The sequence below is a fragment of the Pseudomonas sp. NFACC16-2 genome, assembly GCF_900119205.1.
GTDB lineage: Bacteria > Pseudomonadota > Gammaproteobacteria > Pseudomonadales > Pseudomonadaceae > Aquipseudomonas > Aquipseudomonas fluorescens_Q.
In genome coordinates this window covers 1-230,686 of sequence record NZ_FPIX01000002.1, presented here as the reverse complement: position 1 = coordinate 230,686, position 230,686 = coordinate 1, and the positions used below count along the sequence as shown (strand labels likewise).

Annotated in this window: 194 protein-coding genes, 2 tRNA genes, 3 pseudogenes and 1 riboswitch (1 of these 200 cut by a window edge); of the genes and pseudogenes, 95 read left to right on the top strand and 104 right to left on the bottom strand. The window is 61.7% G+C overall.

What is annotated here, in order from left to right:
- Positions 1-1,633, top strand: partial view of a hybrid sensor histidine kinase/response regulator gene (locus BT116_RS04120; RefSeq protein WP_072340260.1) — the 3' portion only. It extends 1,157 nt beyond the left edge of the window; the window shows 1,633 of its 2,790 coding nt (coding positions 1,158-2,790); its start codon lies off the left edge, out of view; the stop codon is at positions 1,631-1,633.
- A 15-nt stretch (positions 1,634-1,648) separates the two neighbouring features.
- Here BT116_RS04120 and BT116_RS04115 read toward each other — a convergent pair whose 3' ends face one another.
- From BT116_RS04115 to BT116_RS04105, 3 genes are all read right to left on the bottom strand, one after another.
- A complete protein-coding gene (locus BT116_RS04115) occupies positions 1,649-2,326 on the bottom strand; it encodes a hypothetical protein (RefSeq protein WP_083569103.1) in 678 nt (225 codons plus the stop codon).
- On the bottom strand, positions 2,323-3,039 hold the full coding sequence (locus BT116_RS04110) for a hypothetical protein (protein WP_072340257.1): 717 nt from the start codon (positions 3,037-3,039) through the stop codon (positions 2,323-2,325). Before BT116_RS04110 ends, BT116_RS04115 begins: the two co-directional genes overlap by 4 nt.
- Positions 3,040-3,103: 64 nt before the next feature.
- A complete protein-coding gene (locus tag BT116_RS04105; RefSeq protein ID WP_072340254.1) occupies positions 3,104-3,913 on the bottom strand; it encodes a hypothetical protein in 810 nt (269 codons plus the stop codon).
- Positions 3,914-4,147: 234 nt separating this feature from the next.
- Here BT116_RS04105 and BT116_RS04100 point away from each other — a divergent pair, with 234 nt between their 5' ends.
- The gene (locus BT116_RS04100) at positions 4,148-4,744 is read left to right on the top strand and encodes a MarC family protein (protein ID WP_014336378.1); all 597 of its coding nucleotides are present in this window, start codon (positions 4,148-4,150) and stop codon (positions 4,742-4,744) included.
- On the opposite strand, the gene BT116_RS04095 is transcribed toward BT116_RS04100, so the two are convergent.
- The gene (locus tag BT116_RS04095; RefSeq protein ID WP_072340252.1) at positions 4,722-5,576 is read right to left on the bottom strand and encodes a hypothetical protein; all 855 of its coding nucleotides are present in this window, start codon (positions 5,574-5,576) and stop codon (positions 4,722-4,724) included. The genes BT116_RS04100 and BT116_RS04095 overlap by 23 nt on opposite strands.
- 220 nt (positions 5,577-5,796) lie before the next feature.
- Here BT116_RS04095 and BT116_RS04090 point away from each other — a divergent pair, with 220 nt between their 5' ends.
- Positions 5,797-6,456, top strand: a complete 660-nt coding sequence (locus BT116_RS04090; RefSeq protein WP_072340250.1) for a hypothetical protein — start codon at positions 5,797-5,799, stop codon at positions 6,454-6,456.
- A 128-nt stretch (positions 6,457-6,584) separates the two neighbouring features.
- Here BT116_RS04090 and BT116_RS04085 read toward each other — a convergent pair whose 3' ends face one another.
- The 5 genes from BT116_RS04085 to cobG form a co-directional block, all read right to left on the bottom strand.
- On the bottom strand, positions 6,585-13,655 hold the full coding sequence (locus tag BT116_RS04085; protein ID WP_072340397.1) for a TcdA/TcdB pore-forming domain-containing protein: 7,071 nt from the start codon (positions 13,653-13,655) through the stop codon (positions 6,585-6,587).
- A gap of 419 nt (positions 13,656-14,074) precedes the next feature.
- Positions 14,075-15,763 (bottom strand): precorrin-3B C(17)-methyltransferase, encoded by a 1,689-nt coding sequence (gene cobJ / locus BT116_RS04080; protein ID WP_072340248.1) that lies wholly within the window; start codon positions 15,761-15,763, stop codon positions 14,075-14,077.
- The gene (locus tag BT116_RS04075; protein WP_060739361.1) at positions 15,763-16,494 is read right to left on the bottom strand and encodes a precorrin-2 C(20)-methyltransferase; all 732 of its coding nucleotides are present in this window, start codon (positions 16,492-16,494) and stop codon (positions 15,763-15,765) included. The genes cobJ and BT116_RS04075 overlap by 1 nt, the downstream gene beginning before the upstream one ends.
- Positions 16,494-17,120, bottom strand: coding sequence for a precorrin-8X methylmutase (locus BT116_RS04070; RefSeq protein ID WP_072340246.1), 627 nt, complete (start codon positions 17,118-17,120; stop codon positions 16,494-16,496). Before BT116_RS04070 ends, BT116_RS04075 begins: the two co-directional genes overlap by 1 nt.
- Positions 17,113-18,432 (bottom strand): precorrin-3B synthase, encoded by a 1,320-nt coding sequence (gene cobG / locus BT116_RS04065; RefSeq protein ID WP_072340244.1) that lies wholly within the window; start codon positions 18,430-18,432, stop codon positions 17,113-17,115. Before cobG ends, BT116_RS04070 begins: the two co-directional genes overlap by 8 nt.
- Positions 18,433-18,719: 287 nt before the next feature.
- Here cobG and BT116_RS04060 point away from each other — a divergent pair, with 287 nt between their 5' ends.
- From BT116_RS04060 to ureC, 24 genes are all read left to right on the top strand, one after another.
- Positions 18,720-19,625: a zeta toxin family protein gene (locus BT116_RS04060; protein WP_072340242.1), complete on the top strand. Its 906-nt coding sequence runs from the start codon at positions 18,720-18,722 to the stop codon at positions 19,623-19,625.
- Between the two features lie 157 nt (positions 19,626-19,782).
- Positions 19,783-20,994: a precorrin-6y C5,15-methyltransferase (decarboxylating) subunit CbiE gene (gene cbiE / locus BT116_RS04055; RefSeq protein WP_072340240.1), complete on the top strand. Its 1,212-nt coding sequence runs from the start codon at positions 19,783-19,785 to the stop codon at positions 20,992-20,994.
- Positions 20,987-22,084, top strand: a complete 1,098-nt coding sequence (locus BT116_RS04050) for a cobalt-precorrin-5B (C(1))-methyltransferase (protein ID WP_072340238.1) — start codon at positions 20,987-20,989, stop codon at positions 22,082-22,084. Before cbiE ends, BT116_RS04050 begins: the two co-directional genes overlap by 8 nt.
- A complete protein-coding gene (locus BT116_RS04045) occupies positions 22,081-22,803 on the top strand; it encodes a cobalt-precorrin-6A reductase (protein ID WP_072340236.1) in 723 nt (240 codons plus the stop codon). Before BT116_RS04050 ends, BT116_RS04045 begins: the two co-directional genes overlap by 4 nt.
- A gap of 498 nt (positions 22,804-23,301) precedes the next feature.
- Positions 23,302-23,577: a helix-turn-helix domain-containing transcriptional regulator gene (locus tag BT116_RS31345; protein ID WP_256572554.1), complete on the top strand. Its 276-nt coding sequence runs from the start codon at positions 23,302-23,304 to the stop codon at positions 23,575-23,577.
- A gap of 284 nt (positions 23,578-23,861) precedes the next feature.
- A complete protein-coding gene (locus tag BT116_RS04035; RefSeq protein WP_072340234.1) occupies positions 23,862-24,260 on the top strand; it encodes a DUF2946 domain-containing protein in 399 nt (132 codons plus the stop codon).
- A gap of 47 nt (positions 24,261-24,307) precedes the next feature.
- Positions 24,308-24,787 carry a copper chaperone PCu(A)C gene (locus BT116_RS04030; protein WP_072340232.1) on the top strand — a complete coding sequence of 160 codons (480 nt, stop codon included), beginning with the start codon at positions 24,308-24,310 and terminating at the stop codon, positions 24,785-24,787.
- Between the two features lie 39 nt (positions 24,788-24,826).
- Complete coding sequence (locus BT116_RS04025; protein ID WP_170845931.1) at positions 24,827-25,243, top strand: DUF2946 domain-containing protein; 417 nt, start codon at positions 24,827-24,829, stop codon at positions 25,241-25,243.
- A 245-nt stretch (positions 25,244-25,488) separates the two neighbouring features.
- Complete coding sequence (locus tag BT116_RS04020; protein WP_072340230.1) at positions 25,489-27,615, top strand: TonB-dependent copper receptor; 2,127 nt, start codon at positions 25,489-25,491, stop codon at positions 27,613-27,615.
- Positions 27,616-27,899: 284 nt separating this feature from the next.
- Positions 27,900-29,279, top strand: coding sequence for a PepSY-associated TM helix domain-containing protein (locus tag BT116_RS04015; RefSeq protein ID WP_072340228.1), 1,380 nt, complete (start codon positions 27,900-27,902; stop codon positions 29,277-29,279).
- Between the two features lie 200 nt (positions 29,280-29,479).
- The gene (locus BT116_RS04010) at positions 29,480-30,268 is read left to right on the top strand and encodes an ABC transporter ATP-binding protein (RefSeq protein ID WP_072340226.1); all 789 of its coding nucleotides are present in this window, start codon (positions 29,480-29,482) and stop codon (positions 30,266-30,268) included.
- Complete coding sequence (locus BT116_RS04005; protein WP_072340224.1) at positions 30,265-31,212, top strand: ABC transporter substrate-binding protein; 948 nt, start codon at positions 30,265-30,267, stop codon at positions 31,210-31,212. The genes BT116_RS04010 and BT116_RS04005 overlap by 4 nt, the downstream gene beginning before the upstream one ends.
- Positions 31,209-32,219 (top strand): FecCD family ABC transporter permease, encoded by a 1,011-nt coding sequence (locus BT116_RS04000; protein ID WP_072340222.1) that lies wholly within the window; start codon positions 31,209-31,211, stop codon positions 32,217-32,219. Before BT116_RS04005 ends, BT116_RS04000 begins: the two co-directional genes overlap by 4 nt.
- Positions 32,220-32,600: 381 nt before the next feature.
- Entirely contained in the window at positions 32,601-33,866 is a 1,266-nt protein-coding gene (urtA, locus tag BT116_RS03995; RefSeq protein ID WP_063323138.1) for an urea ABC transporter substrate-binding protein, read from the top strand.
- Between the two features lie 157 nt (positions 33,867-34,023).
- A complete protein-coding gene (gene urtB, locus BT116_RS03990; RefSeq protein WP_072340220.1) occupies positions 34,024-35,526 on the top strand; it encodes an urea ABC transporter permease subunit UrtB in 1,503 nt (500 codons plus the stop codon).
- Complete coding sequence (urtC, locus tag BT116_RS03985) at positions 35,526-36,605, top strand: urea ABC transporter permease subunit UrtC (protein WP_072340218.1); 1,080 nt, start codon at positions 35,526-35,528, stop codon at positions 36,603-36,605. Before urtB ends, urtC begins: the two co-directional genes overlap by 1 nt.
- Positions 36,602-37,471, top strand: a complete 870-nt coding sequence (urtD, locus tag BT116_RS03980) for an urea ABC transporter ATP-binding protein UrtD (protein ID WP_072340216.1) — start codon at positions 36,602-36,604, stop codon at positions 37,469-37,471. The genes urtC and urtD overlap by 4 nt, the downstream gene beginning before the upstream one ends.
- A 71-nt stretch (positions 37,472-37,542) precedes the next feature.
- Positions 37,543-38,241: an urea ABC transporter ATP-binding subunit UrtE gene (gene urtE / locus BT116_RS03975; protein WP_063323142.1), complete on the top strand. Its 699-nt coding sequence runs from the start codon at positions 37,543-37,545 to the stop codon at positions 38,239-38,241.
- Between the two features lie 30 nt (positions 38,242-38,271).
- Complete coding sequence (locus BT116_RS03970) at positions 38,272-39,123, top strand: urease accessory protein UreD (RefSeq protein WP_072340214.1); 852 nt, start codon at positions 38,272-38,274, stop codon at positions 39,121-39,123.
- An 88-nt stretch (positions 39,124-39,211) separates the two neighbouring features.
- Positions 39,212-39,514, top strand: a complete 303-nt coding sequence (gene ureA, locus BT116_RS03965) for an urease subunit gamma (protein WP_003197350.1) — start codon at positions 39,212-39,214, stop codon at positions 39,512-39,514.
- 9 nt (positions 39,515-39,523) lie between these two features.
- Positions 39,524-40,057 (top strand): GNAT family N-acetyltransferase, encoded by a 534-nt coding sequence (locus tag BT116_RS03960; RefSeq protein WP_072340212.1) that lies wholly within the window; start codon positions 39,524-39,526, stop codon positions 40,055-40,057.
- Positions 40,058-40,062: 5 nt separating this feature from the next.
- Entirely contained in the window at positions 40,063-40,596 is a 534-nt protein-coding gene (locus BT116_RS03955; protein WP_072340210.1) for a GNAT family N-acetyltransferase, read from the top strand.
- Positions 40,593-40,901, top strand: a complete 309-nt coding sequence (locus tag BT116_RS03950) for an urease subunit beta (RefSeq protein ID WP_003186307.1) — start codon at positions 40,593-40,595, stop codon at positions 40,899-40,901. The genes BT116_RS03955 and BT116_RS03950 overlap by 4 nt, the downstream gene beginning before the upstream one ends.
- Before the next feature lie 123 nt (positions 40,902-41,024).
- Positions 41,025-42,725, top strand: coding sequence for an urease subunit alpha (gene ureC / locus BT116_RS03945; RefSeq protein WP_072340207.1), 1,701 nt, complete (start codon positions 41,025-41,027; stop codon positions 42,723-42,725).
- Between the two features lie 246 nt (positions 42,726-42,971).
- On the opposite strand, the gene BT116_RS03940 is transcribed toward ureC, so the two are convergent.
- Positions 42,972-43,271, bottom strand: coding sequence for a chaperone modulator CbpM (locus BT116_RS03940; protein ID WP_063323146.1), 300 nt, complete (start codon positions 43,269-43,271; stop codon positions 42,972-42,974).
- Positions 43,272-43,517: 246 nt separating this feature from the next.
- A complete protein-coding gene (locus tag BT116_RS03935) occupies positions 43,518-44,459 on the bottom strand; it encodes a DnaJ C-terminal domain-containing protein (protein ID WP_072340205.1) in 942 nt (313 codons plus the stop codon).
- A gap of 296 nt (positions 44,460-44,755) precedes the next feature.
- On the opposite strand from BT116_RS03935, the gene BT116_RS03930 reads away from it, so the two are divergent.
- The gene (locus BT116_RS03930) at positions 44,756-46,030 is read left to right on the top strand and encodes an Hsp70 family protein (RefSeq protein WP_072340203.1); all 1,275 of its coding nucleotides are present in this window, start codon (positions 44,756-44,758) and stop codon (positions 46,028-46,030) included.
- Positions 46,031-46,163: 133 nt separating this feature from the next.
- Here BT116_RS03930 and BT116_RS03925 read toward each other — a convergent pair whose 3' ends face one another.
- The 4 genes from BT116_RS03925 to BT116_RS03910 all read right to left on the bottom strand — a co-directional run bounded on the left by BT116_RS03925 (position 46,164) and on the right by BT116_RS03910 (position 49,469).
- Complete coding sequence (locus BT116_RS03925) at positions 46,164-47,177, bottom strand: AI-2E family transporter (RefSeq protein WP_003197331.1); 1,014 nt, start codon at positions 47,175-47,177, stop codon at positions 46,164-46,166.
- A 218-nt stretch (positions 47,178-47,395) separates the two neighbouring features.
- A complete protein-coding gene (locus tag BT116_RS03920; protein WP_072340201.1) occupies positions 47,396-47,683 on the bottom strand; it encodes a PsiF family protein in 288 nt (95 codons plus the stop codon).
- Positions 47,684-47,820: 137 nt separating this feature from the next.
- Complete coding sequence (locus BT116_RS03915; protein WP_072340199.1) at positions 47,821-48,711, bottom strand: esterase/lipase family protein; 891 nt, start codon at positions 48,709-48,711, stop codon at positions 47,821-47,823.
- A gap of 119 nt (positions 48,712-48,830) precedes the next feature.
- The gene (locus tag BT116_RS03910) at positions 48,831-49,469 is read right to left on the bottom strand and encodes an FMN-dependent NADH-azoreductase (RefSeq protein ID WP_072340197.1); all 639 of its coding nucleotides are present in this window, start codon (positions 49,467-49,469) and stop codon (positions 48,831-48,833) included.
- Between the two features lie 97 nt (positions 49,470-49,566).
- Between BT116_RS03910 and BT116_RS03905 the strand changes: the two genes are divergently transcribed.
- Positions 49,567-50,547, top strand: coding sequence for a LysR substrate-binding domain-containing protein (locus tag BT116_RS03905; protein WP_170845932.1), 981 nt, complete (start codon positions 49,567-49,569; stop codon positions 50,545-50,547).
- A gap of 57 nt (positions 50,548-50,604) precedes the next feature.
- A complete protein-coding gene (locus BT116_RS03900; protein WP_003197320.1) occupies positions 50,605-51,135 on the top strand; it encodes a ferritin-like domain-containing protein in 531 nt (176 codons plus the stop codon).
- Between the two features lie 48 nt (positions 51,136-51,183).
- On the opposite strand, the gene BT116_RS03895 is transcribed toward BT116_RS03900, so the two are convergent.
- Entirely contained in the window at positions 51,184-53,259 is a 2,076-nt protein-coding gene (locus BT116_RS03895; RefSeq protein WP_072340193.1) for an AsmA family protein, read from the bottom strand.
- A 376-nt stretch (positions 53,260-53,635) separates the two neighbouring features.
- On the opposite strand from BT116_RS03895, the gene BT116_RS03890 reads away from it, so the two are divergent.
- The 8 genes and pseudogenes from BT116_RS03890 to BT116_RS03855 all read left to right on the top strand — a co-directional run bounded on the left by BT116_RS03890 (position 53,636) and on the right by BT116_RS03855 (position 59,824).
- Positions 53,636-54,229 (top strand): hypothetical protein, encoded by a 594-nt coding sequence (locus tag BT116_RS03890; RefSeq protein WP_072340191.1) that lies wholly within the window; start codon positions 53,636-53,638, stop codon positions 54,227-54,229.
- A gap of 157 nt (positions 54,230-54,386) precedes the next feature.
- The gene (locus BT116_RS03885) at positions 54,387-55,019 is read left to right on the top strand and encodes a TetR family transcriptional regulator (RefSeq protein ID WP_014336338.1); all 633 of its coding nucleotides are present in this window, start codon (positions 54,387-54,389) and stop codon (positions 55,017-55,019) included.
- Between the two features lie 466 nt (positions 55,020-55,485).
- Positions 55,486-55,867: pseudogene (locus tag BT116_RS03880) on the top strand (DUF6124 family protein).
- Between the two features lie 222 nt (positions 55,868-56,089).
- Positions 56,090-56,590 (top strand): urease accessory protein UreE, encoded by a 501-nt coding sequence (ureE, locus tag BT116_RS03875; RefSeq protein ID WP_063323158.1) that lies wholly within the window; start codon positions 56,090-56,092, stop codon positions 56,588-56,590.
- On the top strand, positions 56,587-57,261 hold the full coding sequence (locus tag BT116_RS03870) for an urease accessory protein UreF (protein WP_072340189.1): 675 nt from the start codon (positions 56,587-56,589) through the stop codon (positions 57,259-57,261). Before ureE ends, BT116_RS03870 begins: the two co-directional genes overlap by 4 nt.
- 9 nt (positions 57,262-57,270) lie before the next feature.
- Complete coding sequence (gene ureG / locus BT116_RS03865; RefSeq protein ID WP_003197309.1) at positions 57,271-57,885, top strand: urease accessory protein UreG; 615 nt, start codon at positions 57,271-57,273, stop codon at positions 57,883-57,885.
- A gap of 31 nt (positions 57,886-57,916) precedes the next feature.
- Positions 57,917-58,489, top strand: coding sequence for a HupE/UreJ family protein (locus BT116_RS03860; protein ID WP_072340187.1), 573 nt, complete (start codon positions 57,917-57,919; stop codon positions 58,487-58,489).
- Between the two features lie 201 nt (positions 58,490-58,690).
- Complete coding sequence (locus tag BT116_RS03855; protein ID WP_072340185.1) at positions 58,691-59,824, top strand: AGE family epimerase/isomerase; 1,134 nt, start codon at positions 58,691-58,693, stop codon at positions 59,822-59,824.
- Between the two features lie 129 nt (positions 59,825-59,953).
- Here the strand turns inward: BT116_RS03855 and BT116_RS03850 are convergent, their stop codons facing one another.
- The 9 genes from BT116_RS03850 to BT116_RS03810 all read right to left on the bottom strand — a co-directional run bounded on the left by BT116_RS03850 (position 59,954) and on the right by BT116_RS03810 (position 69,881).
- A complete protein-coding gene (locus BT116_RS03850; RefSeq protein ID WP_072340183.1) occupies positions 59,954-60,718 on the bottom strand; it encodes an SDR family oxidoreductase in 765 nt (254 codons plus the stop codon).
- 303 nt (positions 60,719-61,021) lie between these two features.
- A complete protein-coding gene (locus BT116_RS03845) occupies positions 61,022-61,243 on the bottom strand; it encodes a hypothetical protein (RefSeq protein ID WP_256572555.1) in 222 nt (73 codons plus the stop codon).
- A gap of 320 nt (positions 61,244-61,563) precedes the next feature.
- On the bottom strand, positions 61,564-62,280 hold the full coding sequence (locus tag BT116_RS03840; RefSeq protein ID WP_053117959.1) for an ABC transporter ATP-binding protein: 717 nt from the start codon (positions 62,278-62,280) through the stop codon (positions 61,564-61,566).
- Positions 62,277-63,149, bottom strand: coding sequence for an ABC transporter ATP-binding protein (locus BT116_RS03835; protein ID WP_072340181.1), 873 nt, complete (start codon positions 63,147-63,149; stop codon positions 62,277-62,279). Before BT116_RS03835 ends, BT116_RS03840 begins: the two co-directional genes overlap by 4 nt.
- The gene (gene livM, locus BT116_RS03830) at positions 63,146-64,426 is read right to left on the bottom strand and encodes a high-affinity branched-chain amino acid ABC transporter permease LivM (RefSeq protein ID WP_072340179.1); all 1,281 of its coding nucleotides are present in this window, start codon (positions 64,424-64,426) and stop codon (positions 63,146-63,148) included. The genes BT116_RS03835 and livM overlap by 4 nt, the downstream gene beginning before the upstream one ends.
- A 2-nt stretch (positions 64,427-64,428) precedes the next feature.
- Positions 64,429-65,343, bottom strand: coding sequence for an ABC transporter permease subunit (locus tag BT116_RS03825; protein ID WP_072340177.1), 915 nt, complete (start codon positions 65,341-65,343; stop codon positions 64,429-64,431).
- Between the two features lie 164 nt (positions 65,344-65,507).
- Positions 65,508-66,644: a branched-chain amino acid ABC transporter substrate-binding protein gene (locus BT116_RS03820; RefSeq protein WP_072340175.1), complete on the bottom strand. Its 1,137-nt coding sequence runs from the start codon at positions 66,642-66,644 to the stop codon at positions 65,508-65,510.
- 370 nt (positions 66,645-67,014) lie between these two features.
- Positions 67,015-68,298, bottom strand: coding sequence for an L-pipecolate oxidase (locus BT116_RS03815; RefSeq protein ID WP_072340173.1), 1,284 nt, complete (start codon positions 68,296-68,298; stop codon positions 67,015-67,017).
- A gap of 92 nt (positions 68,299-68,390) precedes the next feature.
- Positions 68,391-69,881, bottom strand: coding sequence for an L-piperidine-6-carboxylate dehydrogenase (locus BT116_RS03810; protein ID WP_072340171.1), 1,491 nt, complete (start codon positions 69,879-69,881; stop codon positions 68,391-68,393).
- A gap of 177 nt (positions 69,882-70,058) precedes the next feature.
- Between BT116_RS03810 and BT116_RS03805 the strand changes: the two genes are divergently transcribed.
- The 3 genes from BT116_RS03805 (at position 70,059) to nadE (ending at position 73,277) form a co-directional block, all read left to right on the top strand.
- Positions 70,059-70,967: a LysR family transcriptional regulator gene (locus tag BT116_RS03805; RefSeq protein ID WP_063323167.1), complete on the top strand. Its 909-nt coding sequence runs from the start codon at positions 70,059-70,061 to the stop codon at positions 70,965-70,967.
- A gap of 251 nt (positions 70,968-71,218) precedes the next feature.
- Positions 71,219-72,445 carry a nicotinate phosphoribosyltransferase gene (gene pncB / locus BT116_RS03800; RefSeq protein ID WP_058546544.1) on the top strand — a complete coding sequence of 409 codons (1,227 nt, stop codon included), beginning with the start codon at positions 71,219-71,221 and terminating at the stop codon, positions 72,443-72,445.
- 4 nt (positions 72,446-72,449) lie between these two features.
- Positions 72,450-73,277 (top strand): ammonia-dependent NAD(+) synthetase, encoded by an 828-nt coding sequence (gene nadE / locus BT116_RS03795; protein ID WP_072340169.1) that lies wholly within the window; start codon positions 72,450-72,452, stop codon positions 73,275-73,277.
- A 217-nt stretch (positions 73,278-73,494) separates the two neighbouring features.
- Here nadE and azu read toward each other — a convergent pair whose 3' ends face one another.
- Positions 73,495-73,941 (bottom strand): azurin, encoded by a 447-nt coding sequence (gene azu, locus BT116_RS03790; protein WP_072340167.1) that lies wholly within the window; start codon positions 73,939-73,941, stop codon positions 73,495-73,497.
- A 343-nt stretch (positions 73,942-74,284) separates the two neighbouring features.
- Between azu and BT116_RS03785 the strand changes: the two genes are divergently transcribed.
- Positions 74,285-74,872 carry an LOG family protein gene (locus tag BT116_RS03785; protein ID WP_072340165.1) on the top strand — a complete coding sequence of 196 codons (588 nt, stop codon included), beginning with the start codon at positions 74,285-74,287 and terminating at the stop codon, positions 74,870-74,872.
- 68 nt (positions 74,873-74,940) lie between these two features.
- Entirely contained in the window at positions 74,941-75,129 is a 189-nt protein-coding gene (locus BT116_RS03780; RefSeq protein WP_057448273.1) for a hypothetical protein, read from the top strand.
- A gap of 72 nt (positions 75,130-75,201) precedes the next feature.
- Here the strand turns inward: BT116_RS03780 and BT116_RS03775 are convergent, their stop codons facing one another.
- The 15 genes from BT116_RS03775 to rnr form a co-directional block, all read right to left on the bottom strand.
- Entirely contained in the window at positions 75,202-75,579 is a 378-nt protein-coding gene (locus BT116_RS03775) for an NUDIX hydrolase (protein ID WP_063323172.1), read from the bottom strand.
- A 142-nt stretch (positions 75,580-75,721) separates the two neighbouring features.
- Positions 75,722-76,615, bottom strand: coding sequence for a transglutaminase family protein (locus tag BT116_RS03770; RefSeq protein WP_072340163.1), 894 nt, complete (start codon positions 76,613-76,615; stop codon positions 75,722-75,724).
- A complete protein-coding gene (locus BT116_RS03765; RefSeq protein WP_072340161.1) occupies positions 76,615-79,101 on the bottom strand; it encodes a circularly permuted type 2 ATP-grasp protein in 2,487 nt (828 codons plus the stop codon). The genes BT116_RS03770 and BT116_RS03765 overlap by 1 nt, the downstream gene beginning before the upstream one ends.
- 227 nt (positions 79,102-79,328) lie before the next feature.
- Complete coding sequence (locus BT116_RS03760) at positions 79,329-82,622, bottom strand: transglutaminase family protein (protein WP_072340160.1); 3,294 nt, start codon at positions 82,620-82,622, stop codon at positions 79,329-79,331.
- A gap of 174 nt (positions 82,623-82,796) precedes the next feature.
- A complete protein-coding gene (locus BT116_RS03755) occupies positions 82,797-83,258 on the bottom strand; it encodes a hypothetical protein (RefSeq protein WP_072340158.1) in 462 nt (153 codons plus the stop codon).
- Complete coding sequence (locus BT116_RS03750) at positions 83,259-83,717, bottom strand: hypothetical protein (protein WP_072340156.1); 459 nt, start codon at positions 83,715-83,717, stop codon at positions 83,259-83,261.
- Complete coding sequence (locus tag BT116_RS03745; protein WP_072340154.1) at positions 83,717-84,634, bottom strand: Ssp4 family T6SS effector; 918 nt, start codon at positions 84,632-84,634, stop codon at positions 83,717-83,719. Before BT116_RS03745 ends, BT116_RS03750 begins: the two co-directional genes overlap by 1 nt.
- A 318-nt stretch (positions 84,635-84,952) precedes the next feature.
- Entirely contained in the window at positions 84,953-87,253 is a 2,301-nt protein-coding gene (locus BT116_RS03740) for a YgiQ family radical SAM protein (protein WP_072340153.1), read from the bottom strand.
- 291 nt (positions 87,254-87,544) lie between these two features.
- Positions 87,545-88,942, bottom strand: coding sequence for a replicative DNA helicase (gene dnaB / locus BT116_RS03735; RefSeq protein ID WP_027911801.1), 1,398 nt, complete (start codon positions 88,940-88,942; stop codon positions 87,545-87,547).
- A 117-nt stretch (positions 88,943-89,059) separates the two neighbouring features.
- Entirely contained in the window at positions 89,060-89,506 is a 447-nt protein-coding gene (gene rplI, locus BT116_RS03730; protein ID WP_003186385.1) for a 50S ribosomal protein L9, read from the bottom strand.
- A gap of 18 nt (positions 89,507-89,524) precedes the next feature.
- Positions 89,525-90,415 (bottom strand): YybS family protein, encoded by an 891-nt coding sequence (locus BT116_RS03725; RefSeq protein WP_072340151.1) that lies wholly within the window; start codon positions 90,413-90,415, stop codon positions 89,525-89,527.
- Between the two features lie 36 nt (positions 90,416-90,451).
- Positions 90,452-90,682 (bottom strand): 30S ribosomal protein S18, encoded by a 231-nt coding sequence (gene rpsR / locus BT116_RS03720; protein WP_002551829.1) that lies wholly within the window; start codon positions 90,680-90,682, stop codon positions 90,452-90,454.
- 28 nt (positions 90,683-90,710) lie between these two features.
- On the bottom strand, positions 90,711-91,139 hold the full coding sequence (gene rpsF, locus BT116_RS03715; protein WP_003186395.1) for a 30S ribosomal protein S6: 429 nt from the start codon (positions 91,137-91,139) through the stop codon (positions 90,711-90,713).
- 226 nt (positions 91,140-91,365) lie between these two features.
- Positions 91,366-92,127, bottom strand: a complete 762-nt coding sequence (gene rlmB / locus BT116_RS03710; RefSeq protein ID WP_072340149.1) for a 23S rRNA (guanosine(2251)-2'-O)-methyltransferase RlmB — start codon at positions 92,125-92,127, stop codon at positions 91,366-91,368.
- Entirely contained in the window at positions 92,124-94,754 is a 2,631-nt protein-coding gene (rnr, locus tag BT116_RS03705) for a ribonuclease R (RefSeq protein WP_072340147.1), read from the bottom strand. Before rnr ends, rlmB begins: the two co-directional genes overlap by 4 nt.
- Positions 94,755-94,980: 226 nt before the next feature.
- Here rnr and BT116_RS03700 point away from each other — a divergent pair.
- Positions 94,981-95,067, top strand: a tRNA-Leu gene (locus BT116_RS03700).
- A 176-nt stretch (positions 95,068-95,243) separates the two neighbouring features.
- A tRNA-Leu gene (locus BT116_RS03695) sits at positions 95,244-95,330 on the top strand.
- Positions 95,331-95,520: 190 nt separating this feature from the next.
- Here BT116_RS03695 and BT116_RS31740 read toward each other — a convergent pair.
- From BT116_RS31740 to BT116_RS03635, 13 genes and pseudogenes are all read right to left on the bottom strand, one after another.
- Positions 95,521-96,270, bottom strand: a complete 750-nt coding sequence (locus tag BT116_RS31740; protein WP_371914350.1) for a methyl-accepting chemotaxis protein — start codon at positions 96,268-96,270, stop codon at positions 95,521-95,523.
- 108 nt (positions 96,271-96,378) lie between these two features.
- Positions 96,379-96,639, bottom strand: a pseudogene (locus BT116_RS31735) (HAMP domain-containing protein); the annotation flags it as partial.
- A 967-nt stretch (positions 96,640-97,606) separates the two neighbouring features.
- Positions 97,607-98,899, bottom strand: a complete 1,293-nt coding sequence (locus tag BT116_RS03685) for an adenylosuccinate synthase (RefSeq protein ID WP_072340143.1) — start codon at positions 98,897-98,899, stop codon at positions 97,607-97,609.
- 54 nt (positions 98,900-98,953) lie between these two features.
- Positions 98,954-100,141 carry an ATP phosphoribosyltransferase regulatory subunit gene (locus tag BT116_RS03680; protein WP_072340140.1) on the bottom strand — a complete coding sequence of 396 codons (1,188 nt, stop codon included), beginning with the start codon at positions 100,139-100,141 and terminating at the stop codon, positions 98,954-98,956.
- 464 nt (positions 100,142-100,605) lie between these two features.
- Positions 100,606-101,475: a protease modulator HflC gene (gene hflC, locus BT116_RS03675; RefSeq protein ID WP_003197230.1), complete on the bottom strand. Its 870-nt coding sequence runs from the start codon at positions 101,473-101,475 to the stop codon at positions 100,606-100,608.
- The gene (hflK, locus tag BT116_RS03670; RefSeq protein WP_072340138.1) at positions 101,475-102,647 is read right to left on the bottom strand and encodes an FtsH protease activity modulator HflK; all 1,173 of its coding nucleotides are present in this window, start codon (positions 102,645-102,647) and stop codon (positions 101,475-101,477) included. The genes hflC and hflK overlap by 1 nt, the downstream gene beginning before the upstream one ends.
- 85 nt (positions 102,648-102,732) lie before the next feature.
- Complete coding sequence (hflX, locus tag BT116_RS03665) at positions 102,733-104,034, bottom strand: ribosome rescue GTPase HflX (RefSeq protein ID WP_003197227.1); 1,302 nt, start codon at positions 104,032-104,034, stop codon at positions 102,733-102,735.
- A 12-nt stretch (positions 104,035-104,046) separates the two neighbouring features.
- Positions 104,047-104,307 carry an RNA chaperone Hfq gene (gene hfq / locus BT116_RS03660; RefSeq protein ID WP_003186419.1) on the bottom strand — a complete coding sequence of 87 codons (261 nt, stop codon included), beginning with the start codon at positions 104,305-104,307 and terminating at the stop codon, positions 104,047-104,049.
- A 91-nt stretch (positions 104,308-104,398) separates the two neighbouring features.
- Complete coding sequence (gene miaA / locus BT116_RS03655) at positions 104,399-105,370, bottom strand: tRNA (adenosine(37)-N6)-dimethylallyltransferase MiaA (RefSeq protein ID WP_072340136.1); 972 nt, start codon at positions 105,368-105,370, stop codon at positions 104,399-104,401.
- Complete coding sequence (mutL, locus tag BT116_RS03650) at positions 105,370-107,283, bottom strand: DNA mismatch repair endonuclease MutL (RefSeq protein WP_072340134.1); 1,914 nt, start codon at positions 107,281-107,283, stop codon at positions 105,370-105,372. The genes miaA and mutL overlap by 1 nt, the downstream gene beginning before the upstream one ends.
- Positions 107,280-108,710: an N-acetylmuramoyl-L-alanine amidase gene (locus BT116_RS03645; RefSeq protein WP_072340132.1), complete on the bottom strand. Its 1,431-nt coding sequence runs from the start codon at positions 108,708-108,710 to the stop codon at positions 107,280-107,282. The genes mutL and BT116_RS03645 overlap by 4 nt, the downstream gene beginning before the upstream one ends.
- Positions 108,711-108,713: 3 nt before the next feature.
- Positions 108,714-109,181 (bottom strand): tRNA (adenosine(37)-N6)-threonylcarbamoyltransferase complex ATPase subunit type 1 TsaE, encoded by a 468-nt coding sequence (gene tsaE / locus BT116_RS03640; RefSeq protein ID WP_003197219.1) that lies wholly within the window; start codon positions 109,179-109,181, stop codon positions 108,714-108,716.
- Positions 109,169-110,668 carry a bifunctional ADP-dependent NAD(P)H-hydrate dehydratase/NAD(P)H-hydrate epimerase gene (locus BT116_RS03635; RefSeq protein WP_072340130.1) on the bottom strand — a complete coding sequence of 500 codons (1,500 nt, stop codon included), beginning with the start codon at positions 110,666-110,668 and terminating at the stop codon, positions 109,169-109,171. The genes tsaE and BT116_RS03635 overlap by 13 nt, the downstream gene beginning before the upstream one ends.
- A gap of 63 nt (positions 110,669-110,731) precedes the next feature.
- Here BT116_RS03635 and queG point away from each other — a divergent pair, with 63 nt between their 5' ends.
- The gene (gene queG, locus BT116_RS03630; protein ID WP_072340129.1) at positions 110,732-111,811 is read left to right on the top strand and encodes a tRNA epoxyqueuosine(34) reductase QueG; all 1,080 of its coding nucleotides are present in this window, start codon (positions 110,732-110,734) and stop codon (positions 111,809-111,811) included.
- Here queG and BT116_RS03625 read toward each other — a convergent pair.
- Positions 111,793-112,404: a trimeric intracellular cation channel family protein gene (locus BT116_RS03625; RefSeq protein WP_057448254.1), complete on the bottom strand. Its 612-nt coding sequence runs from the start codon at positions 112,402-112,404 to the stop codon at positions 111,793-111,795. The two genes, queG and BT116_RS03625, sit on opposite strands and share 19 nt — an antisense overlap.
- A gap of 232 nt (positions 112,405-112,636) precedes the next feature.
- Positions 112,637-113,179 (bottom strand): oligoribonuclease, encoded by a 543-nt coding sequence (gene orn / locus BT116_RS03620; protein ID WP_072340127.1) that lies wholly within the window; start codon positions 113,177-113,179, stop codon positions 112,637-112,639.
- Between the two features lie 109 nt (positions 113,180-113,288).
- On the opposite strand from orn, the gene rsgA reads away from it, so the two are divergent.
- A complete protein-coding gene (gene rsgA / locus BT116_RS03615) occupies positions 113,289-114,320 on the top strand; it encodes a small ribosomal subunit biogenesis GTPase RsgA (protein WP_072340125.1) in 1,032 nt (343 codons plus the stop codon).
- Positions 114,321-114,486: 166 nt separating this feature from the next.
- Here the strand turns inward: rsgA and motB are convergent, their stop codons facing one another.
- On the bottom strand, positions 114,487-115,524 hold the full coding sequence (motB, locus tag BT116_RS03610; protein WP_072340123.1) for a flagellar motor protein MotB: 1,038 nt from the start codon (positions 115,522-115,524) through the stop codon (positions 114,487-114,489).
- A 3-nt stretch (positions 115,525-115,527) separates the two neighbouring features.
- Positions 115,528-116,379 (bottom strand): flagellar motor stator protein MotA, encoded by an 852-nt coding sequence (gene motA, locus BT116_RS03605; RefSeq protein ID WP_003197198.1) that lies wholly within the window; start codon positions 116,377-116,379, stop codon positions 115,528-115,530.
- Positions 116,380-116,545: 166 nt separating this feature from the next.
- On the opposite strand from motA, the gene BT116_RS03600 reads away from it, so the two are divergent.
- From BT116_RS03600 to BT116_RS03585, 4 genes are all read left to right on the top strand, one after another.
- Positions 116,546-118,084 carry an HDOD domain-containing protein gene (locus BT116_RS03600; protein WP_072340121.1) on the top strand — a complete coding sequence of 513 codons (1,539 nt, stop codon included), beginning with the start codon at positions 116,546-116,548 and terminating at the stop codon, positions 118,082-118,084.
- 42 nt (positions 118,085-118,126) lie between these two features.
- Entirely contained in the window at positions 118,127-118,942 is an 816-nt protein-coding gene (locus BT116_RS03595) for a rhodanese-like domain-containing protein (protein WP_072340119.1), read from the top strand.
- Positions 118,943-118,961: 19 nt separating this feature from the next.
- Positions 118,962-119,822, top strand: coding sequence for an archaetidylserine decarboxylase (gene asd / locus BT116_RS03590; RefSeq protein ID WP_072340117.1), 861 nt, complete (start codon positions 118,962-118,964; stop codon positions 119,820-119,822).
- A gap of 188 nt (positions 119,823-120,010) precedes the next feature.
- Positions 120,011-121,771 carry a molecular chaperone gene (locus tag BT116_RS03585; RefSeq protein WP_072340115.1) on the top strand — a complete coding sequence of 587 codons (1,761 nt, stop codon included), beginning with the start codon at positions 120,011-120,013 and terminating at the stop codon, positions 121,769-121,771.
- Between the two features lie 190 nt (positions 121,772-121,961).
- Here the strand turns inward: BT116_RS03585 and serB are convergent, their stop codons facing one another.
- Positions 121,962-123,176 carry a phosphoserine phosphatase SerB gene (gene serB, locus BT116_RS03580; RefSeq protein ID WP_072340113.1) on the bottom strand — a complete coding sequence of 405 codons (1,215 nt, stop codon included), beginning with the start codon at positions 123,174-123,176 and terminating at the stop codon, positions 121,962-121,964.
- 133 nt (positions 123,177-123,309) lie between these two features.
- Between serB and BT116_RS03575 the strand changes: the two genes are divergently transcribed.
- The gene (locus BT116_RS03575) at positions 123,310-124,824 is read left to right on the top strand and encodes an AhpA/YtjB family protein (RefSeq protein WP_072340111.1); all 1,515 of its coding nucleotides are present in this window, start codon (positions 123,310-123,312) and stop codon (positions 124,822-124,824) included.
- A 389-nt stretch (positions 124,825-125,213) separates the two neighbouring features.
- On the opposite strand, the gene BT116_RS03570 is transcribed toward BT116_RS03575, so the two are convergent.
- The 10 genes from BT116_RS03570 to BT116_RS03515 form a co-directional block, all read right to left on the bottom strand.
- Complete coding sequence (locus BT116_RS03570; RefSeq protein ID WP_063323197.1) at positions 125,214-125,918, bottom strand: PqiC family protein; 705 nt, start codon at positions 125,916-125,918, stop codon at positions 125,214-125,216.
- Positions 125,919-126,097: 179 nt separating this feature from the next.
- Complete coding sequence (gene parC, locus BT116_RS03565; protein WP_072340109.1) at positions 126,098-128,362, bottom strand: DNA topoisomerase IV subunit A; 2,265 nt, start codon at positions 128,360-128,362, stop codon at positions 126,098-126,100.
- Between the two features lie 10 nt (positions 128,363-128,372).
- Entirely contained in the window at positions 128,373-128,891 is a 519-nt protein-coding gene (locus BT116_RS03560) for a retropepsin-like aspartic protease family protein (protein ID WP_072340105.1), read from the bottom strand.
- The gene (locus tag BT116_RS03555) at positions 128,888-129,874 is read right to left on the bottom strand and encodes an esterase-like activity of phytase family protein (protein ID WP_072340103.1); all 987 of its coding nucleotides are present in this window, start codon (positions 129,872-129,874) and stop codon (positions 128,888-128,890) included. The genes BT116_RS03560 and BT116_RS03555 overlap by 4 nt, the downstream gene beginning before the upstream one ends.
- Positions 129,874-131,778: a DNA topoisomerase IV subunit B gene (gene parE / locus BT116_RS03550; protein WP_072340101.1), complete on the bottom strand. Its 1,905-nt coding sequence runs from the start codon at positions 131,776-131,778 to the stop codon at positions 129,874-129,876. Before parE ends, BT116_RS03555 begins: the two co-directional genes overlap by 1 nt.
- Before the next feature lie 41 nt (positions 131,779-131,819).
- On the bottom strand, positions 131,820-132,428 hold the full coding sequence (locus BT116_RS03545; RefSeq protein WP_072340099.1) for a YqiA/YcfP family alpha/beta fold hydrolase: 609 nt from the start codon (positions 132,426-132,428) through the stop codon (positions 131,820-131,822).
- Positions 132,429-132,938: 510 nt separating this feature from the next.
- Positions 132,939-133,298 carry a DUF6124 family protein gene (locus BT116_RS03535; RefSeq protein WP_072340096.1) on the bottom strand — a complete coding sequence of 120 codons (360 nt, stop codon included), beginning with the start codon at positions 133,296-133,298 and terminating at the stop codon, positions 132,939-132,941.
- A gap of 787 nt (positions 133,299-134,085) precedes the next feature.
- Positions 134,086-134,901 carry a 3',5'-cyclic-AMP phosphodiesterase gene (gene cpdA / locus BT116_RS03525; RefSeq protein WP_072340093.1) on the bottom strand — a complete coding sequence of 272 codons (816 nt, stop codon included), beginning with the start codon at positions 134,899-134,901 and terminating at the stop codon, positions 134,086-134,088.
- Positions 134,902-135,000: 99 nt separating this feature from the next.
- Positions 135,001-135,453, bottom strand: coding sequence for a DUF1249 domain-containing protein (locus tag BT116_RS03520; RefSeq protein ID WP_072340091.1), 453 nt, complete (start codon positions 135,451-135,453; stop codon positions 135,001-135,003).
- Positions 135,444-136,061 carry an NUDIX domain-containing protein gene (locus BT116_RS03515; protein ID WP_063323205.1) on the bottom strand — a complete coding sequence of 206 codons (618 nt, stop codon included), beginning with the start codon at positions 136,059-136,061 and terminating at the stop codon, positions 135,444-135,446. The genes BT116_RS03520 and BT116_RS03515 overlap by 10 nt, the downstream gene beginning before the upstream one ends.
- 214 nt (positions 136,062-136,275) lie before the next feature.
- Here BT116_RS03515 and BT116_RS03510 point away from each other — a divergent pair, with 214 nt between their 5' ends.
- Positions 136,276-137,022, top strand: coding sequence for a DUF3298 domain-containing protein (locus tag BT116_RS03510; protein WP_072340089.1), 747 nt, complete (start codon positions 136,276-136,278; stop codon positions 137,020-137,022).
- Here BT116_RS03510 and cytX read toward each other — a convergent pair.
- Complete coding sequence (gene cytX / locus BT116_RS03505) at positions 136,991-138,271, bottom strand: putative hydroxymethylpyrimidine transporter CytX (protein ID WP_072340087.1); 1,281 nt, start codon at positions 138,269-138,271, stop codon at positions 136,991-136,993. The two genes, BT116_RS03510 and cytX, sit on opposite strands and share 32 nt — an antisense overlap.
- A gap of 102 nt (positions 138,272-138,373) precedes the next feature.
- Positions 138,374-140,263 carry a phosphomethylpyrimidine synthase ThiC gene (gene thiC, locus BT116_RS03500; protein ID WP_057448676.1) on the bottom strand — a complete coding sequence of 630 codons (1,890 nt, stop codon included), beginning with the start codon at positions 140,261-140,263 and terminating at the stop codon, positions 138,374-138,376.
- Positions 140,264-140,438: 175 nt separating this feature from the next.
- Positions 140,439-140,544: riboswitch (TPP riboswitch) on the bottom strand.
- Positions 140,545-140,698: 154 nt separating this feature from the next.
- Here thiC and BT116_RS03495 point away from each other — a divergent pair.
- Positions 140,699-142,138 (top strand): TolC family outer membrane protein, encoded by a 1,440-nt coding sequence (locus BT116_RS03495; RefSeq protein WP_072340085.1) that lies wholly within the window; start codon positions 140,699-140,701, stop codon positions 142,136-142,138.
- A 198-nt stretch (positions 142,139-142,336) separates the two neighbouring features.
- Here BT116_RS03495 and waaA read toward each other — a convergent pair whose 3' ends face one another.
- Entirely contained in the window at positions 142,337-143,617 is a 1,281-nt protein-coding gene (gene waaA / locus BT116_RS03490; RefSeq protein ID WP_072340083.1) for a lipid IV(A) 3-deoxy-D-manno-octulosonic acid transferase, read from the bottom strand.
- Positions 143,618-143,639: 22 nt separating this feature from the next.
- Positions 143,640-144,530, bottom strand: a complete 891-nt coding sequence (locus tag BT116_RS03485; protein WP_063323211.1) for a LysR family transcriptional regulator — start codon at positions 144,528-144,530, stop codon at positions 143,640-143,642.
- Positions 144,531-144,633: 103 nt separating this feature from the next.
- Between BT116_RS03485 and BT116_RS03480 the strand changes: the two genes are divergently transcribed.
- The 4 genes from BT116_RS03480 to BT116_RS03465 all read left to right on the top strand — a co-directional run bounded on the left by BT116_RS03480 (position 144,634) and on the right by BT116_RS03465 (position 148,189).
- Positions 144,634-144,966 (top strand): DMT family transporter, encoded by a 333-nt coding sequence (locus BT116_RS03480; protein WP_072340081.1) that lies wholly within the window; start codon positions 144,634-144,636, stop codon positions 144,964-144,966.
- 238 nt (positions 144,967-145,204) lie between these two features.
- Positions 145,205-146,380, top strand: coding sequence for an NAD(P)/FAD-dependent oxidoreductase (locus tag BT116_RS03475; protein WP_072340079.1), 1,176 nt, complete (start codon positions 145,205-145,207; stop codon positions 146,378-146,380).
- Positions 146,377-147,189, top strand: coding sequence for an aldo/keto reductase (locus tag BT116_RS03470; RefSeq protein ID WP_072340077.1), 813 nt, complete (start codon positions 146,377-146,379; stop codon positions 147,187-147,189). The genes BT116_RS03475 and BT116_RS03470 overlap by 4 nt, the downstream gene beginning before the upstream one ends.
- A gap of 34 nt (positions 147,190-147,223) precedes the next feature.
- Positions 147,224-148,189 (top strand): metal ABC transporter ATPase, encoded by a 966-nt coding sequence (locus BT116_RS03465; protein WP_072340075.1) that lies wholly within the window; start codon positions 147,224-147,226, stop codon positions 148,187-148,189.
- A 2-nt stretch (positions 148,190-148,191) separates the two neighbouring features.
- On the opposite strand, the gene BT116_RS03460 is transcribed toward BT116_RS03465, so the two are convergent.
- The 10 genes from BT116_RS03460 to BT116_RS03415 all read right to left on the bottom strand — a co-directional run bounded on the left by BT116_RS03460 (position 148,192) and on the right by BT116_RS03415 (position 159,649).
- Positions 148,192-148,998: a hypothetical protein gene (locus BT116_RS03460; protein WP_072340073.1), complete on the bottom strand. Its 807-nt coding sequence runs from the start codon at positions 148,996-148,998 to the stop codon at positions 148,192-148,194.
- A 71-nt stretch (positions 148,999-149,069) separates the two neighbouring features.
- A complete protein-coding gene (locus tag BT116_RS03455; protein ID WP_072340071.1) occupies positions 149,070-149,774 on the bottom strand; it encodes a hypothetical protein in 705 nt (234 codons plus the stop codon).
- A 5-nt stretch (positions 149,775-149,779) separates the two neighbouring features.
- Complete coding sequence (locus BT116_RS03450) at positions 149,780-150,754, bottom strand: glycosyltransferase family protein (protein WP_072340069.1); 975 nt, start codon at positions 150,752-150,754, stop codon at positions 149,780-149,782.
- Positions 150,755-150,861: 107 nt separating this feature from the next.
- The gene (gene hldE, locus BT116_RS03445) at positions 150,862-152,283 is read right to left on the bottom strand and encodes a bifunctional D-glycero-beta-D-manno-heptose-7-phosphate kinase/D-glycero-beta-D-manno-heptose 1-phosphate adenylyltransferase HldE (protein WP_072340067.1); all 1,422 of its coding nucleotides are present in this window, start codon (positions 152,281-152,283) and stop codon (positions 150,862-150,864) included.
- An 85-nt stretch (positions 152,284-152,368) separates the two neighbouring features.
- A complete protein-coding gene (gene cysC / locus BT116_RS03440; protein WP_072340065.1) occupies positions 152,369-152,974 on the bottom strand; it encodes an adenylyl-sulfate kinase in 606 nt (201 codons plus the stop codon).
- Between the two features lie 120 nt (positions 152,975-153,094).
- Positions 153,095-154,510 (bottom strand): PIG-L deacetylase family protein, encoded by a 1,416-nt coding sequence (locus BT116_RS03435; protein ID WP_072340063.1) that lies wholly within the window; start codon positions 154,508-154,510, stop codon positions 153,095-153,097.
- Positions 154,511-154,526: 16 nt separating this feature from the next.
- On the bottom strand, positions 154,527-155,423 hold the full coding sequence (locus tag BT116_RS03430; RefSeq protein ID WP_072340392.1) for a GNAT family N-acetyltransferase: 897 nt from the start codon (positions 155,421-155,423) through the stop codon (positions 154,527-154,529).
- On the bottom strand, positions 155,423-157,213 hold the full coding sequence (gene msbA, locus BT116_RS03425; RefSeq protein WP_072340061.1) for a lipid A export permease/ATP-binding protein MsbA: 1,791 nt from the start codon (positions 157,211-157,213) through the stop codon (positions 155,423-155,425). Before msbA ends, BT116_RS03430 begins: the two co-directional genes overlap by 1 nt.
- Positions 157,214-157,363: 150 nt before the next feature.
- A complete protein-coding gene (locus BT116_RS03420) occupies positions 157,364-158,539 on the bottom strand; it encodes an O-antigen ligase family protein (protein ID WP_083569102.1) in 1,176 nt (391 codons plus the stop codon).
- A 3-nt stretch (positions 158,540-158,542) separates the two neighbouring features.
- The gene (locus tag BT116_RS03415; RefSeq protein WP_072340058.1) at positions 158,543-159,649 is read right to left on the bottom strand and encodes a capsular polysaccharide export protein, LipB/KpsS family; all 1,107 of its coding nucleotides are present in this window, start codon (positions 159,647-159,649) and stop codon (positions 158,543-158,545) included.
- A 220-nt stretch (positions 159,650-159,869) separates the two neighbouring features.
- Between BT116_RS03415 and BT116_RS03410 the strand changes: the two genes are divergently transcribed.
- Entirely contained in the window at positions 159,870-160,502 is a 633-nt protein-coding gene (locus BT116_RS03410; RefSeq protein WP_063323220.1) for a BUD32 family EKC/KEOPS complex subunit, read from the top strand.
- Positions 160,503-160,520: 18 nt separating this feature from the next.
- Here BT116_RS03410 and BT116_RS03405 read toward each other — a convergent pair whose 3' ends face one another.
- The 11 genes from BT116_RS03405 to glnE form a co-directional block, all read right to left on the bottom strand.
- Positions 160,521-161,780, bottom strand: a complete 1,260-nt coding sequence (locus tag BT116_RS03405; protein ID WP_256572583.1) for a glycosyltransferase family protein — start codon at positions 161,778-161,780, stop codon at positions 160,521-160,523.
- 23 nt (positions 161,781-161,803) lie between these two features.
- Complete coding sequence (locus BT116_RS03400; RefSeq protein ID WP_072340054.1) at positions 161,804-162,706, bottom strand: glycosyltransferase family 2 protein; 903 nt, start codon at positions 162,704-162,706, stop codon at positions 161,804-161,806.
- Complete coding sequence (locus BT116_RS03395) at positions 162,699-164,447, bottom strand: carbamoyltransferase family protein (protein WP_053117811.1); 1,749 nt, start codon at positions 164,445-164,447, stop codon at positions 162,699-162,701. Before BT116_RS03395 ends, BT116_RS03400 begins: the two co-directional genes overlap by 8 nt.
- Before the next feature lie 356 nt (positions 164,448-164,803).
- Positions 164,804-166,258, bottom strand: coding sequence for a lipopolysaccharide kinase InaA family protein (locus BT116_RS03390; protein ID WP_072340052.1), 1,455 nt, complete (start codon positions 166,256-166,258; stop codon positions 164,804-164,806).
- A complete protein-coding gene (locus BT116_RS03385) occupies positions 166,258-167,010 on the bottom strand; it encodes a lipopolysaccharide kinase InaA family protein (protein ID WP_072340050.1) in 753 nt (250 codons plus the stop codon). The genes BT116_RS03390 and BT116_RS03385 overlap by 1 nt, the downstream gene beginning before the upstream one ends.
- Positions 167,007-167,741, bottom strand: coding sequence for a lipopolysaccharide kinase InaA family protein (locus tag BT116_RS03380; protein ID WP_072340049.1), 735 nt, complete (start codon positions 167,739-167,741; stop codon positions 167,007-167,009). Before BT116_RS03380 ends, BT116_RS03385 begins: the two co-directional genes overlap by 4 nt.
- Positions 167,741-168,547 (bottom strand): lipopolysaccharide core heptose(I) kinase RfaP, encoded by an 807-nt coding sequence (gene rfaP, locus BT116_RS03375; protein ID WP_072340047.1) that lies wholly within the window; start codon positions 168,545-168,547, stop codon positions 167,741-167,743. The genes BT116_RS03380 and rfaP overlap by 1 nt, the downstream gene beginning before the upstream one ends.
- A complete protein-coding gene (locus BT116_RS03370; protein ID WP_072340045.1) occupies positions 168,544-169,668 on the bottom strand; it encodes a glycosyltransferase family 4 protein in 1,125 nt (374 codons plus the stop codon). Before BT116_RS03370 ends, rfaP begins: the two co-directional genes overlap by 4 nt.
- Positions 169,668-170,726, bottom strand: coding sequence for a lipopolysaccharide heptosyltransferase I (waaC, locus tag BT116_RS03365; RefSeq protein WP_072340043.1), 1,059 nt, complete (start codon positions 170,724-170,726; stop codon positions 169,668-169,670). The genes BT116_RS03370 and waaC overlap by 1 nt, the downstream gene beginning before the upstream one ends.
- A gap of 1 nt (position 170,727) precedes the next feature.
- Positions 170,728-171,762, bottom strand: coding sequence for a lipopolysaccharide heptosyltransferase II (gene waaF / locus BT116_RS03360; protein ID WP_072340041.1), 1,035 nt, complete (start codon positions 171,760-171,762; stop codon positions 170,728-170,730).
- 192 nt (positions 171,763-171,954) lie between these two features.
- Complete coding sequence (gene glnE / locus BT116_RS03355; protein ID WP_072340039.1) at positions 171,955-174,906, bottom strand: bifunctional [glutamate--ammonia ligase]-adenylyl-L-tyrosine phosphorylase/[glutamate--ammonia-ligase] adenylyltransferase; 2,952 nt, start codon at positions 174,904-174,906, stop codon at positions 171,955-171,957.
- A 382-nt stretch (positions 174,907-175,288) separates the two neighbouring features.
- On the opposite strand from glnE, the gene aceE reads away from it, so the two are divergent.
- The 5 genes from aceE to msrA all read left to right on the top strand — a co-directional run bounded on the left by aceE (position 175,289) and on the right by msrA (position 184,920).
- On the top strand, positions 175,289-177,934 hold the full coding sequence (gene aceE, locus BT116_RS03350; protein WP_072340037.1) for a pyruvate dehydrogenase (acetyl-transferring), homodimeric type: 2,646 nt from the start codon (positions 175,289-175,291) through the stop codon (positions 177,932-177,934).
- A gap of 11 nt (positions 177,935-177,945) precedes the next feature.
- A complete protein-coding gene (aceF, locus tag BT116_RS03345; protein ID WP_072340035.1) occupies positions 177,946-179,589 on the top strand; it encodes a dihydrolipoyllysine-residue acetyltransferase in 1,644 nt (547 codons plus the stop codon).
- A gap of 313 nt (positions 179,590-179,902) precedes the next feature.
- Entirely contained in the window at positions 179,903-181,294 is a 1,392-nt protein-coding gene (locus BT116_RS03340; RefSeq protein ID WP_072340033.1) for an alkaline phosphatase D family protein, read from the top strand.
- A gap of 182 nt (positions 181,295-181,476) precedes the next feature.
- Complete coding sequence (locus BT116_RS03335; RefSeq protein ID WP_072340031.1) at positions 181,477-184,170, top strand: putative bifunctional diguanylate cyclase/phosphodiesterase; 2,694 nt, start codon at positions 181,477-181,479, stop codon at positions 184,168-184,170.
- Positions 184,171-184,272: 102 nt separating this feature from the next.
- The gene (gene msrA, locus BT116_RS03330) at positions 184,273-184,920 is read left to right on the top strand and encodes a peptide-methionine (S)-S-oxide reductase MsrA (protein WP_072340029.1); all 648 of its coding nucleotides are present in this window, start codon (positions 184,273-184,275) and stop codon (positions 184,918-184,920) included.
- Positions 184,921-185,057: 137 nt separating this feature from the next.
- Here the strand turns inward: msrA and BT116_RS03325 are convergent, their stop codons facing one another.
- From BT116_RS03325 to BT116_RS03315, 3 genes are all read right to left on the bottom strand, one after another.
- Positions 185,058-185,897: a 23S rRNA (adenine(2030)-N(6))-methyltransferase RlmJ gene (locus BT116_RS03325; RefSeq protein ID WP_072340026.1), complete on the bottom strand. Its 840-nt coding sequence runs from the start codon at positions 185,895-185,897 to the stop codon at positions 185,058-185,060.
- 81 nt (positions 185,898-185,978) lie between these two features.
- Complete coding sequence (locus BT116_RS03320; protein WP_072340024.1) at positions 185,979-186,710, bottom strand: DUF4123 domain-containing protein; 732 nt, start codon at positions 186,708-186,710, stop codon at positions 185,979-185,981.
- Complete coding sequence (locus BT116_RS03315) at positions 186,707-188,761, bottom strand: type VI secretion system Vgr family protein (protein ID WP_072340022.1); 2,055 nt, start codon at positions 188,759-188,761, stop codon at positions 186,707-186,709. Before BT116_RS03315 ends, BT116_RS03320 begins: the two co-directional genes overlap by 4 nt.
- A 267-nt stretch (positions 188,762-189,028) precedes the next feature.
- Between BT116_RS03315 and BT116_RS03310 the strand changes: the two genes are divergently transcribed.
- The gene (locus BT116_RS03310) at positions 189,029-189,523 is read left to right on the top strand and encodes a DUF2165 family protein (protein WP_072340020.1); all 495 of its coding nucleotides are present in this window, start codon (positions 189,029-189,031) and stop codon (positions 189,521-189,523) included.
- 88 nt (positions 189,524-189,611) lie between these two features.
- On the opposite strand, the gene putP is transcribed toward BT116_RS03310, so the two are convergent.
- Positions 189,612-191,096: a sodium/proline symporter PutP gene (putP, locus tag BT116_RS03305; protein WP_072340018.1), complete on the bottom strand. Its 1,485-nt coding sequence runs from the start codon at positions 191,094-191,096 to the stop codon at positions 189,612-189,614.
- A gap of 462 nt (positions 191,097-191,558) precedes the next feature.
- Here putP and putA point away from each other — a divergent pair, with 462 nt between their 5' ends.
- Entirely contained in the window at positions 191,559-195,512 is a 3,954-nt protein-coding gene (gene putA, locus BT116_RS03300; protein ID WP_072340016.1) for a trifunctional transcriptional regulator/proline dehydrogenase/L-glutamate gamma-semialdehyde dehydrogenase, read from the top strand.
- Between the two features lie 178 nt (positions 195,513-195,690).
- Positions 195,691-197,493, top strand: coding sequence for an acyl-CoA dehydrogenase (locus BT116_RS03295; protein ID WP_072340014.1), 1,803 nt, complete (start codon positions 195,691-195,693; stop codon positions 197,491-197,493).
- Between the two features lie 217 nt (positions 197,494-197,710).
- On the opposite strand, the gene BT116_RS03290 is transcribed toward BT116_RS03295, so the two are convergent.
- Both BT116_RS03290 and BT116_RS03285 read right to left on the bottom strand, forming a co-directional pair.
- Entirely contained in the window at positions 197,711-198,013 is a 303-nt protein-coding gene (locus BT116_RS03290) for a cell division protein ZapA (protein WP_003197073.1), read from the bottom strand.
- Positions 198,010-198,240, bottom strand: coding sequence for a hypothetical protein (locus tag BT116_RS03285; protein WP_063323244.1), 231 nt, complete (start codon positions 198,238-198,240; stop codon positions 198,010-198,012). The genes BT116_RS03290 and BT116_RS03285 overlap by 4 nt, the downstream gene beginning before the upstream one ends.
- Before the next feature lie 192 nt (positions 198,241-198,432).
- Between BT116_RS03285 and BT116_RS31730 the strand changes: the two are divergent.
- The 5 genes and pseudogenes from BT116_RS31730 to selO form a co-directional block, all read left to right on the top strand.
- A pseudogene (locus BT116_RS31730) lies at positions 198,433-199,221 on the top strand (MCP four helix bundle domain-containing protein); the annotation flags it as partial.
- Positions 199,222-199,251: 30 nt separating this feature from the next.
- Entirely contained in the window at positions 199,252-200,124 is an 873-nt protein-coding gene (locus BT116_RS31725) for a methyl-accepting chemotaxis protein (RefSeq protein ID WP_371914349.1), read from the top strand.
- 267 nt (positions 200,125-200,391) lie between these two features.
- Positions 200,392-202,134 (top strand): potassium/proton antiporter, encoded by a 1,743-nt coding sequence (locus BT116_RS03275; protein WP_072340010.1) that lies wholly within the window; start codon positions 200,392-200,394, stop codon positions 202,132-202,134.
- A 34-nt stretch (positions 202,135-202,168) separates the two neighbouring features.
- Positions 202,169-205,531 carry a mechanosensitive channel MscK gene (gene mscK / locus BT116_RS03270; RefSeq protein WP_072340008.1) on the top strand — a complete coding sequence of 1,121 codons (3,363 nt, stop codon included), beginning with the start codon at positions 202,169-202,171 and terminating at the stop codon, positions 205,529-205,531.
- Positions 205,532-205,567: 36 nt separating this feature from the next.
- Positions 205,568-207,031, top strand: coding sequence for a protein adenylyltransferase SelO (gene selO, locus BT116_RS03265; RefSeq protein ID WP_072340006.1), 1,464 nt, complete (start codon positions 205,568-205,570; stop codon positions 207,029-207,031).
- Between the two features lie 233 nt (positions 207,032-207,264).
- Here the strand turns inward: selO and BT116_RS03260 are convergent, their stop codons facing one another.
- The 3 genes from BT116_RS03260 to BT116_RS03250 all read right to left on the bottom strand — a co-directional run bounded on the left by BT116_RS03260 (position 207,265) and on the right by BT116_RS03250 (position 209,116).
- Complete coding sequence (locus BT116_RS03260) at positions 207,265-207,666, bottom strand: helix-turn-helix domain-containing protein (protein ID WP_072340004.1); 402 nt, start codon at positions 207,664-207,666, stop codon at positions 207,265-207,267.
- Positions 207,667-207,800: 134 nt separating this feature from the next.
- On the bottom strand, positions 207,801-208,079 hold the full coding sequence (locus BT116_RS03255; RefSeq protein ID WP_072340002.1) for a hypothetical protein: 279 nt from the start codon (positions 208,077-208,079) through the stop codon (positions 207,801-207,803).
- Positions 208,080-208,210: 131 nt separating this feature from the next.
- A complete protein-coding gene (locus BT116_RS03250; protein ID WP_218130103.1) occupies positions 208,211-209,116 on the bottom strand; it encodes a LysR family transcriptional regulator in 906 nt (301 codons plus the stop codon).
- Positions 209,117-209,322: 206 nt separating this feature from the next.
- Between BT116_RS03250 and ycaC the strand changes: the two genes are divergently transcribed.
- Positions 209,323-209,949 (top strand): isochorismate family cysteine hydrolase YcaC, encoded by a 627-nt coding sequence (ycaC, locus tag BT116_RS03245; RefSeq protein WP_018603387.1) that lies wholly within the window; start codon positions 209,323-209,325, stop codon positions 209,947-209,949.
- 113 nt (positions 209,950-210,062) lie between these two features.
- Complete coding sequence (gene trxC, locus BT116_RS03240) at positions 210,063-210,485, top strand: thioredoxin TrxC (protein ID WP_072339998.1); 423 nt, start codon at positions 210,063-210,065, stop codon at positions 210,483-210,485.
- A gap of 59 nt (positions 210,486-210,544) precedes the next feature.
- Here the strand turns inward: trxC and BT116_RS03235 are convergent, their stop codons facing one another.
- Positions 210,545-211,315 carry a ParA family protein gene (locus BT116_RS03235; RefSeq protein ID WP_072339996.1) on the bottom strand — a complete coding sequence of 257 codons (771 nt, stop codon included), beginning with the start codon at positions 211,313-211,315 and terminating at the stop codon, positions 210,545-210,547.
- A 359-nt stretch (positions 211,316-211,674) separates the two neighbouring features.
- Between BT116_RS03235 and BT116_RS03230 the strand changes: the two genes are divergently transcribed.
- From BT116_RS03230 to BT116_RS03130, 21 genes are all read left to right on the top strand, one after another.
- Positions 211,675-212,394 carry a beta-ketoacyl synthase chain length factor gene (locus BT116_RS03230; protein WP_072340387.1) on the top strand — a complete coding sequence of 240 codons (720 nt, stop codon included), beginning with the start codon at positions 211,675-211,677 and terminating at the stop codon, positions 212,392-212,394.
- The gene (locus tag BT116_RS03225; protein WP_072339995.1) at positions 212,370-213,179 is read left to right on the top strand and encodes a lysophospholipid acyltransferase family protein; all 810 of its coding nucleotides are present in this window, start codon (positions 212,370-212,372) and stop codon (positions 213,177-213,179) included. The genes BT116_RS03230 and BT116_RS03225 overlap by 25 nt, the downstream gene beginning before the upstream one ends.
- Positions 213,160-213,420, top strand: coding sequence for a phosphopantetheine-binding protein (locus BT116_RS03220; RefSeq protein WP_063323264.1), 261 nt, complete (start codon positions 213,160-213,162; stop codon positions 213,418-213,420). The genes BT116_RS03225 and BT116_RS03220 overlap by 20 nt, the downstream gene beginning before the upstream one ends.
- Before the next feature lie 9 nt (positions 213,421-213,429).
- A complete protein-coding gene (locus BT116_RS03215; protein ID WP_003197040.1) occupies positions 213,430-213,684 on the top strand; it encodes an acyl carrier protein in 255 nt (84 codons plus the stop codon).
- A complete protein-coding gene (locus BT116_RS03210; protein WP_063323265.1) occupies positions 213,681-214,226 on the top strand; it encodes a COG4648 family protein in 546 nt (181 codons plus the stop codon). The genes BT116_RS03215 and BT116_RS03210 overlap by 4 nt, the downstream gene beginning before the upstream one ends.
- Positions 214,223-215,911 (top strand): acyl-CoA synthetase family protein, encoded by a 1,689-nt coding sequence (locus BT116_RS03205; RefSeq protein WP_072339993.1) that lies wholly within the window; start codon positions 214,223-214,225, stop codon positions 215,909-215,911. The genes BT116_RS03210 and BT116_RS03205 overlap by 4 nt, the downstream gene beginning before the upstream one ends.
- A gap of 167 nt (positions 215,912-216,078) precedes the next feature.
- The gene (locus tag BT116_RS03200; RefSeq protein ID WP_072339991.1) at positions 216,079-216,813 is read left to right on the top strand and encodes a glycosyltransferase family 2 protein; all 735 of its coding nucleotides are present in this window, start codon (positions 216,079-216,081) and stop codon (positions 216,811-216,813) included.
- Entirely contained in the window at positions 216,810-217,754 is a 945-nt protein-coding gene (locus tag BT116_RS03195) for an LpxL/LpxP family acyltransferase (protein WP_072339989.1), read from the top strand. The genes BT116_RS03200 and BT116_RS03195 overlap by 4 nt, the downstream gene beginning before the upstream one ends.
- Positions 217,735-219,279 (top strand): HAL/PAL/TAL family ammonia-lyase, encoded by a 1,545-nt coding sequence (hutH, locus tag BT116_RS03190; protein WP_063323269.1) that lies wholly within the window; start codon positions 217,735-217,737, stop codon positions 219,277-219,279. Before BT116_RS03195 ends, hutH begins: the two co-directional genes overlap by 20 nt.
- Positions 219,272-219,697 (top strand): acyl-CoA thioesterase, encoded by a 426-nt coding sequence (locus BT116_RS03185; protein ID WP_072339987.1) that lies wholly within the window; start codon positions 219,272-219,274, stop codon positions 219,695-219,697. The genes hutH and BT116_RS03185 overlap by 8 nt, the downstream gene beginning before the upstream one ends.
- Positions 219,694-220,287, top strand: a complete 594-nt coding sequence (locus BT116_RS03180; RefSeq protein ID WP_072339985.1) for an outer membrane lipoprotein carrier protein LolA — start codon at positions 219,694-219,696, stop codon at positions 220,285-220,287. The genes BT116_RS03185 and BT116_RS03180 overlap by 4 nt, the downstream gene beginning before the upstream one ends.
- Positions 220,271-222,610 carry an MMPL family transporter gene (locus BT116_RS03175; RefSeq protein WP_072339983.1) on the top strand — a complete coding sequence of 780 codons (2,340 nt, stop codon included), beginning with the start codon at positions 220,271-220,273 and terminating at the stop codon, positions 222,608-222,610. Before BT116_RS03180 ends, BT116_RS03175 begins: the two co-directional genes overlap by 17 nt.
- A complete protein-coding gene (locus BT116_RS03170) occupies positions 222,607-223,764 on the top strand; it encodes a sodium:proton antiporter (protein ID WP_072339981.1) in 1,158 nt (385 codons plus the stop codon). The genes BT116_RS03175 and BT116_RS03170 overlap by 4 nt, the downstream gene beginning before the upstream one ends.
- The gene (locus tag BT116_RS03165) at positions 223,751-224,998 is read left to right on the top strand and encodes an NAD(P)/FAD-dependent oxidoreductase (RefSeq protein WP_072339979.1); all 1,248 of its coding nucleotides are present in this window, start codon (positions 223,751-223,753) and stop codon (positions 224,996-224,998) included. Before BT116_RS03170 ends, BT116_RS03165 begins: the two co-directional genes overlap by 14 nt.
- Before the next feature lie 10 nt (positions 224,999-225,008).
- On the top strand, positions 225,009-225,737 hold the full coding sequence (locus tag BT116_RS03160) for a class I SAM-dependent methyltransferase (RefSeq protein WP_072339977.1): 729 nt from the start codon (positions 225,009-225,011) through the stop codon (positions 225,735-225,737).
- A complete protein-coding gene (locus tag BT116_RS03155) occupies positions 225,734-226,216 on the top strand; it encodes a DUF3261 domain-containing protein (protein WP_072339975.1) in 483 nt (160 codons plus the stop codon). The genes BT116_RS03160 and BT116_RS03155 overlap by 4 nt, the downstream gene beginning before the upstream one ends.
- Entirely contained in the window at positions 226,213-227,409 is a 1,197-nt protein-coding gene (locus tag BT116_RS03150) for a beta-ketoacyl-[acyl-carrier-protein] synthase family protein (protein WP_072339973.1), read from the top strand. Before BT116_RS03155 ends, BT116_RS03150 begins: the two co-directional genes overlap by 4 nt.
- Positions 227,406-227,873, top strand: coding sequence for a hotdog family protein (locus BT116_RS03145; RefSeq protein WP_072339971.1), 468 nt, complete (start codon positions 227,406-227,408; stop codon positions 227,871-227,873). Before BT116_RS03150 ends, BT116_RS03145 begins: the two co-directional genes overlap by 4 nt.
- A complete protein-coding gene (gene fabG / locus BT116_RS03140; protein WP_072339969.1) occupies positions 227,870-228,598 on the top strand; it encodes a 3-oxoacyl-ACP reductase FabG in 729 nt (242 codons plus the stop codon). The genes BT116_RS03145 and fabG overlap by 4 nt, the downstream gene beginning before the upstream one ends.
- Positions 228,598-229,824 (top strand): beta-ketoacyl-ACP synthase, encoded by a 1,227-nt coding sequence (locus BT116_RS03135; protein WP_072339967.1) that lies wholly within the window; start codon positions 228,598-228,600, stop codon positions 229,822-229,824. Before fabG ends, BT116_RS03135 begins: the two co-directional genes overlap by 1 nt.
- Before the next feature lie 42 nt (positions 229,825-229,866).
- Positions 229,867-230,313 (top strand): excinuclease, encoded by a 447-nt coding sequence (locus BT116_RS03130; protein ID WP_072339964.1) that lies wholly within the window; start codon positions 229,867-229,869, stop codon positions 230,311-230,313.
- The last annotated feature ends 373 nt before the right edge of the window (positions 230,314-230,686 follow it).

The window sequence follows — 230,686 nt, the reverse complement described above, 5'->3', positions numbered from 1 at the left end:
CGACCTGGCGGCGAGCAATGCCGAGATCAATGCCAAGGCCGAGTTCCTGGCCAAGATCAGCCATGAGATCCGTACCCCGATGAACGGCGTGCTGGGCATGACCGAACTGCTGCTGGGCACGCCGTTGTCGGTCAAGCAACGCGACTACGTGCAGACGATCCACAGCGCCGGCAATGAGCTGCTGACCCTGATCAACGAGATCCTCGACATCTCCCGGCTCGAATCCGGGCAGATCGAACTGGACGACGTGCAGTTCGACCTCAATGCGCTGATCGAGGATTGCCTGAGTATCTTCCGCGCCAAGGCCGAACAGCAGAATGTCGAGCTGATCAGTTTCATCCAGCCCCAGGTGCCGCGAGTGATCAGCGGTGACCCGACGCGACTGCGCCAGGCGCTGCTGAGCCTGTTGGAAAACGCCCTGAAGAAAACCGACGAGGGCGAAGTGCTGATCGTCGTCGCCCTCGACGAGCGCAGCAATCAGCCGCGCCTGCGCATCGCCGTGCAGGACAGCGGGACGCCGATGGACGCCGAAGAGCGCGACACGCTGATGCACGCCGAGCTGCACAGCAAGAATTTCCTGTCGGCCACGCGCCTGGGGGGCAACCTGGGCCTGGTCATCGCCCGTCAGTTGATCATCCTGATGCACGGGGAATTCGGTATCAAAAGCGGCAGCAACCAGGGCAGTACCTTGTGGCTGACCTTGCCGCTGGACCCGGATCGCCTCGAACATCCGACTGCCGATCTCGATGGCCCGCTGCAAGGGGCGCGGGTATTGATCGTCGACGACAACGACACCTGCCGCAAAGTACTGGTGCAACAGTGCAGCGCCTGGGGCCTGAACGTCAGTGCCGTGCCGTCGGGCAAGGAAGCCCTGGCGCTGCTGCGCACCAAGGCGCACCTGCGCGATTATTTCGACGTGGTGTTGCTGGACCAGAACATGCCAGGCATGACCGGCATGCAACTGGCGGCCAAGATCAAGGAAGACCCGAGCCTGAACCACGACATCCTGTTGATCATGCTCACCGGTATCAGCAATGCGCCGAGCAAGATCGTGGCACGCAACAGCGGGGTCAAGCGCATCCTCGCCAAACCGGTGGCCGGCTATACCCTCAAGACCACCCTGGCGGACGAGCTGAACCAGCGCAACCGGGGCCAGGCGACGAATGTACAGGTGAACGCCGGCCCTCCCCTCCCGGTGAAGGTGCCGAGCGATTTCCGCATCCTGGTGGCCGAGGACAACAGCATCTCCACCAAGGTCATCCGCGGCATGCTCGGCAAGCTCAACCTGCAACCCGACACCGCCAGCAACGGCGAAGAAGCCCTCAAGGCCATGAAGGAGCAGCGTTACGACCTGGTCCTGATGGACTGCGAAATGCCGATCCTCGACGGGTTTTCCGCCACCCAGCAATTGCGCGCCTGGGAAATGGGCAACCAGCGGACCCGCACTCCCGTGGTGGCGCTCACCGCCCACATCCTGGCCGAGCACAAGGAACGCGCCCGCCAGGCCGGGATGGACGGGCACATGGCCAAGCCGGTGGAGCTGTCGCAGCTACGCGAGCTGATCGAGCATTGGGTGGCCCAGCGTGACCAGCAGAACCAGACCGTCGCGCATTCGTCCGAGGGCGTCCGCTGACGCCCGGAGCCCTGTTCAACATTTCAACGCATGAATATTACGGGTCGTCTCGGCGATAACGGCGCGCAGGACTTTTTCCCGGAACATTGAGTAATGCAGCGTGTTGAACGTCACGACCGCCATTTCTTCATGGCTGGTTTGCACAACCTCCTCTATCGGCCAAAAAAGGAAGGTCGAGAGCGTTTTACGAATGCTGAATTGCTTGTGGTAAAGCGCGACCTCTATTCGCCCAGGCGATTTCGGCAGGCAGGGAACCACCTGGAAGAACGCCGAATCATGCTGCAGGCTTGCCCGTTCGAATGCCTCAAGGGCATTGGGGTGGCGCTTCAGGGCGCCAATCGAATCAGTCGCCGAGCGCGCAAAGCGTTCATCGAATGACTGGGAGATTTGCCGGGCAACACTCTCGGCCATTGACCCCTCGCCCGTCTGTCCAGGCCTGAGGGGACGCGCCGAATCCCACCCCAGGTACCTGAGCGTGTTCCTGTAGTAGCTGAACCAACTGCCCACCAAACCGTCCTGATAAGCCGACCGCGTTGCCAACTGGGCATACAGGTTGCTCAGACAGATGTCTTCGCGATCCTGGGGAGACAGCCCCTGGCCGAACGACACGAGGCTTGCCCCCACGACAGCAGCCGGCGCGGGATCGCTGCTGTGAAACAGGCGCTCGCCGGCCTGTAGGCGTTCGCTATTCATCGCGCGCCCCCCCGTTCAACGTCGTCGGAAATATCAAAGACATGCTTCGTTGGCTTATCGCCCAGCTTCCGTACGATCGCACCGCGCAGGGGAGCGTAAAGCTCTTTCGATAAGTTGGCCTGAAAACATCTGGACTGAAGATTACCGACCACATTGGCGACGGACAGGCACTGACCGAGGGGGTTGGAGATAGCTCGTTGCGTGGTCTCATAGCTCAGGGAAACGCTGCTCAGCAAGGGGGTTCGCCGGGCCAGAATCACTTGCAGGCAGACCCTGCCAACGGCTTCATCGGTCTCTGACGGTGGCACGGGCTCCTTGCGCTTGCAGGTCTGCTCGCGCAGTTGCCCGATGGCCGGCAGGGTACCGGGCAACTGCGCGACACGGTTCAACAGGCGAGTGACTTCATCGGCCACTGTAGGATCGACATACTCCCCCAGTCGACGCCCTAGCCAGTGCGCCGCATTGAAGTTGGATTGCTCATCGAGGGTGAAGTTGTCCCATGTTGCAGTCTTTTGCAACCAACCGTTCTTCAAGACGTCACGGTACTCGTCATACCATATTTGTGCCTGGGTATAAGCCGGATACTTCTTGTTGGCGACCAACTGCGCGAACAATACCGAATCCAACACATCGCTTTTTTCCTGCCCGGCCATATCCGGAGACACTATCACGACAGCGCCGGCATTAATAAAAACCGAATAACCATCATTCATTGCAATCACCTGGTTATTTTTATGATTGGCGACTACGGCGTAGTCGCCAGGTGGATACACAAGATCAGAGTTCGTATGCTTCGATTTTCTTCTGTGCGCGATCGCCGAGTCTTTCGATAATGGTCGCACGTGTACGGTTAATAACGGACGGCACCATGGTCATGTGGCTTTCACCGCGATACAAGTCAACCGAACTGCTGTCCCAATTAACGAACAAGACCTGGGTCTGGTTCGTGCGCTTGATGAAACGCACGGCTCCCAGTGCCATGATGACTTCGCCATGCGGCGTCTCATGGCAGGCGGCGACGCCAAACCCTCCCGCACCAGACTCCTGGATGTTCTGGTCAAACACCCGGAGCGGCCTGTCACGGGTTTGCAAGGCCGCGATGGCATCGCTGGCGACCTTGAGCATCAGCAGTGACGCCGGCCCGGGCACCGCGGCGGCCGTCACCGCCGACCCCAGGATCTTCAGCACCAGTTGGTCCATCTTGAAGCTCTTGCCCGAGGCGGCAACCGCGTCATAGTACTTCTGCAGGACCGTCCAGCCGCAATCCTGCATCACTTGCAGGAAAAGTTGATACCACTCCTTACCCTGCTCATCACGTGGGTAGCGCCTATTAGCCACTAACGAAGCAAACAGATAAGAGTGCTGGATATCCGCCTGGTTTTGTTCGGACATTCCCGAAACAAAAGCCAGGATACCGTCACCCACAATCGAAGCGCGATCCGGTTTTTCCGGATAGTCAGCCGTCTCGCCAGGACGCACAATAAAAGCACGCGTCGACAACTCAAACGCCTCCGGCTCAACATCATAAGCGCTCAAGCGCTCCAGACGATCAGCCAGGGTTACAACAGAATCATATTTAACGTTCATACTATTTCCTTATTTAATCAAGATCATCCTTGGATCCGAGAGTTGAACTTACGCAACCCACCTCATCACAACAAGCGCGCAACTGTAACCGTAAATAATCAAATTCAACGGCGTACAATCACCTGTAATGAAGTGGCATTTTCCTGGACTTGCATCTCGCCCTTGCCACGAGCCGACAGACATCCCGACGCCTGATAGACTCCACGTCAAATTCATTCGTCGCGAGCCTCAACCATGCTCCATGTGCTGTTCAGCGTTTACCTGAAGATGCTGGTGCTCTATAGCCCGTTCTTCGTGCTGTCGTGTTTTATCGGACTGACTCGCGGCTATTCGCGCAAGGAACAACGCCGCCTGGCCTGGAAGGTCGCGACCGCGACGCTGGTCTCCAGTGTGTTGCTGTATTTGTTCGGGCGGGTGATTTTCAGCGTGTTCGGCATCACCGTGGACGCCTTCCGTATCGGCGCCGGCAGTGTGCTGTTCATTTCGGCCCTGGGCATGGCCCAGGGCAAGTCGGCCGTACAGACCGACAACGTGCAGCAGGACGTGACCATCGTCCCACTGACCATACCGTTGACCGTCGGCCCCGGCACCATCGGTGCCCTGCTGGTGATGGGCGTGAGCCAGCCGCACTGGGACGACAAACTCATGGCCATCATCAGCATCGCCCTGGCCAGTTTCACCGTCGGCGTGGTGCTCTACCTGTCCAGCCGCATCGAGCGGATCCTGGGTGACCAGGGCTTGCAGATCGTCAGCCGGCTGATGGGTTTGTTTGTCTGTGCGCTGGCGGCGCAGATCATCTTTACCGGGGTTAGAGGCTACCTGGTACCGTAGGTATCATGAAGCGCACCTTGGGCTTGCGACGACTGAACCTCCTGCTCAGTACTTCCCTGCGATGTACGCCCAGATACTCTTCGATATCCTGCCTGAACTCTTCATAACGAGCAGGGTTGAAGGTCACGAACGATTTACCGCGGAAGATTTCCCGCGCCGAAGATTGCCAGTTCACGAAAAGCACACCGCCATTACTCGAAGTACCGGACTGTTTGATCGAGGTGGACGAGGCGATCAGGATTCCGTTGGCCAACTGCTCGCACGGAATGACCGACAAACGCGCGCCTTCGGCCACCTTGACCTGGCTGTTGAACAGACGCATGGTCTCCTCATCCCGCTTCAAACCGTCAATCGTGGTGCTCACCACGGTACCCAGCACCGTCGCCGCCGGAACGCTGGCCTTCACGCCATCGATGATCCCCTTGACGATATCGCTGATCACGAAGTCCATGTCCACCCGCCGGGAACTCTCGGAGTAACGGGTGTAACCGTCATCGGCAACGAAACACCCGAGGTCTTGCAGGCATTGGATAAACGCGTCGTACCACGCCCGCGTATTTTTGCCGCCAGGAACTTCAAAGTTGGCCTCCATCATCGCCATGGTCATCAGGTTCTCCATGATCGCCATATTGTTGAGCGACATGTTGTTGCCATAACCGACAAGCGCATCACCCAACATGAGCGCATCCATGTCCTTGGTCGGGCTGTCCTGCTGTACCAGAGATCGGCGTACACGCCGGCCCGTCACGGCCAGAGCCTTACGCTTGTTGATACGTGCCTGGATCAACTCGACACTCTGCGCCACGCTTATTACACTTTCGAACTGCTCCATAAAAACCTCCTTGGTTATATATAAGCCCGCTCCTGCAGGGCCACTTCAATCTAGATTATTCTCTTCAAAAATAACAACACCGACTGGTTGCAGCATATGTAACTCCATCCCACCTTCAAATATTCAGATTTACATTAACCACCCACTCACTTAAAACCAACGTTCATCATTGCACTTCCAAAAAACCAAACACCCTCACTTACTTTAACGGAGAGCACTCGTGAACAATGAACCATTAACCGGACTGGTCACCGGCCCCAACCTCTTTTCATATATCGGCGCACCCTCCCTGCAAGACCACGACGACATCGCCGACTGCAACAACATCGCCACCCGATCCGCCGATCTCGGCCATCACCGTTATGCAAATCCCAAAGGCTGGTTCGAAGAGTATGCCCGCACCTTGAGCTTCCTCGGTTGGTCGCTGTATGACGACTCCATCCATACACGCACACAACATCTCCTTACGGGCTCCGTGGCGGATTTCCTGGTGGAGAGCGCCCACACCATGAAGGATACGCGGCAAGCCAACGCGATGATCGATACCCTCGACACGCTGAAAGCCGATCACCCGGCCATCCTCTCCTTCGACAACGAAACCCAGGAAGGCGAGACCTTTCAAATTGTCCCGGCCCGCTACGACTCACAAGGCAACCTTCATATCGCCCTGTTTAAACTCGAACTGAGTGTCGATATAAAGCGGCGCAGCTTTCTGTTCTGGAACTGGGAAAGGCGTTCAGCCAGGATTGTCCAACGCAGAGCGTTCCTGAAACTGGACAGGCGCGAACTCGACAGCAGAAGGGCACTTATCAATAAAGTATTGAATGAGCACTTGATGAGACGTTTTCCCTTGAGGAAGGCGCGCCTCGTGAAGTATTGATACTTCAAAACCTGGCGTGGCGGCGCAACATTTTTTGCGGGATGACGATTCAATAAAAAAAGGGTTGCCGGTGATAACACCGGCAACCCTTTTTTACTTAAAGCCTAACCGTGGCCGACGGTCTTGGCTCAGCCCACCGTATTGCTCTCCTCCGTAGACGATTCATTCGACAACGCTCCCAGGGTGATGCCGTTCTGGGCGTCCTGCAAGGCGTCCAAGCGCTGCACCAGTGTGGAAACGGCATAGTGTCGATGCCCACCGAAACTGAGCAACACGTCTCCACGTAAATTGACATCGGCCGCATACACCTCACGAAAAATCACACTGTGCCCGCTGTTCGGATCAATGATCACCAGGTGCTCATGAACCTTGCTCAGCCATAACTGATCCGGCTCATCCAGCTCCCAGATCAACTTGCCGGGGATGGTCACCGCGTTGCCCAGGGGATGTCGGCAGTCGAGGACCACCGACTTGACTCTCAACCAGGCTGCTTTTGACAACCGGTAACTCACCGCGCCCTGCCCCATGCGCAGGATCAGGATCTTGACGTCATCCGGCATCAACGGCAGCAGATCATCGATCTTCGCTTCGTGCCCCTCGACGACCATCACCTCGCCTTCACGTTGGACATAACTGAGCGGCCCACCATGGCCCATGCCAGGCAAGGACAACAGCGTTCCGTTCCTGCTTTCGCGCAACAGGACGTTGGTCTGCCGCTGGGTCCCCAGTACCTCGAAAGATTCAGGGATGGCGGCCTTGGGAACCCGGATGACACGTTCAGTCCCGGTGACATACCACTTCAGGTCATCGGGATCGCCCACCGACAGCAGTGGGCTGGAGAACGCACGGGCGGTCAATTGCCTGAGCCCCTCGACCTCCCGCCCCCCTTGAGTGACGACCCATTTCTGAGTGACACCGGTCACCAGCGCCGGCGCCTGGTCACGCAGCAGGAGCTCCACGCCTTCGAATGTCACGCCGCGCAGGCCCACGCCATCGACCGCCAACTCGACAAACTGCCAGGGCGACCACTCACGCTGGGGGTGGGGCAGCACATCAGCCTCCAACAATTGCGAACCCTGGCCAAAGGCAGCGTCCAGCTCCTGCGGATCGATAAAGGCCTGGCGATAGAGCTCGCCGCTCGCCACGTCGAGCACCCAGGCGGCCTCGCCGTCCGGGGTTGCGCCCAGCAACCGCAGCTCCTTGGTGCTGCCCAGGTCAGCCAGCAGCAACCGGTTGCCGACGTACCAGGCGCACAACCGCTCGTCACCACTGAAGTTGGTCAAACCGATCAGGGCAAGCGTTTTGTTCCTGTGCTGCAGGACCAGCGCATCCAGGGCCGTCCACCATTGTGCCCGGTCCTTGAACCACCGCTCCCTGACGCCGCCCAGTGCCAGGTCGCCTCGGCCACTCAGGTTGTAGAACACGCCACCCGAGGTCAGCGCCACGTAGCCACCGTCAACGGCGATGACATCCTCCAGGCCGGGGGCACGCGCCCACCGGTTGGCCCAATGTCCCCGGCCCTCTACCAGCGTACGCCGCCTGCCGCACAGTTCCTGTTTGAGCCGGTCATAGATGACAAACACATCGCTGTCGTCCGGCGGTGCGAGCAACGTCAGGTCGGTCATGTTCTTGATCGAGTCGGGCCATCCACGCGGCTGGTCTCGTCGTGGCGAAGGACGAATGATCAAGCGGTCACTGCGGCGAACCCAGGCCATGTCCCGCCACTGCGCATCGGACTTCCAGCAGATCGAAACGAAGGGGGCCGGTTGCCAATTGACGGTGACGAACGAGTCCTCAGGATGGGTACTCGGTGTGAAGGGCGGGCTGTCACCCAGTACCTGCGACCAGTCGGCCAGCGTCTCGCTGGCACTCAAGACCAGTTCCATCGCCAGATCCAGCTCTCGTGTGATCGAACTGAGCAGCAGTTGCCCGTCATGGATCAGATACACAAGCACATCGACACTCTGGTCCGCGCGGGTGTTTTGCTGGACGACATGAATCACCCCCTGCGCGTCCGCCTCGACGCTCTTGATGGTGCTTGCCAGGTTGCTCGTACTGCGCAACCAGTAACGATGGCTCACCAACCCAGTGACTGCATCGACTTGCCAGATGATCACGTTCTGCGGGTCGTAGAAATAGCAGGAGTCGCCGACCACTGCCCTCAGCACCGCGTCCTCGACACCCAGCAGATCGTCGCGAATGTAAAGAAAGCGGTCCTCCTTCGCGTCATACCAGGCCGTGACGTAGCGAGGCTCGTCCGGGTCCTCAAACGGAATGAGGTGGTGGTGAATCGGTGTGTACGCCATCGCTAGACGGTGGTCTCGAGCCAGGGCCTTGAAATGATCCTGCAGCGTTTGCTGATCCATGTCGGGCGGTGCGTCCAGTTCCAAAAGCACGAGCGTGCGGTTGGCCACATCAACCTTGAATACTTGATTATCGGCAAGCCGGAGTAAAATTTCGTGACGCCACCCTCCAACGATCGTTACCTGAACGTCGTCGATAAAGAACTGATCGTGACGCTCAATCCTGATCTCTTTCTCCGATGCCCAAGAGGCGTCCATAAACCAAGTGGACACCTGCAGGCTCGTCGACTCCAGGCTCAGCTTCACGCCGGGATGAACGACCAATGCGCATCGCTTGCCGGCCCCCTGGATTTTATAAGCGATCATGTTGTGCCAAATCGGGGGAATGAGAGGCACCACCAGTGAACGGTCAGCACTGTCGAGCAACACGTCGATCACCGTTGGCCGATAATCGGGAACCATGCGACGGACGATGTATTCACTGGGAAACGAATAAAAGGAAAACTGAAATTGCCAGCTGCCGTCCGCTTTTCTTTTTTCCAGGCGCCGTGCCGTGTCGAACCCGGTGTCATGACGCGATGTCGCGAATGGCAGGGCAATGTACTCATAGCGGTAACAGGTTTGCGGTGTGCAGGGCAGTACGATGACTTGGCCGGCAGGTGGCTTGAATGCAACCTGACCCGGCAGACCTAGATCTCGACGGATGTTAATGGCCCGATCGTAATCGAGTTCTATCGTCGGCACCCCAAAGTGATCGCGTTGCGGATAGAGCTTGGGGCTGTCCAGCATCAATGCGCCACGAGTCAGATCCAGCGCCTGGACGATCAACGAGGAGCGCGGTAGCCATGCACCCTGCCTGGCATCAAAGTGGTACGCCTGCCGATGAACCTTGGCGATTTCATCGAATAACAACCCGACCTCTTTGGCCTCCTCGGCAATGGTGGCAAAGCCCCGGGCCAATGCCGCGACCCCCACCGCCAACCCACCGAGCATCACCGCGGCGCCGCCCAGCATTGCGCCGGCTGTCGTGGCGCCAACCGCATAGGCGCTCACCGACAACACCAGGCTGGCGGAGTCGAAAGCCAGCTGGGTACCGAACTGAGCTCGCTCGACCTCGTTGTGTGCCGTCGACAATTGGTAGATATCGAACCCGACATTGGCCAACTGCAATAAGCCCCCGGTCGCTTCGCTCACGCTGGAACCCACCGCTGCCTTGACCACTGGCGCGACGGTACGGGCAATCAGTTTCTCTTCGGCCAGTGCCTGCCGAACCAGGCCGACCAGGCCGGCGATATCCGCCACGACGCCATGCACCAACTGCGCGTAGTTGACATAGGCGTGCAAGCGCACCGCCAGGGTCAGGGGCCGACCCGATCCTTCCTGGCCGCACAACGCGCTCATCAGCGCTTGTATGGCGAAACCGGCGTTCAGCGTGTGGACGCTCCCCACCTCGGTGGGGTCGCTCGGCACGAAGGGTTTGTTGGCCAAGGCTGAAAACTGTTCCGAGAGGTAGCTTTTTATCCGCAGGAGCCGATGGTCATCCGTGACCACCCGTACCAGTTGCTCAGGATTGGCCGGATCGATCAGGCTCACCCGGTACGCCCCGTCCGGCGAGACCTCCAGCGTATCGAACAACGGCACAAGGTGCGCCGCCAGCTGGTTTTCCTGCTGGAGGCGGCTCGTCGCTTGCTCGATCTGCTGGCTCCACCAATGGCCATCCAGCGCCAGCAGACAGCTGCCCAGTCGAGGATTGTTTTGCAGCGAATGTCCACGGGCGCTGGCCAACCGCTGCCTCACAGGGCGTTGCGACTGCCCAGGCAAGGCGCCGGGTTGCAGCAGTTTCGAAACCTCAATGGCGCCTGGCAATACCTGCCTCGACACCCGTGCACCTTCCAGCTCGACCAGGTCGAAAGTCGGTCGGGCCGCATCGCCATAGGCCGCGTAATGGCTGGCCATGTCCTGTTGGAGAAAAAACCGCTCCAGCGCCTGCCTGAACAGGGTCGAATGCTCGAACTCAAACACACCAAAATTCGGATCGTAGAAGTGATAGGTGCTGCGCTCACCCTCCACGGTCTTGGCCACCAGCATGGCGTGGTTATCGGAGTTGAGCATCAGCGTGCTGGTGGTTGTCCTGGCTTGCAGGATATCCACGACCTCACTCAGGTCCGAGCGCGCCAGCGCACTGCCCACATCGCCGAGCTGCACATCGCGCAACGCCTCCACGCTGTTGAGGAAGGCCACTGAATCGCTTGCCCCCGGCTCAAGCACCGCGAGATAGAAACGCTCGCGCAGAGTGTTGACCGCGGCCTTGCCTTGCGACACGGCCGCCGCCATGGCGAGTGCCAGGGGATAGCAACGTCCGCCGACCCTGTCACCCTCCCCCTGGAGCAGCAGATCCTGCGGTACAAGCTTGTTCGTGGCGGCCTCGAAACCGTTCAGGACAGTACCAAGGCGTTCGATGATCCGGACGCGGTACTCAAGCTGCGCCACCTGACGAATCCGGGCCACGTGCTGGCCCCATTGGCGCAACGTCAACGGCTGCTCCAACGCGGCTTTCTTCAAGCCCAGGGCGGTTTCGCCATGCCTCGGTAACGCATCGGTGGCGCTGGTGAGCCCGGCCAGGAAGGCCGGCGCCTGACGCTGGAACAACGCTTGTTCGATCGCCGCATAACGGCCAGCGGTTCCGTGCGTGGCGAGGTTGTTGGCCAGGTTGTCCAATGACGGCCGAGCCGCGTCGAAGCTGCGGTTATCCAACGCCTTCGCGCCACTCAGGCCTCCCAGCAGCAGACGCTGCAAGGGGCTCAGCCGAGCGACTTCGAAACGGTCGCTGGCCAGGCGCTCCAGCAGTTCAGCGATTGACAGCTCTCGCGTCTGCGAATCGCTCACCGACGCGGGCGGCAACACATAGGCGCTTTGATCGCGGATCGACTGACGTTCATCAAAACTCAGCGGGATGGGTTTATCGAAGATCACCTCACCGTTATGGCGCTGGCTCATCATCTGCATGAACGGCTCACCCAGCTCATCGGCCAGATGCTGCAACAGCTCGGTAGACAGTACATGCCGCCCCTCGATCAGCGGCCAGCCTTCATCGAACTGGAGGGCGCGGTATTTGAGCAGCTCTGCCATATCACCCGCATAACGGGCCTTGAACTGCCCCTCCTGCCAGCGTTTTTTTTCGTCGATCACCCATTGCGCGGTGTCACGCGTGTTCTCTTTCCAGGAGTGATCCAGCTCCTCCTCCGTCGCCCGGTTGACCGTGGCGACGGCCGTGATCGCCACCTCCGCCTGCCACTGTTCGGCGGTTTGAGGGGTGAAGTGGGTGCGTTGGTAGTCCGCCATCCCCTGGCGCATGGCGGCGGGACCGGTGAGATAGATCGTGCCTTCGCTCTGGGGGCGGATGCCATCGCTGTAGTAGGCGGCGGCCGCCTCCACCAGAAAAGCCGCGGCCAGTTCAATGTCCGGTGGCAGCTCATGCAATGCACCGAATACCTGCGTCGCGGCCTGGCGCGCCAGATCACTCATGGCCTCGACATCGACCAGGCTGACGTTTTGCTCATCGGCCAGGCGCGCGGTGGCATCGACGATTTCATAATTGAGCCGTAAACGCTCGATGACGCTCTTGAGCATCGCCGCCCCGGGGTGGGCCATCAGGAAGGCATTGCCCACCACGTGCTGTTCGACGACAGCACGCAATTCGTCCGGTCGGGCCATGCGCTCCGCCGGGGGGCGAAAGACGCGGTTCAACGCCGGTCCGCTTTTAGCGAAACGCTCTAGCGCCTCGCGATGCTCGGCTGGAATCTCGTTGGCGTAGTCCGTGTATTTATTGCGCTGGGCCTGGCGGCCGGGCATCCATTCGGGGTTTCGATCCAGCAGCAGCTGCAGCACGCCCAGCCGCGCATCCGTCTGGAACGCCCGGATGTCCACCTCACCCAGCTTTTCCGCCAAGGGCGGCAGGCCATCGACATCAGCGTAGCTGCCACCCTCGGCGAACAAGGCTTCGAAACGCACGATATCGGAGCCCCCGGCAAGCATGCCACGCAGACTGATCTCGCGTTCGTAGGCATCCTGCAGATGCAGTGGCAATTCACCGCTGGCCAGATCGCGCAGTGCCAGGCTGCCCTCGGCCAACGCTTCGAGGCTGAGCCGGTTATCGCGCCTCAGGGCCACCAGTCGTGCCTTGTCCTGGCCGTACGCCCGAACCAGCAGATCGATTCTCGCGTCATCGGCGCTGCCGCCGTTGTTCACCGCCTCGGTGATATGGGCGTACATCTGCTGCTTCAGGACGATCGCGCGTTCTTCATAACGGTCGCCCAACGCCAAGGCATCGACACTGTTTTCTGCGCCATTGAGCATGGCGTCAGCCTTGGCCGCTTCGACAATGATCCGGTTGGTTTCATAGGCCAGCAGTGCATCGCTGTCATACCAGAGACTGATGCGATAGCCCTCCGGGCCCAGCACCTGTTTCCAGACATTGATGTAGTCACGCTGGATCGCTCCGACGCCGCCACCCAGCCAGACCAAATGCAGTTTTTTGGGCACCTCGGTGGCGGGCACTTTCAATTGTTCGACGCTATTGCGCAGGCGCGTTTCGAACCCCTCTATCTTGTTGTAGGCGTGCGCCAGATCCGTAGCCTCGGCACCCTCCGGCAACTCAGGCGTACGACGCCGCCTGCGGTTTCCCCGCAAGGCCCCCACGGCCTGCTTGAGCAAACCTAACGGCTCTAACATTTGTGGAGAATCGAGCAAGGCGATACAACCGAAGTAATAGCGCAACACCGCTTCATATTCATCGGTGCCCTTGTGGGTTATTAATGCCTGCTCAAGATCCTTGAGCCTCAACAACCCCACAAAATCGACGTAGCTGCCCGTCGATGAAATTCCAGATTCACTCATGAACAACACTTCCATTTATTGTATGTAAATAGCCAGGACAGCCCTCAGGCGCCTGAACAACAACAAGTTGAACGACACGCATCCATGCGCTGACAACCCATGAATCAGTGGTCTGATTAATTAACTGACCTTATCCAGGGCCGTGACGGCCCACAAAGTCAAACGAACATAACCCTCATCAAGACCGCGCTCAACCACTAAGGAATTCAATAAATGTCCAATGACGAACTTTCATCTTATTTCCTCACAACTTGGCATTCGAAACATTAGAACGTTCGACCTGCAGCCAATAAATCAGCCAACTAACGTCAGGGTTTATTACATTCCGAAAAAAACGGATACAGGCACGCAGACCGATACCCGGATGCAGTCAGGGAGGGAATCAGGAAGCGGTGGCCCAGGCAGGCCACCGGAGTTCATCAGAGCGGTTTACTGCCGTACCAGCGCGGTGTGTACACCCAGTCGCCGCCTTCGGCACGAGGGAAGACACAGGTCGTGGAAGAACCGATCAGCACCATGGTGCGCATGTCCACCTGATCCGGGGTCAACTGCCCCAGCGTCGTGACGCGCAGTGTCTGGCCCGGGCGTCCGATGTCGCGTCCCAACACCACCGGCGTCTGCGCGGTACGATGGTGCGCGACGATTTCCAGCGCCCGCCCTAATTGCCAGGGTCGAGAGCGCGAGATCGGGTTGTAGAACGCCAGGGCCAGATCCGCCTCGGCGGCCAGGTCCAGGCGTTTCTCGATGATCGACCAGGGCTTGAGGTTGTCCGACAGCGACATCACGCAAAAGTCATGGCCCAGCGGCGCCCCAGCCTGGGCGGCGGTGGCCAGGGAGGCCGAGACGCCGGGAAGGATTTGCAGGTCGACGGCGTGCCATTGGGCATCCGTCGATTCGTGCAACGCTTCGAGCACGGCGGCGGCCATGGCGAACACGCCCGGGTCACCGGATGACACCACCACCACGGAGCGGCCCTGGGCCGCCAGTTCGAAGGCATGGCGGGCGCGCTGCATTTCTTCGCGGTTGTCGGTGCAGTGCTGCACCTGATCGCCCCGGAACGGCCCGGCCATACGCACGTAGGTTTCGTAGCCCAGCACATCGGTGGCGCGGTCGAGTTCGGCGCGTACCGCCGGCACCATCAGCTCGGCAGCGCCGGGGCCAAGACCGATCACCGCCAGGCGCCCGCGCAGGCGACCGACCTGTCGAGGGTCGAGGGGCTGCTCGGTCACAGCGACGGCATGCGCGCCCAACGTGCGAATTGACCTGGGTTGGACGAGGGCTTCGTTCAGCCATTGGCCGACGTCACCAACGACCGGCGCGAAACGCAGCGGCACGTTCAAGGCCGATGCGGCTTCATGCAACTCTGCCCGGGCCATGTCGCTGTCCGCCGCCAACAGGCATGCCAGCGACTGCACGGCGAGGCCGGCTTCACGCAGAGTCTCGCCAATGGCCGGCGTCGCCCCCGCGCTGATCGCCACGACGACATTGCGCGGATAAATACGCAGCTCATCCGCCGCAGGCGTGCCCGCGGCGCTGTCGATGCGGATCGCCAACCGGGCCTGTTCATCCTCGGGCAACTGCGCCTGGTCCAGCCACGGCGCGGCCCCCTCGATGCGTACCGATTCGCCAGCGAGCAGATCGGAGACGAAACGCTTGCCCTGCTCCAGATCGCCAAGGCTGTAGCCGCTCGGCGGATTGAGCAGGCAAGTACCAAACCGCAATTCACCGCTGGTGGTGATCGCCGGCGCGACGTGCAGCGTCTGCGCAATCTCGCGGGCCATGACATTGACCCCGCCCAGGCCGCCCAACAGCGGCACCACGGCACTGCCGTCCTCGGCCACCGCCAGCACCGGCGGCTCGGCGCCTTTCTCCAGTAATAGCGGCGCCAGGGTACGGATGACAATACCCGCCGCGCACAAGGCAATGATCGGTGTGTCCTGTTGGTAGAGTTCACGCATCGTCGCGCCAAACTCAAGGTATTGCCGATCACCCTCGACCCGTCCGGCCAGGCCATGGATCAGGGCGTCGGGGTAACGCTGCTGAATCCGTCGGGCGGTTGCCAGGCTGCCGGGGCCGAGGATGACAATGGCCGGCGTCTTGGCGGCCATCAACCCTGCCACCGTTCGCCCGGCACGATGATCAACGAGAAGTACGGCGAAGACATCGGCTCGACTTCATCCAACGGCACGATTTTCTGGTTGGCCATGGTCGCTCGCTCGACGTACAGCGCTCGCCCGTCCATGCCCAGTTCCTGAAGCACCTGGCGAACCTTGGGGAAATTGCGCCCCAACTTCATGATCACCGCCGCGTCGGCGTCGGCCAGGCGGCGCTTGAGATCGTCGTGGGGCAAGACACCGGAGAGCACCGACAGGCTCTGGTTGCGATAGACCAGCGGCGCGCCGAGCACCGAAGCGCCGCCGAGCATCGAGCAGACGCCGGGAATGACTTGGGCCTCATAGCGCTCGGCCAGGCGATCATGCAGGTACATGTAGGAGCCGTAGAAGAACGGGTCGCCCTCACAGATCACCGCCACGTCGCGACCGGCATCCAGGTGCACGGCCAGCTGCTCGGCGGCGGTGTCGTAGAAATCGGCGATCACCTGTTCATAGGACAGCGGCGCAGGCAGCACCTCGGTGGTGACCGGGTAGACCAATGGCAGCAATGTCTGCGCGTCCTGCAAATGGGCCTCGATGATGCCGAAGGCGTTGCCCTTCTTGCCCTTGGCCACGAAGTACGCCACCACGGGCGATTCGCGCAGCAGGCGCAGGGCCTTGACCGTAATCAGTTCCGGGTCACCGGGGCCCACGCCAAGGCCGATCAGACGTCCAGGCTGCTGCATCATTCAATCTCCGTGGCGAGGGCATTGACGGCCGCGGCGGCCATGGCGCTGCCGCCGAGACGGCCTTGCATGATCACGAACGGCACACCACGGCTGTCGGCCGCCAGCATCGCCTTGGACTCGGCGGCACCGACGAAGCCCACCGGAAAGCCGAGGATCAATGCCGGTTTCGGTGCGCCGGCATCGAGCATTTCCAGCAGATAGAACAGCGCGGTCGGTGCGTTGCCGATAACCACGACGCTGCCTTCCAGGTGCGGGCGCCACAACTCCAGCGCCGCCGCCGAACGGGTGTTGCCCAGCTCCAGGGCCAAGGCCGGCACGGCCTCGTCGCGCAAGGTGCAGATCACCGGATTGTTGGCTGGCAGGCGAGCCCGGGTCACGCCTTCGGAGACCATCCGCGCATCGCACAGGATCGGCGCACCGGCGGCCAGCGCCTGGCGCCCGGCCGTGCCTGCGCCCTCGGAAAACTGCAAGCCATCGATGGCCTCGACCATGCCGCAGGCATGGATCACCCGCACCGCGAGTTTTTCCAGGTCGGCCGGAATGCGCGCCAGGTTGGCTTCGGCGCGGATGATCGCGAAGGAGTTGCGATAGATCTCCTGACCGTCGCGGATGTAATCAAGCATCAAGGGGGCTCCGGGAGCGAGCGTCGAGCCAGTGGCCGAGCGCTTCAATAGTTAGATTGTGTGCCTGCAACGCGCCGAAACCCGGCAGCGTGACATCGCGAAAATACAGGTCATAACGACCGGGGGCGACCGCCAGCAAGGTGGCAGGCGCGACATGGGCTGCCGCGCAGGAACGCGGGCAGCCCGACAGATGGACCTTCAGGGCGTGGCCCTGGCGTTGCAGCAGCTCGGCCAGTTGGCGGGCATCGGCCTTGGTGTCGGCCAGGGCTTTACCGCAGCCACTGGAGCCGGTGCAGGCGTTGAGTTGTGCCAGGGGCTGATCGAGCGAGCACAACAGGCCCAATCCTTCGAGCCGCGCGAGCACTTCGTCGGCGTCCTCGCAGCGCACGTTGGGCAGCAGCAGGCTCTGCCAAGGGGTGAAACGAAGGCTTTCGTCGCCCTTCTCCCGCGCCAATTGCGCGGCCCCCCGCAGCATGACCGCATCGAGCCGCCCCAGGGGCGCCGCCGCGCCGACGTAGACACGGTCGTCGTGCTGGGGATGAACGCCGATGTGCAGTCCGTCGACGGACGCATCCCGCTGCCAATCCAGGCACGCTTGGAGGGGCACACGACGGGCCAGCCGGGTCATGAACTCATCCACAGAGACTTCAGCCAGCAAGTGGCGCATGCGGATCTGGTCCGGGCGGGCCAGGTCGAGGAACAGTTCCAGCACCGCCACCACCAAGGCATGCCCCTGGGTCAGGGGCACCTTGCCCGCCGGTTTATCCAGCGGGGTGCCGGCCAAGCCGAAGGCCAGCCAGGGCTCGCCGTTACGGACAAGGGCCGAGAGCCACAAGTCGTGGTGATGTTCGAGCATCGCCAGCGCTTCCCCACCGTCCAGTTGCACGGCGAACTTGGCCGACAGCTGATGGAAACGCTCATGAGTTTGCAGGGTGAAAAGGAACTGCGCGGCCAATGGGCGGGTGTCGAAGCGCATCTGCCGGTCGATCCCGGCCGAGGGGCTGAGCATCAGGTTGCGCACGTCATCGCCAGCCGGGGTTCGGGGCCCAAGCCCGGCGGCCAGCAATTGTTCGATCAGCGCGCCGTGCTCAGGATCGATGCCGCGGATTTGCAGGTTGCCGCGGTTGGTCGCCTCGATTACGCCAGCGGCGAACCGCTCGGCCGCGGCCGCCACGGCGTCGGCCTGGTCCGCCCGGATGGAACCGCCATCGAGCTTGATCCGGCAGATCCCACCGTCCAACGCCTGGACGACACGCAACAAACCCGGACAACCCGAGGGGCGTATGACGTTGGTTGATGGGCGTTCGTTCAAGGAGTAACCGGTACGTAGGACACGCCGCAACGGCGAAGGACCGCCATTATGCCTGCTTTGTTGGGGGGCATGAAAAGCTCGCCGGTCGAATTCAGGACTGTGCGCTCACAGGGGCACTGTGGCAGGCGTAAGCGCGTGAGTTTTCGCTTTCTTTTTCGTAAGAATTTTTACTTTAAAAAACAGCTACATACCTTGAAATCATGGCTCATTTGAAAAAATCAGGAAATACCGATTTATTCAAAGAGCAGTCAATCACGCCACCGCATCTTCGATAAGGACATCAAGATATGCCACCAGCCTCGACTTACCCTTACACCCCAGAGCAGGTCACGAACGCCTTCACTGAAATCACCGCAACGTTATTCAATGGCATCAAGGCCGAGACCGTTCCCAAAATGCTGATCACCGCGGGATCTCAAGGCTCGGGTAAAACCTATCTGCTGGAAAACACACTCCTGCCCTCCGGACGCTACGGCAACTACGTGCGCCTGTACCTGCCCGAGTACCGGGAAAAACACCCTCAATATGCAGAGATGATCAAACGCGGTGTCCTGCACGCCTATGAGCATACCGAGGCATTTGTTCGGGAAGTCAGTTCGAAAATCTTCGAGCAGGCATTCAAACGCAAATACAACATCATCATGGAATGTGCGTTCGACAGCATCGATTTCGCTGCCTTTCCACCCATGGCGACGGCAGCCGGCTATCAGTTCGAAACCCATATCATCGCGTGCAAGAAAGGCTTTGCTCATCTGTCGGGCATCAAACGCGCACTCAAAAGCCTGGAAAAACAGGAAATGGAGAGGTTTGTCTCGCTATCGGCACTCAATGCCAGCCTGGGTAACGCTCAGGCGACCATCCTGGCTTTCGAGGCGGCGGCCAAGGCGATCAGCGGCTCGCAGATTTTCTTGTACGAGCGCGGGTTCGGTCCATTGAAAGATCGGATCCTGCGTGTTCAAAGCACCTATACCAAAGACTCGGACGGGACCGTGGTCATCACTGGACCAAAGATAGTCTATGCCAGTGCCTTTGAAACCATCATCAACAACCGCCTCCATCTCATAGGCGATCGCGAAGAAATGGTAAAGGAATGCCACCTGGCGCTGCTCAAGACCCAAGCCCACGCTGGACACGTGCCTGACTCTGTCTACAACGATCTGTATGCCTATATCCTCAGGTACGTAGCTCGGTAGCGGTCTGCCTGGGCCCGTGATTTCAAATGCTCCAGCGCCATCGCGAACAGGTTCGCTCCACAGGTTCACGCCTAAATTGAAGGGGCGCGGTATGATGGCGGCCCGGTTCGTGGGTACACCAGCCCGTCGATAAAACACATCCATTCGAGGAATACAGATGAGCCCCTGGCTGACCGTAGTGGGCATCGGCGAAGACGGCTTCAAGGGCCTGGGCCGGACGGCCCGCCATGCCTTGCTGGGGGCGTCACGCATTGTCGGCAGCGACCGGCAATTGGCGCTGTTGCCGGTGTGCATCCGGGGTGAACGGGAATTGTGGCCCAGCCCGTTTTCCCTGGAGCCGCTGCTGGCGCGACGGGGCGAGTCGGTGTGTGTGCTGGCCAGCGGCGATCCGATGTTCTATGGCGTGGGCGCGAGCCTGGCGAAACAGCTACCTGGCGACCAGATGCTGGTGATACCGGCGCCATCCTCCTGTTCACTGGCGGCGGCGCGCCTGGGCTGGCCGTTGCAGGAGGTGGTCACGCTGTCGCTGGTGGCGCGTCCCCTGGCGGCACTCAGCGCTCATTTATCCACAGGCGTCAGGCTGTTGCTGCTGAGCAATGACCGTCACAGCCCTGCCGCCGTGGCGACGTTGCTGCGCGAGCGGGGGTTTGGCCCGAGCGTCATGACCGTGCTGGAACATTTGGGCGGTGCGGCAGAACGACGGATCGACGGTTGCGCCGCGCAATGGTCCGATGACACCGTCGCCGACCTGAACCTGATCGCTATCGAATGCCGGGCCGAACCTTCAACGTTACGCCTGTCTCGTCTGGCCGGTTTGCCGGATAGCGCGTTCGAACATGACGGCCAGTTGACCAAACGCGACGTGCGCGCCATCACCCTCGCCCGTCTTGCGCCAACCCCTGGCGAGCTGCTCTGGGATGTCGGCGCCGGCAGCGGCTCCATCGGCATCGAATGGATGCGCACCCACCCCAGTTGCCGAGCCCTGGCCATCGAAGCCGACGAAGGTCGCCAGGCCTTGATCGAACGTAACCGCGACAGCCTCGGCGTGCCCGGCCTGCAACTGGTTCGCGGGAAAGCCCCGCAGGCACTGGAAGGCCTGGAGCGACCGGACGCGGTGTTCATCGGCGGCGGTGTCACCCGTGAAGGTGTGCTTGAGGCTTGCTGGGCCCAACTCAAGCCCGGCGGCCGGCTCGTCGCCAACGCCGTGACTCTGCAAAGCGAAACGACCCTGATGCACTGGCGCGAACGTCACGGCGGTGAACTGACCCGCATCCACATCGCCCAGGCCCAGCCCTTGGGCGAGTTCGACACCTGGCGCCAGGCCTTGCCGATTACCTTGCTGGACCTGACGAAGCCTCTCGATGCGTGACGAAACCGCCGAACAACCCGCCCCCTTGCGCAGCGGCCTGACCACCGGCAGTTGCGCCACGGCCACGAGCCTGGCGGCCGCTCGACTGCTACTGCGCGGCACCGAAGCCGATGCCGTGGAAATCGTACTGCCCAAGGGCAAGCACGTGCAGATGCGCCTGGAGTTCTGCCGGCTGACCGAACAAGGTGCCGAAGCCGGGACGATCAAAGACGCGGGCGACGACCCGGACGTGACCCACGGCGCCCTGTTGTTTTCCCAGGTGCGCTTGATCGCCGAGCCCGGTGTACGTTTCGTCGCTGGTCGTGGCGTCGGTACGGTGACGCGCCCCGGCCTGGTGCTGGAGGTCGGTGAGCCGGCGATCAACCCGGTGCCGCGCAAGATGATCAACGATCACCTGGCCCGTCTGGCGCAAGACAGCGGATATGCTGGCGGCTTCGAGGTCACGGTCAATGTCGAGGGCGGCGAAGCCCTGGCGTTGAAAACCATGAATCCGCGCCTGGGTATTCTGGGCGGCCTGTCGATCCTCGGCACCAGCGGCATCGTCCGGCCGTTCTCCTGCGCGGCCTACATTGCCTCGATCCACCAAGGTATCGACGTGGCAAAAACCAACGGCTATCTGCACATCGCCGCCTGCACCGGCAACGCCAGCGAAGACACCATGCGTCGGGTCTACAACCTGCCGGAAATCGCCCTGATCGAAATGGGCGACTTCGTCGGTGCCGTGCTCAAGCATGTACGCAAGGTCCCGGTGGAAAAACTCAGCCTGTGCGGCGGCTTTGGCAAAATCAGCAAACTCGCCGCCGGCCACATGGACTTGCACAGCCGTCACTCGAGCATCGACCTGCCACAACTGGCCGAGTGGGCCGCCGCCATCGGTGCCGATGAGGCATTGCAGCAAGGCATCCGCGCGGCCAACACCAGCCAGCAAGCCCTGGCCATGGCCAGCGCCGCCGGCATCGCCCTCGGCGACGCGGTGTGCGAACACGCGTTGGCCTTCGCTCGCAGTGTGGTGCCGGCCCAGGTCCAGGTCGAAGTCTTCGCCATCGATCGCCAGGGCGGGATCGTTGGCCACGCTGGAGACTTTCAATGAAACGCATCCTGCTGCTGGGCGGCGTCACCGAAGCCCTGGCCATCGCCCGCACCCTCGGCCCCCAACACATCTACAGCCTGGCGGGCATCGGTCGCGTTCCCACGGACCTGACCTGCCAGGTGCGCGTCGGCGGCTACGGCGGCGCCGAAGGCCTGGCGCAATTCATTCGCGAGCAAGGCATCGACCTGCTGCTGGACGCCACCCACCCCTACGCCGCACAAATCAGCCACAACGCCGCCCACGCCGCCCGCGCCTGCGCCATCCCCTGCTGGGCCCTGCGCCGCCCGGCCTGGCAACCCCAGGCCGGGGATGACTGGCGCGAAGTGGCCGATTGGGCCGAACTGATCCAAGCCCTGAAACCCTTCCGCCGCCCGCTGTTCACCCTCGGCCGCGAACCACTGCAACACCTGCACGAAATTCCGCCAGAGCAATTCTGGACCCTGCGCGCCCTGGACATTTATCCCGGCAATGAACGCTGCGAAGTCATCGGCGCCCGCGGGCCGTTCCACATCGAAGGCGAGCGCGAGCTGTTCGAGCGTCGGCGGATCGATGTGTTGGTCAGCAAGAACAGCGGCAGCACGGCGACTGAGCCGAAGCTGGAGGTGGCGCGGGAGCGGGGGGTGCCGGTGTTGATTTTGCAGCGGCCGGTGTTGGCGGAGGTGGATCGGGAGTTTGGGACCGTGGATGAGGTATTGCAGGGCTTGCGACATCTGGTCTGACAGTCTTTTTCGCTGCAACGCTGAAAGCCTACATATCCCTACAGCCCTGTCCCGTAGGAACTACGACAGCAGGCTACATCGTTTTGCGCCGCAGCCTACAACTGCGCCAGAATCCGCCGGCTTGTGCGCCTTGGAGGCCGTCGGTAACTTGATCCCCGTCACCGCCCTTCAGTGATCGGGTTTCGTCGCCCGGTGGTTTTCAGCAGGTTCACAAGCTTCGTCCAGTCAGGTATCCACTCCTGCACTAGATGGTGGTTGTGCGCAGGGCGCCTTCGGGCGCGCCGGTAATGCTGGACTCCCCGGTCGATTAACCTGCGTACAGCCGCCGCCCGTGGCGAGGGGATTTATCCCCGTTGGGCTGCATAGCAGCCCCTGAACGACAGCACGGGGTTAGGCTGATGCTGCGAGGTGCCGGCTTTTGGGACTGCTTCGCAGCCCAGCGGGGATAAATCCCCTCGCCACAAAAACTACGCACGCCATTAGATTCAGGGTAAAGAAATGGTCCTTACACGAAGCTATAAACATACGATTGTGGAACGAACCAAACGTGACCCTGAGTTCGCCAAAATTCTGCGGGATGAAGCCGCTACGCGCTTCGATGCTGCTACCTACATCAAAACGCCTGAGGAAATAGAGGCCTATCTAGACGCTTGTCTCGAAGAGGATGCGGGTGACGGTGTATTGGTTCAAGCAGCCCTTAATGATATCGCCCGGGCAAAAGATGTAACTCGGATTGACCACGATACAGATTGGAAACGACCGGATATCGACTGATCAACAACATCCCCCGTGGCGAGGGAGCTTGCTCCCGCTGGGCTGCGCAGCAGCCCCAAAAAGGATCGCCGCCATTCTCCTGACACACCTCGCAACTTGATATTCAGGGCCGCTTCGCGCCCCAGCGGGAGCAAGCTCCCTCGCCACGAAAGCATCCACTTACAAAAACTGTTGCTACTGTTAGTGCAAACCCTGCGACCCTATACCGCATGCGCCTTTTTTACTTCTCAACCCCGATCAGGCTAAATACCGCCACTTGATCACCCAACCGAGCGGATTCGCCCATGTCCCGACAACGGCTTGCATTTGCCTGGATCGCCTGCTTCGCAGTGCTGTTCAACATGCTTGCCATGCCGCTTTCCAACAGCGGTGGCGCGGCTGCCAATTCGCCAGCCGAGCAACTGCTGTGGGGCAGCTTCTGCTCGTCCAGCGGCACGAAAATGGTCGCGGTGTCCCTGGGCAAGCTCGAACAGGGCACGCCGCAGAAGGACACTCACTCGACGATGCAGCATTGCTGGTGCTGCGCCGGCTCCGCGTCGCTGGTGGCACTCACCGGCCATGCTCCGCAGTTGTATCTGGATGCTCGGCCCAACCATCGCGGCATTGCCCATTCGAAGCTCGACAGCCCCACGCCACGCCAGCAATGGCCCAGCCTCAACCCCCGCGCCTCGCCTCTGGCCTGATTCTTTCCGCACAAGACTGCGCCTCGAATCGTTCTGGAGAATCACCCATGTTGAACAGACTTATCCTGCTGGCTGCCCTGCTGCTTCCCGTCGGCTTTGCCCAAGCGCACCAATACAAGGTGGGCGAGCTTGAGATCGCCCATCCGTGGTCCCAGGAGTTGCCGCCCAACGCACCGACCGTGGCCGCGTATTTCGTGATTCACAACGGCGGCACGACCGCCGACAAGCTGCTCAGCGTCGACTCGCCGATTGCTGGCAAGGCCGAGCTCCATGAACATGTGATGCAAAACGACCTGATGAAAATGCAACCGGTGCCCGTCGTGGATATCGCCCCCGGTGCGACCGTCACCTTCGCGCCGATGGCGTATCACGTGATGCTGCTGGACCTGAAGGACCGTAGCCTGCTCAGCGATGGCAAGCGCTTTGCCATGACCCTGCATTTCGAAAAAGCCGGGGATGTCACGGTCGACGTTGCGGTGCAGAAAAAAGCCCCCGACGGCAGCAAAACCCAAATGCACATGCACTGATAGCCCCTGCCCATGGGTCTTCCTCGCAACAGGTCCCCCATGCCCCGCCGCCAGCCCTTGAGCCTGGCACGCGGCAGTTGGCTCAGCCTGTTCGCCATGTTGATGATCTTTATCGGTCCACTGATTTCTCAGTCGATGCCGATGGATCAGCGCATGCCTGTGAGCATGAACATGTCGATGGACATGAGCATGGACATGCCGGCGGGAGCCCACGCCGAACATGAGGCATCAGCCGACGAACACCGCCCGCCCCAGAGCGAACACCACGCACTGTGGGAAAAGTGCGGCTATTGCAGCCTGCTGTTCAATTGCCCCGCGCTGCCTGGCGGTCACACGTTCGCGGTCTTCGACACACCCCACACCAACACCTACACCAGTCCTTCCCCACGCCTGGGCCATGCCCGGCCCGCGTTTTTCCCGGGTGCCCGTACCCGCGCACCGCCCCTCGACGCGTAACCCCCGACACTTACCCAACCCGGTCGCACAAGACAGCGTCAGTGGCATGTGTAGCTAGTTGTGTTAGTCAACTTCGGGCGCCAGAAGCCCATATCCTGCGTTGCTGTTCCTCGCCATAGCGGGCTATGACTCGTCACAGCGCCTTGGCTATGGACTTCTGGCATCCGAATTTGAGCTAACAAACTAGCCACACATGCCACTAGGCTGCCCGACCGTGTCGTCTACGTCTGTTCGATGGAATCATCATGTCCAGGTTTTCTGCTGGCACCGCTTTGGGCACTGCCCAGGTTCGCTGCCCCCTGAACGAACCACGGGTTCGTTTACGCCAAACCATTGCCGCACTGTGCGGCCTGCTGCTCACGCCTCTCGCGCTGGCCGACGAGCACGAGCATCACGACCATCAGGTCGAAGAACTGAGCCCGACGGTCATCACCGCCATCGCCCCCAGTTCACCCCTGACGGTCGTCACCAACCCCAAGGACCCGCGTCAACCAGTGCCGGCCAGTGACGGCGGCGACTACCTCAAGACCATCCCCGGCTTCGCCCAGGTGCGCAACGGCGGCACCAATGGCGACCCGGTGTTGCGCGGCATGTTCGGCTCGCGGCTGAACATCCTCACCAACGGCAGCATGCTGTTGGGTGCTTGCCCTGGCCGGATGGACGCGCCGACGTCCTATATATCGCCGGAAACCTACGACAAGCTCACCGTCATCAAAGGCCCGCAGACCGTGCTCTGGGGCCCCGGCGCATCGGCCGGGACCGTGCTGTTCGAGCGCGAGCCGGAACAGTTCGGCGAATTGGGCGCCCGGGTCAACGCCAGTGTGCTGGCCGGCTCCAACGGCCGTTTCGACAAAGTGGTGGATGCCGCCGCCGGTGGGCCGCTGGGGTATGTACGAGTGATCGGCAACACCGCCCACTCGGACGATTACCGCGACGGCAACAACGACAGCGTGCCGTCACGCTACGACAAGTGGAACGGCGACGTGACCCTCGGCTGGACCCCGGACGCCGACACCTTGCTGGAATTGACGGCCGGCAAGGGCGACGGTGAAGCGCGCTACGCCGGGCGTGGCATGGACGGCTCGCAGTTCAAGCGTGAAAGCCTCGGGCTGCGTTTCGAGCGCTCGAACATCGGCGAGGTGCTGGACAAGGTCGAGGCCCAGGTCTACTACAACTACGCCGACCATGTGATGGACAACTACACCCTGCGCACGCCATCCGGCACCGGGATGATGGCCGGGCCCATGGCCTCCAACGTCGACCGCCGCACCCTCGGCGCCCGCATCAAGGCCACCTGGCGCTGGGCCGATGTGCAGTTGATCAGCGGCCTGGACGCCCAGACCAATGAGCATCGCCAACGCAGCAGCATGGGTGTGGATACCTACAAGGACCTGCCGTACACCAAGGACGCCGACTTCCACAATTACGGAGTATTCGGCGAGCTGACCTGGTACGCCGCCGACCGCGACAGGGTGATCACCGGCGCCCGACTCGACCGTGCCTCGGCCAAGGACTACCGCCAGAGCCTCGGTTCCGGTATGTCGGCCCGCCCCAATCCCACCGCCGATGACACCCGTGCCGACACGCTGCCCAGCGGTTTCGTCCGCTACGAACACGACCTGGACGACAGCCCCACTACCCTCTATGCAGGCGTGGGTCACGCACAACGCTTCCCGGACTACTGGGAGCTGTTCTCGGCGAACGTCGGCCCCAGCGGCTCGCTGAATGCCTTCGACGCGATCAAGCCGGAGAAAACCACCCAGCTCGACTTCGGCCTGCAGTACAAGACCGAAACCCTCGAAGCCTGGGCGTCGGGTTATGTCGGGCAGGTACGCGACTACATCCTGTTCGACTACACCCCCGGGATGATGGGCACCACCTCACGGGCCGAGAACATCGATGCGCGGATCATGGGCGGTGAATTGGGTGCGGCCTACAAGCTGAGCGAGCGCTGGAAAGCCGATGCGACCCTGGCTTATGCCTGGGGCAAGAACAGCAGCGACGGTAGCGCCCTGGCGCAGATGCCGCCGCTGGACGCACGCCTGGGCCTGACCTACAGCGAAGATCGCTGGAGCGCCGGCGCCCTGTGGCGTGTGGTGGCAGCGCAGCACCGGGTCGACGAGAACAAAGGCAACGTGGTCGGCAAAGACTACGGCAAGAGTTCGGGCTTCGGCGTGTTCTCACTCAACGGCGCCTACCGCATCAACAAGCACTGGAAGGTCAGCAGCGGCGTCGACAACCTGTTCGGCAAAGCCTACGCCGAGCACTTGAACCTGGCCGGCAACGCCGGGTTCGGCTACCCGGCGAGCGACCCGCAAGCCATCAACGAACCGGGGCGCACGCTCTGGACCAAGGTGGACATGAGTTTCTAACACCATCACACGAAAAACTTTATGACCAGTCAGTCAAGCAATCAGCGGCCGAGCAAATAATCTGTGGCGAGGGGATTTATCCCCGCTGGGTTGCGAAGCAACCTTCAGCCTGACAACTCGGCTTACCAGATGAGATGAGTTGTCAGTGTGGGGCTGCTACGCAGCCCAGCGGGAATAAATCCCCTCGCCACAGGGACCGGGTTCGACGCCACTTACTGACTAAAGGCCAAAAGCTCAATCGCAAAAAACATAACGATCACATTTGCCCTGCGGAGCGCTTTCTGATGAGCCAACCGAAACCCAATTTCTACAACCTGGCCTGGCGCTGGCATTTCTATGCCGGGCTGTTCGTGGCGCCGTTCATGGTGATGCTGGCACTGACCGGCATCATTTATCTGTTCAAGCCACAGCTCGATCCCCTGATGTACGGCAGCCTGCTGAATGTACCGGCCGGGCATCACACCCTGGCGGCGGACGACTTGCTCAAGCAGGTCCACCAGGCCTACCCCCAAGGCCAGGTCAAACAGTACCTGCCACCGGCCAATGCCGAGCGCAGCGCGCAATTCGTGGTGATCGACCAGGGCCGGGAACTGAACGTGTTCATCGACCCGTACCATGGTGATGTCCTCGGCGAGCAGGATGCGAAGAACAACCTGCAAGCCATGGCCCGGGCCATCCACGGCGAGCTGCTGATCGGCACCGTCGGTGACCGTCTGGTGGAAATGGCCGCCGGTTGGGGCGTGGTGCTAGTGGTCTCCGGGCTGTACCTGTGGTGGCCCCGTGGGCAATCGTCAGCCGGTGTGCTGTGGCCGCGCTGGAGCGCCCGCGGTCGGCTGTTCTGGCGTGACCTGCACGTGGTCGTCGGTTTCTGGGGCGCAGCCTTGCTGCTGGTGATGCTGCTCAGCGGCATGACCTGGACCGGTTTCTGGGGCAAGCAATACGCCAACCTCTGGAACCGCTTCCCGGCGGCGATGTGGAATGACGTGCCCAAGTCCGACGTGGAGGCAGGCAGTCTCAACAACGCCCACCGCCAGACCGTACCCTGGGCCGTGGAAAACACGCCGATGCCAATGTCCGGCGACCATGCCGAACACATGGGCCACGGCGGCATGCACGACGGCCCCGCCGCCCCGACCGTCAGCCTGCAAGCGGTGCAGGACATCGCCACCGCACGCCAGGTCACGCCCGGCTACAGCATCACCCTGCCGACCACGTCCACCGGCGTGTTCACCGTCGCCGTGTTTGCCGACGACCCGCGCAACGATGCCACCCTGCACGTGGACCAATACACCGGCAAGGTCCTGGCCGATGTGCGCTGGGAGCATTACAGCGTCGTGGCTCGCGCCACCGAAACCGGGGTGATGCTGCACGAAGGCAAAATGTTCGGCCCGCTGAACCAGATCATCGTGCTGCTGATTTGCCTGATGATCCTGCTCAGCGCCGTGAGTGGCCTGGTGATCTGGTGGAAGCGCCGGCCAGAGGGCAAGTTCGGCGTACCGCCGCTGCGTCACGACTTGCCGACGTGGAAGACCGGGGTGTTCATCATGCTGGCCCTGGCGGTGGTGTTTCCGTTGGTGGGCGCTTCGCTGGTGGTGGTGTGGTTGCTGGATCGGCTCGTCACCCGTTTCAATCAGCAGCCTGAGGTGGCTTCATCTTCAAATTGAAGAGCGCGCGTTAACGGAAGACGGCGCGAAACCTCTACAATCGCGCCCGCCTTTCAAACGGTGAACACCATCCCTTGTGGGAACGAGCTTGCTCGCGATTGCAGTCGGTCAGTCACATCTCTATCGGCTGACACACCGCTATCGCGAGCAAGCTCGCTCCCACAGGGCCTATGTGTCGATCCAATAACTTGAGTAAATGCATGACCTCCCTGTCCCTCACCCACCTCGCCTGGACACCCCTGGGCCATGGCCATTGTCATCACCAGTTCCAACTGCGTGACGTGACGTTGCAGGTGGCGGCCGGGGAGTTCGTCGGGTTGATCGGCCCCAACGGCAGTGGCAAGACCAGCCTGTTGCGCTGCGCCTATCGCTTCAGCCGGCCGGAACAGGGCGAGGTGAAGCTTGCCCATCACAACGTCTGGCAACAGTCCTCGCGCTGGAGCGCCCAACGCATCGCCGTGGTCCTGCAAGAGTTTCCCGACGCCTTCGGCCTGACGGTGGAAGAAGTGGTCGCCATGGGCCGCACACCGCATAAAGGCCTGTTCGACGGCGACAATCACGAGGATCGACGGCTTGTGCGCCAAGCCCTGGCATCGGCAGGCCTTGAAGGCTTTGGCGATCATGCATTCGCGACCCTCTCGGGTGGTGAGAAGCAACGGGTGATCCTCGCCCGGGCCCTGGCCCAGCAACCGCAGTTGTTGATCCTCGATGAACCGACCAACCACCTCGATCCCCACTATCAATTGCAATTGCTGCAACTGATCAAGGGCCTGGGCATCGGCACCCTTGCCAGCCTTCACGACCTGAACCTCGCCGCCGCCTTCTGCGACCGCCTGTACGTGATCGAACACGGGCGCATTGTCGCCAGCGGCACGCCCAGGGACGTCCTGACCGTCGAGCTGTTGCGCGAGGTGTTCGGCATCGAAGCGCTGGTGGATGAACACCCGCTGTCCGGCTACCCACGAATCACCTGGATAACCCAACCATGACCTTGCGTTCCCTGCTGTTGCTGCCCCTGCTGCTGGGCAGCGCCCATGCCTTGGCCGAAGCCACCCACTATCCGTTGACGATCCAGAGCTGCAACCGCCAGGTGGTGTTCAACGAGGCACCTCGGCACGCTGTCAGCCATGACATCAACATGACCCAGATGATGCTCGCCCTGGGCCTCAAGCCGCGCATGGTCGGCTACAGCGGCATCAGTGGCTGGAAATCGGTGACGCCCGAGATGGCGAAGATCCTTGATGGCCTGCCGGAACTGGCCGCCAAGTACCCGTCGGTGGAAACCCTGCTCGATGCCAACGTGGATTTCTTCTTCGCCGGTTGGGACTACGGCATGCGCGTGGGCGGCGACCTGACGCCGCAGACCCTGCAACCGCTGGGCATCAATGTCTACGAACTGACCGAATCCTGCGCGTTCGTGATGAAGCGTCCAGCGGCCTCACTGGAGGATACCTACAACGACCTGCGCAACCTCGGGAAGATCTTCGACGTGCAGGATCGTGCCAACGCACTGATCGTCCAGATGCAGGCCCAAGTGGCGCAAGTGCGCAAGCACCTGCCGCCCGGTCAACCCCGCGTATTCCTCTACGACAGCGGCGAAGACCGCGCCATGACCTCCGGCCGTCTTGGCATGCCCCAGGCGCTGATCGACGCGGCCGGCGGACGCAATATTCTCGATGACCTGGAAACCAGCTGGACGCGGGTGAACTGGGAGAACGTAGTGGAGCGCAACCCCGAGGTGATCGTGATCGTCGACTACGGTGAAGTCAGCGCCGAGCAGAAGCAACAATTCCTGCTGAACAACCCGGCCCTGCAATCGGTGGCGGCGATCAAGCATCGGCGCTTCATCGTGATCCCCTACGTCCAGGCCACGCCGGGCATCGATAACGTGCTGGCGGTGCAAACCCTGGCGCAGGGTTTTCACGGCCAATGAACGGTCGTCGCTACGGCGCCCTGCTGATGTTCCTCGGTGCACTGCTGCTGGTGTCGTGCGTGGTGTCCCTGGGCTTCGGGCCGGCGCGGGTGCCGGTGGCCGTGGTCTGGGACATCCTGTTGAACAAGGCCTTCGGTGTCGGCAGCGCCTATTGGTCGCCTGGCCAGGAACACATCGTGTGGCTGATCCGCGTGCCGCGCCTGCTGCTCGGTGCCCTGGTGGGCGCCGGGCTGGCGTTGATCGGTGCGGTGCTGCAAGCAGTCACGCGCAACCCGTTGGCGGACCCGCACCTGCTGGGCGTCACCTCTGGCGCGACGCTAGGGGCGGTCATCGTGGTGCTGCATGTCGGCGAGATTGTCGGCCTGCTGACCCTGCCGCTGGCGGCGTTCATCGGTGCGCTGCTGAGCATGCTGTTGGTGCTGACCATCGCTGCCCGCCAGGGTCGTCTGGAAAGTGATCGCCTGTTGTTGTGCGGCGTGGCGGTGTCCTTCGTGATGATGGCGGCGGCCAACCTATTGTTGTTCCTCGGTGACCATCGCGCCAGTTCGGCGGTGATGTTCTGGATGCTCGGCGGCCTGGGCCTGGCCCGTTGGGAGCTGCTGGCGGTGCCGGCGGTGAGCGTATTGCTGGGGCTGGTGTTGCTGCTGGGCATGGCCCGTCCGCTGAACGCGCTGATGGCCGGCGAACAGACCGCCGTGACCCTGGGCCTGAACGCGGCGAAGGTGCGCTTGTGGATCTTCCTGATCGCCTCGCTGATGACCGGTGTGCTGGTGTCCATCAGCGGTTCGATTGGTTTTGTCGGGCTGATGGTGCCGCACATTGCCCGGCGCCTGGTGGGTGCAGAGCATCGTCGGTTGCTGCCGGTTTGTGTGCTGCTGGGCAGCCTGTTCCTGGTGTGGGTGGATGTGGCCGCCCGGACCTTGATCGCGCCGGAGGACTTGCCTATTGGTGTGGCGACAGCCGCCATCGGCGGGTTGTTCTTCATCGGCCTGATGCGCCGCCGCTGATATTTATTAACCACCGACTCACCCTGTGGCGAGGGGATTTATCCCCGCTGGGCTGCGAAGCAGCCCCAAGAGCAGAGAATGCAGTTCACAAGACAGACAGCGATGTCAGGTTTTTGGGGCTGCTGCGCAGCCCAACGGGGATAAATCCCCTCGCCACAGAGGACCTGCTCCCAGAGGGCACTCCAACCCCGCGCTCCAATGTGGCGCATCCCTCGCACCAAACCCCATGACGCGATCGCTCATGGTGCACCAGGCTTTTCCCTCCCCCCACCAACTCCCTGTTTCCGGGCCTTTTTTCCGACCGGGCACACCCCTTGCAAAAGCGCTTTCAGCGTTTGCATCTGCCCTCAAAAAAATTCATAAGTCCACGGAGATCGCACAATGAAGCGTCGTAGCTTGATCAAGGCTTTTACACTCTCGGCAAGCATTGCCGCGATGGGCATGGCCTGGACCGTCCAGGCCGCCGAGACCATCAAGGTCGGCATCCTGCATTCGCTGTCCGGCACCATGGCGATCTCCGAGACGTCCCTCAAGGACATGGCGCTGATGACCATTGATGAGATCAACGCCAAGGGCGGTGTGAACGGCAAGAAGCTTGAAGCGGTGGTCGTGGACCCAGCGTCGAATTGGCCGCTGTTCGCCGAAAAAGGTCGGCAGTTGCTGACCCAGGACAAAGTCGCGGTGGTGTTCGGCTGCTGGACGTCGGTGTCGCGTAAATCCGTGCTACCGGTGTTCGAAGAGCTCAATGGGCTGCTGTTCTACCCCGTGCAGTACGAAGGTGAAGAGATGTCGCCAAACGTGTTCTACACCGGCGCGGCGCCGAACCAGCAGGCGATTCCGGCGGTGGAATACCTGATGAGCGAAGAAGGCGGCAGCGCCAAGCGCTACTTCCTGCTGGGCACCGACTACGTCTACCCGCGCACCACCAACAAGATCCTGCGCTCGTTCCTGCACTCCAAAGGCGTGGCAGACAAAGACATCGAAGAGGTCTACACCCCGTTCGGCCACAGCGACTACCAGACCATCGTGGCCAACATCAAAAAGTTCTCGGCCGGCGGCAAGACTGCGGTCATCTCCACGGTCAACGGCGACTCCAACGTGCCGTTCTATAAAGAACTGGCGAACCAGGGCCTGAAAGCCACCGACGTGCCGGTCGTGGCGTTCTCGGTGGGCGAGGAAGAACTGCGCGGCATCGACACCAAGCCACTGGTAGGCAACCTGGCGGCGTGGAACTACTTCGAGTCCGTGGATAACCCGGCGAACAAGAAATTCGTCGAGTCCTGGAAAGCCTACGCCAAGGCCAAGAACCTGCCAGGCGCCGACAAAGCGGTGACCAACGACCCGATGGAAGCCACCTACGTCGGCATTCACATGTGGGCGCAAGCCGTGGAAAAAGCCAAGTCCACCGACGTTGATAAAGTCCGCGAAGCCCTGGCCGGCCAGACCTTCGCCGCACCGTCGGGCTACACCCTGACCATGGACAAGACCAACCATCACCTGCACAAGCCAGTGATGATCGGCGAGATCCAGGCCGACGGTCAGTTCAACGTGGTCTGGCAGACCGAAGGTCCGATCCGCGCCCAACCGTGGAGCCCCTTCATCGCCGGCAACGACAAGAAGCCTGACTATGCGGTGAAGAGCAACTGAGCCCATGGGTGTCGGCCCAATCCCCGGGCCGACACACAACCCCTGTGGGAGCGAGCTTGCTCGCGATAGTGGTGGATCAGCCAGAAGAACAGTGACTGACACACCGCTATCGCGAGCAAGCTCGCTCCCACAAAAAGCACTGCGCAAGGCCTAGCATATGCCCACCGCCCTCTACCGCCTTATCCTCGCCCTGGTGCTGCTGTTGCCACTGGAGGCCCACGCCGGTGACGCCGAAGACTTCGTCGCCGCCAACCCGACCCAGCAAGCCAAGCTCCTGGAAACCTGGGCCGCGCAGCCGGAGCCTGAGCGCGTCGAACTGATCAATGCCCTGCAACAGGGCCAGTTGACCGTCGACGGCCAACCCAAGACCCTGCGTCTGAACAACCGCTTGCGCGGGCTGATCGAAACCGCCCTCGCCAGCCATCAACTGCTCGCCGTCGATGCCCGCGTACGCCTGGGCGCCGCGCAGCAACTGCAAAAAAACGCGCGCCCGGCGCAACTGGCGTTTCTCGATCGGCAACTGGCCGGCGAGCAGGACGAAGATGTGCATGCCGCCCTGAGCCTGGCCCTGGCGAACCTGCAACTGGTGGATACCAACCCGAACGTGCGCCTGGCCGCCGTCCGCCTGCTGGGGGAAACCGGCGATCCGCTGGCCCGTACACGCCTGGAAGGTTTGCTTGAGCCCGGCGTTGAAACCGATGCCAACGTGCGCACCGCCGCCGAAACCAGCCTCGCCCAAGTCAAACGCAAACTCCTGGTGGGCGAGCTGCTGGGCCAGGCCTTCAGCGGCATGTCCCTGGGTTCGATCCTGCTGCTCGCCGCCCTCGGCCTGGCCATCACGTTTGGCTTGCTGGGGGTGATCAACATGGCCCACGGCGAAATGCTCATGCTCGGCGCCTATTCCACGTATGTGGTGCAGATACTGTTCCAGCGCTTCGCCCCGAACGCCATCGAGTTCTACCCGCTGATCGCCCTGCCGGTGGCCTTCTTCATTACCGCCGCCATCGGCATGGCCCTGGAACGCACGGTGATTCGCCACCTCTATGGGCGCCCGCTGGAAACCCTGCTCGCCACCTGGGGCATCAGCCTGATGCTGATCCAACTGGTGCGCCTGGTGTTCGGCGCGCAGAACGTCGAAGTCGCCAACCCAGCCTGGCTCTCAGGCGGGATTCAGGTATTGCCGAACCTGGTGCTCCCATACAACCGCATCGTGATCATTGCCTTCGCACTGTTCGTGGTGGTGCTGACCTGGCTGCTGCTGAACAAGACCCGCCTGGGCCTGAACGTGCGCGCGGTGACCCAGAACCGCAACATGGCCGCCTGCTGCGGTGTGCCCACCGGGCGGGTGGACATGCTCGCCTTCGGCCTCGGCTCGGGCATCGCCGGGTTGGGTGGCGTGGCCCTGAGCCAGATCGGCAACGTCGGCCCGGACCTGGGCCAGAGCTACATCATCGACTCGTTCCTGGTGGTGGTGCTCGGTGGCGTCGGCCAGTTGGCCGGTAGCGTGTTCGCCGCGTTCGGCCTGGGCATCGCCAACAAGATCCTCGAACCGCAGATCGGCGCCGTGCTTGGCAAGATCCTGATCCTCGCGCTGATCATTCTGTTCATCCAGAAGCGTCCGCAAGGCCTCTTCGCGCTCAAAGGACGGGTAATCGACTGATGAACCAGCCCCTGATGCTCACGGCCACGCAAAAGGCTGGCCCCAAACTCACCCTCGCCGTCGGCGCGCTGATCCTGGCGGTGCTGCTGAGCCTGCCGCTGCTGTCGCTGTTGGCGGCGGACCATCCACTGCACGTTTCAGCCTATACCTTGACCCTGGTGGGCAAGATCCTCTGCTACGCCATCGTCGCCCTGGCGTTGGACCTGGTCTGGGGCTACGCCGGCTTGCTCTCCCTGGGTCACGGCCTGTTCTTCGCCCTGGGCGGCTACGCCATGGGCATGTACCTGATGCGCCAGGCCGCCGGTGATGGCTTGCCGGCGTTCATGACGTTCCTGTCGTGGACCGAATTGCCCTGGTACTGGGCCGGCACCGACAGTTTTCTCTGGGCCCTGTGCCTGGTGGTGCTCGCGCCGGGGCTGCTGGCGCTGGTGTTCGGCTTCTTCGCCTTCCGTTCGCGGATCAAGGGCGTGTATTTCTCGATCATGACCCAGGCCCTGACCTTCGCCGGGATGCTCCTTTTTTTCCGCAACGAAACCGGGTTCGGCGGCAACAACGGCTTCACCAATTTCCGTTCGATCCTGGGCTTTGGCATCACCGAGCCGGGCACCCGGGCGGTGCTGTTTTTCGCCACGGTGTTGCTGCTGGTGGCGAGCCTGTTCATCGGCTGGCGCTTGGCTCGCAGCAAGTTCGGTCGGGTGTTGACGGCCCTGCGCGATGCGGAGAACCGCCTGATGTTCTGCGGCTACGATCCCCGTGGCTTCAAGCTGTTCGTCTGGGTGTTGAGTGCAGTGCTGTGTGGCCTGGCCGGGGCCTTGTACGTGCCGCAGGTGGGCATCATCAACCCCAGCGAAATGTCGCCGACCAACTCCATCGAAGCCGCCGTGTGGGTCGCCCTTGGCGGGCGCGGCACGCTGATCGGACCGCTACTGGGTGCCGGCGTAGTCAATGGCATGAAGAGCTGGTTCACCGTGGCGTTTCCTGAGTACTGGCTGTTCTTCCTCGGTGCGCTGTTCATCGTCGTGACCCTGTACTTGCCCAAGGGCGTGATCGGGCTGCTGAAGAAACGAGGTGAACAATGAGAATCACAGCGAGTGCCGAATTCATGCTCGAACCTGCTTTCTTTCCGCCGGAACCCAACCAGGACGCCGGCAGCAGCCGCGACGCCATCGGCCTCGGCCAGGCGGCAGGCGTTGGCCTGAATACCCGCCACGGCACCATCCTGACCCTGGAAGACATCAGCGTCAGCTTCGATGGTTTCAAGGCCTTGAACGCTTTGAACCTGTACATCGGCGTCGGCGAATTGCGCTGCATCATCGGCCCCAACGGCGCGGGCAAGACCACGTTGATGGACGTGATCACCGGCAAGACCCGCCCCAGCCATGGCAAGGCCTGGTTCGGCGAAACCCTGGACCTGACCAGCATGAGCGAAGTGGCGATCGCCCAGGCCGGCATCGGGCGCAAGTTCCAGAAACCCACGGTATTCGAAGCGTTGAGCGTGTTCGAAAACCTCGAGCTGGCGCTCAAGACCGACAAATCGGTGTGGGCCAGCCTGCGGGCAAAACTCACTGGCGAGCAGCACGATCGCATCAGCGAAGTGCTCGAGACCATCCGCCTCACCCTCTCGGTCAACCGCACCGCCGGGTTACTGTCCCATGGGCAAAAGCAATTCCTGGAGATTGGCATGCTGCTGGTGCAAGACCCGCAATTGCTGCTGCTCGACGAACCGGTGGCGGGCATGACCGACGCCGAGACAGAGTTCACCGCCGAGCTGTTCAAGTCCCTGGCGGGCAAGCATTCACTGATGGTGGTGGAGCACGACATGGGCTTCGTCGGCGCGATTGCCGACCACGTCACCGTGCTGCACCAGGGCAGCGTGCTGGCCGAAGGGTCGCTGGAACAGGTGCAGGACAATGAGCGGGTGATCGAGGTGTACCTCGGTCGCTAGGGCGACAAATGCTGTTCCCTGTGGGAGCGAGCAAGCTCGCTCCCACAGGGAACTTGAGGAGAATCTGGAAGATGCTGCAAGTCGACAAGCTGCACCAGTACTACGGCGGTAGCCACATCCTGCGGGGCCTGTCGTTCGACGTGAAGGTCGGCGAAGTGACCTGCCTGCTGGGTCGCAACGGCGTGGGCAAGACCACCCTGCTCAAATGCCTGATGGGCCTGTTGCCGGCCAAGGAAGGTGCGGTGAATTGGGAAGGCAAAGCCATCACCACGTTCAAGCCACACCAACGGGTGCATGCCGGCATCGCCTACGTGCCCCAGGGTCGGGAGATTTTCGGGCGGCTGACGGTGGAAGAAAACCTGCTGATGGGCCTGTCGCGGTTTCCCGGCTCCGAGGCCAAGGAGGTGCCGGCGTTTATCTACGAATTGTTCCCGGTGCTGCTGCAGATGAAGCAACGCCGAGGCGGTGACTTGTCCGGCGGCCAGCAACAGCAACTCGCCATCGGCCGGGCCCTGGCCAGCCGTCCGCGCCTGCTGATTCTCGACGAGCCCACCGAAGGCATCCAGCCGTCGGTGATCAAGGAGATCGGCGCGGTCATCAAGAAATTGGCGGCCCGGGGCGACATGGCGATTCTGCTGGTGGAGCAGTTCTACGACTTCGCCGCCGAACTGGCCGATCAATACCTGGTGATGTCCCGGGGCGAGATCGTGCAGCAAGGGCGTGGAGAAAATATGGAAGCCGAGGGTGTGCGCGGCCTGGTTACGATCTAGTCTGTAGCGTCCTGACGATAATCAGAAATCATGAATCTACCTGTCTGTTCATTGGCAACTTCGGCCCTCTTCACCCCCAGCTGGCATGCCGAGCTGGAACTGGGTTACGCCCGATTCGGCGATCGCACGCGCCCGGTACAGCGTCGCCATAAGGGCCCGCTGCGGGTGCAGAAGCACTTGTATGCCGAAGGCCCCGAGGTGTGCCAGCACATCATCGTCCACCCGCCCGGTGGGATAGCCGGCGGTGACCGGTTGGACATTTCGGCCCACGTCGGCCCGGACGCCTGGGCGCAGTTAACCAGCCCCGGCGCGGCCAAGTGGTACCGCGCCGCCGGCCCGGCGTACCAGCAGTTGACCCTGAGCGTGGCTCCCGGTGCGACCCTGGAATGGCTGCCCCAGGAAACCATCGTCTTCAGCGCGGCCCAGGCCCAACTCAGCACCTGCATCGACCTGCAGGGCGACGGACGCCTGTTCTACTGGGACATGGTTGCCCTCGGCCGACCGGCCAGCGGCGAGCGGTTCGACCTGGGGCATTTCCAGTCGCGGCTGGACATTCGTCGCGACGGCCAGTTGCTGTGGCATGAGCGCCAGCGCATTGTGGGCGGTGATGGGTTGCTGGACTCACCCATCGGGTTGGGCGGCGATCCGGTGTTTGCCACGTTATTGGTGACCGGCGAGATCGACAGCGAGCTGTTGGAACTGTGCCGATCCCTGGGCCATGCCGTGCGCGGTGACCTGACCCAGTTGCCCGGCCTGGTCGTGGCGCGGTGCCTGGCGAGCGAGGCGTTGCTGGCGCGGGGGTGGCTGATTGCATTGTGGCGGCTCCTGCGCCCGGCGCTGCTCGGTCGAGAGGCCGTCCCCCCGAGAATCTGGAGCACCTGAATTTGCTTTCCTGTGGGCGCGAGCAAGCTCGCTCCCACAGGGGAATGGGTTTACAGCGAAAACTATTTATCTGCCTTATGGATTGCACATGGACCTGACCCCACGCGAAAAAGACAAGCTGCTGATCTTCACCGCCGGCCTCGTTGCCGAGCGGCGGTTGGCTCGCGGTTTGAAACTCAATTACCCGGAGGCCATGGCCTATATCTCCGCGGCCCTGCTCGAAGGCGCCCGTGACGGCCAGACCGTGGCCGAGCTGATGCACTACGGCACTACGCTGCTGAGCCGCGAACAGGTGATGGAAGGCATCCCGGAAATGATCCCCGAGATCCAGGTCGAGGCGACGTTTCCCGACGGCACCAAACTGGTCACCGTCCACCAGCCGATCGCCTGAGGCCATGCCATGACCTATCTCGTGCGCGACGCCCAGCCGACCGACCTGCCAGCGATCCGCGACATCTACAACGACGCGGTGCTGAACACCACCGCGATCTGGAACGAACAGGCCGTGGACCTGGGTAATCGCCAGACGTGGTTCAGCGCCCGGCAATCCCAAGGCTACCCGGTGCTGGTGGTGGTCGACGCCGAGGAGAACGTGCTCGGCTACGCTTCATTCGGCGACTGGCGGCCTTTCGACGGTTTCCGACACACCGTGGAGCATTCGGTGTACGTACGCAGCGATCAGCGCGGCAACGGCCTCGGTCCGCGCCTGATGACCACGCTGGTCGAGCGCGCCAGGGCCTGCGGCAAACACGTCATGGTCGCCGCCATTGAAAGCGGTAACACTGCCTCGATTCGCTTGCACGAGCGAGCCGGTTTCATCACCACCGGGCAAATGCCCCAGGTGGGTACCAAGTTCGGTCGCTGGCTGGACCTGACTTTCATGCAGTTGGTCCTCGATCCCGGGGCACAACCGCCTGCCTTTGACAAGGAGTGATGCCTATGAACCCCGCCCAGTTGCGTCGAGTCCACGCTGAAAGCTTTGCGCATTATCGCCAGGGCCTGATCGATCTGTTGCTCGATGCCGTCGGCTATGGCGCCAGCGTGGGGTTCATGGCCGACCTCGATGCGGTCCAGGCCCGCGCCTACTTCGACGAGGTCCAGGCCAGCCTCAACCAGGGCCACCTGCTGCTGTGGGTGGTGGTCAAGGATGAACAGGTGCAGGCCAGCGTCCAGCTTGCCCTGTGCCAGAAGCCCAACGGCCTCAATCGCGCCGAAGTGCAGAAGCTGCTGGTCCGCGGCGAGGCGCGCCGCCGGGGCCTGGGCCAGCAATTGATGAATGCCCTGGAACTCGGTGCCCGTCAGCACAAGCGCGGCCTGCTGTACCTCGACACCGAGGCCGGTTCCGAGGCCGAGGCGTTCTACCGGGCCATGGGCTACACCCGCGTCGGTGAACTGCCGGACTACTGCCAGAGCCCGGACGGGACCTACACACCGACCGCCATCTACTACAAGACTTTGGGGCAACCGCAATGATTCCAGGGCAATACCAGGTCCAGCCTGGCGACATCGAACTCAACGTCGGCCGCCGCACCCTCACGCTGAACGTCGCCAACAGCGGCGATCGGCCGATCCAGGTCGGCTCGCACTATCACTTTTTCGAGACCAACGACGCCCTGACCTTCGACCGCGCCGCCAGCCGTGGCATGCGCCTGAACATCCCGGCTGGCACCGCGGTGCGCTTCGAGCCGGGCCAGAGCCGCGAGGTAGAGCTGGTGGACCTGGCCGGGCATCGCCGGGTGTTCGGGTTTGCCGGGCGGGTGATGGGCGACCTGGATTAAGAATCAGCTCGTTCCCACGCTCTGCGTGGGGATGCATCCCGTGACGCTCCGCGTCACACAGGCGGACGCAGAGCGTCCATGGCGGCATTCCCACGCAGAGCGTGGGAACGATCAGGAAAGCACATGAAAATTTCGAGACAAGCCTACGCCGACATGTTCGGCCCCACCGTCGGTGACAAGGTCCGCCTGGCCGACACCGAGCTGTGGATCGAAGTGGAAAAGGACTTCACCACCTACGGCGAAGAAGTGAAATTCGGCGGTGGCAAGGTGATTCGCGACGGGATGGGCCAGAGCCAGCTGCTGGCCGCCGAGGTCGTGGACACGCTGATCACCAACGCGCTGATCATCGACCACTGGGGCATCGTCAAGGCCGATGTCGGCCTCAAGGACGGACGCATCGCGGCCATCGGCAAGGCCGGCAACCCGGATATCCAACCCGACGTAACCATCGCCATCGGCGCCAGCACCGAGGTGATCGCTGGCGAAGGCATGATCCTCACCGCTGGCGGCATCGACACCCACATCCACTTCATCTGCCCCCAGCAGATCGAAGAAGCGCTGATGAGCGGCGTGACCACCATGATCGGCGGCGGCACAGGCCCGGCCACTGGGACCAACGCCACCACCTGCACCTCTGGCCCCTGGCACCTGGCGCGCATGCTCCAGGCCGCCGACGCGTTCCCGATGAACATCGGCTTCACCGGCAAGGGCAACGCCAGCCTGCCAGAACCATTGATAGAACAGGTCAAGGCCGGGGCCATCGGCCTGAAGCTGCACGAAGACTGGGGCACCACGCCCGCGGCCATCGACAACTGCCTGAGCGTGGCCGACCAGTACGATGTGCAGGTGGCGATTCACACCGACACCCTCAACGAGTCTGGCTTCGTCGAGACCACCCTCGCCGCGTTCAAGGGCCGCACTATCCACACCTACCACACCGAAGGCGCTGGCGGCGGTCATGCGCCGGACATCATCAAGGCCTGCGGCTTCGCCAACGTGCTGCCCAGCTCCACCAACCCGACCCGGCCGTTCACCCGCAACACCATCGACGAGCACTTGGACATGCTGATGGTCTGCCATCACCTGGACCCGAGCATCGCCGAAGACGTGGCCTTCGCCGAAAGCCGCATCCGCCGCGAGACCATCGCCGCCGAAGACATTCTCCATGACCTCGGTGCGTTCTCGATGATCAGCTCCGACAGCCAGGCCATGGGCCGCGTCGGCGAAGTCATCACGCGCACCTGGCAGACCGCCGACAAGATGAAGAAGCAACGCGGCGCCCTGCCCGGCGACGGCGAAGGCAACGACAATTTCCGCATCAAGCGCTACATCGCCAAGTACACCATCAACCCGGCGATCACCCACGGTATCAGCCATGAAGTGGGTTCCATCGAAGTGGGCAAATGGGCTGACCTGGTGCTGTGGCGACCGGCATTCTTCGGCGTCAAGCCAACCCTGATCCTCAAAGGCGGGGCCATCGCCGCCAGCCTGATGGGCGACGCCAACGCCTCGATCCCGACGCCACAACCGGTGCACTACCGACCGATGTTCGCAAGCTTTGGCGGCTCGCGGCACGCCACCAGCCTGACCTTCATCAGCCAGGCCGCCGCCGAGGCGGGGCTACCGGAGCAATTGGGCCTGAAGAAGAGAATCGCCGTGGTCAAGGGCTGTCGCGATGTGCAGAAGACCGACTTGATCCACAACGACTACCTGCCGAGCATCGACGTTGATCCACAGACGTACCAGGTCAAGGCCGATGGGGTGTTGCTGTGGTGTGAGCCGGCAGAGGTGCTGCCGATGGCGCAGCGGTATTTTCTGTTTTGATGGTCGACCTGATCGAATACATGACTTTGTGGTGAGAGGAGGGTATCTGTGGCAAGAGGGGGTATCTGTGGCGAGGGGATTTATCCCCGCTGGGCTGCGCAGCAGCCCCAAGACTCACAGCCTCGGTGTGTCAGACTGACTGTGCTTAGCCTTTTTGGGGCTGCTTTGCAGCCCAACGGGGATAAATCCCCTCGCCACAGATAAATCCCCTCGCCACAGGGTCTGCATTTGGCTTGAGGATCTGCATCACTCCACCAACCGCCCCAGCCGCTGCTTGAGCATGCGGTTTTCGCTGCGCAGTTGTTGCACTTCTTCCAGCAAGTCCAGCGCCAGGGCGACGCCTTCCCATTCCAGCTCCAGCTCGCGGCGCAACTTGGCCGCGCGGCGGGCCAGAACCAGTTCGTAATCGGTGAAACGCCAATCCGCCGGAGCCGCGCCATGGGGTTCGAGGATGCCGTGGGCGACGATTTCGATGACGTGGACATCCTGCAACGCGGCGGCCTCGCAGAACTCCGTCAGGGTCAGTTCAATGATCGGGTTGTTCATGGTCTGCTTCTCCCAATGCGTTAACTGTCGAGTCTAGCCGTGACTGCCCTTGTGGACACAAACACCTGTGGCGAGGGGATTTATCCCCGCTGGGCTGCGTAGCAGCCCCAAGACTCACCGCCTCGGTGTGTCAGGCTGATTGCGCTCAGCCTTTTTGGGGCTGCTTTGCAGCCCAACGGGGATAAATCCCCTCGCCACAGTTTCTTGCCTGGCCAATCAAATGAATGCATTAGCAACCAGCAACCATCAGAAATTCTCCCGCGGATCGAACGCGGCTTTCTTCGCCAGCTCTGCCCACAGTGCCTTGACCGCCTCATCGTTGGCCTTGGGCATCACGGCCTTGAGCTGCACGAACAGGTAGCCGCGCTCGCCGGCCTTGTTGCGCAGGCCATGGCCCTTGGCGCGCATGCGCTGGCCGTTCTGGCTGCCGGCCGGGACCTTGAGGTTGATCTTGCCGGTGAGGGTCGGGACCGCCACTTCGGTGCCCAGGGCCAATTCCCACGGGGCCAGGGGCAAGGTGATGATCAGGTCCTGGCCTTCGACGTCGAACTTGGGGTGCGGCGCGAAGCGAATGGTCAGGTACAGGTCGCCATTGGCACCGCCACCGATACCCGGCGCGCCCTGGCCCTTGAGGCGGATGCGTTCGCCGTCCGTCACACCGGCCGGGATCTTCACGTTCAGGCTTTTGCTGGTGTTGCTCACATGCTGGCCGGCCGCGTTGTACTGCGGCACCTGGAAGCTGACTTTCTTCGACTCGCTCGACAGGGTCTCTTCCAGGAAGATCGGTAGTTCCATTTCCACGTCTTGCCCTCGACGGCCGGCGCTGCGACCTGACTGCCCACCACCGAAACCCGACCCGCGATTACCGAAGATCGAACTGAAGAAGTCCGAGAAGTCGCCGCTGTCCTGGCCACCGCCAAAACCGCCACGGCTTTGCCAACCCGGCGGGCCCTGGAACGGCTGGCCGTGCTGGCCATAACGGCGCAGGTCGTCGTATTCGGCGCGCTTGTCGGCGCTTTTCAGCGCTTCATAGGCTTCGGAGACGTCCTTGAACTTGGTCTCGGCGTCTTTTTCCTTACTGACATCCGGGTGGTACTTGCGCGCCAATTTGCGATAGGCGGCCTTGATCGTGGCGTCGTCGGCCGTCGGCTCCACACCCAGAATCTTGTAATAGTCTTTGAAGTCCATTGAAGGATCACCATCCGTTATCGAATCGCACCACCACCCGCAGCATGCTCGTGATACAAGTCCTGGGGTTTGACCGATCTCAAGGTTTGTGACCGGGCGGTGCAGCAGAAGTTTATCGGCAGTCGGTGGCGGTTCTTGTGCCCGCCCTGTGGCTGCCAGGCTCATGCCAGCAAGTTTGGGGGGAATGTGCTGTCTTTCAAGGCCAGCGTTTGCAAATTAGCAGATAACCGGCCTTCGAATCCGCGCCACACTGGCATACACTGCGCGGCCGTTTTTTCAACTGGAACCCGAAAGACATGAAAAACGCATCCCCGGCCCGTGCCTGCGGCATCGACTTTGGCACGTCCAACTCCACTGTCGGCTGGCTGCGCCCCGGCATGGAAACGTTGATCGCGCTGGAGGACGACAAGATCACCCTGCCTTCGGTGGTCTTTTTCAATCTCGAGGAACGCCGCCCGGTGTATGGCCGCCTGGCCCTGCACGAATACCTGGAAGGCTACGAAGGCCGGCTGATGCGCTCGCTCAAGAGCCTGCTGGGCTCCAAGCTGATCAAGCACGACACCAGCGTGTTGGGCACGGCGATGCCGTTCAAGGATCTGCTGGGGCTGTTCATCGGCCAGTTGAAGAAACGCGCCGAAGCCACCGCCGGCCGGGAATTCGAAGAAGTGGTGCTGGGCCGCCCGGTGTTTTTCGTCGACGACGATGAAATGGCCGACCAGGAAGCGGAAAACACCTTGGTGGACGTCGCCCGCGCCATCGGTTTCAAGGAGGTTTCGTTCCAGTACGAGCCTATCGCGGCGGCATTCGACTATGAATCGACCATCGAGAAAGAAGAGCTGGTGCTGATCGTCGACATCGGCGGCGGTACCTCGGACTTCTCCCTGGTGCGCCTGTCCCCCGAGCGCCGCACCCACGACAACCGCCACGCCGACATCCTTGCCACCGGTGGCGTGCACATCGGCGGGACCGATTTCGACAAGCAACTTTCGCTAGCCGGCCTGATGCCGCTGTTCGGCTACGGCAGCCGCATGAAGAGTGGCGCCTACATGCCCACCAGTCACCACATGAACCTGGCGACCTGGCACACCATCAACGCGGTGTACTCGCAAAAATCCACCCTCGCCCTGGGCAGCATGCGCTACGACATCGAAGACACCGGCGGCATCGACCGGTTGTTCAAACTGATCGAACAGCGCGCCGGGCACTGGCTGGCGATGGAAGTGGAAGAAACCAAGATCGAGCTGACCCACGCCGACCAGCGCCACGTGCCGCTGGACCGGATCGAGCCAGGCCTGAGCGTGGACCTGAGCCGGGCCTTGTTCGAGTCGGCCATCGACGGCTTGCTGGAGCGAGTGCGCGGCAGCGTCACGCAGTTGCTGGGCGATGCCAACGTGCGGGTCGATCAGGTGGACACGGTGTTCTTCACCGGCGGTTCCAGCGGTATCCCGGCGCTGCGCAACAGCGTCTCGGCGATGCTGCCCCAGGCGCGGCATGTGGAAGGCAATATCTTCGGCAGTATCGGCAGCGGGTTGGCAATCGAGGCGCTGAAGCGTTACGGCACACAGGCCTGATCCAGGACCGAGGCGCCTGAATCGCGAGCAAGCTCGCTCCCACATTCGACCGCATTCTTTCTGAAAAAACCCGGTCAACTGTGAGAGCGAGCTTGCTCGCGATGGCGCCAGACCAGACGCCACATACCCTCGATCAGACCATCCCCACCTGCTTCAACTCACTCTTGAGATACGCATAATAAATCGGTCCCGCCACCACCCCCGGCAGGCCGAATGCCGCCTCGAACACCAGCATCGCCATGAGCAACTCCCAGGACTTGGCGCTGATCTGCCCGCCGACAATGCGGGCGTTGAGGAAGTACTCGAGCTTGTGGATCACGATCAGGTAACCCAGCGCCGCCACCGCCACCCAGATCGACAGCGACAAGCCGACAATGGTGATCAGCGTGTTGGACATCAGGTTGCCGATGACCGGTAGCAGCCCCAGCAGGAAGGTCATCACGATCAGGGTCTTGGTCAGCGGTAGCTTGATGCCGAACAACGGCAGCACCACCGCCAGGAAAATCCCGGTGAAGAAGGTGTTGAGCAGGGAAATCTTGATCTGGGCGAAGACGATGTTGCGAAACGCCTTGACCAGCAGGTTCAGGCGATCGAACAGCGCCGCGGCCAGAGGCTTGCGCTTGGTCAGGTCGGGGATGCGCTGCAGGGCAACGATGGCCCCCAGCACCATGCCGATCAGCAGCGTCACGAACATGTGGGCCGCGTCCTTGCCCACCAGTTGCAGGTCGCTCAGGTGCTTGCTCACCCAGTCACCGATCGCCACCCGGAACTCGGCGGCGCTGGCCGGCAGGTAAGCGTCGATGAACGGCGGTAATTGCCCACGGGCACGGTCGACCACGGTCATGAACTTGTCCAGGGACGCGCCCGGGTTTTCCGCTTCATGCAACAGGAAACTGAAAGCGCCGGCGAAGATCAACGTCAGCACACTGACCACCAGCGTGCCCAGCAACGCCACCGCCAACCAGCGAGCACGGCGGCCTTCGATCAGTCGCTGCAACTGCGGGGTGAGCATGTTGACCAGTTCGAACACCAGCAGCCCGGCCAGCAGGCTCGGCAACAGGCGCAGCGGCAGCACCAGCAACAGCCCACCAAAAATGATCACCCAACTGATCACCAACAACACATGACGCTGAGAAAACGTTGGCATACAGCCTCAGGACAAAACGGCGTGAAAGGATCGGCAGTCTGCCAGCCTTCCACTAGCAGCACTAGGGATTGTATCGGCCGACCTTCGTCGCAGTTCAGGGTTTTTTGCGGTGGATGTGCCGGCCCCATCGCGAGCAAGCTCGCTCCCACTCCGGACCGGGCAACACAGCCCCACCGTGAGAGCGGGCTTGCTCACGATAGGGCTCATGGGTTCAACGCTTATTTTTTCTTCAGGCACTCACTCATGAACGCCTTGCGGGCATCGCCCTTCAATGCCTGGGTGGTGGCCGTGGCATTGCAGGTTTTCATACGCTCCTGCGGGGTGCTCGGTACAGCGGTAGCCTTGAGACAGGTGCTCATGAAGGCCTTGCGCTCGTCGCCCTTGAGCGCCTTGGCGGTGGCGTCGGCGTTGCAGGTGGTCATCTTGGTCTGCTGCGCCGTCGCGGCGAAGCCCTGGGAACACAGTAGCAAACCGATCATCAACAGAGGGACACGCAGCATCTTCATGGTGGTTCTCCTGGCTGCCGCACGAGGGTACGGCGATGAGGTGCAGTGTAGACAACGCCTGTTACACCTTCCCCAGGTTGACCCTCAGGGCCTGATCTAGCGCTTGCTCGCGATGAACGATAACGCGGTCCAACAGGCTACACCCCGGCAGCCTTCAACCGCTCGGCATGCTCGACAAACAACCGGATCGGCTCGGCCCCCTTGCCCACCAACCCCAGCGATTGGTTGACGATATCGAAATGGTCCAGCGGATAGTCATCGCCGATGACCGTTCCCAGGTGCGAGCTGTAGCGTCCGACCATGCCGTCGCATTGCCCCGCTTCCCTGACAAAGGTGCGGGCGAATAAACGGCAAGTGCGGTTGGTGCCGTCGAACAGATTGCGCCCTCTATCGGTCTTGCCTGGCTGCAAGGTGCCGGACCACGAGTAGTAACGCACGCCATTGACCTCTTCCGGTCCATTCCCGCCCCAGGTTTGCGGCAAGCCCTGTGGATAACGTTGGTTGAACAGCGCCACCCCGGCGGTGGTCAGGGAAGCATGGGACGCCTGTATATCCACCGGTAGCTTCGGCCCGCGATAGCCGGTTTCCAGCAGGCTCATCAGGGTGTTGATCAGGCGCAGCACGGCACTGAGCACGCGCCCCTTGGCACTGTCGGCGGGGTAGTGGGCTTGCAGGTAATCCGCCAGTTCGGAGCCGTGGTTGGTGCCGGCCACCGACGTGACCGACGCCACCAGGTCCGGCCGTTTGGCCGCCGCATAGCGGGCGGTCAGGCTGCCCTGGCTGTGGCCGATCAGGTTGACTTTCTGCGCACCGGTTTGCCGCAGGATCTCATCGATCCGCGCCAGCAATTGCTCGCCGCGCACCTCGGAAGAATGCAGCGGCGAAACCTTCACCGCCACGACCACTGCCCCGCCGCGACGCAACGCCGAGACGATCCCATACCAGTACGAATACAACACCAGGCGTATGAACCCGAGCATGCCCGGGACCAGTACCAGCGGATAACGAGTGGCGCAGCGTTGCGACATGGCGACATCCTTGTGATCAAGAGGGGTCAGCATCGGTACTGATGATGACCAGTCTATGACACCCAGATGAATCCGTGGCGAGGGAGCTTGCTCCCGCTAGGCTGCGCAGCAGCCCTTTTTCAAAAAGTCCGCGCCAGCGCCAGCAAACGCTCCTCGGCCTCGGCGCAGGACAACGCAAAGCTGCGCTCGGCCGACTCCTCGCCTTCTGCCGCCACCACTGTCACATCGGTGATGCCGATAAACCCCAGGACGGTGCGCAACAGCGTATCGGCGTGGTTCATGCTCTCCAACGGGCCGCCAGGGCCGAAACCGAAATCGCCGCGACTGGTCACGATCAGGGCTTTCTTGCCCAGCAACAGCGGCTCGTAGTGCGACACGCCATTATCCAGGCTGTGGTTGAACGTCAGCCCGATGCGCACGATCTGGTCGATCCAGGCCTTCACGCCGCCGGGCACGCTGAAGTTGTGCATGGGCGCGGAGATCACCAGTCGGTCATGGGCTTGCAACTCCTCGACCAAGGCATCGCTCAGGGCCAGGTCCGCTTGCATGATCAACGGACGGGCCTGGGGCTCGGGGTAGAACGCCGCGGCGATGAACGCTTCGTTGACCGGTGCAATCACCGTCCGTCCAACTTCTCGACGGGTCAATTGCGATTGTGGATGGGCGGCCTGCCACGCCGACACAAAGACCTCGGCCAAGCGCCGGGAATGAGAGCGCTCGCCACGGGGACTGCCATGCACCACAAGAATATTACTCATCTGAATCTCCTTTTGCGCGGCTACAATCAACACTGTTTGTGCCTTTCAGCTTGCAGTTCGTCGCCGCTGACAGACAAATGAGCGTTAGTTCATCTGGATGAGTTATTTTCATCCATTGCATTTCAGGAGAATCAGAATGTTCGCCAATCTGCCGCTCAACGCCCTGCGCGCCTTCGAGGCTGCCGCGCGGCTGCTCAGTTTCAAGGCGGCTGCGGCGGAGCTGTCGGTGACGCCTACGGCGGTCTCCCATCAGATTCGATCCCTGGAGAGCTGGCTGGGGCTGGCGCTGTTCGAACGCCTGCCACGCCAGGTACGCCTCACCGACGGCGGGCAACGCCTGTTCCACAGCCTGCACGGGGCGTTGCTGGAAGTGGCCCAAAGCGTCGACACCCTGCGCCCGCAACGCAGCACCAGCCACCTGACACTGTCCACCACCGCAGCGTTTGCCGCCCTGTGGCTGGTGCCTCGCCTGGGGCGTTTTTATGCGCGTCACCCGAACATCAACGTGCGCCTGGACACCCACTGCGAAGTGATCGACCTGCACCAGGACGCCAGCGTCGACCTGGTGGTGCGCTACAGCTTGGACGCCTACCCGAACCTGTACGGCATGTGCCTGTTCGATGAAAGCTTCGGGGTCTATGGCTCGCCTGAACAGGTGGCCCTGGCGGCACGGCAGGTGCCGACGCTGATCAGCGTGCATTGGCACAACGCCAAGCTGTACGCCCACGGTTGGGATGCCTGGTGCGCCCTGGCCGGGGAAACCTGGCTTACCCGGCAGCCGTGCATGCGCGCGTACGACGAGGAGCATTACGCCTTGCAAGCGGCGATCGCCGGGCAGGGCCTGGTGCTGGCGAGTAATATCCTGGCGTCCGAAAGCATCGCCAGTGGCTTGCTGGTGGGTTATCGCCCGGACGTCCAGGTCAATGGCGCCGGCTACAGCGCCCTGTGCGTCCCGGGCCGCGAACGCCATCCCCCGGTGCGGGCGTTCTTCCAGTGGCTAGGGGAGGAAGCACGGCTGTCCGGCTATGCGCTGAAAAACTCGGTAAAACTTTTTCAGGACCGTGTCACTCAGACTTAGAGTGATCGCGCCATCAGAGCGTGACGCTCCCACCGGATCAGCCTCCAGGAGAACGAGATGAGCGACATGCACTTATCCGATGTAACGACCCTGCGCGAACGCGCACGGCAGAACGTGCAGAACGGCGCAGTGACCGAAGGTTACGGCGCCGATCGGCAGGAAGTTGTCCGCCTGCTCAACGAAGCGCTAGCCACCGAACTGGTCTGCGTGCTGCGCTACAAGCGCCACTACTTCATGGCCACCGGCCTCAAGGCCAGCGTGGCGGCCAGTGAATTCCTCGAGCACGCGAACCAGGAAGCCGAACACGCCGACAAACTCGCCGAACGAATCGTGCAGCTGGGCGGCGAGCCGGAGTTCAACCCCGACCTGTTGACCCGCAATTCCCACGCCCAGTACGTGGCGGGCAACACCCTCAAGGAAATGGTCTACGAGGACCTGGTGGCGGAACGGATCGCCATCGACAGCTATCGGGAAATCATCCAGTACATTGGCGAAAAAGACCCGACCACCCGGCGCATCTTCGAAGACATCCTGGCCCAGGAAGAAGAGCATGCCGATGACATGGCCGATATCCTGGCCGACCTCTGATACTGAGCTTGCTCGCGATGAGGCCAGCCGCCTCACCGCACTACCGAGCTACCGGGTGGGCTTGACCGTCACCGGTGCCTTGCCCGCTTTCATCTGCTCCAGCAGCGGCGCGCACTGGTTCGGCTCACCGCCGCTGGGCGCTACCAGCGCGAGCAAGCCGGCGGCCGGTGCAGCGATCACACCCAACGCCACCATCCCGGCGCCGCGCAGCATCAGCGGCACCGCCTTGACCCCGGCGGCGGGCTTGGCGAACGGACCCCGGACGTACAACGGCGAGCGCAGGGAAATCAGGCGCCAGCCCTTGGACTCGGGGGTGATGGTCAGGTCCAGCTGTTCATTCGCCATGTTCGCCGTGCCGTCGATGTAGATGATCGCGTTCTCGGTGTCGAACACGAACAGACGCGTGGTTGCCAGGCCCGTCTTGATGTCGAAGTCCGCCGCTGCGCAGTTGATCTTCACTTCCTTGTCGCCAAAGATTTTCCCCACCACGTAGTTGCCGACGTTCAGCCCCGCCAGCTCCATCAGCTCACGACTGATGGCGCCATCGTTGATGAGCATTTTCAGCGTGCCATTGGAAGTGCCCAGCAACGCCGCCACCGAATTGCCGCGCCCGGTGATATCGGCATCGCCGTTCAATTCGCCGAAACTGGTTTTCATCGGCTCAAAACCCGGGAACAGCTGCTTGAGCTTGAAGCCGCGCGCCGTCAACTTCGCCCGGCCTTCAAGGGGCTGGGCATGGCCATTGAGGCGGATCTGCGCATCGAGGCGACCACCGGCCACGCCGAAGCGCAGGGGCTCGAGGCTCAACTGCCCATCGTTGAGCACCAGATGGGTATACAGGTCGGTGAATGGCAGCTGCTCGCTATGGACAATGCGCTTGCCGGTGAACTCCACATCGGCGTCCATCACGTTCCAACGCTCGGTGCGAAACTCTTCCACGGGCAAGATCTTGTCGGCTGGCTGCTTGCTGGCGCCGCCACGGGCCTTTTGCTCGGTATTGGAGTCAGCACCGATCAGCGGCGCCAGGTCGCTGAACAGCAATTGGTTGGAGACCAGCGCGCCACTGAGTTTCGGCCGCGGCTGACTGGCGACATAAGCCAGGTCGCCATGGATATCGCTGTCGCCGATCTTGCCGTTGAACGCCTCGTAGCGGAACAGCGCCCCATCCGGCTCATGCAGCTTGGCGATCAAGTGGCCATCGGTGGCATAGGGCGGTGAATCCGGCAGGGTCACGCCGGTCAGCGGGTAGAGATGAGCCAGGCTGTTGCCGGCCAGTTTCAAGCGCAGATCCAGGGCGCCGAGGTTCCTCGGGTCAGTGAGGGTGCCGGCCAGTTCGACGCGGGTCTCGGCAATCTTCGCCTGGGCCTGGAGCGGAAAGGGTCGTGAGGCATCCTGCAATGCCAGCAAACCACCGACCTTGCCGGAGCCAGCCAGGTTTTGCCCGTGATACTGCCCGTTGACCTTGAAGGCGAACGCGTAGTCCTGCGGCGTCGCGCCCTGGTCCTGGGCCTTTTTGGCGGCCTTGTCACCGACGATATCGCTGAAGGGGATGGGTTTGCCCAACGGGTCGATCAACAGATCGAGCCGGGTCTTGAGCGTCTGGTCGTCAAGGGTGACGTGGCCCTTGTCGAAGCCGATGGCGCCGATGTCCACCACCCAGCTGGACGGCTCGGCGTCCGGGTCTTTCGGATCGAATTGGAAGGTCCAGTTGGCGCGTCCGTCAGCCAGACGCTGCAGGTTGGCATTGGGCTCAGTCAGGTCGATGCGCGGTATCGCCACCCGCCGGGCCAGCAAGGCCAAGGGGGACACGCGCAACTCGACACGCTTGAGCGTGACCATTTGCGGGTTTTTCGACCAATCAGGGTTGCCCAGGCTCAAATCCTCGGCCACCACGTGGGGCCAGGGCATCCAGGCTCGCCAGCCCCCTTCCTCCGGTTCACGCTGCCAGGCAACCGCCAAATTGCCGTTGATGGCAAAGGGGCGATGCAACTCCTCGGAAACCTTGGCATTGAGCGCAGGCTTGATGCGGTTCCAGTCGAAGAACGCGATGACCAGGACCAGCACGGCCAGCAGGACAACAAGGCTGGCAAAGCTCCAGGCGAGGATTTTCGAGGTGCGCGTCATGCACAAGGCTCCTGATGACAAGTCAGCGTGCGCAACCGCGACGCCGCTGGGAACACGACCCTGCAGTCGGTTCGTTATGAAGGGTTGGACTGGTAAAGCAGCCCACAGGTGCCGATGAACGGCACAAAAAAAGCAATATTCCTGACCGATCAGCCAACAAACTGTTACCGCACCCGCACATTTGCGAGGCAGTAGTGGGTACAAAATACCCACCTCGGTGCAAAACCACACCTCGGAAACGCCCGTTCTAGAGCCTTCGCCCAGAACAATCAATTCCGTTGATTATTACCATTGTCTTTATGAACTTTTATATCGACTTATCGAGAGTAGCATTGCCCTCGTACCCACTTTATCGCCCTCCCAAGGAGCAACGACCATGAAACGCCAATTACTGATGAGCCTGTCCCTTTCACTGCTGGCCTCCACGGCTTTCGCCCTGCCAGCCTCCGAACAAGCCACGCCACAGGTCAAGGACAGCCATTCTGTCTACAGCCAGACAGTCGCTGAAGGCGGAAATGAACGCCTGAAGGAAAAAGGCCTGGCAGCAGATGGTACCGAGCGCACCCCACAAGGCCAAACCCTCGCAGCTGACGGCACCGAGCGCACGCCTCAAGGCCAGACCCTCGCAGCCGACGGTACCGAGCGCACCCCACAAGGCCAGACCCTGGCAGCTGACGGCACCGAGCGCACGCCACAAGGCCAGACCCTCGCAGCCGACGGTACCGAGCGCACCCCACAAGGCCAGACCCTGGCAGCTGACGGTACCGAGCGCACTCCACAAGGCCAGACCCTCGCAGCCGACGGCACCGAGCGCACCCCACAAGGCCAGACCCTGGCAGCTGACGGCACCGAGCGCACCCCACAAGGCCAGACCCTCGCAGCTGACGGTACCGAGCGCACTCCACAAGGCCAGACCCTGGCAGCTGACGGTGGTGACCGTGTGATCGAACGCAACAGTGCAGTGAGCTGAGCCCATGGTGGCCCAGAAAAAAGCCCGATTCCTCCAATCGGGCTTTTGACTTTTCAAACCCTTCGCTTTCCCCGCCTGATCCCTCTCTACCGTTCGACGTCGACAAAGCCGATTTGCTAGAGTGCGTCGCTCCCGTGAATCAGAAGCCAGCCTTGCGATGCTGCCCCGCGCCGAACAGAAACAACAGACCCGAATTGCCCTGATGGACGCAGCCCGCCATTTGATGGAGTGCGGCCGGGGGTTCGGCAGCCTGAGCCTGCGGGAAGTCGCCCGGACAGCCGGCATCGTCCCCACCGGGTTCTACCGGCACTTCGACGACATGGACCAACTGGGCCTGGCACTGGTCAGCGAAGTCGGCCAGACCTTCCGCGAAACCATCCGCCTGGTACGCCACAACGAATTCGTCATGGGCGGCATTATCGACGCGTCAGTGCGAATCTTTCTCGATGTGGTGCAGGCCAACCGATCGCAGTTCCTGTTCCTGGCCCGCGAGCAATACGGCGGTTCCCTGCCGGTGCGCCAGGCCATCGCCCAACTGCGCGAAGACATCAGCTCGGACCTGGCAGCCGACCTGGCCTTGATGCCCAAATTGCAGCACCTGGACCTGGCCGCCCTGGGCGTGATGGCCGACCTCATCGTCAAGAGCGTATTCGCCACCCTGCCGGACATCATCGACCCACCCGCCCAAGCCCTCCCCGAACATCTCACGCCCCAGGCGAAGATTACCCAGCAACTGCGGTTCATTTTCATTGGCCTCAAGCATTGGCAAGGGTTGGGCAGTACCGAATAACCCCGATGTACCCACTGTGGGAGCTTGCTCGCGACAGCGGAGTCTCAGCCCCCCGATTGCTCACCCGACACACCGCCTCCCGAAGAACCGCCTGGGAGATGTGGCCATCTCTGTAGGAACTGCCGACCGCTGTGACCTTTCGGGGCTTTTCCCTGCCAAACCCTCGGACACTTCCTTCAACACGCCGGGTTGTTCATGAACTAGGCAGCCATTTCGAGCGCCGCTAACCTTTGTTCGTCATCGCAAAAAACGGTGATACGGACGTGCAAGTCCGATCTAGGAACGCATTCGTTATGGCTATTCGACGAGCATTTTTCTATGCTCGCCGACTGTTATGGCGGCTGCGCGTGGGAGACCTTCGGGTCTGCCGGGTTCCTGGACCGGTCTTGCACACCTACGTACAGCTGCCACCCATTTTTCGACGTGCAATCGGAGGGTGTCGGCTCCACTTCCAGGAATTTTCACTATGTTCAAAGCAACTCCGAATCCCCCGCAAAGCGGCCACAAATCCCGCGTCGAAGCGCAGGAAGAAAAAAAGCTCGAAGACGCCGCCACCCGCGCCCTCGACTACTACCTCAAGCCCAAGCCCGCCTCACCGCCCGAACCTGACAAAAACCAACTCTTCATCGTGTCCCCCCACATCGACACCGAAACCCTGCTCGCCAACGCCTCCGAAGACCTGCTCTCCATCAGCACCATCGCCGCCGACCTGGCTGACGATGTGGACGATTCACGCCGCTGCGTCGCCCTGGCGATCAACCGCATGGCCGATGGGGCAGTTGTTGGTTGAGCGGGCGTTGGATCATCTGGAAACCAAGGAGATGGCGGCGCCTGGTGCCAAGGGGTAGCGCTTTGTTTTGATGCAAGCTGAGCCGACGCCTTCGCGAGCAAGCCTGTTCCCACAATTTTTTTGTGTCAGCCGCAAAATGGTGCGCGCCATCTCGTCGCGCACCAACATGGCACGCAATCCGCCCCATCCTGAAACGCCATCCCAGCTATTTCCTACATCTCATTCGGTTGGCAAGCCCCTTGCTCTAAACACAGCACTGTTCATTGCTGGAAGCACTCCGATGCTGGTGATTCATCGCAGAATCGACACTCAACCGCGCTGGGACGCCGAGCTGCACCTGACCTTTGACGCCCGTAGCAAAAGCCGCCTGCGCTGTTTCAGTGCCGAGGGTGAAGACGTGGGGTTGTTCCTGGAACGGGGCCAACCGCCGCTGTACGACGGCGAATGCCTGCAAGCTGAAGACGGGCGCATCGTGCGCGTTTGCGCCCGCGCCGAACAACTGCTGCATGTCACCTGCGCCAACGCCTTCGAACTGACCCGCGCCGCCTACCATCTGGGCAATCGCCATGTCGCCCTGCAAGTGGGCGATGGCTGGTTGCGCCTGCTGGACGACTACGTGCTCAAGGCGATGCTCGAACAACTGGGCGCCCGCGCCGAATCCATCGAAGCCCCGTTCCAGCCGGAACACGGCGCCTATGGCGGCGGTCACCACCACTCCCGGCACGGCGACGAAGATTTCAACTACGCGCCGCGCCTGCATCAGTTCGGCGTGCGCACATGAACCCGGCCTGGGCGCTGCTGCGTCTGGCCAGCCCGCAACTGCCGATTGGTGGCTACAGCTATTCCCAGGGGCTGGAGATGGCGGTGGACAACGGCCAGGTGAAAAACCCTGACGACGCCCGTCGCTGGATCAGCGATCAATTGCTGCTGAACCTGGCACGCTTCGAAGCGCCCTTGTTGCTGGCGCACTGCACCGCAGCCGCCGCTGACGATTGGGACGCGCTGCTGCAACGTTGCGAAGAACACCGCGCCAGCCGGGAAACCCGTGAGCTGTATCAGGAGAGCCGGCAGATGGGCTACTCATTGCAGCAATTGCTCGCGGGCCTGCCGGAACTCGACCGCGCCGCGCGAGACTTTCTCGAACAGCGCAGCGAACCGCATCTGGCGCTGGGCTGGGCCGTGGCCGCCCGCGCCTGGCAGATAGCCCCCCAGGACGCCCTCGCCGCCTGGCTGTGGAGCTGGCTGGAAAACCAACTGGCGGTGCTGATGAAAACCCTGCCCCTGGGGCAGCAAGCGGCTCAGCGCCTGACCAGCGAGCTGCTACCGCTGCTGCAACAGGCCCAGCGCGACGCCTCGAACATCGACCCCGATCATTACGGCAGCGCCGCATTTGGCCTGTCCCTGGCGTGCATGGCCCATGAGCGCCAGTACAGCCGTCTGTTCCGTTCCTAGGAGACACTCATGAATACACAACCTCTGCGCGTCGGTATCGGCGGCCCGGTAGGTTCCGGCAAGACCGCCCTGACCCTGGCCCTGTGCCTGGCCCTACGTGAACGCTACAACCTGGCGGTGGTTACCAACGACATCTACACCCGCGAAGACGCCGACTTCCTGGTGCGCAACGAGGCCCTGGCGCCGGAGCGGATCATCGGCGTGGAAACCGGCGGTTGCCCGCACACGGCGATTCGCGAAGACGCGTCGATCAACCTGGAGGCGGTGGACCAGTTGAACCGGCGCTTCCCGGGCCTGGACCTGATCCTGGTGGAGTCAGGCGGCGACAACCTGTCGGCGACCTTCAGCCCGGAATTGTCGGACCTGACCATCTATGTGATCGACGTCTCGGCCGGTGACAAGCTGCCGCGCAAGGGCGGGCCGGGCATCTGCAAATCAGACCTGCTGGTGATCAATAAAATCGACCTGGCACCGCTGGTGGGTGCGTCCCTGGAAATGATGGACAGCGACACCCGGCGGATGCGCAACGGCAAGCCCTTCGTGTTCAGCAATCAGAAGACCGGCCAGGGCCTGGACGACATCATCGCCTTCATCGAGCGCCAGGGTCTGCTGACCGCCGCCTGATCTTTCCGACTGACCACAAGGAAGCTTATCCATGACCTTCAAACGCATCCTCGGTGCCCTTGCCCTGCTGCTGACCCCAGCCTTGGCCTTCGCCCATCCCGGCCATGGCGACAATGGCCTGATCGCCGGCCTCGGCCACCCCATCGGTGGGCTCGACCATTTGCTGGCGATGCTAGCGGTCGGCTTGTGGGCCGCGCAACAACAAGGCGCCGCGCGCTGGGCGCTGCCCTGCACCTTCGTCGGTACAATGCTGCTCGGCGGCCTGCTGGGCTTTGAAGGCCTGGATCTGCCAGCGCTGGAAAGCGGGATCGCCGCCTCGGTACTCGCCCTGGGCCTGGCGGTGGCACTGGCGGTGCGTCCGCCATTGAGCCTGGCAGTCGGTGCGACGGCACTGTTTGCGCTGTTCCATGGCGTGGCCCATGGCTTGGAACTGCCAGACATGTCGAGCCCGTGGGCCTATGCGGTGGGCTTCGTCGCAGCGACGGCGGCGTTGCATGGCGCCGGGTTTGCCCTGGTGCGGGTGTTGCCGCGAGCGGCGGCGCCGTTGGTTCGATTGGCCGGGGCAGCTTCGGCGGCGACTGGGGTTTGGTTGCTGGCGGGCTGATTCTTTAGCGCCTGCCAGGCCGTCATCGCCAGCAAACTCACTCCCACAGCTTGATCGGGCCTCCACACTTTGATCGGTGTACACCGGCCCCTGTGGGAGCGAGCTTGCTCGCGATGACGGACTTACAAGCACCATCTCTCTGGAGTCGGTCACTCTGCTACCATGTCGCGCAATCGCCCCCAGCCGTGACGACGTCCGCCAATGCCTCATGCTTCCCGCCCCGCTCCCCAGCTTGAATTGACCGCCCTGTTCGCAACGGTGCGTCAGCATTTTCACGACGTGATCGTGCCGATGTGGCAAGGCCCGGGCTGGAATGCCGAACTGGCGTTGCCTTATGAATCCCTTGATGCCGAGCATGTGCCGCTGCCACCCCAGCGCTACCGCGCCATGGCCTGTGCGCGGCAGTTGTATGTGTTCGCCAACCTGATCGGCGAAGTGCCCCAGGCCGAGGAGCGGGCCAGTGCACTGTTCCGCTCGCTGCAGCGTCATTTCCACGATGCCGAGCATGGCGGCTGGTTCTACAGCATCGACCCGCAAGGCGCGCCGCTGGACACCGGCAAAGACCTCTACACCCACGCCTTTATCCTGTTCGCCTGCGCCCATTACTGGGGCAAGGTCCGCGAACCGCTGGTGGAGTCGGTGCTCAACGCGAGCCTGGAGGTCATTGCCCAGCGCTTTGCCAGCGCAGACGGCCTCTACGAAGCCAGCCTAAAGCGCGACTGGTCAACGATCGGATCCGGCCCGTTGCAAAACCCCTTGATGCATCTGGCCGAAGCGTTCCTCGCGACCTTGTCGGTTCGCGAAGACGCCAACGTCCGCCAGGCGCTGCTGAGCCTTTGCGACGGGATGTCCAAGCATTTCATCGAGCCGCAGCAACGCGTGATGATGGAGAAGCCGCTCAAGGCTGTGGATAACTGGTTCGAGCCGGGGCACCAGTTCGAATGGTATTACTTGCTGGCCTCATCGCCCTTGTTGCGCAACGGCAAGTTGCACACAGCCTTGGAGCACAGCTTCGGCCATACCGAACAACGCGGCGTCGCCCCGGACTCGGGCGCTGTGTGTGCAACGCTGGCCCTGGGATCCCAGGCAGCCCCACGCGATGCCACCCAACGCATCTGGGCTCAGGCCGAGTACCTGCGGGCACTGACATTACGCCCTGGCAACCAGGGAGTGTTACTGCGTCAATTGCAGACCTTGCAGCAGCATTTCCTCCATGCCAGGGGCTGGAACGAATGCCTGGACGCCGATGGCATGGTCAGCCGTCGGGACATGCCGTCCACCACGCCGTATCACCTGCTGACCTGCTATCGCGGACTGGCCGATTACTTGGTGTAACGCCTCTGTGGCGAGGGGATTTATCCCCGCTGGGCTGCGCAGCAGCCCTAAAAAGATAAATCATGGGCTCAGGTCTTAGGGGAGCTACGCTCCCAACGGGGATAAATCCCCTCACCACAGGCTCTCCCGCTACGCCTTGTTGCGCTCAATGGCAAACCCGGCCCAGGTCTGGCTCACCGGCATCAGCTCCAGGCTGTTGATGTTGATATGCGCTGGCGCATTGAGCACCCAGAAAATCGTATCGGCGATGTCCTGTGGCTGGATCGGCTCCGCGCCGGCGTAGGTCGCGTTGTAGCGTTCCTGGTCGCCACCGAAGCGCACCAGGGAGAACTCGCTCTCGCACAGGCCCGGCTCAATATTGCTCACCCGCACACCCGTGCCTTGCAGGTCGCAACGCAGGTTCAGGGAGAACTGTTTGACGAATGCCTTGCTCGCGCCATACACGTGGCTGCCCGGGTACGGGTAGTTGCCGGCGATGGAACCCAGGTTGACGATGCCGGCCCCACGACCGTGGGCGATCAGGCGCGGCAACAGCAGGCGAGTACTGTAGATCAGCCCTTTCACATTGGTGTCGACCATGGTGTCCCAGTCATCAAGGTCGCATTTGGGTGCAGGGTCAACGCCCAGGGCCAGTCCGGCGTTGTTGATCAGCCCGCGCAATTTGGCGAAGGATGGCGGCAGGTTGGCGATGGCCTCTTCCATGGCCTTGCGATCACGCACATCCAATACCAGGCCATGGACTTCAGTCTGCTTCGACAGCTCGGCACAGAGGGCATTGAGGCGTTCTTCACGACGACCGGTCAGCACCAGTTTCCAACCGGCCTCGGCAAAACGACGGGCACAGGCTTCACCAAAACCGGACGTCGCGCCGGTAATAAACAGGGTGTCAGACATCGTGTTCTCCTTGTTTGAACTTCAACAGCCATTGAATGGAAATCGGCCCACAGCATGCCCGCCCTGGCACGGTAGGGGCAAGGCTTGCACACGGCTTTTGCCCAACGACTGCTCATAAAACAACCAATCAACGCCAGGCCTTGTCGAACAAGGGCCGCAGCCGGTTGCCCGCACCTTATCCACAGGCACGTCCACAGTAATCGGGGGCAAGTGCAAAACCCGCAAGCCGCTGCGCATAAGGCTTTGCGGGGTATTTGGAAAATTTTTTCGCTTGACCCTGTAAGTGAGGTTGTGCAGCGCAAGTTATCTGCTATAAGCCAATGCGAGATGGGCGGTGGCTCCAAGCCAGTAACGACGCAGCTCAGCGCCGTCTTTCCAGAGTTTAACCACAGACTTATCCACAGGCTTGCCCAGCGACTTTCGAGCCCATTGCAGCGGCCACAAAAGTGTTGACAACAGCCATTCCCGCTTGACTAAAAACACCTGATCAAAAAACGACCACAGCCCTGAAAGCCACGTATTCAAAGGCTTTCAGCCAGCTACTCCCACGTTACCCACAGCCAGTTCCACAGCAAACGGGGACAAGTCAAAACCGTGGCAAAACAACTATTTGCGGCGACTTTATGTCACGCTTTCGCAAGGGTTAAGGATTGTTGTCCACAATTGTGAAAAACATACAAAGCCTCCTGTGGGAGCTTGCTCGCGATAGGTTTGGTTCAATCAACATCGATGTCGGCTGACCTGCCGCTATCGCGAGCAAGCTCGCTCCAACAAGGGCGGGTGGTGGTTTGGAGAGATGAAAAAACCGGCGATCACTCGCCGGTTTTTTCATTGCAACAACCGCCTCAATGACCGCCCAGGTACGCGTTACGCACCTCTTCGTTGGCGAGCAATTCCTTGCCGGTGCCGGTCAGGCGAATTTCACCGTTGACCATCACATAGGCCCGGTCCGACAGCTTGAGGGCGTGGTTGGCGTTCTGCTCCACCAGGAAGATGGTCATCCCCGTGGATGCCAGCTCACGCAGGGTGGCGAAGATCTGCTTCACCACAATGGGTGCCAGCCCCAGGCTCGGCTCATCGAGCAGCAACAACTTTGGCCGGCTCATCAATGCCCGGGCGATGGCGAGCATTTGCTGCTCGCCGCCAGACATGGTCATGGCCCGCTGGTTGCGCCGCTCCTTGAGTCGCGGGAACAGCTCGAACATGCGTTGCATGTCTTCGCTGGCGTATTTGTCACCGATAGGAATGGTACCCATCAGCAGGTTTTCCTCGACGGTCATGTCGGGGAACACCCGCCGCCCTTCCGGCGACTGCGCGATGCCGTTGGACGCGATGTAGTGGGACGACTTGTGGGTGATGTCCACGCCTTGGTAAATAATCTGCCCACCGGCGGCACGCGGCTGGCCGAAGATCGACATCAAAAGCGTGGACTTGCCGGCCCCGTTGGAGCCGATCAGGCTCACGGTCTCTCCTTCGCCGATGTGCATCGAGACTTTCTTCAGGGCCTGGATCGGCCCGTAGAACACGTCCAATTCCTTGAGTTCGAGGATAGGTCCACTCATACCAGTTCCTCTTCGTCGGCACCCAGGTAAGCCGCGATCACCTTCGGATCGTTGCGAATCGCCTCGGGACCGCCCTCGGCGATCACGTTGCCGTGGTCCAGCACCACGATGTGATCGGAAATGCTCATTACCATGCCCATGTCGTGTTCGATCAGCACCACGGTCAGATCGTGCTCGTCGCGCAGCACCCGGATCATCCCGCTCAGCGCTTCGGTTTCCTGGGGGTTGAGACCGGCAGCCGGTTCGTCGAGGCAAATGATCTGCGGACGCGTGCACATGGCCCGGGCGATCTCAAGGCGGCGTTGCTGACCGTAGGAAAGCTCACCCGCCAGGCGGTTGGCGCAATCCACCAGGTCCACCACTTCAAGCCAATAGAACGCGTGGTCCAAGGCATCGCTTTCGGCCTTGCGGTAGCTCTTGGTGTTGAGGATCCCCGACAGCAGGTTACGGTTGACCCACATGTGCTGAGCCACCAGCAGGTTTTCCAGCACCGACATTTCCTTGAACAGGCGTATGTTCTGGAACGTCCGCGCCAGGCCGGCGCGGTTCACCAGGTGCGTGCCGCCGAACATCTTGTAGAACAGCCGGCTGGCGAAGGCTTTCGGCGACACGAAATCAGTCGGGCGAAACGGCTCGCCCAACAGCTTGATCACGTTGGTCCGCTCACCGCGCACATTGAGTTCGATCTTGCCGCCGGAGGCCTTGTAGAAACCGGTCAGGCAGTTGAACACCGTGGTCTTGCCCGCGCCGTTGGGGCCGATCAGGGCGAAGATCGAGTTGCGCTTGACCTGCAGGCTGACATCGCTGAGGGCCTTGATGCCACCGAACTGCATCATCAGGTTTTCAACGCTGAGTACGACGTCGCTCATGGCGCTACTCCTTTACGCGGTGCCACACCGGTACGGCTGATCCGAATCAGCCCACGAGGACGCCAGATCATCATCAACACCATCAGCACGCCGAACATCAGCACCCGGTATTCAGTAAAGCTGCGCAGCAATTCCGGTGTAATGGTCAGTACGAATGCGGCGATCACCACGCCCACCGTCGAGCCCATGCCGCCCAACACCACGATTGCCAGAATCAGCGCCGACTCGAAGAAAGTGAACGACGCCGGGTTGACGAAGCCCTGGTAGCTGGCGAAGAACACACCGGCCAGGCCAGCCGTGGAGGCGCCAATGGTGAAGGCCGAGAGCTTGACCAGCACATGGTTCAGGCCCATGGAGCGACAGGCGATTTCATCCTCGCGCAAGGCTTCCCAGGCACGCCCGACTGGCATGCGGGTCAGGCGATGCTTGATATAGAGCACCAGCAGCACAACGATGAACAGCACGATGTAGATGAACAGGAATTTCAGGTTCGGGTTGTAATCGATACCGAAGAACTCATGGAACGGCACCCCGCCATCTTTCGCCCGCCTGCCGAATTCCAGGCCCAGGAAAGTCGGTGAAGGAACCGGCATGCCATTTGGCCCACCGGTGAACGACAGCCAGTTGTTGAGTATCAGGCGAATGATCTCGCCAAAGCCCAGGGTCACGATGGCCAGGTAGTCACCGTGCATTCGCAACACCGGGAAACCCAATATGCACCCCGCCATCGCCGCCGCGATGGCCGCCAGCGGCAGCACCGTCCAGAAACCCAGCCCCAGGTATTGGTAGCCCAACGCCAGGCCATAGGCACCGATGGCGTAGAACGCCACGTAACCCAGGTCGAGCAGACCCGCCAGGCCGACCACGATGTTCAGGCCCAGGCCCAACAGCACATAGATCAGCCCGAGGATGACCACCGTGAGCACGTATTTGTTGGCGAAGAACGGAAATACGATGGCAATCACGATCAACGCCGGGATGATCCAGCGCAGGCGCGACTTGTAGTCCGGTGGCAGCACATGCACACCGGAGCCGGTGCTCTCGAAACCCTGGAGAATCTTCAGTCCCTTGGGGGTTTGCAGGAACAGGCTCAAGGCAAATCGCCCGATCATCACGATCGCCACCAGCCAGCCGACGCGGGCCGGTTGCAGGTTGAAGCTGTAGCCGTCGAGCACCACGCCGACGATCGGCCCGAACACGATCAGCGAGATCAGGCCGGCCAGGATCGCGTCGATGACGCTCTGTTTGATATCAAGCGGTTTATTGGCAGCAGACATACTTATACCTTCGCCACGAGTGGGCGACCCAACAGGCCTTGGGGACGGAAAATCAGAATCAGCACCAGCAGCGAGAAACTGAACACGTCTTTGTAGTCAGAGTTGATCAGACCGGAGAACAGCGACTCGGAGATCCCGAGGATGATCCCGCCGAGCATGGCCCCAGGCAGGGAGCCAATGCCGCCGAGTACCGCCGCGGTGAACGCCTTGATGCCGATGATGAAGCCGGCATAGAAGTCGAATGTGCCGTAGTTCATGGTGATCAGCACGCCGGCCAGGGCCGCCATGGCCGCACCGATGATGAACACGTAGGAAATCACCCGGTCGGTGTTGATCCCCAGGATCGAGGCCATCTTGCGGTCTTGCTGGGTGGCGCGACACATGCGTCCCAGCTTGGTGTACTTGATGATGTAGGTGAGCACGGCCATCCCGGCGAACGCCGCCACCAGGATGAAGATCTTGGTATAGGTCAATTGCACGAAACCACTGCCGATCTCGACGCGCATGGCGCCTTCGAGCAGCGTGGGTACGCCTTGTTGACGGGCGCCCTGGCTGATCTGCGCGTAGTTCTGCAGGATCAGCGAGATGCCGATGGCACTGATCAGCGGTGCCAGCCGGGTCGAGTTGCGCAAAGGCTTGTAGGCGACGCGTTCGATGACCCAGCCGTATACCCCGGTGACTACCACCGTGAATACGAGAGTGCCAAGGATCATCAGCGGGAAGGATTCGATACCGAAGTAAGCCAGCAGAGCCAGACTGATTGCCGCGAGGTAGGCGGAAATCATGTAAACCTCGCCGTGGGCGAAGTTGATCATGCCGATGATGCCGTAGACCATTGTGTAGCCGATGGCGATCAGACCATAGACCGACCCTAGGGTCAGGCCATTGATCAGTTGCTGCAGGAAAATACCATCCATAACGCAATCTCACGCAGTGAGAACCTGCACACCTTCGGGTGCGCGGTTCTTCTAAGGAAAATACAGATTAACGTCGGAGCAATGTCAGGCACGACCTGCACGCGCCCTTTGGAAACCGGGGTTTGCCCGGCCCCCAAAGGAGGCGTTGACGGTCGCGTCAGCCCTTACTTCTGTTTTTCCAGCTGGTGGTATTTGCCTTCCTTGTCCCACTGATAGACCACGTAGTCGGAGACTTTCAAGTCGCCCTTGGTATCCCATTCCTTCTTGCCCATCACGGTCTGGACGGGGTTGGCCTTGAGCCACTTGGCCGCGTCCTCGCCTTTGTTGGACTTGGCGCCATTGAAGGCGGCGGCCAGGGCCTGGACCGAAGCGTAGGCGTACAGGGTGTAGCCTTCCGGCTCGGTGCCGTTCTTGCGGAACTCGTCAACCACGGCCTTGCTGTCTGGCAGCAGGCGCGGGTCGGCGCCGAAGGTCATGTACACGCCGTCGACATACTGCGCACCACCGGCGGTGGTGACCAGTTCGTCGGTGACGATGCCGTCGTCAGACATGAATTTCACGTCCTTGAGGCCTTGCTCACGCAACTGGCGAACCAGCGGGCCGGCTTCCGGGTGCAGGCCACCGAAATAGACCACGTCGGCGCCCGTCGAACGGATCTTGGTCACCACGGCGCTGAAGTCTTTTTCGCCGCGGGTCAGCCCCTCGTACAGCACCGGCTTGACGCCACGCTTGGTCAACTGGGCCATGGTTGCATCCGCCAGGCCCTGGCCGTAGGTGTCCTTGTCGTGCAGTACCGCGACTTTCTTGCCCTTGAGCACGTCGACGATGTAGTCGCCCGCCACGATGCCCTGCTGGTCGTCACGACCGCACATGCGGAACATCGCGCTCAGGCCACGCTCGGTGACTTTCGGGTTGGTCGATCCGGGGGTGATGGCAATGATGCCAGCTTCGTCATAGACCTCGGAGGCCGGGATGGTATTGGACGAGCAGAAGTGCCCGACCACGCCGATCACCTTGTCCTGCTCCACCAGGCGGTTGGCCACGGCCACGGCCTGCTTGGGTTCGCAGGCGTCGTCGCCGGCCACCAGGACAATTTTCTCGCCGTTGACGCCACCGGCCTTGTTGATGACGTCGGCTGCCGCCTGGGCACCTTTCATGTACTGCTCGCCAAATGCAGCGTTGGCGCCGGTCATCGGCCCCGCCACACCAAATTTCACATCAGCTTGAGCAAACGCAGAAACACCCAGCGCAGCTGCCACTGCGAGGGCCAGGAAACCTTTCTTGTAAAACGTCTGGGACATGAGGTGGTGCTCCAAGGTTTTTTTTAGTTGGCACTGCGACTTCATTTCACTGAAAAGCTCAGAGCAAGGGCCGTGCCATCGGTTTTTTATTCTGAAAAAAGTCGCTGCTTTATTGTTATTTCGACTGTTTCGAGCCCTTTTTCATAGGGCGTGCAACCGTCTAAACCGCACGAGGTGCAACCTTTTATTCAAATGAGTGAAACCCTCTATGAGCCATCATTGCAACCATCGCACGAAACAGCGTGCAACCGCTGTGTAACAACCCACGTCACCGAACTGCACACTGTCGGTGCGCGATTGCTACAACCCGCACCATAACAGGCTAGACGCTACGCCGGAAAACGCGGGTTCCAGCAACAATTTTCAACACTCAAATGACGATCCGCAGGCACTGGCCCGCGTGATACAGCGAAAAGCCCGCCTCATACAGGCAACTGCGCACCCCCACCCCGGCCAATGGCTGCATGGGGGCGAACGGGATCGGCAGGGCCTGGGCATTACCGTGACACAGGTAATCGGCGAACGCCTTGCCGACCACCGTGCCGGTGGTCACGCCCCGACCGTTGTAGCCGGTAACGGCCACCAGCCCGGGAGCCGGTTCGAACAGGCGCATCAAGTGATCGGGGGTAAAAGCAATGCAACCGGTCCAGGTGCACTCCCACTCCACCGACTTGAGGTAAGGAAAATAGTGCTGCTGCACCCGGTCGGCCCAAGCCTTGAGGAACCAGGTCGGCTTGCGGTTGCCGTTGCCCAGGCTGCCCAGCAGTAAACGGCCGTCCTTGTCCCGGCGGATGCTGCTCAACACCTGGCGGGTATCCCAAGAGCCCTGCCCGCCCGGCAGGATGCGTCGGGCGGCCTCGTCGGTCAGCGGGGCCGAGGCGACCTGATAGTAATAACCGGGAAAGAAACTGCGCCGCAGTTCGGTCCAGTCGCCCTCGGTGTAGGCGTTGGAGGCGATTACCACCTGCTCGGCCAGCACCGCCCCCTGGGCAGTCTGCACCGACCAGCGCTGGCCTTGGCGTTCCAGGTGCGTCACCGGCGAGTGGTCGAACAACTGACCGCCAAGGTCCGTGGCGGCCTTGGCCAACCCACTGGCGTAGGCCATCGGGTTGAGTGTGCCGGCGCGACGGTCGAGCAGCGCCGCGGCGATTTTCGACGTGCCGGTGGCATCGACACAGGCCTGGCCGGTGAGCAATTCCACCGGGGCACCGCGGCGCTTCCATTGCTCTTCACGACTGCGCAGGTCGGCCTCGCCCCGGGCGTTATGGGCCATGTGCAAGGTGCCTTCGCGGCGCAGTTGGCAATCGATATCGTATTTATCGATGAGGCTGAACACCAGGGCCGGTGCGGCTCCCAGCATGCGGTTGAGCTGGCTGCCCACCGCCTCGCCGAACCCGGCCTCGATGTCATCCGGCGGGATCCATAGGCCGGCGTTGACCAACCCGACGTTACGCCCCGATCCGCCGTGCCCGGCCCGATGAGCTTCCAGCACAACCACGCGTTTGCCTTGTTCGAGCAAATGCACCGCCGCCGATAACCCGGTAAAACCCGCGCCGATCACGCAGACGTCGGCCGTGACTTCACCGGTGAGTCCGCTGTTTTCTGGCCTTTGCGGCGTCAATTTTTCCCACAGACATTCTTCGCGTAACGGCATTGCCAGCTCCTGGTCAGGAGCAGCTGCGAGCTTCAAGCCTCAAGCTGCAAGCAGGGGTCGCTTGCAGCTTGGAGCTTGCGGCTTGAAGCTGCTTAATCAAAGGTAATTCCCTGCGCCAACGGCAACTCCAGCGAGTAGTTCACGGTGTTGGTCTGGCGGCGCATGTAGCCGCGCCAGGCATCGGAGCCGGATTCGCGACCGCCGCCGGTTTCTTTCTCGCCACCGAACGCGCCGCCGATCTCGGCCCCACTCGGGCCAATGTTGACGTTGGCGATGCCGCAGTCGCTGCCCACTGCCGACATGAACTGCTCGGCTTCACGCACGTCGGTGGTGAAGATGCAGGACGACAGGCCCTGGGGCACGGCGTTGTTCAGGTGCAAGGCCTCGGCAAAGTCCTTGTAGCCGACCACGTATAGAATCGGCGCGAAGGTCTCGTGGCGCACCACATCGCTCTGCTCCGGCATCTCGACGATGGCCGGCGAGACGTAATAGGCATTCGGGAACTGGTCTTCGAGTTGGCGCTTGCCCCCAAACACGCGCCCGCCTTCGCTCAGGGCCTGCTCCAAGGCGTCCTGCATGTTGTCAAAGCTGTGCTTGTCGATCAGTGGCCCGACCAGGTTGCCTTCCAGCGGATGGCCGATGCGCACTTTCGAATAGGCAGCCTTGAGGCGGGTGACGATTTCTTCCTTCACCGACTCATGGGCGATCAGCCGACGCAGGGTGGTGCAACGCTGGCCGGCGGTGCCGACGGCGCTGAACAGGATGGCGCGTACGGCCATGTCCAGGTCGGCGCTCGGTGCCAGGATCATGGCGTTGTTGCCGCCCAGCTCCAGTATGCTGCGGGCGAAACGCGCGGCAACTTTCGGTGCCACTTCACGGCCCATGCGGGTGCTGCCGGTGGCGCTGATCAATGCCACACGCGGGTCATCCACCAGCGCTTCACCGGCATCACGACCGCCAATGATCACCTGGCTCAGGTAGGGGGGGGCGTCGCTGAAGTTCTTCAACACGCGCTCGAACAGCGCCTGGCACGCCAGGGCGGTGAGCGGGGTCTTTTCCGACGGCTTCCAGATCACCGCGTTGCCGCACACCAGGGCCAGCGTGGTATTCCAGGCCCAGACCGCCACCGGGAAATTGAAGGCACTGATCACCCCGACCACGCCCAACGGATGCCAGGATTCACGCATGTGGTGGCCCGGACGCTCGGAGGCGATGGTCAGGCCGTACAGCTGGCGGGACAGGCCGACGGCGAAGTCGCAGATGTCGATCATCTCTTGCACTTCACCCAGGCCTTCCTGGGTGATTTTGCCGGCTTCCCACGACACCAGCTCGCCAAGGTCGGCCTTGTATTCACGCAACAGGTCGCCAAATTGACGCACCAGCTCGCCGCGACGCGGGGCCGGCACCTGGCGCCACAGGTCGAAGGCGTGTTCGGCACGGCTGACCTGCTGCTCGACTTCAGCCGCGCCTTCCCAGTTCACGGCGCCGATACGGCGGCCATCAATGGGCGAATGCACCGGTTGTGTGCCGTTCTGGTACAAGGCCGAGTCGACGCCCAAGCGATCAAGCAATGCAGCAACCATGGAAAATTTCCTCACACGAAAAACAAAGGATTGGCAGCCGGACGAATGCGACTGATCAGACCTGTAGTTGTAGCGGGCCTGAGTCTTGCCAACAAACGACCTTTAAGCGAGATATCATTCCGTTTATTCATGCTGGCCATGACCGGATAAGCAGAGCGACAAGAAATAAGGCCTCATATGCTCAATAAACGCTATTTGCCGTCGATCACGGCGCTGCAATGCTTCGAAGCGGTGACCCGCCACTTGAGCTTCACCCGTGCCGCCGAAGAGCTGAATCTGACCCAGAGCGCCGTCAGCAAACAGGTCGCGCAATTGGAGGAGCTGCTGCAGCACTTGCTGTTCCGACGCGTGCGCCGACGCTTGCAGCTGACGCCTGCCGGTGATTTGTACCTGGGGGAAGTGCGAAAGATCCTCACGCAGGTGGAGATGTCTACCCATTACCTGCGCTCCTATGGCGGCGACACCGAAGTTCTGCGCGTTTCCACGCCTCCGACCTTCGGCGCTCGCTGGTTGGTCCCACGCTTGAAGGGCTGGCGATTGCGCCATCCGAAGATTCACCTGGACCTGTGCAGCGAGCAGGAGGCCGACGACTTGCTGCAAGGGCGCAGCGACCTGGCGTTCTATTTCGGCCAAGGCTCGCGCCCCGGCACCGAATCCCTGAAGCTGTTTGGCGAAGAACTGGTGCCCGTCTGCGCGCCCGGCAGCCTGCCTGACCAGCCCTTCACCGACCCGACCCAACTGGCCGAGCTGGTGCTGCTGCAAAACGCCTCGCGGCCCCAGGCCTGGCACGACTGGTTCGACCACCAGGGCTACCACACCGAACATAGCTATCACGGGCCGCGTTTCGAAACTTTCTATATGTGCATCCGCGCCGCCCAGGTCGGCTGCGGCGTCGCCCTGTTGCCGCGGTTTCTGGTGGAAGAAGAACTGGCCGACGGTAAACTGGTCATCCCCTGGCAACACGCGATGCCCAGCACCAACGCCTATTACCTGGCCTATCCGGAACATTCGGCGGAAGTGCCCAAGGTGCGGTTTTTTGTGGAGTGGATGCTGGAGCAGATCGAGAGCCCGGGTACGCCGCAGTAGCCATTGGCTTTCCCCCTTGTGGTGAGGGGATTTATCCCCGCTGGACTGCGCAGCAGGCCCGACAATTGATGGGGCGCTATGCGCCCAGCGGGGATAAATCCCCTCGCCACAGCAGAGATACCTTTGCCACAGAAGAATCGGTGACCAAAAATCACTGGCAATACCCACCCAGGTTATGCGCCACTAACCCCCTCATCCCAAACCGCTGCACCCCGCTGCCCGCCGCAGCGGCCTGCCTGGAGATTCCCGTTATGAGCGAGAGTGTGTTTGCCGATCGTATCGTGCAGAACCTGCTCGACACCGACTTCTACAAACTGACGATGATGCAGGCGGTGTTGCACAACTACCCCAACGTCGAAGTCGAATGGGAATTTCGCTGCCGCAACAGCGAAGACCTGCGCCCGTACCTGGCGGAGATCCGCTTTCAGATCGAGCGCCTGGCCGAGTTGAGCCTGAGCGCCGACCAGTTGGGTTTCCTGGAGCGCATCAGTTTTCTGAAGCCGGACTTCCTGCGTTTCCTGGGCCTGTTTCGCTTCAACCTGCGCTACGTGCACACCGGTATCGAAAACGGCGAGCTGTTCATTCGCCTGCGCGGGCCGTGGCTGCACGTCATTCTGTTCGAAGTGCCGCTACTGGCCATCGTCAGCGAGGTGCGCAATCGTTATCGCTATCGTGAAGTCGTCCTGGAACAGGCGCGGGAACAGCTTTATCGCAAGTTCGACTGGCTGAGCGCCAACGCCAGCGCCGAAGAACTGTCCGAACTGCAAGTCGCGGACTTCGGCACCCGTCGTCGTTTTTCCTTCCGTGTCCAGGAAGAAGTGGTCAACGTGCTCAAGCATGACTTCCCCGGGCGTTTCGTCGGCACCAGTAACGTGCACCTGTCCCGGGAGCTGGACATGAAACCCCTGGGCACCATGGCCCACGAATGGATCATGGCCCACCAGCAATTGGGCCCGCGGCTGATCGACAGCCAGATCGCCGCCCTCGATTGCTGGGTGCGCGAGTACCGGGGCCTGCTGGGGATCGCCCTCACCGACTGCATCACCATGGACGCCTTCCTCAAGGATTTCGATCTGTTCTTCGCCAAGCTGTTCGACGGTTTGCGCCATGACTCCGGCGACCCGGTGATCTGGGCCGAAAAAGCCATCGCCCACTACCACAAGCTCGGCATCGACCCGATGAGCAAGACCCTGGTGTTCTCCGATAGCCTGACATTGCCCAAATGCCTGGAGATTTTTCGAGCATTGCGTGGTCGCATTAATGTCAGCTTCGGTATTGGCACCAACCTGACGTGTGACATTCCAGGTGTAGAGCCGATGAGCATCGTGCTTAAAATGATCAGCTGTGACGGGCAACCCGTGGCCAAGATTTCAGACGAGCCCGGCAAGACCCACTGCAAAGACCCGAATTTCGTCGCCTACATGCGACATGTTTTCCAAGTACCTGCCGCCCTTTCTGACACATCAAGCAAGGAGTGAATTCATGCAAGCCGTACAGCGTGAGATTGCTGAACAGCTCAAGGTCCAGCCACCGTTCGCCGATGACGCCGCCCTCAAGGCCGAAATCGCCCGGCGAGTAAGCTTCATTCAGGATTGCCTGGTCAATTCCGGGCTCAAGTCCCTCGTGCTGGGTATCAGCGGTGGCGTTGACTCGTTGACCGCTGGGCTGCTGGCCCAACGTGCCATGCGCGAACTGCGAGAGAAAACCGGTAACACCGCCTACAAGTTCATCGCCGTGCGCCTGCCGTACGAAACCCAGTTCGACGAGCATGAAGCCCAAGCCTGTGTGGACTTCATCGACCCGGACGAGCGCCATACCGTCAACATCGGTCCGGCGGTCAAGGCCTTGGCCGATCAAGTCGCGGCGTTCGAAGGCAAGGCAGCGGTCTCGCGGGATTTCGTGCTGGGCAATACCAAGGCGCGGATGCGCATGGTGGCGCAATACACCATCGCGGGTACCGAGCACGGCCTGGTGATCGGCACCGACCATGCCGCCGAAGCGGTGATGGGTTTCTTCACCAAGTTCGGTGATGGCGCCTGCGACTTGGCGCCGTTGAGTGGTTTGGTGAAAAACCAGGTCCGGGCCATCGCCCGTGACTTTGGCGCGCCGGAGTCACTGGTGGAAAAAATCCCCACCGCCGACCTTGAGGACCTGTCCCCAGGCAAGCCGGACGAAGCCTCCCATGGCGTGACCTACGCCGAGATCGATGCGTTCCTGCACGGCAAGCCGGTACGGGACGAAGCATTCAGGATCATTTGCGAGACCTATCGCAAGACTGAGCACAAGCGGCTGATGCCTTACGCCCCATGACTACAGAGGCGCCTACTCTGCCGCCATCGCGAGCAAGCTCGCTCCCACAGGGGGGGGTTGCCTGGCATAAAAAAAAGCGCCCCGCATGGGTAACGCTGTTCATTTAAGAACAATGATGGACCTGTGGCGAGGGAGCTTGCTCCCTCGCCACGGATGTATCGATTGCCTTAAGTGAACAGCATTACCCTGCATGGACGCTTTTTTATGCCTGAAGTGATTATTTCAGGGTAACGGTGCCTTTCATCATCGAGATGTGGCCCGGGAACGAGCAGAAGAAACCGTATGCCTCGCCGGCAGCCAGTTTAGACACGTCGAAGGTCACCGAGTCTTTTTCCCCGGCGCCAATGACCTTGGTGTGGGCGATGATGCGTGCATCACCTTCCGGCAGGTAGTTCTTGTCGATGCCTGCTGCCAAACCAGCCGTGGCGATCGGCTGCATGTCAGCCTCTTTGCTCAGCACCCAGTTATGGCCCATGACGTTTTTCGGCAAGTTGCCCGAATGCGTCAGCTCAACGGTGAATGTCTTGCAGCTCTTGTCGATCTCGATGGCCTTGGTGTTGAAGGACATCTGGTCGGTCGAGTCGATGGTGGTCTTGCACTCCGCTGCCATCAGTTGGCTGCTGGCCAGCGTCAACAGGGATACTGCAACAAGTTTGGCAAACATCGTGAATCTCCAAGGCATGGTTAACAAAAATCCGTCAAAGGGGAAGACTGCCTGAATTTCAGACAAGTTCCTATGACCTGAATCAAAGATTGTATACAACTTAAGGCTATCAGCCTGATGGACACAATCAACCAGCCAGAGGGATGACCACCACTTTATGATCAGCCTCACCACCTCTTGGGAGCGCCCATCATGAACGTCAACAGCCTGTTATGCAGCTTGCTCGCCGCCTACGCCTGCGGCGCCAGTGGCACCTACGAAAAACCCCAGCGCGAGGTTTAATCGCTTTGCGCCACCAAGGCCAGGCTTTACTCTGGGTCGGTTACTGATCATGGAGTAAAGCATGTCCATCGCGTCTGTTTGTGTATTTTGCGGCGCCAGCACCGGCACCGATCCAGCGTATCGTGAAGCGGCGCAGGCCCTGGGCCGGGCATTGGCGGAACGAAAATTGACCCTGGTCTACGGCGGCGGTGCCGTCGGCCTGATGGGGATCGTCGCCGACGCGGCCCTGGCGGCCGGCGGCGAGGTCATCGGCATCATCCCGCAAAGCCTCAAGGACAAGGAAATCGGCCACAGCGGCCTGACTCGCCTGGAAGTGGTGGACGGCATGCACGCCCGCAAGGCACGCATGGCCGAACTCAGCGATGCCTTCATCGCCCTGCCCGGCGGCCTCGGCACGTTGGAGGAGTTGTTCGAAGTCTGGACCTGGGGCCAACTGGGCTACCACGGCAAACCGCTGGGGCTGCTGGAAGTGAACGGTTTCTACAGCAAGCTCATCGGCTTTCTCGATCATATCGTCGGTGAAGGCTTCGTCCGCGCGCCCCATCGTGACATGCTGCAAGTGAGCGAATCAGCGCAGAGCCTGCTCGATGCGCTGGACGAATGGCAACCGTCAGTGCAGCCAAAGTGGGCCGAACAAAAACCCAGCTAACGGCTCGGCCCCGATACAGGGCAGAATATGCGCCGCTCAACCTCACCTTCGACCCCAGAGGATCGCCCATGGCCAAACCCAATTATTCCTTCGCCAAACGTCAAAGAGACTTGGCCAAGGAGCAGAAGAAAGAGGAAAAGCTGCAGCGCAAGAAAGCCACAGCTGAAGAAGAAGCCGCACTGACCCCGGATACCGAAGGCGAAGTGGCGGCAGAAGATGATGTTGATGCACCGAAAGATCAGGCGCCCGACGCCTGAGCCCCTCCGGGCCCGATGATGTAATCCGGCCCCACGGTTTGTGTCCAGGGCCGGCAGCCTAGCTGCCGGTCCTCACAAGCCCAATGCCTTGATAATCGACTCGCGATAACCCGTTGGCAGGTTCGCCGGCAGCCGCCCCGGCTCGAACAGCCCAATTTCCTTGTGTTCATGACTGATCGTCGGCACGAAACCGCCCAGCAACTGGCAGCGGTAGGTGGAGATGAAGACGTGCTTGCCAGGAATCACCTCGAACAAGTACGAATCCAGTGGCTCCCCCACGCTCACCTCGATCGCCAGCTCCTCGGTAATTTCCCGCGCCAGGCATTGCGGCGCCGTTTCGCCCAGCTCGATCCGCCCGCCAGGCAATTCCCATTCATCCCGTTCGTTGAGCATCAGCACGACCAGGCCTTCGGGGGATTGCAGCACGCCTTTGATGGAAACCGGGAACATGGAGAGGCCTCGCAGTTAATGATTTATCTGTGGCGAGGGAGCTTGCTCCCGCTGGGTCGCGCGGCGACCCCATTTTTATGGGCGCTTCGCACCCAAGCGGGAGCAAGCTCCCTCGCCACCAGTATTTCACCGCAAAGCGCGGTCATGACTCCAGCGGCATCACCGTCACCCGCACCTCGGGATCATGATTGCCGCCCCCCAGGATCACGCCCCGCAACGGCGACACATCGGAAAAGTCCCGTCCCCAGGCCAGGGTGATGTGCTCCAAGGCCGGTTGCACGTTGTTGGTCGGGTCAAAGTCCACCCAACCCAACACCGGGCAATACACCGAGACCCAGGCATGGGACGCATCGGCGCCAATCAGCCGGGGTTGGCCGGGTGGCGGCTGGGTCAGCAGGTAGCCGCTGACGTAACGCGCCGCCAGTCCGCGAGAGCGCACGCAGGCCAGCATCAAGTGGGCGAAGTCCTGGCACACGCCCCGCCGCCGCTCCAGCACCTCCACCAGCGGCGTGGCCACCTGGGTCGCCTCGGCATCGAAGGTGAACTCCTCGAAAATCTTTTCCATCAGCGCCCGCACGCCAACCATCAACGGGCGCCCCGGGGGGAAGCAGCTTTCGGAAAACTCGACGAAGCTGCGCTTGAGGTGCACATACGGTGACTCGAAACGAAAACGGCATGCTTGCAGCAATGACGCCGCAAGTGGCCGGCCGCTGTAGGTCAGCGCGCTGCAGGTCGACTCCCAGGCCGGGGACAGGTTGAAGTCCAGCGAGGGGCGAGACAGCACCTCGACGCTCAAGCGAGCATTGACCAGCAACTCGTCATGGGGGCGTTCGAAGGCCAGGCGGGTCAGCGGGTTGCCGAACACATCCTGCTCATCGCGCCGGGTCGTCGGCTCCGGGCTGATCAGCAACTGCTGTTCGGTGCAACGCTGCCAGTCACAGGCGCGCGGCCACAGATGGGCAAGCTGCTGGGCCAGGGACACCGGGCTGTCGTAGTGGTAATGGGTGTCGTGGAGGATCTGGTAATGAGCGCTCATCAGACGGATACCGTGCGTTGGCTGACGTCATCGACGTGGGCGAAATGACGCAAGGCCAGGCGATCGGATACCTGGCCACCGACATCGGCCACTTCCTGCAACAGATCGGCCAGCCCATCAAGTGCTGCGCGCAGGCTGGCATCGCCAAACAGGGGATTTTCCAGGCAACGCAAGTCAAAGCGAGAAAGACGCGTCACCAATTCTGGCAAGGCCGTTTCCTTCGGTGCGCCAAAATCGTCGTTCAGGCGCTTGAGCGTGCGGGCCACCAGTTTTAACTGGAAAAGCACCGCGTGGGGGTTCTGTTCGTCCAGCAACAACAGGTCCAGTACCGGGATCAGTTGCGCCACCGCCAGGTAGCGCGAACGGTAGGTGATGCTGCTGTTGCCCAGTTCCAGCAGCCACTCCAGCCCGGCCTGGTCGAATACTGCATCGCTGCGCAAAAACGCCGCCAGGCTGCTGCTGAGAAATTGCAAGCGCTCCAGGCGCCGGCCAATCATCAAGAAGCGCCAGCCCTCGTCGCGGGTCATGTCATCCAAGGCAAATCCGGACAACGCCGCCAGGGACATCACCAGCCGATTGAGGAAATCCAGCAACTCACCGAAATCCGGTTCCTCGGTTTCCAGCTCCGCCGCTTCGCGCTGCAACTCCACCAGCGCCTGCCAGTTCTCCCGGGACAGCTTGCCGCGAACCTGCGAGGCCGCCCACTGCAAGCGCTGCAGGTTGGAACGCAGGCTGAACGACCAGTCGTCGCCCAACAGCGCCGCCAGCAAACGCTCGTGCAGCTCACCCTCTTCAGGCAGCAGCATCAGGCTTTCGCCCAGGGCCACCGCCGACTGCAGGGCCTGCGGGTCATCGCCATCGACATAACGCCCCAGCATGATCCGCAGCAGCCGTGCGCTGTCGTCGCAGCGTTCGCAGTAACGGCCGAACCAGAACAGGTTTTCCACCACCCGCGAAGGCAGGTACGGATCGCGTCGAACCAGGTCGTGGACGCCTACGGTTCGCTGGGCCGTCCATTGTTCACCGCCGGGCGCCTGCTCGCCCAACACCCAAGTGTCCTTGCTGGCGCCGCCGCGCTGCATCGACACCACTTCGGCGTCGGCCTCGGCGGCCACGCGGGTCAGGCCACCCGACAGCACCCGATAATCATCCTTCCCGGACACGGCATATACGCGCATGCCAATGGCCCGGGGCTGGATGTGCCCATCTTCGGCCTGCCAGACCGGGGCCTGGGACAGTTGCGCCAGCTCCTGGGCGACATAGGCATAGGGCCGAGCCTGCATGCGCGCCGCCAGTTGGCCGCGCTGCACCTCGTTCAGGTCACGGCCGAACACCGGGGTGAAACTTTGGGAAGGAAACGCCGGCTTGATCAACAGTTGCGGCAGCTTTTCCAGGGCCTGGGCCAGCACCGGCGGCTCACCGCACCACCAGGTGGCGATGGACGGCAGTATCAACTCCTCGCCGAACAGATACTGGCTGATCTTCGGCAGGAACCCCAACAGGCCCGGTGACTCCAGCACGCCGCTGCCCAGGGCATTGGCCACCAGCACCCGGCCCTGGCGCACCGCTTCCAGCAGTCCCGGCACGCCGAGGGCTGAATCAGTGCGCAGCTCCAGGGGGTCGCAGAAATCGTCGTCGAGCCGGCGCATGATGGCGTGAACCCGGCGCAAGCCGCTAAGGGTCTTGAGGTAGACCGTGGCGTCCCGCACGGTCAGGTCGCCCCCCTCCACCAGCGGATAGCCAAGCTGACGGGCCAGATAAAGATGCTCGAAATAACTTTCGTTGAACCGCCCCGGTGTCAACAGCACCACCAGTGGTGACTCACCGTCGCTGGGTGCCTGTCGTGCCAGGGTTTCCTGCAAGGTGCGGAAGAACCCGGACAGGTGTCGCACCCTCAGGTCGCGATACAGCTCGGGGAACGCGCGGGAGACGATCATGCGATTTTCCAGGGCATAACCGGCCCCCGAAGGCGCCTGGGTCCGATCCGCCGTGACCCACCAACGGCCATCGGGGGTGCGCGCCAGATCCACCGCATACAAGTGCAGGAAGCTGCCGTCCGGCGGCACGATGCCCTGGCAGGGCCAAAGGAAATTGTTGTGCCCGAACACCAACTCTGCCGGCAGCAGCCCTTCGCTGATCAGCCGCTGTGGCCCATACAGGTCGGCCAGGACCGCATTGAGCAGGCGCGCACGCTGGGCAATCCCGGCCGACAGATGTTTCCATTCCTGCGGGTCGATCACGTGGGGCAGCAGGTCCAGCTCCCACGGCCGGTCGGCGCCCTTCGGATCGGCGTAGACGTTATAGGTCACACCGTTTTCCTGAATCTGCCGAGCCAGCAGCGCCTGACGCTGGATCAGGTGAGCCGGCGTGCTGCGCTGCAACTGATCGAACAACCGCCGCCAGTGCGGACGCACCGCACCGTTGTCGTCCAACAGTTCGTGATAGGTGCCCGTCGTCAGCGGGTAACGGTCAAGCAGGTCAGGCATGGAAAGCTCGGCAGACGGCAATAAAAGGTGAGACTAGCGCAAGCGCATGACGCCCGGATAGTTGAGTTTGGAGCGGAACATGACGACCGCGGCCAGGGAGCTTGCTCCCGCTGGGCTGCGCAGCGGCCCCAAGACAGCAGACTCCATTGGCCTGACACACCGGGTCGTCAGGTTTCAGGGCTGCTGCGCAGCCCAGCGGGAGCAAGCTCCCTCGCCACGGGGTTCGCTTACACCTTGGGTGCCCCTTGAAAACGACGCAGGTCGAGCGTGAGTGGAAACTCGTCATCCACTGCCAGGCTGGGTATCGGAAGTTTCCCAGGCGTGTGCCCGATACGGAAGAATCGCGCCATCCGCCGGCTCTCGGCCTCGTTAGCATTCACCGGCAGGCTGTCGTAGTTACGCCCGCCCGGATGGGCCACGTGATACTGGCAGCCGCCCACGGAACGTTGCATCCAGGTGTCGAGCAAGTCGAAGACCAGTGGCGCATGCACCGGGATGGTCGGTTGCAGGCAGTTGGCCGGTTGCCAGGCGCGGAAGCGCACCCCGGCGACGAACTCGCCGACCCGACCAGTGGGTTGCAACGGCACCGGCACGCCATTGCAGGTCAGCAGGTAGCGTTGCGGCGCCAGGCCGCTGAGCTTGACCTGCAAGCGCTCCAGGGAGGAATCCACATAACGCACGGTGCCGCCTACCGCGCCCTCTTCCCCCAGCACATGCCAAGGCTCGAGGGCTTGGCGCAATTGCAGTTCGATACCGCTGACCGCGTAATCGCCCACCTTGGGGAAGCGGAACTCCAGGTGCGCGGCGAACCACTCGGCCCGCAGCGGGTAGCCGGCGGCGTTCAGCTCATGGATGACGTCGGCAAAATCCTGCTCGATAAAGTGCGGCAACAGGAACCGGTCATGCAGCTCGGTGCCCCAGCGCGCCAGTTTCGCGGGCGCATAAGGCTCACGCCAGAACCGCGCCACCAGTGCCCGCAGCAGTAATTGCTGGGCCAGGCTCATGCGGGCGTGGGGGGGCATCTCGAAAGCACGCAACTCCAACAGGCCGAGACGCCCGGTGGCGCCGTCCGGTGAATAGAGCTTGTCGATGCAGAATTCGGCACGGTGTGTATTGCCGGTCACGTCGATCAGCAGGTTGCGCAACAGGCGATCGACCAACCACGGCGGGCATTGCTCGCCGGGCTGTGGCATTTGCGCGAAAGCGATTTCCAGCTCGTACAACGCGTCGTTGCGCGCCTCGTCCACGCGAGGTGCCTGGGAGGTCGGGCCGATGAACAATCCGGAAAACAGGTAGGACAACGACGGATGGTTATGCCAGTAACTGATCAGGCTGCGCAGCAGGTCGGGACGCCGCAGAAACGGTGAGTCAGCCGGTGTCGCGCCCCCCAGCACGAAATGGTTACCACCGCCGGTGCCGGTGTGCCGACCATCGATCATGAATTTCTCGGTGGTCAGTCGGGTCTGGCGCGCCTCTTCGTATAAAAATTCAGTGCGCTCGACCAACTCATCCCAGGTCGCCGAGGGTTGTACGTTGACCTCGATCACACCCGGGTCGGGGGTGATGCGGAAATTGCCCAGGCGCGGGTCGCTCGGCGGCTCGTAGCCCTCCAACAGCACCGGACAGTGCAGTTCCTCGGCCGTCGCCTCGATGGCGCTGACCAGTTCCAGGTAATCCTCGACCCGCTCCAGTGGCGGCATGAACAGGTACAGCCGGCCATCGCGGGCCTCGGCACAGAAGGCGGTGCGGGTCAGCCAGTCGGCGGATTTGTCGATCTCCGGGACACGCTCCTGCTCGGCCGCCGGCTCGCCGTGACGCGCCAGTTGCTCGGTGCCGGGCAGCTCGGGCAAGTCCTGGTTCGGGTCGGTGGGGTGGATGAACGGGTACTCGGCCGCCGTTACCCAAGGCTGGGACGCCAGCGGCAAGCGATAACCCAGGGGCGAATCCCCCGGCACCAGGCGGCAGTGGTTGTCGCGCAGGTACCAGCGACCGCTTTGCCACTGATCGCCCTTGGCGGTACGGGCCAGCGGCAGGACCTGGCCGATGATCTTGTCCAGGCCCTGGCTGAAGACCTTGCGCAACCGTGCACGCTCCAGGGCGTCCTCCAGGCGTGGGTCCTCGGCCGTGACATTCGAAGGCAATGCACCTTCGCGCCAGAGGTAATAGAAGTTGTCTTCGTAGGCCGGAAACACGAACCGCGCAGGAATTTTCAAACGCTCGGCGACGCTCGCCAGGAAACGTCCGGCCAATTCGCCATCGGCGCCGTAGTCCTCCTGTTCATCGGCGATCAACGCGCTGTTGTGCCAGATCGGCACGCCGTCGCGCCGCCAATAGCAGTTGAGCGACCAGCGCGGCAATTGCTCGCCGGGGTACCACTTGCCCTGGCCGAAATGCACCAGCCCCTTGGGCGCATAGTGATTGCGCATGCGCTGGAACAGCTCGGCGGAGAGCCGGCGTTTATCCGGTCCAAGTGCCGCGGTGTTCCACTCGGCACCGTCCGGGTCATCGATGGAGACAAAGGTCGGTTCGCCACCCATGGTCAGGCGCACGTCGCCCTCCAACAGGTCGGCATCGATCTGCCGTCCCAGGGCCTGGATCGCCAGCCACTGTGCGTCGGTGTAAGGCTTGGTCACCCGCGGCGCTTCCCAGACCCGCTCGACGGACATCTCGTGGCTGAACTCGCACTCGCAAGGCTCCACCAAGCCACTGATCGGAGCCGCTGAGGACGGATCGGGACTACACGCCAACGGGATATGGCCTTCACCAGCGAACAACCCCGACGTCGCATCCAGGCCGATCCAACCGGCACCGGGCAGGTAGACCTCGCACCAGGCATGCAAGTCGGTGAAGTCCACCTCAGTGCCGGAGGGACCATCGAGGCTTTTCACATCGGCGGTCAACTGGATCAGGTAACCGGAAACGAAACGCGCGGCCAAGCCAAGGTTGCGCAACAGCTGCACCAACAACCAGGCCGAGTCGCGGCAAGAGCCGGACGCGTGCTCAAGGGTATGCTCCGGGGTCTGGACGCCCGGCTCCATGCGAATCAGGTAGTTGATGTCTTCGCTCAGGCGCTGGTTGAGCGCCACCAAAAAATCCACCGCTGGCAATGGCGTGCGGTCGATGCCGTCCAGATAGGCCTGGAATTTCGGCGTCAACGGCAGGGTTTCCAGGTAAGGCGCCAACTCCTTGCGCTCGTCGGCCGCGTAGGCGAACGGAATTTTTTCGGCGTAGGGCTCGAGAAAGAAGTCGAACGGATTGAACACCGCCATTTCCGCCAGCAGCTCGACTTCGATGCGCATCTCCCGGGTTTTCTCGGGAAACACCAGCCGCGCCAGGTAGTTACCCTGGGGGTCCTGCTGCCAGTTGATGAAATGCTGCTCGGGCGAAACCTTCAGCGCATAGGAAAGAATGCGCGTGCGGCTGTGGGCCGCCGGGCGCAGGCGAACGATCTGCGGGCCGAGTTCGACGGCGCGGTCGTAGCGGTAATGCGTAACGTGGTGCAATGCGACATGGATCGACACGACGTGCCTCCTGCGAGCCTGGGCGTTATCGAAAGCGGCGCAAGACTTATGCCATGCAGGCAGGTCGGACACTTTCTTTATCTACTCAAGGCAGTAGAGCACTAAAAACGCGCGCTGCCCGAATTCATCTGCAAAGCAATGCACATAAATGCGGCGCGGGCAGCGCGAATCGACTCAGCGACGCGGGCGTGATGCCTTGGCGGCCTGGATGGTGAGTTCGCGTTGCTGGCGGATTTCTACCAGCTTGCGGCGCATCTCGCGGTGACGTTTGCTGTTGAGCAGTAGCAGCCCGAGCAAGGGGAAGAAAAGACCCGCCGCATAAACGAATCGATTCGGGCGAGAATCAATAGTCGGTAATACGCAAAACAAACAGGCGACAAAAAGTCCGGCAAACACCCAGACCCAACCAGGCCTGCCGCGTATGACCATGAAGTTACTGTGGACCAGAACCGCTGTGCAAATAACAATGCCAATGGCGGAAAGTTTTGCTTGACCCGCCAGCGGAACGCGCACGAAGAAACTGTCGAGAAGCGCAAAGAGCGCGAGTAGACACGATATTTTCGCCACGAAGATCGCTGCGATGAAGGTTGGGAAATAACGCTTCATAAAATTGAGAAAGTACAGATGGTGGTCCATCTAACGACCTTTGTTTTTTTTCTGAAGGTCGGCAGACCTTATCGCCATACGCTCATCGCGTAACTCCAACAATTTTTGACGCATCTCTCGATGGCGTTTGCTATTGAGCAATAGCAACCCAAGCAACGGGAACAACAACCCAGTCACATAGGCAACGGGATGCGGTCTATAGCCGTAGGTGGGAAGGACAATGAAGAGGCAAGCGAGATAGAACACAACTATGGCCCGGACACCCCACGACCGCCCTCTGATCATGAAGAAATGACTCAACGCCAAGAGCAGGGATAGCACTAGCGCAATCAGAAAAGAATATTTAGCCCGTTCAGGATCGCCTCGAAAATAAGTACTTGAGGCTAATGAAATCGAAGCGGAAACCGCAAAACAGGCTAGAAAAAAGGCGCCTATGAAGGTTGGAAAATAGTGAGCAAGGAACGCGTTCAATGAATGCTTGCGGTCCATTATTCAACTTCCTCATACAGCCCCACGGCTATTGTTTTCAGGTTCCCGGACAAGCTACTGCCCGTTAAACCGATGGCAGCCCCCAGAGAGTCGCGAATCTGGGTCACAGTTGCGTGGTTGATCTGAGTGGCCGTGTAACGCTTTGCAAGCGTCCCCGAACGCTGGCGAAGCTTCAATAATTTATTAGTCAGGCTTGGGTCTTTCAGCGTTAACAGCTCCTTAGTCAATGCCTTTCTTTGCTGGCGGGTCAAACCTTTCGAAAGCTCGTACCAACTTCTGCCGGTCGAGATCTTCCTGGCCTGCAAGAGTTTCAATGTCGTCAAGGTGGACGTCCCGGCGCCCAGCAGCGATGCGGCATCCAGCACTGGCATTGCGTAGCGATACCAGTCCTCACTGTCCATATCATCATTAGCTGATGGATCGTTGAGCTCGTTGTACGTACGCACACCTCCAACCACGCACTGCGCCGTGCTCGCAGAGGCGGCGGTGGCCCCAATGGCGGTAACGACCAGACTCGCTCCCGCAGTAAACGGAACAGCGATCGTGCCGCTGAAAACTACAATCCAACCCAAAATGGCGCCGGCGCAGGACAACGTCGTATTGACAGCCTCCCCCACCAAACGAGACTCACGTGGGTTGTTCTTTACCTGATCAGCAAACTGAGCCGGCGCAATGTACTTCTGCGCCTCGCGCAAGATGATCCGCTTGGGCTTGATGCTGCAAATCGGCTTGAACTCACGCAGGGTCACTACATTGAACTCAGCATCGATGTACACCACGCCTGCGCCGACGATGCCTGGATCGGCATCGATGGCGGCGAACAGACGTGGCAGGTTGATTTGGCTTTCAATGCGTTTGCGGGCCATGACCTGGGAGAAGCTCAGGTCCATGCCGATGCCTGTTGAAGCACTGCTCATATGAATCGTCCTTGAGAATCGGAGGGTGAGACGTTATCCGCACTGAACCCTGTGGCGAGGGGATTTATCCCCGTTTGGGCTGCGCAGCAGCCCCAAAAAGGCTTAGCGCAATCAGCCGGCCCCATCGATGCAACAGATTTCAGGGCTGCTACGCAGCCCAACGGGGATAAATCCCCTCGCCACAACAGGAAGCAGTGTTCGGCTTTATGCGCTTACTGCCGGGCATCGGCGGCGGCCACGATAGCAAATGGTCAGCACCGTCGCTAGAAAGCAAAACGCCAGCACTGAGGCTGGCGTTTTACATCGTAGATTGACCCGTTAGCGCGGCACGACAGGCTTGCGCGCCGGTTTCGGTCCTTTGCCCTTGGCGGCGTCCTTGCGTTCCTTGGCGGCCTGCTGGTTGCGGGCGAATGCCGCGGCCTTGGCCTGCTCACGCTTGTCCCACGGGTTGCCGCCGTCGCTGGCGCGCGGTGGCAGGCCGGTGTGCTGGGTCAGGATCTTGGTGGTTTCCTTGCCAACCTTGTGGCTGCCGGCTGGCGTCGAGTTCTTGCGACGGGCGCTCTGGTAGCTGTCGGTGGCCGGCTGGTGCAACGGAATCAATTGGTGCTTGCCCGGCCCGATCAGGTCGGCACGGCCCATGCGGGTCAGCGCTTCGCGCAGCATCGGCCAGCCCTTGGGGTCGTGATAACGCAAGAAGGCCTTGTGCAGGCGGCGCTGCTCCTCGCTCTTGACGATGGTCACCGCGTCGCTCTTGTAGGTGACCTTGCGCAGCGGGTTCTTGCCCGAGTGGTACATCGCCGTGGCCGTAGCCATTGGCGATGGATAGAACGCCTGCACCTGGTCGGCGCGGAAGCCGTTGCCCTTGAGCCACAGCGCCAGGTTCATCATGTCTTCGTCGGTGGTGCCCGGGTGGGCGGCGATGAAGTACGGAATCAGGTACTGCTCTTTCCCGGCTTCCTTGGTGTACTTCTCGAACATCCGCTTGAATTTGTCATAGCTGCCGATGCCCGGCTTCATCATCTGGTTGAGCGGGCCTTCTTCGGTATGCTCCGGAGCGATCTTCAGGTAACCGCCAACGTGGTGGGTCACCAGCTCCTTGACGTATTCCGGCGACTCGACCGCCAGGTCGTAACGCAGGCCGGAAGCGATCAGGATCTTCTTCACCCCAGGCAAGGCCCGGGCGCTGCGGTACAGCTGGATCAGCGAAGAATGGTCGGTGTTCAGGTTCGGGCAGATACCGGGGAACACGCACGACGGCTTGCGGCACGCGGATTCGATTTCCGGGCTCTTGCAGGCAATGCGATACATGTTCGCGGTCGGACCACCGAGGTCGGAAATGACCCCGGTGAAACCCGGGACCTTGTCGCGGATCTCTTCGATCTCGCGAATGATCGACTCTTCGGAACGGTTCTGGATGATCCGGCCTTCGTGCTCGGTGATCGAGCAGAACGTGCAGCCACCGAAGCAGCCACGCATGATGTTCACCGAGAAACGGATCATCTCGTAGGCCGGGATCTTTTCCTTGCCGTACGCCGGATGAGGAACACGTGCGTAGGGCATGCCAAACACGTAGTCCATTTCCTCAGTGGTCATCGGAATGGGCGGCGGGTTGAACCAGACGTCGACCTCGCCGTGCTTCTGCACCAGGGCACGGGCGTTGCCCGGGTTGGTTTCGAGGTGAAGGACGCGGTTGGCGTGAGCGTAGAGCACCGCGTCGCCACGGACCTTTTCCACCGAGGGCAGACGGATCACGGTTTTGTCGCGGGTCATTTTCGGGCTTGCCAGGATCTGCACGACCTTGGCTTCGCTCGGGTCTTCAACCGGCCCCTTTTCCTGCTCGATAGCACAAGCCTGGGTGTCTTGGGTGTTCACATACGGGTTGATGATCTTGTCGATCTTGCCCGGACGGTCGATGCGCGTGGAATCGACTTCGTACCAGTCTTTCGGCGTGTCACGACGGATGAAGGCCGTGCCGCGCACGTCAGTGATGTCTTCGATCTTGTGACCGTAGGACAAGCGCTGGGCGACTTCGACAATCGCCCGCTCGGCGTTGCCGTAGAGCAGGATGTCGGCGCAGGCGTCGATCAGGATCGAGTTGCGGACCCGATCCTGCCAGTAATCGTAGTGAGCGATGCGGCGCAGCGACGCTTCGATGCCTCCCAGCACGATCGGTACATGCTTGTAGGCTTCCTTGCAGCGCTGGCTGTAGACCAGGCTCGCGCGGTCCGGCCGCTTGCCTGCCAGGCCGCCGGGGGTGTAGGCGTCATCGGAACGGATTTTCTTGTCGGCGGTGTAGCGGTTGATCATCGAGTCCATGTTGCCGGCCGCGACACCGAAAAACAGGTTGGGCTCGCCAAGCTTCATGAAGTCGTCTTTGGACTGCCAGTTCGGCTGGGCAATGATCCCGACGCGAAAGCCCTGGGCTTCCAGCAGACGGCCAATGATCGCCATGCCGAACGACGGGTGATCGACGTAGGCATCACCGGTCACGATGATGATGTCGCACGAATCCCAGCCGAGCTGATCCATCTCCTCCCTGCTCATGGGCAGGAACGGCGCCGGGCCAAAACATTCGGCCCAGTACTTGGGATAGTCAAATAACGGCTTGGCTGCTTGCATGTCGATGACCGGTATAAAGGATGAAAAATCGCGGGCGCGGAATATAGCACAAATTTTGACCAATTCCGACGGCTATGGTCGGAAATCGATTTTGTGGCCCGCCCCCAGAACTCAAGCCAGATACAAATCAATTGTGGCGAGGGAGCTTGCTCCCGCTGGGCTGCGCAGCAGACCCACTGCTGCACCCACTTTTACCCTGGCAAACCGCATTCGCTGGTTTTGCGACTGCTGCGCAGTCGAGCGGGAGCAAGCTCCCTCGCCACAAAGACAATATCCGATCGAGCGAACGGCTTACTCATCATCATCAAAATTGTAGCTACCCGGCGCCAGGTTTTCGAAGCGCGTGTATTTGCCGATAAACGCCAGGCGGATGAAGCCGATCGGGCCGTTCCGCTGCTTGCCGATGATGATTTCGGCGATGCCCTTGTGCTCCGTCTCGGGGTGGTACACCTCGTCGCGGTACACGAACATGATGACGTCGGCGTCCTGCTCGATCGCTCCGGATTCCCGCAAGTCGGAGTTCACCGGACGCTTGTTGGGGCGCTGTTCCAGGGATCGGTTCAACTGGGAAAGTGCTACCACCGGGCAGTTGAATTCCTTGGCCAGGGCCTTGAGGGAACGAGAGATTTCGGAAATCTCGTTGGTCCGGTTGTCGCCGCTGGAACCGGGGATCTGCATCAATTGCAGGTAGTCGATCATGATCAGTGCGATATCACCGTGCTCACGCACCAGGCGCCGGGTCCGGGCGCGCATTTCCGACGGGCTGATACCGGCCGTATCGTCGATGAACAGTTTGCGGTCGTTGAGCAGGTTGACCGCCGAGGTGAGGCGCGGCCAATCATCGTCTTCCAATTGGCCGGAACGGACCTTGGTCTGGTCGATGCGCCCCAGGGACGACAGCATACGCATGATCAGCGATTCGCCTGGCATCTCGAGGGAGTACACCAGCACCGCCTTGTCGCTGCGCAGCACGGCGTTTTCCACCAGGTTCATCGCAAAGGTCGTCTTACCCATGGACGGACGGCCGGCGACAATGATCAGGTCGGACGGTTGCAGACCGCTGGTCTTCTCGTCGAGGTCGGTGTAACCGGTGGACAGGCCGGTGATGGCGTTGTCGGTGTTGAACAAGGTGTCGATGCGGTCGATGGCCTTGGTCAGCAGGTCGTTGACGCTGACCGGGCCGCCGGTTTTCGGGCGGGCCTCGGCGATCTGGAAGATCTGCCGCTCGGCTTCGTCAAGGATCTCGGCGGCGGTACGGCCTTCCGGGTTGAAGGCGCTGTCGGCGATTTCGGTGCTGATGCCGATCAATTGGCGCAAGGTCGCCCGCTCGCGCACGATCTGGGCATAGGCCTTGATGTTGGCGACCGACGGTGTGTTTTTCGCCAGTTCGCCCAGGTAACCGAGGCCGCCGACCTGGGACGTCTGCCCTTCCTTGTCCAATTGCTCGGCCAGGGTCACAACGTCGATCGGCATGTTCTGATCGGCCAGACGGGCGATCGCACGGAAAATCAGACGGTGGTCATGCCGGTAGAAATCGCCATCGGAGACTTGATCGAGCACGCGTTCCCAGGCGTTGTTGTCCAGCATCAGGCCACCGAGCACGGCCTGTTCGGCCTCGATGGAATGCGGAGGCACCTTCAGGGCAGCGGTTTGCAGATCGTATTGCTCGGGAGCGGTGATTTCGTTCATGGCCACTTCTGGTTATGAAAATCAGGAATTGCAGAAAGACAAAGGGCACGACCTGTAAACAGGATCGTGCCCGATGTTACCGGCAAGCACCCGAGGGTGCCAACCGACAGGTGTTGCTTAGGCTGCTACCACGACAACGCGTACGGTGGCTTCAACTTCGGCGTGCAGGTGCACGGCTACGTCGAATTCGCCTACGTTGCGGATGGTGCCGTTCGGCAGACGAACTTCGCTTTTCGCTACTTCAACGCCGGAGGCGGTCAGTGCGTCAGCGATGTCGTGAGTACCGATAGAACCGAACAGCTTGCCTTCGTCGCCAGCGGTGGCAGTGATGGTCACTTCCAGCTCGGCCAGTTGGGCAGCACGGCTTTCAGCCGATGCCTTACGGTCTGCGGCGGCTTTTTCCAGCTCGGCACGACGCTCTTCGAACGCAGCCAGGTTGGCAGCGGTCGCAGCGGTGGCTTTGCCGAAAGGCAGCAGGTAGTTACGACCGTAGCCGGCCTTAACGTTTACTTTGTCGCCCAGGTTGCCCAGGTTGGCGATTTTTTCCAGAAGGATCAGTTGCATGTGAAAATCCTCTAACTTTTAACCTTCACCGTTCGCGTTGTCGGCGTCTTTCGGCGCCATACGACCGCGAAAATCAATCAGGCTGTCAACGATGGCCAAGACCACGAGCAACGGACCAAGCAAGTGCATGAAAGGCAACAACGTCACGTATACCCCCACCAGCCAGAACGTGGCCAGTCGCTTCTGCGCCACCAGCCCGTGAATCAGGGCCAGGCCGGCGAAGACCAGCGGTACACTGCACAACGGCAACAGGATCAGTGCATGCAGCCCGAAAAACGGAGCAACACACATGACGGCCAGCAGTGACAGCGCCACGCTCTTGGGGAATCGGATGGCGCGAAACTCGCGACCGAAACCACCGGGGTTATACAACGACGCCTGCCAATAGCGCCCAAGAATCAGGCACAGCACGCTAAAGATCTGCAGCGAAGACGCTATCGAAATGATCATCAGCGGAGCGCTCAGGGCAGTGAGAAACGCCTTCTGGTCTGCCGAGAATGTCTCGTAGACCTCACCCATCGCCAGCGGCAGGACGTGTTCGAACGTCTGCGCCAGTGACTCGATGAAGGAACTGAATACAGTTCCCAGGCTCACCGCACACAACAACCCCACGGCCACGCTGCACAGCAGCACGCGGTTCCAGGTATGGCCGGCGCGCAAAACCAACGCCAGGCCACCAGCCCCGAGCAACACCAGGAGTGTTGTCGGGTCCTTCAGGAAGTACCAGCTCACCAACGCTGACAGCAACCCGACACCCAGGACGCTCAAGGCGTCCGAACCGCGCCGCAGGAGCACAAGGCACCCAGCGGCGGCACTCAACCAGAACAACAGCGGCAATGCCGCGGATCCGGCCACAACCAACGTGGCCTGCACACGTCCCCGCATGATGAAGTCAGCTAAGGCGCGCATGCATTCAATCCCTTACTACTCGTCGACTGCCCGGTCTCAGCGGCCGTGGCTGTCGGTGTAGGCCAGCAGGGCCAGGAAGCGGGCGCGCTTGATAGCGGTGGCCAGCTGACGCTGATAACGAGCTTTGGTACCGGTGATACGGCTTGGAACGATTTTGCCGGTCTCGGATACGTAGGCTTTCAGAGTGTTGAGATCTTTGTAATCGATCTCTTTCACGTCTTCAGCGGTGAAGCGGCAGAATTTACGACGACGGAAGAAACGTGCCATGTGATTGGCTCCTTAAAAGGTCCGTGGATTACTCGTCAGCGTTATCGCTGTTGTCGCTGTCGCTATCGCTGTCATCGCCATCGGCGCTGTCAGAGTGCTCAGGACGGTCGCGACGCTCACGGCGCTCACTGCGGTTTTCTTCAGCCTTGAGCATCTCGGATTGGCCGGTGACGGCTTCTTCGCGACGGATGACCAGGTTACGGATCACTGCATCGTTGTAGCGGAAGTTGTCTTCCAGCTCGGCCAGGGCCTTGCCAGTGCACTCAACGTTCAGCATCACGTAGTGAGCCTTGTGAACATTGTTGATTGCGTAGGCCAGTTGACGACGGCCCCAATCTTCCAGACGGTGGATTTTGCCGCCGTCTTCTTCGATCAGCTTGGTGTAACGCTCAACCATGCCGCCGACTTGCTCGCTTTGATCCGGGTGGACCAAAAAGATGATTTCGTAATGACGCATGAATGCTCCTTACGGGTTGTAGCCTGCCGCTCAAAAACGGTCAGACAAGGAGTGAATGACACTTATGGACTTGTGGACGCTAGACACATAAGTGCCTGCCATCACAGCAAGGGGCGCAATTGTAGAGAAGGGTCGAGGGAGGTGCAAGGCAATTGAACAGCTGCAAGCAGCGAGCGACAAGCGGCAAGCTATAAACGCTATCGCGCTCTACCTTGCCGCTTGAAGCTTATAGCTTGCGCGAAGAGGCCACTTTAACACTACGCTGGCGCAGCGCCTCGAACAGGCACACACCGGTCGCAACCGAAACGTTGAGGCTGCTGACGCTGCCCGCCATCGGCAGCTTGACCAGGTAGTCGCAGTGCTCGCGGGTCAGGCGGCGCATGCCCTTGCCCTCGGCGCCCATGATCAGGATCGTCGGGCCCGTCAGGTCCTGGTCATAAATGCTGACCTCGGCTTCACCCGCCGTGCCAACCACCCACAAGCCGCGCTGCTGGAGTTTTTCCAGGGTGCGCGCCAGGTTGGTCACCGCCACCAGCGGAATCACTTCCGCCGCGCCGCAGGCGACCTTGCGCACAGCCGGCGTCAAGGTTGCCGACTTGTCTTTAGGCACGATGACCGCCAACGCACCCGCCGCATCTGCCGAACGCAGGCAAGCGCCGAGGTTATGCGGGTCGGTCACGCCGTCCAGCACCAGCAGCAGGGGTGCGCCTTCGGTGCGATCGAGCAGTTCGTCGAGCATCGCCTCGCCCCAGACCTGGCTGGGGCTTACGTCCGCCACCACACCCTGGTGAACGCCTTCGACCCACACGTCCATTTCGCGACGCTCGGCCTGGCCAATGGCAACCTTGTTTTGGCTGGCCAGTTCGACCAGCGCTTGCACACGCGGCTCGCTGCGACCTTCCGCCAACCACACTTGCTTGACACGTTTAGGGTGGTGACGCAGCAGTGCTTCTACGGCGTGCACGCCGTAGATTTTTTCCAGACTCATGACTTGGCCTTAGGTTTGCGCGACCCGCCGCTTTTCGCAGGGGCCGAACCCGCTTTTGGCGGGCCTTTACGGTGTTTACTCGGTTTGCTCGACGGCTTTTCCGCCCCGTGGGACTTGCCCCCGGAAGCCGCTTTACCACCGCTTTTGGCTTCGTTGAGCAACTGCTGCTTCAACTCGCGGCTCTTGCGCAACTCGGCATTTTTCGCCGCAGCGTCGCTGGAGCGGTAGGCTTCGGGAGCCTTGTCCTTGACAGACGAACGGCGACCGGCCTTGGCTGGCTCAGGCTCTGCGGTTTTTGCAGGAGCACCTTTGCCTTTGGTCGCAGGCGCGGCGGTCTCGTTGCCACGTTTTTTACGGCCAGTCGGTGCTTCGGCGGGTTTGTCAGACATTCCGAAGTCGATCTTGCGCTCATCGAGGTCGACGCGCATGACCTGCACTTCCACGGTGTCACCCAGACGGAAGCTGCGACCGGTGCGCTCGCCCGCCAGGCGGTGGTGCACAGGATCGAAGTGATAGTAATCACCCGGCAAGGCGGTAACGTGCACCAAGCCCTCGACGTAGATGTCGGTCAGCTCGACAAACAAACCAAAGCCTGTCACTGCTGTGATCACGCCTGGGAACGACTCGCCCACGCGGTCTTTCATGAACTCGCACTTGAGCCAGTTCACCACGTCGCGGGTGGCTTCGTCGGCGCGCCGCTCGCTCATGGAGCACTGCTCGCCCAACTGTTCCAGGGCCGCTTCGTCGTACGGATAGATCCGGGCCTTGGGAATGGTCATGGCGCCGGCGCGCTTGACGTGCGGGGTGTTCTGCTTGGAATGGATCACGCTGCGGATCGCGCGGTGCGTGAGCAGGTCCGGGTAACGGCGAATCGGCGAGGTGAAGTGGGTGTACGCCTCGTAATTCAGACCAAAGTGGCCCTGGTTGTCGGCGCTGTACACCGCCTGGCTCAGGGAGCGCAGCATCACGGTCTGGATCACATGATAATCCGGACGATCCTTGATGCTGGCCAGCAGTGCCTGGTAGTCCTTCGGCGTCGGGCCGTCCTTGCCTTTGTGCAGGGACAGGCCGAGCTCGCCGAGGAAGGCCCGCAGTTTTTCCAGACGCTCCGGCGGCGGGCCGTCGTGCACGCGGTACAACGCAGGGATCTCGTGCTTCTTGAGGAATTCGGCGGTGGCCACGTTGGCGGCCAGCATGCACTCTTCGATCAGCTTGTGCGCATCGTTACGGGTCGTCGGGGTGATTGCCGCGATCTTGCGCTCGGAACCGAAGACAATCCGGGTTTCCTGGGTCTCGAAATCGATCGCGCCACGCACATGACGGGCACCCAGCAACACCTTGTACAGCGAGTAAAGCTGCTTGAGGTGCGGCACCACGCCAGCGTATTCGGCACGCAAGGCCTTGGCTTCACTGGTCTTGGGCGTTTCCAGGATGGTGCTGACCTTGTTGTAGGTCAGGCGCGCCTGGGAGTGGATCACCGCTTCGTAGAACTGGTAGTCGGTCATTTCGCCGGTCTTGGAGATGGTCATCTCGCACACCATGGCCAAACGGTCGACTTTCGGATTCAGCGAGCACAGCCCATTGGAAAGCTGCTCAGGCAGCATCGGGATCACGCGCTCAGGGAAATACACGGAGTTGCCGCGCACCTGGGCTTCGTTATCCAGGGCCGAACCGATCTTCACGTAGCTGGACACGTCGGCAATCGCGACGAACAACTTCCAGCCGCCGGAGAACAGGCGCAGCTTGCCAGGCCTGGCTTCGCAGTAGACCGCATCGTCGAAGTCGCGGGCGTCTTCACCATCGATGGTGACGAACGGCAGATGACGCAGGTCGATGCGTTTTTCTTTGTCTTTCTCTTCAACTTCCGGCTTGAGCTTGGCGGCTTCCTTGAGCACGGCCTCGGGCCAGACGTGAGGAATGTCGTAGGTGCGCAGCGCAACGTCGATCTCCATGCCCGGCGCCATGTAGTTGCCGACCACTTCAACGATATCGCCCTGCGGCTGGAAGCGCGCCGTTGGCCAGTGGGTGATTTTCACCTCGACGAACTGACCCACCTTGGCGGCGCCATTACGGCCCGGGGTAATCAGCACTTCCTGCTGGACCTTCGGGTTATCCGGCACGACAAAACCGATACCACCTTCTTCGAAGTAACGGCCAACGATGCTTTCATGGGCACGGGACACCACTTCGACGATCACGCCTTCACGGCGGCCACGACGGTCCAGGCCGGAAACGCGGGCCAGGGCACGGTCGCCGTCAAATACCAGGCGCATTTGCGCCGGGCTCATGAACAGGTCGTCACTGCCGTCGTCCGGGATCAGGAAACCGAAGCCGTCACGGTGACCGGCGATGCGGCCCAGGATCAGGTCGAGCTTGTCCACCGGCGCATAGGTGCCGCGCCGGGTGTAGATCAGTTGAGCGTCGCGCTCCATGGCGCGCAGACGGCGGCGCAGGGCTTCGAGTTGGTCCTCGGTGGTCAGACCGAACTCTTCGACCAACTGTTCGCGACTAGCAGGCGAACCCCGATCGGCGAGATGCGCCAGGATCAGTTCGCGGCTAGGAATAGGGTTTTCATATTTTTCCGCTTCACGAGCGGCCTCGGGATCGAGGGACTGCCAATCGGCCATTAGAGAGTTTTCACCTTGTCTATATGCGGGTTAGTTTGGCATAGGCTTAATGAAACGGGAAATTTCAAGCATCCGATCGCTTTTCTAAAGCCATTTGACCCGCCTTGGAAGCCTGGAAAAGCACCGCTCGTGAAATTTAGCGGTTTTTTTCTCAGGAGGGGTTTACAGTTAAAAAGACGCTCCGTATAGTGCGCGCCATCGACGACGTACACACGATGTCGATATTGCCCAGATGGTGAAATTGGTAGACACGCCAGCTTCAGGTGCTGGTGACCGCAAGGTCGTGGAAGTTCGAGTCTTCTTCTGGGCACCAATTTCGAGCAACAGGCCAGTGGCCTGGCAGCTCAACAAAAACCCGCGAAAGCGGGTTTTTGCATTTTTGCTTCCTGCAATTGCGTTTGGCAATTACTAAAACAAAAACAGGGGTTTACAGATCAAAATGCGCTCCGTATAGTGCGCCACATCAACAGCGGCAACGCTGAAGATGCTGCCCAGATGGTGAAATTGGTAGACACGCCAGCTTCAGGTGCTGGTGACCGCAAGGTCGTGGAAGTTCGAGTCTTCTTCTGGGCACCAATTCTTGCTTCAAGGTCAAGGCCTTGAACTTCACAGAAACCCGCGAAAGCGGGTTTTTGCGTTTCTGGGCCCTGGAAATATCTGAGTCGCTGAAATCGCTATCGCGAGCAAGCTCGCACAAGGATCGCAGTGAACAGAGATCCGCTGTGGGAGCAAGCCTGCTCGCGATGAGGCCAGCCCAGCCGCCAGATCAGGCCCGGAACTGCCCCAGGCTTGCCTTCAACTGCGCAGCCAGGCTGTCGAGCACCTTGCCGCTGGCGGTGGTCTCGACCACGGCCTGGGCCGCCTTCTCGGCCTGGGCGTGGATGGTTTCCACGCGCCCGCGCACCGCTTGCGCGCCCTGGGCCTGGTGAGCCGCGGCCTGAGTCGCCAGGCCGATAGCCGCATGCACCTGCTCGACGGACGCCTGCACCGACTGCTGCAATCGCGCACTGTCTCGTAGCACCACCAAGCCTTCGCTGGCCTGGCGCCCAGCCTGGCCGATAGCGGCCACCGCCTCGCGAGCCCCCTGCTGCAAGGCCACGATATGCGCCTGGATATCGCCCGTTGAACTTTGGGTCTTGCTCGCCAGGGCCCGCACCTCATCCGCCACCACGGCAAACCCGCGCCCGGTTTCCCCGGCCCGCGCCGCCTCGATGGCGGCATTCAAGGCCAACAAGTTAGTCTGCTCGGCGATGCCGTGGATCACCGTCAGCACCACTTCGATCTGTTCGCTCTGCTGCGCCAGCCGCTCAATCACTTTAGCGCCGGTGTCTACCTGCTCGGCCAACGCCTCGATCAAGCTGCCGACCTTGGCCGAAGTGCGGGTAGTTTCATCAGTGGCCTGGCGGATCTCCACAACCTGCTGCAAAGCCGCCTGCATCGCCTGGCTTTCCGATTGAGCCTCATCCGCCATTTGCGACAGTGCACGCAGGCTCTCGGCCACCTCATCACGCTGCATCCCGGCCGCCGCATCGGCACCGGAGTTACGCAAGGTCATCGCACCGATTTCCACACCGGTACGCTGGGCCACATCGCCCGCCTCGCGTACGATGGGTTGCAACTTATCCACAAAGCGATTGACCGCCGAGGCCATGTCGCCGATTTCGTCCTTGCTGTTGATTTGCACGCGCTTGGTCAGGTCACCCTCGCCTGCCGCCAAGTCGTTCATGGCCACGATCAGCAACTTCAAGCGATTGACCACCCGACGCCCCAGCACCACGGCCAGCAACACCAACACACCGAAGCCCACCAGTGCCAGGCCCAGGCCGATGCGCCAGCGCAAGGTGCCTGCAGCTTCCTGCACGGTGCTGGCAGTGTTGGTCTGCATCTGTGTGGCGGTGGCCTGGGCCGACTCCAGGCGACCGCGCATGGCGGTGGCACTGTCGGCCGCCGCCCCCTTGAGGCTGTCACCGACCAACTGGTCGCTGCTGGCGATCAAGGCCGAGAAGCGCTGGTCCAACGCCTTCAGGTCAGCTTCAACGGAAGCTGTGGAAACGCCCATCAATACTTTGCCGATCTCTACACCGTTGGGGCTGATCGAGGCTTCGAGGTAATACACCGAGGGGTCGCTCTTCGCCGCATCCAGCACTTTGTCCAACGCCCGCTCACCCTTGCCTTTTTCCAGCAGCGCCTTGTTGATCGGGTTTTCCCGGTTCAGGTAGCGGGTCAGGTGCTCACCACTGGCGTCGTCATAAATAACGAACAACACATTAGGGTTGCGCTGGGCCCGGCGGGCGAATTCGGAAAGGGTCGGTATGTCGCTGTCCCACATAGCGCGCGGCGCGACCGAGGCCAGGAGTTGCGCCATATCGTTGGCGGAATCCTTGAGCGTTTTCTCCAGCGTCGTCCGCAATTGCGCCTGTTCGTCCTTCAACCGCGGGGACAAACCGGCAGTGAGACGCTGACGGGTGCTGGCAGACAAACTGTCCAGGCTCGAGGTGACCTCGCGCCCGGCCTGCTCCAGTTCGCCAGACAATTTCTGACTGTCGCCCCCCAGCCGAGCGCCTAGATCGGCCTCCAGGGCGGTGACAGTGCTTCGTGTCAGCGCGACAGCCACCAGCACCTGCACCAAAAGGGCGATACCAAGCGTAACGAAGACGGGCCGCAACAGACGGCTTTGTAACAGTGAGAGAACGGCCGACACAGGGGAATCCCTCGACTAAACGCCATTAATTTGATGGCACTTCAAAGAAGTACTTATTGTTAAGGGTGCATAGCAAAGGTCGTGCCGTTCGGCCGGCAGATACGACAAAGGCCCCAAACGAGGGGCCTTTGTTTTTGACATCAACGACTTATCAGGCAAACGGGTGACGCAGAACGATGGTTTCGTTGCGGTCCGGCCCCGTCGAAATAATGTCGATCGGCGCACCGACCAACTCTTCGACACGCTTGATGTAGTTGCGGGCCGCCACTGGCAGCTCTTCCAGGGTCTTGGCGCCCACGGTCGATTCGGTCCAGCCTGGCATCTGCTCGTACACCGGCTCCAGGCCGATGTAGCTGTCGGCGTCGGTCGGTGCGTCGATGACGGCGCCGTCCTGGTTCTTGTAGCCCACGCAGATGTTGATGGTTTCCAAGCCGTCCAGCACGTCCAACTTGGTCAGGCACAGGCCCGAGATGCTGTTGACGTCGATGGCGCGACGCAGGATGACAGCATCGAACCAACCGCAACGACGGGCACGGCCAGTGGTAGCGCCGAATTCGTGGCCACGCTTGGCCAGGAAGGCGCCGACATCGTCGAACAGCTCAGTCGGGAACGGCCCCGAACCCACGCGCGTGGTGTAAGCCTTGGTGATACCCAGGATGTAGTCCAGGTACATCGGACCGAAACCCGAACCCGTGGCGATGCCGCCGGCGGTGGTGTTGGAGCTGGTGACGTACGGGTAGGTACCGTGGTCGATGTCCAGCAGCGAACCCTGGGCACCTTCGAACATGATGTCCTTGCCAGCGCGACGCAGCTCGTGCAGCTCGGCAGTGACGTCGAGCATCATCGGCTTGAGCAGCTCGGCGTACTCCATGCACTCGTCCAGGGTTTTCTGGAAGTCGATGGCCGGCTCTTTGTAGTAATTGACCAGGACAAAGTTGTGGTAGTCCAGCAACTCGCCCAGCTTGGCGGCGAAACGCTCACGGTGGAACAGGTCACCAATGCGCAGGCCTCGACGGGCCACTTTATCTTCGTAGGCCGGGCCGATGCCGCGACCGGTGGTGCCGATCTTCAGCTCGCCACGGGCCTTCTCACGGGCCTGGTCCAGCGCAACGTGATAGGACAGGATCAGCGGGCAGGAAGGGCTGATACGCAGACGCTCGCGCACCGGTACGCCTTTTTCTTCCAGCTTGACGATTTCCCGCAGCAAGGCGTCGGGAGCGACCACCACACCGTTGCCGATCAGGCACTGCACGCCTTCGCGCAGCACGCCCGACGGAATCAGGTGCAGAACGGTTTTTTCACCGTCGATCACCAAGGTGTGACCTGCGTTGTGGCCACCCTGGTAGCGCACTACGGCGGCAGCATGTTCGGTCAGCAGATCAACGATCTTGCCTTTGCCCTCATCACCCCACTGGGTGCCCAGGACTACGACATTCTTACCCATAACACTTGTCCTCATTCGCGCAAACTTGGTGCCGGCCGCAGCCGGCGGGAAAACTCAAGAAGCCAGCGGCAATACTTGCCAAAGCCCGTTCTGCTGAATCAATTGCCGGTCGCAGTCCGCTTCACGGGCGGCGGCCAAAGGCTGCCCAGGCAAAGCCTGGACGACACGCTGACCCTCACTGCGCAACTGGCAGACCGCTTGCCAGAGTGCCGCATCCGTACTGTCAGGCATCCAGATACCGCCAGACGGTAGCTCGACTTCAGCACGCCCCAGGGTCACCAGGGTTTTCAAATCGGTAGAGAAACCGGTCGCCGGACGAGCACGACCAAAGTCGGCACCGATGTCGTCATAACGGCCACCCTGGGCGATGGACTGGCCCACGCCCGGGACGAACACGGCAAAGACGACACCCGTGTGGTAGTGATAACCGCGCAACTCACCCAAGTCGAAATACAGCGGCAACTCGGGGAAACGCACCGACAGACGCTCGGCAATCGCCAGCAAGTCGTCCAGCGCCGCCAACACAGGCGCCGGCGCGTGAGCCAGGCGTTCCCGGGCAGCGGCCAATACTTCACGTCCGCCGCACAGGCCCACCAGCGCCCGCAGCATGTCCGACAGATCGGCCGGCAGGCCCTCGGTCAGGCTGATGACTTCGTCGATGGCCTTGCGTTGCAGGGCATCGAACAGTTGTTGCTCCACTTCGCCGGACAAACCGGCCGCCCGGGCCAGGCTGCGATAGATGCCAACATGCCCCAGGTCCATGTGGACATCCGGCACGTCAGCCAGTTGCAGCATGGCCAACATCAGGCTGATGACTTCCACGTCGCTGCTCGGGCTGGCGTCGCCATACAACTCGGCGCCCAGCTGGATCGGGCTGCGCGAAGACGACAAGGCACGCGGCTGGGCATGCAGCACACTGCCGGCGTAGCACAGGCGGCTCGGACCTTCACGGCGCAGGGTGTGGGCGTCGATGCGCGCCACTTGCGGCGTGATGTCGGCACGAAAGCCCATCTGCCGGCCCGACTGCGGGTCGATAACCTTGAAGGTGCGCAGGTCCAGGTCCTGGCCCGCACCGGTGAGCAGGGATTCCAGGTACTCGATATGCGGGGTAACGACGAACTCGTAACCCCAGCTCTGGAACAGATCCAACACCTGCCGACGCGCGACTTCGATTCGCGCAGCCTCCGGTGGCAGTACTTCTTCGATGCCATCTGGCAGCAGCCAGCGGTCTACCGTTGCCATTACGCCATTCCCCTATGGTCCGGGCGGCCAGCCCTCGGGCAAGCCTTGAGTGAAGCAGAAAATACTTGGCCCACGCGCAAAACACGCGCATGAGCGCCGTGACGAATGGCGTCATGCCGTTCACCTACGAGCGATTGAATCATTGTGGCGGGGGAGCTTGCTCCCGCTGGGCTGCGAAGCGGCCCCATTGCTGTGAGCGCTTCGCACTCAAGCGGGAGCAAGCTCCCTCGCCACGGTTTCTATCCAACGCCTTAAATGAGCAGCACCCCAGCCTCGCCCAGCACTTTCCTCGAAAAACCTGTCGAGTCGTTCAATCCGACGCCTGCAACCAAAAACACAATCAAACGTGCAGACGCAAAAAAGCCGGGAATTTCCCGGCTGCCGCATCATACACACGTTTTCCCAAAGGATCACCCCGCCCGACGCTTTAGCCGCCGGGCGGAGTGCCTCAGGTCAACGTCGCATCAAGGCTTGGCCTTTTCCAGATAACGGAAGAAGTCACTGCTTGGGTCCAGGACCATGACGTCGGATTTGTTCGCAAAACTTTCACGGTAAGCGCGCAGGCTACGGTAGAAGCCGTAGAACTCCTGATCCTGGCCATAGGCCTTGGAATAGATCGCAGCGGCCTGGGCATCACCATCACCCCGGACCTCTTCCGATTCCCGATAGGCTTCGGCCAGCAGCACGCGACGTTGGCGATCGGCGTCGGCACGGATGCCCTCGGCCAGCTCGTTACCCTTGGCGCGGTGCTCCCGGGCTTCACGCTCACGCTCGGTGCTCATGCGCTCGAACACGCTGCGGTTCACTTCCTTCGGCAGGTCGATGGCCTTGACCCGGACATCGACCACTTCGATACCCAGCTCTTTTTCCGCCATCGTGTTCAGCGAACGCGTGATATCGGCCATGAGCGCATCACGCTCACCGGACACGACTTCATGCAGCGTGCGCTTACCGAACTGGTCACGCAGACCCGATTCCAGACGGCGGGACAGACGCTCGTCGGCGATCTGCTTCAGGCCCGAGGTCGCGGTGTAGAAGCGCTCGGCATCCTTCACACGCCACTTGGCATAGGCATCCACCATCACGGCTTTCTTTTCCAGCGTCAGGAAGCGTTGCGTCGGCGCATCCAGCGTCATCAGGCGCCCGTCGAACTTGCGCACCTTGTTGACGTACGGCACCTTCACATGCAGCCCCGGCTGGACATCAGCCTGGACCACGCGACCGAATTGCAGCAACACCGCGCGCTCGGTCTGAGCCACGATGTAGAAGCAGTTCCAGGCAGCGATCGCCACGACGACACCGACAATAAGGGCGATCAGCGATTTATTGCTCATCAGCGACTCTCCCTGGTACGTGCTTGCTGTTGCTGCAGGTCCGCCGCCGCACGAGCGTTGGCTTCATTGCTGGCGGCCGCCGAACTGGTCGCCGGCGTGCTGGTGTTGCGCCCGCTCTCGACCATCTTGTCCAGCGGCAGGTACAGCAGATTGCTCTGGCCGTTCTTGTTGCCGGTCACGAGGACCTTGCTGGTGTTGCTGAAGACTTCCTGCATGGTGTCCAGATACAGACGCTCACGGGTGACTTCCGGAGCCTTGCGATACTCGGCCACCAGCTTGGTGAAGCGATCAGCCTCACCCTTGGCGCGGGAGATCACTTCGTCGCGGTAACCATTGGCATCCTCGATGATGCGCTGGGCCTGACCACGGGCTTCCGGCACAACGCCGTTGGCATAGGTTTCGGCCTGGTTGCGCGAACGCTGCTCGTCTTCACGGGCACGGATCACGTCGTCGAAGGCTTCCTGGACCTCACGCGGGGCTGCCGCGCTCTGGACGTTGACCTGGGTGACGGTGATACCGGTGCGATAGGTATCGAGGAACCGCTGCAGGCGCTCCTTGATTTCGCTGGCCATCAACTCACGCCCTTCGGTCAGCACCTGGTCCATGGCGGTGGAACCCACCACATGGCGCAAGGCACTTTCGGTCGCATGCTGCAGGCTGATTTCCGGCTGGTCGACGTTCAGTACGAAGTCCTGCAGGTTGGTGATCTTGTATTGCACGGTCAGCGGCACCTCGACGATGTTCTCGTCTTCGGTCAGCATCTGGCCCTGCTTGGTGTACGCACGCTCACGCGTGACGTTCTCCATATACTTCTGGTCGATCGGCGGGAAATAGATATTCAGGCCCGGTCCAACCGTCTCGTAGTACTTGCCGAAGCGCAGCACCACGGCCTGCTCCTGCTCGTCCACGACATAGACCGCGCTGTACAGCCAGACAGCCGCCAGCACGACGAGACCGATGCCGAGCAGGCCGAAACCGCCGCCCTTGCCCGGACGGCCACCGCCATCGTCACCGCGTTTTTTACCACCACCGAACAAACCGTTCAGGCTTTCCTGCAGCTTTCGGAAGGCCTCGTCGAGATCCGGCGGCCCCTTGCGGTCGCCGTTGTTACGACGCTTGCCACCCCAAGGATCCTGATTATTCGAGTTGCCACCCGGCTCATTCCAAGCCATAGCGCTCTCCATCTGATAAAGCAAAGACGCACCCACGGCGCGCCGACCAATGCTACAGAATGCCTGACACAGCTTTCTCAGGCTTTTATTGCAAAGTGTGTTGCTCGATGAATTCCATCGGTTGCAGCCCTTCGCGGCTGACCAGCCGATTGAGCTCCGCCCGAGGCAGGCGAACAGCCAGCAGGCAGACGCCTTCGTCGTCGTGTTCTTCTTTTTGCACGGCCCCCAGCTCAAAGAACTGGGCTCGCAGCCGGGCGAAACGTTGCGGCAACTTCAGGGTGCCAACAAACAGATCGTTGCCCAACAGCTCGGCCACAGCCTGTTTGAGCAGGTCCAGGCCGGTGCCATCACGGGCCGACAGCCAGACCCGTTGCGGCTTGCCGTCGGCATCGCGCTGGATCTGCGGCTCCACGCCTTCGAGCAAATCGAGTTTGTTGTATACCTCCAGGATCGGCAAGTCCTGGGCCCCGATCTCGCCCAGCACCACCATCACCTGCTCGATCTGCAGCATCCGGTCCGGTTCGGCGGCATCGATCACGTGCAGCAGCAGGTCGGAGTTGCTCGACTCTTCGAGCGTAGCCCGGAAAGCCTCGACCAGTTTATGCGGCAGGTGACGGATGAAGCCCACGGTGTCGGCCAGCACGATCGGCCCGAGGTCGTCCAGGTCGAGCCGACGCAGGGTCGGGTCGAGCGTGGCGAACAGTTGGTCGGCGGCGTAGACGTCGGATTGGGTAACGTTATTGAACAAGGTCGATTTGCCGGCGTTGGTATAACCCACCAGTGAAACCGTCGGGATATCCGCGCGCTTGCGGCCGCGTCGCGACTGCTCGCGCTGGCTGCGGACCTTTTCCAACCGCCCCTTGATCTGGCGCAGGCGCACCCGCAACAGGCGCCGGTCGGTTTCCAACTGGGTTTCACCCGGGCCGCGCAGGCCGATACCGCCTTTCTGCCGCTCAAGGTGAGTCCAACCGCGAACCAGCCGCGTACTCATGTGCTCAAGCTGGGCCAGTTCGACCTGCAGCTTGCCTTCATGGGTACGGGCGCGCTGGGCGAAAATATCGAGAATCAGCCCCGTACGGTCGATCACGCGACACTCGAAGACACGTTCGAGGTTACGCTCCTGACTGGGTGTGAGGATGTGATTGAAAATCACCAGGTCGACCTGTTCGGCCTTGACCAGGTCGCGCAACTCCTCGACCTTGCCACTGCCGATCAGGAACTTGGCGGTTGGCCGATGACGCGGCACGTTGAAAAACGCGACGGTCTCGGCGCCGGCCGAAAGTGCCAATTCCTGAAACTCCTGCGGATCTTCGCGCGCCTCAGGGTCCTGTCCATCCAAGTGAACGAGAATGGCCCGTTCACCACCACCGTGGCGCTCAAAGAACAAAGGAGGCTCCTATCAGGCGTTACCCGGTTCAGCGTCACCGCCTTCGGATTCGGTTGCGCTAGGCAGACGAATTGGACGAACTGGCACGACTGTCGAGATCGCGTGCTTGTAGACCATTTGGCTGACGGTGTTTTTCAGAAGGATGACGAACTGGTCGAAAGACTCGATCGTGCCTTGCAGTTTGATCCCGTTGACCAGATAGATGGACACCCCAACTTTCTCTTTACGTAAAGTGTTCAAGTAAGGGTCTTGTAGCGAATGCCCTTTTGACATGTGCCGCACTCCTTTAAGGATCAATAATAAAAATCGGAATCAGATGGCTTGGGCCGTCACACCCCCAAGGATAGACGGCAATTGCAAGGACTCAGCTCAATATGGAGATGGTCCCGAGGTATTTCAAGGCGCGTGGCAGATTGTCGCAATCGAGACTGTCGAGCCAATGCAAGTCAGTCCAGCTGCGCAGCCAGGTGAACTGGCGTTTCGCCAATTGGCGCGTGGCAATGATCCCACGCTCCTGCATCTCGGCTGACGTCAGCTTGCCGTCCAGGTAATCCCAGACTTGTCGATAACCTACCGCACGTATAGACGGCAACCCGGCATGCAGGTCACTTCGCTCACGCAGGGCTACGACCTCGTCTATGAACCCCTGTTCCAACATTAATGTGAATCTTTGTTCAATTCGCCGATGCAGCACTTGCCGGTTCGCCGGAGCGATGGCCAGATTCGCGACAGTATAGGGCAATTGTTGCAGTCCCGAAGCGGCTGCTTCAGTACTTTGCGCAGATTGTCGCTGGCGCAGGGCCGTCATGCTCTGGCCGCTGACCCGATAAACCTCCAGGGCCCGACTGAGGCGCTGCGGGTCATTGGGGTGAATACGCGCCGCCGATTCCGGGTCGATGACCGCCAACTGCTCGTGCAGGGCTTGCCAGCCAAGGCGCGCGGCCTCTTCTTCAATCTGCGCGCGCACCTCGGGATCGGCGGCCGGCATGTCCGCCAACCCATCGACCAAGGCCTTGTAATACAGCATTGTGCCACCCACCAGCAGCGGAATCTTGCCCCGCGCGGTGATCTCGGCCATGGCCTGGAGCGCGTCACGACGGAAATCGGCCGCCGAATACGCCTCGGCCGGGTCGAGGATGTCGATCAGGCGATGGGGAAACTCGGCCAGCAGTTCCTTCGACGGCTTGGCGGTGCCGATGTCCATGCCCCGGTAGACCAGGGCCGAATCGACACTGATCAACTCGCAGGGCAGGACTTTGGTCAACTCGATGGCCAGGTCGGTCTTGCCGGCGGCGGTCGGCCCCATCAGGAAAATCGCGGGTGGCAACTGGCTCATCAACGACCGCGCAGGAACAGTTTGTCCAGGTCGTCCAGGCCCAATTGGGTCCAGGTCGGCCGGCCATGGTTGCATTGACCGCTGCGCTCGGTGTTTTCCATGTCCCGCAGCAGGCCGTTCATTTCCGGCAGGGCCAGGCGCCGGTTGGCGCGGATCGCGCCGTGGCAGGCCATGGTGCCGAGCAGTTCGTTCAGGTGCGCCTGGATGCGGTCGCTGGTGCCGTATTCCATCAAGTCCGCCAGTACGTCGCTGACCAGGCGATTGGCCTCGGCCTGTTTCAACAAGGCCGGGATCTGACGGATCGCCAGGGTTTCAGGCCCCAGGCGCTGCAATTCGAAACCCAGGCGCTGGAACCAGGCCACATGTTCTTCGGCGCAATCGGCTTCGCGCTGGCTGACGGCCAGGGACTCGGGCACCAACAGCGGCTGGCCGCTCAAGCCCTCGCTGGCCATGGCGATTTTCAGTCGCTCGTACATGATCCGCTCATGGGCGGCGTGCATGTCCACCAGGACCAGGCCCTGGGCATTTTCCGAGAGGATATAAATGCCTTTGAGTTGCGCCAGAGCATAGCCCAGCGGCGGGATATCGCCTTGGCCGTCGGGCATCGCCGCCGCTCCGGCTTCCGGCAAGGGTTTGAAGAACTCGCGATAGGCCGCCTGGGCCTCGGCTGCCGGCACGCTGGATTGCGGGCGCGGAGTGTATTGATATTGATAGCCGCTGCCGGTACCGCTCCCGGCCGTGTTGTAGCCCGGCTGAGGCTGGGGTTGCTCCAGCAGAGCGTTGGCCGCCAGGCGCATCTCGCCCTGGGGGCCGAATTCGCCGGCTTCCAGTCCCGTTGGCCGGACCATGCCAGCCACTGCCGCCGGAGCCGCCAGTTGATCTTCCGGACGCACATCGCCCAAGGCGCGGTGCAAGGTGCCGTAGAGGAAATCGTGGACCATGCGCCCGTCACGGAAACGTACTTCATGCTTGGTCGGGTGCACGTTGACGTCAACCACGGCCGGATCGACTTCGAAAAACAGCACGAAGGTCGGATGCCGGCCATTGAACAGCACATCGCGATAAGCCTGGCGCACCGCATGGGCCACCAGTTTGTCGCGCACCGCCCGGCCGTTCACGTAGAAGTACTGCAAGTCCGCCTGGCTGCGGGAGAACGTTGGCAAGCCGACCCACCCCCACAGGTGCAGGCCGTTGCGCTCCACCTCGATGGGCAAGGCCTGCTCCAGGAAACCTGCGCCGCACACCGCGCCGACACGTCGGGCGCGGGCCGCATCATCGTGGGCCTCGTGCAGGCTGAGGATGGTCTTGCCGTTGTGGCGCAAATGAAACGCCACATCAAAGCGCGCCAGGGCCAGGCGCTTGATGACTTCTTGCAGATGATCGAATTCAGTCTTCTCGGCCTTGAGGAACTTGCGCCGGGCCGGCGTGTTGAAGAACAAGTCGCGCACTTCCACCGAGGTGCCCACCGGATGGGCCGCAGGCTGCACGCGGGAGGCCATGTCCCGCCCTTCGGTCTCTACCTGCCAGGCCTGCTCGGCGTCGCGGGTGCGGGAGGTAAGGGTCAGGCGCGACACCGAACTGATGGATGCCAGCGCCTCGCCCCGAAACCCCAGGCTCATGACCCGTTCGAGGTCTTCCAGGTCGCGAATCTTGCTGGTGGCATGCCGCGCCAGGGCCAGCGGCAGGTCGTCGGCAGAAATACCGCCACCGTCATCACGCACTCGCAACAACTTGACGCCACCCTGCTCGACGTCCACATCGATGCGTTTGGCCCCGGAGTCGAGGCTGTTTTCCAGCAACTCCTTGATCACAGACGCCGGCCGCTCGACCACTTCGCCAGCGGCGATCTGGTTCGCCAGCCGCGGGCTGAGCAGTTCAATGCGCGCGTTGCTGCCGATCACTCCATCACTCATTGCTGGACCGCCACTTCATTGCCGGGAATGGTCAGGGTCTGGCCAATCTTGAGCTCATCGCTCTTGAGATTGTTGGCACTGCGCAAGATGGCGGGTGACACCTGATAGCGCACAGCGATCATCGCCAGGGTTTCGCCGGGGCTGACCCGATGGTCCCGCGGGCCTTGGGCAATCTTGCCCGAGTCGCGCAACCAGGCGATGTAGGTGCCTGGCGGTGGGTTCTGCTGGAAGAACTGCCGCACGCCGCTGCTGATGGAACGGGCCAGCGCCTGCTGATGGTTGGCGGACGACAGCTTGGAGGCTTCGTTGGCGTTGGAGATAAACCCGGTCTCCACCAGGATCGACGGGATGTCCGGCGACTTGAGCACCATGAATCCAGCCTGCTCGACGCGCTGCTTGTGCAGCGGCGTGACCCGACCGATGTTGCTCAGGACTTTCTGGCCGACGTTCAGGCTGGAGGTCAGCGAGGCGGTCATCGACAAATCGAGCAACACACCGGCGAGCATCCGGTCCTTGTCGTCGAGGCTGACGTTGCCGGCACCGCCGATCAGGTCGGAACGGTTTTCGCTGTCGGCCAGCCAACGGGCAGTCTCGGACGTGGCACCGCGGTCGGACAGGGCAAACACCGAGGCCCCGAACGCTGCCGCCGAAGGCGCGGCGTCGGCGTGGATGGAGACGAACAGGTCGGCACCTTTCTTGCGGGCGATCTCGGTACGCCCACGCAAGGGAATGAAGTAGTCGCCGGTACGGGTCAGTTCGGCGCGGAAGCCTTTCATGCCGTTGACCTGGCGTTGCAATTCGCGGGCGATGGACAGCACCACGTCTTTTTCACGCTGCCCGCGCGAGCCTGAGGCGCCTGGGTCTTCGCCGCCGTGACCGGCGTCGATCACCACGATGATGTCGCGCTTGCCAGCCGGGGCCGGCGGCAGCTTGAGCGCAGGTTCGGTCGGGGTCACCGGCACCGCCGGTACCGTGGCGACATTGGTCGGCGGCGGCGGAGGTGGCGCCGCATCGGCCGGGTTGTCGAACAGGTCCACCACCAGCCGGTTGCCGTATTGGGCGTTGGGGGCCAGGGTGAAGCTTTTCGGGGTCACGGCTTTTTTCAGGTCGATGACCACCCGCAGGTCGGTCGGCGTACGCTGGGCCGAACGCATCGCGGTAATCGGCGTGTTGGCGGTCGCCACGTTCAATGGCGCGCCCAGGGACGCGCCGTTGATGTCAATCACCAGGCGATCCGGGGCGGTCAGGGTGAATACGCTGTGCTGCACCGGGCCCGTCAGGTCGAACACCAGCCGTGTGTTGTCCGGCGCCCGCCAGAGGCGAACGCTGTTGACCTTTGTCTCGGCCACAGCATCGACGGCCAGTGCCGTAAGCAACAGTCCTACGACAGCAACCACCGCGCGAAAGCGCATACCAAACCCCATCATCAATTAGTTTTCCAATGCCAAAGCGGCACACCACGACTCGCCACGCGAGCCTTGCGGCGTCAGTTTCAGCGAACGCCCGCCGTTCTGCGCGCCAATGGTAATGGTCAGGTCGGGCTTTGGCAAAAAGCCTGCCCCCTTCTGGGGCCATTCGATCAGGCACAAGGCGTCATCTTCGAAATAATCGCGAATACCGAGGAATTCCAGCTCCTCAGGATCCACCAGTCGATACAGGTCGAAATGGAAGGCGCGAATGTCGCCGATCTCATAGGGCTCGACCAGGGTGAACGTAGGGCTCTTGACGGAGCCGACGTGCCCGAGACCGCGAATGATGCCACGGGACAGGGTGGTTTTCCCCGCGCCGAGGTCGCCTTCGAGAAAAATCAGGCCGTGGCCGGCGGTGATCTGCGCGATGCGGGCGCCAAATTGTGTCATGGCTTGTTCGTCCGCCACGTACAGGGTTACTTCAGACACGGTGAATGCTCCTCCAACAACTGACGAATGGCCGGAATCAGATCGGTGGCTGCCACCCCCCGACCCGAACGGCCGGCCTGGGCACCGGCATTGGCGTGCAGCCAGACCGCCAGGCACGCGGCTTCGAACCCTTCCATGCCCTGTGCCAGCAAGGCGCCGACCACGCCGGCCAGCACATCCCCCAGGCCTGCTGTGGCCATGGCCGGATGGCCCTGGCTGCAAACCGCCAGGCGACCGTCCGGGCTGGCAATCAGGCTGCCGGCGCCCTTGAGGATCACCGTGGTGGCGTATTTCCGGCTCAATGCATGGGCTGCCGCTGGACGGTCGGCCTGCACCTGGGCTGTGGATAACGCCAACAATCGCGCCGCCTCGCCCGGGTGCGGGGTGATGACACACCGTCCAGGCAGGCGGACATCGCCGCTGCAGAGCAGGTTCAGCGCATCGGCATCCCATACTTGCGGCAGCGGCGCATTGGCCGCCGCCGACAACAGGCTGCGCCCCCACGCGGCCTGGCCCAAGCCCGGCCCGACCACCAGCACGCTGGCCTGCTGGAGCAAGCCCATCAATTGGTTCGCCGAATGGGTGCCTTGCACCATCACTTCTGGCAAACGCGTCAGCGCGGCGGATACGTGCTCGCTGCGGGTCGCCATCGAAACCATCCCCGCACCGCAGCGCAGGGCACTTTCGGCGCTCATCTGGATGGCGCCGCCAAAGCCCCGGTCGCCACCGATCAACAGCACGTGACCGAACTTGCCTTTGTGGGACGTGGCGGCACGAGGTGTCAGGCGTGGCAGATTATGGGGTAAGAGCAATCGGGCACTGGCCGGTGCCGCGTCAACAATATCTGGATCGGCGTGCAGGTCGTTGAACACCAGTTCACCGACCCGGTCCGCCGCTTCGCCGGTAAACAAGCCCAGCTTCAAGCCAATAAAGGTCACGGTGAGATCGGCCACCACCGCCGTGCCCAGCACCCGGCCGGTATCAGCGCACAAGCCCGAGGGGATATCCACCGCCGCGACCGGCAGACCGCTGACGTTGATCGTATCGATAGCCCGCACATAAGGCTCGCGCACCTCGCCACTCAAGCCCGTGCCGAGCAGCGCATCCAGCAACACGCCGCGCAACTCTGCCTCATCCGACCAAGGCTCCATCGGCACGCCCACCGCCACCGCTTCGGCGTGGGCATTGGCGGCGTCGCCCTGCAAGCGCCGGGGCTCGCCCACCGTCAGCACCCGCACCGACCAGCCAGCGCGCCGGGCCAGGGTCGCGACCAGATAACCATCGCCGGCGTTATTGCCATGCCCGGCCAGCACCGTCAGCTCGTGGGCGTCAGGCCAGCGCCGGACAATCGCTCGCCAGGTGGCGCGGGCGGCGCGCTGCATCAATTCGAAACCGGCAGTGCCGGCCGCGATCAGTTGTGCGTCGAGGGCCCGGACCTGCGCGGCGCTGTACAGCGCGTCGGGAAAATCATCTTTAGTGTGCGGCATGCGTCTTCGGGCTCCGATGTCTGGCAGAATTATACGCATCTCAGCTCTGGTTTCTCTCGCCTCATGCCTGCCATTCCCACAGACCTCCCCGCCCTCGCCCAATCCATCAAGGAGTGGGGCCGCGAGCTGGGCTTCCAGCAGGTCGGCATCAGCGGCCTGGACCTTGCCGAGCATGGGCAACACCTGCAACGCTGGCTCGATGCCGGGTACCACGGCGAAATGGACTACATGGGCGCCCACGGCAGCAAACGCTCGCACCCCGAGGAACTGGTGCCGGGTACGCTACGGGTGGTTTCCCTGCGCATGGACTACCTGTCGGGCGATACGCACATGGCGCAGATGCTCGGCCAACCGGAGAAAGCCTACGTCTCGCGTTATGCATTGGGCCGCGATTACCACAAATTGATCCGTAAACGTGTGCAGCAACTGGCAGAAAAAATTCAGGCGGTGATCGGTCCCTTCGGCTATCGCGCCTTCGTCGACAGTGCTCCAGTCCTGGAAAAAGCCATCGCCGAACAGGCCGGCCTGGGCTGGATCGGTAAAAACACCTTGGTGTTGAACCGCAAGGCCGGAAGCTATTTCTTCCTGAGCGAGCTGTTTGTCGACCTGCCGCTGCCGGTGGACCCGCCCCATGCCAGCGAACATTGCGGGAAATGCACCGCGTGCCTGGACATCTGCCCTACGAATGCCTTCGTCGGGCCCTACGTGCTGGATGCCCGCCGCTGCATTTCCTACCTGACCATCGAGCTGAAAAGCGCCATCCCCGAGGAATTGCGGCCGTTGATCGGCAACCGGGTGTTCGGCTGCGATGACTGCCAGATCGTCTGTCCCTGGAACCGCTTCGCCCGGCCGTCCGGGGAAAGCGACTTCAAGCCACGGCACAACCTGGACAATGCCGGGCTGGCCGAGCTGTTCATGTGGGATGAGGCGACGTTCCTGAACAGCACCGAAGGCTCGCCGCTGCGCCGCGCCGGGTACGAGCGCTGGCTGCGCAACCTGGCGGTGGGCCTGGGTAATGCGCCGTCAACCATTCCCGTGCTGCAAGCGCTGCAGGCGCGGCGCGACTACCCGTCGGAGCTGGTGCGCGAGCATGTGGAGTGGGCGTTGCGGCAACATGCCGAGCGTCAAACCTCGTCGTTGTAGACGAACTTCGGCATTTCCCAGTGAAAACGAATCGCCAGGAGCCGCAGCAGGAAACCACCGAACAAGGTAATGAGGATCGCCTGTTCACTCGGCAGTTGCAGGAAGACGCACAGCAGATAGCACCACGCCGCGGCAAATGAAACGCTGGCATAGAGCTCGCGACGGAAGATCAGCGGAATATCGTTGCAGAAGATGTCCCGTAAAATACCGCCGAACACCCCTGTGATCACCCCGCTGACCGACGCCACCAGCATGCCATGGCCCATTTCCAGGGCCGTCATGCAGCCGATCAGGGTGAACGCCACCAGCCCCGCGGCGTCGAGCACCAGGAACAATGAACGCAAATGGCGCATCCAGCGCGCCAGGAACACCGTCAGCATCGCCGCCGCGGTGGTCAGCACCAGGTATTCCGGGTGCTTGACCCAGGTGAGCGGGTAATGACCGAGCAGCACGTCACGCACCGAACCGCCACCCAGCGCCGTGACACAGGCGATCAGCACCACGCCGAACCAGTCCATGCCGCGACGCCCGGCAGACAAGGCGCCGGTCATGGCTTCGGCGGTGATGGCGATCAGATAAAGCATCAGCAACATGGTGGCGGTCCTTGCAGGAAGGCGCGCAGTCTAGCCATTTCGGGCAGGCACCAAAAGAGGGCAGCTCCGACAAGTCCAACACAGGACCCGTGGCGAGGGGATTTATCCCCGCTGGGCTGCACAGCAGCCCCTGATACGCCTGACACCAAGCAACCTGACACAACGAGGTATCAGGTTCTTGGGGCTGCTACGCAGCCCAGCGGGGATAAATCCCCTCGCCACAAGAGTTCCGTCAGAACTTGATGAAATGCTTGCGGTAATGCTGCAACTCGGCGATGGACTCGCGGATGTCGTCCAGGGCCAGGTGGCTGCCGCCCTTCTGGAAGCTGTCACGCACTTCTGGTGCCCAGCGGGCGGCCAGCTCCTTGAGAGTGGAGACGTCCAGGTTGCGGTAGTGGAAATAGCTTTCCAGGGATTTCATGTGGGTATAAAGGAAGCGACGGTCCTGGCAGATGCTGTTGCCGCAGATCGGCGACTTGCCCTTGGGCACCCACTGCTCCAGGAAGGCGATGGTCCGGGCTTCGGCCTCGGCCATGCTGATCTTGCTCTCGCGTACCCGCTGGGTCAGGCCCGAGCCGCCGTGCTGGCGAGTGTTCCACTCGTCCATGCCGGCCAGGATCTCGTCGCTGTGGTGGATCGCGATCACCGGGCCTTCGGCCAGGGTGTTGAGGTCGCTGTCGGTGACGATGGTGGCCATTTCGATAATGACGTCGGTGTCCGGGTTCAGACCGGTCATTTCCAGGTCGATCCAGATCAGGTTCTGCGGGTTTTGCATAGGGAAGCTCCTCGGCGTAGCCACGCAGTTTAGCCTAGGCCGCCCCTTGGGCGTGCTAAACTCGCCGCCGTTTTACCCTATTCGCTGCATTTCTTCATACGGAACACCCATGGCCAAACGCCAACTCAATCGTCGTCAAAACTGGCGCATCGAAAAGATCCAGGGCGAGCGCGCCGCCCGCGCCGCCAAACGCGAATCCAGTGCTGTCGAAGCCTTGGAAGGTGGCGACCTGGGCCCGGAACAGACCGGCCTGGTGATCGCCCACTTCGGTGTGCAGGTCGAGGTCGAGGCCCGGGAAGGCGAGCTGGCCGGCCAAGTGTTCCGTTGTCACTTGCGCGCCAACCTGCCGGCCCTGGTCACGGGCGACCAAGTCGTCTGGCGTGCCGGCAACCAGGGCATCGGGGTGATCGTGGCGCAATTGCCGCGCCACACCGAGCTGTGCCGTCCGGACAGCCGTGGTCAGCTCAAGCCGGTAGCGGCCAACGTCGACATGATCGTCATTGTGTTCGCCCCCCTGCCCGAGCCTCACGCCAACCTGATCGACCGTTATCTGGTGGCCGCCGAACACGCCGGCATCCGCCCGTTGTTGCTGCTCAACAAATTCGACCTGATCGACGAGCACAACGCCCCGGCACTGAACGCCCTGCTGTCGGTCTATCGGGATTTGGGTTATCCGGTGCTGGAAGTCTCGGCCCATCACGGCAACGGCATGGAGCAATTGCAACAGCAGTTGGATGGGCGCATCAGTGTGTTCGTCGGCCAGTCTGGCGTGGGCAAGTCATCGCTGGTCAACAGCCTGTTGCCAGACGTAGAGACTCGCGTCGGGCCGTTGTCCGAACTGTCCGGCCAGGGCACCCACACCACCACCACCGCGCGGTTGTTCCACTTCCCCGGCGGCGGTGAATTGATCGACTCGCCGGGCATCCGTGAATTCGGCCTGGGCCACGTCAGCCGGGCCGATGTCGAAGCCGGGTTCATCGAATTCAATGACCTGATCGGCACCTGCCGCTTCCGCGACTGCAAGCACGACCGCGAACCTGGTTGCGCGCTGCTCAAGGCGCTGGAAGAAGGTCGCGTGCATCAGCAACGGATGAACAGCTACCGCTCGATCATCGCCAGCTTGCCGGATAGCAGTTACTGACCCGGAATGTGAGCCGGACACCATTGTGGCGAGGGGATTTATCCCCGCTGGGGCGCGAAGCGCCCCCCCTTTTTATTCCATCCCGAGTATCAGATGAAAAGAGGGGCTGCTGCGCAATCCAGCGGGGATAAATCCCATCGCCACAGGTTTGCTCTCGCCAGTCAGATCACTGTGCCGGCGGCGTGGGAGGCTTGGGCGCGGCGTCGTCGAACAGGTTCAGACGCTCGCGCAGCTCATGGGCCGGCACGGGTTGCTGGTCCGCCGGCAAGGCGTTCGGATCCGCCGCCGCGCCAGGCGTCGTCGGTGCTTCACCCGGTGCGCCCTGCCCCTGGGCCGGTTCCGGCGGCGGATCATCGGTTTGCGAACCTTCGATGGCTTGCTGGGCCTTCTTGGTCAACACCACGATATCGATACGCCGGTTGACCGGGTTGAACGGGTCCTTGCGGTCGAACAACGCCGAGGACGCATAACCGACCACCCGCGCCACCTGCTCGTCCGGATAACTGCCGGCCACCAAGGCGCGACGAGCCGCGTTGGCGCGGTTGGCGGAAAGCTCCCAGTTACCGAAGTCACCCTTGCCGACGTAGGGCTTGGCATCGGTATGACCGCTGATGCTGATCTTGTTCGGCACCGCTTTGATGGTGTCGGCCATGGCCAGCAAAATATCTTCGAAATAAGGCTTCAGGCGCGCGCTGCCGGAATCGAACATCGGCCGGTTCTCGGCATCCATGATCTGGATGCGCAAGCCGTTCGGCGTGATTTCGAACAGGATCTGGTCCTTGAACTTCTGCAGTTGCGGGTTCTCTTCGACCTTGTTCTGCAACTCTTGCAGCAACAATTCCAGACGCTCGCGCTCGATCTGCTCGGCCATGCCTTCGACCTGCTCGGTATCCGTCGTCACCTTGTCGGGCTGGGGCTGGGATTTGACTTCGGGGTTGAGGGTCGTATCCGGCGCCAGGGTCGGTGAGCCGCCCAGGTCGATGATGTACGGCGTGCCGCTTTCAGTAAAACCGACCGGGTCCTTGAAGTAACCGGCAATGGCGATCTTCTGTTCCGGCGTCGCGGTGGACAGCAGCCACAGCACCAGGAAGAACGCCATCATCGCCGTCGCGAAGTCGGCGAAGGCGATTTTCCAGGCGCCCCCGTGATGCCCAGCGGCTATGCGCTTGACGCGCTTGATGATGATCGGCTGGTTATTTTCCATGATTTAGCGACCGCGAACCGCTTGTTCCAGCTCGGCGAAGCTTGGACGGTGCGCCGGATACAGGACCTTGCGACCGAACTCCACCGCCAACGATGGCGGCATGCCCGAGGCCGAGGCCACCAGGGAAGCCTTGATGGCCTCGTAGACGTTGAGTTCTTCCTTGGCGTCATGGGCCAGGGAATGGGCCAGCGGGCCGAAGAAACCATAGGCGGCGAGAATACCGAAAAAGGTACCCACCAGTGCCGCACCCACGTGCAGGCCGATGGACTTTTGGTCGCCGTCGCCCAGGGACGCCATGGTCACCACGATACCCAATACCGCCGCGACGATACCGAAGCCAGGCATGGCGTCGGCGATGCCGGTGACCGCGTGGGATGGATGCTCCAGGTCTTCCTTGAGGCTGTACAGCTCCATGTCGAAGAGGCCTTCGAGTTCATGGGGCGCCATGTTGCCGGACGACATGATGCGCAGGTAATCACAGATGAACGCCGTCATGCGGGCGTCCTTGAGTACCGCAGGGTACTTGGCGAAAATCGGGCTGGCGGCAGCGTCTTCGATATCGCCTTCGATTGCCATCATGCCTTCACGGCGGCTCTTGTTGAGGATCTCGTAGATCAGCCCCAGCACCTCGAGATAGAAGGTGTGGCTGAAGCGCGAACTGAACATGCCCAGGGATTTCTTGAGCACATGCATCGTCATATAGCCGGGGTTGGCCTGCAGGAATGCACCGAGGGCCGCACCGCCGATGATCATCACCTCGAAGGGTTGGATCAGGGCTGCAATCTTGCCATGGGAAAGCACGTATCCGCCGAGCACGCTCGCGAACACGACGATGATGCCGATAATTTTAGCCATAGATAGAAAGTACTTATTTAAGTCGGGTTCAAGGTCATATTCGGAAGCTGAAAAATCTCTTCTTCTACTTATCGGCAAAACTGCGCCAGACTATAGGCTGTTCTGGCGAAAAGCCAATTTGCCCCGTTCCGGGCGTAGAGAATTCATACGATGATCACGTCCAGCCATGACTAACGAAACGAAGGTTCCAACGCCACGACCGACCACCCTCGAAGGCTGGGTGAAGCTGCTCGATGGCGTGCACCTGCCGGTGCCCCAGGCCAGCCATGACCTGGTCTGCAAGGCCCTTGCCGACAGTCGCCGCTCGTTACGTGACATCGCCGAATTGATGCAGGACAGCCCCGCCCTGGCCCTGAGCGTCATTCGCGAGGCCAACTATCACACCCATGGCAGCCTTGCGGAACCTGCGGAAAATCTCGAAGTGGCCATCAACCGCCTCGGCCTCAAGCGTACCGAAGAACTGCTTGCTCGCTTGCCGTCGTTGCCAGGGCACGAAATCCCCATCGCCTTGCGCCAGCTGCAATTGATCAGCCAACACGCCACGCAACAGGCCAATGGCTTTTTTGCCAGCCGCCTGGCGCGGCTGTGGCAGGACATTCACTGGGGCAGCCTGCTGTTTCTCTCGCCGCTCTGGCCACTGGCCTTGACTCACCCGCGATTGCTGGGGGAGTGGGAATTGCGGGTCGTCCACAAACACGAGCCCGCGCGCAAGGTAGAGCGCGAATTGTTCGGCGTCAGCCTGCTGAAAATCTGCCTGGCGCTGGTGGAGGCCTGGCGCCTGCCGATCTGGGTGATGCAAGGTTATCGCCTGCTGCTCAATGAACGCCGCGAGCTGGTGCAGGTTCTGCGCATCGCCCGGGACAGCGAGCACCCGCTGCGCCAGCAGAATCGCCTGGACGACGACCCAACCCTGCGGCGCTGGCTCAATCAACCGGCCAATACCGTGTTGCTGGCCAACGGCCTGGCACTTTCAGCGCAACAGGCCTGGGACGGCCCCCACAGTGCCCGCTGGCAATACCTCACCAGTTTGTACCTGCAGATGCCGATGGATGAGGTCCAGCAACAGCTGCACCAACAAGCCGTCACCAGCGCCCGTCATGACGCCATGCCAGACCTCTGGCATCCAGCCGTGGCGTTGCTCTGGCCCTGGGGCAGCCGTCGCATCCACCCCGGTTTGCTAGCGCCCCCACCACCCAGCGCAAAAGACCTGAGCCAGTGGCGCAAGCAATGCTCCGCGCTGCTGGTGGAACCGAGCCCCTTCAGCAATGCCATGCACCTGACCACCTCGGCACGGGACGTCTTGGTGGCCTGTGGCATGCGCCGGGTGATGATCCTGATGGCCGACCGCAACCAGACCAGTGTGCGCGTACACCAGACCGCCGGCCTGCCCAAAGAAGCCGCGGCCATGAGCTTTACCATCAGCCAGAGCAAAATAGTGCAACGGTTGCTGGCTCAGCAGGCCCAGGTTCGCCTGAACCCGGACAACAATGCGCAGTTTTCGGCGCTGCTGCCACCGGGCCTGCGCAGCCTGTTCCGTGGGGAGCACCTGCTGCTGCGCTCGCTGACCTGCAATGGTCGGGTGATCATGCTGGTGGTGGTAGACCAGGGTGGCGGGCCGTTCTCGGACGTGACCGTACAAGCCTTCGGCAAAACCGCGCAATGCATCGAAAGGGCCCTGCATACCTTTACCAACCGCGGCCGCTGAACTTGCTACAATCTTTTCCCTTTGCGCCCCTGGAGACCTCACATGCCTGACTTCTCTGGCTTGCCGTTGGTGATCGAGCCGAACGAGCTGCTGCCGCGCCTCGACGCCCGCGAACTGATTCTGGTGGACCTGACCAGCGCCGCCCGCTACAGCACCGGCCATATCCCTGGCGCCCGCTTCGTCGACCCCAAGCGCACCCAGCTGGGTCAACCGCCGGCGCCGGGCCTGCTGCCGGCCAAAGCCGACCTCGAAGCCCTGTTCGGCGAGCTCGGGCACAACCCGGACGCGGTCTACGTGGTCTATGACGATGAAGGCGGCGGCTGGGCCGGGCGGTTTATCTGGCTGCTGGATGTGATCGGTCACTCGAACTATCACTACCTCGACGGCGGCTTGCTGTCGTGGCTGGACGAAGGCCTGCCGGTGTCCGTCGAAGTGCCTGCGCCCGTCGCAGGCCCGGTCAGCCTGACACTGCACGAAGCGCCCACCGCCACCCGTGAGTACCTGCAAAGCCGTCTCGGTGCTGCCGACCTGGCGATCTGGGACGCTCGCGGCCCGCTGGAGTATTCCGGCGAAAAAGTCGTCGCAGCCCGAGGCGGGCACATTCCCGGCGCGGTCAATTTCGAATGGACTGCTGGCATGGATCAAGCGCGCAACCTGCGCATCCGCAAGGACATGCCGCAAATTCTCGAACGATTAGGCATCACGCCCGACAAGGAAATCATCACCCACTGCCAGACTCACCACCGCTCCGGCTTCACCTACCTGGTGGCCAAGGCGCTCGGTTATCCACGGGTCAAAGGCTATGCCGGTTCCTGGGGCGAATGGGGCAACCACCCCGACACACCCATCGAGCTTTGAAGGTTCTTAAGGACAATTAATGAAAAACCGTTTGTTCATCCTCACTCAGTACCTGCTGCCCCACCACCTGTTGTCGCGGTTGGCCGGCTGCATTGCCGAATGCCGCGTGCGCTGGTTCAAGAACGCCTTCACCGCTTGGTTTGCCAAGCGCTACCAAGTGGACATGTCCCAGGCACTGGTGGAAGACCTGACTGCCTACGAGCACTTCAACGCCTTCTTCACCCGCGCCCTGAAAGACGGCGCACGCCCGCTGGACGACACCCCGGGCGCGATCCTCAGCCCCGCCGACGGTGCCGTCAGCCAGCTCGGCCCGATCGAGCACGGCCGGGTCTTCCAGGCCAAGGGCCACAGCTTCAGCGTGCTGGAACTGCTGGGCGGTGATGCGGCCAACGCGGCGCCGTTCATGGGCGGCGATTTCGCCACCATCTACCTGTCCCCCAAGGACTACCACCGCGTGCACATGCCACTGGCCGGCACCCTGCGGGAGATGGTCTACATCCCTGGGCGGATTTTCTCGGTCAACCAGACCACCGCCGAAAACGTTCCGGAGCTGTTTGCCCGCAACGAGCGCGTGGCGTGCATTTTCGACACCGAACGCGGGCCGATGGCCGTGGTGCTGGTGGGCGCGATGATCGTGGCCTCCATCGAAACCGTCTGGGCCGGGCTGGTGACGCCGCCCAAGCGCCAGCTGAAAACCTTCCGTTATGACGAAGCCGCCCGCGCGCCGATTCATCTGGAAAAAGGCGCCGAACTGGGTCGCTTCAAGCTGGGTTCGACGGCCATCGTGTTGTTCGGCCCGGACCAGGTGAAATGGGCCGAAGGCCTGGTGGCCGGTTCGCCAGTGCAAATGGGCCAGGGGCTGGCGCTGCCCAAAGACTGAGTAAAAGATCAAATGTGTGCGAGCTTGCTCTCGATGGCGATGCAACAGTCACCTCGATGGCGACTGACCTGGCGTCATCGCGAGCAAGCTCGCTCCCACAGGGCATCCAGCATAGATAGCACCTCCTTCGGCTACAGCTGCTAGAGTTGGAACATCACGTTTATTTCCCGCCGGAGCCCGTACACGGCATGAATGAGACCAGCCCTCTCCAGTTATTGCGCGTCCTGACCCCGACACAATCAAGTCTGTCGTTCTGCGATGCTACGCCACGGGACCTCAAGCGCTGGATCGCCAACCTGCCCAAGGCCAACATCGGCGAAACAGCCCGCCTTTTGTACCAAGCCCTTGGCGAACTCAACCAACTGCTCACGCCCAGCGACAATCGCCTGCAACTGCTCGAGCTGCTGCGGCCCGAGGTGTATTACGTCTGCAAGCACCTGGAGCGGCACTTCCTGCAACAGGCCATCGTGCTGGATGAGCGCTCGCGCAAGATCGTCAACCTGTGCCAGGCACTGCAAACCCAGCTGGCGATGGGCTACAAACAGATCGTGGCGCGTATCGCATCGAAATACACCAAGGACCGAGCCCGCCTGCTGAGCACCGCGCTACAACGGGCGATGCATGCCCTCAATGGTCCGCTGCTGCGTGCCAGTCAGCTGTACAGCCCAGTGCCCGAGGGGTTGTGGCTGGACTTGCATCAGTTGCACCGCATCGCCTGCCTGCACCGGTTGCAGCACCTGAGCGTGAGTGACGAACTGGCCAGTCAGGTTCATCAACTGACCCCCGAACAGACCTATGTCGTTGCCCTGTTGCTGGGAGCGTCACGCAGCAATCAACTGCGCCAGAGCCAAATCGGGCGGCTGACCGAAGTGCTCGAAGCCTGGAGCCAGTGGGTCAAGCTGGATCCCGCCAGCAGCACTGCCAGTCTGTTTGCGGTCGCTCCGCAACTGGATGTCGGGCCACGCTACCGCTCCAAGTTCCGGGCCGAACAACAGCCAACCTTGCAGGGCTTCGACCCACAGCCCCTGGTGCGCGCAATTGCCACGCACCTGGAAGAACCTGCCGAGCAAAGCCTGCCGGTACCCGGCGGCATGAGCGTCGATACCTTGCATCACCTGCAAGCCGCTTGGGGCGAAGCAGCGGAACGCAGTTTCCAGCGCACCGAGGGCAATGGCACGCTGACACTGTGCGTGGGCATGAGTGCGCTGCACTACTACCTCGGCGGCGAGCGCTCTTTCAACGAAATCCTGAATAGCCCCACCACCCGCAAGGCCCGCTTCGAAGCCTCATCAAGCAAGACAAACGACACCTGGGGCCAGGCCTTCGACGCCGCCCCCGCCGGCGACAGCGACCTGCTGCCCTATGAAGAAATCGAGTACCCGGTCAACCCGAGCGATGATGACGGCAGCCACTCCGACAACCAGCATCACTTTCCCACCTACGACCTGCCGATCATCAACCACAGCCCCGGCGGCTACTGCCTCGGCTGGCCCAAGGAAGTACCGGAACAGCTGCAAGCGGGAGAAATGATCGGCATCCGGGACACCAGTGACCAAGCCTGGAGCGTTGCCGTGGTGCGTTGGATCCGACAAGTGCGCAACGGCGCCATGCAAATGGGCATCGAACTGGTGGCACCGCATGCGCAGCCTTGCGGGCTGCAACTGGTCCGGGAAGAAAATGAGCACGGTCACTACCTGCGCGGGTTGTTGCTTCCCGAGATCAGCGCCATTGACCTGCCCCCGACCATGATCGCCCCACGCCTGCCTTTCCAGGAAGGCCAGCGAGTGCTGATCAATACCAACGGCCAGGAACGCCGCGCCGGCCTGGACCGCCGGGTGACCAGCACCCACAGTTTCAACCAGTTTTCCTATCACTCGGAAGACTCAACCGAAACCGAGGATGGCGGCGACCAGGAAGGGAATTTTGATTCGTTGTGGAAGTCGCTCTGAACAGCCAACACACAACCCTATGTGGTGAGGGGATTTATCCCCGCTGGGCTGCGAAGCAGCCCCAATACAGTCAACTTCAGCCAGCCTGACACAACGAGGCGTTAGATTTTGGGGGGCTGCTGCGCAGCCCAGCGGGGATAAATCCCCTCGCCACAGATGAATGCCTCTAAAAGATTGCGGCAGACTCGAATCAGAGCTGCCCATCCCGATCCCTGAAACCCAACAGGTACAACACCCCATCCAGCCCCAGGGTGGAAATCGCCTGCCTGGCCGATTGCTTGACCAACGGCTTGGCGCGGAACGCCACGCCCAGGCCCGCTATCGCCAGCATCGGCAAGTCGTTGGCACCGTCACCCACAGCGATGGTCTGCTCCAGGCGCAGGCCTTCTTTTTCAGCCAGTTCACGCAGCAGGTCCGCCTTGCGCTGGGCATCGACGATCGGCTCGACGGCCACGCCGGTCACTTTGCCATCCACCACTTCCAGTTCGTTGGCGAACACGTAGTCGATGCCGAGCTTGGCCTGCAACTGCTTGGCGAAGTAGGTGAAGCCGCCGGACAGGATGGCGGTCTTGTAGCCCAGGCGCTTGAGTTCGGCGAACAGCGTCTCTGCGCCTTCGGTCAGGCGCAAGGAAGCGCCAATGGAATCCAGCACGCTGACGTCCAGGCCCTTGAGCAGCGCCAGGCGCTCCTTGAAGCTGGCGCGAAAGTCCAGTTCACCGGCCATGGCCCGCTCGGTAATGGCTGAGACCTTGTCGCCCACGCCGGCCGCCTTGGCCAGTTCGTCGATGACTTCGGCTTCGATCAGCGTCGAGTCCATGTCGAACACCGCCAGGCGGCGGTTGCGGCGGAACAGCGAATCTTCCTGGAAGGCGATGTCGACGTTCAGTTCCTGGGCCACGCTCAGGAATTCAGCGCGCAACGCCTGGGGGTCGGCTGGCTCGCCGCGCACCGAAAACTCGATGCAGCCCTTGCCCTTGTTGTCCGGGGTATCCAGCGGCATGCGCCCGGACAGTCGGTCGATGTGATCGATGTTCAGGTCATATTTGGCGGTGATGGAACTGACGCGCTGCAATTGCTCGGCGGTAACCTTGCGGGTCAACAAAGTAACGATGTGGCGCTTCTTGCCCTGGCCGGCCACCCAATGCCGGTAATCGTCCTCGGACACCGGGGTGAAACGCACCTGTTGGTCAAGCTTGTAGGCGGTGAACAGGATGTCCTTGAGCACCGACTTGCCTTGTTCAGCGTCCGGGATCTCGACCAGGATGCCGAACGACAGCGTGTCATGGATCACCGCCTGACCAATGTCGAGAATGTTCACACCACCCTGGGCCAGAACGCCGGTAATGGCCGCAGTCAGACCCGGACGGTCGCTGCCAGTGATGTTTATCAGGACGATTTCGCGCAAGGCGCACCCCCGCAGGTGGAAAAAAACCGCATTCTACCCACATTCAGTGACCATCGGGCACCGTCAGTGCTTTGCCGGTCATGGGGCTGTCGCTATACTGCGCGTCAATTTCACGGACAAAGAGCCGAGCTCAGTGAACCGGCCCACGCCAGTCAAAACCGACAACTTCTTCCTGCTGATCTTCCGTGCACTGCGCCACCGTCGTGTGCCGATTGCATTGCGCATTGCCAGCCATAACGTGATCCTGGTCGCCCTGGCCCTGGTCATCTATGCCTGCGTGATGGGTTTGCAATTCAAGCAGGCGATGCACGAGCAGGCCGACGCCCTGGGTGAAAGCCTGACCACCCAGACCGCCACGTCCGCCACCGAGCTGCTGGTGTCCAACGACATCCTCAGCCTCAACGTGCTGCTCAACAACCTGACCAAGAACAAGCTGGTGGCCCACGCCGCCATCTACAGCGTGGACAACCGCATCCTCGCCGAGGCCGGGCAGCGGCCCAAGCCCGGCCTGCTGGGCGAATCCGGCGGCATGTACCAGAGCAAGATCACCTTCCAGGACGTGACCGCCGGGCAACTGCGCATCAGTCTGGACATGGACCAGTTCCAGCAGCCGATGACCATCAGCCTGCAAAGCATGGGCATCCTCAGCGCGATCCTGCTGGCGCTGGCTTTGGCCCTGAGCCTGCGCCTGGGCCGGCACATCTCCACGCCGCTGTTGCAATTGCGCGTCTGGCTGCGGGACATCGACGAACACACGCCGGCCACCCAGCGCCAGGACGAAATCGGCGACCTGGCCCGGCAACTGCACGCCAGCTTCGCGCCGGAGCCTGAGCCCGTGCCGGAACCTGAAGACATCGACTACGTGGACGACGAGGCCGAGCCGGGCTTCGAAGTGCGCAACCTGCGCGACCCGGGTTTCGACGAAAGCCCGCCGATGCCGACCTCCAAACCGGCGCCACGCCATGTGGTGCGCGCGGTAGAGGATGAGGAAGACGACGACGCCTTCGCCGAGCTGCGTGACGAGTCGGTCGATGGGGCGCCCCGGTCGGTCGTCAAGCCTGCGGCTTCGAACCTGCCCCAACACAGTGCCGTACTGGCCGTGCAACTGGGCGCCCAGGACCAACTGCGCCGCCTGCCCCAGGCACGCCTGAAGGAATTGCTCGAGCGCTACCGCGACTGCCTCGACCAGGCCGCATCGCTCTATCAGGGCGAACTGCACACCCTGAACGATGGCAGCACGCTGATGCTGTTTCACACCGAAGACAGCGGTGACGACTACCTGACCAACGCCATTTGCTGCGGTGAGTTGCTGCGCGCCTTGGGCCACCAGTTGCAGATCGAAGTCGCCGACAGCGGCATCACCCTGCAACTGCAATTGGGCCTGACCCTGGGCGATGGCTTGTTTGGCCTGAGCCAGATCGACCTGCTGCTGACCGAAACCGCCCAGGACGCCCTGGCACTCTCGCAACACAGCCGCAACCTGCTGCTGGTGGAGCGCAAGATCAACGACGACGCCCTGATCCGCCAGCGCGCGCGTATCCGCCCCATCGCCAGCCCCGAAGGCGCGTGCTGCGTGGAACGCTTGATGGAGCCTTATCCATCGATGCTGGAGCGGCAGTTGGCACGGATGCATGAACGCCAGGCCTGACGCTCAGGACGTGAAATGACCAAGCCCGCAGATGAGTGATTGTCTGCGGGCTTTTTTGTTGCCTTCAGCGTCGCCATCGCGAGCAAGCTCCCACAGTGGATCTCTGCAAAACCTGTGGCGAGGGAGCTTGCTCCCGCTGGGCCGCGAAGCGGCCCCAAAACCATTCAAAACCGCTGAACGCGGGCCTGAGGAAAGTGATTGTCTGTGGGCTTGTCTGTCGCCTTCAGCGCCGCCATCGCGAGCAGGCTCCCACAGGGAGATGTCTGCAAGCCTCAGACCCAGTGTGGGAACTTGCTCGCGATAGGGCCGGCCCAGGCCCCAGAGATCCAACCGGCAGAAACGACAAAGCCCGCATCAATGCGGGCTTTGTCGTATATCCGGTCCAACCGTCAGAACCTGAACACTTCCATGTCCGTACGAATCGGCAAGGCCATGGGGATCTTGTCCTTGTCCTTTTCTACCGGCTTGGCCGGGGCAGGAGCGGCCTTGCGTGGGACTTCTGCAATAGGTGGCTGGTTAGCCAGGGGCTTGAGCGACACGGACAGCTGTTCGGCCAGGCGTTGCAGGAGCACGCCCTGGGCCTGGACCTGTGCCGCGGTGCTGCCGGCATGCTGCTCTTGCAGATGAACGATGCGGTTTTCACGCACCTTGCCACGACGGTCGATCAATCGCCATTGGGCATCGAGCACAGCCGGCTGGGCTTTACCCGAGTCCAGGCGGGTAATCGACAGCAGCACCTGTACATCCGGGGTGAAGCCTTGGGTCGCGGGTGCCAGCACCACACGCTGGCTGTCCAGATGCCCGGCGACCTGGCGCAGCAGCAACTGATCGATGTCAGAAGACAGGCTGCCAGCCCAACGACCGTCAGTGGCGGCCTGCAGGCTGCCGTCCGGTTGGCGTTGCAATAACGTTTCACGTTGCAGGTAGTCGGCGATCAGGACCGGCCCCAGCAATACTGCCATGCCTGTGCTTTGTGCAGGCTGGGCTGGAGTTCCGCTGTCCAGTTGGTACAGCGACACTGGCTGGTTCATGCTGCAGCCCGCCAGGCCAAGCAGGCCGGCGAGCCACAAAATAGGGAGGCGCAGAGCAGTCATCGTTCCGTCCAGGTGGCAGCCACAAGGCTTACCACAATGAAAAAATACTCGGTCATTATGAAGAACGCTCGGCCACGCCGGCGCTTGAAAGGGCCTATCATCCGTGAATATGCGCGCCGACTCCAGCGCGAAAGTATCGATCTGCGGCATTTAATCGCAGACCGAGCCCTCTAGTACGCCTAATTGAGGTTTTCGACGAGCAGCGCATCGACTCGCTGAAATCCCCTTGGAAGCTTGTTGCCCCGCCGACCACGTTCACCCTTGTAATGCTCAAGATCGTCAGCCTTCAACGAAAGCGTGCGCTTGCCTGCCTGTAGCACAAGCGTGGCACCTTCCGGCAACACTGCAATATCCGTGACATATTCCTCACGGCTGGCGACCCGTTCGCCGGAAATACCAATAATCTTGTTGCCCTTGCCTTTACCCAACTGCGGCAGGTCGCTGATCTTGAACACCAGCAACCGGCCTTCGGTAGTGACCGACGCCAGCCAGTTGCTCTCCCGATCGGCCACCGGCCGTGGCGCAATCACCTTGGCGTTGTTCGGCAGGCTCAACAACGCCTTGCCCGCCTTGTTCTTGGCTTGCAGATCTTCGCCCTTGACCACGAACCCGTAACCCGCGTCCGATGCAATTACGTACAGTCCTTCATCATCAGGCATCAGCACGCATTCAAAAGTTGCACCCGGCGGTGGCGTTAAACGACCGGTCAGCGGTTCGCCCTGACCACGAGCCGACGGCAGGGTGTGGGCTGGCACCGAATAGCTGCGCCCGGTGGAGTCGACGAATACCGCAAACTGGTTGGAACGCCCTGCCGCCAAGGCCTTGAAGCCGTCCCCGGCCTTGTAGGAAAGCCCCGTCGCGTCAATATCATGACCTTTGGCGGAGCGCACCCAACCTTTTTCTGACAGCACGACGGTCACTTTCTCGTTCGGCAGAAGATCGTGCTCGCTCAGCGCCTTGGCTTCGGCACGCTCGACGATTGGCGAGCGACGGTCGTCGCCGTAGGTTTCGGCGTCCTTGAGCAGTTCGGTGCGTACCAGCTTCTTGAGCTTGGCTTCGCTGCCCAACAGGGCTTGCAGCTTGGCCTGCTCCTTGAGCAACTCATCCTGCTCGGCGCGCAGCTTCATCTCTTCCAACCGCGCCAACTGCCGCAGGCGGGTGTCGAGGATGTAGTCGGCCTGGATTTCGCTCAGGGCAAAACGCTCGATCAGGCTGGCCTTGGGGTGCTCCTCGGTGCGGATAATGTGGATCACTTCATCCAGGTTGAGGTAGGCAATCAGCAAACCGTCCAGCAGGTGCAGGCGACGCTCGACCTTGTCCAGGCGGAATTGCAGGCGCCGGCGCACGGTCTTGACCCGGAACTCCAGCCACTCCACCAGCAATGCCCGCAGGTTTTTCAACTGCGGCTTGCCGTCCAGGCCGATGATGTTGATGTTGACCCGGTAGCTGGACTCCAGGTCGGTGCTGGCGAACAGGTGCTGCATCAGCGCGTCGTGGTCGACTCGGCTGTTGACCGGAATGATCACGATGCGGCACGGGTTTTCGTGGTCGGATTCGTCGCGCAAGTCAGCCACTTGCGGCGCTTTCGACGGTTTTGCCTGCATCATCGCGGCAATCTGTTCCAAGACCTTGGCCCCGGAGACCTGATGCGGCAGCGCCGTGACAATGATGTCGCCGTCTTCAACGTGATACACGGCGCGCATGCGCACCGAACCACGGCCGGTCTCGTAGATTTTCAGCAGGTCGGCACGTGGGGTGATGATTTCCGCTTCGGTCGGGTAGTCCGGCCCCTGGATGTGTTCGCAGAGTTGTTCCACCGTGGCTTTCGGTTCGTCGAGCAGACGCACGCACGCCGTGGCCACTTCCCGCAGGTTGTGGGGCGGCACGTCCGTGGCCATGCCCACGGCGATGCCGGTGGTGCCGTTGAGGAGGATATTCGGCAAACGTGCTGGCAAGACCAAGGGTTCGTCGAGGGTACCGTCGAAATTCGGCCCCCAATCCGCCGTGCCCTGGCCCAGTTCGCTGAGTAGCACTTCGGAATAGCGAGACAGCCGTGCCTCGGTGTAACGCATGGCCGCGAAGGACTTGGGATCGTCCGGCGCACCCCAGTTACCCTGGCCGTCCACCAGGGTGTAGCGGTAGCTGAACGGCTGGGCCATCAGCACCATGGCTTCATAGCAGGCCGAGTCGCCGTGAGGGTGGAACTTACCGAGCACGTCACCGACGGTACGCGCCGACTTCTTGTGCTTGGAGTCGGCGTCCAGTCCCAGCTCACTCATGGCATAGATGATCCGCCGTTGAACCGGCTTCAAACCATCGCCGATGTGCGGCAAGGCACGGTCCATGATCACGTACATGGAATAATTGAGGTAGGCATTTTCGGTGAAGTCAGCCAGCGATCGGCGTTCTACGCCGTCTAAGCTGTCTGCAAGAATGTCGCTCATGCGGGCCTCATCAGTTCGTTGTCTGGCGCAGCAGCATGGTGCCGTCGCGCTGGGTAAATTCAAGTTTGTTCAGGGCGCTCATGCCCAGCAGCACTTGCGTGCCACCCAGGCCTGGCGCCACCAGGGCACGGACATCGCGCAAGACGATGTCACCCAATTGCAGCCGGTCGATGCGGGTGCGATAGCCCTCGCTCAAACCGTTGGCGGTACTCAACGTCACGCCGAAACCTTTTTCCAGCTTGAGGCGCTCGGCCAACTCCACCGGAATCGCCACGTCGGTGGCGCCCGTGTCGAGCATGAAATCCACCGGTTGGCCGTTGATCTGGCCGCTGGCGACGAAATGCCCCTGCCTATTGCCGACCAACTTCACCTCGATAAATCCTTCGCCTCTTTGCGAATACACCTGGGCATTGGGATTTTGCTGGCGCTGTTCCCATTGGGCAAAAAATCGCGTTGCCAGGAACAGCGCCGCGCACCAGGCCAATATCATCAACACCCGGCCAGCACGCTTGCCCGCCGGCTGACTCATGGCGAGGCGCCCCAGCCACCGTCCGGCGCGGCGAAGCGCCAGATGATCGGCCGCGTTTCGCCGTCGGCGCGGGCACCGTCGTTGTTGTCCAAGCCGACCCAGGCGCCCTCGGCGTCCACGACCAGCGCCTCGGCCAGCCCATAATCCTGGGAATAACGCCGACTGTCCTGCAACGCCTCGGCGGCGAACGACCAGCACCGTTCCACCTGGGCGGTCTGCTGGTCACGCCGACAGATCTGAAAGGCGTTGCGCTCCAGGGTAAACAGCTTGCCATTGAACAATGACAGATCAGCGAAGTCCCGCGAAACTGCCTTGGCCTTAGGGAATTGCGCCGGTTGCATCTCCAGCCCGGCTTCGCTCAGCAACACGCAATTGCCATCGCAGTCCCACACCGTTTGCTGGCGCTTGATCTGCAACAGACCGCGCCGCTCACGCTCCGCCGCCAGCCACAGCTGATCACCCGCCGGGTTGATCGCCAGGCCTTCGAACAAGGCGTTGAAATGCAGCAACATGCCACTGCCTCGGGCCTGACGGATCATTGTCGGGGCGATTTTCAACCAGGAGGCGTCTCCCGACGGCGACACTTGCAACACCGCGGCATGAGACTCGCTGACCACATAACGATTGCCAGCACTGTCGCAACTGATGCCTTCGAAATCCAGCTCACCACCACGCAGGAACGACGCCGCCCAGGTCCGGGAACGCAAGCCCCAGGGCAAACCGCTGTCGGGTACCTCGGGCACCTCGATTTCAACCACTTCGGCTTGCCAGACCGGCGCATCGACGGGCTTGAGGCGGTAGATCCGGTCATCGTCGCGATCGGATACCGTCCACATTTCGCTGCCGCACAGCGCCAGTCCCGATAGATTGCCGCCGCGCATGCCATCGACGGCATGCTCGGACAGCAACTTCAGTTCCGGTGCAGGCCCTGCAAGCACACCCCCCGCCCACAGCAACAACGCCAGGGCGAAACCGTTGCGCATCAGGCCAGCACCTCGGCCAGGTCCCCTTTGGATTCGAGCCAGGACTTGCGGTCGCCGGCGCGTTTCTTCGCCAGCAGCATGTCCATCATTTCCGACGTCGCTTCGAAATCATCCAGGGTCAGTTGCACCAGGCGACGGGTGTTCGGGTCCATGGTGGTTTCACGCAGTTGCGGCGGGTTCATCTCGCCCAGCCCCTTGAATCGAGTGACCTGTGGCTTGCCGCGCTTCTTCTCGGCCACCAGGCGATCGAGGATGCCGTCACGCTCGGCCTCGTCGAGGGCGTAGTAGATTTCCTTGCCCAGGTCGATCCGGTACAGCGGCGGCATCGCCACATAGACGTGACCGGCGTCCACCAGCGGGCGGAAATGCTGGACGAACAAGGCGCAGAGCAACGTGGCGATGTGCAGCCCGTCGGAGTCGGCGTCGGCGAGGATGCAGATCTTGCCGTAGCGCAGCTGGCTCATGTCCTCGGCGCCCGGATCGACGCCGATGGCAACGGCGATGTTATGCACTTCCTGGCTGGCCAGCACTTCGCTGCCGTCCACTTCCCAGGTGTTGAGGATCTTGCCCCGCAGCGGCAGGATCGCCTGGAACTCCTTGTCCCGCGCCTGCTTGGCCGAACCACCGGCGGAGTCACCTTCGACCAGGAACAGCTCGGAACGCATCGGGTCCTGCCCGGCGCAATCGGCGAGCTTGCCCGGCAAGGCCGGCCCCTGGGTGATGCGCTTGCGCTCGACCTTCTTGCTGGCCTTGAGACGACGACCGGCGTTGTTGATCGCCAGCTCCGCCAGGGCCAGGCCGGTTTCCGGGTTGGCGTTGAGCCACAGGCTGAACGCATCCTTGACCACCCCGGAAACAAACGCCGCCGCTTCACGGGACGACAGGCGTTCCTTGGTCTGACCGGAAAATTGCGGCTCCTGCATCTTCATCGACAACACGAAGGCGATGCGTTCCCAGACGTCTTCCGGTGCCAGCTTCACGCCACGGGGCAGCAAGTTGCGGAACTCGCAGAACTCGCGCATGGCATCGAGCAAGCCCTGGCGCAAGCCGTTGACGTGGGTGCCGCCCTGGGCCGTAGGGATCAGGTTGACGTAGCTTTCCTGGACACTTTCGCCGCCTTCAGGCAACCATAAGAGCGCCCAGTCCACCGCCTCCTTGTTACCGGCCAGGCTGCCGCAGAACGGCTCGTCGGGCAGGCGTTCGAAACCGCTGACCGCGTCCACCAGGTAAGAGCGCAGACCGTCCTCGTAATGCCACTCGACTTTCTCGCCGGTGGCCTTGTCCTCGAAACTGACCAGCAACCCCGGGCACAACACGGCCTTGGCCTTGAGCACGTGCTTGAGGCGGCTGACAGAAAACTTCGGTGAATCGAAATACTTCGGGTCCGGCGCGAAATACACGCTGGTGCCGGTGTTGCGCTTGCCAACGGTGCCAACCACTTCCAGCTCGGCGGCCTTGTAGCCATCGGCGAAGGTCATCTGGTATTCGTTGCCGTCACGCTTGACCCGCACCCGCACCTGGGTCGACAAGGCGTTGACCACGGAAATACCCACCCCGTGCAGACCGCCGGAGAACTGGTAGTTCTTGTTGGAAAACTTGCCGCCGGCGTGGAGCTTGGTGAGGATCAGCTCGACACCCGACACACCCTCTTCAGGGTGTATGTCCACCGGCATGCCGCGGCCGTCATCGCTGACTTCCAGCGAGTGATCGGCGTGCAGGATGACCTGCACCGACTTCGCATGCCCGGCCAAGGCTTCGTCGACACTGTTGTCGATGACTTCCTGGGCGAGGTGGTTCGGCCGACTGGTGTCGGTGTACATGCCGGGGCGCTTGCGCACCGGGTCGAGGCCCGAGAGGACTTCGATGGCGTCTGCGTTATAAGAGCTAGCGCTGGGAGTGGCCATGGGGTCTCGTCGTCAGTGTTCAGTGAAAAAGGGGCGATGGCTCACAGCGACGTGAAGTCGATCGCCTGGTACAAATCGGCGCCAATGCCGGCAAAACTCAACAGTGCCGGCAACTGCTGGGCAAACCCTTGGAAACTGTGGTCGCCGCCGGCCTGGATGCGCAAGGCACAGGCGCGGTAATACTGCTGCGCGTGGCGATAATCCAGCGTTTCGTCCCCGGTTTGCAACCATACCTGAAACCGCTGCGGATCCCGGGGCGCCGGCACGTCCAGTTCGGCCAGGGCCGTGACGTGGTCGTGGGTCAATTCCCAGGTTTCGTCGGTGTACAAATTCTTCTGCGTGCCCAGGTAACCGTCAAACATCCGATGCGGGCTGACGGCTGGGTTGATCAACAGCGCCTTGAGGCCGTGGCGTTCGGCCAAGTGAGTCGCATAGTAGCCGCCGAGCGAGCTGCCGACCAGCAGCGGCCGCCCCAGTTGTGCAATCGCCTGTTCCAGCTGACCGATGGCCTGGCGGGGGTGGTGGTGCAGGGCTGGGACTTGTAGGCGGTCGCTCAGGCCCAATTGCGCCATTACGTCGATTAGCTGGCGGGCTTTGGTCGAGGCTGGGGCGCTGTTGAAGCCGTGGATATAAAGGATAGAACCCGACATTGCCGACTCCCTGGGTGTTGGGCAAAGGCCGGAGTTTACAGGGAGTTTGTGGGGGTTTGGGGGTGATCTGTTCATACAAGACAACACAAAACCCTGTGGCGAGGGGATTTATCCCCGCTGGGGCGCGAAGCGGCCCCCTTCAGCTGGATTGGGTACATATCCATTTCTGCGGTAACGGCCACTTAGGGTTCCGCCCTGACGGCGGGTCACTTTCGAAAAGCGCGAAAGTAACCAAAGCGCTTCTGCCCCACCACTCGGCACCTCGCCTAGGCTCGGTGTGCCCTCACTCCGGCATTGCTCCGTGGGCCCGCTGCGAAGGGCCATCCATGGCCCAGCGCAGCTATCCCGGCATCCATGCCGGGATGCCCACTCCACAATGCCTGCGTTCGGCCAGCGTGGTTAACGGGGCGCCGAGATCAACGTCCGACGCGAGGCGGCCTGAGAGCCGGCCTGGTTTAGGGTGATCGCGTTTCTCCAGTGCGAGCTTGCTCGCTTTTGCGCGCGGTGTGGTCAGGGTTGTGTATTGACGTTGTCCAGCATCCGATTCGCCAACAAGGCACCCAGCTCGATCAGTTGCTGAATGCCAAGGGCAACATGGCGTCGCGAGCCTTTCAGGTCGAAGGCAAGGTCGCTGACCATGGCATCGGCTGAGGCCAGGGTTTCGCTGAGGTTGGCCAGTAGGCTTTCGGTGTCGACGCCGTCCACGACGGTGAACAGTTGACCTGAGGGCTTTTTCTTTTTGGCTTGAGGTTTGGGGTCGAGATAGTGGTCGATGACGCGCTTGGCGGCTTCATCGAGTTTTTGGGGATCGAGCCCGGCGTGGGCTGATGAGGGATCGGTTTCGGGGGGATTGGGTGTTGCCTTGAACATGGTACAGCTCCTTTTGCGTAATGGAGCCGCCACATCCCGTTTCCAGGCGAGAGGGTGGCAGCTATGCGCGGGCTGGAAACCGAGGCAAAAGTAAAACCCGGCAGACTCGAAAGTCTCCCGCGCACAGCCGCCATAATGCAGAACTGCGCACGCAAAAAAGCGCCGCAGTATCTCATGTGGCGCGCTGTTGCGCCTTTTGCTAATCGGGTTTCCAGGCCCGGCCGCTGAATTTGCAGCGACGGAAAAAGGTTAGCGACAGCCCTTCCCACCCGGCAACCGCCAGAACTCGTCGGAAAAATCTACTTGAATCAGAAAGTGTGTCCGACCATTCCCACAAACCCTGGTCGGCTGTAAGGCCGTCTTCGCGAGCAAGCTCGCGAAAGCGGTGGGTCAGCTTGCATCAGCATTGAATGTGCCGCCGTCTTCGCGAGCAGGCTCGCTCCCACAATTGGATCGGAGTACGACTGGGAGAGCCAGGCCGGCTCTCAGGCCGCCTCGCGGTGGACGTTGATTTCGGCGCCCCGTTAACCACGCTGGCCGAACGCAGGCATTGTGGAGTGGGCAACCCGGCATGGATGCCGGGTTAGCCGCGCTGGGCCATGGATGGCCCTTCGCGGCGGGCCCACGGAGCAATGCCGGAGTGAGGGCATGCCGAGCCTAGGCGAGGCACCAAGTGGTGGGGCATAAAGCGTTTTGCTTACTTTTGCGCTTCTCAAAAGTGAGCCGCTGTAAGAGCGGAACCGCCAGTAGCCGTTACCGCAGCAATGGATATGTACTCAACCAAACCTCAGTACCCGTCGGACTCATAGTCCGGAGTAAAAGCAAACCCAACCACCCGCTCAACCCCCGTCTCCAACCGCCCATCCGGCCAAAGCCGCAACCACCGATACCCCGGCGCCTGCGAGCCGACCGCAAAATCCTCACTCCCCGGCTCGAACTGAATACAAGTCGAAGGCGAAGCCAACAAACGAACCCCCTCGCGCACCCGGTCAACCTCCTGATGCACATGCCCCCACAACACCGCCCGCACCTGAGGAAACCGATCCAACACCGCAAACAAAGCCTCCGGATTACGCAACCCGATAGGCTCCATCCACACACACCCAATCGACACCGGATGATGATGCAGACACACAAGGTGATGCCGCTCCGGCGCCTCACTCAACGCATTGGCCAACAGAATCAACTGCTCCTCAGCCAAAAACCCCGGCACCGACCCCGGCACGGCCGAGTCCAGCATCGTCACCCGCCAATTGCCAACATCCACCACCGGCTCGAGCAGCGTACTCTGGACCGCCGCCTCCAGCATGACCTGCGGCTCATCATGGTTACCCGGAATCCAGCGCGCCGGCGCATCGATTCGCCCGCTCATCTGCCGAAACGCCTGATAGGACTCCAGCGTTCCGTCCTGGGACAAATCTCCCGTGGCCAGCAGCAGGTCGATGTTCGGCTGCTGCTCGAGCACCAGGTCAATGACCGCCCGCAAACTGTCGCGGGTATTCATGCCCAGCAACGAGGCATCGGCCTCGGCGAACAGATGGCTATCGGACAGTTGGACCAACAACGCCGCATCGGCAGTGGTCAAGCTGGATACGCTCGGCAAATCGCTTTCTCCCAGGCGCAATCACGCCGTTGCATGAAGCGGCAATTATGCTGGGGGACGATCGAAAGGGGAAACCCGCGAACCGGAACCGGTTCACAACTACCGAACGACTTCGAACTCGTGGCCCAGCGCCAGGCAATGACTCAGCCACTCGCCCAGGAACAGGTTCAACTGGGCCTTTTCGTCCGGCTGGTGCATTGACGCATTGGGATAAGGATAGATGCCGCGAAAGCGTCGCGCATGTTCGGCACTGACGACTTCGGCCATGCGCGCATCATGATAGACCTGAACTTCCAGCTGCGGCACCGGTAGCCAGGGCAGGCTGTGCTCCTGGCGTACCTGCAAGGTCGTGGTGTACGGGCAGGTCTGCAGCACTTCGAGGGCCAGCACGCCGAGCATCTGGTCGCCGTGGGTCACGGCGATACGCCGCGGCACCGGATCGTTGCGCATGTCCGGCAACAAGCGCATCAGGCGGGCGTAGTTGGCCTCGCAGGCGGCCTGCAACCCCACCAGATCGACGCGATAGCGATCGCGCAGCTTGTTCAGGACCATAACCCCCTCACTTCCTCGCGGTTCAAGGCCAGCCATTGCAGGGCGATGATGCTCGGTGCATTGCAGATTTGTCCGTCGCGCACAGCTTGCAGGGCATCTTCGAAAGACCAGACCTTGACGCGGATATCTTCCGCCTCTTCCGCCAGGCCATGCAGCCCGCCCGCCCCCGTGCTGTCGCAACGCCCCAGGTACAAATGGACGAATTCATCGCTGCCGCCCGGGGATGGAAAATACTTGGTCATCGGCCAAAGCGCAGCGAAGGCAAGCCCAGCTTCCTCCTGCGCTTCACGATGAGCAACTTCTTCCGGTTGTTCGTCCTTGTCGATCAGGCCGGCCACCAATTCCACCAGCCAAGGGTTGGCGACCTTGTCCATGGCGCCGACGCGAAACTGCTCGATCAACACCACTTCATCGCGCTGCGGGTCGTAGGGCAACACGCACACCGCGTCATGGCGCACGAACAATTCACGGCTGATTTCGCGGCTCATGCCACCGGCGAACAATTCGTGACGCAAGTGCACACGATCGAGTTTGTAGAAACCCTGGAAGCAGCTCTCGCGCTTGACAATGTCCACGGTGCTCGGTGCGGCGTTGGCGAAATCGGTCATGACAATCCTCGTGTGCAATGGATCAATACGAGGTTCCAACCTCGGCTTCGCGCCATCCTAACGCGCCCGTACCGTTTGATGCAGCCCCTTTCCACTCATCGGGATGGACGGCAGAAGGTGAAAGAACTCTAATGAGCTTAGTGGCGAACTGATTGTCCTGCTGGCAGTCGAAGCGGGTAACTTTTCGCCTTTCCCTGTTCCATGAAGGACGCCCATGTCGCTTTTCAAAACTGCCTCCGTGGCCGCCATTGCCCTGACCCTGGGCGCTTGCCAAAGCCTGTTCCAACCCAATTACCGCGCACCGCTGGAAACCACCCGCGATGCATCGGAGCAACTGCAACAAGGATGCGCCAGTGCCGACTGCCCGTTGGTGAACATCGATACCCTGCACTTTCCCACCGAGCCTGCCCTGGACGGCATCGTCGAAAAACGCCTGCTGCAAATGACCCGCACCACCCCGGACGCCCCGGTTGCACCGACGCTTGCCGCCTATCGCGAGCAGTTCCTGCGCAGCGCCGCGCCCCGCAACAGCAGCTATTTGCAGGCCAAGGTACGTGAGCAACATGACGGCCTGGTGATCATCGAACTGTCCAGCTACCTGGACACCGGCGGCGCCCACGGCACGCCGGGCCGCGGCTTCATCAACTATTCGCGCCAGCAACACAAGGTTCTGACGCTGTCGGACATGCTGCTGCCGGGCCAGGAAGAAGCCTTCTGGAAAGCCGCCCAGGTCGCCCACAACAGTTGGCTGATCAGCACCAAGCTGGATCAGGAACCCGAGTTTTTGAAACAGTGGTCCTTCCAGAAAACCCCACACGTGGCGCTGACCTACGGCGGGGTGATCCTCAAGTACGAAGTGAGCACCATCGCCCCGTACGCCCTGGGCCACATCGAATTGAAGATCGCTTACCCACGCCTCAATGGCATCCTCAAGCCCGAGCTGTTCCCCGGCCGTAGCTGAAAGCCCGGCCCAGCAACAGTTGCAGCAACCCTGCCAGAATCAGCGAAGGCAGGGTTGCGCCGATGTCTGGATGGAAGTTGGCCAGCAGGTGATAAGTGCTCACCCCACCCAACCAGGCCAACAGGGCCGGCCAGCGCAACGCGGCTGATACCACTTGGCTGCTGCGCTTGCGCAGGATGAAGTGGTCCACCAGCACCACGCCGAACAGCGGTGCGAACACCGAGCCGATCAGCAACAGGAAGTTCTGGTATTGCGCCAACGGCGCGAAGCAGGCGATCAAGGTGCAGAGCACGCCAATCGCCAAGGCCAGGTGCTCGACCTTCAGCCCCGACAACATGCCACTGGAGACCGCCGCCGAGTGAATGTCGGCGAAGGCGTTTTCCGACTCATCCAGCAGAATCAGCAGCAACGGAATGCCCAACCCGGCGCCGGCCAAGGCTAATAGCAACGCATTGACTTCACCGCTCGGCGCGAACGCCAAGGTGTAGGCCACGCCCAGGCTCATCAGCCAGACGTTACCGATGAAGAACCCCACGGCCGTACCGCCGAAGACATTCTTGGCGCGTTTGCCGAAACGCGAGTAGTCGGCGATCAGCGGCAGCCAGGACAGCGGCATCGCAATGGCGATATCAAACCCCACCGCCAGCGGCATCGAGCCGTCGCCTGCCTGGGCCCACAACGCCGCCAGGTCAGCCTTGGCGAACAGGTTCCAGGTCAACCAGATGCACGCCGCCAACAGCAGCCAAATGCCCCACTTACGCAGGACTTTACGCACGAACGTCAGCGGCCCGCTCACCGCGAGCAGGGTCGCCAGGGCACCGAAGAACAGTGTCCACAGCAGTGGATTGGAGCCCAGGCTACCTTCGCTGAAGGCCCGCGCACCGAGCAGGCTCGCCGCATCGCGCATGACGATGATTTCGAACGAGCCCCATCCGATCAGTTGCAGCAGGTTCAACACCGCCGGCACGCTCGCGCCCTTGCCGCCAAGGCTGAGCTTGAGGGCCGCCATGGCCGACAGGCCGGTGTCGCTGCCGATCACACCGACGGCCGCCAGCAGCAGGACACCCACCAGCGTGCCGAGGAAAATCGCCAGCAACGAGCCGCTAAGGCCCAGGCCCGGCGCCAACAGGGCACCGACCTGCAAGACCATCAGGCCGATGCCGAGGGAGAACCACAGGGAAAACAGATCGCGGGCGCCGAAGACACGTTTGTCCGTGGGAATCGCGATGTCGGGGGAATAGGTGTTCAAGAGAGATATCTCAAGGGAAAAGGGTTGCAAGCGTCAAGCTGCAAGCCTCAAGCAAAAGCAGATCCTGCCCTTGCTTCTAACTTGCAGCTTGCAGCTTGCCGCTTAAACTTTCTTGTACAGCTGACTTCCTTCCTTCTTGAACCGCTCGGCCTGTTCCGCCAAGCCCTGGGCAACGTCCACGTCCACCGCCTCGATGCGTTGGTTGGCCGCGTACTCGCGCACTTCCTGGGTGATTTTCATCGAGCAGAATTTCGGCCCGCACATCGAGCAGAAATGCGCCACCTTGGCCGAGTCCTTCGGCAGGGTTTCGTCGTGGTACGAACGGGCGGTGTCCGGGTCCAGGCCGAGGTTGAACTGGTCTTCCCAACGGAACTCGAAGCGCGCCTTGCTCAAGGCGTTGTCACGGATCTGCGCACCGGGGTGGCCCTTGGCAAGGTCGGCTGCGTGGGCGGCGATCTTGTAGGTGATGATCCCGGTCTTCACGTCATCCTTGTTCGGCAGGCCCAGGTGTTCCTTCGGCGTGACGTAGCAGAGCATGGCGCAACCGAACCAACCGATCATCGCCGCACCGATGCCGGAGGTGATGTGGTCGTAGCCCGGCGCGATGTCGGTGGTCAGTGGGCCGAGGGTGTAGAACGGCGCCTCGTCGCAGCACTCGAGTTGCTTGTCCATGTTCTCTTTGATCAACTGCATCGGCACGTGGCCGGGGCCTTCGATCATGCATTGCACGTCGTGCTTCCAGGCGATCTTGGTCAGCTCGCCGAGGGTTTCCAGCTCACCGAACTGCGCTTCGTCGTTGGCGTCGGCAATCGAGCCAGGACGCAGGCCATCGCCCAGCGAGAAGCTGACGTCGTAGGCCTTCATGATTTCGCAGATGTCTTCGAAGTGGGTGTAGAGGAAGTTCTCTTTGTGGTGCGCCAGGCACCACTTGGCCATGATCGAACCGCCACGGCTGACGATACCGGTGACGCGCTTGGCGGTCATCGGCACATAGCGCAGCAACACGCCGGCGTGGATGGTGAAGTAGTCGACGCCCTGCTCGGCCTGTTCGATCAATGTGTCGCGGAACAGCTCCCAGGTCAGGTCTTCGGCCACGCCGCCGACTTTTTCCAGGGCCTGGTAGATCGGCACGGTGCCGATCGGCACGGGCGAGTTGCGGATGATCCACTCGCGGGTTTCATGGATGTGCTTGCCGGTGGACAGGTCCATGACCGTGTCCGAACCCCAGCGGATGCCCCAAGTCAGCTTCGCCACTTCTTCTTCGATGGACGAACCCAGCGCACTGTTGCCGATGTTGCCGTTGATCTTCACCAGGAAGTTACGGCCGATGATCATCGGTTCCAGTTCGGTGTGGTTGATGTTGGCCGGGATGATCGCGCGACCACGGGCGATTTCATCGCGGACGAATTCCGGGGTGATGACTTTCGGCACGCTGGCACCGAAGCTGTGGCCGGCGTGTTGCTGGTCCAGCAGGCCAGCGGCGCGGGCGACTTCCAGCTTCATGTTTTCGCGGATGGCGACGTATTCCATCTCGGCGGTGATGATGCCTTTGCGCGCGTAGTGCATCTGGCTGACGTTGGCACCCGGCTTGGCGCGACGGGGGTTGTTCACGTGGGCAAAGCGCAGCTTGGTCAGCTCGGGATCAGCCAGGCGTTCCTGGCCGAAGTTGGAGCTCAGGCCGGCAAGACGCTCGGTGTCGCCACGGGCTTCGATCCATGAAGAACGCACGTCGGCCAGGCCTTTGCGCACGTCGATGATCACGTTCGGGTCGGTGTAGGGGCCCGAGGTGTCGTACACCACGACCGGCGCATTGATTTCGCCGCCGAAGTCGGTGGGGGTCACGTCGAGGCTGATTTCGCGCATGGGCACGCGGATATCCGGGCGGCTGCCCTGGACATAGATTTTTTGCGAGCGGGTAAAGGGCTGGACCGATTGCTGATCGACTTGGGCCGATTCACTTAGGTTGGTCGCGTTTTTTGATTTTGTCGTCATCACGGGCTCTCCAGACACACATCCAGGCAGTGGATTTTTGTCGGAGCGAACCTGTAGCGAATGGACGCGTCCCTGCACGAAAGTGCGGACGCTGTGCTTGCTGCTCGAGCATGTTCGAAGATCGAAAGTCGACGGTCGAACAACATCCCGGACGAAGCACAAGAGGACTCGCCGGGGGACGAGAAATCTTGTTCCCTACGCAGGCGCTAACCTGATCAGGTTCAACGGGATCCGAAATTATTCGATCTCAGCCTCATAGCAAGGCACCCCGACAAGAACCCGGCCAGTCTAGACACAACCACGAGAGAACGCCATCACCAGGACAAAAGGCGTGATGAATGGCGCATATACAGGATTGTTGCGGCGCGCAGGCGCAACTACACTCGCTACGCCGCGCCTCTTGTGCGCAATCATCTGAGAAGTAGGGAACGCCTCATGCTGCGCAAACTCTCACTGGCCCTTGCCGTGTCTTGTGCGTCCAATGGAATGGCCTGGGCTGCCGAAGCACCCTTGACCACCAGGACCGATCTGGTGAGCGTGTATCAGGAAGCGGTGGACAACAACGCCGACCTGGCCGCGGCTCGCGCCCAGTACGGCGCCCAGAAGGAAGTGGTGCCCCAGGCTCGCGCCGGGTTGTTGCCGAATCTGTCCGGTGGTGCGGAAGTCGCCAATGTACGCACCGATATCGACCAGCCTGCCGCGGTTGCCAACCGCAGCGCCCGCTCCTACCAGGCCACACTGTCCCAGCCCTTGTTTCGTGCCGATCGCTGGTTCCAGTTCCAGGCCGCCAAGTCGGTGAACGAGCAGGCCTCGCTGCAACTGTCGGCTACCGAGCAGAACATGATCCTGCAAAGCGCCGAGAGTTACTTCAACGTGCTGCGCAGCCAGGACAACCTGGCCTCGACCAAGGCCGAGGAAGCCGCGTTCAAGCGCCAGCTCGACCAGTCCAACGAACGTTTTGACGTCGGCCTGTCGGACAAGACCGATGTGCTGCAATCCCAGGCCAGCTACGACACCGCACGTGCCAACCGGATCCTCGCCCAGCGCCAGGTCGAGGACGCGTTCGAAGCGCTGATCACCCTGACCAACCGCCAGTACAACTCGCTCCAGGGCATCGTGCATACCCTGCCGATCCTGCCACCGACGCCGAACGACGCCAAGGCCTGGGTCGACACCGCCGCCAAGCAGAACCTCAACCTGCTGGCCAGCAACTACGCCGTCGATGCCGCCGAAGACACGTTACGCCAACGCAAGGCCGGTCACGCACCGACCCTGGACGCCGTGGCGAAATACGAAAAAGGCGACAACGACGCCTTGGGTTTCAGCAACCCGAACGCCTTTGGCCGCGCCTACAGCGGCGACGTCGATCAGCGCACGCTGGCCCTGCAACTGAACATTCCGATTTTCAGCGGCGGGCTGACCAGCTCCCAGGTGCGCGAGTCCTACTCGCAACTCACCCAGACCGAGCAGCAACGCGAAGCCCTGCGCCGGCAGGTGGTGGAAAATACCCGTAACCTGCACCGTGCAGTGAACACCGACGTGGAGCAGGTCCAGGCCCGGCGCCAGTCGATCATCTCCAACCAGAGCGCGGTGGAAGCCACGGAAATCGGCTACCAGGTGGGCACCCGCAACATCGTCGATGTGCTCGACGCCCAGCGTCAGTTGTACACCTCGGTGCGCAACTACAACAACGCCCGCTACGACTACATCCTCGACAACCTGCGCCTCAAGCAGGCGGCTGGGACGTTGAGCCCGGCGGACCTGCAAGACCTGTCGCGCTACCTCAAGCCCGACTACAACCCGGACCGCGACTTCCTGCCACCGGACCTGGCCCAGGCAGCGGCGCAGCAGTTGCGCTCGCGGCCGGCGCAATAGTCCAGAGATATCACTTGCGACAGTAAACTTTTGTGGCGAGGGGATTTATCCCCGCTGGGCTGCGAAGCAGCCCCAAAACCTGCTAGCACGATGTGTCAGGCAGTTTGAATGGGGGCGCTTCGCACCCCAGCGGGGATAAATCCCCTCGCCACAGATACCCTGTCACCACAGATCTATCCTCTTGCCACAGAGCGATCATCACCGTCCAGCGAGCAACCGCCCCAACCCATCCAGCAACCGCTGCAACGCGCCCTGGTTGCTGCGCATCACCTTCAACCCCGCCTCGGCCATGCGCTGGGCATCGCGGGGCAGTTCGAACAGGCGCTGCACCGCCAGGGCCAGGCTTTCGGCATCTTCCACTTCCGCCAGCGCACCGGCGGCGCGTAGCTGCGCGGCGATTTCGAGGAAGTTGAACACGTGCGGCCCGCTGAGCACCGGTTTCGCCAGCGCCGCCGGCTCAAGCAGGTTGTGTCCACCGTTGGGCACCAGGCTGCCACCGACGAACGCGCTGTCGGCCAACGCATAGAGAAACAGCAGTTCACCCATGGTGTCACCGAGCAACACCGAAACCTGCGCAGTCACGGGCTGCCCGCTGGAGCGCCGCACCGTGGCCAACCCTTCGCTTACACACAGTTGGTGCACTGCGTCGAAGCGCTCGGGATGACGCGGCACCAGGATCAGCAACGCATCGGGATAACTGTCGAGCAACCGGCGGTGGGCAGCCAGTACCACTTCGTCTTCACCTTCATGGGTGCTGGCGGCGATCCACACCGGGCGCTCGGTTGCCTGCCACTGGCGGCGCAAGGCGCTGGCGTCTTCGAGCAGTTGCGGGGCGACGGTCAGGTCGAACTTGATGGAGCCGGTGACTTCGACGGTTTCCGCCCGCGCGCCCAACTGGCGAAAACGCTCGGCTTCGGCTTCGGTCTGCACAGCGAACAGGCTCATCTCCGCGAGCATGGGCCGGGTGAGCTTGGGAAAACGCCCATAGCCCTGCGCCGAACGCTCCGAGAGCCGTGCGTTGGCCAGGGCCACGGGAATGCCGCGCCTGGCGCATTGGTGAATGTGGTTGGGCCACAGTTCGGTTTCCATGATCACCGCCAGGGACGGCCGGACCCGGTCGAGAAAACGCTTGGCGGCGCAAGGCAAGTCGTAAGGCAAATAGCAATGCTGGATGCGCGGCTCGTTGGCGAATAACGCCCGGATCCGCTCCGAACCGGTGGGCGTCATGCAGGTGACGGTGATCGGTAGCTGTGGATAACGTTGCAGCAAGGCGCGGATCATTGGCGCGGCGGCGATGCTCTCGCCCACCGACACCGCGTGGACCCAGATGCCCCCCGGCAGCACGACCGGCAGCCCCCAGGAGAACCGCTCGCCAATGCGCCGGGCGTAAGCCGGCGCCTTGCGGGCCCGCAACCACAGCCGAATCGCTACCAATGGCAGCCCCAGGTAAAACAACGCGCTATAGAGAGTTCTGTTCATGGCGGCGGAGTTTATCGGTTTTTCAGCCAATCGCCTGCAACTGCACGGCAAAACGTTCCGCCAGCCAACGCGCGGCCGGGCCCAGGGGTTCATCACGGCGCCAGACCAGTTCCACCACCAGCGCCGGCGGGGTCCATTCGCTGCTGAGCTCGACCATGTCGCCCAGGTAGGCCGGGTATTGCACCACATGCCGAGGCAACCAGGCCCAGCCCAGGCCACTCCTCAGCCATTCGGCCAACACATAGAAACTGTCGGCTCGCCAGACCTGCGGGCTGGCCTGTTCACTGCCGGGATAGACGCTGGACTGGGTGGCCATCAACAACTGGCGGTGCCGAGCCATTTCCCGACAGGTCACATAATCATGGTTCGCCAGTGGGTGGCCCCTGCCGCACACCGTCACCATCTCGACGCTGCCCAGCACCCGGCGCTCCAGCGCCTCGGGGATCTGGTCGTGATAGAACAGCAAGCCGAGGTCGGCGCGCCGCTCCACCAGTTTGCGCGCCACGTCGCCCTGGGCGGCGCTGGCCAATTGCACTTCGAGGGTAGGAAATTGCTCGGCCAGGGCCGCCAGGCTATCAATGACCGGTTGATAGGGCATGGCTTCGTCCTGGGCCAGGCGCAGCGACGCTTCCTGCCCGCGCATCAGGGCCAGCGCCCGGCCATTGAGACGCTCGCACTGGCGCAGTACCTCCCTGGCCTCTTCGAGCAAGGCTTCGCCAGCGTCGGTGAGCCTGGGCTGACGGCCGCTGCTGCGCTCGAACAGGTTCACGCCCAAATCCGTCTCCAGCAACGCAATCGCACTGCTGATGGCCGATTGGGCTTTGCGCTGATCCCGGGCCACGGCGGAAAACGAACGCTTCTCGGCGACCCCGACGAACAGCCGCAATTGTTCCAGGTTCCACTGAACGTTCATGGCTCAACCTATCTTGATTACAGATAGGTAATGACTTTACCGCATCTGACCTATCTCTAGAATGGCCCCATCGAAAGACGCAACCGTCGAAGAGGAACCGCCTATGAACGCCTACTACTACCTGGCCATCGCCATCTGCGCCGAAGTGATCGCCACCGTTTCGATGAAAGCGATCAAGGGCCTGAGCACACCCCTGCCTTTGCTGCTGGTCATCGTCGGCTACGCCACCGCGTTCGGGATGCTGACGCTGGTGGTGCGCACCGTACCGGTGGGTGTGGCCTATGCGGTCTGGGCCGGGCTGGGGATCGTCATGGTCAGTGTCGCGGCGTTGTTCATCTATGGGCAGAAACTGGACGTGCCAGCGATGCTGGGGATGGCGCTGATTGTGTTGGGGGTGGTGGTGATCCAGCTGTTCTCCAAGACCGCCGGGCACTGAAAACACACTGATCATTAATTGGAATACCTTGTGGCGAGGGGATTTATCCCCGCTGGGGTGCGAAGCGCCCCCTTTTTCAAGGCAACTGGCATACCGTGCTGTCAGGTTCTGGGGCTGCTGCGCAGCCCAGCGGGGATAAATCCCCTCGCCACAGTTGGACTGACCGTGAACAGGGGGATCAGACGCATCTCATCGAGTCTGTATACTGCGCCCTCGTCTTGAACACTGAGGTCGCTGCATGCCATCCGTTATTTCCACCGACATTCTGATTGTCGGCGCAGGCGTCGCCGGCCTCTGGCTGAATGCACGCCTGCGTCGCCTGGGGTTTTCAACCGTGCTGGTGGAAAGCGCCAGCCTCGGCGGCGGGCAGAGTGTCAAATCCCAGGGCATCATCCATGGCGGCGCCAAGTACGCCTTGCATGGCGCACTGACCGGTGCCTCGGAAGCCATCGCCGACATGCCGCGTCGCTGGCGCGAAGCCCTGAAAGGTGAAGGTGAGCTGGACCTGTCCGGCGTGCGCATGCTGTCCGACGCCCATTACCTCTGGTCCCCCGGCACCCTGGCCGGCAACCTCACCAGTTTCTTTGCCAGCAAGGCCGTGCGCGGGCGGGTCGACCAGGTCAAGGGCGACCAGTTGCCGCCGGCCCTGCAAGACAAACGCTTCAAGGGCAAGGTCTATCGCCTGGCCGAGCTGGTGGTGGACGTGCCGAGCGTGATCGCACGCCTGGCGGAACTGGCCGGCGACAGCTTGCTGGCCGGGCAACACATCGAACCGCTGCGCGAAGGTGGCGAGCTGATCGGACTCAACGTCGATGGCCGCGAGATCCGCGCGCAACGCATTGTCCTCAGCGCCGGGGCCGGCACCGCCGACCTGCTCGACGCCTTGGGCCTGGACCAGCCAGCCATGCAGCGCCGACCGTTGCACATGGTCCTGGTCAAGGGGCCCAGCCTCAAGCCGCTCTACGCCCATTGCCTGGGCGGCGGACCGAAGCCGCGCGTCACCGTGACCACTCATCCGGCGGCCGATGGCCAATGGGTCTGGTACGTGGGTGGCGATCTGGCCGAAGGCGATGGCGTGGCCCGCGAGCCTGCCGCGCAGATCGCCGCCGCCCAGAAAGAACTCGGCCAGTTGTTGCCTTGGATTGACCTGAGCACTGCGCAATGGGCCACGCTGCGGGTGGACCGCGCCGAACCGTTGCAGTCGGGCCTGACCCGCCCGGACAACGCCTTCCTCGCCGAGCAGGATCGCCTGCTGGTGGGCTGGCCGACCAAACTGGCCCTGGCCCCGGACTTCGCCGATCGGGTGGTCGATGCCCTGCAGCGCGATGGCATCCAGCCAAGCCACCCGGCCCCACTGCCGGACCTGCCGAAGCCGCCGATGGGCGTCCCTGCCTGGGAGCAACTGCTGCCATGAGCCAACCGACCCTGCATGACCTCTATCGCCCCCTGGGCCATGACGGCCCGCGGGTCTCCCCCCTGGGCCTGGGAACCGTCAAGCTTGGTCGCGACCAAGGCGTCAAATACCCCAACGGCTTTCAGATCCCCGATGACGACGAAGCACGCAGGTTGCTCAAACTGGCGCGCGACCTGGGCATCAACCTGATCGACACCGCGCCGGCCTATGGCCGCAGCGAAGAACGCCTCGGCCCGCTGCTGCGCGGCCAACGCCAGGATTGGGTGATCGTCAGCAAGGTCGGCGAAGAATTCAGCGACGGCCAGTCACGCCATGACTTCAGCGCCGCCCATACCCGGTTCTCGGTGGAGCGCAGCCTCAAGCGCCTGGAAACCGATTATATCGACCTGGTGCTCGTGCACTCCGACGGCAACGACCTGGCGATCCTCAACGACAGCGAGGTCTACCCGACCCTGGCGGCGCTCAAGCGCGAGGGCAAGATCGGCGGCTTCGGCTTTTCCGGCAAGACCGTCGACGGTGGCTTGAAAGCCTTGGAGCAAGGCGATTGTGCGATGGTCACCTACAATCTGAACGAACGAAACGAAAAGGCTGTCATTGACTACGCCAGCGAACACGGCAAAGCGATCCTAGTGAAGAAGGCCCTGGCCAGCGGCCACGTTTGCCTGAGCCCCGGGGTAGACCCGGTTCGCGCCAGCTTCGAACTGTTGTTTGAGCATCCTGGGGTCGCCAGTGCTATTGTCGGCACTATCAATCCGCTGCACCTCGCCCACAACGTCGCGACCGTAGCCAAGGTCCTGCGTAAAAACTGACGCCGCCCTACGCGGCCTTAAGGAAGGAGCCGACATGCCGCGTACGCTCATCAGAAAGAATCCCAGCAACTTCAAGACCCTGCCCCTTTTCGTCGAAGCGACACCCGAAGGCCTGACTTACCAGAGCGTCGGCATGCCGCTGAATTTCGCCCAGACCTTGCAGCGCCGCCGCCCGGTAGCCGTGGCCGATACCGAGCGCTTTTCCCTGGAGTTGGCAAACCTGGGCGTTTCTGTGCGCCTGACCCTGCATTGGCAGAACCGCGACTATTGGGTACTGGTGCGCCAGCGCCGGCAGGATCGCGGCGATGTGGTGCTCAAGCTGATTTCCGGCTACGTCCCGGCCCACGAGTTGAACCTGCCACTGCTTACCGCCATCAGCGAAATTGCCGAAGAATGCCTGCTGGAAACCCCGGAAGGTTGGCTTGGCGGACGTTTCAACGACACCTGGCTGCCGGCCCCCTACGCCACGGCCCTGCATTACCGCGAAGCCTTGCCGTTCCGGCTGACCCCCCTCTCGGGCTCGGCCCGCCCGGTGCGCAGCGCCAACCTGCAACTGATCGAGCGACCACGGGCCTACGTACACCTGCCGACGGCATCGCTGCAACTGATCTATGACTTGCGTCTGGATGTGCCCAAGGAAGCCAAGTCCCTGAGCCTGTTTCACGTCGATGAGCGCCTGGAAGGTGACCAGTTGGTGGCGCGCCTGGACCGCAAGCGACCTGACCTGTACCTGATGCCACTTGAAGATGGTAAGCCGATCGGAGAACTCTACACGCTCAAACGTGATCAGTTGGTCGCGGCCAGTACCCGAGGCCTGCATCTGGCTGAAAGCTTCGCTAGCCAAGAGGGCTGGGTGGTGCGCGACGAACGCATCCGCTGGAAGGATTGGCTCGTGAAGCAAGGTTTGGTCGTGCACACGCCTCGTCGCCAAGGCCTGACCAGCTTGCACAAGAAAGCCATGGGCCTGATGCGCATGGTCCGCGGGACGCTACACAAATAGCGTCAACTGGAACGCCGTTTATCCAGATAGGTTCGCCACCGTGCAAACAGATGGAAATAACGATTTTCACGCTTGCCCATGCCACGTTTGGGCGAGAACGATTCTTCGGCGAAGGCGCCATCGATTCGTACCCGTGACGCCGTGGTCGGCAGGGTGCACACCTTTACCCCGGCTTGTTGCAACGCGTATTTGAGCAACCGCTCGGAATGCAACTGGCGGCCCGTCGCCTCGCAAAAATCGAAAATACGCTCGATACGCTTGCCATAGGCTCGGTAGGCATCACGTCCACAAATAGCGAAACGGTCGTTCAAGCCTCCCCACCATTGCCAGTCCGGAATGTAGGCATTCAATCTGCGTGCATCAGCGTGAGCGAACACATACGCCGGAAGCGCGCTGTGGTAGAAATTGTCAGGACGCACAAACACGACGAAATCCGGATCAAACGGTTCCATCATCGCCGTCACGGCATTCAGGGAATTGAGCTGGTAGATCAGGTTTCTGAGCGAGGCATGCCCATCTCCCCAGGTATCGCCCAAGGACTTGACCCGCTCGAAGTCCCAACGCTCCAGGACGCCTTCGGTAGAGTCGAGGCGACCGGTCATGGTGGTGAACGGTGCGTAGTTGTCCGCTTTTAGTTCACCTTGCTCCCCGGAGCGCGGGTTGCGGATTTCATCGATTTTGTACAGGTGATAAAAGCACTGGACTTCGCTCCCGACAGGGATGTGTGCCAGGACGTTTTCTCGAATAGAGGGAAAGCAGATTTCCGAGTTTCTCGGAATACCAAAAAAAGCCAGCGCAACTTTCAACACGCGTCCTGCCCTTGTCGTAAAAAAGAAGTGCCCGGCGGCATCGCATCAGGCGGTTCACTTGCCAATGCGATTCAAGGGCGACGAAACCACCTTTGCCACCAACGGCAGCGTCGTAATGGCACAACACTCACATCAGCCTGGAGCAGCCATTGCCGCTCATAATCCCAAGCGTGTCCGCTCCAGAATTTTCCGGCCTCGTTGGAAAAACCCAACGTCATGATCTGGTATTGATAACCTGCATGGCCGCGCAACCAATCAAACAGCACCAGAGCATTGAACCCCGTCGAAGGACCGACATAGCGCTTGCCTCCCTCCCTGTTGACTGGGTAGTTCCACAAAGGTGGCAATGGAATGCGCTCCCAATACAAGGCCACGCCAGGCAGTGGCGACATGCTCCCGGTGCATCCCACCAACATTGTGAAGCAGCGTGCGTCGGGCAAACCGAACAATCGCTGCACCTCGGCGTTATAGGGCAGGCCGAAAAAATAGGCGTCGGGGGCATTGAAGCCATGGACGAACACATTGACGCTGTGCGGACTGAGCAGTGCCGACTTTACGCAGGTGTTGAAGGTCACGACCACATCGTCGCTGCCGATATCGAGTGCCTGGAAGTCGGCCACGGTGATCGCTGGGTTATTCGCCACCAGCACCACCCGCGATGCCCTTTCCAAGCAATCCTTCAACGCTTGGGGCAAGGCCCCCATCAGCGATTGATGGCCCCCAGGCAACGTGTCGAGCGCCATTTCATCACTGATTTGCGGTACACGATCCGCCATGTCGCCTACCCCGGCACCGTCATGCCATAGCGCAGCTTGACCCATACCCGAACAAACGCCGAAGGGGGCTGCCAGGGACGCATTTCACGCTGGATTTCCTCGGCCAGGGCTCGCCCGACGCGCGCAAACGAATAGCGGCTCTCGGCGAAGGCTTGGCCATTGCGGGCGATCCGCGCGGCCAGTTCCTGGTCACGCTGCAACAGCTCGATCTTCTGCACGGCCTCCTCCTCGGAACGATAGAAGACGGTGTTTTCCATGTCCTCAAAACCCAGCAATCGATCTTCCTCGCCCTGGCTCCAGGCCAATAACACGCAACCGCAGGCCATGGCCTCGAAGTTCTTGATCATGAACTCCCCCATTCCCAGGTCGGCGCTGACAAAAATCTTGATGCGATTGAGTGTTTCCAGATATTCGCGTCCCGACTCGGTGCGCGTCACAAGCATGCCGGTGCGTTGTACCAGGGATTCAAGCAGCGCCTTGCGTTGAGCATATTCAGTGCTCTTGAGACTGCCGAGAAAACCAATGGGAATATCGCGGACACTGTCAGTATTGCGCAGCATCTGTTCGTCATAACCTTTGGAAACGAACACCGCATCAATGTTCTCGGCTTGCATCCGGCGAGCCACGACAGCCCCTGACACCAAGGCGCGACAACTGGACAAGCGGCGATACAGTCGCGAGTAGATGCCCATGTATTTGCTTTCGCGCATGTAGTTCTGGTAAGCGTCGTGCTCAAGAAAGACCAGGCCCGGGATACATTTCAATACGCTCAATTGCGGGGCCAGGCGCTTGACCCGCGAAAAAATCACCACCCGATCGAAATCTTCGTAATGGACCGAAGCCAGGAACCGGCCAAGCTTCATTTGCTGCTGCTTACTCAAGCGATAGATAGTGCAGTCGTCACAGTTCTCTCGCACGACTTCATACAGCCGATCGAGGATCACCCTCTGTTCATCCATAACCAGGAGCATGACTTTCATAAGTTAGTTAACCACGAAACGAAACAAGCAGAGCCCATGAGCGAATTCAACCCACGAAGGCAGGCGTTTGCCATATAAGGTCTTTCCCGGAATGTAAGAGAATTCCTTCAACGGTTGCGAATTTTCTCGACAATAGCCGTTGTCGAACTGTTTTCCACAAGCCCCAATACCTTCACGGTGCCGCCGTAGGCCGTGACAATGTCCGCGCCCACAACCTGATCGATCCCGTAGTCACCGCCCTTGACCAGCACATCCGGCTTGACCTCGCGCAGCAGGTTTTCCGGCGTGCCCTCGCTGAAGCTGATCACCCAGTCCACCGCGCCCAGGCCGGCCAGGACCGCCATGCGCCGGTCAACGCTGTTGATCGGCCGCCCCGGCCCTTTGAGGCGACTGACGGAGGCATCGTCATTGACCGCGACGATCAGACGATCACCTTGGGCCCTGGCCTGTTCGAGGTAGGTCACGTGGCCGGCGTGCAGGATGTCAAAGCAACCGTTGGTGAAGACGATTCTTTCGTTGTGGGCACGGGCATCGTCAACGGCCAGCAGCAGTTGCTCCAGGCCCAGCACACCGCGCTCGGAGCCCTCCTCGCGCTGGATGGCACGTCGCAGTTCCGGGGCGCTGATCGCCGCCGTACCCAGTTTGCCAACAACGATGCCGGCCGCCAGATTCGCCAGGGCTACCGCATGGGGCAGTTCTTCACCAGCGGCGATGGCGGCGGCCAGGGTGGAGATCACGGTGTCGCCGGCCCCTGTCACGTCGAACACTTCACGGGCACGGGCCGGCAGGTGCAACGCAGGGTGATCGGGGCGCAGCAGGGTCATGCCATGCTCGCCACGGGTCACCAGCAAGGCACCGAGGTCGAGGTCCTGCATCAACTGCGCGCCCTTGCTCACCAACTCATGCTCATCAAAGCAACCGCCGACGATGGTTTCGAACTCACTGAGGTTCGGCGTGATCAGGCTGGCGCCCCGGTAGATGGAAAAATCCTTGCCCTTGGGATCGGCCAGGACCGGGATACCACGGGCACGGGCGGTCTGGATCAGCGCCTGGTGGTTTTTCAACGCGCCTTTGCCGTAGTCCGACAACACCAGGACCTTGACGCCTTCGAGCAGGTTGTCGACCTCGGCACCGAGGGCCAGGGGGTCGGTGGCGAACGGCTCTTCGAAATCAATGCGCAACAGTTGCTGGTGACGGCTCATGACCCGCAGCTTGACGATGGTCGGCTGGTGCGCAACACGCTGGAATATCGCACGTACGCCCGCGCCCTTGAGGCTGTTGGTCAAGCTGTCGGCGGCCTCGTCGTCGCCGGTCACGCCCACCAGTGAGGCCGGTGCGCCGAGGGCGGCGATGTTCAAGGCAACGTTGGCGGCACCACCGGGGCGATCCTCGATGTGCTCGACCTTGACCACCGGTACCGGCGCCTCAGGGGAAATCCGTGAGGTACCGCCATGCCAGTAGCGGTCGAGCATGACATCGCCGACCACCAATACAGGGGCTTGATCGAATCGCGGCATGGACAACTTCATGGAGCATCCCACATACAAAATGAACAGGGCGGGGATATTAGCACAGGGTTGGCGCAAGGCTCTTCTATGGCTGTGACGGGATGCGTTAGTCGTGCAACAGCGCCCACAGCCGGTCGCAGGCCTGGCCCAGCTCCAGCTTGTCGGTGTCGATTTCGCAAGCGGGTGTCAGCGGCACTTCGTATGGACTGTCGAGCCCGGTGAAATTCTTGAGCCTACCCGCGCGCGCCTCCCGATACAGTCCTTTTGGATCTCGTTTGGCACACACGTCAAAAGGCGTGCTCACATAGACTTCAAGAAAAGTGTCCGGGGCGAACAATTGCCGTGCCGCCTCACGGTCAGCCCGAAACGGGGAAATGGCCGCGACAATGACGATCAGTCCAGCATCGACCATCAATCGCGCCACCTCACCGATTCGTCGGATGTTTTCCTTGCGCGCCTCGGGACTCATGCCCAAATCACTGCATAACCCCTGGCGCAGGTTGTCCCCGTCAAGGAGGCAGGTGTGGAAGCCTAGCTCGTGCAAGCGTACTTCCAACGCATTGGCCAATGTTGACTTTCCCGCGCCAGACAAACCGGTCAGCCAAATACATCGCGGTCGCTGGGATTTGATCGCCGCCCGTGCCTGCGGGGAGACTGTCAAGGAAGGCCCGGTAGCCCGCCGTGGTGTCGATATCTTTGTCGTCCTGTCCATAACCGAGCCTCTCGCGGCAACCGAAATCCTGGGGTTTACCGGCCTCCGCGCTGCATGGCGCATATACCGACCTATTGCCCAGAGCAAAGCATAGGCTGAACACCGCATGTCGACGGCTCGCTAATCATCCTTTGTCGACACATCCAGTGGGCGCGTCCAGAAAAGCTCATGTCGACGAACCGCCTTGCGGAAAAACTCATCCTCCCCGGTACGAGGCCAGCGACGCCCGGCCAACAACCGCTGGATCATTCGCCGCAGTTGTCTTTTGAAGGGTGGACGACCCTGCAAATCGTGCTGCATGCCTAATGCCATCGCCTTGTCCATGCGGGTTGGTGCATCCAGCAGCGGACTCCATAGGCCATCGGCCGGCAACGGCTCGATGGCTGGAGGCAAGGCGATACCATAGCCTGCCGGGCCCATTGGCCAACGGTCGTTATCGTGCAGGTGGTTGGCATACAGCAGCAGGGTACGTGGGCGCCAGGTACTGAGTTCAATTGCCCCCATCAAGGCGCGAGTACCGGCAACATGGTCGCTGTGAGGATCCAGTTCGGGATGAGGTGTCACTACTGCGTCCGGTCGGTGATGCTCAAGCAGTCCTACCAGATCGGCCACCAGGTTGCGCCAACTGGGCTGGCCGTCAACGTCACCGGGCAGACTCAGGGCGTTGAACCGGCGCACGTCCCGAGTATCACTATCGCCCGACTCCAGAGAGCCGAAGCTTCGCTCCGGTTGCTGCGCCATTGCCCCTAACTGAAGGCAGTAGTAGCCCAATTGCACACACTGCTGCTGCCCCACTCCACCCCACAGCGGTACCGCCAGGCTGTCCCAGCTACGCAGACGGCCCTTCAAACGAGCGGCTTGAGCCATGTCCAAGCCCATATCGCGATAGTTATCGGCTTCGATTTCACCCTGGGTGAGCGTGACAATAGCCACATCGCTCGCCCGACTATAGAGACCAAAAGCCGCGAGTTCGGCATCATCGGCATGAGGGGCAATGATAAGCAAACGTTGCTGACTAAAGTCCGGGTTGCTCAGGACGTGAAGGGTCGCCTGTGGCGCCAGGCTGCAAAAACGGCCGTGCACTCTCAGGGCGCCGCTTGCCAGTAGCGAATCCTGTCCGGACAGATTGAGGAAACGTTTCCCCGCGACACCGCGCTCCAGATCCTGGCGATCGTCACCGATCCATACTTGAGGATCGAAAAAACGCCCCAACCAATGGCTTTTGACCCGCACCTGCAGAATCAGAGTCTGCCCCGCACTGAACGCGCCCGCCACCTGCAAGAGACCATCGTTCAAAATGGCAGAAAACTGCAGTGTGCCTTCAGGGAAGTCATAACGATAGTCGTCGTCCGGAGCATAGAACAGATGATCGCAAAACCAGGCCTCGTGGGCGACCCAGCCCAGCAGCAGGAAAAGCGGCGACGCCCACCACGACACAAAAAAACCCAGTGCCGACGCCACCAGCAACATGCCAATCAGTATCAGGCGTTTGCGTTGACGATGGCGTTTGAGCAATTGCTGTTTGCGTCCGCTCATGACTGTTTACCCTCGCTCAAACCTGAAAGACCGGAACCCGGTGACACCAGCGATCCTTGTATTCGCGATCGGCACGGCCGAACGAATAACGCAGCGGCTTGCCCAGGGCGCGAGCCTGCTCCCAAGCGGTTTGGGTATTGACGAAACTGAGCACGCTGCCAGGACTGAACTCGCGACTCTGCGGGTCGACGCCGCCGTTGATATATTCAAGGCTGGTCCACTTGGGTGCCTCGACCCGGTACAGGATCTGAATTGCCACCGGCTCGTCTTTCAGGTAAATCAAGGACCCGGTCATGAACTCACGCATCAGGCCGAACACGTCAGCCAGATGTTTTTTCCCCGGGGCTTCGAAGTTCCAGCGGCGCTGGAACAGGTCTGCATAGATGGCCGCCTGTTCGCTGGCGCTCAGCTCCAGCACAGGCCGGATGCTACCGCCTGCATCCTCCAGCAAACGCTGCTCGCGACGCTGGTTGTAACGAAACTTCTTACTGTATTCTTCGGGTTCACGGGCTAGCGCCAAACCTTCAGGCTGCTCAACAAGGCCGGTCATGTTCCGGGCATTGAGCTCGGACACATAGCGCATGCGATGTCGTACACGAATCCGAGCGTCTTCGGCAACCGGCAGGATGACCTCGGCATTGCCAAGATCGAGCATGCCACGCTTGCCTTCACGCTTGAGCACATCCTTGGATAAGGCCACATGACGTCCCCAGGTAGGGATCGCAGCACACAATTGCCCGTCAACGAACCACCCCAGGTAACGCACCGGAATACCTACAAGCCCGGCCAGGCGCTCGACCACATCAGGGTGAGTTGCCACACTGCCGCCAAACTGTTGCCAGGCCTGGGCGTAAGCCACAGTATCAATGGGGGTCCAACCGCTTTCTCGCCAAGACCGCCAGTAACTCAAAATCAAACGAAGGACTCCTTCGCTGCCTCTTCGGGACCTTCAACGAAATCTTTCTCGTGCAACCGGGCATAGAAGCCATTGAGTGCCAGCAACTCGGCATGAGTACCGCGCTCTACGATGCGTCCCTTGTCCATCAACAGGATCAAGTCGGCCTTCTCGATAGTCGACAAGCGGTGAGCAATCACTAGCGTGGTGCGCCCTTTTATCACTTGATCCAAAGCTGCCTGGATGTGGCGCTCGGACTCGGTATCAAGGGCCGAGGTTGCCTCATCCAGGATCAACAATGGTGCGTTCTTGAGCAGCGCACGGGCTATCGCCAGACGCTGACGCTGCCCTCCGGAAAGCAGGACGCCATTTTCGCCCACCAGCGTGTCGTACCCCTGAGGCATCTGTTCGATGAACTCGGCGGCGTAGGCATCTTCGGCCGCCTTGCGCACAGATTCGAACGGCGCATCGGCAAGGTCACCATAAGCGATGTTATTAGTGACGCTGTCGTTGAACAGAGTGACCTGCTGGGTCACGAGGGCGATGTGGCGCCGCAGGTTGGTAAGTTTGTATTGCTCGACGTCCACACCATCGAGCAGGATCTGGCCTCGGTCATGGTGATAGAAACGCGGGATCAGGTTGGCCAAGGTCGACTTTCCGCTGCCCGAACGCCCCACCAGAGCAATCATCTGACCTTCTTCGGCCGTAAAGGAAATGTCATCGAGCACGATCTTCTCGGTACCCGGATACTGAAAGCTCAGGTTACGCACTTCCAGACGCCCGTTGACACGGGCCATCTCCTTGGTCCCCGTATCGACTTCCGGTTCCTCGTCGAGCTGCTCGAAAATGCTATCCGCTGCGGCCAAGCCTTTCTGGATCGTGGCGCTGACTTCCGACAATTGACGAATGGGCTTGGGCAACAAACCGGCAGCCGTGATGTAGGCAACCAGCTCGCCAGCAGAAGCATCGCCGCGAAGATAAAGCACCAGGTACATCAGCACGGCCATGCCGATGTAGATCACCAGTTGCAACATTGGCGTATAGATCGACTGGGTACGAGTCATGCCCAGGCTGCGATTCATATTGTCGGCGCTGGCCTTGTGGAACCTCGCAATTTCGTAACTTTCACCGCCAAAGCTGCGAACCACACGGTAGCCCTGGATCGTCTCCGAGGCCACGTGGGTCACATCGCCCATCGCCACCTGGATTTTCTTGCTCTGTTTACGAAATTTCTTGCTCGCGCTACTCACCAGAATGGCAATAACCGGCAGAATCGCCAGCAATACCAGCGTCATCTTCCAGTTGCTGTACAGCAAATAACCGAACAGGAACACCACCGTCAGGCCCTCACGGATCACCACCTTGATCGCATCGGTGGCGGCACCGGTGACCATGGTCACGTTATAGGTAATACGGGAGATCAGATGGCCGGAGTTATGGTTGTCAAAGTAACGGTTGGGCAGGGTCAGAAGGTTGTCGAATAGGGCGCAACGCAGGTCGTGGACAACACCACGGGCAACCTTGGCCAGGTAGTAATTACCCAGGAATGAGCCTATGCCTTGGTAGACGGCAATAAGCACGATCAGCAGCGGCACGCCGAGCACCAGCGAAACGCCCATGAACTGAGTGTCGTTGGGCTTCTGCAAAGCGTCGAGAAAATGCTTGAGCATATCTGCCAGCATTGGCTGGCTGGATGCGAACAGCACGAAACCGATAATACTGATGGCGAAAGCACCCCAATACGGGAGCACGTATTTCAGCAACCGCAAGTAAATCGTCATGCTCGACTGCTGGTCGATATTGGCCATTCGGTGCGCCTCGGACGTTTGAAAAAGAGACAAGGTCTAGATTGTAACAGCGAACGAATTACAACACCGGCGCAGTCAGGACTGAACGACTGGACAGCACAGCGATAGCAATTCGCCTTCGCGTCAAAAGCATCAAGAAATAGAAGTGCTCTAGATGGAGCTTTTGGTTTCAGCGCCCTCTCGAGCAGCCAACACAATACTCAAGGCGATCGGCAACCACATGACCAACCAGTCGGCGTTCGGCTTGAGCCAGAGACCGATGCCATCGGTCATCAACGACGTCCCGGAAAAAACCCAGAGTGCCAGCAAAACTTGACCCAGCGGCTGAGCTCGCGAAATCCAGCCGCGCCAGCCAGCCGCCAGCCACAGCCAGCCGAACAGCAGCAGACCAGGCACCCCGAGACGCACTCCGGCGTCCAGAAAGAGGTTATGGGGATGTTTGAAGGACCTTCCTATTTCAGGGACCGGTATCAGGTACTCTTTGAATCCCAGCCCCGTCACCCAGTGGTCCAGAATCAACTGAATACCACCTCGCCATAGCTCGGGACGGTAAGAGACACCACGCTGCAATAGAATCTCGGGTTTGAACAGAGCAATGCACGCCACTCCCAACGCCCCCAGAAGGATTAGGCCGCCTCCCAGGCGTGACGGTCGCGCTACGGCCATAACGAGAAAACAGACGGCCAAGCCGATCCAAACACCACGCGTTTGGCTGAAGCCCAGAAACAGCGCATATCCGATCGCCGGGATTAGCAGCAACGCCATCACAACAGGAGGAAAGCGCCTGGTTCGCAGTGTGAACGCGCCCATGATTGCCAAGGCGCCCACCGCGTGCGCCGCCATGATCGCGGTGTCCCATAAGCCGATGGCGATCACCCGGGAGTGCAAAGATTGCGCGGATAGACCATAAAAATATGCCCAAGAAGCGGCCGCAAAAACACCACCGATAATCGATGCGTACAACAACATGGACTCTAGCCGCCATTTGCGGTTCTGTGCCGCCAGCAACACGCCTGCCAGGGTCAAGGCTACATAGAATGTCACCTTGACTTTGCCGAAGACGTTATCGCCCCCTTCGACCGCCAATACCAGGAACGTCCAGGCAACGAACAAGAGGAAAAAAATGCACTCCGGCTGTTTGAGTAACTGGCGAAAATCCCGATGAAACAGCGCCAGCAAGGCGGGCAGCCAGAGCAGCACAATCAACATCTGGTGATAGAGTTTGTTGCTCGGCAGTACCCACGGGCCACATAACAAAATGAGGAGCCCGATGGATGCCCACACCGCCAGGACATCCTTGCTAATAAACCTTTTTATTTCTGACATCACTTAACTTTTCCCCAGCATTCGATCGGCAACTCGTTGTAACTGAGCTCTATCTGCGTTCTTCCAGCCCCCCTTAATGCAATAGTGCTCGCCAAGGTAGTGCAGGAAGTTACGTCTTAATTGCTCGTCAAGCGGCCATCGCGGGAACACACGCGCCAATTCCACCGCCTGTTCAGCGGTGTCGGCATGCATCACCAGCCCCTCTATGTTGAAAAACGCTTGGCCTAAGGTAAGCACGGGCCTGCCCAGGAGCAGGCTTTCCAGGCCAACCGTCGAATTGATCGTCATCACAAAAAGACTGGACTCGATCAATTGCTGGGTAGAGTTACCGTTGGCGAACAGCACACGATCACCAGTACGCTCATGCAGTTCTGGATACGTCTCTCGACTGGACGGATGCTCCTTGAACACCACTGTCAGCCCCGTCTCTTTAGCCAGTCGTTCGCCCAAGGCAAACATCTCGCGCATGTTGCTGATCCAGGGAGAAAACAGCCGAACCTGGCTATCTCGGTCATCCTGAAACGGAACAAAGACGAACTGCTGCGGCAGCGCAATGGGTGCCGGGCCAGTGGTACGAGGCGGACGAGGGATCAGCACTGGTGCGGCCTGGTTTTCAGGCACGAGGTAAGGATAGTTGAGGTAAAAATCGGCCTCACGCGGAACCGCATTCAGGTAATTCACGCCTTTGGGGTCCACCGTCGTGGTATCGGGCAACAGGCCATTCTCGAAAAAGAACGTCTTGCAACTCGACGGGGCCAGCGCCGTCAGCAATCGGCAATAGCGATGGGAACCATTCCAGAATACCAATGCATCAGGACGCTCACGATTGAGCAAAGCCTGAGCCCGCAATGCCATCCCAAAGAGTTCAAGACGTAACAGCAGGCGGTAAAGCCGGCCATTGCTCTTGTTCTTGACGCGACGCTCCTCGCATTTCTCTTCGATCAGGCTCGCCCAGTCGATGCGAGAAAGGATCCTGGATATCTGCAGTGAGCCGAACCAGGGCATCTGTGAAGGGGTAACTACTTTGCCTTGTAGTTCTGTTTCGTTGAGCAACCGATTGAAATAAAGGCCTTGATGAGCGGCCAAGGAAATGAACAGCATTGTCGTCATGGAGTGTCCAGAAGATAGGCAGCATCTACACGCCTGCCGACGCATGGCGAATAGCAACATGGATCAGAACCAACACTCTGTGACAGAGTCCAGGCGACCCCATGGACAGCGCCGGGATCCTTTGAAATGTGGCGCGACTATACCACAGCTGTTTTTGCAGCATGCACACTGCGGTAACATAGCCGGCGGCCCATCCATCGGGCCAGTTTTTGGAGCACTGATGCAAACGCTCGACCATGCACTTTATCTCAGCCTGCGCGAAGGTGCCGAGGTTCTCGAAGCCGATGGTAAAGGGGATAAAGTCCTGCGCCTGACGGATGGCTCGATACTCAAGCTGTTTCGTCGCAAACGCCTGCTGACCTCCGCGCTCTGGGCTCCTTACGCCAAGCGCTTCGCCGACAACTGCCGAACGCTGCGCGAACGCGGCATCGAGTGCCCGGAAATTCTCCAGGTTTATCGCATCCCCAGCATCAAGTGCGATGCCGTCCATTACACGCCACTGCCTGGCTACACCCTGCGCCAACTGCTAAACGTGGATACTAATGAGGATCTTCAGGCACGATTGGGAGAGTTCGTTGCACGGTTGCATCAGAACGGCATCTACTTTCGCTCCGCGCACCTGGGCAACGTCGTATTGACGCCGCAAAACACGTTGGGACTGATCGACATTGCCGATCTGCGCACCTACCGCAAGCCGCTTCGCAAAGGCCTGCGCCTGCGCAATTTCAAGCATATGTTGCGCTATCGGCAGGAGCGCGATTGGCTACTCAAGGACAACCAGTTCCTGGAGCACTACCTGACCCACCAACGCCTGTGCAATGAACTGGAAGTGAGGCTGGCGCTCAACGCTTGAGCCATCTACCCCCCGAGGTCAACCGACTGCAGGCAGCCTGAAGGTCTCGAAGTCCCGCACAGGCTCTACGTCGTGCAACAGGTTATCGACTAGTTGAACGGTTTTCGCCAATCCCTGAGAACCGTGCACCAAGTGATAATCGGCGAAATGACGGGCTCGGGCCACATGCCCCTGGTAGTCGCACTCAAGCGCCTGCAACTGACGGGACAATTCAGGCTCATCACGAACTTGAGGCCCAAAAAAAAGCGAATGGGAAAAAATGTCCTGATCACTGCCCGCGTTCACATGGATCACCGGCCGGCCCGCCAACCCTGCCTCGATACCGGCATTGGACATGATATTGATCACAACGCTGGCCTGGGCCAGCGCCTGGGCCAGCGAGCACGTGATATCCAGCAGTTCTACGTTGGCCAACCGCTCAGCAGCAGCGCTCCAGAATTGCGCCTTGCTACGCGGGTGACGCTTGAACAGTACGCGATAGTGCGGATTGCGCTCGGCCCAATCACACAATAGCTGATAGGTGTTCTGGTAGCCCGAGTCTTTCTCCCGATCAGGACCAACCCCCAAAACCAACACCGTTCGGAGCGCCGGGTCAGCGACAGGCAGATCATAGGTTTCATCGACCAGGTAGGAACCGACCAGCACGACTGTCGACTCACCAAACCGCAATGTTCGCTCTTGCAAGGCAACAAGCGAACTGCGCCCAAAGACGCCGTAGAAATCAAAGTCGTTCATCGCCAGACGCCGAGAAGACTCCAGCGTCGCGGCGTGGGCCAGATGTAGCAGTCGAGCGCCACGCGCAGCCAATGCCAGGCGCAGAAATGGCGCATGGAGACTACCGTTGCGCTCGTTGATCAACACCTTGGGCTGATAGGTCATCACTAACCACTGGGCATGGGCCGCGTATACCAGATATCGCAGCGGTACAGACTGCGCAGGTGCCATAAGCATTCGCTGCGCGCAAGCATCCGACGGCGAGCGTAAAGCGTCTTCCTTCAGATGGTGTCCGCGCTTGCGCAGGGCCTCGATCAAAATATTCTTGCGCTGCAATGCCATGGACTTGGGGGCCGAATGCAGCAACAGCACCTCACAGTGCATGGGGTCGACCGAACCACTCAAGCACGCTTTGGCGCGTATCCCGACAGCAACATCGACGAGCACATCACGAACCAGTCGCAGCAGGCTGCCAAAGCGACCATGACGCTCGCGTAGCAACTTCCAACGATAACGATCCAGCTCCCGTGCCTTTTGCGCCCAGCGCCCATCGACCTGGAGCACTCCTTCGCCGGACGACGGCGCACTCATTTGAACAACAACCGAATGGCCTTGCGGGTATAGGGCCAACGCGTGAGAGAACGAATATCAGTGCACACAGCTTGAACATAAAAAGCCCTGGCCTTGACATAGTCGCCAGCGGTGTAGCAATCACGGAACAACGACAGGCAGCGCTGAGCCAGGAAAGCTTGGCGCAAGTCCTGCATTTCAGGCAACCGCGCAGGAGAAAATACTTCGTCAACCATCCCCACGCCCGCCGCCAGGCTTTGCTTGAGGTCGTGACGCATACTGTCGTCGTGCTTATGGATCAGCGCCAGCGGCTGATCGAGAACGCTGCACGGGAAACGCGCCAATACCTGGGCAAACACTGGGATATCCTCGACGTTGCGCAAGTGCTCGGGGTAATTGCCCGGCGCAAACACATCGCGATGCATCACGCAGGCGCCGTTGGACAACATCACTTTCTTGTCCAGCAAGTAACCACGCACACGCTCACGCGGCGTGGCGGGCAAGGGCTTTACGCAATGCCGGACCCGACGCCCATCGGAAAATACCGACCAGTGCCCACCAATGATAAACCGGCTCTCCGGATGACTGGCGATATGTTGGGCCACGGCAGCCAGCGCGCCTGGAGCCATCTCATCATCGGCATCCAGGAAGATCATGTATGGCCCTCGTGCCTCCACGATCCCGCGATTACGAACCGAAGATAGACCACCATTGGGTTTACGCAGAACTCGAAAGCAATTCGCATGTTCAGCCTGGAGCTGTTCCAGTACTTGTGGCGTCGTGTCAGTTGAGCCGTCATCGATCACCAGCAGTTCAGCTGGGGCATCTCCCAACTGTGCCACAACAGAGTCCACCGCACGCGGCAATGTCTTGGCATAGTTATAAGCAGGGATGACAACGCTGATCAACGTCTCAGTCATAAGCGTCCACGCCGTCTTTGACCACCAGGATGTCTTCCATGATCAGGTACTGCAGGTCGGAACCGAAGAACATGTTCAGCGCGTCGGTCGGCGAGCAGATCATCGGTTCGCCACGACGGTTGAGCGAAGTGTTCAGCGACACGCCATTGCCGGTCAGGACTTCCAGGGCCTTCATCATGTCGTAGTAGCGCGGGTTGTACTCGCGCTTGAGCACCTGGGCCCGGGACGTGCCATCTTCATGGACGACTTCCGGCACGCGGGCTTTCCATTCTTCGGCCACTTCGAAGGTGAACGTCATGAACGGCGCCGGGTGGTCGACCTTGATCATCTGCGGCGCGACGGTGTCGAGCATCGACGGGCAGAAAGGCCTCCAGCGCTCGCGGAACTTGATCTGTTCGTTGATGCGATCGGCCACGCCGCTGGCACTTGGGCAACCGATGATCGAACGACCGCCCAAGGCCCGCGGACCAAACTCCATGCGCCCCTGGAACCAGGCCACAGGGTTGCCGTCGACCATGATCCTGGCGATGCGCTCGGGGGTGTTGTCGATCTTGCGCCACGCAGGCTTGCTCGGATGACGGGCGCATGCAGCGATCACATCTTCGTTGCTGTAGGCCGGGCCGAGGTAGACGTGTTCCATCTTCTCTACGGGTACGCCACGGGCGTGGGACACATAAGCCGCAGCACCCACGGCAGTACCGGCGTCGCCGGAAGCCGGTTGCACGAACAGTTCCTTGACGTCGTCACGGGCGATGATTTTCTGGTTCAACTTGACGTTCAACGCACAGCCACCCGCGAAGGCCAGCTTGCCGGTTTCCTTGAGCACGTCGCCCAGGTAGTGGTCGATCATCTGGAGCGCGAGCTTCTCGAACAGCGCCTGCATGCTCGCCGCGTAGTGAATGTACGGCTCGTCGGCGATGTCGCCTTCACGTTTCGGGCCGAGCCATTCGATCAGCTTCGGCGAGAAGTAGAAGCCCTTGCCCTTCTCTTTATAGCGACGCAGGCCGATCACGTTGGCGTAGTCGGTGTTGATCACCAGCTCGCCGTTTTCAAAAGAAGCCAGGCGCGAGAAATCGTACTTGCTGGCATCGCCATAGGGCGCCATGCCCATGACCTTGAACTCACCGTCGAGCATTTCAAAGCCCAGGAACTCGGTGATCGCGCCGTAGAGGCCGCCCAGGGAGTCCGGGTCGAAGAATTCCTTGATCTTGTGGATCTTGCCGTTTTCGCCATAGCCAAAGAAGGTCGTGGCGTATTCGCCCTTGCCGTCGATGCCCAGGATCGCGGTTTTCTCCTGGAAGCCCGAGCAGTGATAGGCGCTGGAGGCGTGGGCCAGGTGATGCTCGACCGGCTCGATCTTGATTTTTTTCGGATCGAAGCCCAGTTGCTCCAGGCACCAGACGATCTTGCGGCGATAGCGCTTGTAGCGACGGTTGCCCATCAGGATCGCGTCGAGGGCCCGGTCCGGGGCGTACCAGTAGCGCTTGGCATAATGCCAGCGCGCCTCGCCAAACAGGCTGATCGGGGCAAACGGGATCGCCACTACATCGACGTCGGAAGGCTTGATGCCGGCCTGCTCCAGGCAGAACTTCGCCGACTCGTAGGGCATGCGGTTCTTTGCATGTTTATCGCGTACGAAGCGCTCTTCCTCGGCCGCTGCGATCAGCTTGCCGTCAATGTACAACGCAGCGGAAGGATCATGGCTAAGGGCGCCGGACAGGCCAAGAATCGTCAATGCCACAGGGGTCTAGCCTCTTATGTCTGCATACGGGCGACAAGCGCCGCGAAAAATTGATGTGCCGCGCGCCCAGGGCACGGGGCAGCTAAAGGGCGGGATTATAGCTTAAATGCGGCCTTAAGCCTCTAGCGACAAGCGGCAAGCTTGGGCCTACTTCTTAGAGGGACCACGGCAAGCCGGCTCCTGGGACTTGTGGCGAGGGGATTTATCCCCGCTGGGTTGCGCAGCGACCCCAAAACCAGTTGAGCGCAATCAGCCTGACACACCCAGGTGGCCGATTTGGGGACTGCTTCGCAGCCCAGCGGGGATAAATCCCCTCGCCACAAAAGCTGTATCCGACTGCCGAAATACATTGCCCACTAGGAGGAGACGCTATCGGCCTCTCTAGGCAACCGCTGATCAATCACCCGATACAACCCACTGTCCTCAGGCCAATTACGCATGAACCGCGCGCGATCACGGGCGTAGGCCTGGGCGAAGCTGGCATGGGTGCGGTGTTGGCACATCGAGTCGAGGTCGATCAACGCCCAGCGGTCTTGCTGCCAGAACAGGTTGTGGCCCTTGAAGTCGCCGTGACTGATGCGTTCGCGGATGAGGTCCGCGAACAAGCGATCCAGCGCCAGCAATTCCGTCTCGGGGGCGTCACCGTTTTCCACGTAGGGAGCAAAACGCTCGATGATGTCGGGCCCGGACAGGTATTCGGTCACCAGGTACGCACCGCGACGCAGCCACAGGAAACGCTTTTCCAGCAGAGCCAGGGGCTTGGGCGTGGCGATGCCGAGAAAGGCCAGGCGATGGCCTTCGCGCCAGGAGTGCCAGGCGCGACTGGGGCGCCAGAAGCGCTTGAGCCAATGGGCGAAGTTCTTGATGTTGTAGCGCTTGATCACCAAGGTGCGACCGTTCACCTCGACTTTGCCGACACTGGCCGCGCCGCCAGTCTTGTACAGGTGTCCCTGGTCGAGCAATGCATCGGCCTGTTCCAGCACCGGTGTCATGGCCGCTTCTTCATCACGGCGGATCGCCCGCAGGCCAAACGCCCCGCGTTGCACGCTGAACAGGCTGCACTCGCGCCCGACTTTCGCGAGAAAATCCTTAAGGCGCCAGACTTGCACCTTGTCGATCTGTTTTTGCAGCGCTTCCATGGGCAGCGCGTGTTCGGCGTTGCCCAGCAGGTAATGCACCAACAGCTCTTCATTGAACGGCTGGAGGGCTTTGGGAAGCTGAGCGAAAAACACTCCCAGGTTCTCCAGGACTTTCTGCCGCGACAGCGGTTGGCCTGGGGTTTCAGCGCGGATGCCGGCGCCGTCGATCAAGTAGAGCTTGCCGTCGTGACGCAGCAGATTGTCCAGGTGCAGGTCTTGCTGCCATAGGCCTTTGCTGTGCAATTGCGCGATAGCGCCCAGGGCTTCGGCCAGCACCGCCGTCTGTTCGTCGGCCAGTAATGGCAGGTGTTCGACCTGTGTCCAGGCATCGCCCAGGCTCTCGGCGCCTTCGAGCAATTCGAACAACAACCAGCCGCCTTCCCCCTCTTTCAGGCCATCGGCCAGCAACAACGGCGTGGTCAGCCCCTGCTCCGCCAGCAGGCGCACGCCTTGCAGTTCCCGCTGGAAATGCCGGGCGGCCTTGCTGCCCACCAATAATTTGGCCAATACCGGCCGGCCACGCCAGACGCCCGCGCCAACGTAACGTTGCCCCGGCAACACCCGCAACAGCGAAAGCAGCTGCAACTTCGCCGGGCCGGCGGCATCGGCCAGCTCCAGGCTCAGGGGCAGGCTGGGGCTGCGACCGGCATTTTTCAATTCGGACAGATGCATCAACGGGTTTCCTTGTGGCTGCGCCGAGCGTTCAGACGGGTCATCCAGCGGTCGACCAGCCCGCTGTCGAGCGGCTGGTCCAGATAACTGGACAGCAGCTGGCGCACATCGGCCTCGCTCCAGACAGAGGCGCGACGCAGCAAAGGCTCCAGGTCCTTGACCCGATCACGCAGGCCGAACAATAACGGCCGGGTCTTTTCCAGGTCGATCAATTGCGCCTGATAACCGTCAGCGGTGGCTTGCAGGAAGATGTGTTTTGGATAGAAACAACCGTGCACCTGATGCATGCCGTGCAGCCGCCGCGCCAGCAAACCACAGGCGCCGAGGATGGTGGTGCGTTGCGCCGCCGTCAGGCTCGACCAGCGCTGCACCAGTGAATCCAGGTCATCCCAGCCGTCCAGGGCACGGGTCAGCAGGATCGCCCGCACCTCACCGTTTACCTTGCGCTGACCATAGAACACCGCTTGCAGGGCCGGAATGCCCAGCTGGCGATAACGGCTGATGTTGCGAAACTCCCGAGAGAAACTTGGCTCGCCAAACGGGTGGGACAAGGTCCGGGTCAGGTAATTGCTCTGGCGCTTGAGGTAATACCCCTGCCCCTCCAGGTCCAGCCGGAACACACTGCTCCAGCCGTCACCCAAGGTATTGGGTTCGTCCACCGCGTCCAGTTGCCGCGCCCACAAGGCCTCGAAGCTGTCCAGGCCATGACGTTGCAACAACGCCCGGTCTTCAGCGGCCAGAAAATCAGTCATTCACGCCCCTCGAAAAATCTCACCACGTGACGGATGCGTTTCTTGTCGCATGCATCGAGCCGGTCGCGCTGGCGGTATTGCAGGTAGAACCGCAGGCGCTGCGTGGCCGACAAGTGATACTTGGCCACTTTGTCCAGGCACGCCAAATCCTTGGTGATGCGGTACTTGAGCCAGAAGCCGCGCCAGAAGTCGCCGTTCGGGCAGTCGATCAGGAACAGCTTCGCCTGGTCATCGACCAGCAGGTTGCGCCATTTCAGATCATTATGGGTGAAGCGCTGCTCGTGCATGGTCCGTGTGTAACCGGCCAGTTGCCGACTCACGCCGTCAACCCAGGCGCGGTCGGCCAGCCTCGGATCGCGACGCTCGGCCAGCGCCGAGAGGTCTTCGGTATGCGGCAGTTCGCGGGTGATCATCGCGCCACGGGCATAGGTCGCCCCGCTTCGCTCCAAGCCCCAGCCCACGACTTCGGCGGTGGGAATGCCCCATTTGGCGAAGCGCTTGAGGTTCTGCCATTCGGACTTGACCCGCGGCTTGCCCAGGTAACGCCGCAAGCCTTTGCCGGCCCCGACGTAGCGCTTGACGTAGTAATTCACACCGTTGCGCTGCACCCGGATCACCTCTGACAACGGATCACGGGTCAATCGCTCCCCTTGCAACGCGAAGACCGCCTCGAGGCTGCCGAAATCCTGCGCCAGGTCGGCGTAGGCCGGTTCCAGTGTCCAACCTGACATCAGAGCGCGTCCCCGTATCGCTTCTTGCGGGCATACAGCTTGTTGGCCTTGCCCTCGAGCCAGGCCAGCAGCGACGCCTCTTCAGCGAGGATCCGGCGCAACGGCTGCTGGAAATAGCCCTTGAGAAAACGCAATTTGTCGCGCCGGGTCAGGCCAATGTCCAGCGCCGAGAAATACAGCGCCGCCAGGTCCTTGTTGCGCCAGCGCGCGGTAATGGCCGGACGGGTCTGGGCACGGTGCAGGTCGATCACCGAAAGCTTGAAGTCGGCAGGTGTCACCGGCTTGTCGGTGTGCAGCAGGAAGTGGCAGATGTAGCAGTCGCGATGGTTGACCCCGGCGCGGTGCATCATGCCGGTCATGCGCGCCACTTCGGCGATCAGGGCACGCTTGAGCGCCGGTGGCGGCGGCTGCTTGACCCAGTCGATGCTGAAGTCTTCGAGACTGACGGTCGGCGCCAGCTCTTCGGTGACGATGAACGAGTGCTGGTCCGCCGGATTGCTGCCCTTCTCGCCGTAGGCGACAGCGGTCATGGTCGGCACGCCGACTTCCTGCAAACGCTGGATCGCTTTCCATTCCTGCCCCGCACCGAGGACCGGCAGCTTGGCGGTGAACAGGTTCTTGAAGATCTCGCCCCAACCGATGCCGCGGTGGATCTTCACGAAAAAGCCGCGACCGTCCACCTCCGTGCGCAAGGTGCGCCGGGCTTCCAGTTCACGATAGACCTCGCCCTTGAGCGCCTCGACTTCGGTGAACGCATCGCGCCCGGCCCAAAGGCTCTTGAACGGTTCGGCCAGCATCAACTTCATTGCGCGTGCTCCGCCAAAATCACATCGGCCGCGTGCTGCGGCATGCTGTAGAGGTCGGCCGTCTCGGCGAAGGCCAGACCGTTGCGGCCCCAGGCCGCCCGGGCATCGGCATCGTTCAACATGCGACCCAGGTACTCGGTGAGCTGCGCTTGTTCGAACGGCTCGTCGAGCACCAGGCCGCTGTCGGCCTCGGCGATGTAATGGGCGTACCCGCACACCGCGCTGACCAGCACCGGCAATCCGGCCACCAGCGCTTCGAGCAGTACGGTGCCGGTGTTCTCGTTGTAGGCCGGATGGATCAACAGGTCGGCACCCAGCAGGAAACGCGGGATGTCGCTGCGCCCCTTGAGGAACCGCACATTATCACCGAGCCCCAGTGCGACGCTCTGCAGTTGGAATACCTTGGGGTCGTCCTGGCCAATTACAAACAGCCGGGTGCGTTTTCTCAATTCGGCGGGCAGCGCGGCCAGGGCCTTGAGGCTGCGATCCACGCCCTTGGTCTTGAACCCGGAACCGATCTGCACCAGCAGCAGGTCGTCATCGGCCAATTCGAATTCGGCCCGGAACGCCGCACGGATCTCGTCGGCGTCGGCGGGCCGACGCCGGTCCAGGGCGATGCCCGGCGGCAGCAGGTGAAAGCGCTCAAGCGGTGTGCCGTAGTGCTTGATGAACAGTGGCTGCTGGACTTCGGAAATCATCAGCACGTCGGTCTTGGCATCCTTGGCGAACACCGCCCGCTCGTACTCGGCGAAATGCCGGTAGCGGCCCCAGCGCCGATACAGCGAATTACGCAGGTTCTGCGCCTTGTCTTCGAAGCAGCCGTCGGCGGCGTAGTACACGTCCAGGCCGGGCATTTTGTTGAAGCCGATCAGACGATCCACCGGACGCTTGGCCAGGTCCGCCTCCATCCACGCGCTGAGTTTCTCGTTGCGGCGATGGTTGAACAGCGCCTTGACCGGCGCGACCAGCACTTCGAAGCCGGGCGGCACGTCACCTTCCCATATCAGCGTGTAGACACGGATCTGATGACCGCGCTGCTGGCACTCCAGGGCGATGCGCATGAAGTCACGCTGCAGGCCACCGAAGGGGAAGTACTTATAAAGGACAAAAGCCAATTGCATCAGCGCGGCTCCTCAGCCAATAACGTGCTCAGGTGGCTGGCAACACGCTCGGGGTTCAGACGCGTGAAGCACAGGGGCTGCTCGCGTTTCAGGTCAAACCGCCGGGCATCTTCGGCGGTGGGTGGGTAAGTGCACTGCTTTTGCATGCAAGGCGCACAGGGGAAATCGCTGGCGAGATGGATCTGGCCCTTGCCGTAGGCGCCGGTCAGCACCGGATTGGTCGGGCCGAGCAACGAAATGGTCGGTACGTCCAGGGCCGCGGCCAGATGACCAAGACCGGTGTCCACGGCCACACAGGCCTGGGCACCGGCAAGCACCTTGCCCATCCCGCCGAGGTTCAGCTTCGGCAGCACCAGGGCGTTGCGCAACCCGTTGGCGATGCGTTCGGCCCGGGCCTTTTCGGCGGGGTTGCCCCACGGCAGTTTTACCACCACGCCGAACTGCCCCATGCGTTCGGTGAGCTGGCGCCAGTAAAGTTCGGGCCAATGCTTGGACTCCCAGGTCGTGCCGTGCAGGAACACCACGTAGGGATAGGGGCGTGGCAATTCCACCAATCGGTCGACGTTGAGGCCATAGTTACCCAGCGTCTGCGGCAAGTCATACCCCAGCGCCAGGGCAAACAGCTGCCGTACGCGCTCGACCGCATGCTGACCACGGGCGACCGCCAGGCGCCGGGAATAAAAACGCGCCGCCAGGGGCTCACGCGCCGAATCTTTATCCAGACCGGCCACCGGGGCCTTGACGTAGCGGGTCAGCCAGGCGCTTTTCAGCAGGCCTTGGGCGTCGATGACCAGATCGTATTTTTCGGCCCGCACGCTCTGCTTGAAGCGTCGCCATTCGCCACTCTTGATGGTGTGCCAGAGGCTCTTGCGCCAGCGACGGATCGCTACCGGAACGACTTTGCCCACGGCCGGGTGCCAGGTGGGGATTTCGGCAAAGCCTTCTTCCACCACCCAATCGAACTTGATGCCAGGAATCGCCCGCGCCGCGTCGGTCAGCGCCGGCAGGGTGTGGACCACATCCCCCAGCGAAGAGGTCTTGATCAGCAATACCCGCAAGTTACCGAACCTCCACGGGTGTGCCCTGCAGACGCTCCAGGGCCTCGTTCACCGACGACGGCATGAGCTGGCGCAGGCAATTGTAATGACCGAAGCGACAGGTGCGGTCGAAGCACGGACTGCACTCGATGCCCAGGCGCACGACTTCGACCTGGTCGGCCAACGGTGGCGTAAAGCCCGGCGAGGTGGAACCGTAGACCGCCACCAATGGGCGGTTCAGGGCCGCGGCCACGTGCATCAGGCCGGAGTCGTTGGAGACCACCGAATCGGCGCAGGACAACAGGTCGATGGCCTCGGCCAGGGACGTGTCGCCGCTGAGGTTTACCGATTCTTCCCGAAGGCCGGGGATCAGCCGAGAGCGGATGTCCTCGCCCACCGGATGATCTTTTTTCGAGCCGAACAGCCAGACCTGCCAGCCTTCGCGAATCTTCGCCTCGGCAACCTGGGCGTAATGCTCGGCCGGCCAGCGCTTGGACTCGCCGAACTCGGCCCCCGGACACAGGGCCAATACCGGACGGTCCAGGCTCAGGCCGAACTTGGCCAGCGCCGCTTCGCGGGTGAGCGGGTCGATCTGCAGGCTCGGTCGTGGATACGGCTTGGGCAACTCGGTCCCAGGTTCGTAGGCCAGGGCCATGAAGCGCTCGATCATCAGCGGGTAGCGCTCTTTGTCCAGCGTGCGCACATCGTTGAGCAGGCCGTAGCGAAACTCGCCACGCCAGCCGGTGCGCTTGGGGATGCCTGCGAAAAACGGCACCAGTGCCGATTTCAACGAATTGGGCAACACAATCGCCTGGTCGTACTGACCGGCCAGGGATTTGCCAATGCGCCGACGGGTCGCCAGCTCCAGCACGCCGTGGCCGAGCGGGAAGCTCAAGGCCTTGCGTACCTCGGGCATACGCTCAAGGATCGGCCGGCTCCACTCGGGGGCCAGGACGTCGATTTCGCACTGCGGATGACGCTGTTTCAGGCACTGGAACAGTGTCTGCGCCATCACCATGTCACCGACCCAGCTGGGCCCAACGATCAGAATATTCATGTGGTTTCCAAAAACGCTACGGGGAGGCCTACGCCTCCCCGCCTCGAGAATCACTGTGGCTTAGGTCGTTGCCTGTTGCCTTCAATCTACAACTGTGGGGGCGAGCTTGCTCGCGATAGGGCCATAACATTCAACATCCATGCTGCCTGACATTCCGCTATCGCGAGCAAGCCCGCTCCCACGTTTTAAGCTTCAGCTCAACCCCAGCTCGCGCCAGATCCTCAGCACCTGTTGGCGCTCCTCCACGAACTGGTCGCCTGCGATCACCCCGGCATCTTTCTGCAAGGCCTGGCGGTGAGCGGCAGAGCGGTAGGCTTTGTAGGCTTCGCGCAACAGCGTGGCATCTTCGGCCGACATCAACCCAACCTCCTGCAACCCGTCCAGAATGCGGATGTTATCGGTGTAGCGCACCAGCGATGGGTGTTCCTCGGACCACGCCAGGGCCGCGTATTGCACCATAAATTCAATATCGACGATACCTCCGGCATCCTGCTTGAGGTCGAAGGGCGCCGAGGCCTCGAAGGCATTCGGCGCGGTCCCGGCGGCGGTGGCCTTGCTGCCAAGGTTGTCGCGCATCTTGGCGCGCATCTCGCTGACCTCCTGGCGCAGCGTCGGCAAGTCACGCTTGCGTCCCAACACCTGGACGCGAACCTTCTCGAACGCCTGGCCCACGTCCTGGCTACCCACCAGCACTCGCGCCCGCACCAACGCCTGATGCTCCCAGGTCCAGGCTTCATTCTCCTGGTAACGGGCAAACGCCCCGAGTGAACTGACCAGCAACCCCGACGCCCCGGATGGCCGCAGGCGCATATCCACTTCATACAACTGCCCGGAGTTGGTCTGCGCGGTCAGCAGGTGAATGATCCGCTGGCCGAGCCGGGTGAAGAACTGCGCGCCATCGATGGGTTTGGGACCGTCGGTTTCCGCGTGCGGGTCGCCATCGTGGATGAACACCAGGTCCAGGTCGGAACCATGCCCCAATTCCAGGCCGCCGACTTTCCCATAACCGACAATAATGAAGCCCGGATCGCACAGGCTGCCATCGGTGCGCAATGGCACGCCGTGCTTGGCGGCCGTCTGGCGCCAGGCCAGGGCCAACACTTGTTCGAGAATCGCCTCGGCCAGCCAGGTCAGGTAATCGCTGACTTTCATCAGCGGCAGGCTGCCGGCGATTTCCGAGGCGGCCACCCGCAGGCGGTGCGCCAACTTGAAATGCCGAAGCGCCTCCATTTGTTGCTCAAGGTCATCCTCGGGGATGCGCGTCAGGCGCTCACGCAACTCTGCCGCCAACTCCGGCGCCAAGGGCGGCTTGAACAGCCGGCCCTCATTGAGCAATTCATCGAGCAGCAAGGGGAAACGGGTGATTTGTTCAGCAATCCACGGGCTCGCCGCGCACAACGTCAGCAAACGACGCAGGGCGCCAGGGTTTTCCGTCAACAACACCAGGTAGGCCGAGCGGCGGGCTACCGCTTCGACCAAGGGCAGCACCCGCTCCAGCACCAGGTCTGGATCGGCATGTTCCACGGCTTGGGCCAGCAGGCGTGGAATGAAGGCATCCAGACGCTCGCGTCCCAGGCGCTGCATGGCGCGCAGTTGCGGGCTGCCGCGCAGTGCAGCCAAGGCCTTGAGGGCTTTGGGTGCATCGACGAAGCCGCCCTCCTCCAACTGACGGCACGCCGCCCCTTCATCCTGGCTGTCTTCCCACAACGGCAACCATTCACCGCCCACCACGACTTCGCTTTCGCCACCCGCCTCTTCATCCGGGTCGGCGATGACCTGGCCGAAATGCCAGGCCACACGCCCTCGCCAGTACATCAATTGCTCGTGAAAGGCCGACCAGTCGGCAAAACCCAGCATGAACGCAATGCGCGCCTGATCCTGCGGGTTGTCCGGCAACATCTGGGTCTGGCGATCGGCGATGGCCTGGATCGCATGTTCGGTATAACGCAGGAATTCATAGCCTTGGCGCAGCTCGTCGATCACCTTGGCCGGCAGATAACCCTGACCTTCCAGTGTCCCCAACACCTTGAGCAGTGGACGCTGCTGCAAGCTCAGGTCGCGGCCGCCATGGATCAGTTGGAACGCCTGGGCAATGAACTCCACCTCACGAATGCCGCCCGAGCCCAGCTTGATGTTGTCGGCCATGCCCTTGCGCCGCACCTCCTGCTGGATCAGCTGCTTCATGGTGCGCAGCGCTTCGATGGCGGAAAAATCCAGGTAACGGCGATAGACGAACGGGCGCAGCATGTCGAGCAATTGCGCACCCGCCACCTGGTCGCCCGCCACCACACGCGCCTTGATCATGGCGTAGCGTTCCCAGTCGCGACCCTGGTCCTGGTAATACTGCTCCAGGGCATTGAAGCTCAGCACCAGCGCCCCGGCTGAGCCATAAGGGCGCAGGCGCATGTCGACGCGGAACACAAAACCGTCGACGGTCATCGGGTCCAGGGCCTTGATCAGGCGCTGGCCGACACGGATGAAAAACTCCTGGTTATCCAGTGGTCGCTTGACGCCAACGGTTTCACCGCCCTCGGGGTAGGCGAAGATCAGGTCGATGTCCGACGACAGGTTCAGTTCCACGGCACCCAGCTTGCCCATGCCCAGGATGACCATCTGCTGCGGCTCGCCGCTGCGCCGTCCGGTGGGTGTGCCGAATTGCTGGCTGAGGCGCTGGTACAACCATTGATAGGCCTGGTCGATGCAGGTGTCGGCCATGTCCGAGAGGTCGCGGCAGGTCTGGACCAGGTCGGCCTGGCGGGTCAGGTCACGCCAGATGATCCGTACCTGCTGGCGGGTTCGCTGGCGGCGCAGGACGCGGCCCAGTTCGTCTTCGGTTTCGGCGGCCTGCACGGCGGCACCGATCTGCGCGCACAGTTCACCGGGCGCCAGGCTGCGGTCCAGCTCGCCGCTGCGCACCAGCTCCAGCAGCATTACCGGGTCGCGGAGACTCTGCTCGATGACAAAGTCGCTGGCGGCGGCAATACGGCTGAACGCCTCCCAGCGCTGCGGGGTCCAGGTCGACAGCCCATGATCGTCGTCGAGCAAGGCGACCACCGCACGGAACGACTGCTCGGCACGACTGACCAATGACTGGAGAATGGCCGGCACTGTTTCCGATATTGGGACAAGCGAGGGCAGGCTCATGGTCTATCCTTGATCGGCGCGGGAGAGGCTGGATGTAGTGTTTTTTCCAAATACACTACCTGATCGACTGTCGAACAAAGATGATAAATAGCTGAAAATCTGATTTTATTGGCAGCCGGCATCAAGTTTTTACCTGTTCGGGTTGGCTAATGACCAACAGTAACGATTATTCTCACAACGAAACGAGGGGCCATGAGCCGCTCATGTGTAGTTTTACTACTCGTCTATACATTCGAAAGGCTGAAACGGTCGACGATTTGTAGTAAAACTACACGCCGCCGAAACAACCTTCGGCAATCCAAGAATTTATATCGTCTGCCCACAAGGCCAGTCGCAAACTCAGGCAACCGATTCTGGTAGCCTTTCCGCCCTGGAGCAAGCCATGCAAGACCTCGATCCCGTCGAAACCCAGGAATGGCTGGACGCCCTGGAATCGGTTCTCGACAAAGAAGGCGAAGACCGTGCTCATTACCTGATGACCCGTATGGGCGAACTCGCGACCCGCAGCGGTTCGCAACTGCCCTACGCCATCACCACGCCGTACCGCAACACGATCCCCGTTACCCACGAAGCACGCATGCCTGGCGACCTGTTCATGGAACGCCGCATTCGCTCGCTGGTACGCTGGAACGCGTTGGCCATGGTCATGCGTACCAACCTGAAAGATTCTGACCTGGGCGGTCACATCTCCAGCTTCGCCTCCAGCGCGACGCTGTATGACATCGGCTTCAACTACTTCTTCCAGGCCCCGACCGACGAACACGGCGGCGACCTGATCTACTTCCAGGGCCACGCATCGCCAGGCGTCTACGCCCGTGCGTTCATGGAAGGCCGCATCTCCGAAGACCAGATGAACAACTTCCGCCAGGAAGTGGACGGCAACGGCCTGTCTTCGTACCCGCACCCTTGGCTGATGCCGGACTTCTGGCAGTTCCCGACCGTTTCCATGGGCCTGGGCCCGATCCAGGCGATCTACCAGGCACGCTTCATGAAGTACCTGGAAGCCCGTGGCTTCATCCAGCCAGGCAAGCAGAAAGTCTGGTGCTTCATGGGTGACGGCGAGTGCGACGAGCCGGAATCCCTGGGCGCGATTTCCCTGGCCGGCCGCGAGAAGCTGGACAACCTGATCTTCGTCATCAACTGCAACCTGCAGCGCCTCGACGGCCCGGTTCGCGGCAACGGCAAGATCATCCAGGAACTCGAAGGCGTGTTCCGTGGCGCCCAATGGAACGTCAACAAAGTCATCTGGGGCCGTTTCTGGGACCCACTGCTGGCCAAGGACGTCGACGGCATCCTGCAACGTCGCATGGACGAAGTCATCGACGGCGAGTACCAGAACTACAAGGCCAAGGACGGCGCGTTCGTCCGTGAGCACTTCTTCAACACGCCTGAACTCAAGGCGATGGTTGCCGACTTGTCCGACGACGAGATCTGGAAACTCAACCGTGGCGGCCACGACCCGTACAAGGTCTATGCGGCGTACCACGAAGCGGTCAACCACAAGGAACAACCAACCGTCATCCTGGCCAAGACCATCAAGGGTTATGGCACCGGCGCCGGCGAAGCGAAGAACACCGCGCACAACACCAAGAAAGTCGATGTCGACAGCCTGAAGTTGTTCCGCGACCGCTTCGACATTCCGGTCAAGGACAGCGAGCTGGAAAACCTGCCGTTCTTCAAGCCTGAAGAAGGCAGCGCCGAAGCCCGTTACCTGGCCGAGCGCCGTGCCGCACTGGGCGGTTTCGTGCCGCAGCGTCGCGCCAAGAGCTTCAGCGTTCCGACCCCACCACTGGAGACCCTCAAGGCGATCCTGGACGGCTCGGGCGACCGTGAAATCTCCACCACCATGGCTTTCGTGCGGATCCTCGCGCAACTGGTCAAGGACAAGGAAATCGGCCAGCGCATCGTTCCGATCATCCCGGACGAAGCCCGTACCTTCGGTATGGAAGGCATGTTCCGCCAGTTGGGCATCTACTCGTCCGTCGGCCAGCTCTACGAGCCAGTCGATAAAGACCAGGTGATGTTCTACCGCGAAGACAAGAAGGGCCAGATCCTCGAAGAAGGCATCAACGAAGCAGGTGCCATGAGCTCCTTCATTGCCGCCGGTACTTCGTACTCCAGCCACAACCAGCCGATGCTGCCGTTCTACATCTTCTACTCGATGTTCGGCTTCCAGCGTATCGGCGACCTGGCCTGGGCGGCCGGCGACAGCCGTACCCGCGGCTTCCTGATCGGCGGCACCGCAGGCCGGACCACGCTGAACGGTGAAGGCCTGCAGCACGAAGACGGCCATAGCCACATGCTGGCCGGGACCATCCCGAACTGCCGCACCTATGATCCGACCTATGGCTACGAGCTGGCGGTGATCATCCAGGACGGCATGAAGAAGATGACCGAAGAACAACAGGATGTCTTCTACTACATCACCGTAATGAACGAGTCCTACCAGCAGCCAGCCATGCCGGCCGGCGTCGAGGCAGGCATCGTCAAGGGCATGTACCTGCTCGAAGAAGACACCCGCGAAGCGGCGCACCACGTCCAGTTGATGGGCTCGGGCACCATCCTGCGCGAAGTGCGCGAGGCAGCGAAGATCCTGCGTGAAGAGTTCAACGTCGGCGCCGACGTCTGGAGCGTCACCAGCTTCAACGAACTGCGTCGCGATGGCCTGGCCGTAGAGCGCAGCAACCGCCTGCACCCCGGCCAGAAGCCAAAGCTGAGCTACGTCGAAGAGTGCCTGAACGGCCGCAAAGGTCCGGTCATCGCGTCTACCGACTACATGAAGCTGTTCGCCGAACAGATCCGCCAGTGGGTTCCTTCCAAGGAATTCAAAGTGCTGGGCACCGACGGTTTCGGCCGTAGCGACAGCCGCAAGAAGCTGCGTCACTTCTTCGAAGTCGACCGTAAGTTCGTTGTGTTGGCAGCCCTGGAAGCCCTGGCTGACCGTGGCGATATCGAACCTAAAGTGGTGGCCGAAGCCATCGCCAAGTTCGGCATCGATCCGGAAAAACGCAACCCACTGGACTGCTGAGGAGAATTTTCGTGAGCGAACTCATTCGCGTACCTGACATCGGCAGCGGTGAAGGTGAAGTAATTGAACTGTTTGTGAAGGTCGGCGACCGTATCGAAGCCGACCAGAGCATCCTGACACTTGAATCGGACAAGGCCAGCATGGAAGTGCCTGCGCCGAAAGCCGGTGTGATCAAGAGCCTGAAAGTGAAGCTGGGCGATCGCCTGAAAGAAGGCGACGAACTGCTGGAGCTGGAAGTCGAGGGCGCCGCTGCGGCACCTGAAGCGGCCGCCCCTGCAGCAGCCCCGGCGGCAGCTGAAAAGCCCGCCCCGGCACCGGCTGCCGAGGCGGCTCCCGCTCCGGCTGCTGCGCCTGCGGCGGCCACGGTCCAGGACATTCACGTTCCGGACATCGGTTCGTCGGGCAAGGCCAAGATCATCGAAGTACTGGTCAAGGCCGGCGACACCGTCGAAGCCGACCAGTCGCTGATCACCCTGGAATCCGACAAGGCCAGCATGGAAATCCCATCGCCGGCCGCCGGTGTGGTGGAAAGCGTCGAGATCAAGCTGGAAGACGAAGTCGGCACCGGTGACCTGATCCTGAAGTTGAAAGTAGCCGGTGCCGCCGCTCCGGCCGCGCCAGCCCAGGCCGCGGCACCCGCAGCCAAGACCGAAGCCGCTCCGGCTCCGGCTGCTGCCGCACCAGCCGCCAAGGCCGAAGCAGCGCCTGCCCCAGTCGCCGCCGCGCCTGCGCCAAGCGGTGCCAAGGTGCACGCCGGCCCTGCGGTGCGTCAGCTGGCCCGTGAATTCGGTGTCGAACTGTCCGCCGTCGGCCCAAGCGGCCCTCACGGTCGTGTGTTGAAAGAAGACGTGCAAGCCTACGTCAAGGCCATGATGCAGAAGGCCAGGAACGCACCGGCCGAAGGCGCCACTGGCGGCGCGGGCATTCCGCCGATCCCGGCGGTGGACTTCAGCCGCTTCGGCGAAACCGAAGAAGTGGCCATGACTCGCCTGATGCAGATCGGCGCGTCGAGCCTGCATCGCAGTTGGCTGAACATCCCGCACGTGACTCAGTTCGACCAGGCCGACATCACCGAGCTGGAAGCTTTCCGCGTTGCGCAGAAAGCCGTGGCGGAAAAGGCCGGCGTGAAGCTGACCGTGCTGCCGCTGCTGCTCAAGGCCTGCGCGCACCTGCTCAAGGAACTGCCGGACTTCAACAGTTCGCTGGCCCCAAGCGGCAAGGCTGTGATCCGCAAGAAATACGTGCACATCGGCTTTGCCGTCGACACCCCGGAAGGCCTGCTGGTACCGGTCATCCGCAACGTCGACCAGAAGAGCCTCTTGCAACTGGCTGCCGAAGCTGCTGCCCTGGCCGAAAAAGCCCGGAACAAGAAGCTCACCGCCGACGACATGCAAGGCGCCTGCTTCACCATCTCCAGCCTCGGCCACATTGGCGGCACCGGCTTCACGCCGATCGTCAACGCGCCGGAAGTGGCGATCCTGGGTGTTTCCAAGGCCACCATCCAGCCTGTCTGGGACGGCAAGGCCTTCCAGCCGAAGCTGATGCTGCCACTGTCGCTGTCCTACGATCACCGTGTGATCAACGGCGCCGCCGCTGCACGCTTCACCAAGCGTCTGAGCGACCTGCTGGGCGACATCCGCACCATCCTGCTGTAACTCCGCACGGCCCTCCCTTGGGGAGGGCCGTTCGGAGCACTGCTTTCCGAGCGCCACGCTCGTACCTCAACCCCGCCCGTTTGGCGGGGCTTTTTTTGCCTGGATGCTGGATGAGCTCGCGATGGCGGAAGATCAGGCAGCGCGGCAACTTTCCTACCTCACAAGCTTGAAATGACTACGCCCCCTGTTAGTCATTACCCACAACTTGCGCCCTCTCCTCGATCAATATTTATCCTGCATCGAGCTTTAGCATCGGAGCCTCAAGGCAACTTGATGTTTGCCCCCACTGCTGAAACTTCGAATGGATTCGAATATGTTCAAACCTACCGTTGGCCCCATTGTCGGCCACACGACAACGGACCACGCCCGGATATTCCTGCGCGGCGATCACGACAACAACCGGGTATTTGCCGGTATTCGCCACCGGCGCCAGGGCGATACACGCTGGTCGAAAGGGCATTTTGTCCAATTGAAGGCCTACCGCGACATGTCCGATGTCATCGTGTTGAAAGGCCTTCAACCCGATACCGCCTACGAGTACCAGGCCGGCTGGTTCAGCCCCCTGAGCCCGACCCATACCGTGGAAACCGTCCTGGAATTGCCGCTGCAATGGCCCGGGACCACCTACTGCCTACGCACGCCGGCCAGCAAAACCGATGCGCCACGCGCTTATATCGTGGGCTCTTGTCGCTACTTGCGAATCGCCGCCGGCATCCCATTGCTACCTGGGCTTGGCGACCGCACCTTTGCCGGCATCAACCGCCTCGTGGCGCAGGCCAACCCACCGATCAGCGCGGTATTGATGACCGGCGATCAGGTTTATCTGGATGACCTGAATGTCATCGGACCGGACCGAACCTATCAGAACATCCTTTTCAGATACCGAACGGTATTTACCCAGCCGCATATCCGGAAACTGATGTCTGGCGTCCCTACCTACATGATCCTTGACGACCATGAGATCGAAGACAACTGGCCCGCCAGGAAAACCGTCAACGACGACATCCTCTACGCAAATGCCATGGGCGCTTATGGGCTTTATCAGGCCAGCCACGGGCCAGCCCATGAACTGTCGAGCGACGGAACATTACACAAGTCGTTAACCCGCTACTGGTACACCTTCTCCCACGGCGATATCCAATGGTTCGTCACCGACAGCCGGACGCAACGCAACCTGTCAGCGAATGACCGGCGCATCTTCGACGAAGAACAGGAACAGTCCCTGCTCCAATGGCTCATCGACAGCCCCGCCAGGGTCAAACTCGTCGTGACCAGCGTCATGTTCTTCCCTGACAGCAAGCACGATGACGGCGACGCCTGGCAGGCCTTCCCGGAACAACGCCTGCGCCTGCTGGAAACCATACGCCGCCATCGGATCAAAAACGTGATTTTCGTCTCGGGCGATGTCCACGGCTCCATGACCAGCCGCCTGCGTCACAGCGAGGATCCTGATTTCGAGGTCAACACCGTCGTTTCCTCACCGTTCTACAACAGTAAATTGCTGCCTTTTGCAAAAGCCTCGGATTTTATTTTCCACAGGCCCATGGCCCGTACCCAAAGCGGTCAGTACCGCTATGAACTGACCAGCAAAGTGGTGAGCCAGGACAACTTCGCCTGCCTGCATGTCACGACCCAGAGCCTTCAAGTCACCTTCCATGACCGGGACGGCAACCCCTTGCAGACGGTCGATATCCCACTGCAATGATCCTCCATGCCCTCTGATCGGCCGGCGACTGGAGAAATCCTCTCGTCAGCCGATAAAAGGTTTATAGCACTTGGCCTTCATCTCTCTTGTCAGCCGGTGCCGCAATGATGCAACCTTGCGCCAATCCGTAATAACGAGGGCGTCAGCCCGGCGCGATCAGCATTTTCGAAGCGAGTTTCCCCATGAAAAGCCAACCCGATGCCGCCAGCCGTATGGCGGCCGAGGTAGTGACGCAGTTACCGGTGCCCTCGCGGCTCGGTATGCTGCGTTTCGAACGGCTGAATGAAGCGAGCTGGGCGCTGTTGTTCCTCGATCCCAACTGCGAGCGATACTTCGGCCTGCCGGCGGTAGAGCTGTGCTCGCTGGTCAGTGCGCCTTACGCCAGCTTGATGGAGCCCGAAGCACGCTATCAGTTGCACGACGCCATCCAGCAACAACTGGCCCAGGCCGCGCATTACCAGATTCGCTACACGCTCCACACCGCCAAGGGTCCGATGAACGTGCTGGAGACGGGCGAGGCTTATAAGCAACACAATCGTCATCTGCTGCGCGGTTATCTGCTGGCAGTGGACAACCTGCTGCAAGGCGAACCCTCCGTGCCGGCACTGGACCTGGAAACCCAGAACTCACGCCTGCAGATCGCCCTTGAACTGAACCAGCGCGCCCAGCAAGAGCAACTCCAGCACCTGGACCGGGTACGTGCCCAACAGGACTTGATCCTGCTGCTGACCCGTCAACGCTACAGCACCAACAACTCCCTGCTCGAAGCCGCCGAACTCATCACCCGCAGCGCCTGCGACATCTACCAGATCGACTGCGCCAGTCTCTGGAATCTGGACGATGGCAAACTGGTACCGATTTCCGCCTACAACCGCGCGTCCCAGGCGTACTTCCTGCCGGCGGTGATCGACGCCAACGACTTTCCCGACTACATGGAGGCGCTGCAGACCTGCCGCGCCATTGACGCCCACAATGCAATGCGCGACCCACGCACCCGAGAAATGGCCGAGAACCTGCGCGCCCGTGACGTCAATGCCATTCTCGACGCCAGCGTGCGTATCGACGGCCAGGTGGTGGGCGTGTTGTGCCTGGAGCAAGTAGGCGTCACCCGCGCCTGGCAGTCGGATGAAATCGCCTTTGCCGGCGAGCTCGCGGACCAGTTCGCCCAAGTCATCAACAACCATAACCGACGCACCGCAACCAGTGCCCTGCACTTGTTCCAGCGCGCCGTGGAACAGAGCGCCAACGCGTTCCTGCTGGTCAATTGCGACGGTGTGGTGGAGTACGTCAACCCGAGCTTCACCGCGATCACCCAGTACACCACCGAGGAAGTCCACGGCCAACGCCTCTCGGAACTGCCGGCCCTGGAGAACCTCAGCGAACTGCTGTTCGACGCCCCCTCGGCGCTGGCCCAGAGCAACAGTTGGCAGGGTGAGTTCAAGAGTCGGCGCAAGAACCTGGAGCCCTACTGGGGCCAGCTGTCGATTTCCAAGGTCTACGGCGATAACCGCGAGCTGACCCACTACATCGGCATCTACGAAGACATCACCCAGACCAAGCTGGCCCAGCAGCGCATCGAGCGCCTGGCGTACACCGACAACCTGACCAACCTGGGCAACCGTCCGGCGTTCATTCGCAACCTCGATGAACGCTTCGCCCGGGACAGTGATTCGCCCATCAGCCTGCTGCTGGTGGACATCGACAACTTCAAGCGCATCAACGACAGCCTCGGCCACCAGACCGGTGACAAACTGCTGATCAGCCTGGCCCGGCGCCTGCGCAACAGCTTGAGCCCCAGCGGCAGCCTGGCGCGATTTGCCAGTAACGAATTCGCGGTCCTGCTGGACGACACGAGCCTGGAAGCCGGGCAACAGATCGCCAGTCAGTTGCTGATGACCCTCGACAAGCCGATGTTCGTCGATAACCAGTTGATCAGCGTGACCGGCTCCGTGGGCCTGGCCTGCGCGCCGCTGCACGGCCGCGATCCGCAGACCCTGATGCGCAACGCCGGCCTCGCCTTGCACAAGGCCAAGGCCAACGGCAAACACCAGGTCCAGGTGTTCACCGAAGCACTGAATGCCGAGGCCAGCTACAAGCTGTTCGTGGAAAACAATCTGCGTCGCGCCTTGACCCAGAACGAACTGGACGTGTTCTACCAGCCCAAGTTGTGCCTGCGCAGCGGCCGCCTGCTGGGCATGGAAGCCTTGCTGCGCTGGAACCATCCGGAAAAGGGCATGATCCGCCCGGACCAGTTCATCAGCGTGGCCGAAGAAACCGGCCTGATCATTCCCATCGGCAAATGGATCGCCCGCCAGGCCTGCCGCATGAGCAAGCAATTGACCGCCGCCGGCCTGGGCAACCTGCAGGTGGCGATCAACCTGTCGCCCAAGCAGTTCTCCGACCCGGACCTGGTCGCCTCCATCGCCAGCATCCTCAAGGAAGAACAACTGCCGGCCCGGTTGCTGGAGCTGGAGCTGACCGAAGGCCTGTTGCTGGAAGCCACCGAAGACACCCACTTGCAGCTCGACCAGCTCAAGCGCCTGGGGCTGACCCTGGCCATGGACGACTTCGGCACCGGTTACTCGTCCCTCAGTTACCTGAAGAAATTCCCGATCGACATCATCAAGATCGATCGCAGCTTCATCCACGAAATCCCGGATAACCAGGACGACATGGAAATCACCTCGGCGGTGATCGCCATGGCCCACAACCTGAAACTCAAGGTCGTGGCCGAAGGCATCGAAACCGCCCAGCAACTGGCGTTTCTACGGCGCCACCGCTGCGACGTCGGCCAGGGCTACCTCTTCGACCGGCCAATCCCGGGCGCGGAGCTGATCGAAAAGCTCAAGCGCTACCCGCGTGGGCCGCTCGTATAACTCAAGCTTCAAGCTTCAAGCAAACGATGGCACACTCTCACCACTTGCAGCTTGCAGCTTGCGACTTGCGACTTGCAGCTGCCTCCCAAAGAGGACTGATAAATGGTCTTGCGCTCGGAAATCCTGGTGAACAAAAACGTGCTCCCTACTCAAGAACAAGCCCTGCCTGGCCGTGAAACCCCGATGACCGTGCCGGAAAAACACTTCGTCCTCGACGCACCGCTGCTGGGGCCGTTTGCCATGGACGTGGATTTCGCGATCTTCGGCCTCGGCTGCTTCTGGGGCGCGGAACGCAAGTTCTGGCAGCGCGAAGGCGTGGTCAGTACCGCGGTGGGTTACGCCGGTGGTTTCACACCGAACCCGACGTACGAAGAAGTCTGCTCGGGCCTTACCGGCCACAGCGAAGTGGTGCTGGTGGTCTACGAGCCGGCGAAAGTCAGCTACGAACAGCTTCTGAAGATGTTCTGGGAACTGCACAACCCGACCCAGGGCATGCGCCAGGGGAACGACATCGGCACCCAGTACCGTTCGGTGATCTATGCCACCACCCCGGCCCAACTGGCGGCGGCCAAACACAGCGAGCAAGTCTTCCAGGCTGAGTTGACCAAGGCCGGCAAAGGCACCATCACCACCGAAATCGAAGAAGCGCCAACGTTCTACTTCGCCGAGGCCTATCACCAGCAGTACCTGGCGAAAAACCCCGAAGGCTATTGCGGGATTGGCGGTACGGGCGTGACCTGCCCGATCTGACTGTCCGGCCCTGAAAAGCTTCGCGAGCAAGCCCGCCCCCACAGGTCTGGCGGCGTATACAACTCTTGCGTACGCCTAAGATCCCCATGTGGAAAGGCGCTTGCTCGCGATAGCGCCCTTCCAGGCGCCAGCAAAACTCAGCTTTCAGCAATCAACCAATCCATCTGCCACCCGCCCTGGGTCTGCCCCAGCTTTTTCGACAGCCACGGCAGCAGTTCACGCAACTCTTGCTCCAGCCCCCACGGCGGGTTGGCAATCGCCAGGCCGGAGCCGTTCAGGCTGTTGGGCGTGGCCAATGGATGCACCAGCAGTTCCACCCGCAACAGCTTCGGCGCGCCCGTGCCGGCCAGGTCCTGGTAGAAGCGGCGCAACATCCGCTGGTCCTTGACCGGGTACCAGATCGCCGCCACCGTCTGGCGCATCCGGCCAATGGCTTCCTTGAGGGAGGCGGCGCAGCGCTGCATCTCGTCCAGCTGTTCGAAGGGCGGATCGATCAGCATCAGGGCACGCTTCTCAGCCACCGGCAGCAGCGCCCGCGGCACATGCCAGCCCTCACCCAGGTGGACCGCCACGCGACGGTCGCCTTTCATGTTGTCCTTGAGCAACACGCCGTCTTCAGGGTGCTTCTCATTGAGCAGCACACGGTCCTGCGAACGGGTCAGGCGCCGCGCCAACTCCGGCGAGCCCGGGTAATAGCGCAACTGCCCGTCCGGGTTCATCTCGTGCAGCACCTTCATGTAATCGGCGGTCAGCGGCGGCAGATCGCTCTCGCCCCACAACCGCGCAATGCCTTCCAGGTACTCACCGGTACGGTTGGCCTGGTCACCCTGCAAGTCGTACAACCCGATGCCCGCGTGGGTATCGAGGTAGGCGAAGGGCTGCTCCTTGCGCGACATCAAGGCGATGAGGCGGGTCAAGGTCAGGTGTTTGAACACATCGGCGTGATTGCCGGCGTGGAAGGCGTGGCGATAATTCATGGCGGCTCCTGCGAAGGGCGACGAGTTTACCTTGAAGCGCGTCGAACGTCAGGGGTTCGCAGCCCAGCGGACAGGCCACCATCAGCCCAGCTCTCGCAGCAAATAGGCTTGCAATGGCGCCATTTTCGCCTCAACCACCGCCGATCGCTCAAGAAAGTGGGCAATCTTGCAGCGCAGGACACTGCCATCGACCCGCTCGAACACATGGGGATGCTCTTCACCCAGCCAAGTGAGCACGTTGTCCAGCAGACAGTCCGTCGGCCCCTTGGCCGTTGCGGCCAACAGGGTGATGGGCACTTGCCACCAGGGAAAAGCCTGGGCCGGCCGCTGGGCATTTCCCACGACCTCAAGGGATCGCCCATTGATCAGGCAACGTTTGATAACCGGCAAGAGTTGCCCGGCCTCCACCTCGGTCGATTGCAGGATCGGTCGCATGAAGCGCCCATCCCAAAAGCGCAGGAAGACCGGCTTGCCACCGGGCAACAGTACCTGCGTGAGCCCTCGCAAATGTTCGACAAGGATTTCTTGACTCACGCACGAAACCGCCAGCCAACCCCAATCGAGGGAATCGGTGGCGGCTATCCAATCAAGAAACCCACTGTCTGCGCTGACCAGCCCTACATAGGGCATGACCGCTTCCCACCCGGCGTACGGCGTGTCGGCCCAGATCGGGCTGGCGACCGAGCTCATCGAGCGCCTCCAGACCGACAACGCCCCGGCGCTACTGGCATTGCTGAAAATGGCGAATAGTTGCTCGGAGGCCTGCAAGGGATGCTCCTCAAGCCAGGCGCGAGGAGATTGATCGCTGTTCATGGACGCCTCCGGACATCGACAGGTTTGTGAAAGACCGGCGGCGCCGCACAGGCGCCATTTCTGCAACGCTCGCACTCCTCACAGAACGGCGCCGAACCTTGGAAACTGAGAATCTGCGCAAGGGAAAGCGCAGGTGCCGCCGCAGCGACCCGCTTCTCGGCGCCACCTGGAGAGCCGAATGCCGCGCTCATGACCGCCATCGGCGCGCCACCGACCTCGATGGGTACGCTGCTGGAAATCCCGCCGGCACCGATGTTGATCCAATGACCGCCAGCCTGAAGGGTCACGCTCGCGCCCCCGTCCAAGACTACCTGCTGGCCGGCGCTGACATGAAACTGCTGGCTGGCATTCAGGACCTGGCTGGTGACACGAATATGCCGCTCACCGCTCACCAGCAGATGATCGTCATGCCGCACTTCTGCCCGGCGTTGACCGTGGGTGAGGCGCTGCTCATCGGCCTTGAGCTCGTGCCGTGCCGTACCGGCGACAACGATGCTGCGCTCGTGATCGACCTGCACCCGCTGGTCATGCAGCACATGCTGGGTCCAGTTGCGCTGGGCCCGCAGGTAGATTTCCTCGGCACCCTTGCGATCCTCGATGCGCAATTCGTTGTAGCCTCCCCCGCCGGGGCTGCTCTGGCTGCGCAACACGCTGCGGGTCTTGTCCGCAGGCAAGTCCAGCGGCGTCGGGTTGGCGCCGTTGGGCAGACAACCGACGACCAACGGCTTGTCCACGTCGCCATCGATGAACCCCACCAGGACCTCCATCCCGACCCGGGGGATCATCACTGCGCCATAGCGATCGTGAGCCCAACCGGAGGCCACGCGCAGCCAGCAGCTGGAATGCTCGTCGCGTTGACCGTCGCGATCCCAGACCAGTTGCACCTTGACCCGTCCGAACTCATCGCAATGGATCTCGCTGTCCACCGGCCCGGTCACCACCGCCAACTGATAGCCCTGGGCACGGGGCTTTTCGTGATGCAAGGGTGGCCGAAAGAACACGTCCCATGGCGTGGCAAGAAAGGTATTTTTGTAGCCCTGGAATTCATCCGGGCCGGCGGCGGTTTCTTCCAGCACCTGCGGTTGGCGGCCATGATGGTCGATCTGCGTCAGGAGCCAGAGATCATTCCACGGCTCCCGGGGATGTTCCTTGATACGCATGAAATGTCCGCTGACCAGGGCGTTTTCATTGCTGCCGCCTTCTGCCACGCAGTGGTCGGCGCCGTGGCGCTCAAGGGCGCGTCGGGTCAGATGCTTGCCGTCGTCACGGGCGCAGAAACCACCGGGATAGTGATAGTCCTCAAGCTCAGGACGCTGTCGATTGTCGAGTTGGGTTTGCAGTAACGAACCGGGCCTGCGGAAGTCGTAATCGCGCAACGTCACGGCATTGGTACGGGTCTGGAGCCGCACCGCCAGGCGCTTGATGGCCGGCTCGTCGGCAGCCATGCCGCTGTCCGGCAGGTATAGCGTCGACTCAGGCAGGCGGGGAAACATCGTCTGGTCGTCACCGAACACCAGCAGATGACCGCAAGGGCGATGCCTGAAGTGATAATGGATACCGACTTCGGCGCAGATCCGCTCGATGAAGGCCAGGTCGCTTTCGCCATACTGCACACAATACTCGCGCTCGGGATATTGCCCGCCAAGCGTGAACTGGCAGGCATCCGCCAGGATCCCGTGCTCCTTCAACACCCGGGCGACGATATCGGGCACGTTCAGGCGCTGGAAAATCCGCTGGTTGATGCGATGGCGCAAGTAGGCCAGGCGGGGCACCAGGCTGATCTGGTAACGGGTCAGGCGTTTGCCCGAATCCCCCTGGGCCACGCTATAGACCTGGCCGTGTACGCCACGGTCCCGATCATCGAACCCCAGAAATGCCTGGCGATGCAGGAGCTCTTCCAGCGCCAGGTCAGACCGCTCGCTGACCAGTTCCAGGTCAAAGCGATAGGGCTGGCTGATGGCTTCCTTGCCCTTGAACTCGAGCACCTTGAGTTCATTCGGCCCGCTGTCGAGCGTTAGCGTGAAACGCGATTGGTTGGCAGGCGGGAACATCCAATGTGCCTCTGCTGAGTGGAGGCGGGTGATTCTGCACGAGCGATAGGGAGAGTGGATTGGAGGTCAGGAAAAACAGATTTGCCCTACATCCAAGAAGTAAAAGGCCGCAGAACCTGATGCATTTTCCGATAGACATTTGAGGCATCGCGGACAACCGCAATCGCCCTGCAAACAAATCCACAGAATCTTGCAATGAGGCCGATTTCTGGGCAGTAGTGAGCGTGATAACGTGCCATGGTCACAAAAAAGCAAAGGACGCACGGCATGACAACACGTTACGCAAAAATCGCAATGACCCTGGCGCTCGCCGCATTCGCCTTCCTGACGGTGTTCAATAACATCACGGACTACAGCTCCAACTTCAATTTCGTCCATCACGTACTGAGTATGGATACCACCTTTCCCGACAACGCCGCCCGGTATCGGGCCATCGATCAACCGTGGATGTGGCACGGGGCCTATTGGCTGATTATTCTCGGCGAAGCGATGACGGCAGGGTTGCTGGGCTACGGCGCACTGGAACTGTGGCTGGCACGCCAAACCGAGGCTGCGGTTTTCGCCCGCGCCAAGCGCTGGGCCGTTGCCGGCCTGACGGTGGGTTTCTTCGTCTGGTTCTTTGGTTTCATGGTCGTCGGTGGCGAGTGGTTCCTGATGTGGCAATCAGAAATCTGGAATGGCCAGGACGCCGCGTTCAGGTTCTATATGGCGATCCTGGGCGTGTTGATCTTTCTCAACCAGCCTGACGCCAACCCGGACTGAGCCCCATGAAAAAAAGGCCCGCCTCCATTGGAGACGGGCCGTTTTCATGCAAGTCGTCCTGCGAGCCATCAAGGCCTCGCCGAAGGCCTTACTGGTTCAGGCGAAAATCTTTTTCCGCCGCGTCGAAGCGCTGCAGCATACCTGCGGTAGGCACGCCCATCTTGCTGACGAAGTAGATAGCCAGGCTGGCGAAGATGAAGCCCGGGATGATTTCGTACAGGCCCAGCAACGCGAAATGCTTCCAGACGATCACAGTGATCGCACCCACCAGAATGCCGGCGAGCGCGCCATTGCGGGTCATGTTCTTCCAGATTACCGAGATCAGGACAACCGGGCCGAAGGCAGCACCAAAACCGGCCCAGGCGTAGCTCACCAGACCCAGTACGCGGTTTTCCGGGTTAGCGGCCAGGGCAATAGCGACCAAAGCCACCAGCAGCACCATGGCGCGGCCGACCCAGACCAGTTCCAGCTGGGAAGCGCCCTTGCGCAGGAAGGTCTTGTAGAAGTCTTCGGTCAGGGCACTGGAGCACACCAGCAACTGGCAACTCAGGGTGCTCATCACCGCCGCCAGGATGGCCGACAGCAACACACCGGCAACCCATGGGTTGAACAGGATCTTCGCCAGCTCGATGAACACCCGCTCTGGGTTCTCGGTCACGGGACCGGCCACGTCAGGGTGCGCCGAGAAGTAAGCGATACCGAAGAAGCCCACAGCCACGGTGCCGCCCAGGCACAGGATCATCCAGGTCATGGAAATGCGACGGGCATTGGCGATCGACTTGACCGAATCCGCCGCCATGAAGCGCGCCAGGATGTGCGGTTGGCCGAAGTAACCCAGGCCCCAGCCCATCAGCGAGATGATGCCGATGAAGGTGGTGTTTTTCAGCATGTCGAACGACGTAGGATCTTTTGCTTCAATGGCCAGGAACGTGGTGTCCACACCACCGGTAGCCAGCAGCACGATGATCGGTGTGAGGATCAGCGCAAAGATCATCAGGGTGGCCTGTACGGTGTCGGTCCAGCTCACGGCCAGGAAACCACCGACGAAGGTGTAGGCAATGGTCGCTGCAGCACCGGCCCACAGCGCCGTCTCGTAAGACATGCCGAAGGTGCTTTCGAACAGACGGGCACCGGCCACGATGCCGGAAGCGCAGTAGATGGTGAAGAACACCAGGATCACCACCGCAGAGATGATCCGCAGCACGCCGCTCTTGTCTTCGAAACGGCTGGAGAAGTAGTCCGGCAGCGTCAGCGCGTCACCGTTGTGCTCGGTCTGAACCCGCAGGCGACCGGCCACGAACAACCAGTTCAGGTAGGCACCGGCGATCAGGCCGATGGCGATCCAACTTTCCGACAGGCCGGACATGTAGATTGCACCGGGCAAACCCATCAACAACCAGCCGCTCATGTCGGAAGCACCTGCAGACAGTGCCGTCACCACGCTGCCCAGGCTACGACCGCCCAGGATGTAATCGGAAAGGTTGTTGGTGGAGCGGTAAGCCATCAGACCGATCAGGACCATGGCTGCGATATAGATCACGAAAGTGATCAAGGTGGGATTACTAACACTCATGAGTTACGCCCTGGCTTTGTTTTTATGTAGCGGTGGCAGTTGAAAGCGTCGACAACACAGACGTTGTAGCGACGATTTGCAGTCCCGCGAATTTATGACTGATGTTTCCCCAGGAAAGCCATCAGCCGATGCCCCTCGGTTTTGAACCGGTTGCACCTTGGCCGCGAATGCTATTCAACAAATCAAATAAGGTGCAACCAGTTTCGTTCGAATAAGTTGCACCTGATCGGTTTTATCGCAAAATCTGTATTTTTTGCTCCCTTTTAGTGCAGTTTCCAGCGCTCAGCTAGAAGCTAAAGCACTAAGCCGGTGCAGGATCAGCCGGACGATATTTGCTTCCAGATGAGCTGCCTGTCATTTCGAGAAAAAAAGGGTTGCACCCGGTTGCACCTCAATCATCCCGCAGCTAATCTTGCCGCCAGCTGATGCCACGCGATACGTGGTAAACATGAGGATAAAAATATGGCTACCACCACCCTTGGGGTCAAACTCGATGACCCGACCCGCGAACGCCTCAAGGCGGCCGCAACCTCGATTGATCGCACGCCGCACTGGCTGATCAAGCAGGCAATTTTCAATTACCTGGAAAAACTCGAGGGTGGTGCAACCCTGACCGAGCTGAACGGTTCACCTCGCACCGACAGCGACGATGCTGGCGATGTGCAAGTCGACCATGCTCACCAATGCTTCCTCGAATTTGCCGAGAGCATCCTGCCGCAATCGGTCCTGCGCGCCTCCATCACGGCCGCTTACCGTCGCCCAGAGCCGGAAGTGGTGCCGATGCTGATCGAGCAGGCCCGCCTGCCGGCACAAATGGCCGAAGCCACCAACAAACTGGCGGCTTCGATTGCTGAAAAACTGCGCAACCAGAAAAGTGCCGGCGGCCGTGCCGGTATCGTTCAGGGTTTGCTGCAGGAGTTTTCCCTGTCGTCCCAGGAAGGCGTAGCACTGATGTGCCTGGCCGAGGCGCTGCTGCGCATCCCGGACAAAGGTACCCGTGACGCGCTGATCCGCGACAAGATCAGCACCGGCAACTGGCAGCCACACTTGGGCAACAGCCCGTCGTTGTTCGTCAACGCCGCCACGTGGGGCCTGCTGCTGACTGGCAAGCTGGTCGCTACCCATAACGAAGCAGGCCTGACCTCTTCCCTGAGCCGCATCATCGGCAAGAGCGGCGAGCCGATGATCCGCAAGGGCGTCGACATGGCCATGCGCCTGATGGGCGAGCAGTTCGTCACCGGCGAAACCATCGCCGAAGCCCTGGCCAACGCCAGCAAGTTCGAAACCAAAGGCTTCCGCTATTCCTACGACATGCTGGGTGAAGCCGCACTCACCGAACACGATGCGCAGAAGTACCTGGCCTCGTACGAACAAGCCATCCACTCGATCGGCAAAGCGTCCCACGGTCGTGGGATTTATGAAGGCCCAGGCATTTCCATCAAGCTGTCCGCCCTGCACCCGCGCTACAGCCGCGCCCAGTACGAGCGCGTCATGGACGAGCTGTACCCGCGCCTGCTGTCGCTGACCCTGCTGGCCAAGCAATACGACATCGGCCTGAACATCGACGCCGAAGAGGCCGACCGCCTCGAGCTGTCGCTGGATCTGCTCGAGCGCCTGTGCTTCGAGCCGCAACTGACCGGCTGGAACGGCATCGGCTTCGTGATCCAGGCCTACCAGAAGCGTTGCCCGTACGTGATCGACTATGTGATCGACCTGGCTCGTCGCAGCCGTCATCGCCTGATGATCCGCCTGGTAAAAGGCGCGTACTGGGACAGCGAAATCAAGCGCGCCCAGGTCGAAGGCCTGGAAGGCTATCCGGTCTATACCCGCAAGGTGTACACCGACGTGTCCTACATCGCCTGCGCCCGCAAACTGCTGTCGGTGCCGGAAGTCATCTACCCGCAGTTCGCCACGCACAACGCCCATACCCTGGCAGCCATCTACCACATCGCCGGTCAGAACTATTACCCGGGCCAGTACGAATTCCAGTGCCTGCATGGCATGGGTGAACCCCTGTACGAACAGGTTGTAGGCAAGGTTTCCGAAGGCAAGCTGAACCGCCCGTGCCGCGTGTACGCTCCGGTCGGCACTCACGAAACACTGCTGGCGTACCTGGTACGTCGCCTGCTGGAAAACGGCGCGAACACTTCGTTCGTCAACCGTATCGCCGACCAGTCCATCTCGATTCAGGAGCTGGTGGCCGATCCAGTGGCCAGCATCGAGCAGATGGCGACGCTGGAAGGCGGTTTCGGCCTGCCGCACCCGCGCATCCCGCTGCCGCGTGACCTGTATGGCAGCGACCGCGCCAACTCCAGCGGCATCGACCTGGCCAACGAACATCGTTTGGCGTCGCTGTCCTGCGCCCTGCTTGCCACTGCCCATAACGATTGGAAAGCCGTGCCGATGCTCGGCTGCGCATCGAGCGAAGAAACCCCGGCCCCGGTACTGAACCCGTCCGATCACCGCGACGTGGTGGGCCATGTGCAGGAAGCCACGGTCGCCGATGTCGACAACGCCATCCAGTGCGCCCTCAACGCCGCACCGATCTGGCAAGCCACGCCGCCAGCCGAGCGCGCCGCGATCCTCGAACGTGCCGCCGACCTGATGGAAGGCGAGATCCAGCCGCTGATGGGCCTGCTGGCCCGCGAAGCTGGCAAGACCTTCGCCAACGCCATTGCTGAAGTGCGTGAAGCCGTGGATTTCCTGCGCTACTACGCGGTGCAGGCGCGCAACGATTTCACCAACGATGCCCACCGCCCACTGGGTCCGGTGGTCTGCATCAGCCCGTGGAACTTCCCGCTGGCGATTTTCAGCGGCCAGGTCGCCGCTGCCCTGGCCGCCGGTAACCCGGTATTGGCCAAGCCCGCCGAGCAAACGCCATTGGTGGCTGCCCAGGCTGTGCGCCTGATGCTCGAAGCCGGCATTCCGGAAGGCGTGCTGCAATTGCTGCCGGGGCGCGGCGAAACCGTCGGTGCCCGCCTGGTGGGTGACGAGCGGGTCAAGGGCGTGATGTTCACCGGCTCCACCGAAGTCGCCCGCCTGCTCCAACGCAACATCGCCGGGCGCCTGGACAACCAGGGCCGTCCGATCCCGCTGATCGCCGAAACCGGCGGCCAGAACGCCATGATCGTCGACTCCTCGGCGCTGACCGAACAAGTGGTCATCGACGTGGTGTCGTCGGCCTTCGACAGTGCCGGCCAGCGTTGCTCGGCCCTGCGGGTCCTGTGTCTGCAGGAAGATTCCGCCGACCGTGTCATCGAAATGCTCAAGGGCGCCATGGCCGAATCGCGCCTCGGCAACCCTGAGCGTCTGTCGGTGGACATCGGTCCGGTGATCGACGCCGAAGCCAAGGCTGGCATCGAGAAACACATCCAGGCCATGCGCGACAAGGGTCGCACCGTGTACCAGATGGCAATCGCCGACAGTGACGAGTGCAAGCGCGGCACCTTCGTGATGCCAACCCTGATCGAGCTGGAAAGCTTCGACGAACTGCAGCGCGAGATCTTCGGTCCGGTGCTGCACGTGGTGCGCTACAAGCGCAAGGAGCTGGACCAGCTGATCAACCAGATCAACGCCTCCGGCTATGGCCTGACCCTGGGCGTGCACACGCGCATCGACGAAACCATCGCCAAGGTGATCGACAATGTCCATGCGGGCAACGTCTACGTGAACCGCAACATTGTCGGCGCGGTGGTCGGCGTGCAGCCGTTTGGCGGCGAAGGCCTGTCGGGCACCGGTCCCAAGGCCGGTGGTCCGCTGTACCTGTACCGCCTGCTGTCGACACGTCCTACCGATGCGATCCAGCAGTCCTTCGCCCGTGGTGATGCCCTCACCGCGCCGGACCTGCGTTTGCGCGACGCCATGAGCAAACCGCTGGCCGCCCTGCAAGCCTGGGCCGACAGCCAGAAGCTCGCCGAGCTGAGCGCCCTGTGCGTGCAGTTCGCGGCTCAATCGCAAAGCGGTATTACCCGGACTCTGACCGGCCCGACCGGCGAGCGCAACAGCTATGCCATCCTGCCGCGCGAGCACGTGTTGTGCCTGGCCGACGTGGAAGGCGACCTGCTGACGCAACTGGCGGCCGTACTGGCCGTGGGCGGCTCGGCCGTGTGGCCGGAAACCGACACCAGCAAGGCCTTGTTCGCCCGCTTGCCGAAAGAGATTCAGGCGCGCATCCAGCGGGTGGCCGACTGGACCAAGGACGAGGTGCTGTTCGACGCGGTCCTGCACCACGGCGACTCGGATCAACTGCGCGGCGTTTGCCAACAGGTAGCCAAGCGCACCGGCGCTATCGTCGGGGTCCATGGCCTGTCCCAGGGCGAGACCAGCGTGGCGCTGGAGCGTCTGGTGATCGAGCGAGCCTTGAGCGTCAACACCGCGGCCGCGGGTGGTAACGCCAGCTTGATGACTATCGGTTAAACCGCTGTAACCCAGGCACCTGCAATGGGTGCCTGGCAATCCAATCCCTGTGGGAGCTTGCTCGCTCCCACATTGGGATTAGTGTCGCCCGCACCACTGCATCACTATCATCAATCATCCTGTTCAGCCTTTATCAGCACGCCTAGACTCGGCCCATCCCAAAAAAAGGTAAGCCGCCATGTCCGAGACGCTGCTCAGTTCCCGCAATCTGGCTTTCGAGCTGTATGAAGTCCTCGATGCCGAGGGCCTGACCCAGCGCGAGCGGTTCGCCGAACACAATCGCGAAACCTTCGACGCGGCCCTCGCGACGGCGCGAAACATCGCCGAGAAATTTTTCGCCCCCCACAATCGCAAGAATGACGAAAACGAACCGCGCTACGAGAACGGCGAGGCGATTCTGATTCCGGAAGTGAAGCCGGCGGTGGACGCTTTTCTCGAGGCCGGATTCCTCAACGCTGCGCGCAGCTTCGAGGCAGGCGGCATGCAACTGCCGACGTTGCTGTCCCAGGCCTGCTTCGCGCACTTCCAGTCGGCCAACGCCGCTTCGACCTCTTATCCGTTCCTGACCATGGGCGCGGCGAACCTGATCGAAAGCTTCGGCAGCGAAGAGCAGAAAAAACGCTTCCTGCAACCGATGATCGACGGTCGTTTCTTCGGCACCATGGCCCTGACCGAACCCCACGCTGGCTCCTCGCTGGCGGACATTCGTACACGTGCGGAGCCGGCGTCCGACGGCAGCTATCGAGTCAAAGGCAACAAAATCTTCATCTCCGGTGGCGATCATCCGCTGTCGGAAAACATCGTGCACATGGTCCTGGCGAAATTGCCGGACGCCCCGCCGGGCGTGAAGGGCATTTCGCTGTTTATCGTGCCCAAGTTCCTGGTCAACGACGACGGCAGCCTCGGTCAGCGTAACGATGTTCTGCTGGCGGGGCTGTTTCACAAGATGGGCTGGCGTGGCACCACCTCCACGGCGCTGAACTTCGGCGACAACGGCGAGTGTGTCGGTTACCTCGTAGGTAAACCGCACCACGGCCTGAGCTACATGTTCCAAATGATGAACGAGGCGCGAATCGGCGTCGGCATGGGCGCAGTCATGCTGGGTTACGCCGGCTACCTGTATTCCCTTGAATACGCCCGCGAACGCCCGCAGGGCCGGGTGCCCGACAGCAAGGACCCGACCACCGCCCCGGTGGCGATCATCCAGCACGCCGACGTGCGCCGCATGCTGCTGACCCAGAAGGCCTACGTTGAAGGTTCGTTTGACCTGGGCCTGTACGCGGCGCGCTTGTTCGACGACACCACCATCCTGGAAAGCGAAGCCGAGCGCAGACGCGCCCATGAGCTGCTGGACCTGCTGACCCCGATCGTCAAATCCTGGCCCTCTGAGTTCTGCCTGAAGGCCAACGAGCTGGCGATCCAGATCCTGGGGGGCCACGGCTACACCCGCGAATACCCAGTGGAGCAGTATTACCGCGACAATCGCCTGAACCCGATCCATGAAGGCACCCACGGCATCCAGTCCCTGGACCTGCTGGGGCGAAAACTGGCGCAGAACGGCGGTGCCGGGCTCAAGCAACTGGTCCGCCTGGTGGCCGACACCACCGAACGCGCCCAGGCGCACCCATCGTTAACGCCGTTGCGCCAACCACTGGAAGGCCTCGTGGCACGCCTGCAAACCGTCACCCTCGGACTGCTGACGGACCTGGCCCAGGGCAAGGTGAACAGCAGCCTGGCCAACTCGGCCCTGTACCTCAAAGTGTTTGGCCATATGGTGATTGGCTGGCGCTGGCTGGAACAGGCGATCCGTGCCGAGGAGGGCCTGGCCAAGGGGAATACTGCGGACAGCGACTTCTATAACGGCAAGCTGCAAGCGGCGCGCTACTTCCTGACCTGGGAAGTGCCGGGTTGTCATCATGAGCTGGAGCTACTCGAGGCGCGAGATGATACGTGCCTGGGGATGCGGGATGAGTGGTTTTGAGGCGAGTCTTGCGGCGCGGCCGAGAGCCAATCGCGAGCAAGCTCGCTCCCACAGGGGTTCCAAGTGAACACACCATCTGCGCTCACCACCGATCCACAGTGAGAGCGAGCTTGCTCGCGATAGCGGTGTTTCAGCCAACACACAGGTAGCTGGGCTGACGCCATCGCGAGCAAGCTCACTCCCACACAAGCCCCACAGTCAACATTCGTTAACGGTTTCAGGCCTGCTGGATCGTCTTGGCAATCACATCGACCGTGGCGCTGACTTGCTCTTGGTAACGGTCGAGTTCCGCTTGATGTTGCTTCTGCATTTCCATCTGCTGCGAACACAGGTTCATGGCCGCCAGCACCAGCAGGCGATCACCGATCAGCGTCGGGTACTTCCTTTTCGTATCAGCCAGTGCGGCCTTGAGCATCGAAGCGGCGTCCAACAGGGCCTGTTCCTGCCCGGCCGGCGCTTTGATTGAATAGTCTTCTCCCAGGATCGAGATGACTGTCACCCCATCGGCGCCGTGCTTCATGCGCTGACAGGACCGGCGCTGGCGCGCTCGATCAGGGCCTGGATGCGGGCCGCGGTGGTGCCGTGCAGTTCTTCCTGTTCCATCAGGCTCAGTTGCAGGCTTTCGTTTTCATCCTTGGCCTTGGCAAGCTCGGTGTTCAGGGTTTCGTTCAGGCCGGTGAGGTGACGGTTCTGTTGCACCAGGTCATTGACCAGTTGCTCCAGTTGGCTGAGGGATGTTTCCAACATGTTGATTTCCAGGCTTTTTCAAGGGGCGCGTACGATAAAGAAAAGTCACTGCCAATGCCACGCTTTACGGGGTAGCAGGGCTTTCCGGCGAGTTTTAGAGACTGCGAATGGGGAATCTGGTTCCGACCCTTCGTCGCACCGCCACCTTTGCTCCGTGACAAAAACACGCATGTCACTCAAGACTTTAGTCGTATGACCGATAAGTCAGGGAACAGCAGTCACAGCCCCGCACGGACGCGTCTACTTCCGGTACTTTCCATGTCCCTACGTAATATGAACATCGCGCCCCGGGCATTCCTGGGGTTTGCCCTGATCGGCGCCCTGATGCTCGCCCTTGGGGTATTTGCCCTGACCCAGATGAGCACCATCCGCGCATCTGGCGAAAGCATCGCCCGCAACAGCGTGCCCAGCATCAAGGCCCTGGATGAGTTCACCCAGCTCACCCTGCGGCTGCGGGTGCTGTCCTATCGCTTGCTGACCAACCGCGAACCGGACATCCAGCAGAAAACCTACGACCTGTTCGAGCAGCGCAACCAGCAGATCCGCGCGGCCCAGGCTACCTATGAAAAGCTGATCAGCGCCCCGGAAGAACGGGCTGCCTACGATCAATACGTGCAACTGCTGGGGCAATACCGTCAGCTTGAAGATCGGATGAAAACCCTGTCGCGCAACAATCAGATCGAAGATCTGCGGGCTTTGCTCAACACCGAGCTGTTGAGCAACTCCGAAGCCATCAACGTGGTACTCGGTCGCCTGCTGGAAATCAATAACCAACAAGCCGACGCTTTTAATCGGGGTGCAGAGCAACAATATTCAAGAGCCTTCAATATGGTTGTCACACTGCTGGTCATCGCCACCGGCCTGACCCTGCTGTTCGCCTGGCTGCTGACCAACAGCATCACCAAACCGATCGCCAACGCCCTGGATGCGGCCGAAGAAATCGCCAAGGGCAACCTGACTCGGCCGATCACCGTGGATGGCAGCGACGAAGCCGGTCGCCTGCTGCGGGCAATGTCGACCATGCAGGAAAAACTGCGCGACACCTTGCAGCGGATCTCCGGCTCGGCCACACAACTGGCCTCCGCCGCCGAAGAACTCAACAGTGTCACCGATGAAAGCGCCCGTGGCCTGACCCAGCAGAACAACGAAATCGAGCAGGCCGCCACCGCAGTCAACGAAATGACCAGCGCCGTGGAAGAAGTCGCGCGCAATGCAGTGAGCACCTCCGAAGCATCGAAAAACGCCACCACCTCCGCAGGCGACGGTCGCGACCTGGTGCAGGAAACCGTCAGCGCCATCGAACGCATGAGCGCCGATGTGCAAAGCACCGCGGCGTTGATCGGCAACCTGGCCGATGAATCCCGTGACATCGGCAAGGTGCTGGACGTGATCCGTGGCCTGGCCGACCAGACCAACCTGCTGGCGCTGAACGCCGCCATCGAAGCCGCCCGTGCCGGTGAGGCCGGTCGTGGCTTTGCCGTGGTGGCCGACGAAGTCCGCGCCCTGGCCCACCGTACCCAGCAGTCGACCAGCGAGATCGAACGCATGATCGGCAGCATCCAGAGCGGCACCGAACACGCCGTGGATTCGATGCGCAACAGCACCGAGCGCGCGGAGTCGACGCTGAACATCGCCCGCGGCGCCGGCATGTCCCTGGACACCATCAACACCGCCATCGTCGAGATCAACGAACGCAACCTGGTGATTGCCAGCGCCGCCGAAGAGCAGGCCCAAGTGGCCCGTGAAGTGGACCGCAACCTGGTGAACATCCGCGACCTGTCGGTGCAATCGGCCACCGGTGCCAACCAGACCAGCGCCGCCAGTGCCGAACTGTCGCGCCTGGCCGTGGACTTGAACAGCATGGTTGGGCGGTTCAGCCTTTAACCCTCAACCTACCTTCGTGGCGAGAGCTTCCTGTGGCGAGGGGATTTATCCCCGATCGAGTGCGAAGCGCTCGCTATCGATCTATATGACGGCAAAGTTCTCGGGGCTGCTTCAGCCCAACGGGGATAAATCCCCTCGCCACAAGGGCTGTGCCCCCCCCAGCCCCAACCTTTTTTGACAGCATCACATTTCAACAGGTTAGAATCGCTGGCACGCAGACTGCATGGTCAGTCTGCGCCCGCCCTTAGCTTTTCCGGAGTACTGCCTTTGACTGCTACGACCATCAACAGCCTGTTCTTGATCGGCGCGTTGCTGGTAGGTGCGAGCATCCTGGTGAGTTCTCTTTCGTCCCGCCTGGGCATCCCGATCCTGGTGATCATCCTGGCCGTGGGCATGGTGGCCGGTGTCGACGGCGCCGGTATTCTTTTCGATAACTACGCCACGGCTTATCTGGTCGGTAACCTCGCCTTGGCGGTCATCCTGTTGGACGGTGGCTTGCGCACGCGGGTGTCGAGCTTTCGCGTCGCACTGTGGCCGGCGTTGTCGCTGGCCACGGTCGGTGTATTGATCACCACCGGGCTGACCGGTCTGGCGGCGGCTTGGCTGTTCAACCTGAACCTGATCCAGGGCCTGCTGATCGGCGCCATCGTCGGCTCGACCGATGCCGCGGCGGTGTTCTCGCTGCTGGGCGGCAAGGGCCTGAACGAACGGGTCAGCGCCAGCCTCGAGATCGAGTCCGGCAGCAACGACCCCATGGCGGTGTTCCTTACTGTCACCCTGATCGGCATGCTCGCCAGTGGCGAAACCGGCCTGCATTGGAGCCTGCTGGGGCATCTGGTGCGCGAGTTCGGCATCGGCGCAGTGATCGGCCTGGGCGGTGGCTGGCTGATGTTGCAACTGGTCAATCGCATCAACCTGGCCAACGGCCTGTACCCGATCCTGGTCATCAGCGGCGGCCTGGCGGTATTCGCCTTGACCAACGCCCTGCACGGCAGCGGCTTCCTCGCGGTCTACCTGTGCGGCCTGGTGATCGGCAACCGTCCGGTGCGCAGCCGTCACGGCATCCTGCACATGCTCGATGGCATGGCCTGGCTGGCACAGATCGGCATGTTCCTGGTGCTAGGGCTGCTGGTCACGCCTCATGACCTGCTGCCCATCGCCCTGCCCGCCCTGGGCCTGGCGCTGTGGATGATTCTGCTTGCACGGCCCCTGTCGGTCATGGTGGGCCTGTTGCCATTCAAGGCATTCCACGGTCGCGAAAAAGCTTTTATTTCCTGGGTCGGCCTGCGCGGCGCGGTGCCGATCATCCTCGCGGTGTTCCCGTTGATGGCTGGCCTGCCTCACGCCCAGCTCTATTTCAACCTGGCGTTCTTTATCGTGCTGGTCTCGCTGTTGGTGCAGGGCACGAGCCTGCCGTGGGTCGCCAAGCTGCTGCACGTGACCGTTCCACCCGAGCCCCTGCCGATTTCCCGGGCGGCACTGGAAGTCCATGTCACCAGCGAGTGGGAGCTGTTCATCTATCGCCTGGGCGCTGAAAAATGGTGCATCGGCTCACCCCTGCGGGACCTGAAAATGCCCGATGGCACCCGCATCGCGGCACTGTTTCGTGGCCAGCAACTGCTCCATCCGTCGGGCAGTACGGTGTTGGAAGTCGGTGATTTGCTGTGTGTTATCGGCCATGAACACGACTTGCCAGCCCTTGGAAAACTGTTCAGCCAAGCGCCGCAACGCGGCCTGGATCTGCGTTTCTTCGGCGACTTCGTACTCGAAGGAGACGCCCAGCTGGCCGCGGTTGCGGCGTTGTACGGGTTGCAACTGGACGGCATCGATCCAGACATGTCCCTGGGGCGCTTCATTGCCCAGAAAGTCGGTGGCGCACCGGTGGTGGGCGACCAGGTGGAATGGAATAATACCCTGTGGACCGTCGCGGTCATGGACGGGAACAAGATCGGCAAAGTGGGCGTCAGATTCCCCGAAGGAAGTCGCCCGGGTCCCGGCTTGTTCCTCTAAACTGCTCCCACTCTCACTTGCTTGACCGGTCTCTATGCCTACCCTGCGCTCCTTTATCACCATCGCCCTGCTGGGCCTGAGTCTTTCCATCTGCACGCTGCAAGCCGCTGAACCGCTGACCAGCGCCTCGGTAGAGGCCAGCCTGGACAAGATCGCCGACCGCAAACTGCCGGAAGCCGAGCAGAAGGCCTTGCAGGCGGTGCTGCAAAACACCCTGACCCAGCTCAACAACAAGGCCGAGTACGAACAGAAGCTGCTCGCGCTCAAGCAGCAATTGGCGAGCGCCCCCAAGCAGAACATCGAAAACCAGCGCGAACTGGCGCGGCTCAAGGGCACCACGCTGGTACCCGTGGCGCAGCGCTACGCCAACCTGCCGATTCCCCAGCTCGAGCAAATGCTCACCGATCGCTCCACCCAGCAGGGCGACTTGCAAAAAGCCCTGGCCGATGCCAACAGTTTGATCATCACCGCCCAGACCCGCCCCGAGCGCGCCCAGGCGGAAATTGCCAGCAGCCAGACCCGCATCCAGCAGATCAACGCCATCCTCAAGGCCGGCCGGGATGCCGGCAAGACCCTGAGTGGCGAGCAACGCGACCAGCTCACCGCCGAGCTGGCGGCCCTCAATGCGCTGATTCCGCTGCGCCGCCAGGAACTGGCCGGCAACAGCCAACTGCAGGATCTGGGCAACGGCCAGCACGACTTGCTGATGGAAAAAATCGCCCGCACGGAGCAGGAAATCCAGGACCTGCAGAACCTGATCAACCAGAAGCGCCTGGCCCAGTCCCAGGAGACGGTGACCCAGCAATCCATCGAAGCCCAAAAGGCCGGTGGCAGCAGCTTGCTGGCGACCGAGAGCGCGGCCAACCTGAAGCTCTCCGACTATTTGCTCAAGAGCACCGACCGCCTCAACGAAGTCACCCAGCAGAACCTGCAGACCAAACAACTGTTGGACAGCGTCACCCAGACCGACGCCGCCCTGGACGAACAAATCAGTGTGCTCAAGGGCAGCCTGCTGCTCTCCAAGATTCTCTACAAGCAGCGTCAGACCCTGCCGCGCTTGAAGCTGGACCAGAACCTGGCCGACCAGATCGCTGACATCCGCCTGTACCAATTCGAAGTCAGCCAGCAGCGCGAATTGCTGAACAATCCGAGCACCTATGTCGACAACCTGCTGGCCTCCCAGCCGTCGGAACAAGTCACGCCGCAGTTGCGCAAGGCCCTGCTGGAACTGGCACTGACCCGTGTCGACTTGCTGGAACGCCTGAACCGCGAGTTGAGTGCGGTACTCAACGAATCCATCACCTTGCAGCTCAACCAGAAGCAACTGCTCAGCACCGCCCAGAACCTGCGGGCGACCCTCGAAGAGCAGATGTTCTGGATTCCCAGCAACAAACCGCTGGATTTCGAATGGATGCGTGCGGTGCCGGCGCGCCTGGAAAAACAGATCGACTCGCTGCCCTGGGCTTCGAGCCTCAGTGAACTGGCCGATGGCCTGACCCAGCGGCCACTGCTGTTCCTGCCCCTGGCGCTGCTGATCGGGGCGTTGCTGTGGCGGCGCAAGAATCTCTATGCTCGCCTGAACAAGGTTCACCAGGACGTTGGCCACTTCAAGCGCGACAGCCAGTGGCACACCCCCCAGGCGATCCTGATCAATATCCTGCTGGCGATGCCGGTGGCCCTGGCACTGACTCTCTGCGGCTACGCCTTGCAGATCGACGCCCGCGGCCAGAACGCCAACCTCGGTGCGGCGCTGCTGCAGATCGGCCAGGCCTGGCTGGTGTTCTACACCGCCTATCGGGTGTTGGCGCCAGGCGGCGTGGCCGAGTTGCATTTCCGCTGGGAAAAACCCCAGGTCGAATTCCTCCAGGGCTGGATTCGCCGGCTCGGGCTGGTGGTGCTGGCGTTGGTGGCTGTGGTGGCCGTGGCCGAGTTGCAACCCTCGACCCTGGCCGATGACGTGCTCGGCATGCCGGTCGTACTGACCTGCTACGCGCTGATGGCGTGGTTACTCAGCCGTCTGCTGCTGAGCAGCCCGACCCACAAGAACACTTCGTTGTTCCGCAAGGCGGTCGGAGTGCTATTCACCGCGCTGCCGATCGCGCTGTTCGTGGCGGTGTGCTTCGGCTACTACTACACCGCGCTGAAACTCAGCGACCGCTTGATCAATACCCTGTACCTGCTGATGTTCTGGCTGGTGATCGAGGCCACCTTCGTGCGTGGCCTGTCGGTGGCAGCGCGGCGCCTGGCCTACCAGCGCGCCCTGGCCAAGCGCCAGGCCGCCAAGGAGGCCGGCGACGGCGAAGCGGTGGTCGAGGAACCAACCCTGGATATCGAGAAGGTCAACGAACAGTCCCTGCGCCTGATTCGCCTGGCGCTGCTGGGCGGCTTCATCGCCGCGCTGTACTGGGTCTGGTCGGACCTGATCAGCGTGTTCTCGTACCTGGACAACATCACCCTCTACGAATACACCAGCGGCACTGGCGCCAACATGAGCATGGTGCCCATCAGCATCGGCGACATGCTCGGCGCGCTGATCATCATCGGCATCACCTTCGCCCTGGCGCGCAACCTGCCGGGCCTGCTGGAAGTGTTCGTGCTGTCGAAGCTGAACCTGGCCCAGGGCAGCGCCTACGCCACCACCACGTTGCTGTCCTATGTGATCGCCGGCGTCGGTTTCGTCACCACCCTGTCCACCCTCGGCGTGAGCTGGGACAAACTGCAATGGCTGGTGGCCGCGCTGTCGGTGGGCCTGGGCTTCGGCATGCAGGAGATCTTCGCCAATTTCATCTCCGGCATCATGATCCTGTTCGAGCGGCCGGTGCGCATCGGCGACACCATCACCATCGGCAACCTGTCGGGCACGGTCAGCAAGATCCGCATTCGGGCGACCACCATCACCGACTTCGACCGCAAGGACATCATCGTCCCGAACAAGACCTTCATCACCGGGCAACTGATCAACTGGTCGCTGACCGACACCGTCACCCGGGTAACCCTGAAACTGGGCGTGGACTACGGTTCGGACCTGGACCGGGTGCGTGAACTGCTGCTCAAGGCCGCCCGCGAGAACCCACGGGTGCTGAAGGAACCGGAACCGATCGTGTACTTCCTCAACTTTGGTGAAAGCACCCTCGACCATGAGTTGCGCATGCACGTGCGCGACCTCGGTGACCGCAACCCGGTACTGGACGAGATCAACCGCTTCATCAACCGTGAGTTCAAGAAAGAGCACATCAACATCTCCTTCCGGCAGATGGAAATCTATCTGAAGAATATGCAAGGCCAGGAGTACAAACTGGTACCCGCCGAGCCTGATAAAAAGACCCTCACGCCCGTGCCCTCGACCGTAGCCAACATCAAACCGGTGCCCGAGCCGCCGCAAGACACACTCGACTGATGCGCGCGGCCTGAAGGCGGCGCGCCGGAGACGGCCATGAAAACGCTGGAAACCCTGACCTTCGATAACCGCTTCGCCCGCCTGGGCGACGGTTTATCGACCCACGTGCTGCCCGAGCCCATCGACAACCCGCGGCTGGTGGTCGCCAGCCCGGCCGCCATGGCGTTGCTGGACCTGGACCCGAACGAAGCCCAGGCCCCGCTGTTTGCCGAGATCTTTGGCGGCCATAAGCTGTGGGCTGAAACCGAACCTCGGGCGATGGTGTACTCGGGGCATCAGTTCGGTCACTACAACCCACAATTGGGCGACGGTCGTGGATTGCTGCTGGGCGAGGTGTACAACGAGGCCGGCGAGCACTGGGACCTGCACCTCAAGGGTGCCGGCCAGACGCCGTTCTCACGGATGGGCGACGGGCGCGCGGTGCTGCGCTCCTCGATCCGCGAATTCCTCGCCTCCGAAGCCCTGCACGCCCTGGGCATCCCCACTACCCGCGCCTTGTGCGTGATCGGTTCGGACACCCCGGTGTGGCGTGAAAAGCAGGAACGCGCGGCCATGGTGCTGCGCCTGGCGCCCAGCCACGTGCGCTTCGGGCATTTCGAATATTTCTACTACACCAAGAAACCCGAGCTGCAAGCGACCCTCGCCGAGCACGTGCTGAACCTGCACTTTGCCGAGTGCCGCGAACAGCCGGAACCGTACCTGGCGATGTTCCGCGAAATCGTCGAGCGCAATGCCGAGCTGATCGCCAAATGGCAGGCCTACGGGTTCTGTCACGGCGTGATGAACACCGACAACATGTCGATCCTGGGGATCACCTTCGACTTCGGCCCGTTCGCCTTCCTCGATGACTTCGACGCCAACTTCATCTGCAACCACTCCGATGACCAGGGCCGTTACTCGTTCAGCAACCAGGTGCCCATCGGCCAATGGAACCTCAGCGCCCTGGCCCAGGCCTTGACGCCGTTCATCAGCGTCGAAGCCCTGCGTGAGACCCTCGGCTTGTACTTGCCGCTGTACCAGGCCCACTACCTGGACCTGATGCGCCGCCGCCTCGGCCTGAGCCGCGCCGAAGAAGACGACCAGAAACTGCTGGAGCGCTTGCTGCAATTGATGCAGAACAGCGGCGTCGACTACAGCCTGTTCTTCCGCCGACTGGGCGACCAAGCCCCCGAGCAGGCCGTCGCGACCCTGCGCGATGACTTCGTCGACCTCAAGGGCTTCGATGCCTGGGGCCAATTGTATGTTGCCCGCGTCAACCGCGAAGGCCCCGTCGATCAAGACCAACGCCGCGCGCGCATGCACGCCGTCAACCCGCTATACGTGCTACGCAACTACCTGGCGCAAAAAGCCATCGACGCCGCCGAATCTGGCGACTACGAAGAAGTGCGCCGCCTGCACAGGGTGCTGAGCAAACCGTTCGAGGAACAACCGGGCATGGACAGCTACGCGCAACGTCCGCCGGAGTGGGGCAAGCACCTGGAGATCAGTTGCTCGTCGTAACGCGGCGCCACGACTGAAATAAACCGCCCGCCAAACACATACCTGTCTGGACCGAAGACATGACTACCCTGTGGCGAGGGGATTTATCCCCGCTGGGCTGCGCAGCAGCCCCAAGACAACGCGGTGCAACAGATGAACCGCGTCAGCCGGGTTACGACTGCTGCGCAGCCGAGCGGGGATAAATCCCCTCGCCACAAAAAGCAGGCGGTATTTCACTGCGCTACACCGAACCATCAAATGAAGGTTTCCACCGATACACCGAAGCGCTCGGCCAACCAGCGGATCTGCCTCAAATTGAGCTGACGCTTACCGCTCAATACCTCCGATACCACCAACTGGGTACCAACGCCCGGCAAGTCGCTCTGGCTCATGCCATGTTCACGCATCAGGTAACGCAGCGCCTCGACGCCGCTCGCCTTGGGCATTGGCCGGTGCTGCTGATCCCATGCCTCGATCCATTCGCCGATAATATCCACCAGGCTCATGAGAGGATGGGTTTCGTCTTCGCCCACCAACGCCAACAGCTCATCAAGAGCACTCGCCAAGCGGTCATAATCCTCTTCGCTCCTGGGTTTTCGCAGCAGGGGCGACACAAATTCCCAATGGGCAGCGACTTGTTCAATCAATGCACTCATCTCTATTTTTCTCATCGCACTTGCAATGGGAAAGGTAAACATAAATTCTGCTCATCGCAAATTGCGATAGCATCAGTAAGGCGGGCTCAAGGTTTCAGGCCTCGGTAAAAAATGTGAACGGATGTGAGTCCAGCTCACCCCACCTTATCGTTCCCCTGCTCGGGCGTCTCGATGCCCGGCTCGGCTTCGGCATTGCCCTTGTCAGTGGGTTTTGCCGGTGGTTTTTCCTCGGGATAGCCGGGCATGCCACGGGCGTCTTCGGGGGTCAGTTCATCCCGTTCGTGGCGGCGGTCGGTGGCGTAGGACGGGGCCGCGTTGGGGTCTTCGTCGCGGCCAGCGGTGCCGAGGACGAAGCCGTCGTCATTGGGGTTGTCCACGGCCTGTGGGGTGTCTGGGTCTTGAGGATTGCTCATGGGACCTCCGGATTGCAAACAGGGACGTTGTGGTTTTTTTGAGGGCCTGAGGGGCGTTGAGTGCAACGCACCTGATGAATGGCAGCCTGGGTGGGCTGCCCTTCGCCGCAGGCAAAAACCGAGGCCCTGCCCTAGGCCATATCGCTATGGCTGAATTCTTCGGCCAGAAAATCGATCAACGTGCGCACCGACGGCAGCAATCCGCGCCGTGAGGCGAAGATCGCATGAACGATCCCGCACTTGGGCGTCCAGCCCGGCACCAGTTCCACCAGACGGCCAGCCGCGATGTCTTCACGCACCACCACGGTGGGCAAGTGGGCGACGCCGATGCCGGCCAGCACCGCGTGCCGCAGGGCTAGCAGGTCGTCGGTGACCATGCGCGGTTCATGACGGATCAATGCGCGACTGCCGTCCGGGCCGAACAATTCCCACTGATATTCCCGCTGCGCCCCGCCCCAATGCACGCTCGGCAGGCCGTTGAGGTCCGCCGGCGAAGCGGGTGAAGACAAGCGCTCAAGGTAAGCCGGGCTGCCCACCAGGCATTGGGTGCTGTTGCTCAGCACTTTCATGACCATGTCGGTGTTTTCCAGCGGCGGAAAGCGCACCCGCAAGGCGATATCGAATCCTTCATGGATCAGGTCCACCCGGCGGTTGGTGCTCTCAATGAACAACTCCACCCGTGGGTACTTGAGCATATAGCGGGTCAGCATCGGCCCGACCCAACTGTTGAGCAGCGCCGTCGGGCAACTGATGCGCACCAGCCCCTGGGGCTCGGAGCGGTTGCGTTCGATCACTTCCGCCGCGCTCTCGGCTTCGACCCGCATCGCCAGGCAACGCTGGTAATAGGCCTGGCCGATCTCCGTCAACGTGCAGTGGCGGCTGGTGCGATGGAGCAAGCGCACCCCAAGCCGATCTTCCAACTGGGCGATACGCCGACTGAGTTTGGACTTGGGCATGTCCAGCGCCCGGCCCGCGGCGGCGAAGCCACGGTGCTCCACGACCTGGGTGAAGTAGTAAAGCGTATTGAGGTCTTCGATGATCGTTCTCCAAATAGAACGCTAAGGCGGATTTTTGCAGTCTAGCGCATCAAAGGTGCCAGTTTTAATCTACACCCATCGAAACGCAACACGGATTGAAGCCGGGCGCTTCGACCGGATGAGTCACCGATCAATCGCCGCACCGACATTGAAAACCTTAACCACGCCGACACCTTCGGCAACCAAAACTTGATGAGGACTACGCCATGACTACTTCCTACAACCGTCTCGACAAAGATAACGCCGCCGTTCTGCTGGTTGACCACCAGGCCGGCCTGCTGTCCCTGGTACGCGACATCGACCCGGACCGCTTCAAGAACAACGTGCTGGCCCTGGCCGACCTGGCGAAGTACTTCCAACTGCCGACCATCCTCACCACCAGCTTCGAAACCGGCCCCAACGGCCCATTGATGCCCGAGCTCAAGACGCTGTTCCCGGACGCGCCGTACATCGCTCGCCCAGGCCAGATCAACGCCTGGGACAACGAAGATTTCGTCAAGGCGATCAAGGCCACCGGCAAGAAGCAACTGATCATCGCCGGCGTCGTCACCGAGGTCTGCGTGGCCTTCCCGGCCCTGTCGGCCCTGGCCGAAGGTTTCGAAGTGTTCGTGGTCACCGATGCGTCCGGCACGTTCAACGAGCTGACCCGTCAATCGGCCTGGGACCGCATGTCGTCCTCGGGTGCGCAACTGATGACCTGGTTCGGCCTGGCTTGCGAACTGCACCGCGACTGGCGCAACGACGTGGAAGGGCTGGCGACCTTGTTCTCCAACCACATCCCGGACTACCGCAACCTGATGACCAGCTACAACACGCTGACCAACGCAAAATAACCCGACGCAGCCCCACCCCTGTGGGAGCGAGCTTGCTCGCTCCCACAGGGGTTTTTGTGGTGGTTTCTATATAGTGTTCAATCTGTGCCCATGATTTTCTGGAGACCGACCTGATGCTGATCCCCTGCCCCCATTGCAACGGGCTCAATCGCATACCCGCCGAACGCCTGGGCGACCAACCCAGGTGCGGACGCTGCAAGGCCCAGGTGTTATCGAGCAAGCCGTTCGAACTCAAGCAAGGCGACTACACCAGCCAGATCAAAGGCGACCTGCCATTGCTGGTGGATGTATGGGCCGATTGGTGTGGGCCGTGCAAGTCCTTCGCGCCCGTGTTCGAACAAGCCGCCGCACAGCTGGCGGGCAAATGCCGCTTGGCCAAGCTCGACAGCGAGGCCAATCAGCAGTTATCGGCACAGTTGGGGATCCGCTCGATTCCCAGCCTGATCCTGTTCAAGGATGGCCGGGAAGTGGCGCGCCAGAGTGGGGCGCTGCCGTTGCCGCAGTTGATGGCTTGGTTGCGCAGCCAGGGGATTTGAATCAAAAACTCATGTGGAGCGAGCAAGCTCGCTCCACATGAGTTTTGCACAAGTCAGATTCAGGCGCTTTCCAGCAGGCTATGCAGCTCCATGAACTGCAGGGTCAGCTTGTGTCGCGGGTCCAGGTGGATCAGCGGCAGGCTGGCCTGGTGGGATTCGCGCATGCGCACCGAGCTGCTCAGGTACACCGGCAATACCGGCAGCCCTTCGGCGATCAGTTCGTCGAGAATCTGCTGTGGCAGGCTGGCCCGAGCCTGGAACTGGTTGACCACGATGCCTTCGACTTCCAGGCCTTCGTTATGGTCGTCCTTGAGCTCCTCGATTTCCGCCAGCAGTCCATACAACGCCTGTCGGGAGAAGCTGTCGCAGTCGAAGGGGATCAGTACCCGATCGGCGGCGATCAATGCTGAAACCGCATAGAAATTCAGTGCTGGCGGGGTATCCAGGTAAATCCGGTCGTAATCTTCCTCCAGCTCTTCGAGCAGTTTGCGCAGCTTGTTGATCTTGTGCTTGGCCTCAAGCTTGGGCTGCAGATCCGTCAGTTCCGCCGTGGCGGTGATGACGTGCAGGTTGTCGAACGGCGTTTCGTAGATATCCACCTTACTCTTTTTCGAGAACGGCCCGGACGACAGGGTTTGCTTGAAGAAATCGGCAATACCCATGGGAATGTCATCGCCGGTCAAGCCAGTCAGGTATTGAGTGGAGTTGGCCTGGGCATCCAGGTCTACCAACAGCGTGCGATAGCCCTCGCTGGCGCTGACTGCCGCCAGATTGCAGGCGATGCTGGACTTGCCCACGCCACCTTTCTGATTGAACACCACACGCCGCATGTCAAAACCTCCGTGTATCAAAGATTCCCGAGTGTAGTAGGCAGCGACACCGCTTAGCTACCTTCCGCGTAGAAGGACTACAGCAACAGTGGCTTTTCCGACGATTCAGACGTCAATTCGCCCAGACCGTGACAGAAATAACCGACAGACAGGCTCATGATGATCGCGACAATGGTCCAAGCCGGGCCTTGGGCGGACCAACTCGTACATTTCGCTGGACAAAATGTAACCAGCATTTGCTACAAGCCAATCGCACCGGGATAATGCGCGCCACTTGGGTCGCAAGGCCATGCAGGGTTGGACGCGGGTCAAACCACTGAACCGTGACAATAAAAGCCCGCAGGGGTGGGGTGAAGTTTGTGATCAATTTCAATATCGCCCAATGGCGCGCGTGGGCCCCTGGGCTCGAAAGCGTGGACGATTGGCAGGCATGGAGCCGACAGCCGGTCGTATTGCCGGCCAGCGATGCCGCCCCTGACGTTTCGTTCCTGCCGGCCATGCAGCGCCGGCGCCTCAGCCGCCTGGCGCGGATGGCCTTCAGTGTGGGCTGGCCGTTGGCCGAGGGCCGGCCAGACCTACCGTTGGTCTTTATTTCCCGCCACGGCGAAACCCCACGCACTTTTGAGATTCTCAAGGACCTGGCAGCCGACCAGCCCTTGTCGCCGACCCAATTCAGCCTGTCGGTGCACAACGCGGTGATTGGCCTGTGGTCGATCATGCGCGGCGAAACCAGCGAAATGACCGCCCTGGCCGCTACCGGCGACGGCTTGGAACACGGCGTGCTGGAGGCCGTCGCGCTGCTGAACGAAGGATCGCCCGCGGTGCTGCTGGTGATCACCGAAGAGCAACCTCCGCAAGTCTATGCACCCTGGGTCGATGACGTTCCGTTTCCCTATGCCATGGGCCTGCTGCTGACCCCGGGCGATGACTGGCAACTGGATCTCTGCCCGCAGGCCGGCCAATCGCCTGGCAGCGACTGGCCCCATGCCCTGGATCTGTTGCGTACCCTGCTGAACAACGAAACCACCTGCCAACATGCCTGGAAGAATCGTGTATGGACCTGGCAACGCAACCGGTGACGGGTAAACATCGCGACGCCTATTACTGGCGCCTGATCGCGACCGCCGCAAGCTTCGCCCTGTTCGGGCTGGGCGGGCTGTGCCTGCGTTTGCTGGTGTTCCCGTTGCTGGCCTGGTGGCCCGGCGATGCCCAGGCCCACCGGCAAAGGGCGCGCCGCACGGTCGGGCGGTTGTTCTGGTTCTTTATCCGGTTCATGGCCCGTACCGGCGTGCTCACCTATCAGATCGATGGCGCCGAACGACTCGGGCGCCCTGGGCAGATGATCATTGCCAATCACCCGTCGCTGATCGACGTGGTGTTCCTGATCGGGCTGGTGCGCGACGCCAACTGCGTGGTCAAGCAAAGCCTCTGGGACAACCCCTTTACCCGGGGCCCACTGCATTCGACCCAATACATCAGCAACGACGGCAGCATGGACATGCTCGATGCCGCCAGCGACGCCTTGCAAGAGGGCCAGACGTTGATCGTCTTCCCAGAAGGGACGCGCACCCAGCCAGGCCAGGTGCCGGCCTTTCATCGGGGGGCGGCGGCCATCGCCCTGCGGGGTGCGAAAATCCTCACGCCCGTCACGATCAAGGTCTGCCCCACGACCCTGACCAAGGCTGAACCCTGGTATCGCATCCCCCTGCGCCGCGTGCACTTCAGTTTTCACGTCGGGGCCGATATAGACCCACAGGCGTTCGCCGCGCTCGGCCCGCCACCCCAGGCTTCGCGCAGGCTCAACGATTTTTTGCATCACTATTACATCAAGGAGCTCGCCGAAGATGAGCGATCTGCACCGTGACATCAAAAAGCTGATCATCGACGCCCTCGGCCTGGAAGACATCGACATCGACGACATCGGCGACCACCAGACGCTGTTCGGCGAAGGCCTGGGCCTGGACTCGGTGGATGCCCTGGAGTTAGGCCTGGCGATCCAGAAGGAGTACGGCATCAAGATAGACGCCGACGCCAAGGACACCCGTAACCATTTCAGCAATGTGGCAAGCCTTGCGGCCTTCGTCACTGCAAAAAGCGTAGCCTGAGACCAGACCATGCAAACTCGTGACGATATTTTCCACACCCTGCGCGATGCTCTGGTCGAGCTTTTCGAGCTGGACCCTGAGCGTGTGACGTTGGAATCGAACCTGTACCAGGACCTGGAAATCGACAGCATCGATGCGGTCGACCTGATCGACCATATCAAGCGGCAGACCGGCAAGAAAATCGCCGCCGAAGAATTCAAGTCGGTGCGCACCGTCAATGACGTGGTCGAGGCGGTTTATCGACTGGTCCAACCGGCCGCATGACCCGGCTGATTGGCCTTGGCCTGCTGCTGGCGGGCCTGCTCTACCCCTTTGCGGTGTATTTCGGCATGGAGCACTTTGCCCCGTGGCAGTTCGGACTGCTGCTGGGCAGCCTGTGGCTGGCCCGGGCGTTGCTTGGCACAGGCGGGGCCGGCAGCCGCTGGATGGCGGCCACGGCGATCGTGTTTTGCATATTGCTCGCGCTGTTCGACAGTCCGCTCCTGCTGCGCTGGTACCCGGTGCTGATCAGCGCGTTCATGCTCGGGCTGTTCGTGCTGAGCCTGAAATACGGCCCGCCAATGATCGAACGCCTGGCCCGCCTGCGCGAACCGCAGTTGCCGGCCAAGGCGGTGGTGTATACGCGCCAGGTCACAGTGGCCTGGAGTGTGTTTTTCCTATGTAACGGTTTGCTCGCCGCCGCCCTCACCCTCTGGGCGCCGCTGAGCTGGTGGATGTTGTACACCGGCCTGATTTCCTACGGATTGATGGGGCTGCTGTTTGCCATTGAATGGCTCATACGACAACGGGTAAGAGGCCGCCCATGAATTGGATAACACTTGAGCAGATGCTGCTCAAGAATCAGCCGGAACGCACCGTTGCGGTCGATCCGGCGCTGAATCACTCGCAACTGCGGGACGCGGCGTTGCGCCTGGCGGCCGGCCTGCAAGCCCGGGGGGCGCGGCATGTGGCGGTGCACCTGGAAGATGCCGCCGACCTGGCCGTCGCCCTGCTTGGTGCCTGGCGCGCCGGGGCCCGGGTCCTGCTTCCCGCCGACCTGCAAGCGCAGACACGTCAGCGCTGGGCGGCGGACGTGGACCTGTGGCTGACCGACCAGCCCGGCGATACACATCCCGGCGACCTGCAACAAGCGCCGATGGACGCCGCCGAACTGGACCTCGATCACTGCTGGCTGAGCCTGTGCACCTCGGGCTCCAGCGGCGAGCCCAAGCGCATCGAGAAAACCCTGCGCCAGTTAAGCAACGAGGTCCATGCCCTGGAACACCTGTGGGGCGCCGACCTGGGCCCGGCCTGCATGATCGGCAGCGTTGCCACCCAGCACATCTACGGGTTGCTGTTCCGGGTGCTGTGGCCGCTGTGCGCCGGGCGCACCTTCGTGCGTCGGCAATTGGCCTTCCCGGAAGACCTGCAACGTGCCAGCCGTGAGCAACCGGCCTTCGCCTGGGTCGCCAGCCCGGCGCTGCTCAAGCGCATGGGCGATAACCTCGATTGGCCAGCCCTGAGCAGCGTGCGCCGGGTGTTTTCCTCTGGCGGCGCCTTGCCCCCCGAGGCAGCGCAAAGCTTGCAGCAGCGCCTGGGGCAATGGCCCACGGAAATTTTCGGCAGCTCGGAAACAGGTGGCATTGCCTGGCGCCAGGGTGGCGGATTGTGGCAGCCCTTTGCCGGCGTCGAGCTGAGCCAGGACAACGACGGCGCCTTGCTGATCGCGTCGCCCTATCTGCCGGCCGGGCATGTGGAACACACCGCCGACGCGGCGCGGATCGCCGCAGACGGCCGTTTCGAGCTACTCGGGCGACTGGACCGTATCGTCAAGCTCGAAGAGAAACGCATCTCCCTGCCCATGCTGGAGCACGCGTTGGTGACCCACGACTGGGTCAGCGAAGCGCGACTGGGCGTGGTACAGGAGAATCGCGCTTCCCTTGGCGCGCTGCTGGTGTTGAGCGATGCAGGGCTGGGCGTCTTGCGCAACCAGGGTCGGCGCGCCGTGACCGAGGGCCTGCGTCGGCACCTGAGCGAACATTGCGAAACCCTCGCCCTGCCACGGCGCTGGCGCTGGCTGCGGCAGTTGCCGCTCAACGCCCAGGGCAAGCTGCCCCAGGCCGAGGTCGAGGCGCTGCTGATGGCGCCACGCCCCAAAGCCCCCGAGGTGTTGGCGCAAGTCGAAACCGACGGTGAGTGGAGCCTGCAACTGGTCGTGCCGCCCGATCTGGCGTACTTCAGCGGCCACTTCCCCACCGCGCCGGTACTGCCGGGCGTGGTGCAGGTCGATTGGGCCTTGGGCCTGGGGCGCCAACTGCTGGACCTGCCGCCTCGGTTCGTCGGCATGGAAGTGCTGAAATTCCAGCAACTGGTGCGCCCCGGCGATGACATCCAATTGCACCTGCGCTTCGACCGCGAGCGCGGCAAGCTGTACTTCGCCTACCGCAATGACACGGCGGCCTGCTCCAGTGGGCGGATTGTATTGGGGGGCGGCGATGATCAGCTCACGTGAGCGTCGCGCCTCCCTGTGGCGAGGGGATTTATCCCCGCTCGAGTGCGAAGCGCTCGCCATCAGTCTGTGTCGCTGCACAGAATTTGGGGTCGCTGCGCAACCCAGCGGGGATAAATCCCCTCGCCACAGGGGAGCGATGCACAGTAAGTCAGTGGCAGGTGCCAACCATGCATAACCCCTGCGCCGTCATCCCGGTCTACAACCACGAAACCGCCATCCCGGCGGTGGTCCAGGCGTTGCTCGCCAACGGATTGCCCTGCGTGCTGGTGGATGACGCCAGCAGCCCGGCGTGTGCCGCCGTGCTCGACCGGCTGGCAGAGGGTGAGGGGGTTCATCTGGTCCGGCTAGCCGTCAACGAGGGCAAGGGCGGCGCGGTGATGACTGGCCTGCGCGAGGCTTCGCGCCTGGGTTTCAGCCACGCCTTGCAGGTGGACGCCGACGGGCAGCACGATCTTGGCGACGTGAAAGCCTTCATCGAACAATCCCGTGCCCACCCGGACGCAGTGATCTGTGGTTATCCGCGCTACGACGCCAGTGTGCCGAAAGGTCGCCTGTACGCGCGCTACCTGACCCACGTGATGGTCTGGATCAACAGCCTGTCCTTGCAAATCCGCGATTCCATGTGCGGCTTTAGGGTCTATCCCCTGACACCGACCCTGGCGCTGATCGACGCGGCCAATATCGGCAAGCGCATGGATTTCGATTCGGACATCCTCGTGCGCCTGGCCTGGCGCAATCAACCGATGCGCTGGCTGCACACACGGGTCCATTACCCCCAGGACGGGGTCTCGCACTTTCGCCTGTTCCACGACAACGTGCTGATTTCCAGCATGCACACCCGGTTGTTCTTCGGCATGCTTGTGCGCTTTCCCCTGATTCTCTGGCGACGGTGGCGAGCATGAGCCTTCAGCAAGACAAGCAACATTGGGCCGACCGCCAGGAGCGCGGCAGTTTCTGGTTGATGAAACTCACCGCAGTCGCTGCCAAAGTGCTAGGCCGGCGCTTGCTGACTCCGGTGCTGTACGGCATCGTCCTGTACTTCTTCATTTTCGGCCGTAGCGCGCGCCAGGCGGCCTGGCAATATCAGCAGCGCCTGGCCGACTGGAGCGCACGTCCCGAGCTGCACCCGAGCCACTGGCGGGTGTTCGGCCAGTTCATGGCGTTTGCCGACTCCTTGCTGGACAAGCTCGACGTCTGGAACGGCAAGCTGAGCATCGACCAGATCGAAATCGTCGACCCGGCGCTACTGCGCAATCATCTGCGCGACACCCGCGGACAAATGCTGGTGGGCGCTCACCTGGGCAACCTGGAAATGTGCCGGGCCCTGGCCGAGCTGGGCGAGAAAGTCACCATGAACGTGCTGGTGCACACCAAGCACGCCGAGCAGTTCAACCGCTTGCTGGGCGAAGCCGGTGCCACGCACCTGCGGCTGATCCAGGTCAGCGAACTGGACCCGGTGATCATGTTGCAGTTGAGCGAACGCCTGGAGCGCGGCGAGTGGCTGGCAATTGCCGGCGACCGCGTACCGCTGCACGGCGGGCGCAGCGTGACCGTGGACTTCATGGGCCACCCGGCCGCTTTTCCCCAGGGCCCCTGGCTGCTGGCCGGCCTGCTGAAATGCCCGGTCAACCTGCTCATGTGCCTCAAGCACGAGGGGCGCTATCGCGTCACCCTCGAACCTTTCGCCGAGGCCGTGGTGTGGAAACGCAACGACCGCGAGCAGGTGATCGCCCATTGGGCCGGCCACTATGCCGAGCGCCTGGCGCAGTACTGCCTCCAGGGCCCCCAACAGTGGTTCAACTTTTACCCTTTCTGGAAGACCGATGACGATGCCCACTCTTGAGCCGGTAACTTTCGGCGAACGCCCCCTGCGCATCGAAGATGTGCTGGCCCTGGCCAACCGTCAGGCACCGACGCAGTTGCAGGATGACCCGGCGTTCCGCCAGCGCATCGCCAAGGGTGCGCAATTCCTCGATTCCTTGCTGGACAAGGAAGGCGTTATCTACGGCGTGACCACCGGTTACGGCGACTCCTGCGTGGTGGCCGTGCCGTTGCACCACGTCGAGGCCTTGCCGCGTCACCTGTATACGTTCCACGGCTGCGGCCTGGGCAAGCTGCTCGACGCCCAGGCCACCCGTGCGGTGCTGGCGGCGCGTCTGCAGTCGCTGTGCCACGGCGTGTCCGGGGTGCGGGTGGAACTGCTGGAACGCCTGCAGGCCTTTCTCGAACACGACATCCTGCCGTTGATTCCGGAAGAAGGCTCGGTGGGCGCCAGCGGCGACCTGACGCCGCTGTCCTACGTCGCCGCCACGCTGTCCGGCGAACGGGAAGTGATGTTCCGTGGCGAACGGCGATTGGCTGCTGATGTGCACCGCGAATTGGGCTGGACCCCACTGGTGCTGCGGCCCAAGGAAGCCCTGGCGCTGATGAACGGCACCGCCGTGATGACCGGCCTGGCCTGCCTGGCCTTCGCCCGGGCCGATTACCTGTTGCAACTGGCAACCCGCATCACTGCGCTGAACGTCGTCGCCCTGCAGGGCAACCCGGAACATTTCGACGAGCGCCTGTTCGCCGCCAAGCCGCACCCGGGACAGATGCAAGTCGCCGCGTGGCTGCGCAAGGACCTGGCCATCGACGCGCCAACCGCGCCGTTGCATCGCCTCCAGGATCGCTACTCCCTGCGCTGCGCGCCCCACGTGCTTGGGGTATTGGCCGACAGCCTGGGCTGGCTGCGCGCGTTCATCGAAACCGAACTCAACAGTGCCAACGACAACCCGATCATCGACGCCGAAGCCGAGCGCGTACTGCACGGCGGGCATTTCTACGGCGGGCATATCGCCTTCGCCATGGACAGCCTGAAGAACCTGGTGGCCAACGTCGCCGACTTGCTGGATCGCCAGCTCGCGCTGCTGGTGGACGAGCGTTACAACCATGGCCTGCCGAGCAACCTGTCCGGCGCCAGTGCCGACCGGGCGATGCTCAACCATGGCTTCAAGGCCGTGCAGATCGGCACCAGCGCCTGGACCGCCGAAGCCCTGAAAAACACCATGCCGGCCAGTGTGTTCTCGCGCTCCACCGAGTGCCACAACCAGGACAAGGTGAGCATGGGCACCATCGCCGCCCGGGATGCCATCCGCGTGCTGGAGCTGACCGAACAAGTCGCCGCGGCGACCTTGCTGGCCGCCAACCAGGGCGTATGGCTGCGCAGCCGCGCCGAAGACGCTCGCCCACTGCCGCCGGCCCTGGCCGCCATGCACGAGCAACTGGCCGAGGATTTCGCCCCGGTCATCGAAGACCGCGCCCTGGAAGGCGAACTGCGCCTGTGTTTGCAACGCATCGCCGAGCAACACTGGAGGCTGCATGCGTAGCCAAGGTGTTTTGCACGTCGACACACACATCGTGGTGCCGTTCTTCGATGTCGATTCGATGAACGTGGTCTGGCACGGCCACTACATCAAATATCTGGAAGTGGCCCGCTGCGCCTTGCTCGACCTGATCGGCCACAACTACAACGACATGCTCGAATCCGGCCACGCATGGCCGATCATCGACCTGCAACTGCGCTATGTGCGCAGCGCTGTATTCGGCCAGGCCCTGACCGTGCGTGCCAGTCTGGTGGAGTGGGAAAACCGGCTGAAGATCAATTACCTGATCAGCGACGCAACCACCGGCGACCGCTTGACCCGTGCCAGCTCGGTGCAAGTGGCCGTGGACCTCGCCAGTCGCGAAATGCTGCTGGCCTCGCCCCGGGTCTTTGTCGAAGCCGTGAAAAGGAAACTGCCATGAAGCGCCTGTCAGTCTGGCTGTTGCTGTGCTGCCTGGCCCCCCTGGCCCAGGCGTTCGACTTGCAACAGTTGAGCGACCAACTGGCCCGCCCGGAAGTGATCCACGGGCAGTTTATCCAGGAAAAACATCTGCGCGCCCTGCCCCAGCCCCTCACCAGCAAGGGACGCTTCGTGCTGGCGAAAAACCATGGACTGCTGTGGCTGCTGCAAACCCCTCTGCAACAGGACTACCGCATCACCGCCCAGGGCATCGCCCGGCGGGATGGCAATGCCTGGCAGATGCTGCCGAACAAGAGCGCCGGCGCCGAGCAGAACCGCTTGTTCCTGGCGGTATTGCAGGGAGACAGCACAGGCCTGCAACGGGATTTCGAACTGAGCCTGTCGGGCGAGCCGCAACAATGGAAGCTCACCCTGACCCCGCGCTCGGTGCTGCTCAAACAGGTTTTCAACCAGATCAACATCGACGGCGGCGAACTGGTGCAGCGCATCGAACTGCTGGAAACCCAAGGCGACAGTACCGTGCTGCGCATGCAGGACAGCAACAGCGCACAACCCTTGAGCGAAACGGAGCAACATGATTTTGCCGAGTGAACGGATGCTGCCCCGGCTGTTCCTGATCCTGCTGCTGGCAGTGCTGGCGCTCGCCGGCTGGCAGTGGCGCAACGGCGCACCGCTGTCGGCCAATCTCATGGAACTGGTGCCGGGCACGTCGCCCGATGCCCTGGAGCTGATCGCCGAACAACGCATGCAGGAGCCGCTCAATCGCGAGATGCTGGTACTGGTCGGCCACACCGATCGCCAGCAGGCCATCGCCCTGGCGCAAACCCTCGGCGAGCAATGGCAGGCCAGCGGTCTGTTCGACAAGGTGCAGTGGACGTTGCAGGCCGACTTGCCGGCGCTGCGTACGCAATTGCTCAACGGGCGGCTGGCGATGCTCTCGGCGGCGGACCGGCAGCAATTGATCGAGCAGCCCCAGGCGTTCATCCAGCAACGGGTGCAGGCCCTGTTCGACCCGTTCAGCGGCTTCAGCCTGGTGCCGAACCAGGACGACTGGCTGGGCCTGACCGGACGCATCCAGAACAGCCAGCCACAACGCGGCGCGATAAAGTTCGACATCGGCAGCGGTGCGTTGGTCGCCGATGCCGACGGTAAAAGCTGGGTGATGCTGCGGGCCCGCGCCCAGGGCAATGCCTTCGACATGAACCTGCCGCTGCAAGTGGCCGAGCTCCTGCAGCTCAGCCGCGACCAGGCGAGCCAGGCCCAAGGTCAACTGCTGGCGGCGAGCGGCCTGCTGTACGCCGCCAGCGGCCAGCAACAGGCGTCGCGGGAAATCACCTGGGTCGGCGGTGGCGCGACTGTCGGCATCTTGCTGTTGCTGTTGCTGGCCTTCCGGCGCCTGCGAGTATGGCTGGCGTTCGTGCCGGTGCTGGTGGGCGTGCTGTTCGGCGCGGTGGCCTGCGTGGCCTTGTTTGGCCGCATGCATGTCATGACCCTGGTCCTGGGTTCCAGCCTGATTGGCGTGGCCGTGGATTACCCGCTGCACTACCTGTCCAAGAGTTGGAGCCTGAAGCCATGGCGCAGTTGGCCGGCGTTGCGCCTGACCCTGCCGGGGCTGAGCCTGAGCCTTGTGACTACCTGCATCGGTTACCTGGCCCTGGCCTGGACGCCCTTTCCGGCCCTGACCCAGATTGCGATATTTTCCGCCGCTGGCCTGGTCGGCGCTTACCTGAGCGCCGTCTGCCTGCTACCGGCGCTGCTCAAGGGCGCAGAGTTGCGTCCCGCCCAATGGCCGCTCCAGGTCTGCCAATACCTGCTCAAGGCCCGCGAAGCCTTGCTGAAACGGGTACGCACGCCGGTCCTGCTGATGTTGTTGCTGACGTTCTGCGCGGGTGGGCTCTGGCACCTGACCACGAAAAACGATATCCGCCAGTGGATCGGCACGCCCCAGCACCTGACCGACGAAGCCCGCGACATCGCGCGCATCACCGGTTTCCAGCCCACCAGCCAGTTCTTCCTGATCCGCGCCGACGATCAATCCCAACTGCTGGAGCGCCAGACCGCCCTCAACGAGCGGCTGGATCAGTTGATCGGCCTGGAAAAGCTCCAGGGCTACCTGTCGCTGAACCAACTGGTCAGCCCACCCGCCGAACAACAGAAAGTGCGTGAGGCCCTGGGGCGTTTGCCAGCCTTCTGGCAACCGCTACTGGACCTGGGCGTCCCGGTCGCTGCGCTGCAAGCGGAACTGGCGCAATTACAGGCCTTGCCGGTGACCGACATTGACGCCGCACTGGCAGGTCCGCTGGCCGAGCCGTATCGCACACTCTGGCTCGGACCAACAGCGCAAGGCGTCGCGGCGGTGGTCAGCTTGCAAGGTTTGAACGATGCGGCGCTGCTGCGGATACAGGCGGTGGATCTGCCAGGCGTACAACTGGTGGATCGCCTGGGCGACCTGAACCGGGTCTTCGCCGCCACGCAGGTCAGCGCCGCCGAGTTGAAACTGGCCTCCTGCGTGCTGATTGTGCTGGTGCTGATCTGGCCGTTTGGCGTCGGCGGCGCCTTGCGCATCGTGGCACTGCCGCTGCTGGCTGCGCTGTGCAGCCTGGCGAGCCTCGGCTGGCTGGGGCAGCCACTGACCTTGTTCAGCCTGTTCGGCCTGTTGCTGGTGACGGCCATCGGTGTCGACTACGCGATCCTGATGCGCGAGCAGATCGGCGGTGCCGCCGTGAGCCTGCTGGGCACGTTTCTGGCGGCGGTCACCACCTGGCTGTCGTTCGGCCTGCTGGCGCTGTCCAGCACACCGGCGGTGAGTAACTTCGGCCTGGCGGTGAGCCTGGGGCTGGCCTTCAGCTTCATGTTGGCGCCCTGGGCCGGACAACAAGCCCACGCGGCGACGGTCGCGGAGCCCGCCCGATGATGACCCTGCTGTTCTGGCTCATGGCTCTGGGGCTGTTCGCAGTGGCCACACGCCTGGGCGCTCGCTTCGGGTTGATCCCGATTGTCAGCCAGTTGTTGCTGGCGACCTTCGGCCTGCCGCTGCTGATGTATTTCTGGATCGAGCCGGGCTGGCAGCTCAGCGGCGCACAACTGGTGTCGCCGGTGTGGCTGAAGAACCTCTACAGCCTCGCGTTCGCGCTGTTGCTGGGGCATATCCTCAGCGACGTGATCGACCTGCGCCTGGACCGCCAGAGCGTGAAAATCGCCCTGCCAAGCTTCGTCGTTCCGTTCGCCTGCGGTCTGGCGACAGCGTTCTGGTTGCTGCCGCCCCAGCCCTGGATCAGCGCCCTGGCGGTGGGACTGCTGTTTGCGATCACAGCGATCCCTGTGCTGTATCTGTATCTGCGTCACATCGATTACCCACCCGCCGCCACTCGGCGACTGGTGCAAACGGCGATCCTGATCGACCTGGCCTGCTGGAGCCTGTTCGGCCTGGCCCAGGGCAGTCTCCACTTGGGCAGCCTGCTGTTGCCGTTGGCCGGCGCCTGCGTGCCGCTGCTGTTGCGCCTGGTTGGCCTGCGCCAGCCGTTGCTGTACAGCGGCGTGTTTTTTGCCCTGCTGGTGGTGGCCGAACACTACCGGCTCAATGCACTGATCGTCGGCATCGGCTATCTGCTGTGCATGGCCGCGCTCAAAGTGCCCTTGAGGCTGCCGTTCAATATCGCCTGGATGCAGGGTTTGCAGACGTACCTGGCGATCCCGCTGATTCTCACGTTCGGCATTGTGCAGATCGACGTCCACAGCGCCATGAGCAGCCTCGACTGGGTGCAATTGACGACGTTGCTGCTGTTGCCCATTGCCAGCAAACTATTGGGCAACTGGCTGGGCCTGGGTTGGGCCGCCGCGTCATTCGCCGGCGCCAGTCGCTGGCGCGAAAGTATCCTGCTGAACATTCGCGGCTTGAGTGAAATCGTGTTCCTCAACCTGCTCTTGCAACAACAGCTCATCAGCCCCGCGTTGTATTTCACACTGATGCTGATGGGGCTGATCGCCACATTGCTGCCGGCCGTGACCGGTTTGCACCGTATTCCCTCGATTGCCGTCCCGGCCAGGAGCTCTAGTGCCAACAGTTGAAATGGAACGTCGACAGGTCGTCATCATTGGCGCAGGCCCCTCCGGCGCCATCGCCGCCGCGCTGCTCAAGCGCAAGGGCCATGAGGTGCTGGTCATCGAGCGCCAGCATTTCCCTCGGTTCTCCATCGGTGAGAGCCTGTTATCCCATTGCCTGGATTTCGTCGAAGAGGCCGGCATGCTCGACGCGGTGAATGCCGCCGGGTTCCAGCGCAAGAACGGCGCCGCGTTTGCCTGGGGCGAGCGCTACAGCGCCTTCGATTTCGGCGATACCTTCAGCAACGGCAAGCCCACGACCTTCCAGGTACAACGCGCCGACTTCGACAAGTTGCTGGCCGACCAGGCCGCCCTGCAAGGCGTGGAGATCCGCTACGGCCAAGCGATCACCAGCGCCGACTTCAGCCTCGCCAAACCACAACTGGGCGTGCAGCGCGAAGATGGCAGCGAGTACTGTGTCGAGGCCGACTTCGTGCTCGATGCCAGCGGCTATGGCCGAGTCCTGCCGCGCCTGCTGGACCTCGAAGCCCCGTCGAATTTCCCGCTGCGCCAGGCGGTGTTCACGCACATCGAGGATCGCATCGACGCCCCGGCGTTCGATCGAGAAAAGATTCTGATCACCACCCACCCGAGCAAACGCGACGTGTGGTTCTGGACCATTCCGTTCAGCGGCGGGCGCTGCTCGGTGGGCGTGGTCGCGGCGGCGGAACATTTCGCCGGCCGCACCGACGATCTCGATGCCTGCCTGCGCGGTTTCATCGATGAAACCCCAAGCCTGGCCGGCGTGCTGCAGAACGCCGTGTGGGACACCCCGGCGCGGACCATTGGCGGCTACTCGGCCAACGTCAAGACTCTGCACGGCCCAGGCTTCGCCCTGCTGGGCAACGCCGCGGAATTCCTCGACCCGGTGTTCTCCTCCGGCGTGACCATTGCCATGCGTTCGGCGAGCATGGCCGCCGACGTGCTCCACCGTCAGTTGCAAGGTGAAAGCGTGGATTGGCAAAGCGAGTTCGCCGAGCCGCTCAAGCGCGGCGTCGACACCTTCCGCTGCTATGTCGAGGGCTGGTACGCCGGCACCTTCCAGGACGTGATTTTCTACACCGAAGGCTCGGACGACATCCGCCGCATGATCAGCTCGATCCTGGCCGGCTATGCCTGGGATCAGCGCAACCCGTTCGTCAGCGAACCCAAGCGGCGCCTGCGCATGCTCTCGGAAATCTGCGCGAGCCCGGCGCCATGAGTCAGCAACCATGAGCTACTTGAGCGACAACTACGTCGAAGAAACCCGCTTCGGTTTCTGGTTCCTGCGCAGCCATACCTGGCAGCACCATGTGTTGCGCGTGGCGATCAACGACCTGCGCAGCCTGTTCAGCACCCCGCTGCCGAGCAACCCGGTCCTGCTGGATGCCGGCTGCGGCCAGGGCAAATCGTTCCAGTACCTGCGCCAGGTGTTCGCGCCACACCGCCTGATCGGCGTGGATGCCGACCCCCACAGCCTGGACCTGAGCCGGGAGGAGGCCGCGCACCAGGGCATGACCGTGGAGCTGATCGGCAGCGACTGCGCGACATTGGCAGTGCCGGATGCCAGCGTCGACCTGCTGTTCTGCCACCAGACCTTCCATCACCTGGTGGAGCAGGAAAAAGCCCTCGCCGAGTTCTACCGCGTACTCAAGCCTGGTGGCTACCTGATGTTCGCCGAATCCACCGAGGCCTACATCGATACCTGGGTGATCCGCTGGCTGTTCCGCCATCCCATGCACGTGCAGAAAAGTGCCGCGCAGTACCTGGAGATGATCCGTGGGCAGGGTTTCCAGTTCGAAGCCCGCAACGTGTCCTATCCGTACCTGTGGTGGAGCCGCGCCAAGGACTTCGGCTTGCTGGAGCGTTTTGGCCTGCGCCGGGCCAAACCGTTCGGCGAGCGAGAGGAAACCCTGGTCAATGTGGTGGCGCGCAAGCCCGTCGAAGGGGCCATCGGATGATTCGCACCCTGCTTATCGGCTGCCTGTTGCTGCTCAGTGCCTGCGCCAGCCATGCGCCGCTGCCCGAGCGCACGCCAACCCTGGCCTTGCCGATGCAACTGCACATCGAGCGGACCCTGGTCGGCCAACGCCAGGACTGGTTGCTGGTGATCCAGCGCGAAGGCGCCGGCATCCGTTGGTCGATGATGGACCCGCTGGGCATTCCCGTGGCCCGCCAGCGCCTGGTCGCAGGTCAGTGGCAGGCCGACGGTCTGCTGCCGCCCAATGCCGAGGCCCGGGAGTTGTTCGCCGCGCTATTGTTCGCCCTGACCCCCGAAGCCGAACTGCCCGACAACTACCCGGCCGCCCGGCAACAGGCGTCGCAACGGACCCTCGATAGTCGCTGGCAGGTGCGCTACACGCAGCCGCTGGATTTTGAAATGAGCCTGCCCCAAGGCCCCCGCTACCGCATCACACCGTTGACCGAGAACGCCCCATGACCGCCTATTTGAATGCCCTCGGGGTGATCTGTGCCCTGGGCCGCGACAAGCCCAGCGTCGCGCGCAACCTGTTTGCCGGCGACTGCTCGGGCGTGCGCATCAAGGACGGCTGGGTCGCCGAACGGGCGTTGCCGGTTGCCGCGGTGCCGGGTGAACTCGCCCCCATCCCCCCAACCCTGTTGGCGCACCGCAGCCGCAACAACCAACTGCTGTTGGAAGCCGGGCTGCAGATTCGCGCCGAGATCGACCAGGCCATCCAGGCCTACGGTCGCGCCCGCATCGGCATCGTGTTGGGCACCAGCACGTCGGGGATCGATGAGGCCAGCCAGGGCATTGCCCATTACCTGCGCGAGCAACACTTCCCCGACGGCTACGACTACCAGCAACAGGAACTCAGCGCGCCGGCCAACTTTCTTTCCGACTGGCTCGGCCTGAGCGGCCCGTCCTACGTGATTTCCACGGCCTGCACCTCCAGCGCCCGCGCCTTGATGAGCGCCCGGCGCCTGCTGGACCTGGGCCTGTGCGATGCCGTGCTGTGCGGTGGCGTGGACAGCCTGTGCAAACTGACCCTCAACGGTTTTTCGGCCCTGGAAGCGGTGTCGAACGAACGCTGCAATCCGTTTTCGGTGAACCGCAGCGGCATCAACATTGGCGAAGCAGCCGTGCTGTTTCTCATGAGCAAGACGCCAGGCGACGGGACACCGATTGCCTTGCTCGGCGACGGCGCCAGTTCCGACGCCCACCATATTTCCGCACCTGAACCCAGCGGTCGCGGCGCCCGCCAGGCCATGGAAAAAGCCCTGCGTTGCGCCGGCCTCGAGGCCAGCCAGATCGACTACCTGAACCTGCACGGCACCGCCACGCAGCACAATGACGCCATGGAAAGCCAGGCGGTGGCCGGGCTGTTTCCGGCGGGCGTGCCATGCTCGTCCACCAAGCCCATGACCGGCCATACCCTCGGCGCGGCCGGGGCGCTGGAAGCGGCGTTCTGCTGGTTGACCCTGAGCTCGGAGAATACCGTCCTGGCCCTGCCGCCGCATGTCTGGGACGGCCAGGCCGATCCGGCCCTGCCGGCGCTGGACTGGGTCACCGCCGGCACCCACCTGAGCCCGGCCACCCCGCGCCGCCTGATGAGCAATTCATTTGCATTCGGCGGCAACAACGTCAGCCTGATTATCGGAGACGCCCCATGATTGACTGGCCGCTCGCCGAACTGCTGCCCCATGCCGGCGACATGATCCTCATCGACCGGATCCTGTCGTTCGATGACGAACAGATCCATACCCACGCCACCGTCAAGCCCGGCGGTTTGTTCAGCCGCGACGATGGCACGCTGCCGGCCTGGGTCGGCATCGAGCTGATGGCCCAAAGCGTCGCGGCCTTTGCCGGTTGCCATGCACGCCAACGCGGCGATGCCGTGGAGTTGGGCTTTTTGCTCGGCACCCGCAAGTTCGAATGCAATGTCGAGTGTTTTCCCGTCGGCGCCGAGCTGACCATCCACGGCGTGCGCTCCCTGGAAGACGACAACGGCATGGGCGTGTTCGAATGCCACATCCACGCCCCCGGCATCCATGCCACGGCCCGGCTCAACGTATTCCGTCCGCCCCAGGCCGCCCATTACCTTCATGAACCGTCCGCAACAGGAAACCCGTCATGACTGAATCCGTACTGGTCACCGGCTCCAGCCGTGGCATCGGCCGCGCCATCGCCCTGCGCCTGGCCCAGGCCGGGCACGACATCGTGCTGCACTGCCGCAGCGGCCGCGCCGAGGCCGAGACGGTCCAGGCGCAAATCCAGACCCTGGGCCGCAACGCCAGGGTGCTGCAATTCGACGTGGCCGACCGTGCCGCGTGCAAGGCCATTCTCGAAGCCGATGTCGAAACCCACGGCGCCTATTACGGTGTGGTGCTCAACGCCGGCCTGACCCGTGATGGTGCCTTCCCAGCCCTTAGCGAAGACGACTGGGATGTGGTGATGCGCACCAACCTCGACGGTTTCTATAACGTGCTGCATCCGGTGATGATGCCGATGATCCGTCGTCGCGCCGCCGGACGGATTGTCTGCATCACCTCGGTCTCCGGACTGATCGGCAATCGCGGCCAGGTCAACTACAGCGCCTCGAAGGCCGGTTTGATCGGCGCGGCCAAGGCGTTGGCAATCGAGCTGGGCAAGCGCAAGATCACCGTCAATTGCGTCGCGCCTGGCCTGATCGACACCGCCATGCTCGATGAAAACGTGCCCGTGGAAGAACTGATGAAAATGATCCCCGCCCAGCGCATGGGTACTCCAGAAGAGGTGGCCGGCGCGGTGAATTTCCTGATGTCTGCCGAAGCCGGCTACATCACCCGGCAGGTCCTGGCCGTCAACGGAGGCTTGTGCTGATGAAGCGCGTCGTCGTCACCGGCATGGCCGGCATCACCTCCATCGGCAGCGACTGGGACACCATCGCCGCCAACTTCGCCGCCAACCGCAGCGGCATCCGGCGCATGGACGAATGGGATCGCTTCACCGAACTGAACACCCGCCTGGCCGGTCCCATCGACGACTTCCAGGTTCCGGCCCACTGGACCCGCAAGCAACTGCGCAGCATGGGCCGGGTTTCGCGCCTGGCGGTCGCGTCGGCGGAACAGGCCCTGGCCGACGCCGGCCTGCTGGGCGACGAGTCGATCAAGGACGGGCGCATGGGCGTGTCTTGCGGTTCGTCCACCGGCAGCACCGACGAGATCAAGGCCTTTGGCAACATGCTCCTCAACAGCGTGGCCGAAGGGCTGAACGCCAACTCCTACGTGCGGATGATGCCCCACACCACGGCGGCCAATATCAGCATCTTCTTCGGCCTGACCGGGCGCCTGATCCCCACCTCCAGCGCCTGCACCAGCGGCAGCCATGGCATCGGCTATGCCTACGAGGCGATCAAGTTCGGGCGCCTGCCATTGATGCTCGCCGGTGGCGCCGAAGAGCTGTGCCCGACCGAAGCGATGGTGTTCGATGCGCTCTACGCCACCAGCCTGAAAAACGAAGCACCGCAAACCAGCCCGCGCCCCTACGACAAGGACCGCGATGGCCTGGTGATCGGCGAAGGCGCCGGCATGCTGGTGCTCGAAGAACTGGAACATGCCCTGGCGCGCGGTGCGCGGATCCATGCCGAAATTGTCGGCTTTGGCAGCAACGCCGACGGCCAGCATGCCACCCGCCCAGAACTGGTCACCATGCGCCGGGCCATGGAACTGGCCCTGGAAGACGCAGGCCTCAGCCCCTCAGCTATTGGCTACGTCAACGGCCACGGCACCGCCACCGAACAGGGCGACATTGCCGAAACCCTGGCCACCAGCAGCCTGTTTGGCGAACACATGCCCATCAGCTCACAAAAGAGTTTCCTTGGCCACACCCTGGGTGCCTGTGGGGCGCTGGAGTCTTGGTTCAGTATCGAAATGATGAACCGCGACCTCTACGTGCACACCTTCAACCTCGATGAGGTTGATCCCCAATGCGGCAAGCTCGATTACCTGCGTAACGAGTTCAGGTCGATGAGCAACGAATACGTGATGAACAACAATTTCGCCTTTGGTGGGGTCAACACCTCGCTGATTTTCCGCCGCTGGCACTGAATCGGATTCAAAACCCTGTTGCCCCTCGTCAAGGAGACCACGATGTCATTGAAGAAAATCGCTGTGACCGCCGCCCTGTTGCTCAGCACCCTGCCAAGCCTCAGCCAGGCCCGTGATACCACGCTGTTCCTGCCGTTCGACAAAGTCGTGGCCGAAGCCATCCGCACCGGCAAGATCGACGGCAGCGTGAAGTTCTACCTGGCCGGCAATAAACCGGCCGGCAACGTCACCGTCGTCAGCCCGGGGGCCGTGACCAACAAGAAAACCAACGCGTTCAACAAGTCCGATGAAGTCGCCTGTGAATGGGTGCTGCAATCGGCCTTGATCAGCCTGCACCAGGCCGCCAAGAACGCCGGCGCCAACGCCGTCACCAACATTGTCAGCTTCTACAAGAGCAACGAACGCAAGGACCCGACCACCTATGAATGCCACGCCGGCGCGATCATGGCGGGCGTTGCGTTGAAGGGAGATTTGGCGAAGGTGCAATAAGCCCGGTACGGCTGTGGCACCGATCCACCGCAATCGCGAGCAAGCTCGCTTGTATGTTTAGACTTGAAGGGGTGGGCGGGACTAAAAGCTCGATTCCGACTCTAGCCAGTACGGACCGTGGGAGACTTCTCGTCCCGCCCTTTCTACCCAAAGCGCCAATAAGGAATTCATCGGTAAGACCGACGATAGAGGCAAGCCAGCGCAAAGGTAGACCCCGACAAGCACCTAAACCCTAGCTCCGAGGATTCGTCATGACAATCCTTACCTCGCCAACGGTTGTTGGCATTGATGTCGCCAAGGCCGAAATAGTTGTTTATCGCTCTGACCTGCAAACCATTGATACCGTCAAGAATGATCGAGCAGCCCTCAAGCG

What these genes read in the sequence shown, in the direction of transcription:
- BT116_RS04115 (WP_083569103.1), bottom strand. Translation starts at nt 2,326, where the DNA reads ATGAATAGCGAACGCCTACAGGCCGGCGAGCGCCTGTTTCACAGCAGC.
- BT116_RS04110 (WP_072340257.1), bottom strand. Translation starts at nt 3,039, where the DNA reads ATGAATGATGGTTATTCGGTTTTTATTAATGCCGGCGCTGTCGTGATA.
- BT116_RS04105 (WP_072340254.1), bottom strand. Translation starts at nt 3,913, where the DNA reads ATGAACGTTAAATATGATTCTGTTGTAACCCTGGCTGATCGTCTGGAG.
- BT116_RS04100 (WP_014336378.1), top strand. Translation starts at nt 4,148, where the DNA reads ATGCTCCATGTGCTGTTCAGCGTTTACCTGAAGATGCTGGTGCTCTAT.
- BT116_RS04095 (WP_072340252.1), bottom strand. Translation starts at nt 5,576, where the DNA reads ATGGAGCAGTTCGAAAGTGTAATAAGCGTGGCGCAGAGTGTCGAGTTG.
- BT116_RS04085 (WP_072340397.1), bottom strand. Translation starts at nt 13,655, where the DNA reads ATGAGTGAATCTGGAATTTCATCGACGGGCAGCTACGTCGATTTTGTG.
- cobJ (WP_072340248.1), bottom strand. Translation starts at nt 15,763, where the DNA reads ATGGCCGCCAAGACGCCGGCCATTGTCATCCTCGGCCCCGGCAGCCTG.
- BT116_RS04075 (WP_060739361.1), bottom strand. Translation starts at nt 16,494, where the DNA reads ATGCAGCAGCCTGGACGTCTGATCGGCCTTGGCGTGGGCCCCGGTGAC.
- BT116_RS04070 (WP_072340246.1), bottom strand. Translation starts at nt 17,120, where the DNA reads ATGCTTGATTACATCCGCGACGGTCAGGAGATCTATCGCAACTCCTTC.
- BT116_RS04060 (WP_072340242.1), top strand. Translation starts at nt 18,720, where the DNA reads ATGCCACCAGCCTCGACTTACCCTTACACCCCAGAGCAGGTCACGAAC.
- cbiE (WP_072340240.1), top strand. Translation starts at nt 19,783, where the DNA reads ATGAGCCCCTGGCTGACCGTAGTGGGCATCGGCGAAGACGGCTTCAAG.
- BT116_RS04050 (WP_072340238.1), top strand. Translation starts at nt 20,987, where the DNA reads ATGCGTGACGAAACCGCCGAACAACCCGCCCCCTTGCGCAGCGGCCTG.
- BT116_RS04045 (WP_072340236.1), top strand. Translation starts at nt 22,081, where the DNA reads ATGAAACGCATCCTGCTGCTGGGCGGCGTCACCGAAGCCCTGGCCATC.
- BT116_RS31345 (WP_256572554.1), top strand. Translation starts at nt 23,302, where the DNA reads ATGGTCCTTACACGAAGCTATAAACATACGATTGTGGAACGAACCAAA.
- BT116_RS04035 (WP_072340234.1), top strand. Translation starts at nt 23,862, where the DNA reads ATGTCCCGACAACGGCTTGCATTTGCCTGGATCGCCTGCTTCGCAGTG.
- BT116_RS04030 (WP_072340232.1), top strand. Translation starts at nt 24,308, where the DNA reads ATGTTGAACAGACTTATCCTGCTGGCTGCCCTGCTGCTTCCCGTCGGC.
- BT116_RS04025 (WP_170845931.1), top strand. Translation starts at nt 24,827, where the DNA reads ATGCCCCGCCGCCAGCCCTTGAGCCTGGCACGCGGCAGTTGGCTCAGC.
- BT116_RS04020 (WP_072340230.1), top strand. Translation starts at nt 25,489, where the DNA reads ATGTCCAGGTTTTCTGCTGGCACCGCTTTGGGCACTGCCCAGGTTCGC.
- BT116_RS04015 (WP_072340228.1), top strand. Translation starts at nt 27,900, where the DNA reads ATGAGCCAACCGAAACCCAATTTCTACAACCTGGCCTGGCGCTGGCAT.
- BT116_RS04010 (WP_072340226.1), top strand. Translation starts at nt 29,480, where the DNA reads ATGACCTCCCTGTCCCTCACCCACCTCGCCTGGACACCCCTGGGCCAT.
- BT116_RS04005 (WP_072340224.1), top strand. Translation starts at nt 30,265, where the DNA reads ATGACCTTGCGTTCCCTGCTGTTGCTGCCCCTGCTGCTGGGCAGCGCC.
- BT116_RS04000 (WP_072340222.1), top strand. Translation starts at nt 31,209, where the DNA reads ATGAACGGTCGTCGCTACGGCGCCCTGCTGATGTTCCTCGGTGCACTG.
- urtA (WP_063323138.1), top strand. Translation starts at nt 32,601, where the DNA reads ATGAAGCGTCGTAGCTTGATCAAGGCTTTTACACTCTCGGCAAGCATT.
- urtB (WP_072340220.1), top strand. Translation starts at nt 34,024, where the DNA reads ATGCCCACCGCCCTCTACCGCCTTATCCTCGCCCTGGTGCTGCTGTTG.
- urtC (WP_072340218.1), top strand. Translation starts at nt 35,526, where the DNA reads ATGAACCAGCCCCTGATGCTCACGGCCACGCAAAAGGCTGGCCCCAAA.
- urtD (WP_072340216.1), top strand. Translation starts at nt 36,602, where the DNA reads ATGAGAATCACAGCGAGTGCCGAATTCATGCTCGAACCTGCTTTCTTT.
- urtE (WP_063323142.1), top strand. Translation starts at nt 37,543, where the DNA reads ATGCTGCAAGTCGACAAGCTGCACCAGTACTACGGCGGTAGCCACATC.
- BT116_RS03970 (WP_072340214.1), top strand. Translation starts at nt 38,272, where the DNA reads ATGAATCTACCTGTCTGTTCATTGGCAACTTCGGCCCTCTTCACCCCC.
- ureA (WP_003197350.1), top strand. Translation starts at nt 39,212, where the DNA reads ATGGACCTGACCCCACGCGAAAAAGACAAGCTGCTGATCTTCACCGCC.
- BT116_RS03960 (WP_072340212.1), top strand. Translation starts at nt 39,524, where the DNA reads ATGACCTATCTCGTGCGCGACGCCCAGCCGACCGACCTGCCAGCGATC.
- BT116_RS03955 (WP_072340210.1), top strand. Translation starts at nt 40,063, where the DNA reads ATGAACCCCGCCCAGTTGCGTCGAGTCCACGCTGAAAGCTTTGCGCAT.
- BT116_RS03950 (WP_003186307.1), top strand. Translation starts at nt 40,593, where the DNA reads ATGATTCCAGGGCAATACCAGGTCCAGCCTGGCGACATCGAACTCAAC.
- ureC (WP_072340207.1), top strand. Translation starts at nt 41,025, where the DNA reads ATGAAAATTTCGAGACAAGCCTACGCCGACATGTTCGGCCCCACCGTC.
- BT116_RS03940 (WP_063323146.1), bottom strand. Translation starts at nt 43,271, where the DNA reads ATGAACAACCCGATCATTGAACTGACCCTGACGGAGTTCTGCGAGGCC.
- BT116_RS03935 (WP_072340205.1), bottom strand. Translation starts at nt 44,459, where the DNA reads ATGGACTTCAAAGACTATTACAAGATTCTGGGTGTGGAGCCGACGGCC.
- BT116_RS03930 (WP_072340203.1), top strand. Translation starts at nt 44,756, where the DNA reads ATGAAAAACGCATCCCCGGCCCGTGCCTGCGGCATCGACTTTGGCACG.
- BT116_RS03925 (WP_003197331.1), bottom strand. Translation starts at nt 47,177, where the DNA reads ATGCCAACGTTTTCTCAGCGTCATGTGTTGTTGGTGATCAGTTGGGTG.
- BT116_RS03920 (WP_072340201.1), bottom strand. Translation starts at nt 47,683, where the DNA reads ATGAAGATGCTGCGTGTCCCTCTGTTGATGATCGGTTTGCTACTGTGT.
- BT116_RS03915 (WP_072340199.1), bottom strand. Translation starts at nt 48,711, where the DNA reads ATGTCGCAACGCTGCGCCACTCGTTATCCGCTGGTACTGGTCCCGGGC.
- BT116_RS03910 (WP_072340197.1), bottom strand. Translation starts at nt 49,469, where the DNA reads ATGAGTAATATTCTTGTGGTGCATGGCAGTCCCCGTGGCGAGCGCTCT.
- BT116_RS03905 (WP_170845932.1), top strand. Translation starts at nt 49,567, where the DNA reads ATGAGTTATTTTCATCCATTGCATTTCAGGAGAATCAGAATGTTCGCC.
- BT116_RS03900 (WP_003197320.1), top strand. Translation starts at nt 50,605, where the DNA reads ATGAGCGACATGCACTTATCCGATGTAACGACCCTGCGCGAACGCGCA.
- BT116_RS03895 (WP_072340193.1), bottom strand. Translation starts at nt 53,259, where the DNA reads ATGACGCGCACCTCGAAAATCCTCGCCTGGAGCTTTGCCAGCCTTGTT.
- BT116_RS03890 (WP_072340191.1), top strand. Translation starts at nt 53,636, where the DNA reads ATGAAACGCCAATTACTGATGAGCCTGTCCCTTTCACTGCTGGCCTCC.
- BT116_RS03885 (WP_014336338.1), top strand. Translation starts at nt 54,387, where the DNA reads ATGCTGCCCCGCGCCGAACAGAAACAACAGACCCGAATTGCCCTGATG.
- ureE (WP_063323158.1), top strand. Translation starts at nt 56,090, where the DNA reads ATGCTGGTGATTCATCGCAGAATCGACACTCAACCGCGCTGGGACGCC.
- BT116_RS03870 (WP_072340189.1), top strand. Translation starts at nt 56,587, where the DNA reads ATGAACCCGGCCTGGGCGCTGCTGCGTCTGGCCAGCCCGCAACTGCCG.
- ureG (WP_003197309.1), top strand. Translation starts at nt 57,271, where the DNA reads ATGAATACACAACCTCTGCGCGTCGGTATCGGCGGCCCGGTAGGTTCC.
- BT116_RS03860 (WP_072340187.1), top strand. Translation starts at nt 57,917, where the DNA reads ATGACCTTCAAACGCATCCTCGGTGCCCTTGCCCTGCTGCTGACCCCA.
- BT116_RS03855 (WP_072340185.1), top strand. Translation starts at nt 58,691, where the DNA reads ATGCCTCATGCTTCCCGCCCCGCTCCCCAGCTTGAATTGACCGCCCTG.
- BT116_RS03850 (WP_072340183.1), bottom strand. Translation starts at nt 60,718, where the DNA reads ATGTCTGACACCCTGTTTATTACCGGCGCGACGTCCGGTTTTGGTGAA.
- BT116_RS03840 (WP_053117959.1), bottom strand. Translation starts at nt 62,280, where the DNA reads ATGAGTGGACCTATCCTCGAACTCAAGGAATTGGACGTGTTCTACGGG.
- BT116_RS03835 (WP_072340181.1), bottom strand. Translation starts at nt 63,149, where the DNA reads ATGAGCGACGTCGTACTCAGCGTTGAAAACCTGATGATGCAGTTCGGT.
- livM (WP_072340179.1), bottom strand. Translation starts at nt 64,426, where the DNA reads ATGTCTGCTGCCAATAAACCGCTTGATATCAAACAGAGCGTCATCGAC.
- BT116_RS03825 (WP_072340177.1), bottom strand. Translation starts at nt 65,343, where the DNA reads ATGGATGGTATTTTCCTGCAGCAACTGATCAATGGCCTGACCCTAGGG.
- BT116_RS03820 (WP_072340175.1), bottom strand. Translation starts at nt 66,644, where the DNA reads ATGTCCCAGACGTTTTACAAGAAAGGTTTCCTGGCCCTCGCAGTGGCA.
- BT116_RS03815 (WP_072340173.1), bottom strand. Translation starts at nt 68,298, where the DNA reads ATGCCGTTACGCGAAGAATGTCTGTGGGAAAAATTGACGCCGCAAAGG.
- BT116_RS03810 (WP_072340171.1), bottom strand. Translation starts at nt 69,881, where the DNA reads ATGGTTGCTGCATTGCTTGATCGCTTGGGCGTCGACTCGGCCTTGTAC.
- BT116_RS03805 (WP_063323167.1), top strand. Translation starts at nt 70,059, where the DNA reads ATGCTCAATAAACGCTATTTGCCGTCGATCACGGCGCTGCAATGCTTC.
- pncB (WP_058546544.1), top strand. Translation starts at nt 71,219, where the DNA reads ATGAGCGAGAGTGTGTTTGCCGATCGTATCGTGCAGAACCTGCTCGAC.
- nadE (WP_072340169.1), top strand. Translation starts at nt 72,450, where the DNA reads ATGCAAGCCGTACAGCGTGAGATTGCTGAACAGCTCAAGGTCCAGCCA.
- azu (WP_072340167.1), bottom strand. Translation starts at nt 73,941, where the DNA reads ATGTTTGCCAAACTTGTTGCAGTATCCCTGTTGACGCTGGCCAGCAGC.
- BT116_RS03785 (WP_072340165.1), top strand. Translation starts at nt 74,285, where the DNA reads ATGTCCATCGCGTCTGTTTGTGTATTTTGCGGCGCCAGCACCGGCACC.
- BT116_RS03780 (WP_057448273.1), top strand. Translation starts at nt 74,941, where the DNA reads ATGGCCAAACCCAATTATTCCTTCGCCAAACGTCAAAGAGACTTGGCC.
- BT116_RS03775 (WP_063323172.1), bottom strand. Translation starts at nt 75,579, where the DNA reads ATGTTCCCGGTTTCCATCAAAGGCGTGCTGCAATCCCCCGAAGGCCTG.
- BT116_RS03770 (WP_072340163.1), bottom strand. Translation starts at nt 76,615, where the DNA reads ATGAGCGCTCATTACCAGATCCTCCACGACACCCATTACCACTACGAC.
- BT116_RS03765 (WP_072340161.1), bottom strand. Translation starts at nt 79,101, where the DNA reads ATGCCTGACCTGCTTGACCGTTACCCGCTGACGACGGGCACCTATCAC.
- BT116_RS03755 (WP_072340158.1), bottom strand. Translation starts at nt 83,258, where the DNA reads ATGGACCACCATCTGTACTTTCTCAATTTTATGAAGCGTTATTTCCCA.
- BT116_RS03750 (WP_072340156.1), bottom strand. Translation starts at nt 83,717, where the DNA reads ATGGACCGCAAGCATTCATTGAACGCGTTCCTTGCTCACTATTTTCCA.
- BT116_RS03745 (WP_072340154.1), bottom strand. Translation starts at nt 84,634, where the DNA reads ATGAGCAGTGCTTCAACAGGCATCGGCATGGACCTGAGCTTCTCCCAG.
- BT116_RS03740 (WP_072340153.1), bottom strand. Translation starts at nt 87,253, where the DNA reads ATGCAAGCAGCCAAGCCGTTATTTGACTATCCCAAGTACTGGGCCGAA.
- dnaB (WP_027911801.1), bottom strand. Translation starts at nt 88,942, where the DNA reads ATGAACGAAATCACCGCTCCCGAGCAATACGATCTGCAAACCGCTGCC.
- rplI (WP_003186385.1), bottom strand. Translation starts at nt 89,506, where the DNA reads ATGCAACTGATCCTTCTGGAAAAAATCGCCAACCTGGGCAACCTGGGC.
- BT116_RS03725 (WP_072340151.1), bottom strand. Translation starts at nt 90,415, where the DNA reads ATGCGCGCCTTAGCTGACTTCATCATGCGGGGACGTGTGCAGGCCACG.
- rpsR (WP_002551829.1), bottom strand. Translation starts at nt 90,682, where the DNA reads ATGGCACGTTTCTTCCGTCGTCGTAAATTCTGCCGCTTCACCGCTGAA.
- rpsF (WP_003186395.1), bottom strand. Translation starts at nt 91,139, where the DNA reads ATGCGTCATTACGAAATCATCTTTTTGGTCCACCCGGATCAAAGCGAG.
- rlmB (WP_072340149.1), bottom strand. Translation starts at nt 92,127, where the DNA reads ATGAGTCTGGAAAAAATCTACGGCGTGCACGCCGTAGAAGCACTGCTG.
- rnr (WP_072340147.1), bottom strand. Translation starts at nt 94,754, where the DNA reads ATGGCCGATTGGCAGTCCCTCGATCCCGAGGCCGCTCGTGAAGCGGAA.
- BT116_RS31740 (WP_371914350.1), bottom strand. Translation starts at nt 96,270, where the DNA reads ATGCAGCGTGATGAGGTGGCCGAGAGCCTGCGTGCACTGTCGCAAATG.
- BT116_RS03685 (WP_072340143.1), bottom strand. Translation starts at nt 98,899, where the DNA reads ATGGGTAAGAATGTCGTAGTCCTGGGCACCCAGTGGGGTGATGAGGGC.
- BT116_RS03680 (WP_072340140.1), bottom strand. Translation starts at nt 100,141, where the DNA reads ATGGCAACGGTAGACCGCTGGCTGCTGCCAGATGGCATCGAAGAAGTA.
- hflC (WP_003197230.1), bottom strand. Translation starts at nt 101,475, where the DNA reads ATGAGCAATAAATCGCTGATCGCCCTTATTGTCGGTGTCGTCGTGGCG.
- hflK (WP_072340138.1), bottom strand. Translation starts at nt 102,647, where the DNA reads ATGGCTTGGAATGAGCCGGGTGGCAACTCGAATAATCAGGATCCTTGG.
- hfq (WP_003186419.1), bottom strand. Translation starts at nt 104,307, where the DNA reads ATGTCAAAAGGGCATTCGCTACAAGACCCTTACTTGAACACTTTACGT.
- miaA (WP_072340136.1), bottom strand. Translation starts at nt 105,370, where the DNA reads ATGAGCCAGTTGCCACCCGCGATTTTCCTGATGGGGCCGACCGCCGCC.
- mutL (WP_072340134.1), bottom strand. Translation starts at nt 107,283, where the DNA reads ATGAGTGATGGAGTGATCGGCAGCAACGCGCGCATTGAACTGCTCAGC.
- BT116_RS03645 (WP_072340132.1), bottom strand. Translation starts at nt 108,710, where the DNA reads ATGATGGGGTTTGGTATGCGCTTTCGCGCGGTGGTTGCTGTCGTAGGA.
- BT116_RS03635 (WP_072340130.1), bottom strand. Translation starts at nt 110,668, where the DNA reads ATGCCGCACACTAAAGATGATTTTCCCGACGCGCTGTACAGCGCCGCG.
- queG (WP_072340129.1), top strand. Translation starts at nt 110,732, where the DNA reads ATGCCTGCCATTCCCACAGACCTCCCCGCCCTCGCCCAATCCATCAAG.
- BT116_RS03625 (WP_057448254.1), bottom strand. Translation starts at nt 112,404, where the DNA reads ATGTTGCTGATGCTTTATCTGATCGCCATCACCGCCGAAGCCATGACC.
- orn (WP_072340127.1), bottom strand. Translation starts at nt 113,179, where the DNA reads ATGCAAAACCCGCAGAACCTGATCTGGATCGACCTGGAAATGACCGGT.
- rsgA (WP_072340125.1), top strand. Translation starts at nt 113,289, where the DNA reads ATGGCCAAACGCCAACTCAATCGTCGTCAAAACTGGCGCATCGAAAAG.
- motB (WP_072340123.1), bottom strand. Translation starts at nt 115,524, where the DNA reads ATGGAAAATAACCAGCCGATCATCATCAAGCGCGTCAAGCGCATAGCC.
- motA (WP_003197198.1), bottom strand. Translation starts at nt 116,379, where the DNA reads ATGGCTAAAATTATCGGCATCATCGTCGTGTTCGCGAGCGTGCTCGGC.
- BT116_RS03600 (WP_072340121.1), top strand. Translation starts at nt 116,546, where the DNA reads ATGACTAACGAAACGAAGGTTCCAACGCCACGACCGACCACCCTCGAA.
- BT116_RS03595 (WP_072340119.1), top strand. Translation starts at nt 118,127, where the DNA reads ATGCCTGACTTCTCTGGCTTGCCGTTGGTGATCGAGCCGAACGAGCTG.
- asd (WP_072340117.1), top strand. Translation starts at nt 118,962, where the DNA reads ATGAAAAACCGTTTGTTCATCCTCACTCAGTACCTGCTGCCCCACCAC.
- BT116_RS03585 (WP_072340115.1), top strand. Translation starts at nt 120,011, where the DNA reads ATGAATGAGACCAGCCCTCTCCAGTTATTGCGCGTCCTGACCCCGACA.
- BT116_RS03570 (WP_063323197.1), bottom strand. Translation starts at nt 125,918, where the DNA reads ATGACTGCTCTGCGCCTCCCTATTTTGTGGCTCGCCGGCCTGCTTGGC.
- parC (WP_072340109.1), bottom strand. Translation starts at nt 128,362, where the DNA reads ATGAGCGACATTCTTGCAGACAGCTTAGACGGCGTAGAACGCCGATCG.
- BT116_RS03560 (WP_072340105.1), bottom strand. Translation starts at nt 128,891, where the DNA reads ATGAGTCAGCCGGCGGGCAAGCGTGCTGGCCGGGTGTTGATGATATTG.
- BT116_RS03555 (WP_072340103.1), bottom strand. Translation starts at nt 129,874, where the DNA reads ATGCGCAACGGTTTCGCCCTGGCGTTGTTGCTGTGGGCGGGGGGTGTG.
- parE (WP_072340101.1), bottom strand. Translation starts at nt 131,778, where the DNA reads ATGGCCACTCCCAGCGCTAGCTCTTATAACGCAGACGCCATCGAAGTC.
- BT116_RS03545 (WP_072340099.1), bottom strand. Translation starts at nt 132,428, where the DNA reads ATGTCGGGTTCTATCCTTTATATCCACGGCTTCAACAGCGCCCCAGCC.
- BT116_RS03535 (WP_072340096.1), bottom strand. Translation starts at nt 133,298, where the DNA reads ATGTTCAAGGCAACACCCAATCCCCCCGAAACCGATCCCTCATCAGCC.
- BT116_RS03520 (WP_072340091.1), bottom strand. Translation starts at nt 135,453, where the DNA reads ATGGTCCTGAACAAGCTGCGCGATCGCTATCGCGTCGATCTGGTGGGG.
- BT116_RS03515 (WP_063323205.1), bottom strand. Translation starts at nt 136,061, where the DNA reads ATGACCGATTTCGCCAACGCCGCACCGAGCACCGTGGACATTGTCAAG.
- BT116_RS03510 (WP_072340089.1), top strand. Translation starts at nt 136,276, where the DNA reads ATGTCGCTTTTCAAAACTGCCTCCGTGGCCGCCATTGCCCTGACCCTG.
- thiC (WP_057448676.1), bottom strand. Translation starts at nt 140,263, where the DNA reads ATGACGACAAAATCAAAAAACGCGACCAACCTAAGTGAATCGGCCCAA.
- BT116_RS03495 (WP_072340085.1), top strand. Translation starts at nt 140,699, where the DNA reads ATGCTGCGCAAACTCTCACTGGCCCTTGCCGTGTCTTGTGCGTCCAAT.
- waaA (WP_072340083.1), bottom strand. Translation starts at nt 143,617, where the DNA reads ATGAACAGAACTCTCTATAGCGCGTTGTTTTACCTGGGGCTGCCATTG.
- BT116_RS03485 (WP_063323211.1), bottom strand. Translation starts at nt 144,530, where the DNA reads ATGAACGTTCAGTGGAACCTGGAACAATTGCGGCTGTTCGTCGGGGTC.
- BT116_RS03480 (WP_072340081.1), top strand. Translation starts at nt 144,634, where the DNA reads ATGAACGCCTACTACTACCTGGCCATCGCCATCTGCGCCGAAGTGATC.
- BT116_RS03475 (WP_072340079.1), top strand. Translation starts at nt 145,205, where the DNA reads ATGCCATCCGTTATTTCCACCGACATTCTGATTGTCGGCGCAGGCGTC.
- BT116_RS03470 (WP_072340077.1), top strand. Translation starts at nt 146,377, where the DNA reads ATGAGCCAACCGACCCTGCATGACCTCTATCGCCCCCTGGGCCATGAC.
- BT116_RS03465 (WP_072340075.1), top strand. Translation starts at nt 147,224, where the DNA reads ATGCCGCGTACGCTCATCAGAAAGAATCCCAGCAACTTCAAGACCCTG.
- BT116_RS03455 (WP_072340071.1), bottom strand. Translation starts at nt 149,774, where the DNA reads ATGGCGGATCGTGTACCGCAAATCAGTGATGAAATGGCGCTCGACACG.
- BT116_RS03450 (WP_072340069.1), bottom strand. Translation starts at nt 150,754, where the DNA reads ATGAAAGTCATGCTCCTGGTTATGGATGAACAGAGGGTGATCCTCGAT.
- hldE (WP_072340067.1), bottom strand. Translation starts at nt 152,283, where the DNA reads ATGAAGTTGTCCATGCCGCGATTCGATCAAGCCCCTGTATTGGTGGTC.
- cysC (WP_072340065.1), bottom strand. Translation starts at nt 152,974, where the DNA reads ATGGACAGGACGACAAAGATATCGACACCACGGCGGGCTACCGGGCCT.
- BT116_RS03435 (WP_072340063.1), bottom strand. Translation starts at nt 154,510, where the DNA reads ATGAGCGGACGCAAACAGCAATTGCTCAAACGCCATCGTCAACGCAAA.
- msbA (WP_072340061.1), bottom strand. Translation starts at nt 157,213, where the DNA reads ATGGCCAATATCGACCAGCAGTCGAGCATGACGATTTACTTGCGGTTG.
- BT116_RS03420 (WP_083569102.1), bottom strand. Translation starts at nt 158,539, where the DNA reads ATGTCAGAAATAAAAAGGTTTATTAGCAAGGATGTCCTGGCGGTGTGG.
- BT116_RS03415 (WP_072340058.1), bottom strand. Translation starts at nt 159,649, where the DNA reads ATGACGACAATGCTGTTCATTTCCTTGGCCGCTCATCAAGGCCTTTAT.
- BT116_RS03410 (WP_063323220.1), top strand. Translation starts at nt 159,870, where the DNA reads ATGCAAACGCTCGACCATGCACTTTATCTCAGCCTGCGCGAAGGTGCC.
- BT116_RS03400 (WP_072340054.1), bottom strand. Translation starts at nt 162,706, where the DNA reads ATGACTGAGACGTTGATCAGCGTTGTCATCCCTGCTTATAACTATGCC.
- BT116_RS03390 (WP_072340052.1), bottom strand. Translation starts at nt 166,258, where the DNA reads ATGCATCTGTCCGAATTGAAAAATGCCGGTCGCAGCCCCAGCCTGCCC.
- BT116_RS03385 (WP_072340050.1), bottom strand. Translation starts at nt 167,010, where the DNA reads ATGACTGATTTTCTGGCCGCTGAAGACCGGGCGTTGTTGCAACGTCAT.
- BT116_RS03380 (WP_072340049.1), bottom strand. Translation starts at nt 167,741, where the DNA reads ATGTCAGGTTGGACACTGGAACCGGCCTACGCCGACCTGGCGCAGGAT.
- rfaP (WP_072340047.1), bottom strand. Translation starts at nt 168,547, where the DNA reads ATGAAGTTGATGCTGGCCGAACCGTTCAAGAGCCTTTGGGCCGGGCGC.
- BT116_RS03370 (WP_072340045.1), bottom strand. Translation starts at nt 169,668, where the DNA reads ATGCAATTGGCTTTTGTCCTTTATAAGTACTTCCCCTTCGGTGGCCTG.
- waaF (WP_072340041.1), bottom strand. Translation starts at nt 171,762, where the DNA reads ATGAATATTCTGATCGTTGGGCCCAGCTGGGTCGGTGACATGGTGATG.
- glnE (WP_072340039.1), bottom strand. Translation starts at nt 174,906, where the DNA reads ATGAGCCTGCCCTCGCTTGTCCCAATATCGGAAACAGTGCCGGCCATT.
- aceE (WP_072340037.1), top strand. Translation starts at nt 175,289, where the DNA reads ATGCAAGACCTCGATCCCGTCGAAACCCAGGAATGGCTGGACGCCCTG.
- BT116_RS03340 (WP_072340033.1), top strand. Translation starts at nt 179,903, where the DNA reads ATGTTCAAACCTACCGTTGGCCCCATTGTCGGCCACACGACAACGGAC.
- BT116_RS03335 (WP_072340031.1), top strand. Translation starts at nt 181,477, where the DNA reads ATGAAAAGCCAACCCGATGCCGCCAGCCGTATGGCGGCCGAGGTAGTG.
- msrA (WP_072340029.1), top strand. Translation starts at nt 184,273, where the DNA reads ATGGTCTTGCGCTCGGAAATCCTGGTGAACAAAAACGTGCTCCCTACT.
- BT116_RS03325 (WP_072340026.1), bottom strand. Translation starts at nt 185,897, where the DNA reads ATGAATTATCGCCACGCCTTCCACGCCGGCAATCACGCCGATGTGTTC.
- BT116_RS03320 (WP_072340024.1), bottom strand. Translation starts at nt 186,710, where the DNA reads ATGAACAGCGATCAATCTCCTCGCGCCTGGCTTGAGGAGCATCCCTTG.
- BT116_RS03315 (WP_072340022.1), bottom strand. Translation starts at nt 188,761, where the DNA reads ATGTTCCCGCCTGCCAACCAATCGCGTTTCACGCTAACGCTCGACAGC.
- BT116_RS03310 (WP_072340020.1), top strand. Translation starts at nt 189,029, where the DNA reads ATGACAACACGTTACGCAAAAATCGCAATGACCCTGGCGCTCGCCGCA.
- putP (WP_072340018.1), bottom strand. Translation starts at nt 191,096, where the DNA reads ATGAGTGTTAGTAATCCCACCTTGATCACTTTCGTGATCTATATCGCA.
- putA (WP_072340016.1), top strand. Translation starts at nt 191,559, where the DNA reads ATGGCTACCACCACCCTTGGGGTCAAACTCGATGACCCGACCCGCGAA.
- BT116_RS03295 (WP_072340014.1), top strand. Translation starts at nt 195,691, where the DNA reads ATGTCCGAGACGCTGCTCAGTTCCCGCAATCTGGCTTTCGAGCTGTAT.
- BT116_RS03290 (WP_003197073.1), bottom strand. Translation starts at nt 198,013, where the DNA reads ATGAAGCACGGCGCCGATGGGGTGACAGTCATCTCGATCCTGGGAGAA.
- BT116_RS03285 (WP_063323244.1), bottom strand. Translation starts at nt 198,240, where the DNA reads ATGTTGGAAACATCCCTCAGCCAACTGGAGCAACTGGTCAATGACCTG.
- BT116_RS31725 (WP_371914349.1), top strand. Translation starts at nt 199,252, where the DNA reads ATGTCGACCATGCAGGAAAAACTGCGCGACACCTTGCAGCGGATCTCC.
- mscK (WP_072340008.1), top strand. Translation starts at nt 202,169, where the DNA reads ATGCCTACCCTGCGCTCCTTTATCACCATCGCCCTGCTGGGCCTGAGT.
- selO (WP_072340006.1), top strand. Translation starts at nt 205,568, where the DNA reads ATGAAAACGCTGGAAACCCTGACCTTCGATAACCGCTTCGCCCGCCTG.
- BT116_RS03260 (WP_072340004.1), bottom strand. Translation starts at nt 207,666, where the DNA reads ATGAGTGCATTGATTGAACAAGTCGCTGCCCATTGGGAATTTGTGTCG.
- BT116_RS03255 (WP_072340002.1), bottom strand. Translation starts at nt 208,079, where the DNA reads ATGAGCAATCCTCAAGACCCAGACACCCCACAGGCCGTGGACAACCCC.
- ycaC (WP_018603387.1), top strand. Translation starts at nt 209,323, where the DNA reads ATGACTACTTCCTACAACCGTCTCGACAAAGATAACGCCGCCGTTCTG.
- trxC (WP_072339998.1), top strand. Translation starts at nt 210,063, where the DNA reads ATGCTGATCCCCTGCCCCCATTGCAACGGGCTCAATCGCATACCCGCC.
- BT116_RS03235 (WP_072339996.1), bottom strand. Translation starts at nt 211,315, where the DNA reads ATGCGGCGTGTGGTGTTCAATCAGAAAGGTGGCGTGGGCAAGTCCAGC.
- BT116_RS03225 (WP_072339995.1), top strand. Translation starts at nt 212,370, where the DNA reads ATGGACCTGGCAACGCAACCGGTGACGGGTAAACATCGCGACGCCTAT.
- BT116_RS03220 (WP_063323264.1), top strand. Translation starts at nt 213,160, where the DNA reads ATGAGCGATCTGCACCGTGACATCAAAAAGCTGATCATCGACGCCCTC.
- BT116_RS03215 (WP_003197040.1), top strand. Translation starts at nt 213,430, where the DNA reads ATGCAAACTCGTGACGATATTTTCCACACCCTGCGCGATGCTCTGGTC.
- BT116_RS03210 (WP_063323265.1), top strand. Translation starts at nt 213,681, where the DNA reads ATGACCCGGCTGATTGGCCTTGGCCTGCTGCTGGCGGGCCTGCTCTAC.
- BT116_RS03205 (WP_072339993.1), top strand. Translation starts at nt 214,223, where the DNA reads ATGAATTGGATAACACTTGAGCAGATGCTGCTCAAGAATCAGCCGGAA.
- BT116_RS03200 (WP_072339991.1), top strand. Translation starts at nt 216,079, where the DNA reads ATGCATAACCCCTGCGCCGTCATCCCGGTCTACAACCACGAAACCGCC.
- BT116_RS03195 (WP_072339989.1), top strand. Translation starts at nt 216,810, where the DNA reads ATGAGCCTTCAGCAAGACAAGCAACATTGGGCCGACCGCCAGGAGCGC.
- hutH (WP_063323269.1), top strand. Translation starts at nt 217,735, where the DNA reads ATGACGATGCCCACTCTTGAGCCGGTAACTTTCGGCGAACGCCCCCTG.
- BT116_RS03185 (WP_072339987.1), top strand. Translation starts at nt 219,272, where the DNA reads ATGCGTAGCCAAGGTGTTTTGCACGTCGACACACACATCGTGGTGCCG.
- BT116_RS03180 (WP_072339985.1), top strand. Translation starts at nt 219,694, where the DNA reads ATGAAGCGCCTGTCAGTCTGGCTGTTGCTGTGCTGCCTGGCCCCCCTG.
- BT116_RS03175 (WP_072339983.1), top strand. Translation starts at nt 220,271, where the DNA reads ATGATTTTGCCGAGTGAACGGATGCTGCCCCGGCTGTTCCTGATCCTG.
- BT116_RS03170 (WP_072339981.1), top strand. Translation starts at nt 222,607, where the DNA reads ATGATGACCCTGCTGTTCTGGCTCATGGCTCTGGGGCTGTTCGCAGTG.
- BT116_RS03160 (WP_072339977.1), top strand. Translation starts at nt 225,009, where the DNA reads ATGAGCTACTTGAGCGACAACTACGTCGAAGAAACCCGCTTCGGTTTC.
- BT116_RS03155 (WP_072339975.1), top strand. Translation starts at nt 225,734, where the DNA reads ATGATTCGCACCCTGCTTATCGGCTGCCTGTTGCTGCTCAGTGCCTGC.
- BT116_RS03150 (WP_072339973.1), top strand. Translation starts at nt 226,213, where the DNA reads ATGACCGCCTATTTGAATGCCCTCGGGGTGATCTGTGCCCTGGGCCGC.
- BT116_RS03145 (WP_072339971.1), top strand. Translation starts at nt 227,406, where the DNA reads ATGATTGACTGGCCGCTCGCCGAACTGCTGCCCCATGCCGGCGACATG.
- fabG (WP_072339969.1), top strand. Translation starts at nt 227,870, where the DNA reads ATGACTGAATCCGTACTGGTCACCGGCTCCAGCCGTGGCATCGGCCGC.
- BT116_RS03135 (WP_072339967.1), top strand. Translation starts at nt 228,598, where the DNA reads ATGAAGCGCGTCGTCGTCACCGGCATGGCCGGCATCACCTCCATCGGC.
- BT116_RS03130 (WP_072339964.1), top strand. Translation starts at nt 229,867, where the DNA reads ATGTCATTGAAGAAAATCGCTGTGACCGCCGCCCTGTTGCTCAGCACC.